This window comes from Arthrobacter sp. Y3221087 (assembly GCF_059089905.1).
In genome coordinates this window covers 112,927-321,510 of the sequence record NZ_JBNHFE010000004.1, presented here as the reverse complement: position 1 = coordinate 321,510, position 208,584 = coordinate 112,927, and the positions used below count along the sequence as shown (strand labels likewise).

207 protein-coding genes, 4 tRNA genes, 1 other RNA gene, 1 pseudogene and 1 riboswitch (1 of these 214 only partly in view) are annotated in these 208,584 nt (G+C 66.9%); of the genes and pseudogenes, 120 read left to right on the top strand and 93 right to left on the bottom strand.

What is annotated here, in order from left to right:
* A partial coding sequence (locus AC5RUO_RS15090; protein WP_494103941.1) for an aminomethyl-transferring glycine dehydrogenase occupies positions 1 to 1,762 on the bottom strand: 1,762 nt, incomplete at its 3' end.
* A gap of 160 nt (positions 1,763 to 1,922) precedes the next feature.
* A riboswitch (glycine riboswitch) is annotated at positions 1,923 to 2,023 on the bottom strand.
* A 206-nt stretch (positions 2,024 to 2,229) separates the two neighbouring features.
* Here AC5RUO_RS15090 and AC5RUO_RS15085 point away from each other — a divergent pair.
* Both AC5RUO_RS15085 and AC5RUO_RS15080 read left to right on the top strand, forming a co-directional pair.
* Entirely contained in the window at positions 2,230 to 3,039 is an 810-nt protein-coding gene (locus tag AC5RUO_RS15085) for a hypothetical protein (protein WP_494010979.1), read from the top strand.
* Entirely contained in the window at positions 3,023 to 3,772 is a 750-nt protein-coding gene (locus tag AC5RUO_RS15080) for a LamB/YcsF family protein (protein ID WP_494010978.1), read from the top strand. The genes AC5RUO_RS15085 and AC5RUO_RS15080 overlap by 17 nt, the downstream gene beginning before the upstream one ends.
* Before the next feature lie 27 nt (positions 3,773 to 3,799).
* Here AC5RUO_RS15080 and AC5RUO_RS15075 read toward each other — a convergent pair whose 3' ends face one another.
* Positions 3,800 to 5,146: a DUF445 domain-containing protein gene (locus AC5RUO_RS15075; RefSeq protein ID WP_494010977.1), complete on the bottom strand. Its 1,347-nt coding sequence runs from the start codon at positions 5,144 to 5,146 to the stop codon at positions 3,800 to 3,802.
* 49 nt (positions 5,147 to 5,195) lie between these two features.
* Here AC5RUO_RS15075 and AC5RUO_RS15070 point away from each other — a divergent pair, with 49 nt between their 5' ends.
* From AC5RUO_RS15070 to AC5RUO_RS15050, 5 genes are all read left to right on the top strand, one after another.
* Positions 5,196 to 6,095, top strand: a complete 900-nt coding sequence (locus AC5RUO_RS15070) for a glycerophosphodiester phosphodiesterase (RefSeq protein ID WP_494010976.1) — start codon at positions 5,196 to 5,198, stop codon at positions 6,093 to 6,095.
* A 6-nt stretch (positions 6,096 to 6,101) separates the two neighbouring features.
* The gene (locus tag AC5RUO_RS15065) at positions 6,102 to 7,454 is read left to right on the top strand and encodes a CoA transferase (protein ID WP_494103940.1); all 1,353 of its coding nucleotides are present in this window, start codon (positions 6,102 to 6,104) and stop codon (positions 7,452 to 7,454) included.
* 59 nt (positions 7,455 to 7,513) lie between these two features.
* A complete protein-coding gene (locus AC5RUO_RS15060) occupies positions 7,514 to 8,296 on the top strand; it encodes an AzlC family ABC transporter permease (protein WP_494103939.1) in 783 nt (260 codons plus the stop codon).
* The gene (locus AC5RUO_RS15055) at positions 8,293 to 8,604 is read left to right on the top strand and encodes an AzlD domain-containing protein (RefSeq protein WP_494010973.1); all 312 of its coding nucleotides are present in this window, start codon (positions 8,293 to 8,295) and stop codon (positions 8,602 to 8,604) included. The genes AC5RUO_RS15060 and AC5RUO_RS15055 overlap by 4 nt, the downstream gene beginning before the upstream one ends.
* Before the next feature lie 114 nt (positions 8,605 to 8,718).
* Complete coding sequence (locus tag AC5RUO_RS15050; RefSeq protein ID WP_494103938.1) at positions 8,719 to 8,973, top strand: hypothetical protein; 255 nt, start codon at positions 8,719 to 8,721, stop codon at positions 8,971 to 8,973.
* Between the two features lie 177 nt (positions 8,974 to 9,150).
* On the opposite strand, the gene AC5RUO_RS15045 is transcribed toward AC5RUO_RS15050, so the two are convergent.
* Both AC5RUO_RS15045 and AC5RUO_RS15040 read right to left on the bottom strand, forming a co-directional pair.
* A complete protein-coding gene (locus tag AC5RUO_RS15045; protein WP_494010971.1) occupies positions 9,151 to 9,375 on the bottom strand; it encodes a hypothetical protein in 225 nt (74 codons plus the stop codon).
* 190 nt (positions 9,376 to 9,565) lie between these two features.
* Positions 9,566 to 10,231 (bottom strand): TetR/AcrR family transcriptional regulator, encoded by a 666-nt coding sequence (locus AC5RUO_RS15040; protein WP_494010970.1) that lies wholly within the window; start codon positions 10,229 to 10,231, stop codon positions 9,566 to 9,568.
* A 122-nt stretch (positions 10,232 to 10,353) separates the two neighbouring features.
* Between AC5RUO_RS15040 and AC5RUO_RS15035 the strand changes: the two genes are divergently transcribed.
* The 3 genes from AC5RUO_RS15035 (at position 10,354) to AC5RUO_RS15025 (ending at position 12,033) form a co-directional block, all read left to right on the top strand.
* Positions 10,354 to 10,677, top strand: a complete 324-nt coding sequence (locus AC5RUO_RS15035) for a thiamine-binding protein (protein WP_494010969.1) — start codon at positions 10,354 to 10,356, stop codon at positions 10,675 to 10,677.
* A 73-nt stretch (positions 10,678 to 10,750) separates the two neighbouring features.
* Positions 10,751 to 11,428, top strand: coding sequence for an O-methyltransferase (locus tag AC5RUO_RS15030; RefSeq protein ID WP_494010968.1), 678 nt, complete (start codon positions 10,751 to 10,753; stop codon positions 11,426 to 11,428).
* Between the two features lie 125 nt (positions 11,429 to 11,553).
* Positions 11,554 to 12,033, top strand: coding sequence for a Dps family protein (locus AC5RUO_RS15025; RefSeq protein ID WP_494010995.1), 480 nt, complete (start codon positions 11,554 to 11,556; stop codon positions 12,031 to 12,033).
* Positions 12,034 to 12,093: 60 nt separating this feature from the next.
* Here the strand turns inward: AC5RUO_RS15025 and AC5RUO_RS15020 are convergent, their stop codons facing one another.
* The 6 genes from AC5RUO_RS15020 to AC5RUO_RS14995 all read right to left on the bottom strand — a co-directional run bounded on the left by AC5RUO_RS15020 (position 12,094) and on the right by AC5RUO_RS14995 (position 16,437).
* Positions 12,094 to 12,270: a CsbD family protein gene (locus AC5RUO_RS15020; protein WP_494010967.1), complete on the bottom strand. Its 177-nt coding sequence runs from the start codon at positions 12,268 to 12,270 to the stop codon at positions 12,094 to 12,096.
* A 123-nt stretch (positions 12,271 to 12,393) separates the two neighbouring features.
* Positions 12,394 to 12,651 carry a hypothetical protein gene (locus AC5RUO_RS15015; protein ID WP_494053767.1) on the bottom strand — a complete coding sequence of 86 codons (258 nt, stop codon included), beginning with the start codon at positions 12,649 to 12,651 and terminating at the stop codon, positions 12,394 to 12,396.
* Between the two features lie 411 nt (positions 12,652 to 13,062).
* Positions 13,063 to 14,274: a YihY/virulence factor BrkB family protein gene (locus AC5RUO_RS15010; protein ID WP_494010965.1), complete on the bottom strand. Its 1,212-nt coding sequence runs from the start codon at positions 14,272 to 14,274 to the stop codon at positions 13,063 to 13,065.
* Between the two features lie 104 nt (positions 14,275 to 14,378).
* Positions 14,379 to 15,041, bottom strand: coding sequence for a DUF3618 domain-containing protein (locus AC5RUO_RS15005; RefSeq protein ID WP_494010964.1), 663 nt, complete (start codon positions 15,039 to 15,041; stop codon positions 14,379 to 14,381).
* Positions 15,038 to 15,469, bottom strand: coding sequence for a phage holin family protein (locus AC5RUO_RS15000; RefSeq protein WP_494010963.1), 432 nt, complete (start codon positions 15,467 to 15,469; stop codon positions 15,038 to 15,040). Before AC5RUO_RS15000 ends, AC5RUO_RS15005 begins: the two co-directional genes overlap by 4 nt.
* Entirely contained in the window at positions 15,469 to 16,437 is a 969-nt protein-coding gene (locus tag AC5RUO_RS14995) for a hypothetical protein (RefSeq protein WP_494010962.1), read from the bottom strand. Before AC5RUO_RS14995 ends, AC5RUO_RS15000 begins: the two co-directional genes overlap by 1 nt.
* A gap of 216 nt (positions 16,438 to 16,653) precedes the next feature.
* Between AC5RUO_RS14995 and AC5RUO_RS14990 the strand changes: the two genes are divergently transcribed.
* On the top strand, positions 16,654 to 17,145 hold the full coding sequence (locus AC5RUO_RS14990; protein ID WP_494103937.1) for a hypothetical protein: 492 nt from the start codon (positions 16,654 to 16,656) through the stop codon (positions 17,143 to 17,145).
* A gap of 43 nt (positions 17,146 to 17,188) precedes the next feature.
* Here AC5RUO_RS14990 and AC5RUO_RS14985 read toward each other — a convergent pair whose 3' ends face one another.
* Positions 17,189 to 18,229 (bottom strand): NAD-dependent epimerase/dehydratase family protein, encoded by a 1,041-nt coding sequence (locus AC5RUO_RS14985; RefSeq protein ID WP_494103936.1) that lies wholly within the window; start codon positions 18,227 to 18,229, stop codon positions 17,189 to 17,191.
* Positions 18,230 to 18,375: 146 nt separating this feature from the next.
* Here AC5RUO_RS14985 and AC5RUO_RS14980 point away from each other — a divergent pair, with 146 nt between their 5' ends.
* From AC5RUO_RS14980 to AC5RUO_RS14930, 11 genes are all read left to right on the top strand, one after another.
* On the top strand, positions 18,376 to 19,332 hold the full coding sequence (locus AC5RUO_RS14980) for a sigma-70 family RNA polymerase sigma factor (protein WP_494010959.1): 957 nt from the start codon (positions 18,376 to 18,378) through the stop codon (positions 19,330 to 19,332).
* A 177-nt stretch (positions 19,333 to 19,509) separates the two neighbouring features.
* Positions 19,510 to 20,046: a D-glycero-alpha-D-manno-heptose-1,7-bisphosphate 7-phosphatase gene (locus AC5RUO_RS14975; RefSeq protein WP_494010958.1), complete on the top strand. Its 537-nt coding sequence runs from the start codon at positions 19,510 to 19,512 to the stop codon at positions 20,044 to 20,046.
* Positions 20,046 to 21,134: a glycosyltransferase family 9 protein gene (locus AC5RUO_RS14970; protein WP_494103935.1), complete on the top strand. Its 1,089-nt coding sequence runs from the start codon at positions 20,046 to 20,048 to the stop codon at positions 21,132 to 21,134. The genes AC5RUO_RS14975 and AC5RUO_RS14970 overlap by 1 nt, the downstream gene beginning before the upstream one ends.
* The gene (locus AC5RUO_RS14965; RefSeq protein WP_494010956.1) at positions 21,131 to 22,165 is read left to right on the top strand and encodes a glycosyltransferase; all 1,035 of its coding nucleotides are present in this window, start codon (positions 21,131 to 21,133) and stop codon (positions 22,163 to 22,165) included. The genes AC5RUO_RS14970 and AC5RUO_RS14965 overlap by 4 nt, the downstream gene beginning before the upstream one ends.
* The gene (locus tag AC5RUO_RS14960; protein ID WP_494103934.1) at positions 22,162 to 23,415 is read left to right on the top strand and encodes a glycosyltransferase; all 1,254 of its coding nucleotides are present in this window, start codon (positions 22,162 to 22,164) and stop codon (positions 23,413 to 23,415) included. The genes AC5RUO_RS14965 and AC5RUO_RS14960 overlap by 4 nt, the downstream gene beginning before the upstream one ends.
* On the top strand, positions 23,412 to 24,107 hold the full coding sequence (locus AC5RUO_RS14955; protein ID WP_494010954.1) for a D-sedoheptulose-7-phosphate isomerase: 696 nt from the start codon (positions 23,412 to 23,414) through the stop codon (positions 24,105 to 24,107). Before AC5RUO_RS14960 ends, AC5RUO_RS14955 begins: the two co-directional genes overlap by 4 nt.
* A complete protein-coding gene (locus tag AC5RUO_RS14950) occupies positions 24,104 to 25,579 on the top strand; it encodes a PfkB family carbohydrate kinase (protein ID WP_494103933.1) in 1,476 nt (491 codons plus the stop codon). The genes AC5RUO_RS14955 and AC5RUO_RS14950 overlap by 4 nt, the downstream gene beginning before the upstream one ends.
* Before the next feature lie 51 nt (positions 25,580 to 25,630).
* Entirely contained in the window at positions 25,631 to 26,332 is a 702-nt protein-coding gene (locus tag AC5RUO_RS14945) for an SDR family oxidoreductase (RefSeq protein ID WP_494010952.1), read from the top strand.
* 40 nt (positions 26,333 to 26,372) lie between these two features.
* The gene (locus AC5RUO_RS14940) at positions 26,373 to 27,797 is read left to right on the top strand and encodes an aldehyde dehydrogenase family protein (RefSeq protein ID WP_494103932.1); all 1,425 of its coding nucleotides are present in this window, start codon (positions 26,373 to 26,375) and stop codon (positions 27,795 to 27,797) included.
* The gene (gene rfaE2, locus AC5RUO_RS14935) at positions 27,794 to 29,326 is read left to right on the top strand and encodes a D-glycero-beta-D-manno-heptose 1-phosphate adenylyltransferase (protein ID WP_494010950.1); all 1,533 of its coding nucleotides are present in this window, start codon (positions 27,794 to 27,796) and stop codon (positions 29,324 to 29,326) included. The genes AC5RUO_RS14940 and rfaE2 overlap by 4 nt, the downstream gene beginning before the upstream one ends.
* 93 nt (positions 29,327 to 29,419) lie before the next feature.
* The gene (locus AC5RUO_RS14930; RefSeq protein WP_494010949.1) at positions 29,420 to 30,373 is read left to right on the top strand and encodes a spermidine synthase; all 954 of its coding nucleotides are present in this window, start codon (positions 29,420 to 29,422) and stop codon (positions 30,371 to 30,373) included.
* On the opposite strand, the gene AC5RUO_RS14925 is transcribed toward AC5RUO_RS14930, so the two are convergent.
* Positions 30,370 to 31,266, bottom strand: a complete 897-nt coding sequence (locus AC5RUO_RS14925; protein WP_494010948.1) for a LysR family transcriptional regulator — start codon at positions 31,264 to 31,266, stop codon at positions 30,370 to 30,372. The genes AC5RUO_RS14930 and AC5RUO_RS14925 overlap by 4 nt on opposite strands.
* Positions 31,267 to 31,394: 128 nt before the next feature.
* Here AC5RUO_RS14925 and AC5RUO_RS14920 point away from each other — a divergent pair, with 128 nt between their 5' ends.
* Positions 31,395 to 32,183: a 3-hydroxybutyrate dehydrogenase gene (locus tag AC5RUO_RS14920; RefSeq protein WP_494103931.1), complete on the top strand. Its 789-nt coding sequence runs from the start codon at positions 31,395 to 31,397 to the stop codon at positions 32,181 to 32,183.
* Positions 32,184 to 32,271: 88 nt separating this feature from the next.
* Here AC5RUO_RS14920 and AC5RUO_RS14915 read toward each other — a convergent pair whose 3' ends face one another.
* Complete coding sequence (locus AC5RUO_RS14915) at positions 32,272 to 32,535, bottom strand: hypothetical protein (RefSeq protein WP_494103930.1); 264 nt, start codon at positions 32,533 to 32,535, stop codon at positions 32,272 to 32,274.
* A gap of 169 nt (positions 32,536 to 32,704) precedes the next feature.
* Positions 32,705 to 33,106 carry a winged helix-turn-helix transcriptional regulator gene (locus AC5RUO_RS14910; protein WP_494103929.1) on the bottom strand — a complete coding sequence of 134 codons (402 nt, stop codon included), beginning with the start codon at positions 33,104 to 33,106 and terminating at the stop codon, positions 32,705 to 32,707.
* A 121-nt stretch (positions 33,107 to 33,227) separates the two neighbouring features.
* Here AC5RUO_RS14910 and AC5RUO_RS14905 point away from each other — a divergent pair, with 121 nt between their 5' ends.
* A complete protein-coding gene (locus AC5RUO_RS14905; RefSeq protein WP_494010944.1) occupies positions 33,228 to 34,091 on the top strand; it encodes an NmrA family NAD(P)-binding protein in 864 nt (287 codons plus the stop codon).
* Between the two features lie 121 nt (positions 34,092 to 34,212).
* Here AC5RUO_RS14905 and AC5RUO_RS14900 read toward each other — a convergent pair whose 3' ends face one another.
* Together AC5RUO_RS14900 and AC5RUO_RS14895 are read right to left on the bottom strand one after the other, a co-directional pair.
* Positions 34,213 to 34,359, bottom strand: a complete 147-nt coding sequence (locus tag AC5RUO_RS14900; RefSeq protein WP_494010943.1) for a hypothetical protein — start codon at positions 34,357 to 34,359, stop codon at positions 34,213 to 34,215.
* Positions 34,360 to 34,412: 53 nt separating this feature from the next.
* The gene (locus AC5RUO_RS14895; protein ID WP_494010942.1) at positions 34,413 to 35,900 is read right to left on the bottom strand and encodes an amino acid permease; all 1,488 of its coding nucleotides are present in this window, start codon (positions 35,898 to 35,900) and stop codon (positions 34,413 to 34,415) included.
* Positions 35,901 to 36,170: 270 nt separating this feature from the next.
* On the opposite strand from AC5RUO_RS14895, the gene AC5RUO_RS14890 reads away from it, so the two are divergent.
* The 5 genes from AC5RUO_RS14890 to AC5RUO_RS14870 all read left to right on the top strand — a co-directional run bounded on the left by AC5RUO_RS14890 (position 36,171) and on the right by AC5RUO_RS14870 (position 42,017).
* Positions 36,171 to 36,989 carry an IclR family transcriptional regulator gene (locus AC5RUO_RS14890; RefSeq protein WP_494010941.1) on the top strand — a complete coding sequence of 273 codons (819 nt, stop codon included), beginning with the start codon at positions 36,171 to 36,173 and terminating at the stop codon, positions 36,987 to 36,989.
* 150 nt (positions 36,990 to 37,139) lie between these two features.
* Positions 37,140 to 38,837, top strand: a complete 1,698-nt coding sequence (hutU, locus tag AC5RUO_RS14885; RefSeq protein WP_494010940.1) for a urocanate hydratase — start codon at positions 37,140 to 37,142, stop codon at positions 38,835 to 38,837.
* Positions 38,838 to 38,839: 2 nt separating this feature from the next.
* The gene (gene hutH / locus AC5RUO_RS14880; RefSeq protein ID WP_494103928.1) at positions 38,840 to 40,432 is read left to right on the top strand and encodes a histidine ammonia-lyase; all 1,593 of its coding nucleotides are present in this window, start codon (positions 38,840 to 38,842) and stop codon (positions 40,430 to 40,432) included.
* Positions 40,433 to 40,595: 163 nt separating this feature from the next.
* Positions 40,596 to 40,832 (top strand): hypothetical protein, encoded by a 237-nt coding sequence (locus tag AC5RUO_RS14875; protein WP_035752228.1) that lies wholly within the window; start codon positions 40,596 to 40,598, stop codon positions 40,830 to 40,832.
* 321 nt (positions 40,833 to 41,153) lie between these two features.
* A complete protein-coding gene (locus AC5RUO_RS14870; RefSeq protein WP_494103927.1) occupies positions 41,154 to 42,017 on the top strand; it encodes a fumarylacetoacetate hydrolase family protein in 864 nt (287 codons plus the stop codon).
* Here AC5RUO_RS14870 and AC5RUO_RS14865 read toward each other — a convergent pair.
* The 4 genes from AC5RUO_RS14865 to AC5RUO_RS14850 form a co-directional block, all read right to left on the bottom strand.
* Complete coding sequence (locus AC5RUO_RS14865; protein ID WP_009357252.1) at positions 42,014 to 42,406, bottom strand: universal stress protein; 393 nt, start codon at positions 42,404 to 42,406, stop codon at positions 42,014 to 42,016. The two genes, AC5RUO_RS14870 and AC5RUO_RS14865, sit on opposite strands and share 4 nt — an antisense overlap.
* Before the next feature lie 63 nt (positions 42,407 to 42,469).
* On the bottom strand, positions 42,470 to 44,110 hold the full coding sequence (locus AC5RUO_RS14860; RefSeq protein WP_494103926.1) for a tripartite tricarboxylate transporter permease: 1,641 nt from the start codon (positions 44,108 to 44,110) through the stop codon (positions 42,470 to 42,472).
* Complete coding sequence (locus tag AC5RUO_RS14855; protein ID WP_494010936.1) at positions 44,110 to 44,613, bottom strand: tripartite tricarboxylate transporter TctB family protein; 504 nt, start codon at positions 44,611 to 44,613, stop codon at positions 44,110 to 44,112. Before AC5RUO_RS14855 ends, AC5RUO_RS14860 begins: the two co-directional genes overlap by 1 nt.
* Positions 44,610 to 45,620 carry a Bug family tripartite tricarboxylate transporter substrate binding protein gene (locus AC5RUO_RS14850; protein ID WP_494010935.1) on the bottom strand — a complete coding sequence of 337 codons (1,011 nt, stop codon included), beginning with the start codon at positions 45,618 to 45,620 and terminating at the stop codon, positions 44,610 to 44,612. The genes AC5RUO_RS14855 and AC5RUO_RS14850 overlap by 4 nt, the downstream gene beginning before the upstream one ends.
* A 255-nt stretch (positions 45,621 to 45,875) precedes the next feature.
* Here AC5RUO_RS14850 and AC5RUO_RS14845 point away from each other — a divergent pair, with 255 nt between their 5' ends.
* The gene (locus AC5RUO_RS14845; protein WP_494103947.1) at positions 45,876 to 47,450 is read left to right on the top strand and encodes a sensor histidine kinase; all 1,575 of its coding nucleotides are present in this window, start codon (positions 45,876 to 45,878) and stop codon (positions 47,448 to 47,450) included.
* Entirely contained in the window at positions 47,447 to 48,112 is a 666-nt protein-coding gene (locus AC5RUO_RS14840; protein WP_494052170.1) for a response regulator, read from the top strand. Before AC5RUO_RS14845 ends, AC5RUO_RS14840 begins: the two co-directional genes overlap by 4 nt.
* A 22-nt stretch (positions 48,113 to 48,134) precedes the next feature.
* On the opposite strand, the gene AC5RUO_RS14835 is transcribed toward AC5RUO_RS14840, so the two are convergent.
* From AC5RUO_RS14835 to hutG, 3 genes are all read right to left on the bottom strand, one after another.
* A complete protein-coding gene (locus tag AC5RUO_RS14835) occupies positions 48,135 to 49,145 on the bottom strand; it encodes a cation diffusion facilitator family transporter (protein WP_494103925.1) in 1,011 nt (336 codons plus the stop codon).
* The gene (locus AC5RUO_RS14830) at positions 49,145 to 49,630 is read right to left on the bottom strand and encodes a type 2 periplasmic-binding domain-containing protein (RefSeq protein ID WP_494103924.1); all 486 of its coding nucleotides are present in this window, start codon (positions 49,628 to 49,630) and stop codon (positions 49,145 to 49,147) included. Before AC5RUO_RS14830 ends, AC5RUO_RS14835 begins: the two co-directional genes overlap by 1 nt.
* Before the next feature lie 86 nt (positions 49,631 to 49,716).
* Positions 49,717 to 50,670 carry a formimidoylglutamase gene (hutG, locus tag AC5RUO_RS14825; RefSeq protein WP_494103923.1) on the bottom strand — a complete coding sequence of 318 codons (954 nt, stop codon included), beginning with the start codon at positions 50,668 to 50,670 and terminating at the stop codon, positions 49,717 to 49,719.
* A 187-nt stretch (positions 50,671 to 50,857) separates the two neighbouring features.
* Here hutG and AC5RUO_RS14820 point away from each other — a divergent pair, with 187 nt between their 5' ends.
* On the top strand, positions 50,858 to 52,162 hold the full coding sequence (locus AC5RUO_RS14820) for a cation:proton antiporter (RefSeq protein WP_494010930.1): 1,305 nt from the start codon (positions 50,858 to 50,860) through the stop codon (positions 52,160 to 52,162).
* Between the two features lie 2 nt (positions 52,163 to 52,164).
* Here AC5RUO_RS14820 and AC5RUO_RS14815 read toward each other — a convergent pair whose 3' ends face one another.
* Positions 52,165 to 53,607 (bottom strand): NCS2 family permease, encoded by a 1,443-nt coding sequence (locus AC5RUO_RS14815; RefSeq protein WP_494010929.1) that lies wholly within the window; start codon positions 53,605 to 53,607, stop codon positions 52,165 to 52,167.
* A gap of 110 nt (positions 53,608 to 53,717) precedes the next feature.
* Between AC5RUO_RS14815 and AC5RUO_RS14810 the strand changes: the two genes are divergently transcribed.
* A complete protein-coding gene (locus AC5RUO_RS14810; protein ID WP_494103922.1) occupies positions 53,718 to 54,329 on the top strand; it encodes a copper resistance CopC family protein in 612 nt (203 codons plus the stop codon).
* Between the two features lie 45 nt (positions 54,330 to 54,374).
* Here the strand turns inward: AC5RUO_RS14810 and AC5RUO_RS14805 are convergent, their stop codons facing one another.
* Positions 54,375 to 54,995 (bottom strand): NAD(P)-binding protein, encoded by a 621-nt coding sequence (locus AC5RUO_RS14805; protein WP_494010993.1) that lies wholly within the window; start codon positions 54,993 to 54,995, stop codon positions 54,375 to 54,377.
* Positions 54,996 to 55,422: 427 nt separating this feature from the next.
* Here AC5RUO_RS14805 and AC5RUO_RS14800 point away from each other — a divergent pair, with 427 nt between their 5' ends.
* From AC5RUO_RS14800 to AC5RUO_RS14780, 5 genes are all read left to right on the top strand, one after another.
* Complete coding sequence (locus tag AC5RUO_RS14800) at positions 55,423 to 56,463, top strand: universal stress protein (RefSeq protein WP_494010927.1); 1,041 nt, start codon at positions 55,423 to 55,425, stop codon at positions 56,461 to 56,463.
* 32 nt (positions 56,464 to 56,495) lie between these two features.
* A complete protein-coding gene (locus AC5RUO_RS14795) occupies positions 56,496 to 59,261 on the top strand; it encodes a PEP/pyruvate-binding domain-containing protein (protein ID WP_494103921.1) in 2,766 nt (921 codons plus the stop codon).
* 82 nt (positions 59,262 to 59,343) lie between these two features.
* Positions 59,344 to 60,606 carry a LolA family protein gene (locus AC5RUO_RS14790; protein WP_494010925.1) on the top strand — a complete coding sequence of 421 codons (1,263 nt, stop codon included), beginning with the start codon at positions 59,344 to 59,346 and terminating at the stop codon, positions 60,604 to 60,606.
* Positions 60,603 to 61,589: an ABC transporter ATP-binding protein gene (locus AC5RUO_RS14785; RefSeq protein WP_494103920.1), complete on the top strand. Its 987-nt coding sequence runs from the start codon at positions 60,603 to 60,605 to the stop codon at positions 61,587 to 61,589. Before AC5RUO_RS14790 ends, AC5RUO_RS14785 begins: the two co-directional genes overlap by 4 nt.
* Positions 61,590 to 61,659: 70 nt before the next feature.
* The gene (locus AC5RUO_RS14780; protein WP_494103946.1) at positions 61,660 to 62,457 is read left to right on the top strand and encodes an ABC transporter permease; all 798 of its coding nucleotides are present in this window, start codon (positions 61,660 to 61,662) and stop codon (positions 62,455 to 62,457) included.
* A gap of 22 nt (positions 62,458 to 62,479) precedes the next feature.
* Here the strand turns inward: AC5RUO_RS14780 and AC5RUO_RS14775 are convergent, their stop codons facing one another.
* The 3 genes from AC5RUO_RS14775 to AC5RUO_RS14765 are packed head-to-tail and all read right to left on the bottom strand — an operon-like array spanning position 62,480 to position 64,841.
* Positions 62,480 to 63,400, bottom strand: a complete 921-nt coding sequence (locus AC5RUO_RS14775) for a cation diffusion facilitator family transporter (RefSeq protein WP_494103919.1) — start codon at positions 63,398 to 63,400, stop codon at positions 62,480 to 62,482.
* Positions 63,401 to 63,410: 10 nt separating this feature from the next.
* A complete protein-coding gene (locus AC5RUO_RS14770; RefSeq protein WP_494103918.1) occupies positions 63,411 to 63,839 on the bottom strand; it encodes a metallopeptidase family protein in 429 nt (142 codons plus the stop codon).
* 9 nt (positions 63,840 to 63,848) lie between these two features.
* The gene (locus tag AC5RUO_RS14765; RefSeq protein ID WP_494103917.1) at positions 63,849 to 64,841 is read right to left on the bottom strand and encodes a DMT family transporter; all 993 of its coding nucleotides are present in this window, start codon (positions 64,839 to 64,841) and stop codon (positions 63,849 to 63,851) included.
* 126 nt (positions 64,842 to 64,967) lie between these two features.
* On the opposite strand from AC5RUO_RS14765, the gene AC5RUO_RS14760 reads away from it, so the two are divergent.
* Positions 64,968 to 65,651 (top strand): DsbA family protein, encoded by a 684-nt coding sequence (locus AC5RUO_RS14760; protein ID WP_494103916.1) that lies wholly within the window; start codon positions 64,968 to 64,970, stop codon positions 65,649 to 65,651.
* A 42-nt stretch (positions 65,652 to 65,693) separates the two neighbouring features.
* On the opposite strand, the gene AC5RUO_RS14755 is transcribed toward AC5RUO_RS14760, so the two are convergent.
* Positions 65,694 to 66,737: a PHP domain-containing protein gene (locus AC5RUO_RS14755; protein ID WP_494103915.1), complete on the bottom strand. Its 1,044-nt coding sequence runs from the start codon at positions 66,735 to 66,737 to the stop codon at positions 65,694 to 65,696.
* Between the two features lie 164 nt (positions 66,738 to 66,901).
* Here AC5RUO_RS14755 and AC5RUO_RS14750 point away from each other — a divergent pair.
* The 10 genes from AC5RUO_RS14750 to AC5RUO_RS14705 all read left to right on the top strand — a co-directional run bounded on the left by AC5RUO_RS14750 (position 66,902) and on the right by AC5RUO_RS14705 (position 73,831).
* Positions 66,902 to 66,974: transfer RNA gene (locus AC5RUO_RS14750), tRNA-Glu, on the top strand.
* A 91-nt stretch (positions 66,975 to 67,065) separates the two neighbouring features.
* A tRNA-Asp gene (locus tag AC5RUO_RS14745) sits at positions 67,066 to 67,139 on the top strand.
* A gap of 48 nt (positions 67,140 to 67,187) precedes the next feature.
* Positions 67,188 to 67,263 (top strand) — tRNA-Phe (locus AC5RUO_RS14740).
* A 224-nt stretch (positions 67,264 to 67,487) separates the two neighbouring features.
* Positions 67,488 to 69,326, top strand: coding sequence for a BCCT family transporter (locus AC5RUO_RS14735; RefSeq protein ID WP_494103914.1), 1,839 nt, complete (start codon positions 67,488 to 67,490; stop codon positions 69,324 to 69,326).
* Positions 69,327 to 69,788: 462 nt separating this feature from the next.
* Entirely contained in the window at positions 69,789 to 71,384 is a 1,596-nt protein-coding gene (locus tag AC5RUO_RS14730; protein ID WP_494010917.1) for a glycoside hydrolase family 68 protein, read from the top strand.
* A gap of 162 nt (positions 71,385 to 71,546) precedes the next feature.
* Positions 71,547 to 72,005 (top strand): Asp23/Gls24 family envelope stress response protein, encoded by a 459-nt coding sequence (locus AC5RUO_RS14725; RefSeq protein ID WP_494103913.1) that lies wholly within the window; start codon positions 71,547 to 71,549, stop codon positions 72,003 to 72,005.
* The gene (locus AC5RUO_RS14720; protein WP_494010915.1) at positions 72,002 to 72,193 is read left to right on the top strand and encodes a hypothetical protein; all 192 of its coding nucleotides are present in this window, start codon (positions 72,002 to 72,004) and stop codon (positions 72,191 to 72,193) included. The genes AC5RUO_RS14725 and AC5RUO_RS14720 overlap by 4 nt, the downstream gene beginning before the upstream one ends.
* Positions 72,190 to 72,570 (top strand): hypothetical protein, encoded by a 381-nt coding sequence (locus AC5RUO_RS14715; RefSeq protein ID WP_494010914.1) that lies wholly within the window; start codon positions 72,190 to 72,192, stop codon positions 72,568 to 72,570. The genes AC5RUO_RS14720 and AC5RUO_RS14715 overlap by 4 nt, the downstream gene beginning before the upstream one ends.
* A complete protein-coding gene (locus AC5RUO_RS14710) occupies positions 72,567 to 73,223 on the top strand; it encodes a hypothetical protein (RefSeq protein WP_494010913.1) in 657 nt (218 codons plus the stop codon). The genes AC5RUO_RS14715 and AC5RUO_RS14710 overlap by 4 nt, the downstream gene beginning before the upstream one ends.
* Entirely contained in the window at positions 73,220 to 73,831 is a 612-nt protein-coding gene (locus AC5RUO_RS14705) for a hypothetical protein (RefSeq protein WP_494010912.1), read from the top strand. Before AC5RUO_RS14710 ends, AC5RUO_RS14705 begins: the two co-directional genes overlap by 4 nt.
* A 5-nt stretch (positions 73,832 to 73,836) precedes the next feature.
* Here AC5RUO_RS14705 and AC5RUO_RS14700 read toward each other — a convergent pair whose 3' ends face one another.
* Complete coding sequence (locus tag AC5RUO_RS14700; protein WP_494103912.1) at positions 73,837 to 75,627, bottom strand: glycoside hydrolase family 13 protein; 1,791 nt, start codon at positions 75,625 to 75,627, stop codon at positions 73,837 to 73,839.
* 140 nt (positions 75,628 to 75,767) lie between these two features.
* On the opposite strand from AC5RUO_RS14700, the gene AC5RUO_RS14695 reads away from it, so the two are divergent.
* The 5 genes from AC5RUO_RS14695 (at position 75,768) to AC5RUO_RS14675 (ending at position 80,427) form a co-directional block, all read left to right on the top strand.
* Positions 75,768 to 77,051 (top strand): ABC transporter substrate-binding protein, encoded by a 1,284-nt coding sequence (locus AC5RUO_RS14695; RefSeq protein WP_494010910.1) that lies wholly within the window; start codon positions 75,768 to 75,770, stop codon positions 77,049 to 77,051.
* 7 nt (positions 77,052 to 77,058) lie between these two features.
* The gene (locus AC5RUO_RS14690) at positions 77,059 to 78,096 is read left to right on the top strand and encodes a carbohydrate ABC transporter permease (protein WP_494010909.1); all 1,038 of its coding nucleotides are present in this window, start codon (positions 77,059 to 77,061) and stop codon (positions 78,094 to 78,096) included.
* Entirely contained in the window at positions 78,093 to 78,989 is an 897-nt protein-coding gene (locus AC5RUO_RS14685; protein ID WP_494010908.1) for a carbohydrate ABC transporter permease, read from the top strand. The genes AC5RUO_RS14690 and AC5RUO_RS14685 overlap by 4 nt, the downstream gene beginning before the upstream one ends.
* Complete coding sequence (locus tag AC5RUO_RS14680) at positions 78,986 to 79,234, top strand: hypothetical protein (protein ID WP_494010907.1); 249 nt, start codon at positions 78,986 to 78,988, stop codon at positions 79,232 to 79,234. Before AC5RUO_RS14685 ends, AC5RUO_RS14680 begins: the two co-directional genes overlap by 4 nt.
* A gap of 125 nt (positions 79,235 to 79,359) precedes the next feature.
* Positions 79,360 to 80,427 (top strand): LacI family DNA-binding transcriptional regulator, encoded by a 1,068-nt coding sequence (locus AC5RUO_RS14675; RefSeq protein ID WP_494010906.1) that lies wholly within the window; start codon positions 79,360 to 79,362, stop codon positions 80,425 to 80,427.
* A 43-nt stretch (positions 80,428 to 80,470) separates the two neighbouring features.
* On the opposite strand, the gene AC5RUO_RS14670 is transcribed toward AC5RUO_RS14675, so the two are convergent.
* A complete protein-coding gene (locus AC5RUO_RS14670) occupies positions 80,471 to 81,355 on the bottom strand; it encodes a DUF8083 family protein (protein WP_494010905.1) in 885 nt (294 codons plus the stop codon).
* Positions 81,356 to 81,389: 34 nt separating this feature from the next.
* Entirely contained in the window at positions 81,390 to 82,196 is an 807-nt protein-coding gene (locus AC5RUO_RS14665; protein WP_494010904.1) for an exodeoxyribonuclease III, read from the bottom strand.
* Positions 82,197 to 82,366: 170 nt separating this feature from the next.
* Here AC5RUO_RS14665 and AC5RUO_RS14660 point away from each other — a divergent pair, with 170 nt between their 5' ends.
* Genes AC5RUO_RS14660 through AC5RUO_RS14645 form a run of 4 tightly spaced genes read left to right on the top strand, consistent with a single transcriptional unit; the run spans position 82,367 to position 86,763 of the window.
* Entirely contained in the window at positions 82,367 to 83,866 is a 1,500-nt protein-coding gene (locus AC5RUO_RS14660; protein WP_494103911.1) for a CoA-acylating methylmalonate-semialdehyde dehydrogenase, read from the top strand.
* The gene (locus AC5RUO_RS14655; RefSeq protein ID WP_494103910.1) at positions 83,866 to 84,981 is read left to right on the top strand and encodes an enoyl-CoA hydratase/isomerase family protein; all 1,116 of its coding nucleotides are present in this window, start codon (positions 83,866 to 83,868) and stop codon (positions 84,979 to 84,981) included. Before AC5RUO_RS14660 ends, AC5RUO_RS14655 begins: the two co-directional genes overlap by 1 nt.
* On the top strand, positions 84,974 to 85,990 hold the full coding sequence (mmsB, locus tag AC5RUO_RS14650; RefSeq protein WP_494103909.1) for a 3-hydroxyisobutyrate dehydrogenase: 1,017 nt from the start codon (positions 84,974 to 84,976) through the stop codon (positions 85,988 to 85,990). Before AC5RUO_RS14655 ends, mmsB begins: the two co-directional genes overlap by 8 nt.
* Complete coding sequence (locus AC5RUO_RS14645; protein ID WP_494103908.1) at positions 85,987 to 86,763, top strand: enoyl-CoA hydratase; 777 nt, start codon at positions 85,987 to 85,989, stop codon at positions 86,761 to 86,763. Before mmsB ends, AC5RUO_RS14645 begins: the two co-directional genes overlap by 4 nt.
* Here AC5RUO_RS14645 and AC5RUO_RS14640 read toward each other — a convergent pair.
* A complete protein-coding gene (locus AC5RUO_RS14640; RefSeq protein WP_494103907.1) occupies positions 86,750 to 87,742 on the bottom strand; it encodes an NAD(P)/FAD-dependent oxidoreductase in 993 nt (330 codons plus the stop codon). The genes AC5RUO_RS14645 and AC5RUO_RS14640 overlap by 14 nt on opposite strands.
* Before the next feature lie 65 nt (positions 87,743 to 87,807).
* Between AC5RUO_RS14640 and AC5RUO_RS14635 the strand changes: the two genes are divergently transcribed.
* Together AC5RUO_RS14635 and AC5RUO_RS14630 are read left to right on the top strand one after the other, a co-directional pair.
* Positions 87,808 to 88,392, top strand: coding sequence for a helix-turn-helix domain-containing protein (locus AC5RUO_RS14635; protein WP_494052142.1), 585 nt, complete (start codon positions 87,808 to 87,810; stop codon positions 88,390 to 88,392).
* A 70-nt stretch (positions 88,393 to 88,462) separates the two neighbouring features.
* Positions 88,463 to 89,122 carry a DedA family protein gene (locus AC5RUO_RS14630; protein WP_494103906.1) on the top strand — a complete coding sequence of 220 codons (660 nt, stop codon included), beginning with the start codon at positions 88,463 to 88,465 and terminating at the stop codon, positions 89,120 to 89,122.
* Positions 89,123 to 89,140: 18 nt separating this feature from the next.
* On the opposite strand, the gene AC5RUO_RS14625 is transcribed toward AC5RUO_RS14630, so the two are convergent.
* Positions 89,141 to 89,647 (bottom strand): MarR family winged helix-turn-helix transcriptional regulator, encoded by a 507-nt coding sequence (locus AC5RUO_RS14625; RefSeq protein ID WP_494103905.1) that lies wholly within the window; start codon positions 89,645 to 89,647, stop codon positions 89,141 to 89,143.
* A 68-nt stretch (positions 89,648 to 89,715) separates the two neighbouring features.
* Between AC5RUO_RS14625 and AC5RUO_RS14620 the strand changes: the two genes are divergently transcribed.
* Positions 89,716 to 90,900, top strand: coding sequence for an acyl-CoA dehydrogenase family protein (locus AC5RUO_RS14620; RefSeq protein ID WP_494103904.1), 1,185 nt, complete (start codon positions 89,716 to 89,718; stop codon positions 90,898 to 90,900).
* 123 nt (positions 90,901 to 91,023) lie between these two features.
* Positions 91,024 to 92,001, top strand: a complete 978-nt coding sequence (locus AC5RUO_RS14615; RefSeq protein WP_494103903.1) for an SDR family oxidoreductase — start codon at positions 91,024 to 91,026, stop codon at positions 91,999 to 92,001.
* 78 nt (positions 92,002 to 92,079) lie between these two features.
* Here AC5RUO_RS14615 and AC5RUO_RS14610 read toward each other — a convergent pair whose 3' ends face one another.
* From AC5RUO_RS14610 to AC5RUO_RS14590, 5 genes are all read right to left on the bottom strand, one after another.
* Positions 92,080 to 92,865: a MerR family transcriptional regulator gene (locus AC5RUO_RS14610; protein WP_494103902.1), complete on the bottom strand. Its 786-nt coding sequence runs from the start codon at positions 92,863 to 92,865 to the stop codon at positions 92,080 to 92,082.
* A gap of 55 nt (positions 92,866 to 92,920) precedes the next feature.
* The gene (locus AC5RUO_RS14605; protein WP_494103901.1) at positions 92,921 to 93,256 is read right to left on the bottom strand and encodes a hypothetical protein; all 336 of its coding nucleotides are present in this window, start codon (positions 93,254 to 93,256) and stop codon (positions 92,921 to 92,923) included.
* 135 nt (positions 93,257 to 93,391) lie between these two features.
* Positions 93,392 to 93,595: a cold-shock protein gene (locus tag AC5RUO_RS14600; RefSeq protein WP_013599688.1), complete on the bottom strand. Its 204-nt coding sequence runs from the start codon at positions 93,593 to 93,595 to the stop codon at positions 93,392 to 93,394.
* A 132-nt stretch (positions 93,596 to 93,727) separates the two neighbouring features.
* Positions 93,728 to 94,354 (bottom strand): response regulator, encoded by a 627-nt coding sequence (locus tag AC5RUO_RS14595; RefSeq protein WP_494103900.1) that lies wholly within the window; start codon positions 94,352 to 94,354, stop codon positions 93,728 to 93,730.
* Positions 94,351 to 95,586, bottom strand: coding sequence for a sensor histidine kinase (locus tag AC5RUO_RS14590; protein WP_494103899.1), 1,236 nt, complete (start codon positions 95,584 to 95,586; stop codon positions 94,351 to 94,353). The genes AC5RUO_RS14595 and AC5RUO_RS14590 overlap by 4 nt, the downstream gene beginning before the upstream one ends.
* Positions 95,587 to 95,778: 192 nt before the next feature.
* Here AC5RUO_RS14590 and AC5RUO_RS14585 point away from each other — a divergent pair, with 192 nt between their 5' ends.
* Both AC5RUO_RS14585 and AC5RUO_RS14580 read left to right on the top strand, forming a co-directional pair.
* On the top strand, positions 95,779 to 96,342 hold the full coding sequence (locus AC5RUO_RS14585; RefSeq protein ID WP_494103898.1) for a GlcG/HbpS family heme-binding protein: 564 nt from the start codon (positions 95,779 to 95,781) through the stop codon (positions 96,340 to 96,342).
* Positions 96,343 to 96,351: 9 nt separating this feature from the next.
* Positions 96,352 to 97,041 carry an ankyrin repeat domain-containing protein gene (locus AC5RUO_RS14580; protein WP_494103897.1) on the top strand — a complete coding sequence of 230 codons (690 nt, stop codon included), beginning with the start codon at positions 96,352 to 96,354 and terminating at the stop codon, positions 97,039 to 97,041.
* A 68-nt stretch (positions 97,042 to 97,109) separates the two neighbouring features.
* On the opposite strand, the gene AC5RUO_RS14575 is transcribed toward AC5RUO_RS14580, so the two are convergent.
* Genes AC5RUO_RS14575 through AC5RUO_RS14565 form a run of 3 tightly spaced genes read right to left on the bottom strand, consistent with a single transcriptional unit; the run spans position 97,110 to position 99,730 of the window.
* On the bottom strand, positions 97,110 to 98,303 hold the full coding sequence (locus AC5RUO_RS14575) for an acetyl-CoA acetyltransferase (RefSeq protein WP_494103896.1): 1,194 nt from the start codon (positions 98,301 to 98,303) through the stop codon (positions 97,110 to 97,112).
* Positions 98,300 to 98,971: a CoA transferase subunit B gene (locus AC5RUO_RS14570; RefSeq protein ID WP_494103895.1), complete on the bottom strand. Its 672-nt coding sequence runs from the start codon at positions 98,969 to 98,971 to the stop codon at positions 98,300 to 98,302. Before AC5RUO_RS14570 ends, AC5RUO_RS14575 begins: the two co-directional genes overlap by 4 nt.
* 30 nt (positions 98,972 to 99,001) lie before the next feature.
* The gene (locus AC5RUO_RS14565) at positions 99,002 to 99,730 is read right to left on the bottom strand and encodes a CoA transferase subunit A (protein ID WP_494103894.1); all 729 of its coding nucleotides are present in this window, start codon (positions 99,728 to 99,730) and stop codon (positions 99,002 to 99,004) included.
* A 173-nt stretch (positions 99,731 to 99,903) separates the two neighbouring features.
* On the opposite strand from AC5RUO_RS14565, the gene AC5RUO_RS14560 reads away from it, so the two are divergent.
* Complete coding sequence (locus tag AC5RUO_RS14560) at positions 99,904 to 100,695, top strand: IclR family transcriptional regulator (RefSeq protein ID WP_494010885.1); 792 nt, start codon at positions 99,904 to 99,906, stop codon at positions 100,693 to 100,695.
* Positions 100,696 to 100,797: 102 nt separating this feature from the next.
* Here the strand turns inward: AC5RUO_RS14560 and nadE are convergent, their stop codons facing one another.
* Positions 100,798 to 101,652, bottom strand: a complete 855-nt coding sequence (gene nadE / locus AC5RUO_RS14555; protein WP_494010884.1) for an NAD(+) synthase — start codon at positions 101,650 to 101,652, stop codon at positions 100,798 to 100,800.
* 74 nt (positions 101,653 to 101,726) lie between these two features.
* Between nadE and pyrE the strand changes: the two genes are divergently transcribed.
* From pyrE to AC5RUO_RS14535, 4 genes are all read left to right on the top strand, one after another.
* Complete coding sequence (gene pyrE, locus AC5RUO_RS14550; protein ID WP_009357201.1) at positions 101,727 to 102,311, top strand: orotate phosphoribosyltransferase; 585 nt, start codon at positions 101,727 to 101,729, stop codon at positions 102,309 to 102,311.
* 152 nt (positions 102,312 to 102,463) lie between these two features.
* A complete protein-coding gene (locus AC5RUO_RS14545) occupies positions 102,464 to 103,231 on the top strand; it encodes a GAF and ANTAR domain-containing protein (protein WP_494010883.1) in 768 nt (255 codons plus the stop codon).
* Positions 103,232 to 103,331: 100 nt separating this feature from the next.
* Positions 103,332 to 103,943 (top strand): hypothetical protein, encoded by a 612-nt coding sequence (locus AC5RUO_RS14540; protein WP_494010882.1) that lies wholly within the window; start codon positions 103,332 to 103,334, stop codon positions 103,941 to 103,943.
* Positions 103,944 to 104,012: 69 nt separating this feature from the next.
* Complete coding sequence (locus AC5RUO_RS14535) at positions 104,013 to 105,053, top strand: alpha/beta fold hydrolase (protein ID WP_494103893.1); 1,041 nt, start codon at positions 104,013 to 104,015, stop codon at positions 105,051 to 105,053.
* On the opposite strand, the gene AC5RUO_RS14530 is transcribed toward AC5RUO_RS14535, so the two are convergent.
* Positions 105,050 to 105,877, bottom strand: coding sequence for an HAD-IIA family hydrolase (locus AC5RUO_RS14530; RefSeq protein WP_494010880.1), 828 nt, complete (start codon positions 105,875 to 105,877; stop codon positions 105,050 to 105,052). The genes AC5RUO_RS14535 and AC5RUO_RS14530 overlap by 4 nt on opposite strands.
* A gap of 53 nt (positions 105,878 to 105,930) precedes the next feature.
* On the opposite strand from AC5RUO_RS14530, the gene AC5RUO_RS14525 reads away from it, so the two are divergent.
* The 3 genes from AC5RUO_RS14525 (at position 105,931) to AC5RUO_RS14515 (ending at position 108,198) form a co-directional block, all read left to right on the top strand.
* Positions 105,931 to 106,605: a TrmH family RNA methyltransferase gene (locus tag AC5RUO_RS14525; RefSeq protein ID WP_494103892.1), complete on the top strand. Its 675-nt coding sequence runs from the start codon at positions 105,931 to 105,933 to the stop codon at positions 106,603 to 106,605.
* A gap of 153 nt (positions 106,606 to 106,758) precedes the next feature.
* A complete protein-coding gene (gene fbaA / locus AC5RUO_RS14520; RefSeq protein ID WP_494010878.1) occupies positions 106,759 to 107,778 on the top strand; it encodes a class II fructose-bisphosphate aldolase in 1,020 nt (339 codons plus the stop codon).
* Positions 107,779 to 108,198 carry a DUF3151 domain-containing protein gene (locus AC5RUO_RS14515; protein WP_494010877.1) on the top strand — a complete coding sequence of 140 codons (420 nt, stop codon included), beginning with the start codon at positions 107,779 to 107,781 and terminating at the stop codon, positions 108,196 to 108,198.
* Between the two features lie 74 nt (positions 108,199 to 108,272).
* Here AC5RUO_RS14515 and AC5RUO_RS14510 read toward each other — a convergent pair whose 3' ends face one another.
* A complete protein-coding gene (locus tag AC5RUO_RS14510; protein WP_494010876.1) occupies positions 108,273 to 108,905 on the bottom strand; it encodes a uracil-DNA glycosylase family protein in 633 nt (210 codons plus the stop codon).
* A 323-nt stretch (positions 108,906 to 109,228) separates the two neighbouring features.
* On the opposite strand from AC5RUO_RS14510, the gene AC5RUO_RS14505 reads away from it, so the two are divergent.
* From AC5RUO_RS14505 to AC5RUO_RS14480, 6 genes are all read left to right on the top strand, one after another.
* Positions 109,229 to 110,284 carry a M14 family zinc carboxypeptidase gene (locus AC5RUO_RS14505; RefSeq protein ID WP_494103891.1) on the top strand — a complete coding sequence of 352 codons (1,056 nt, stop codon included), beginning with the start codon at positions 109,229 to 109,231 and terminating at the stop codon, positions 110,282 to 110,284.
* 245 nt (positions 110,285 to 110,529) lie between these two features.
* Positions 110,530 to 111,819, top strand: a complete 1,290-nt coding sequence (locus AC5RUO_RS14500; RefSeq protein ID WP_494010874.1) for an adenylosuccinate synthase — start codon at positions 110,530 to 110,532, stop codon at positions 111,817 to 111,819.
* Between the two features lie 278 nt (positions 111,820 to 112,097).
* On the top strand, positions 112,098 to 112,439 hold the full coding sequence (locus AC5RUO_RS14495; protein ID WP_494010873.1) for a YegP family protein: 342 nt from the start codon (positions 112,098 to 112,100) through the stop codon (positions 112,437 to 112,439).
* A gap of 291 nt (positions 112,440 to 112,730) precedes the next feature.
* Complete coding sequence (locus AC5RUO_RS14490) at positions 112,731 to 113,282, top strand: RNA polymerase sigma factor (RefSeq protein WP_494103890.1); 552 nt, start codon at positions 112,731 to 112,733, stop codon at positions 113,280 to 113,282.
* Positions 113,279 to 114,112, top strand: coding sequence for a hypothetical protein (locus AC5RUO_RS14485; protein ID WP_494103889.1), 834 nt, complete (start codon positions 113,279 to 113,281; stop codon positions 114,110 to 114,112). Before AC5RUO_RS14490 ends, AC5RUO_RS14485 begins: the two co-directional genes overlap by 4 nt.
* A 62-nt stretch (positions 114,113 to 114,174) precedes the next feature.
* Entirely contained in the window at positions 114,175 to 114,600 is a 426-nt protein-coding gene (locus AC5RUO_RS14480) for a CoA-binding protein (protein ID WP_494103888.1), read from the top strand.
* A 25-nt stretch (positions 114,601 to 114,625) separates the two neighbouring features.
* Here AC5RUO_RS14480 and AC5RUO_RS14475 read toward each other — a convergent pair whose 3' ends face one another.
* Positions 114,626 to 115,654, bottom strand: a complete 1,029-nt coding sequence (locus tag AC5RUO_RS14475) for an isopenicillin N synthase family dioxygenase (RefSeq protein ID WP_494010869.1) — start codon at positions 115,652 to 115,654, stop codon at positions 114,626 to 114,628.
* A 45-nt stretch (positions 115,655 to 115,699) separates the two neighbouring features.
* Between AC5RUO_RS14475 and AC5RUO_RS14470 the strand changes: the two genes are divergently transcribed.
* Genes AC5RUO_RS14470 through AC5RUO_RS14455 form a run of 4 tightly spaced genes read left to right on the top strand, consistent with a single transcriptional unit; the run spans position 115,700 to position 117,292 of the window.
* Positions 115,700 to 116,116 (top strand): MmcQ/YjbR family DNA-binding protein, encoded by a 417-nt coding sequence (locus tag AC5RUO_RS14470; protein ID WP_494010868.1) that lies wholly within the window; start codon positions 115,700 to 115,702, stop codon positions 116,114 to 116,116.
* Positions 116,113 to 116,667 carry a DUF1990 domain-containing protein gene (locus tag AC5RUO_RS14465; RefSeq protein ID WP_494010867.1) on the top strand — a complete coding sequence of 185 codons (555 nt, stop codon included), beginning with the start codon at positions 116,113 to 116,115 and terminating at the stop codon, positions 116,665 to 116,667. Before AC5RUO_RS14470 ends, AC5RUO_RS14465 begins: the two co-directional genes overlap by 4 nt.
* The gene (locus AC5RUO_RS14460; protein ID WP_494010866.1) at positions 116,664 to 116,984 is read left to right on the top strand and encodes a putative quinol monooxygenase; all 321 of its coding nucleotides are present in this window, start codon (positions 116,664 to 116,666) and stop codon (positions 116,982 to 116,984) included. The genes AC5RUO_RS14465 and AC5RUO_RS14460 overlap by 4 nt, the downstream gene beginning before the upstream one ends.
* A 14-nt stretch (positions 116,985 to 116,998) precedes the next feature.
* Positions 116,999 to 117,292, top strand: coding sequence for a DUF503 domain-containing protein (locus AC5RUO_RS14455; RefSeq protein WP_494010865.1), 294 nt, complete (start codon positions 116,999 to 117,001; stop codon positions 117,290 to 117,292).
* A 5-nt stretch (positions 117,293 to 117,297) separates the two neighbouring features.
* Here the strand turns inward: AC5RUO_RS14455 and AC5RUO_RS14450 are convergent, their stop codons facing one another.
* The 4 genes from AC5RUO_RS14450 to purS all read right to left on the bottom strand — a co-directional run bounded on the left by AC5RUO_RS14450 (position 117,298) and on the right by purS (position 121,510).
* Complete coding sequence (locus AC5RUO_RS14450; protein ID WP_494010864.1) at positions 117,298 to 118,113, bottom strand: SGNH/GDSL hydrolase family protein; 816 nt, start codon at positions 118,111 to 118,113, stop codon at positions 117,298 to 117,300.
* Between the two features lie 64 nt (positions 118,114 to 118,177).
* A complete protein-coding gene (gene purL, locus AC5RUO_RS14445; RefSeq protein ID WP_494103887.1) occupies positions 118,178 to 120,487 on the bottom strand; it encodes a phosphoribosylformylglycinamidine synthase subunit PurL in 2,310 nt (769 codons plus the stop codon).
* Positions 120,484 to 121,257, bottom strand: coding sequence for a phosphoribosylformylglycinamidine synthase subunit PurQ (gene purQ / locus AC5RUO_RS14440; protein ID WP_494010862.1), 774 nt, complete (start codon positions 121,255 to 121,257; stop codon positions 120,484 to 120,486). Before purQ ends, purL begins: the two co-directional genes overlap by 4 nt.
* Position 121,258: 1 nt before the next feature.
* The gene (gene purS / locus AC5RUO_RS14435; protein WP_009359059.1) at positions 121,259 to 121,510 is read right to left on the bottom strand and encodes a phosphoribosylformylglycinamidine synthase subunit PurS; all 252 of its coding nucleotides are present in this window, start codon (positions 121,508 to 121,510) and stop codon (positions 121,259 to 121,261) included.
* Positions 121,511 to 121,778: 268 nt separating this feature from the next.
* Between purS and AC5RUO_RS14430 the strand changes: the two genes are divergently transcribed.
* Positions 121,779 to 121,964, top strand: coding sequence for a hypothetical protein (locus AC5RUO_RS14430; protein ID WP_494010861.1), 186 nt, complete (start codon positions 121,779 to 121,781; stop codon positions 121,962 to 121,964).
* 308 nt (positions 121,965 to 122,272) lie between these two features.
* Positions 122,273 to 125,341: a S8 family serine peptidase gene (locus tag AC5RUO_RS14425; RefSeq protein WP_494103886.1), complete on the top strand. Its 3,069-nt coding sequence runs from the start codon at positions 122,273 to 122,275 to the stop codon at positions 125,339 to 125,341.
* A gap of 73 nt (positions 125,342 to 125,414) precedes the next feature.
* On the opposite strand, the gene AC5RUO_RS14420 is transcribed toward AC5RUO_RS14425, so the two are convergent.
* The 4 genes from AC5RUO_RS14420 to AC5RUO_RS14405 form a co-directional block, all read right to left on the bottom strand.
* Entirely contained in the window at positions 125,415 to 125,765 is a 351-nt protein-coding gene (locus AC5RUO_RS14420) for a serine protease inhibitor (protein ID WP_494010859.1), read from the bottom strand.
* Positions 125,762 to 126,703 (bottom strand): 3-methyladenine DNA glycosylase, encoded by a 942-nt coding sequence (locus AC5RUO_RS14415; protein ID WP_494010858.1) that lies wholly within the window; start codon positions 126,701 to 126,703, stop codon positions 125,762 to 125,764. Before AC5RUO_RS14415 ends, AC5RUO_RS14420 begins: the two co-directional genes overlap by 4 nt.
* On the bottom strand, positions 126,672 to 127,217 hold the full coding sequence (locus AC5RUO_RS14410) for an SSI family serine proteinase inhibitor (protein ID WP_494103945.1): 546 nt from the start codon (positions 127,215 to 127,217) through the stop codon (positions 126,672 to 126,674). Before AC5RUO_RS14410 ends, AC5RUO_RS14415 begins: the two co-directional genes overlap by 32 nt.
* A gap of 99 nt (positions 127,218 to 127,316) precedes the next feature.
* Positions 127,317 to 127,784 (bottom strand): MarR family winged helix-turn-helix transcriptional regulator, encoded by a 468-nt coding sequence (locus AC5RUO_RS14405; RefSeq protein ID WP_494010857.1) that lies wholly within the window; start codon positions 127,782 to 127,784, stop codon positions 127,317 to 127,319.
* Between the two features lie 79 nt (positions 127,785 to 127,863).
* Between AC5RUO_RS14405 and AC5RUO_RS14400 the strand changes: the two genes are divergently transcribed.
* Both AC5RUO_RS14400 and AC5RUO_RS14395 read left to right on the top strand, forming a co-directional pair.
* Positions 127,864 to 128,106 (top strand): hypothetical protein, encoded by a 243-nt coding sequence (locus AC5RUO_RS14400; RefSeq protein WP_494010856.1) that lies wholly within the window; start codon positions 127,864 to 127,866, stop codon positions 128,104 to 128,106.
* Between the two features lie 171 nt (positions 128,107 to 128,277).
* Positions 128,278 to 128,481 (top strand): hypothetical protein, encoded by a 204-nt coding sequence (locus AC5RUO_RS14395; RefSeq protein WP_494010855.1) that lies wholly within the window; start codon positions 128,278 to 128,280, stop codon positions 128,479 to 128,481.
* 84 nt (positions 128,482 to 128,565) lie between these two features.
* Here AC5RUO_RS14395 and AC5RUO_RS14390 read toward each other — a convergent pair whose 3' ends face one another.
* Entirely contained in the window at positions 128,566 to 129,924 is a 1,359-nt protein-coding gene (locus AC5RUO_RS14390) for an aspartate kinase (RefSeq protein WP_494010854.1), read from the bottom strand.
* A gap of 207 nt (positions 129,925 to 130,131) precedes the next feature.
* Between AC5RUO_RS14390 and AC5RUO_RS14385 the strand changes: the two genes are divergently transcribed.
* The 4 genes from AC5RUO_RS14385 (at position 130,132) to AC5RUO_RS14370 (ending at position 133,472) form a co-directional block, all read left to right on the top strand.
* Complete coding sequence (locus tag AC5RUO_RS14385) at positions 130,132 to 131,097, top strand: ABC transporter ATP-binding protein (protein WP_494103885.1); 966 nt, start codon at positions 130,132 to 130,134, stop codon at positions 131,095 to 131,097.
* Positions 131,094 to 132,047: an ABC transporter permease gene (locus AC5RUO_RS14380; RefSeq protein ID WP_494103884.1), complete on the top strand. Its 954-nt coding sequence runs from the start codon at positions 131,094 to 131,096 to the stop codon at positions 132,045 to 132,047. Before AC5RUO_RS14385 ends, AC5RUO_RS14380 begins: the two co-directional genes overlap by 4 nt.
* Positions 131,971 to 132,225: a hypothetical protein gene (locus tag AC5RUO_RS14375; RefSeq protein ID WP_494103883.1), complete on the top strand. Its 255-nt coding sequence runs from the start codon at positions 131,971 to 131,973 to the stop codon at positions 132,223 to 132,225. Before AC5RUO_RS14380 ends, AC5RUO_RS14375 begins: the two co-directional genes overlap by 77 nt.
* 143 nt (positions 132,226 to 132,368) lie before the next feature.
* A complete protein-coding gene (locus tag AC5RUO_RS14370) occupies positions 132,369 to 133,472 on the top strand; it encodes a hypothetical protein (RefSeq protein WP_494103882.1) in 1,104 nt (367 codons plus the stop codon).
* Positions 133,473 to 133,496: 24 nt separating this feature from the next.
* On the opposite strand, the gene recR is transcribed toward AC5RUO_RS14370, so the two are convergent.
* From recR to AC5RUO_RS14350, 4 genes are all read right to left on the bottom strand, one after another.
* Positions 133,497 to 134,096: a recombination mediator RecR gene (gene recR, locus AC5RUO_RS14365; protein WP_009359069.1), complete on the bottom strand. Its 600-nt coding sequence runs from the start codon at positions 134,094 to 134,096 to the stop codon at positions 133,497 to 133,499.
* Between the two features lie 75 nt (positions 134,097 to 134,171).
* Entirely contained in the window at positions 134,172 to 137,549 is a 3,378-nt protein-coding gene (locus AC5RUO_RS14360) for a DNA polymerase III subunit gamma and tau (RefSeq protein WP_494103881.1), read from the bottom strand.
* 21 nt (positions 137,550 to 137,570) lie between these two features.
* Positions 137,571 to 137,667: signal recognition particle sRNA small type (gene ffs / locus AC5RUO_RS14355), an RNA gene on the bottom strand.
* Between the two features lie 15 nt (positions 137,668 to 137,682).
* Entirely contained in the window at positions 137,683 to 138,033 is a 351-nt protein-coding gene (locus AC5RUO_RS14350) for a hypothetical protein (protein WP_494103880.1), read from the bottom strand.
* Positions 138,034 to 138,360: 327 nt separating this feature from the next.
* Here AC5RUO_RS14350 and AC5RUO_RS14345 point away from each other — a divergent pair.
* Positions 138,361 to 138,445 (top strand) — tRNA-Ser (locus AC5RUO_RS14345).
* Positions 138,446 to 138,524: 79 nt separating this feature from the next.
* Here the strand turns inward: AC5RUO_RS14345 and AC5RUO_RS14340 are convergent.
* Complete coding sequence (locus AC5RUO_RS14340; RefSeq protein ID WP_494103879.1) at positions 138,525 to 139,445, bottom strand: oxygenase MpaB family protein; 921 nt, start codon at positions 139,443 to 139,445, stop codon at positions 138,525 to 138,527.
* 111 nt (positions 139,446 to 139,556) lie between these two features.
* On the opposite strand from AC5RUO_RS14340, the pseudogene AC5RUO_RS14335 reads away from it, so the two are divergent.
* The 4 genes and pseudogenes from AC5RUO_RS14335 to AC5RUO_RS14320 all read left to right on the top strand — a co-directional run.
* Positions 139,557 to 140,387 (top strand): annotated as a pseudogene (locus AC5RUO_RS14335) (M23 family metallopeptidase); the annotation flags it as partial.
* 104 nt (positions 140,388 to 140,491) lie between these two features.
* Positions 140,492 to 140,728 (top strand): hypothetical protein, encoded by a 237-nt coding sequence (locus tag AC5RUO_RS14330; protein ID WP_494103948.1) that lies wholly within the window; start codon positions 140,492 to 140,494, stop codon positions 140,726 to 140,728.
* 536 nt (positions 140,729 to 141,264) lie between these two features.
* Positions 141,265 to 141,780, top strand: coding sequence for a glutathione peroxidase (locus AC5RUO_RS14325; RefSeq protein WP_494103878.1), 516 nt, complete (start codon positions 141,265 to 141,267; stop codon positions 141,778 to 141,780).
* Between the two features lie 159 nt (positions 141,781 to 141,939).
* Positions 141,940 to 142,869 carry a phosphodiesterase gene (locus AC5RUO_RS14320; protein WP_494010846.1) on the top strand — a complete coding sequence of 310 codons (930 nt, stop codon included), beginning with the start codon at positions 141,940 to 141,942 and terminating at the stop codon, positions 142,867 to 142,869.
* A 73-nt stretch (positions 142,870 to 142,942) separates the two neighbouring features.
* Here AC5RUO_RS14320 and AC5RUO_RS14315 read toward each other — a convergent pair whose 3' ends face one another.
* Positions 142,943 to 144,358, bottom strand: coding sequence for a stealth family protein (locus tag AC5RUO_RS14315; protein WP_494103877.1), 1,416 nt, complete (start codon positions 144,356 to 144,358; stop codon positions 142,943 to 142,945).
* A 273-nt stretch (positions 144,359 to 144,631) separates the two neighbouring features.
* Positions 144,632 to 145,561: a hypothetical protein gene (locus tag AC5RUO_RS14310; protein WP_494103876.1), complete on the bottom strand. Its 930-nt coding sequence runs from the start codon at positions 145,559 to 145,561 to the stop codon at positions 144,632 to 144,634.
* 147 nt (positions 145,562 to 145,708) lie between these two features.
* Here AC5RUO_RS14310 and AC5RUO_RS14305 point away from each other — a divergent pair, with 147 nt between their 5' ends.
* Positions 145,709 to 146,008, top strand: a complete 300-nt coding sequence (locus AC5RUO_RS14305; RefSeq protein ID WP_009358464.1) for a type II toxin-antitoxin system VapB family antitoxin — start codon at positions 145,709 to 145,711, stop codon at positions 146,006 to 146,008.
* Positions 146,001 to 146,681 carry a LytR C-terminal domain-containing protein gene (locus AC5RUO_RS14300; protein ID WP_494010843.1) on the top strand — a complete coding sequence of 227 codons (681 nt, stop codon included), beginning with the start codon at positions 146,001 to 146,003 and terminating at the stop codon, positions 146,679 to 146,681. The genes AC5RUO_RS14305 and AC5RUO_RS14300 overlap by 8 nt, the downstream gene beginning before the upstream one ends.
* A 33-nt stretch (positions 146,682 to 146,714) precedes the next feature.
* Here the strand turns inward: AC5RUO_RS14300 and AC5RUO_RS14295 are convergent, their stop codons facing one another.
* Positions 146,715 to 147,365 (bottom strand): TetR/AcrR family transcriptional regulator, encoded by a 651-nt coding sequence (locus tag AC5RUO_RS14295; RefSeq protein WP_494010842.1) that lies wholly within the window; start codon positions 147,363 to 147,365, stop codon positions 146,715 to 146,717.
* Between the two features lie 53 nt (positions 147,366 to 147,418).
* The gene (locus AC5RUO_RS14290; protein WP_494103875.1) at positions 147,419 to 148,117 is read right to left on the bottom strand and encodes a DsbA family oxidoreductase; all 699 of its coding nucleotides are present in this window, start codon (positions 148,115 to 148,117) and stop codon (positions 147,419 to 147,421) included.
* Between the two features lie 224 nt (positions 148,118 to 148,341).
* On the opposite strand from AC5RUO_RS14290, the gene AC5RUO_RS14285 reads away from it, so the two are divergent.
* Both AC5RUO_RS14285 and AC5RUO_RS14280 read left to right on the top strand, forming a co-directional pair.
* The gene (locus tag AC5RUO_RS14285; protein ID WP_494103874.1) at positions 148,342 to 149,403 is read left to right on the top strand and encodes a glycosyltransferase family 4 protein; all 1,062 of its coding nucleotides are present in this window, start codon (positions 148,342 to 148,344) and stop codon (positions 149,401 to 149,403) included.
* A gap of 58 nt (positions 149,404 to 149,461) precedes the next feature.
* Positions 149,462 to 151,600: an amylo-alpha-1,6-glucosidase gene (locus tag AC5RUO_RS14280; RefSeq protein WP_494103873.1), complete on the top strand. Its 2,139-nt coding sequence runs from the start codon at positions 149,462 to 149,464 to the stop codon at positions 151,598 to 151,600.
* Between the two features lie 4 nt (positions 151,601 to 151,604).
* Here AC5RUO_RS14280 and AC5RUO_RS14275 read toward each other — a convergent pair whose 3' ends face one another.
* From AC5RUO_RS14275 to AC5RUO_RS14250, 6 genes are read right to left on the bottom strand one after another with little or no spacing between them, the layout of a single operon-like run.
* On the bottom strand, positions 151,605 to 152,138 hold the full coding sequence (locus AC5RUO_RS14275; RefSeq protein WP_494103872.1) for a GNAT family N-acetyltransferase: 534 nt from the start codon (positions 152,136 to 152,138) through the stop codon (positions 151,605 to 151,607).
* An 11-nt stretch (positions 152,139 to 152,149) separates the two neighbouring features.
* Complete coding sequence (locus AC5RUO_RS14270) at positions 152,150 to 153,166, bottom strand: Gfo/Idh/MocA family protein (RefSeq protein ID WP_494010837.1); 1,017 nt, start codon at positions 153,164 to 153,166, stop codon at positions 152,150 to 152,152.
* A 4-nt stretch (positions 153,167 to 153,170) separates the two neighbouring features.
* A complete protein-coding gene (locus tag AC5RUO_RS14265) occupies positions 153,171 to 154,172 on the bottom strand; it encodes a sugar phosphate isomerase/epimerase family protein (RefSeq protein WP_494103871.1) in 1,002 nt (333 codons plus the stop codon).
* A 1-nt stretch (position 154,173) separates the two neighbouring features.
* A complete protein-coding gene (locus AC5RUO_RS14260) occupies positions 154,174 to 155,337 on the bottom strand; it encodes a Gfo/Idh/MocA family protein (RefSeq protein WP_494103870.1) in 1,164 nt (387 codons plus the stop codon).
* Positions 155,338 to 155,354: 17 nt separating this feature from the next.
* On the bottom strand, positions 155,355 to 156,497 hold the full coding sequence (locus AC5RUO_RS14255; RefSeq protein WP_494103869.1) for a Gfo/Idh/MocA family protein: 1,143 nt from the start codon (positions 156,495 to 156,497) through the stop codon (positions 155,355 to 155,357).
* Positions 156,494 to 157,240 (bottom strand): sugar phosphate isomerase/epimerase family protein, encoded by a 747-nt coding sequence (locus AC5RUO_RS14250; protein ID WP_494103868.1) that lies wholly within the window; start codon positions 157,238 to 157,240, stop codon positions 156,494 to 156,496. The genes AC5RUO_RS14255 and AC5RUO_RS14250 overlap by 4 nt, the downstream gene beginning before the upstream one ends.
* A gap of 139 nt (positions 157,241 to 157,379) precedes the next feature.
* On the opposite strand from AC5RUO_RS14250, the gene AC5RUO_RS14245 reads away from it, so the two are divergent.
* Positions 157,380 to 158,600 carry an ROK family transcriptional regulator gene (locus AC5RUO_RS14245; RefSeq protein WP_494010832.1) on the top strand — a complete coding sequence of 407 codons (1,221 nt, stop codon included), beginning with the start codon at positions 157,380 to 157,382 and terminating at the stop codon, positions 158,598 to 158,600.
* Positions 158,601 to 158,747: 147 nt separating this feature from the next.
* Here AC5RUO_RS14245 and AC5RUO_RS14240 read toward each other — a convergent pair whose 3' ends face one another.
* Positions 158,748 to 159,707: a D-2-hydroxyacid dehydrogenase family protein gene (locus tag AC5RUO_RS14240; RefSeq protein WP_494103867.1), complete on the bottom strand. Its 960-nt coding sequence runs from the start codon at positions 159,705 to 159,707 to the stop codon at positions 158,748 to 158,750.
* Positions 159,708 to 159,849: 142 nt separating this feature from the next.
* Here AC5RUO_RS14240 and AC5RUO_RS14235 point away from each other — a divergent pair, with 142 nt between their 5' ends.
* Entirely contained in the window at positions 159,850 to 161,043 is a 1,194-nt protein-coding gene (locus AC5RUO_RS14235) for an MFS transporter (RefSeq protein WP_494103866.1), read from the top strand.
* A 264-nt stretch (positions 161,044 to 161,307) separates the two neighbouring features.
* Here the strand turns inward: AC5RUO_RS14235 and aceB are convergent, their stop codons facing one another.
* Together aceB and aceA are read right to left on the bottom strand one after the other, a co-directional pair.
* Positions 161,308 to 162,960 (bottom strand): malate synthase A, encoded by a 1,653-nt coding sequence (gene aceB, locus AC5RUO_RS14230; protein ID WP_494103865.1) that lies wholly within the window; start codon positions 162,958 to 162,960, stop codon positions 161,308 to 161,310.
* Positions 162,961 to 163,181: 221 nt separating this feature from the next.
* Positions 163,182 to 164,513 carry an isocitrate lyase gene (gene aceA, locus AC5RUO_RS14225; protein WP_494103864.1) on the bottom strand — a complete coding sequence of 444 codons (1,332 nt, stop codon included), beginning with the start codon at positions 164,511 to 164,513 and terminating at the stop codon, positions 163,182 to 163,184.
* Between the two features lie 147 nt (positions 164,514 to 164,660).
* On the opposite strand from aceA, the gene AC5RUO_RS14220 reads away from it, so the two are divergent.
* Entirely contained in the window at positions 164,661 to 166,172 is a 1,512-nt protein-coding gene (locus AC5RUO_RS14220) for a helix-turn-helix domain-containing protein (RefSeq protein WP_494010989.1), read from the top strand.
* Between the two features lie 9 nt (positions 166,173 to 166,181).
* Here AC5RUO_RS14220 and AC5RUO_RS14215 read toward each other — a convergent pair whose 3' ends face one another.
* Genes AC5RUO_RS14215 through AC5RUO_RS14205 form a run of 3 tightly spaced genes read right to left on the bottom strand, consistent with a single transcriptional unit; the run spans position 166,182 to position 169,298 of the window.
* Positions 166,182 to 167,186 carry a TAXI family TRAP transporter solute-binding subunit gene (locus AC5RUO_RS14215; RefSeq protein WP_494103863.1) on the bottom strand — a complete coding sequence of 335 codons (1,005 nt, stop codon included), beginning with the start codon at positions 167,184 to 167,186 and terminating at the stop codon, positions 166,182 to 166,184.
* Positions 167,179 to 168,633, bottom strand: coding sequence for a sensor histidine kinase (locus tag AC5RUO_RS14210; protein ID WP_494103862.1), 1,455 nt, complete (start codon positions 168,631 to 168,633; stop codon positions 167,179 to 167,181). The genes AC5RUO_RS14215 and AC5RUO_RS14210 overlap by 8 nt, the downstream gene beginning before the upstream one ends.
* Positions 168,630 to 169,298, bottom strand: coding sequence for a response regulator transcription factor (locus AC5RUO_RS14205; RefSeq protein ID WP_494010825.1), 669 nt, complete (start codon positions 169,296 to 169,298; stop codon positions 168,630 to 168,632). Before AC5RUO_RS14205 ends, AC5RUO_RS14210 begins: the two co-directional genes overlap by 4 nt.
* Before the next feature lie 205 nt (positions 169,299 to 169,503).
* On the opposite strand from AC5RUO_RS14205, the gene AC5RUO_RS14200 reads away from it, so the two are divergent.
* Both AC5RUO_RS14200 and AC5RUO_RS14195 read left to right on the top strand, forming a co-directional pair.
* Positions 169,504 to 170,925 carry an MFS transporter gene (locus AC5RUO_RS14200; RefSeq protein ID WP_494103861.1) on the top strand — a complete coding sequence of 474 codons (1,422 nt, stop codon included), beginning with the start codon at positions 169,504 to 169,506 and terminating at the stop codon, positions 170,923 to 170,925.
* Between the two features lie 231 nt (positions 170,926 to 171,156).
* On the top strand, positions 171,157 to 172,428 hold the full coding sequence (locus AC5RUO_RS14195; protein ID WP_494103860.1) for a serpin family protein: 1,272 nt from the start codon (positions 171,157 to 171,159) through the stop codon (positions 172,426 to 172,428).
* Between the two features lie 17 nt (positions 172,429 to 172,445).
* Here AC5RUO_RS14195 and AC5RUO_RS14190 read toward each other — a convergent pair whose 3' ends face one another.
* Complete coding sequence (locus tag AC5RUO_RS14190) at positions 172,446 to 173,303, bottom strand: hydroxymethylpyrimidine/phosphomethylpyrimidine kinase (RefSeq protein ID WP_494010822.1); 858 nt, start codon at positions 173,301 to 173,303, stop codon at positions 172,446 to 172,448.
* Positions 173,304 to 173,538: 235 nt separating this feature from the next.
* On the opposite strand from AC5RUO_RS14190, the gene AC5RUO_RS14185 reads away from it, so the two are divergent.
* Positions 173,539 to 174,270 carry a queuosine precursor transporter gene (locus tag AC5RUO_RS14185; RefSeq protein ID WP_494103859.1) on the top strand — a complete coding sequence of 244 codons (732 nt, stop codon included), beginning with the start codon at positions 173,539 to 173,541 and terminating at the stop codon, positions 174,268 to 174,270.
* A 98-nt stretch (positions 174,271 to 174,368) separates the two neighbouring features.
* Here AC5RUO_RS14185 and AC5RUO_RS14180 read toward each other — a convergent pair whose 3' ends face one another.
* The 6 genes from AC5RUO_RS14180 to AC5RUO_RS14155 all read right to left on the bottom strand — a co-directional run bounded on the left by AC5RUO_RS14180 (position 174,369) and on the right by AC5RUO_RS14155 (position 180,165).
* Positions 174,369 to 175,256 (bottom strand): type IV toxin-antitoxin system AbiEi family antitoxin domain-containing protein, encoded by an 888-nt coding sequence (locus AC5RUO_RS14180; protein ID WP_494103858.1) that lies wholly within the window; start codon positions 175,254 to 175,256, stop codon positions 174,369 to 174,371.
* 224 nt (positions 175,257 to 175,480) lie between these two features.
* Positions 175,481 to 176,797: a tRNA guanosine(34) transglycosylase Tgt gene (gene tgt, locus AC5RUO_RS14175; protein ID WP_494103857.1), complete on the bottom strand. Its 1,317-nt coding sequence runs from the start codon at positions 176,795 to 176,797 to the stop codon at positions 175,481 to 175,483.
* A 124-nt stretch (positions 176,798 to 176,921) separates the two neighbouring features.
* Entirely contained in the window at positions 176,922 to 177,650 is a 729-nt protein-coding gene (locus AC5RUO_RS14170) for an SRPBCC family protein (RefSeq protein WP_494103856.1), read from the bottom strand.
* 48 nt (positions 177,651 to 177,698) lie between these two features.
* Positions 177,699 to 178,760, bottom strand: coding sequence for a DUF6707 family protein (locus AC5RUO_RS14165; protein ID WP_494103855.1), 1,062 nt, complete (start codon positions 178,758 to 178,760; stop codon positions 177,699 to 177,701).
* Between the two features lie 88 nt (positions 178,761 to 178,848).
* Positions 178,849 to 179,388 (bottom strand): NUDIX hydrolase family protein, encoded by a 540-nt coding sequence (locus AC5RUO_RS14160; RefSeq protein ID WP_459793545.1) that lies wholly within the window; start codon positions 179,386 to 179,388, stop codon positions 178,849 to 178,851.
* A gap of 9 nt (positions 179,389 to 179,397) precedes the next feature.
* Complete coding sequence (locus AC5RUO_RS14155) at positions 179,398 to 180,165, bottom strand: VOC family protein (RefSeq protein ID WP_494103854.1); 768 nt, start codon at positions 180,163 to 180,165, stop codon at positions 179,398 to 179,400.
* Positions 180,166 to 180,269: 104 nt separating this feature from the next.
* Here AC5RUO_RS14155 and AC5RUO_RS14150 point away from each other — a divergent pair, with 104 nt between their 5' ends.
* Positions 180,270 to 180,872 carry a YdeI/OmpD-associated family protein gene (locus tag AC5RUO_RS14150; RefSeq protein ID WP_494103853.1) on the top strand — a complete coding sequence of 201 codons (603 nt, stop codon included), beginning with the start codon at positions 180,270 to 180,272 and terminating at the stop codon, positions 180,870 to 180,872.
* 150 nt (positions 180,873 to 181,022) lie between these two features.
* Entirely contained in the window at positions 181,023 to 183,020 is a 1,998-nt protein-coding gene (locus AC5RUO_RS14145; RefSeq protein WP_494103852.1) for a glycoside hydrolase family 32 protein, read from the top strand.
* Here AC5RUO_RS14145 and AC5RUO_RS14140 read toward each other — a convergent pair.
* A complete protein-coding gene (locus AC5RUO_RS14140) occupies positions 183,017 to 184,252 on the bottom strand; it encodes a glycoside hydrolase family 76 protein (protein ID WP_494103851.1) in 1,236 nt (411 codons plus the stop codon). The genes AC5RUO_RS14145 and AC5RUO_RS14140 overlap by 4 nt on opposite strands.
* A 138-nt stretch (positions 184,253 to 184,390) precedes the next feature.
* Here AC5RUO_RS14140 and AC5RUO_RS14135 point away from each other — a divergent pair, with 138 nt between their 5' ends.
* Entirely contained in the window at positions 184,391 to 185,260 is an 870-nt protein-coding gene (locus AC5RUO_RS14135) for an SDR family NAD(P)-dependent oxidoreductase (protein ID WP_494103850.1), read from the top strand.
* Positions 185,257 to 186,468, top strand: coding sequence for an acyl-CoA dehydrogenase family protein (locus tag AC5RUO_RS14130; protein WP_494010811.1), 1,212 nt, complete (start codon positions 185,257 to 185,259; stop codon positions 186,466 to 186,468). The genes AC5RUO_RS14135 and AC5RUO_RS14130 overlap by 4 nt, the downstream gene beginning before the upstream one ends.
* On the opposite strand, the gene AC5RUO_RS14125 is transcribed toward AC5RUO_RS14130, so the two are convergent.
* Positions 186,465 to 187,307 carry a DUF1684 domain-containing protein gene (locus AC5RUO_RS14125; protein ID WP_494103849.1) on the bottom strand — a complete coding sequence of 281 codons (843 nt, stop codon included), beginning with the start codon at positions 187,305 to 187,307 and terminating at the stop codon, positions 186,465 to 186,467. The two genes, AC5RUO_RS14130 and AC5RUO_RS14125, sit on opposite strands and share 4 nt — an antisense overlap.
* A 172-nt stretch (positions 187,308 to 187,479) precedes the next feature.
* On the opposite strand from AC5RUO_RS14125, the gene AC5RUO_RS14120 reads away from it, so the two are divergent.
* From AC5RUO_RS14120 to AC5RUO_RS14105, 4 genes are all read left to right on the top strand, one after another.
* Positions 187,480 to 188,169: an NADPH-dependent F420 reductase gene (locus tag AC5RUO_RS14120; RefSeq protein ID WP_494103848.1), complete on the top strand. Its 690-nt coding sequence runs from the start codon at positions 187,480 to 187,482 to the stop codon at positions 188,167 to 188,169.
* A 5-nt stretch (positions 188,170 to 188,174) separates the two neighbouring features.
* Entirely contained in the window at positions 188,175 to 188,720 is a 546-nt protein-coding gene (locus tag AC5RUO_RS14115; RefSeq protein ID WP_494103847.1) for a hypothetical protein, read from the top strand.
* Positions 188,721 to 188,833: 113 nt separating this feature from the next.
* Positions 188,834 to 191,644 carry a phosphoenolpyruvate carboxylase gene (gene ppc, locus AC5RUO_RS14110; protein ID WP_494103846.1) on the top strand — a complete coding sequence of 937 codons (2,811 nt, stop codon included), beginning with the start codon at positions 188,834 to 188,836 and terminating at the stop codon, positions 191,642 to 191,644.
* Positions 191,645 to 191,796: 152 nt separating this feature from the next.
* Positions 191,797 to 192,102 (top strand): hypothetical protein, encoded by a 306-nt coding sequence (locus AC5RUO_RS14105; RefSeq protein WP_494103845.1) that lies wholly within the window; start codon positions 191,797 to 191,799, stop codon positions 192,100 to 192,102.
* Positions 192,103 to 192,120: 18 nt separating this feature from the next.
* Here the strand turns inward: AC5RUO_RS14105 and AC5RUO_RS14100 are convergent, their stop codons facing one another.
* The 3 genes from AC5RUO_RS14100 to AC5RUO_RS14090 all read right to left on the bottom strand — a co-directional run bounded on the left by AC5RUO_RS14100 (position 192,121) and on the right by AC5RUO_RS14090 (position 194,080).
* Positions 192,121 to 192,738 (bottom strand): DedA family protein, encoded by a 618-nt coding sequence (locus AC5RUO_RS14100; protein ID WP_494103844.1) that lies wholly within the window; start codon positions 192,736 to 192,738, stop codon positions 192,121 to 192,123.
* Between the two features lie 238 nt (positions 192,739 to 192,976).
* Positions 192,977 to 193,690: an AfsR/SARP family transcriptional regulator gene (locus tag AC5RUO_RS14095; protein ID WP_494103843.1), complete on the bottom strand. Its 714-nt coding sequence runs from the start codon at positions 193,688 to 193,690 to the stop codon at positions 192,977 to 192,979.
* A gap of 186 nt (positions 193,691 to 193,876) precedes the next feature.
* A complete protein-coding gene (locus tag AC5RUO_RS14090) occupies positions 193,877 to 194,080 on the bottom strand; it encodes a hypothetical protein (RefSeq protein ID WP_494103842.1) in 204 nt (67 codons plus the stop codon).
* A gap of 210 nt (positions 194,081 to 194,290) precedes the next feature.
* Here AC5RUO_RS14090 and AC5RUO_RS14085 point away from each other — a divergent pair, with 210 nt between their 5' ends.
* The 3 genes from AC5RUO_RS14085 (at position 194,291) to AC5RUO_RS14075 (ending at position 197,182) form a co-directional block, all read left to right on the top strand.
* Positions 194,291 to 194,494: a hypothetical protein gene (locus tag AC5RUO_RS14085; protein WP_494010802.1), complete on the top strand. Its 204-nt coding sequence runs from the start codon at positions 194,291 to 194,293 to the stop codon at positions 194,492 to 194,494.
* A 59-nt stretch (positions 194,495 to 194,553) separates the two neighbouring features.
* Positions 194,554 to 194,754, top strand: coding sequence for a hypothetical protein (locus AC5RUO_RS14080; RefSeq protein WP_494010801.1), 201 nt, complete (start codon positions 194,554 to 194,556; stop codon positions 194,752 to 194,754).
* Between the two features lie 85 nt (positions 194,755 to 194,839).
* Positions 194,840 to 197,182, top strand: a complete 2,343-nt coding sequence (locus AC5RUO_RS14075; RefSeq protein ID WP_494103841.1) for a MinD/ParA family ATP-binding protein — start codon at positions 194,840 to 194,842, stop codon at positions 197,180 to 197,182.
* A 43-nt stretch (positions 197,183 to 197,225) separates the two neighbouring features.
* Here the strand turns inward: AC5RUO_RS14075 and AC5RUO_RS14070 are convergent, their stop codons facing one another.
* Positions 197,226 to 198,194 carry an RluA family pseudouridine synthase gene (locus AC5RUO_RS14070; protein ID WP_494052199.1) on the bottom strand — a complete coding sequence of 323 codons (969 nt, stop codon included), beginning with the start codon at positions 198,192 to 198,194 and terminating at the stop codon, positions 197,226 to 197,228.
* 97 nt (positions 198,195 to 198,291) lie between these two features.
* On the opposite strand from AC5RUO_RS14070, the gene AC5RUO_RS14065 reads away from it, so the two are divergent.
* Positions 198,292 to 198,915 (top strand): ArsR/SmtB family transcription factor, encoded by a 624-nt coding sequence (locus AC5RUO_RS14065; protein ID WP_494103840.1) that lies wholly within the window; start codon positions 198,292 to 198,294, stop codon positions 198,913 to 198,915.
* Positions 198,908 to 199,600, top strand: a complete 693-nt coding sequence (locus AC5RUO_RS14060) for an SRPBCC family protein (RefSeq protein ID WP_494103839.1) — start codon at positions 198,908 to 198,910, stop codon at positions 199,598 to 199,600. Before AC5RUO_RS14065 ends, AC5RUO_RS14060 begins: the two co-directional genes overlap by 8 nt.
* Positions 199,601 to 199,731: 131 nt before the next feature.
* On the opposite strand, the gene AC5RUO_RS14055 is transcribed toward AC5RUO_RS14060, so the two are convergent.
* Positions 199,732 to 200,307, bottom strand: coding sequence for a TetR-like C-terminal domain-containing protein (locus AC5RUO_RS14055; protein ID WP_494010797.1), 576 nt, complete (start codon positions 200,305 to 200,307; stop codon positions 199,732 to 199,734).
* Between the two features lie 94 nt (positions 200,308 to 200,401).
* Here AC5RUO_RS14055 and AC5RUO_RS14050 point away from each other — a divergent pair, with 94 nt between their 5' ends.
* Positions 200,402 to 200,950 (top strand): DUF4188 domain-containing protein, encoded by a 549-nt coding sequence (locus AC5RUO_RS14050; RefSeq protein WP_494103838.1) that lies wholly within the window; start codon positions 200,402 to 200,404, stop codon positions 200,948 to 200,950.
* A 60-nt stretch (positions 200,951 to 201,010) separates the two neighbouring features.
* Here AC5RUO_RS14050 and yczR read toward each other — a convergent pair whose 3' ends face one another.
* Positions 201,011 to 202,555, bottom strand: coding sequence for a MocR-like transcription factor YczR (yczR, locus tag AC5RUO_RS14045; RefSeq protein WP_494010795.1), 1,545 nt, complete (start codon positions 202,553 to 202,555; stop codon positions 201,011 to 201,013).
* Between the two features lie 61 nt (positions 202,556 to 202,616).
* On the opposite strand from yczR, the gene yczE reads away from it, so the two are divergent.
* A complete protein-coding gene (gene yczE / locus AC5RUO_RS14040; RefSeq protein ID WP_494010794.1) occupies positions 202,617 to 203,237 on the top strand; it encodes a membrane protein YczE in 621 nt (206 codons plus the stop codon).
* Positions 203,238 to 203,256: 19 nt separating this feature from the next.
* On the opposite strand, the gene AC5RUO_RS14035 is transcribed toward yczE, so the two are convergent.
* Together AC5RUO_RS14035 and AC5RUO_RS14030 are read right to left on the bottom strand one after the other, a co-directional pair.
* A complete protein-coding gene (locus AC5RUO_RS14035) occupies positions 203,257 to 204,087 on the bottom strand; it encodes an Fpg/Nei family DNA glycosylase (protein ID WP_494052057.1) in 831 nt (276 codons plus the stop codon).
* A protein-coding gene (locus tag AC5RUO_RS14030) for an Lhr family helicase (protein WP_494103944.1) crosses the window boundary here: on the bottom strand, positions 204,080 to 208,584 show its 3' portion. Its footprint extends 700 nt past the window's final position; 4,505 of the gene's 5,205 nt are visible here — the last part of the coding sequence; the start codon falls outside the window, past its right edge; its stop codon occupies positions 204,080 to 204,082. The genes AC5RUO_RS14035 and AC5RUO_RS14030 overlap by 8 nt, the downstream gene beginning before the upstream one ends.

The window sequence follows — 208,584 nt, the reverse complement described above, 5'->3', positions numbered from 1 at the left end:
GGATCAGGCAGACATTGCGCTGGCCCTCGCCGCGGGAACGGTGGTAGCCGCGGATCGCGAGCAGGCCGGCGAGCTCGCCCTGGGACCCGGCGTTGGGTTGGATGGACACCTGGTCATAGCCGGTGATCTCGGCCAGGTCCGCTTCCAGTCCTGCGATCAGTTCACGCCAGCCCTCAGTCTGGGAATCCGGGGCGAACGGGTGGATTGAGGCGAACTCCGGCCAGGAAATGGCCTCCATCTCGGCCGTGGCGTTCAGTTTCATGGTGCACGAGCCCAACGGAATCATGGTCCGGTCCAGCGCCAGGTCACGGTCAGAGAGCTTGCGGATGTAGCGCAGCAGCTGGGTTTCGGACCGGTGGGTGTTGAACACCGGGTGCTGCAGGAAGTCCGAGGTGCGGAGCACGGTTGCGGGCAGTTCGAACCCCTTCGCGTCCCCGACGGGACCGGCGCCAAAGGCGACGGCAACGGCGGAAAGGGTTGCCGCCGTCGTCGTCTCATCAATGGAGACACCCACGGTGTCCTCGTCGATGAGGCGCAGGTTGATGCCGCGTGCCTCGGCGGCGGTGAGGACCTTGCGGGCCTTGCCCGGCACGCGGACGGTGAGGGTGTCAAAGAACGAATCGGTGACCAGCTCCCGGCCCACGGCGCCAAGCGCAGTGGCGAGGATCCGCGCGTTGTGGTTGACCCGCTCCGCGATGGCCTTCAGCCCGTCCGGTCCGTGGTAGACGGCGTAGAAGGAGGAGACGATGGCCAGCAGCGCCTGGGCGGTGCAGATGTTGGACGTGGCCTTCTCGCGGCGGATGTGCTGCTCGCGGGTCTGCAGGGCAAGGCGGTAGGCGGGGGCACCGGCGTCGTCCTTGGAGACGCCGACGATGCGGCCGGGAAGCGTGCGCTCCATCCCGGTCCGGACCGCCATGTAGGCAGCGTGCGGGCCGCCAAAGAACAACGGGACACCAAAACGCTGGGTGGAGCCAACGGCGATATCCGCGCCCTGCTCGCCGGGAGGGGTGATCAGGGTCAGGGCGAGCAGGTCGGCAGCGACGGTGACAAGCGCACCGCGTTCCTTGGCCGCTGTGATAACCGCGGACTGGTCCCACACCCGGCCGGACACGCCGGGCTGCTGGAGGACGATGCCGTTGATGGCGCCGTCGGGAAGCCCCTTGGAGAGATCCGCGACCTCCACGTCGAAGCCCAGCGCCTCGGCCCGCCCCTGCACGATGGCGATGGTCTGCGGTAGGCAATCGGAATCCAGGACCGTCTTGGCGTCCTTGTTCTTGTTGGCCCGGCGCATCAGCAGGACGGCCTCGGCCACGGCCGTAGCTTCATCCAGAAGGGACGCGTTCGCCACCGGAAGGGCGGTCAGGTCCTGGACCATGGTCTGGAAGTTCAGCAGGGCTTCAAGCCGGCCCTGCGAAATCTCAGGCTGGTACGGGGTGTAAGCCGTGTACCAGGCCGGGGACTCCAGGATGTTGCGGCGGATCACCGGCGGCGTCACGGTGTCGTAATAGCCCTGGCCGATCATCTGGACCGCGGTCTTGTTCCTGGCCGCAAGCCTGCGCAGTTCGGCGAGGACCTCCACCTCGCTGAGGGCGTCCTCAAGCCGGAGCGCGTGCTCCTGGCGGATGGATCCCGGAACGGCAACGTCCACGAGCCCGTCCACGCTGTCGTAGCCGATGGCCTTGAGCATGGTGTCGACGTCGGCCTGGCGGCGCACGCCGATATGGCGGTCGGCGAAGGCCGATGGGTTGGATTGAATCGTCATGAGGAACTCCAGGTCTGGCCGGCCACGGATGGCACGGCATGGATGGGTTCCTCCCCGCTCTGTATTGGACCTGAGAGATTCCGAGGACACCTGCTCATGGCAGGGCACTCTTGCACCGTCGGTGAGTCCGGCAGGAAGCCGGGCTGCTTTCCAGAGTCGCCTCGCTGTGACGGTACATGGGCCTGAGAGATTCCTGGGGAGGATTTGCTCCTACGGCGCCTGTCCGGTGGTTGTCCGGGAGAGCTCTCCCGTCACAGCTCGAAAGGCTTATTCAAATATGGGTGATTCGGCTCACAAGGTACACGGCCTTGCCTGCCCGTGGCAAATCGGGACGCGGCCGCACGGTTGCAGTGGCGGCCCTGGCAGCCTGGCCACAGTACAGAAGTTAAGCATGCTTAGTGTTTATCCACTTAGGATGGAGGAGCACGGCAGCCTTCCCGCTGCAGGTCGATTTGAATGAGGTGACCATGGCCAGGCGCAGCAATCCCGCAGTACGAATCGCACAGGAAACCGCCCACAACGCGGTGTTCGATGCTGAGGGAAACCCCAAGCCCGGTGTCCACAACATGCTGCTGAAGGCGGTGGAAATCCAGCGTCCGTTCGTGGTGGCCTATGTCCGGCGGCTGCAGAAGAAGCATCCGCGTGCCACCGCCGCCCAGCTGGCGGACATACTGGAGCGTGACTACCTGCGTGCGGTCACGGGCGGCGGGGCGGTGGTGGGTGCCACCGCCGCGGTGCCCGGCGTGGGTACGGTGGCGTCGCTGGGACTTTCGGCGGCAGCCACTGTCGGATTCCTGGAAGCGACAGCCCTGTATGCCACTTCACTGGCCGAACTCCATGGCATCCGGCTGACCAACCCGGAGAAGGCCAGCACCATGGTCATGGCCATCATGCTGGGCGAGGAGGGGACGTCCCTCCTCGGGGCGCTCAGCGGGCAGGTTGCGGGCAAAGGCGCGAACGCCACCCAGGCCTGGGGCAGCATGCTGTCCAAGTCGATGCCGATGCCGGGGTTCAGCAGCATCCGGAGCCGGATCCAGAAGGCCTTCCTCAAGAACCTGCTCAAACGCCAGGGCACGGCGCTGTTTGGAAGGGCCCTGCCCTTCGGGATCGGGGCGGTGGTGGGCGGAGCGGGTAACCTCATGATGGGCCGCGCCGTGGTGTCGAACGCCAAGGAAGCGTTCGGCCCCATGCCGGACACCATCCCCGGGGAGCTGACGGCCGCCGCAGCTCCCGACAAGCAGACGCTGGAAGGCAACACCTTTGGATCTCAACGCTGACCTCGGCGAATCATTCGGCTCCTGGAAGATGGGGGACGACGCCGCGATGTTCCAGCTGGTGACCAGCGCCAACGTTGCCTGCGGGTTCCACGCCGGCGACCCCATCACCATGCTGGACAGCTGCCGGGCAGCCTACGAGCTCGACGTCACCGTCGGTGCGCACGTGGGGTACCGGGACCTGGCAGGCTTCGGCCGGCGCTCGCTGGATGCCAGTTTCGATGAGCTGTTCGGCGATGTGCTGTACCAGCTGGGAGCGCTCGACGGCGTCGCGCACGCCGTGGGTGCCTCCGTGGACTACGTGAAGCCCCACGGGGCGCTGTACAACCGGCTGATGCATGATGCCGGACAGGCCGAGGCCGTGGTGGCGGCCGTCAACGCCTACGACCCCGGACTGCCCATCCTGGGGCTGCCGGGCTCGGAGCTGCTGAAGCAGGCACAGGAGGCCGGCCACCCGGTGTTCGTCGAAGCCTTCGCGGACCGCGCCTACCAGGCCGACGGAACTTTGCTCCCCCGCTCGCAGGATGGCGCCGTCCTGCACGACGTCGATGCGGTGGTGGAGCGGGCGGTCCGGCTGGCCACCAAGGGCGAAGTGGTGGCCGTTGACGGCACCGTGGTTCAGGTCCGGCCCGATTCGCTGTGCATCCACGGCGATACTCCGGGCGCCGTGGAGATGGCCGCGGGAGTGCGGGCAGGCCTGGTTGCTGCCGGGGTTGAGCTGGAGTCCTTCGCCTAAACGTCCGCCCCTGGCCGGCAGCGGCGCTCAGCCAAAGACCAGGTGGGCCACCGTGAAGATCGCCAGCCCGGCCAGCGACCCCACCACGGTGCCGTTGATTCGGATGAACTGCAGGTCCTTGCCCACCTGGAGCTCGATTTTCTGTGACGTCTCCTCGGCGTCCCAGCGCGCCACAGTATCCGTGATGACCCCGGCAATGTCCGAGCGGTAGGTGCGCACCAGATACCCGGCGGCGTCGCCGATCCAGGCGTTGACCTTGCCGGCGAGTTCGGGATCGCTGACCAGGCGGGAACCGAAGTCCCGGACTGCGGCCTTGAACTTGATGGTCAGGTCGCTGTCGGGATCGTCCACGGCACCCAGCAGGGCGTTCTTCACCGTTCCCCAGGTCCGGGAGGCCAGTTCGCGGACCTCAGGGTCCCCCAGGACCTGGGCCTTGATGTCCTCAGCTCGGGCGATCATCGCAGGATCGTGCTGCAGGTCCTGGGCGAGGTCGTTCAAGTACTTGTCGATCGACTGCCGGACCTGGTGGTTCGGGTCCGCCTGCACTGCCCGGACAAATTTGAGGAATTCTATGTACACCTTGTCTCCCACGAGCCCGTCCACGAACTGCGGAACCCAGGTGGGGGAGCGGTCGGAGACCAGCCGGCTCACCGTCTGGTGATTCTCGCTCACCCAGTCAGCTGCCCGGTCCACCAGCAGGTCAACGAGCTTGTGGTGGTGCCCGTCGTGGAAAATCCGCTCCGCCATCTTGCCCACGGGAGGTCCCCACGGCGGAGTGAGCAGATGCTTGCGCACCATTCCCTCGATGACCGCCTGGACGTCGTCGTCGTTCAGGACCTTGAACGCGCCGCGGATGAGCGCCGCGCCTTCCTTGGCCACACGTTCGGCGCCGGCAGGCGTGGCGAGCCATTCGCCGGCCCGGCGGGCGATGTTGACGCTGGCAAGCTTCTCATGGACCACCTGTTCGGACAGGAAGTTGGTTTCCACAAACTCGCCCAGCGAGGCGCCGATCTGGTCCTTCCGCCGCGGAATGATCGCGGTGTGCGGGATCTTGATGCCCATCGGGTACTTGAACAGCGCCGTCACGGCGAACCAGTCGGCCAGGGCGCCCACCATGCCGCCCTCTGCGGCCGCCCGCACATACTGCAGCCACGGGTATTCCTCCTGCAGCGCGAAGGCGACGACAAAAACCACGGCCATGGCGATCAGCAGGCCCAGGGCCACAAGCTTCATTTTCCGCAGCGCTGCCGCCTTTTCGGCATCACCGGCACCAAGCCGGCGGCCGACGGCGGCGGCCGCGTGGGCGTGGTCCGGCACCGGGCGAGCGGGCTGGGGCGGGGCTTCCTGGGTAGTTGGCTCAGAGTTCACCTGCATATGCCAAGCCTAGCCCCGCAGTGGCGGCGCGGTCGGCTACCGTGTCTGCATGAGGTTTGAGGAGCCACTGCCGCAGAGGCCGCTGGTCTTTGCCCACCGCGGCGCGAGCGCCGCCTTCGCCGAACATACCCGGGCCGCCTACCTGCAGGCACTGGCGGACGGGGCGGACGGCGTGGAGTGCGATGTCCACCTCACCCGCGACCAGCATGTTGTCCTGCTGCATGACGCCAACCTTGACCGCACCTCGGACGGCACGGGGCCGGTGGCCGAGCGGACACTGCGCGAACTGCGGCACCTCGATTTCTCGTCGTGGAAGGGCGTACGGATCCCGGAGGCGTACGGCGCCCGGTCGGCACAGTTCCTGACCCTGCCCGAACTGCTGGACATTCTTCGGGGAGCCGGGCGGCCGGTCAGGCTCGCCATCGAACTGAAGCATCCCAGCCCCTACCAGCTGAAGCTTGAGGACAGGGTCCTGGAGCTGCTGCGCCGGGAGGGCTGGGATCCCGCCGGCTCCACCGTGGACAACGTGGCGGTGACTTTCATGAGCTTCAGCCCGGACTCGGTCCGGCACCTGCTCCGGTCCGTCCCGGCGCAATACGTCTGCCAACTGGTGGACGACATCAGTATCCACGAAATCCGCGGCGGGCTTGGCCTGGGCCCGATCACCGGCGGAGCCATTGCCAACTTGATGAAAGCCACGCAGCTGGAAGGCGAGCGGATCCTGGACGGCCGCCTGGCAGGGCTGGCGGGGCCGGGCATCGATTACGTCCGCGGGCATCCGGCTACCATCCAGCGCTGGCTCGGCTCCGGCCGGCGGTTCCGCGTGTGGACGGTGGACTCCCCGGAAGATGTGGCCCTCTGCCAGGAACTCGGGATCCACGAAATCACCACCAATGTGCCCGCCCGGGTCCTGAGCCAGCTCCAGATGGCTTCGCCGCAGGGACGGTAGGCGGCCGTGGGCGAACAGCCGGACGACGTCGGTCCCCGCCGCTGGTGGGCCGGGCCGCTGGACGTGGAGGGCCTCGCCCTGGGCGCCGTCTCCGCCGCAGCGGCAGCCTTGACCCAGTACACCGGTGGACGCCGAAGGTTCTCCACCACGCCGGCCCTGACCGCCGCCGCCTTCGATTCGTCGGGGCATCTGCGGATCGCCGGGCGGAAGCTGCAGGGGTTTGCCCCGTTGTCCGGGTTCCGGCGGACGAAGGACGGCTGGATCCGGCTGCACGCCAACTACCCGCACCACGAGCAGCGCCTGCTGCAGGCCCTTGGCGCACGCTCGCCTGCCGGGGTGGACGCCGCGCTCCGGACCATGGCTTCCCTTGAGGCGGAGGCGGCAATCCAGGCAGCGGGCGGGATTGCCGCTGCCGTCCGGACGCGCAGCGCGTGGCTGGCCTCCCCGATGGGAGAGGCTGCCGGTTCCGGTCCGTGGATTTCCCTGACTTCCTCCGACGGCGAAACCACAGGGATGGGCCTGGCCGGGATGCCGGGGCCGGAAGCGGTTCCGGCCGGTCCTCCACCCGCTGGCGCAGGCACCGGGGCAGGCCCGCTGGCCGGCGTCCGCGTCCTGGACCTCACCAGGGTCATCGCCGGTCCCGTTGCCACCCGGCTCCTTGCTGCGCTCGGCGCGGACGTCCTGAGGATCGACCCGCCCCGGCTGCCCGAACTGTCCGACCAGTTCGTGGACACCGGCTTCGACAAACGCAGTGCGGAGGCGGACCTCGGCCGCCCCGAAAACCAAAGCCGGCTGCGGGACCTCATTGCAGCTGCCGACGTGGTGGTCACCGGCTACCGGAAGGGGTCGCTGGACCGGTTCGGGCTGGATGCCGGTGCCCTGCTGGAGGCCCGCCCCGGGCTGGCCGTGGTCACGCTGAACAGCTGGGGTGCAACAGGACCGTGGAGCAGCCTGCGGGGCTTCGACAGCATCGTGCAGGCGGCCGCGGGGATTGCAGACCTCTACGGCCAGGAGACGGACGACGGCGGCTGGCACCCGGGTGCCCTGCCCGTCCAGGCGCTGGACCACGCCACCGGGTACGGAGCGGCAGCCGCAGCAGTCACGCTCCTTGCCGGCCGCCGTCGTACCGACCTGGGTGGAACCGCCCGGCTGTCGCTGGCGAGGACCGCGGGGGAACTGTTCTCCCTCGCCGGAACACACGAAGCAGCAGCAGGACTCGCGCCGCCGCACTACCGGACCATGGACAGCTCCTTCGGGGAGCTCCGGTACGTCCCGCCTCCGCTGCTGCTGGACGGGCTGCCGCTCGACTACCGCAATCCGCCACCGCCCTACGGCAGCTCCGGGCTGGCCTGGGCCTGACCCGCCAGCGGCTCCAGACCGGTTTCAGACGCCCGTCCTCCTTGTGATTGAGTTGGACCATGCTTCTCCTGGGATCACCGGCCGTCCGGGTGGGTATCTCCATCAGCATCGCCACCGGGCTGTACGGGGTGTCCTTCGGGGCGCTGTCCGTCACCTCCGGGCTCAATTTCTGGCAGACCATGGCCCTCAGCCTCCTGCTCTTCAGCGGCGGCTCCCAGTTCGCGTTCATCGGCGTGGTGGGAGGCGGCGGCTCCGGCATCGCGGCGATGAGCGCGGCAACGCTGCTGGGCGTGCGCAACGGCATCTACGGGATGCAGCTGAACGCGCTGCTCAGGCCCACCGGTTGGCGGAAATACGTGGGCGCCCAGCTGACCATCGACGAATCGACGGCCACCAGCACAGGACAAACCGATCCGGAAGAGCAGCGCCGCGGATTCTGGGCAGCCGGCATCGGGATCTACGTGCTGTGGAACCTGTTCACCGCCGTGGGCGCCCTTGCCGGCGCGGCGCTCGGGGACCCCGGGCAATGGGGCCTTGACGGCGCCGCGGTGGCCGCCTTCCTGGCCTTGCTCTGGCCGAGGCTCAAAGGGCGCGAACCCGTGGCCATTGCTGTGGTGTGCGCCGTGGCCACGGTCATCGCCGTTCCGTTCGTGCCCGCGGGCGTGCCCATCCTGGTGGCCGCCGTCGTAGCGGCAGCCATCGGCTGGTTCAGCCACGGGCGCAGTGACGAGGGCCTCGAACCCGACGTGGATCCTTACCGGGAGCGCCACCGGCAGGATGGGGGCCACGGAGGAAAGCACGACGGCGACCACCATGGGACTTCTCCGGGAGCAGGCGCATGAGCCTCTGGTTCTGGCTGCTGGTGGCCTGTGCCCTGGCCTACGCCTGGAAACTGGTGGGCTACCTGGTGCCGGCCCGCTTCCTGGAGGATCCGCGAATGTCGCGCATAGCAGGAACCATGACCATCGGGCTGCTCGCCTCCCTTACCATCGTGAATGCCGTGGCATCGGGCCAGTCGCTGGCCGCCGACGCACGGCTCGGCGCCCTGGCCGCTGCGGCCGTGGCCCTGGCACTGCGTGCCCCTTTCCTGGTGGTGGTTCTCGCCGGAGCGGGAACGGCGGCACTGCTGAGGTTGCTGGGCTGGAGTTGACCATCCGCCGCGGAACCGCGCCAGGGTGATGTGGGTCACTTCCGATGACAGTCCCCGGCTGTACTATGGGAGCGGCTATGCAGTCGGCCACGGAATATCCTGTGAACGGGGACCATGGACAATCAGCTGCACGCTGCCGGAGAAAGAGCCGGCTGGCCCCGAAAAGATGACCGACGGCGGGCGGGGCTTCCTGCCAAACGCTTCTACACACGATTTGCTGCCCTGTCCGACGTCCCGCCGGAGGATCTGGAGCTGCTGGCCGAGAGGCTGCGCGCCGGCCTGACGGCGGATCCGTCGTCGCCGGTTCCCGCGCTGCAGGCCCTGGTACGGCGGGAGATCCGCAAGAGGGGGGACGCGGCCAGCGGTTGACCCACTGCCCGACACCAGGGACCGGACGAATGCCGTAAGTCCTGACGGGCGGCCAAAGGAGGAACCGGAATGAACGTAGAGTCACAGCCCGCGGGGGAGCAGCCCGGCAGGCGCCGTCCAGGCTACCGTGATCCCCGCGGTTCTTGATCCAGCCGGAACGAAAATGATTCCGGCTTGCTATGCCACTCCGTGGGCGGCGCCGTCCGGCAGCGCGGCCCGGCGGCAGCTTTCTTCGACGGCCATGTCGTACCAGGCCTGCGCGCCAAATTCGGGTTCTGGCGTGTCAAGGTTCTGGTACAACGCGTCCAGCAGGTCCGCTAGTTCATTCGCGCTCAATGTGGGCAGGACCTCTTCCGGATCTCGCGGATTGTTGAGGTAGTGCGAGAGCTTTGAACTGTTCATCGCGCTGCGGCCATCGGCTGCCGGAAATGCAGGAACTGCTTCATGGAGTCGCTCCATCTGGGATGTTCAGAGGCTGGCTGCGTAACCCTCTTGAAGTGTATTGCACCACGTGGGCGCCCACAATGGGTCCCTACTCCTGAGGCGGAGACACCGGAAGTTGAGGTTTAGGTCACCCCGGACTGCAGGAAACCTAGCCCAGTCCGGGTTCGCCAAGGGTGGCCATCAGGGGCGGCGCGGGTGAGGTTGTGGCGGCAGGCACTGGAACATGCGGCGGCAGGGGGCGCGCCGGCCGGGCAGTGCGGATGGCATCCTCCATCAGTGCCAGCGGACGACGCCAGGCGTCGGAGCCTGGCTCCATGGTGTCCACCACACTGATCAGCATGGCGAGCAGGCGGAACATGTCCGTCATGGAGATGTCGGGACGCAGGCTTCCCTGTCCCTGCCCCCGCACCAGCAGGACGCTGAGGGATTCCATCAGGGACCCGGCGATGCCGGTGAGCAGTTCCCGCCTGCCGGCCACGGCGCCCAGCAGATTGGCGTCGGCACTGGAGGCATCCATAAGGGACTCCAGCACCCGGAACAGGCCGGCGGCCGCATCGATATCGGCCAGCGCCCCCTCAATCACGGGATCGACGGTGAGCCGGAGTTGCCGGTTCAATGCCGCAAGGACAAGCTCCTCCTTGTCCGCGAAGTTCCGGAAAAGGGTGGCCGGGCCTACGCCGGCCGTGACCGCGATGGTCTGCAGGGGTACATCCGGACCGAACTCCCGGAAGCACTGGCGCGCCGCCGTAATGATCTTGTCCACGTTCCGCGCTGCGTCGGCGCGGAGGGGCTTGCGGGCGACTGCGAGACTCATGCCCAAAAGGTTAGCAACGCAACTGCGTGCCTTCACCGTTACTGAAGGGTAGGAGCTTATGTGACGGCGTCGGGCGCCCGCGCTGCCCGTTGCCCGCCGGGACGGCGTGGCAGACTGGCATCATGTTGCTTGCGTTTTCTGTTGCCCCGTCCGGCACCCCTGCTGAAGGCTCCCGGCCGGGTGACGCTTCCGTCCACGACGCCGTTGCCGCCGCTGTGAAGATCGTCCGGGAGTCGGGGCTTCCCAACCAGACGGACTCGATGTTCACCACCATCGAAGGCGAATGGGATGAGGTGTTCGACGTCGTCAAGCGCGCCACCGAGGCGGTGGGGCGGTACGGCAGCCGCGTTTCCCTGGTCATCAAGGCTGACATCCGGCCCGGTTACACAGGAGAGCTCACCGCCAAGGTGGAGCGCCTGGAGGACGCCCTGGCGGACGGTTCCTGAGACATCTTTTCCGGTGGCCACTTGTCCGGCTTATTCTCTGGACCAGCAAGTCCGCCCGTGCCAAACTGTGGCAATGTTCGAGCACAAGCCCCGGCCGGAGTGGACGGCAGCTGAAGAGTACCTGACACGGGTGGTGGTGCACCCGGACCCGGCCTTGGAACAGGCCATCAGCTCCGCCGCGGAGGCGGGCATGCCTGCCATCGAGGTTGCACCGAATGCCGGAAAGCTGCTCAAGCTCCTGGTCCAGCTCTCCGGTGCCCGCCGCGTCCTGGAAATCGGTACGCTCGCGGGCTTCAGCACCATCTGGATCGGGCGGGGGCTTCCCGAGGACGGCACAGTGGTCACGTGCGAATTCCTGCCCAAGCATGCGGAAGTGGCGTGGGCCAACATCGATTATGCCGGCCTGGGCGAGAAAGTGGAGATCCGCCTGGGACCGGCGCTGGAAACCCTGGCTGCGCTCGCAGAGGAGGGCCGGGAGCCTTTCGACTTCATCTTCATCGACGCGGACAAGGAGAACAACAGCCGGTACCTGGACTGGGCGGTGCGGCTGGGCCGGCCCGGCGCCACTGTGGTCCTGGACAACACCGTCTGGGAGGGTGCCATCCTGGATCCGGACCTGGATCCCGTGAACGCACCGGGCATCGTGGACGCCCTTAAGCTGCTGGGGGAGCACCCGAGGCTGGACGCCACTGTCATCCAGACGGTCGGCTCAAAGGGGTGGGACGGCTTCGCGCTCGCGAGGATCAGCTAGCCCCACTAATCATTGACGGCCCCGCAGCATGGCGCGGCAGGGGCAGTCGCAGGCCCGTTGCTAAGTATGCTTAGAATTAGGGCCCGGCTGAAGGGCAGCCGGCCAGGCCGCATCGGAGGTACATGATGAAAGCGTCTCCCACCCTTGCCAGCAACCTGCAGATGGTCCTCACCGACCTGATTGAACTGCACCTGCAGGGAAAACAGGCCCACTGGAACCTTGTGGGCACGAACTTCCGCGACCTGCACCTGCAGCTTGACGAAATCATCGCTGCGGCCCGGCTTTTTGCCGACCAGACTGCTGAGCGGATGCGGGCCCTGCACGCACTGCCCGACGGGCGCAGCGGCACCGTCTCCGCGGACAACCGGCTGGACGAGTTCCCCGAGGGCCTGACGTCCACCAAGGACACCGTCAAGCTGATCACCGCCCGGTTGGAACGCGCCGTGCAGACAATGCGCGACGTTCATGACGACGTCGACGACGAGGACCCCACCAGCGCCGACCTGCTCCACGCAGCCATCGAACGGTTGGAACAGCTGGCCTGGATGGTCAACGCAGAAACCATGTCCCCCACTGCTTCCGTCACGCAGCCGGCCGCGAACTAGTCTGCAGGCGCAGCAGAAGGGTGCTGCCGCAATCATGCGGCAGCACCCTTTCGCGTGGACCTAGTCCTTCTTGAAGGCGTCCTTGACCTTCTCGCCCGCCTGCTTCAGGTCGGCCTTTGTCTGGTCCATCTGGCCCTCGGTGCGGAGGCTTTCGTCATCCGTTGCCCGGCCAGTGGTCTCCTTGGCCTTGCCGCCCATCTTCTCTGCGGCGTTGTCGATCTTGTCGTCCAAACCCATGGCATTGCTCCCTTCGGCTGGTGGCCGGCGATGCCGCCAGCCATAATCCCATGCTAGCCAGACTCGGGACGCGCCAACAGGGGTTGTCCCGCCTTGACCTGCAGATACTTGGGGACCGAAGGATCAGACCAGCGGTGGTGCGCTGGCCACGATGTAGTCGGCGGCGGCGGGCCCGGTCATGGACAGGTTGTTGCTGTCCGGGTTGATTCCGTGGTCCTCCAGGGCCACCCAGAGGGCATCCGGCGGCTGGAGCTGTGCCTTATGGATCAGGCACCAGCTGGTGTACAGGCCGTAAAGTTCGTCGCGTCCAAGGCCCAGGCCGGGCTCCCTGTCCGGAACAACTGCTTCGGCAAGGAATTCTTCAAAGTGGTTAGCAGGCATGTCCGCTCATTAGGGTCGACCGTGTGCCGCCGTATCTGCTTCAGCGGTCCTGCCGGACCAAACGGGCCAGCAGAGTAATCACGAAAGTATTGCAGTGCGGATAACTTTGTCCAGTTAGGCCACGGAAACCAGGGGTGGCAGCTGAGCGGATCGAGGGGGCCGACGGCGACTGGGGGGACTGGCCTCGGTCTCAGAGGAGGCCATCTCACCGCCGGCCCCGCCTTGCCCCGGGCCCTTGTCAAACCCGGGATCTTCAACTGGACCTACCTCTAATTTTCCCCCATCTTGGAGGTCCTGCCTAGTACCTGCGGTTGCTACCCTGAGCGCGGTGCATGCAAAAGGCCACCGCACACAGGAGAGGTACAGTGCCCTGCGCCGGACACTGTACCTCTCCCTGTATAGCGGCTGCTGCTACTGCCTGTTGGTGTTTCCTTCGCCGCCCGGGGACTCCCGATGTTCGGCGCGGTCCCGCACCTTGTCCTTTACCCGGTCGCGGTGCGGCTCCGTTTCCTGTTGCCCGTTCTTGTCATTCGTGTCCGGATCTTCCGGGCTCCCGCCGTTTTGGGCGCTGTACTTTTCACGCAGTTCACGGCCATGCCGGATATCTTCTTCCTCCTGGGCCTGGAGTTTTTCGCTCTTCTTGGTGTCCCGTGGGGGAAGCTGGATGGTCTCTTCGGCCTTGATGCCGGCCTCCAGCTGGCGGCCACGTTCCAGCTCGGCGTCGAACTCGGCGCCGAACAGCAGGGACAAGTTCAGGATCCAGAGCCACAGGAGCATGACGATCACGCCGCCCAGGGCACCGTACGTCTTGTTGTAGTTGCCGAAATTGCCCACGTAGAACCCGAAGCCGAGGGAAGCAAGCAGGAAGACGAACAGGGCAATGCCCGAACCGATGCTCATCCACTTGAACTTCGGCTGTTTCACATTGGGAGTGGCGTAGTAGAGCACCGCGATGATGACGATGATAAGGCCCACCATCACCGGCCATTTTGCGATGTCCCAGACCGCGAGGAAAACGCCGCTCAATCCGATCAGACCGCCCACTGCCTCCGCGACAGGACCGCTCAGGACCAGCATGCCGGCGAGGATCGCGATGAGGACAATCGCCAGGAGGGTGACCACCAGCATCGTTCCGCGCAGCTTCACGAACGGCCGGCCCTCATCCACCTCATACACCCGGTTCATGGCCCGGCCAAACGCACCAACGTAGCCCGATGCAGACCACAGGGCGGTGGCAAGGCCGATGACCAGCGTCAGCCCCGCCGCCGGTGCATTGGCCAGGTCCTCGACCACTCCGCCCACCGTATTGACAGTTTCGGCGGGGGCGAAACCACGGACGATCTCCAGCAGGGCATTAGTGGTTTTTTCCGGATCGCCGAAGATCCCGATCACTGACACGAGGGCCAGGATGGCCGGGAACAATGACAGGACGGCGTAGTACGTCAGCGCTGCAGCGAGATCAGTGCACTGGTCTTTGTTGAACTCGCGCAGGGTCTTCTTGAGTATGTATTTCCAGGATGGCTTGTCCACGTCCTTGGGGCTGTCCGGCTTCCTGGAGTCGTTCGGATCCGGTGCCTGCCCTGCCTTGGCGGTGCTGGTTTCGGATGCGTCGTGAGTGGCCATGATGTGTCCTCTCGATCAAGGGCTGAAACGGACAGGCCGGCTCCGCGGGTGGCGGAGCCGGCCTGTCATAGCGTGCAGTTGGCTTGCGTTGCCGCGGCCTGGGATCAGGTGTTTTGGACGTTGGTTTTGGCGTCGGTGGCGCGGTCCTTGATGTCGGTGGCGGCGTGCTGGCCTTCGGTTTTGACTGCTTGGGCTGCGTCGGTTGCGGTGGCTTTGACGTTTTCCATCGCTTCCTGGGCCGGTTCCTTGAGGTCCTGGACCATGTCCTTGGCGGCGTCGGTGACCTTGCCGGCCAGGGGCTGGGCTGCGGTTTTGAGCTGGTCCGCGGCTTCGCGTTCTTTCTGGCTCGGCGGGATCAGGGATGACACGAGCATTCCGGCGCCGAAGGCGATCAGGCCTGCGGCCAGGGGGTTGCCTTGCGCCTTGGCTTTGACCTGGTCCGGGGCCTGGGAGATTGCGGTGCCGGCATCGGAGAGTTTGGCGGAGACGTTGTCCTTGGCGCCGTGGAGGGTGTCCCCGGTGCTGTGCAGGGCGTCGCTGGTGTGGCCGGTCCCGGAGTGCATGGTGTCCTGCACGCGGGTGGTGGCGTGGTCTGCTGCTCCCATGATTCTCTCCTTGACCCCGGTCACGGCGTCTTTGACCTTGTCGGTTTGGCGGTTGACGATGTTGGACGGGGTGACCTTGTCCGCGACGGCGTCCACGTTGGTGCCCAGCCGTGCGCGGGTTTCTTCTATGTTCTGGCGGATTGCGTCAGGGTTCTCGCTCATCGGTTGACCTCACCTGGTTTTAGGGTTGGGGGGATTTCGGAGAGGGTTTCGCCGGTCTGCGGCAGGCCCTTGATCTGCTTGAGTTCCTTGCGGCCAATGCTGGCCAGGATCGCGGCGATGATGGCCCAGAGGACGGCAACGATCACGGCGGCCCAGCCCAGGGGCATCAGGGCGCCGAGGGCGAACATCAGGGCCAGGGACAGGAAGAGAAGGACGAAGTGTCCGGCCACGCCGGCGCCGGCGAGCATGCCGGAGCCTTTCCCGGCGCGGGTGGCGGACTGTTTGAGTTCGGCCTTGGCCAGTTCCACTTCCTGGCGCATCAGGGTGGACAGGTCCCGGGTCACATCGCCCAGGAGCTCGCCAAGGGAGGCGTTATCGGCCTTTTGATGCGCCTCACTCGGCGGCACCTCAGGAATCTGGCTACTCATCACAACCCGCCAGTCTGGCCATCCGCCCTGCGGTCCCGGGTGAGCGGGTCCCCAGCCATGGGATCGTCCGCCAGGTCGCGGTCGCGGAGGGGATCGTCGGCAACCCGGTTGCCCGACCATGGTTCTTCCACCAGCTGCGGGCTGTCCAGGGCGCTGGCAGGACGCACGGGTTCGGCATAACCGCTGCCGGGAGCGCCGCCGTCGTACCCTGCCGTGGTGGTGGCGGGGCCGGGGAGCTGGACCGGAGGGGGCGGGACGGTGCCGCCCGCAGGGGCGTACGACTCGCTGTACTGGTCACCGTACTGGGTGCCGGAGTACTGCCCGGAAAGACCGGCGCCGGGGCGTGTTGTCGACGAGGTTTCCGGGGTGCCTGCGGTTAGGCCACGGGTGAGGCGGCCGGCCAGGACGCCGGCGCCCGCTGCCAGCAGCAGGAAGGTTCCGGGGCGGTTCCGGGCAAAGCGCTGGACTTCGGTCAGAAGGTCCCCCGGTTCCTTGTTCTCGAGCCAGGTGGCCATGGAGGAGGTGCGTTCAGCGGCCTGCCGGATGAGGTCGCTGGCCATGCCCTGCTGGTCCGGGGCGTCAGCCATGCTCTGCAGCTGGCCGGAGATGGTGCGGATCCCCTCGGCTGCCTTCTGCTGCTGGGTGCCGGCCTGGCTGCTCAGGCCTGACTTGGCCTGGTGCAGCAGGTCCTGCGCGCTGTTCTTCGCTTCGGCAGCCACATTGGCAGCCTCACTCTTGGCCGTTTGGGCGACGCCCTGGGCGGAATCCTTTGCCGTGCGGGCTACGTCCGCTGCTTCTTCCTTTGCTGCGTCTTTGCGGGACGCGCTTGACGTGTCACCGGTCTGTGGTGCCCCGGCCGACGGAGTGGCGGCGGCTGGAAAGGTGGCGGCAGTCCGCTCGCCCGGTACTCCCGTTGAGGCCGGGGGAGCCGTGTAGGCGGGATCCTCGGGCCATTGGTTCTCTGTCATCTTCGCTCTCTCTTTCCAAGAAGGCCGGTTGTTGATCAAGAACCAGCAATACTGGCCGTAAAATAATAAGCATGATTACTAATAAAAGGTAAGTACCCTTGCTAAGCGAGTTATAACGGTTCCAGGAAACGTCAGCCGGAATGGCGCAGGCCTGCCCGGACATCGAAGTGGAAAGTGGTGGGTAGTTTGGAAACAGCTCCATGGGTTTGGGTGGTAGTGGCCATTGTTGTGCTGGTCCTGATTGTGTTGCTGCTGGCAACCGGACGGCGCCGGAAGGCGATGCAGCAAAAACGCGATGAAGCCCACCGGGAAAAAGCGGCCGAAATCCGCCATGAGGCACAGAATATGGAACTTGATGCCCGGGAACGCGAGGCAAAGGCAGCGCGTGCCCGTGCTGATGCGGAGCAGGCGCAGGTGAATGCCGCACGGCTGAAGCAGGAGGCCGATGCGACGGCCCGGGAAGCCCAGTCACTTCGTGCCGACGTGGCGGACCATACCCGCAAGGCGGATGACGTGGACCCCGACGTCGGGCGGGATGCTGCCCCGCGGGGGATGGATTCCCGTGGTGACGCCGGCCCCCTCGGTGCGGCGGCAGGTGACGCACGTGCTGAGCGGAAAGAGGGTACGCATGTGGACCGCGACCGGCTGGACGCTGCCCGCGAGGAAGCAGCGCGCCGGGACGGCGACAACCCGCGGACCGGTATCTAGCCTGGCAGCGGCTCCCGTTTAGAGGCCCGGGAGGCATCCCGGATCAGGGTTTGCGCGGTTTGAGGACGGGGGAAGGGGTTACTCCCTTCCCCTTTCCCATGCCCTCCAGGACTTCCTTGACGGCGTCGACGGATGAAGTTCGCGCTTCCCATCCCAGGATGCGGCGTGCCCGGCTGGTATCCATGACCGGTGCCCCGGCTGCCATGTCCACCCAGCCTGAATCGGTGGGCACGAGTCGCAGCCACCAGGCCAGGCCCACCATCTTGTGGAGCAGTCCCATGGGGATCGGAAGGATCCTGCGCGAACCAACGATGCGCGCCAGTTCCTGGGGTGTGAGGACGGGTTCGGCGGCGATGTTGAATGCCCCGCTGGCCCGCTGGTCTATGACCCGCCAGTATGCCTCCGCCACATCGTCCGCGTGGACCGCCTGGAAGACGAGGTTGTCAGGTGCAGGCAGCAGCGGAACCCGGGGCCGGGCCGGCAGGAGCCGCGGGTATACGGGACCCAGGAAATACCTGCCGACTTCGCTGCCCGCGTCCCGCTGGAAGATCAGGCCCGGCCGGAGCCTCGCCACGGAGATGCCGGGCTCGGCCGCGGCGAAGTCATCCAGCAGTTTCTCCTGTTCGGCTTTGTGCCGGCTGTAATGCGAGCCCGGCATGCCCTCCGCCGGCCATGATTCATCCGTGCGCCTGTCCTTGGGTGCTTTGCTGTAGGCGCCGACGGAGGATGCGCAGACAACCTGTTTGACGCCTGCTGCCTTGGCCGCCGCCAAAACGTTCCTGGTGCCTGTGACATTGGTGCGGTAGAGCTGCTCAAGGTCCCGGTTGGGTTGGATTTGCCATGCCAGGTGGACCACGGCGTCCACCCCGCGCAGCGCTGCCTCCAGCAGTGGCTTGTCCTGCTCCAGGCCGACATCCAAAGCGTGCCACGCAACACCTGAATACGGCTCCCGGGTGGTGTCCGGGAGCCGCCTGCTCATTCCAACCACCTCCAGGCTTCCCGGTTTTTTTGACAGCTGGCCCTGCAGGTTCCGCAGCAGTGCTGTCCCTGCGTTTCCACTGGCTCCGGTGATGGCGATGCGCATGAAAAAGGCTCCTCGGCGGGGGTGTGCTGATTCCGCTTATGTGTTGAGCCTATAGCGGGAAGGATTGTTTTATAAGCAACCTTATGATTTCCTACTTCTAAGTCTTGCCGCAGGCTTTCGGAACCAGACTGAGGGAACCAACGACAATGCCCGAATACTTCGCCGCGCTTGCCGTGGATGCTACGCCAGTCCACCGGGAACAACCAGAACTCCCGCATCGAAACCCCTCAACCGCCGCCTCCGGACGCCTCCGGGAAACGTTTGAAAACGACCTGGTCCTCAGCTACCTGGACCTCGCGGAAGCCCTTGCCGGCCGGTTCGAGGCACGCGGGCGCGAACGGGCCGACCTGAACCAGGTGGCCTACCTCGGCCTGGTCAAGGCGGCCCGCGGGTTTGACCAGTCCAAGGGTGAAAGTTTCCCCGCCTACGCCGCCCCTACCATTACCGGTGAGCTGAAGAGGTACCTGCGGGACCGCACCTGGGTTGTCCGCCCACCACGGCACATCCAGGATCTCCGGACCAGGCTGTTCCGCGCCGAGCCGGAACTGACCCAGGCACTGGGAAGGAACCCCAGCGTGGAGGAACTGGCCGGAGAGCTGGGGACGGATCCTGCGGAAGTCCAGGAAGCCATCTCGGCATCCAGCAGCATGCACCCGGATTCCCTCGACGCCGTCAACCCCAACTCCGACGCGCCGCCCATCGGAGACGTGCTGGCCTGCCCGGAAACACCACTGGAGCGGCTGGAGGACCTGGCCTGCCTGCGTGAAGCGATGCAGGACCTGGACGCCGCGGACCGGGAGCTTTTATACCGCCGCTATTTCTGCGAGGAGACCCAGGTGCAGTTGGGGAAACGGCTCGGCATGTCCCAGATGCAGGTTTCGCGGCGGCTGGCCCGCGTCCTGGTGGAACTCCAGCGACGGCTTGAAAACAGTTCCCTTCCCGGCGGCACTGCCCAGGACGGCGGTACCCGCACAGCCAGCGGAAGCGCCGCGACAGGCCGGGCAGGCGGCAGCGCAGGATCATTGCGCAGCGTCCGCAGCGGCAGGGGTTCCGGCCTGGCCGCCAACGCCCACCGGATGGGTGCCAAGGCAAGGCCCGTTTAGTCCCTGAAAGCCAGTACGCCCGCCACGGAAACCATCTTCGCGGCAGTGCGGAAGGAGCAGTAGCAACCCCAGAATTTCCTATCTTGCCTGTTCAGCGGCTCGGATCTTTCCGGTCCGAAAGCCGAGAAAAGCCCGCGTCCCTGTTTAGGAGCAGTAGGAGGAGGGAACAGGTTGGATATGGGAAGCTCCGAAACGTCCAAGTTCCGCGCTGTCCTGTTCGACCGGGACGGAACCCTGGTGGTCGATGTGCCCTACAACGGGGACCCAGCACTGGTCCGGCCGATGCTGGGCGCCAAAGCCGTGCTGGACAGCCTCCGGGCCGAGGGCATCGCCACCGGTGTCATCAGCAACCAGTCCGGCATCGCGCGGGGCCTGATCACCGAAGCTGATGTGGCGGGCGTGAATGCCAGGGTGGAAGAACTGCTGGGGCCCTTCGACGTGTGGGAAGTGTGCCCGCACTCGGAGCAGGACGGCTGCACCTGCCGGAAGCCGCAGCCCGGGATGATCCACAGCGCCTGCCGGAAGCTGGGCATCGCCGAATCCGAGGCAGCACTCATTGGCGACATCGGGGCCGATGTGCGTGCCGCGGAGGCCGCTGGAGCAACAGGCGTGCTGGTTCCCACCCCGGTGACCCGGGCTGAGGAGGTGGCAGCGGCGCGGCTGGTCGCCCCTGACTTGGCGGGCGCCGTCGGCCTGCTGCAGGGGGCGCCTTGATGGGCCGCGTGCTGGTGGCACGCCTGGACAGCATGGGCGATGTCCTCCTGGCCGGGCCTGCGGTCCGGGCGGTGGCCCATGGCCGGATTCCTGACGGCAGCGGCGCCAACCACGTTGTGATGCTGTGCGGCCGGCAGGGGGAGGCCGCCGCTGCGCTGCTGCCCGGCGCCGCGGAGGTCTACAGCTGGGACAGCCCGTGGATCATGAACCCCGCGCCAAAGATGACCGGTCCCCACGCGGACCGGCTCATCGATTTCGTCCGCAATTCAAGGATCACCGAAGCGGTCATCCTCACTTCCTTCCACCAGTCCCCGTTGCCGCTGGCCCTGCTGCTGAGGCTGGCCGGGGTGGAGCGGATCACCGGCGCGTCCACTGACTACGCCGGTTCGCTGCTGGATGTCCGGCTCAAACCCGGGGAGGATTTCCCGGAGGACCAGCCTGAGGCCGAGCGGGCGCTGGGGATCGCGGAGGCGGCCGGGTTCCGGCTGCCGGCCGGTGACGACGGCAAGCTCCGCTTGGCGTCCATCCCCGATGTTCGGGACTTGGTGGGAACCGAACCTTACGTGGTGGTCCATCCAGGGGCTGCCGTCCCGGCCAGGGCGTGGCCGCCGCTGCACCACGCGGCGGCCGTCGAACTCCTGCAGGGCGCGGGTCACCATGTGGTGGTCACGGGTGGTCCCAACGAGACCTCCCTGACCGCCACGGTGGCCGGTCCCTCGGCGCTGGACCTCGGCGGCCGGACCGACCTTTCCACCCTGGCGGGGGTCATGGCGGGGGCCGACGCGGTCGTCACGGGGAACACGGGTCCCGCCCACCTCGCAGCGGCAGTGGGCACTCCGGTGGCGTGCCTGTTTTCGCCCGTGGTTCCGGCCATCCGCTGGGCGCCGTACGGGGTGCCGCTGGAACTCCTGGGTGACCAAAACGCCGCCTGCCGGATGACCCGCGCCCGCGTCTGCCCGGTCCCGGGCCATCCCTGCCTCGACTCCGTCTCACCCGAGGAGGTGGTTGCTGCCGTCGAACGGCTGATCGGCGGAGTTAGCTCCTTCAGCACCCATGTCAGCACCCGTAGAAAGGCCCGTAACAGATGAAAATCCTGCTCTGGCATGTCCACGGTTCCTGGACGGACGCGTTTGTCCGCGGACGTCATGAGTACCTGCTTCCGGTCCTGCCGGAAGGTGGTGCCTGGGGACTTGGCCGTGCCGGCAGGGACTGGCCGCCTTCAGTGCGCGAGGTGGACCTGGCAACGCTCGACGCCGACGCCGTTGACGCCGTGGTGCTTCAACGCCCCGAAGAGATCGCGGAAGTGGCCCGGTTGCTGGGGCGGACCCCGGGCCGCGACCTGCCGGCGGTGTACGTGGAGCACAACACCCCCAAGGGCAACTTCCCGAATACCTGCCATCCGCTCGCTGACCAGGACAGTATCCCGGTGGTCCACGTGACCCATTTCAACAGGCTGGCCTGGGACAACGGCTCCGCCCCCGTCACCGTCATTGAGCATGGAATCCCGGATCCCGGACACCTATACACCGGGGAGCTGGCCGAGCTGGGTGTGGTGGTCAACGAGCCGGTGCGGCGCGGCCGGGTGACCGGGACAGATTTGCTGCCGGCCTTTGCCTCCGTGGCACCCCTCCAAGTGTTCGGCATGAAGACGGACGGGCTCGCTGCCGCAACCGGGATAGACGCCTCCAGGCTGACGGCCCGCGGCGACCTGAAGACGCAGGAACTGCACCGGGAACTGGCCCGGTGCCGCGTCTACGTGCACCCCATGCGCTGGACGTCCCTGGGCCTGTCCCTCCTGGAAGCCATGCACCTGGGGATGCCGGTGGTGGCCCTGGCCACCACCGAAGCGCCGCGGGCGGTGCCGCCGGAAGCTGGCGCCGTGTCCGCCGACATTGACGAGCTGCTCCGCTGTGCGCAGCGGCTGGTCGCCAACCCGGATGAAGCCCGACGGCGGGGCACAGCCGCCCGTGAGGCGGCACTGGAACGCTACAACCTGGGCACGTTCCAGGACCGCTGGGATGAGCTGCTGGCGGACCTGCGGAGCCAGCCCCGGCACTCCGTCAATGAGCACCCGGACGAGCGGATCCTTGTCCCGGTGCTAGAGAGGAAGACCCCATGAAAATCGCCATGATTTCTGAGCACGCCAGTCCGCTGGCAGCCCTGGGCGGAGTGGACGCGGGCGGACAGAACGTCCACGTTGCCGCGCTGTCCGAGGCGCTCGCCGAGCGGGGCCACCACGTCACCGTCTATACCCGCAGGGATGCAACGGAGCTTCCCGCCAGGGTCCGGGTGGGGCGCCGGCTTGAGGTTGTCCACGTCGATGCCGGACCCGCCCGGCACGTTCCCAAGGATGAGCTGCTGCCCTATATGGGGGAGCTCGCTGACGGGGTGGCCCGGGACTGGGGCCAGCGGCCGCCGGACGTGGTGCACGGGCACTTCTGGATGTCGGGCCTCGCCGCGCTTGACGCTGCGCGCCGGCCCGACGCCGGATACCGCGTCCCGGTGATCCAGACCTTCCACGCCCTCGGCACGGTGAAACGCCGGCACCAGGGCGCAGAGGACACAAGCCCCGCCGAACGCCGCTGGCTCGAGCCCGGGGTGGGGCGCTCTGCGGACCGGATCATTGCCACCTGCTCCGACGAGGTCTTCGAGCTCAAGGCCATGGGTATCACCACGGGCAAGATCTCCATCGCCCCCTGCGGCGTGGACCTTGGCTTCTTCTCCGCTGAGGGACCCACGGCCGTCCGGAAGCGCCGCTACCGGATCCTCTCGGTGGGGCGGCTGGTGCCGCGCAAGGGTGTCGACCTGGTGATCCGCGCCCTGCCGCACCTGCGCGCCGCGGGATTCGACGACGTCGAGCTCCTCATTGTGGGCGGTGGCGGCGATTCCGGGGCGCTGCACGCGGACCCGGAGGTGCGCCGGCTGCTGGCCCTGGCTGCCGAACTGGGCGTCGAGGACCAGTTGTCGCTGCAGGGGCAGGTGTCCCGCGCCGAAATGCCCGGGATCTTCCGCAGCGCAGATGCCGTGGTGTGCGCGCCCTGGTACGAGCCGTTCGGCATCGTCCCGTTGGAGGCGATGGCGTGCGGCGTTCCGGTGGTGGCGGCTGCCGTAGGCGGCCTGCGGGACACCGTGTTGGACCACGCCACCGGCCTGCACGTGCCCCCGCGGGACCCGGAAGCAATCGCCTCAGCGCTCGCGCTGCTGCTCGGAAACCCGGACCTGCGCACCGAACTCGGCAACGCCGGCCAGGTGCGTGCCCGCACCAGGTACTCGTGGGAGCGGGTGGCCGCCGAAACGGAGAAGGCCTACCAGCTCGCCGTGGCGGAGACCCCGGCCGGCGCCATACCCATGGAAGGAGCAGCGCTGTGACTGCTGAATGGTCCCTGAGGGAAGCCGACCTGACGGCGCTGGCCACCGCGCCGGCGCTGCCCGCAGTGCTGCCGGGAGCGGCCTTTGTCGACCCGGACAGTGCCGACGCCGTCCGCAGCCACCTGGACAACGTGGTTCCGGCGCTCGATTCGCTCCGCAGCCAGTCCGGCAGGCTCGCCGCCTGGGGAGTGGAGCTCGCCCAGCGGCTGCTGCGCGGCCAGCGGTTGCTCGCAGCCGGCAACGGCGGGTCCGCCGCCGAGGCGCAGCACCTCACCGCCGAACTGGTGGGCAGGTTCGACGGCGAACGCGTCCCGTTCTCCGCCATCTCCCTGCACGCTGAATCCTCCGCGGTCACGGCCATCGCCAACGACTACGGCTATGACGAGGTGTTCGCCCGCCAGGTCCGGGCGCATGCCCGTTCCGGAGATGTGCTGATGCTGCTGTCCACCAGCGGCAAGAGCCCCAACCTGCTGCGCGCCGCGGAGGCGGCAGCACGGCTCAACGTGACCACCTGGGCGCTGACCGGAACAGGACCCAACCCGCTGGCCGACGCCTGCGACGAGGCCGTGATGATCGACGCCCTCAACGCCAATGCGCAGGAAGGGCACCTGATCGCGCTGCACGCCGTGTGCCGGGCCTTCGACCTCGAGGTGGCCCGCCGCAGTCCCACGGTGGGAGGTGGCCGGCCATGAGAATCGTGGTGGTGGGGGACGTCATGCTGGACGTTGACCTCTCAGGTGAGGCGACCCGCCTCAGCCCCGACGCGCCGGTTCCCGTGGTGGATGTCTCGGGCATCCGCCGTCGTGCCGGGGGTGCCGGGCTGGTGGCCCGGATGCTGGCCGAGGACGGCTGGCCCGTCACCCTGGTGACGGTCCTTGGCGACGACGACGCCGGGCGGCAGCTGAAGGAGCACCTCGCCGGAGTGCGGCTCGTGGCGGGCCCCAGCGGCTACCCCTCGCCGGTGAAAACCCGGGTGCGGGCAGGCTCGCATCCCCTGGTGCGCTTCGACCAGGGGTGCGAGAAGACCCCCGTACCCGACGTCAACCCCGCCATGCTCAGCGCCGTTGAACAGGCGGGCGTGATCATCGTCGCCGACTACGGGAGGGGAGTGGCCGCCAATCCCCGGCTCCGCGAACTCCTTACCCGGCTGGCCCCGAACGTGCCCGTCATCTGGGATCCCCATCCTTCCGGTCCGGACCCGGTGCCCGGGGTGGCCGTGGCCACGCCCAACCTGTCCGAAGCGGTCAGGGCCGCCCAGGCCCTGGCGCACAAAGGCCCGCAGCCCGCCAAGGACAATGCGGCAGCCGGCGGTGAAGAGGACGGCTCCGGGGACCAGGCCGCAACGGCCGGCCGCATCCTGCTGGACCACTGGCAGAGCAACGCGGTGCTGGTCACCCGGGGCGAGCAGGGCGCCGTCCTGCTGCGCCGCGATGGCCAGAATCCGCTCCAGGTGCCTGCTCCCCGGGTGGAAGCGGGTGATCCGTGCGGGGCGGGGGACCGGCTGGCAGCGGGCCTGGCCGTGCACCTGCTGGCCGGAAGGACCCTGGAGGAGGCTGCCGGCCTGGCGGTGCACGACGCTGCCGATTTCCTCGCTGCCGGAGGAGTAGCGGCTCTTCCGGACCGCACCACCGGTCCTGCCGCGCCGGAGGAGGAAACAGGCGTGGCGGCGTCGGACGCGCCGGCACGGTCCCTCAAAGCGAAGCGCCGCCCCACCGAACCGCTGCTGCTGGCCAGGACGGTCCGGCAGAACGGCGGAACCGTGGTGGCCACCGGCGGCTGCTTCGACCTGCTGCACGCAGGCCACGTCCGTTCCCTCGCCGCGGCACGCGAGCTGGGAGACTGCCTGATCGTCTGCCTGAATTCGGATGACTCGGTACGGCGGCTCAAGGGCCCGGAACGTCCCATCATCGGCCAGCACGACAGGGCCGAGCTGCTGCTCGCCATGGAGTGCGTGGACGCCGTGCTGGTCTTCGACGAGGACACCCCGGAGGCCGCCCTGGAGCGGCTGCGCCCGGACATCTGGGTCAAGGGCGGCGACTACAAGGGCGCCCGGCTCCCGGAATCAGACCTGGTGGAAAGCTGGGGCGGCCGCTGCCTCACGGTTCCCTACCACCCGGCGCGTTCCACCACGGGACTCGCCAACGCGCTCGCCAAGGTGGGCTGACCGGCCCTGGCAGCGCAGCACGACATCGTATTTCCCATTGAAAGGAACACCATGACCGCAGAATCGCATGCACCCGGCCGCGTCCTCATTACCGGAGGGGCCTCCGGACTGGGCGCCGCCGTCGTCGAGGCCGTCCTCAACGCGGGCGGCACCCCGGTGGTGCTGGACCGCGACATCAGCAACGTCTCCGGCGTGAAGGCCTTCGAAGTGGACGTCGCCGACCGCCTGGCGGTGGAGGCCGCGGTGCGCGAAGCCGCCGAGACGGTGGGCGGGCTGGACGCGGTGGTCACCGCAGCCGGGATCGACCGCTGCGGCAAGCTGGCCGACGTCGAAGCCACGGAATGGGAAAAGGTCATCGGGGTGAACCTGATGGGCACCGTGTCCGTGGTCCGGGCCGCGCTGCCGTACCTCAAGTCCACCCATGGCCGGGTGGTCACGGTCGCCTCCACGCTTGGCAAGCGCGCTGTAGCTGACGCAACGGCCTACTGCGCCTCCAAGTTCGGCGTGGTGGGCTTCAGCCACGCGCTCGCCGCCGAGACCGGCGGGGAAATCGGGGTCACCACCATGATCCCGGGCGGGATGAAGACCCGCTTCTTCGACGACCGCACCGAACAGTACAAGCCGCAGGACGATTCGCGGCTCAACGATCCGGCGAACGTGGCCCAGGCCATCCTGTTCGCGCTGTCCCAGCCGAAGGGCTGCGAAGTCCGCGAGATGCTGGTCTGCCACGAGGAGGAGGGCTCCTGGCCCTAAGCCCCAGACCGGCCCTGCATGAACCGACGGGAGGAACCCCATGCCTACAACAGCCACCGAAACCATCAGCCAGGACACCGCCAGCGGTTCCGGCATCACCATCCGGGATCCGCGCACCGGTGACATCCTGTGGACGGTGCCCGAAGCCGGAGCAGGTGCAGTGGACCATGCCGTGGAAGTGTCCCGCAGCGCCACCGCCGAATGGGCTTCCACGGCCCCTGCACAGCGGGGAGCGGCGCTGCGCAGCGCCGCCCGGGCACTCGATGCCGCAGCCCAGGAGCTGGCCGGCCTCAACGCCAGCGAAACCGGCCGGCCGGTGGAGGAAGCTCTCGCCGGGATCGCGGCAGGGGTTTCCACCCTGGAGCAGTACGCCGAACTCGGCCCGGTGCACCGTGGCCACAGCCTCCGAGGGAACCGGCTCGCCTCCGATTACACGGTGGCCGAACCCCGGGGCGTGGCGGTCCTCCTGACGCCCTGGAATGATCCGGTGGCGGTGGCCTGTGGCCTGATCGGCGCAGCCCTGGTCACCGGCAACACCGTGATCCACAAGCCCAGCGAGCGGTGCCCGCGCCTGGGCGAAGCGCTCGGCGAGGTCCTGGCGCCTGCCTTCCCGCCCGGGGTGTTCCTCACCGTTAACGGCGGGGCAGAGGTGGGCGCCCTTTTGTCGCAGGCGGAGGTGGATGTGCTGGCGCACGTGGGCTCCAGCGCCTCGGGCGCCCGGATCGCCCGGGCCGGGGCGCTGACCGGAGCCCACGTGATCAGGGAGAACGGCGGCAACGATCCACTGGTTGTGGATGGCGACGTGGATCCCACCTGGGCCGCCGGCCAGGCGGCCATCGGCGCCTTCAGCAACAGCGGGCAGATCTGCACAGCGGTGGAACGGATCTACGTCCACAAGGCCATCGCGGAGGAGTTTTGCGCCGCCCTGCAGGCAGAGGCCGCGCAGCGCAACAGCAACGGCACTGTGGCGCCGCTGGTGGACCTGCGCATGCGCGACGAGGTCCACGCCCAGGTTGCCGAGGCCCTGGAACAGGGTGCCCGGGCAGTTGAAGGCGGCGCCCTGCCGGACGGGCCGGGGTCCTTCTACCCGGCCACGGTGCTGCTGGACTGCACGGAGGGAATGCAGGTGATGACAGAGGAGACCTTCGGCCCGGTTGCCCCGGTGCAGGTGGTGGAGACGTTCGACGACGGCCTGCGCCTGGCATGCAGTGGCAGGTATGGCCTCGCCGCCACAGTCCTGAGCGGCAATATCGCGCACATCCAGCAGGCGGTGGCTGCCCTGCCGGTGGGAACCGTCAAGGTCAATGAGGTTTTCGGCGGCGCCCCGGGTGGTGCCGCACAGCCACGCGGCGAAAGCGGGCACGGGTTCGGTTACGGACCGGAGCTGCTGGACGAGTTCAGCCAGGTGAAGGTGGTGCACATTGCTGCCCCGCCCGCCAGAACCCCAGGAAAGGACCAGCCATGAGCACGTCTCCTGAAGCCGTGGACCTCTCCAGCCAGCGGGCGCTGTCCGAGTGGCTGCCCGGGCGCCTGGCGGCGGAGGAACCCCGCATCCTGGTGGTTGGCGACCTCATGCTGGACGGCTGGTGGAGCGGCACCATTGAGCGGCTTTGCCGCGAGGCGCCCGCCCCGGTGGTGGACATCCAGGTCCGGGAGTCCGTTCCCGGCGGCGCAGCCAACACCGCCATGAACCTGGCCGCCCTGGGTGCCCGGGTTGCCGTGGCTGGGATCATCGGCACCGACGATGCCGGCGTGGACCTGCGGAACCAGTTGGTGGCCGCCGGCATCGACGTCCGGCACCTGCACACCCATCCGGACATGGTGACCACCACCAAGACCAGGATCAGCAGCGGCGGGCAGGTGATGCTGCGCCTGGACGACTCAGCCAGGACTGTGCCGGCCGACGCCCTGGCCGCGCTGGCCGCCTCGGTGCGCGCCGCCGTCGAACGCCAGGATGCCGTCCTGGTTTGCGACTACGGGAACGGCGTCCTTGCCGGGCCTGTGCAGGCGGGACTCGTGGAGGCGCTGGGGGCCCGGGAGGGCACGGTGCGGCGGCCGCTGGTGGTGGTCGACTCGCACGATCCCCGCCCCTGGGCCCCGCTGCGGCCGGACCTGGTCACACCGAACGCGCAGGAAACGGCGCGGCTCCTGGACGTGCGGCTGCCCGACGGGCAGGAACGCGTGGACGCCGTGGGCGCGCAGGCGGAAGCGCTGCTCGCTGCCACCGGCGCCCGGGCGGTGGTGGTCACCCTGGACCGCGACGGCACGGTGCTGTTGACCTCCGACGGCGTCCGGCACCGGACATGGGCGCGGCCGGCGGCCGAGAAGCAGGCCTCCGGTGCCGGCGACACATTCGTTGCGGCACTCACGCTGGGCCGCTCGGCCGGGCTGCCCCTGACGGCAAGCCTGGACCTGGCTCAGTCCGCAGCCGATGTGGTGGTGCACCAGGCGGGCACGTCGGTCTGCAGCACGGAACAGCTGAGCCGCTACCTGCGGGCCTTCGCGGACACCGCACTGGGCGCCGACGAACTGGAACGGCAGCTCGGGGTGCACCGGGCCCAGGGGCAGCGGATCGTGCTGACCAACGGCTGCTTCGACGTGCTGCACAGCGGGCACACCCGCTATCTCAATCAGGCCAAGCAGCTGGGCGACATCCTGGTGGTGGCCCTCAACAGCGACGCCTCCGTCCGCCGGCTCAAGGGCGCCGGGCGCCCCATCAACGCCGTGGGTGACCGGGCCGCCGTGGTGGCTGCGCTCAGTTGCGTGGACTACGTGACCGTCTTCGACACGCCCACCGCCGAGCCGCTCATCCGGCAGCTCCGCCCGGAAGTCTACGCAAAGGGCGGTGACTACACCCCGGAGATGCTGGCGGAGACCCCTGCGGTGGAGGAGTACGGAGGCCGGGTGGCCATCCTGGACTACGTGGCGGAACGCTCCACCACCGCCGTGGTCAACCGGATCCGGGACGGCGAGGGTGCCGCTTCGGCCATCTAGGTGCTTTTCCCCGGGCCCGTGCTGTCCGCGAAGGGCCGGCGCGGCCCCGGTGGTCATTTAGGGTTGAAGCATGACTGAGGCGCGGCACGGGTAATGGCGAAACGCGGAAAGTCAGGGGGCCGGGGCGGCAGGACCGCGGCGGTCACGGCCGAACAGGCCAAGGGGACAAAGCCCGGGGGCCCCGTGGAGGGCGTCTACTACATCGATACCGGCGACTGCGAGTTGATCGCGGACCAGGACAACGCCACCGGCTGGCTCCTGAAGATCAATGGCGTCATGAGCTCGCACATCGACCTCGCCGACCCGCTGTTCCTCGACTTCGAATACATGCGCTGGATGGCGGCGCTGATCGAGTCGCGCTGGCCGCCGTCGGGCATTGCTTCCGGAGGATCCGCCGCCGCGGCCGGCACCGCTTCCCGGCTGCGCGGGCTGCATTTAGGCGGCGGCGCCTGCTCGCTGGCCCGCTACTTTGCCGCGGCCTATCCTGACGCGCGGCAGGTGGTGGTGGAGCTCGACGGGAAGCTGGCCGAATATGTCCGCGGCTGGTTCGACCTTCCCAAGGCGCCGCTGCTGCGCCTGCGGGTGGGGGAAGCCCGCCAGGTGACGGAGGCCCTGACCCCGGACACCCGGGACTTCATCATCCGGGACGTCTTTGCCGGTGCCCTGACCCCGCGCCCGCTGACCACCACCGAGTTCAACCAGCACGTCCGCCGGGTCCTCGCCCCGGGCGGTTTGTATGTGGTGAACTCGGGCGACGGTCCGGACCTCAGGAACGCGCGCGAGGACGCCGCCACCATCGCGGCCGCCTTCGCGCACACCGTCATCATCGCCGATCCCGCCATGCTGAAGGGCAGGCGCTACGGGAACATGGTGATGGCGGGCAGCGACGTTCCCTTTGGGGACGATCCGCAGCTTGCCCGCAGGCTGCTGGGCGGCGCCGTCCCTGCGCACCTCTGGGACGACGCCCAGGTCCGGGCCTTCGCTGCCGGCGTCCCGGTCCGCCACGACCCGCCGGCCGGTACGGCCCTGCCGGGACAGTACATCTAGCCCCGCCCCAGCAGTGCCTCACGGTGGGCGTCCATTTGGTCCCGCAGCGCCTGCACCACGGCCGCGACGGCGGGGCGGCGCAGTGAGTCCGGCCGCAGGACCATCCAGTAGGGGAGCAGCTCGGCGATTTCGTCCGGCAGCAGCCTCACCAGGTCATCGTGGAGGTCGCCCATGAAACAGGGCAGGAACCCCACGCCCGCGCCGGCCCGCGTGGCCTCCACATGGACGAAGACGTTGGTGGACGTCAGCCCGTCGCGCATGGCGGGGACCAGCCGGCGCGGCGCGTCCAGGTCGTCCACCTGCAGCATCGAGTCCACGAAATACACCAGCGGGTGCTCGTTGAGCTCTGCCACGCTGCCGGGCGTCCCATGCTCTGCAAGGTAGGCCCGTGAGGCGTACATGCCCAGCATGTATTCGCCCAGCCGCACGGCCTCGGCGCGGTGCACCTGCGGCTCACCCACCACCACTTCGATGTCCAGCCCAGAACGCTGCTGCAGGGCGCGCCGGGTCATGGTCACCACCTCCACGCTGAGCCCGGGGTGGTCACGGCGGAGCCGGGCCACCGCAGGAGCCGCAATGTAGGCGCTGAACCCGTCCGTCGCCGTCATGCGTACGACGCCGGTAATTGGGTCCGGTGCCTTGCCAGCCGGTCCCAGCGTGCCCAGGACGGCCTCCACTTGCTCGGCCACATGCACCGCCTGCTGGCCCAGCTCGGTCAGCTCCCAGCCGCCCGCCGCACGGGCAAGGACGCGGCCGCCAAGCGCCTTCTCCAGGGCAGCTATCCTGCGCGAGACGGTGGTGTGGTTCAGGCCTAAAGCCTGGGCCGCCGTCGTAAATTTAGCCGAGCGGGACACTGCGAGCAGGACCAGGAGGTCATCCGGATTGGCGTTCATATCTGCAATTCTGCACATGGCGGGTGCCGCTTTGGTCATTGAAGCCACATGTTTGTGCAGCAATACTCAGGGTAACCGTCAGTACTGGAGATCGCAGCACGTGTCAGTGTGGACACCAAGGAGAAACAGTGAGCGCAGAGCAACGCCCCGCAAACCAGGCAGCCGGGTCCGGCGGTGATTTGAACGGCCGGAAGGCGCTGGTCACCGGCGGCGCCAGCGGAATCGGAGCAGCATGCGTGCGGGAGCTCGCGGCCCACGGCGCCAAGGTGGTGGTGGCCGACGTCGACTCCGCCGGCGCTGCCGCCCTCGCCGATGAGGTGGGCGGCACCTCGTGGGCTGTGGACCTGCTGGACGTGGACCGGCTCGCCACCCTGAGCCTGGACTGCGACATCCTGGTGAACAACGCCGGGATCCAGCGCGTCAGCCCCATCGAGGAGTTCGATCCTGCAGAATTCCGGCGGATCCTCACCCTGATGCTGGAAGCCCCGTTCCTGCTGGTCCGGGCCGTCCTGCCGCACATGTACGCGAACGGGTTCGGCCGCATCATCAATGTGTCCTCCGTGCACGGCCTCCGGGCCTCGCCCTTCAAAAGCGCCTACGTGTCCGCCAAGCACGGACTGGAGGGGCTGAGCAAGGTGACGGCGCTGGAAGGCGGCGAGCACGGCGTGACGTCCAACTGCATCAACCCCGGCTATGTCCGCACTCCGCTGGTGGAGAAGCAGCTGGCGGACCAGGCCGCGGTGCACGGCATTCCCGAGTCCGAAGTCCTGGCCAAGGTGATGCTTACCGAGTCCGCCATCAAGCGCCTGGTGGAGCCGGAGGAGGTGGCATCGCTGGTGGCCTGGCTTGCATCGGCCCGTGCGGGAATGGTCACCGGCGCCAGTTACACCATGGACGGCGGCTGGTCCGCAAAGTAGCCACCCCCTCGAAGTTTTTGTCCAGATATGGCGGATAGACGGCTGTGAAGTCGCCATATCTGGACAAAAACTCCTGTTGTTGGGGGGGTCAGTCCAGCCGTTTGAGCTGCCGATGGTCGTAGAAGAACACGCCCTGCGCGGTGTCCACGCCCGCACTCGTTCCCTGCAGGAACACCACCAGCCCCTCGTGCCGGCCCTTGAAGGGATCGTCACCAACTACGGCGTCACCGATCTTGAAGGGCGAACGGGGAGCGAAGGACCTCCGGACCCGGGTCCAGGTGTGCTTTCCTGCCTCGGCCAGGCTGACGGGCCGGCCCAGGCTGTAGGGGTCCCGGACTTCGGCTTTGACCATGCTTACCAACTCCTCGAAAGCGGCACGGGCCGCTCACTGGCGGTGCAGGTCAACCGGAACGCTCCCAGCAGAGGGCGGCCCTCCCATTCCGGCTGGGCACCTTACGCCAAAGCTATGCGCTATTCACAGCAGTCACACCAGTAACAGGTACTCATGTTTGCGGAAGCGGCTACCTGCCTGCCGCTGCTCCGGGTTCGCGCCCGCCGTTGAGGATGTCGTCGGCGTTGTCGAAGGCCCAGGCAACAAGCGGGACCAGCAGTCTGCTGAGCTCGTACCCCTTTTCGGTGAGGCTGTAGTCGACGCGTGGTGGAATGACCGGCTGGGCGTTCCTGCTGACCAGGCCGTCGCGCTCCAGGGTCTTTAGCGTCTGGGCCAGCATCTTTTCGCTGATGCCTTCGGCCCGCCGTCGTAATTCGCTCCACCGCTGCTCTCCTTCGGACAGCGAGAGCAGGATCAGAACGCCCCATTTGCTGGTGATGTGGTCCAGCAGGGTCCGGCTGGGGCACCCGGCCGGGAAGACGCCGTCGGCAAAGCTTCCGGGCAGCGGGGACGGATGCGTTGTGGCTTCCATGGAGCCAGCTTACCGTGAGGTCAGTACCTTACTTCAAAGTGCGTACTCTCTCTCGGGAAGTAATCCGCGCGGGCCTGAGTTGTGCCCTTCGACAGGCTAAACCCAACTGAAAGGACCCATTGTGAGCATCGTCGTAACAGGAGCCACCGGACAACTCGGCCGCCACGTCATAGAGGCACTGCTGGAGCGGAACGTTCCCGCCCAGGACATCGTGGCCGCCGGGCGCTCGGTGGACAAGCTGGCGGACTTCGCGGAGCAGGGCGTGCAGGTCCGGCGGATGGATTATGCGGACGCGGCGTCCGTGGCTGCGGCCCTGCGGGGTGCCCGCAGGGTGCTGCTGGTTTCCGGCAGCGAGGTGGGCCAGCGGGTGGAGCAGCACCGCACGGTGATCGAGGCTGCCAAGGCCGAAGGCGTGGAGTTGCTGGCCTACACCAGCATTGCCAACGCCGACACCACGGGCATGTTGCTGGCCGCCGAGCATAAGGAGACGGAAGCCATCCTCAGCGGATCGGGCGTCCCGTTCGTCCTGCTGCGCAACGGCTGGTACCTGGAAAACTACACGGGGCAGCTGCCGGGAACCCTCGCGCAGGGTGCCCTCGCCGGCGCCGCAGGCTCCGGCAGGGTCAGCGGTGCCGCCAGGGCTGACTACGCGCACGCGGCCGCGGCGGTCCTGGTTGCTGACGGGCAGGCGGGCAAGGTGTACGAGCTGGGCGGTGACGAGGCCTTCACCATGGCGGACCTGGCTGCCGAGATCACCGCTGCTACCGGCAAGGACATCAACTACGACGACCTGCCCGCGGAGGATTACGCGGGCCTGCTCGCCGGCGCCGGCGTTCCGGCTGCCTTCGCGGAAATCCTCGCCGACTCGGACCTGGGCATTGCCCGCGGCGACCTGCTGGTCAGCACGGGTGACCTGCGCAGGCTGATTGGACGGCCGACGACGTCCCTCGCCGAGGCGGTGCGGTCCGCGGCCGCGGCAGTCTGACGAAGGCTTCGCACCTCCCGACGCTCTCGCACATCCTGCAGGTTGCGGGTCAACCCTCTGTCACCCGGTGAGAGAGGGATCCAAAATACCGTGCATTAAGTGATAGAGCGTCGGGAGGGGGTCAGGACTTGCTGCCCGTGAGGGCGAGGGTGCCGCCCAGCCCGATCATCAGCGCTCCGCCCGTGGCCTCCATGGCGTCCACCCTGTGCGGCGCAATAAGCACCACCGAGGCAAGCGAAAACGCCAGCAGGTTGGAGAGGGGGACCATGCCTGATTTTAGTCCCGGGACGGCGCCGATGGCACCGGACGTGCCATACCCGATCAGCCTTCCCGGGCAGGCCGGACCACGGGCAAAGGGGACGTTTCGTCCACCAGTTCGGCCCGGCGCCGTCCGTTACCCTTCACCCACAGGTGGTAGGCGGCAACCAGCAGTCCAAGCCATGCGGCGCCCACATACAGGGCAACCCTGGTTTCCTCGAAGGCGCCAAGTACGGCGATCACCAGGGCCATGAACGCGATGGTCAGGACGGAAGCGGCCGGCCACCAGGGCGAAGGGAATTCCGACGCCGGCAGGCCCTTGCGTGCGATATCGCGCTTCATCGCCACATGGGACGCGAGGATCATCACCCACACCCAGACCGTGGCAAAGGTTGCAATGGAGGCGATGAGGATGAACACGTCCTCGGGGATCACCGCGTTCAGGACCACGCCCACGAGGAGTATCGCGGCCATCATGACCACGGTCATCCAGGGGACGCCGTGACGCGATACCTTGCCGAAGGCGGCAGGAGCGTGCCCCTGCCTGGACAGGCCGAAGAGGATGCGTCCGGCGCCGAATATATCGCTGTTGATAGCCGACAGTGCCGCCGTGATGACGACGGCGTTGAGGATGTGCGGGGCGGCTGGGATTCCAAGTCCGCTGAAGATCTGGACGAAGGGGCTGCCGTTGCTGCCGATTTCGTCCCAGGGGAAGAGGCTCATGAGGACGCCCAGGGTCAGCACGTAGAACAGCAGCACACGGACCGGAACGGTGTTGACGGCCTTGGGGATGACCTTCTTGGGGTCCGCGGCTTCGCCCGCCGTGATCCCCAGGGTTTCAATCCCGCCGAAGGCGAACATCACCACGGCGAAGGAGGCGAGCAGGCCTTCGAAGCCGTAGGGAAACATCCCGCCGTGCTCCACGAGGTTGCCGAGTCCCGGCGCCACGCTGGAGTTTCCCGCCTGGAAGCCGAAGGCGATGATCGCCGCTCCGCCCGCGATCATGGCGATGATGGCTGCCACCTTGATGAGGGAGAACCAGAATTCCAGTTCCCCGAAGACCTTGACGCTGAGGAGGTTCAGGGCGGCCAGGAAGCAGATGATGGCCAGGATCCAGATCCAGCGGTCTACTTGGGGAAACCAGAAACCCATGTAGATACTGAACGCCGTCACGTCCGCGATGGCGACGATGGCCATTTCAAAGACGTAGGTCCAACCGGTCACAAAACCGGCCAAAGGTCCGAGGTAGCGGCTGGCGTACTGGCCGAATGAGCCGGAAACCGGGTGGCGGACGGCCATCTCGCCGAGCGCCCGCATCACCATGAACACGGCCGCGCCGCCGATGATGTAGGCGAAGAGGACCGCCGGTCCCGCCTTCTGGATCGCCGAGGCGGAGCCGTAAAAGAGCCCTGTGCCAATGGCGGAGCCGAGGGCCATGAACCGGATGTGCCGCACATTCAGTCCCCGGTTCAGGAGACCTGCGACGGCGGTTGCCGGGCTGTGCTGCGCGGGTGGGATTTCGTGGTGCTTAGTGGTGCCTGGCGCTTGCATGCATCTACCTTCTCGTCATTGGGGAGGGGGCTGCTAACCAGCAGACCACTTCGAGTACTTGCGTGATGCAGTTCACGGCAGGTTGGTGTCTTTGGTCTCAGACATTGCGGGTCCAAGGCGGCGGGAAATCAGAATCCCTTCCCCTGTTCGCGGAAGCGTCTGGAATACCAGACACCGGGCCCCCTGGTTTAGGACATAAAGGTCCTCCGAAGGCGCATCCTTGTGTATGGGATACCGGACAGTTCCGGTTTCCTGGAGGAAGGAGTACCAGTGCCAGTGACGGAAACCCAACTGCCAGCGCGCGAAGCAAAGGCGACGTCGAAAGTTCCCGCGGCCGAAAACACGCTGCGCATCCTGAAGCTGCTCGCGTCCCGCCGGGGGCCGATGGCAGCGTCCCAGATCGCCGCGACACTCGGACTGCCACGCTCCAGCGTCTACCACCTGCTGGGGGTCATGGAGGCCAACGGCTTTGTGCTCCACCTGCATGAGGAGCAGCGCTACGGGCTGGGGATCAGCGCGTTCGAGCTCAGTTCCGCCTACTCCCGCCAGGAGCCGCTGTCCCGGCTGGGCCGCCCGCTGATGGCGTCACTCGTGGACGCCATCGGCGAGAGTGCGCATCTGGCCGTGCTGCACGGCCGGGACGTGCTGTACATCGTGGAGGAGCGGGCCAAGAACCGCCCGTCCCTGGTGACCGACGTCGGCGTCCGGCTTCCCAGCCACCTCACCGCCAGCGGGCGCGCCATCCTCGCCGCCCTGCCCAAGTCCCAGGTCCGCGCGCTGTACCCGAACGCGGCTGCCTTCACCGCCCGGCATGAGACCGAGGCGCCCATCATGAAGTACTCCGCGCTGTCCTCCCACCTGGACCGGGTCCGGCAGCGCGGCTACGCCACCGAGCACGGCGAGGTGACGCCGGGGTTCGGGTCCATCGCTGCCGCCGTCACCGATCACTTGGGCTGGCCCACGGCTGCCGTCGCTGTGACCTTCCTCGAGGACAAGCTGGCAGCCGACGAGTGGCCCGCCCTGGCCGCCCGCGTCCAGAAGGTAGCCGACGAACTATCGGTCCGGATCCACGGACGCCCCGGCAAGTAGGCCTGGGCCGGCAATTGGGGAAGAGCCCCCGGGGGATGTCTGGAATTCCGGACAGCGCCCCCGAAAAACCCCTGTGAACCCCCTTCCCAAAGGGCTTTAGTTGATACAGAAGTTCTTTTCCACCGCAGACACACATGAAAAGGAGCCATCATGGCACCCGCCGATTTCACTACCGGTGCCCGCCCGGTCAAAGCTGCCCGCGGCACCGGGCTCACCGCCAAGTCCTGGCAGACCGAAGCGCCGCTGCGCATGCTGATGAACAACCTGGATCCCGAGGTGGCCGAGCGCCCGGATGACCTGGTGGTCTACGGCGGCACCGGCCGTGCTGTCCGTTCCTGGGCCGCGTTTGACGCCATCACCCGGACCCTGGAAACCATGGAAAAGGACGAGACCCTGCTGGTCCAGTCCGGCAAGCCGGTGGGTGTGTTCCGCACCAACGAGTGGGCGCCCCGGGTGCTGCTGGCCAACTCCAACCTGGTGGGGGACTGGGCCACGTGGCCGGAGTTCCGCCGGCTCGAGGCCGAGGGCCTGATGATGTACGGCCAGATGACCGCGGGGTCCTGGATCTACATCGGCACGCAGGGAATCCTGCAGGGCACCTTCGAGACCTTCGCCGCGATCGCCCGCAAGCTCACCGGCGACGAGAACGGCACCCTCGCCGGCACCCTCACGCTCACCGGCGGCTGCGGCGGCATGGGCGGCGCCCAGCCGCTGGCTGTCACGCTGAACGAGGGCGCCTGCCTGATTGTCGACGTCGATGAAACCCGTCTGCGCCGCCGGGCGGGCAAGCGCTACCTCGACGAGGTGGAGACCGACCTCGACGCCGCCATCGCCAAGGTGCTCAAGGCCAAGGAAGAGCGCCGCGGCTGGTCCGTGGGCTACGTGGGGAACGCCGCCGAGGTCTTCCCGGAAATCCTCCGCCGCCACAAGGCCGGTGAACTGACCGTGGACATCGTGACCGACCAGACCTCGGCCCACGACCCCCTGTCTTACCTGCCCGAAGGCATTTCCGTGGCGGAGTGGCACCGCGAGGCCGAGGCGGATCCGGAAGGCTTCACCAAGAAGGCCCAGGCCTCGATGGCCCGGCACGTCCAGGCCATGGTGGAGTTCCAGGATGCCGGCGCCGAGGTCTTCGACTACGGCAACTCGATCCGCGACGAGGCCCGCAAGGGCGGTTACGAGCGTGCTTTCGAGTTCCCCGGCTTCGTCCCGGCGTACATCCGGCCGCTGTTCTGCGAGGGCCTGGGCCCGTTCCGCTGGGTGGCGCTGTCCGGTGACCCCGAGGACATCCGGGTCACCGACGAAGCCATCAAGGAACTGTTCCCGGAAAACCAGCACCTGCACCGCTGGATCGACGCCGCCCAGGAACGCGTGGAGTTCGAAGGCCTGCCGGCCCGCATCTGCTGGCTCGGCTACGGCGAACGGCACAAGGCAGGGCTGCTGTTCAACCAGCTCGTCAAGGAAGGCAAGGTCAAGGCCCCCATCGTGATCGGCCGCGACCACCTCGACTCCGGCTCCGTCGCGTCCCCGTACCGCGAAACCGAGGCCATGGCCGACGGCTCCGACGCGATCGCCGACTGGCCCCTGCTCAACGCACTGCTTAACACCGCCTCCGGCGCCACCTGGGTGTCCCTGCACCACGGCGGCGGCGTGGGCATCGGCCGCTCCATCCACGCGGGCCAGGTCTCCGTGGCCGACGGCACCGACCTTGCCGCCGAAAAGCTCGAACGGCTCCTCACCAACGACCCCGGCATGGGCGTCATCCGCCACGCCGACGCTGGCTACGACCGCGCCCTCGACGTCGCCAAGGAACGCGGCGTCCGCATCCCCATGAACGAGAGCAAGTAATCATGACAATCACAACCCATGAACCGCTGACCGTCACCCTCGGCTCCAGCGGCGTCACTCCCGAGGATGTGCTCGCCGTCGCGCGCCACAACGCCAACGTGGCCATCGCGCCTGAAGCCCTCGACGCCGTCGCCAAAGTCCGCGCCCACATCGACAGCCTGGCCTCCAGCGACACCCCGGCCTACGGTATCTCCACCGGCTTCGGCGCACTGGCCAACCGGCACATTCCCAGTGAACTGCGCACCCAGCTGCAGAAGTCGCTGATCCGCAGCCACGCCGCCGGGATGGGGCCGGCCGTGGAACGCGAAGTGGTGCGCGGCATCATGTTCCTGCGTGCCAAGACCCTGGCATCGGGCCGCACCGGCGTCCGTCCCGTGGTCCTGCAGACCATGGTGGACGTGCTCAACGCCGGCATCACCCCGGTGGTGCGCGAGTTCGGCTCGCTCGGCTGCTCCGGCGACCTCGCCCCGCTCTCGCACTGCGCCCTGGTGCTGATGGGCGAGGGTGAAGCGGAAGGGCCCGACGGCGTCCGTTACGGCGGGCAGGGACAGCGGCCTGTCGCCGAACTGCTTGCGGAGCACGGCATCGAACCCGTCATCCTCGCCGAAAAGGAGGGCCTTGCCCTCGTCAACGGCACCGAGGGCATGCTGGGCATGCTCCTCATGGCCATCGCCGACCTCCGCCAGCTGCTGACGACGGCGGACATCACCGCCGCGCTCAGCGTCGAGGCGCTGCTCGGCACCGACCAGGTGTTCCTGCCGGAGCTGCACGCAGCCCTGCGTCCCCACCCGGGACAGGCCGCCAGTGCGGACAACATGCTGCGCGTGCTTTCCAATTCCCCGATCGTGGCCTCGCACCGGGTGGGCGACTCCCGCGTCCAGGATGCGTACTCGCTGCGCTGCGCCCCGCAGGTTGCCGGCGCCGTGCGGGACACGGTGGACCATGCCGAACTCGTGGCCACCCGCGAGCTGGCGGCCGCCATCGACAACCCCGTGGTGCTGCCCGACGGCCGGGTCAGCTCCAACGGCAACTTCCACGGTGCCCCGGTGGGCTACGTCCTGGACTACCTGGCCATCGCTGTGGCAGACCTGAGCTCCATCGCGGAGCGCCGGACGGACCGGATGCTCGATCCCGCCCGCTCACACGGGCTCCCGGCCTTCCTGGCGGCAGATCCTGGAGTGGATTCCGGCCTGATGATCGCGCAGTACACCCAGGCCGGGCTGGTGTCGGACAACAAGCGGCTGGCTGTGCCGGCGTCGGTGGACTCCATCCCGAGCTCCGCCATGCAGGAGGACCACGTGTCCATGGGCTGGCATGCGGCCCGCAAGCTGCGGAAGGCCGTGGACAACCTGCGCCGCGTCCTGGCCATTGAGCTGGTCACGTCGGCCCGGGCCCTTGATATCCGCACCCAGCTCTCCGGGGGCGTCCTCACGCCGGGTCCTGCTGGCGCCGCCGTGGTGGCGGCCCTCCGCGACGTGGTGGACGGGCCCGGAACGGACCGCTTCCTTTCTCCGGAACTGGAAACGGCTGACCGGCTGGTGGCGTCGGGTGAGGTGCGCAGGGCGGCCGAATCCGCCGTCGGTTCCCTCGCCTGAGAACGAAGGATCTTCGTCTTCTACTACGCTCCGTGTCCACCTGGCGGGATTTTGGCCGACACAGCCATCAGGGGGCTACAGAGTGTAGTAGAACTGAAGGTGTAGTAAAAGTCACATCAAAGAGGCTGTGGCGCAGAACGTATACAAAGGGGTAGAAGTTCAAATGAAAGCACGTGGGGCAGTCCTATCGAGGCGCAATGCCCATTCCGCCGTGGTATCCGACTGGAAGAGCCTTTCCGTTGGTGACCGCGTCGAGATCATCAAGCATGCGCATGTGGTAGCGGCCGGGGAGGTGGAAGAGGTGTCGCAGAGCGGAAACGTGCTGTGGCTTGTGCCCGCGGGGCCAGCGGAAAAACAGCTCTTCCTGAAGTCCGACGGCGTGCAGGTGCGCCGCGGCTAGCAACCCCTGGAGAAACAGCAAAATCCCCGTACCGCCCAAGGCGATGCGGGGATTTGTGCTTAACCGGCTTATGCCGGAAGGGCCGTTGTCAGGCGGCAAGGGCTGCGTAGGTTTCACCGAAGGGCGCCGATTCGTCCAGGGCCACGGTGTAGCGCCCGGGGTGCGGAGGGCTGATCCATTTACCGGCTGCAGCGCGGGATGTCAGATGACTGATCTTTTCACGCGGGGAAGTGCAGTCACAATCCGTGCGTTTGGCGGGAACCTACGGGCATCGGACACTATGAAATCCAGCAAAGCGGCACGGATCAAAGGAGACTCAGCATGAAGCTAATGCGCCTGGGCGAGAGCGGGCACGAGCAGCCGGTGGTCCTGGTGACCACGGGCGGTGGCGCCGGCCAATACTTCAGTCTTCTCCCGCTGACCCGCGATGTGGACGGTGTCTTCCTGGCGTCCGGGGGTGTTGCCAGGGTCCGGGCCGCGCTGGACGCGGGAGCACTGCCGGCCGTTGACGACGCGCACAGCCTGCGTGTGGGGGCCCCGGTGGCCCGGCCGGGAGCGGTGGTGGGTATCGGCATGAACTATGCGGCCCACGCGGCGGAGTCGGGCTCGGCCCCGCCGGAAGTACCGGTCATGTTCCTCAAGCCCAGCAATACTGTCACCGGGCCCTTCGACAAGGCTGCAGTTCCGCCCCTGTCCAACAAATTCGACTGGGAGGTGGAACTGGGCATCGTTATCGGCCGGGAGGCCAGCTACTTGGAAACCATCGCGGAGGCGGCGGCATGCATCGCCGGCTACGTCACGGCGAATGATCTTTCCGAGCGGGAGTACCAGCTCCCCGGCGCGGCGGGCCAGTGGACCAAGGGTAAAACACTGCCGGGGTCCACGCCCCTGGGTCCGTGGCTTGTGCCGGCAGAGGACATCGACGGCGGGAACCTGCCGCTCAGAAGCTGGGTCAACGGCGAGCCGCGCCAGGATTCGGACACGTCGCAACTGATTTTCGACGCACCCACGCTGGTCCATCACTGCAGCCAGTACATGCGCCTGGAGCCCGGGGACGTGATCCTCACCGGGACCCCGGAGGGGGTGGCGCTGAGCGGCCGCTACCCCTACCTCCAGCCCGGTGATGTGGTGGAGGTAGAGGTGCAGGGACTGGGCCGCCAGCGCCAGGAGCTGGTCCGCCCCTAGCCCGCCTTCACGGCAAGGACGGGGCAGTCCGCTTCCAGCAGGATCCGCTGTGACACGCTGCCCATGATCAGCTTGCCCACCGGGGTCCGGCGTCGCAGGCCGATCACAATCAGCTCGGCATTGTGCTCCTCCGCGGCATCCAGGACCTCGGCTGCGGCATCGTGCCCACGGACCGGCTGCTTGATCTCGTGGTCGATGCCCTGGGTTGCCAGGCGGTCCTCGATGCTCTGGATGTCCGGCTCCTGGGCATAGCGGTTGTCCACCAACGCGTCCCCGCGGGACGAATTGATGACCAACAGTCTGGTGTTGCTCTTCCGGGCCTCGGTGATGGCCTGGGTCAGGGCTGCTTCGCCTTCGGGGGTCGGGACGTATCCCACCACGATGGTCATGCTGTCTCCTTGGTTCTGGGAAATGTCGGTAGTTTGGATGTGGCGCTTCGCGGTGCCCGCATGCTAGCCACCATCACCATCACCCGCGGAGTCGCCGCCATCCGCCCGGTGGGAGCCGTGACTGACGGTTCCGCCAGTCTCCCGCGGTGCGGAGTTAGCCTCGGGCGTCGAACGCAGTGACGCATCACCAGAGGTAGCTTCTGGGGCACCAACGGCCGCCGGCCGGTTGCGGCGCATCAACTTGAAGACAAACGGCCACACGAGGATGAGTGCCACGAGAATGTAGACGACGACGGCGATCGGCTCGCTGAAGAGCCCGGCCGGGTCACCGGCGCTGAGCTGCAGGGTCTTGCGGAGCTGCCCTTCGATCCGCGGGCCGAGGATGACGCCAAGGATCAACGGCAGGACCGGAAGGCCGAAGCGCCGCATCATGAAGCCCAGCGCACCCAGGACCAGCAGGACCACCAGGTCGAACGCCTGCAGGTTCACCGAGTAGGCGCCCAGCGTGGCAAAGAAGAGGATACCGGCGTAGAGGTACGGCCGGGGGAGCTGCAGCAGCTTGGCCCACAGGGGTGCCAGCGGCAGGTTGATCAGCAGGAGGAGCAGGTTGCCGATGAACAGGCTGGCGATCAGCGCCCACACCAGGGGACCCTGGCTGGAGAAGAGCTGCGGCCCGGGCTGGATGCCGTAGGTGGTGAAGGCGGCCAGCATGACGGCGGCGGTGGCGTTGGTGGGCAGGCCCAGGGCCAACAGGGGAGTCAGGGTTCCCGCGGCGGCGGCGTTGTTCGCAGCTTCAGGTCCGGCCACGCCCTCGATGGCACCCTTGCCGAATTCCTCGGGGTGCTTGGAGAGGCGCTTTTCCGTGACGTAGGACAGGAACGTGGGAATCTCGGCACCGCCGGCGGGCAGGGCGCCGAACGGGAAGCCGAAGGCGGTTCCGCGAAGCCACGGCTTCCAGGAGCGCCGCCAGTCCTTCCGGCCCATCCAGGGCCGGCCCACGGGAATGACGTGCAGGGGATTGCGGCGCAGGTGGGCGGCCACCCAGAGCGCTTCACCGACGGCGAAGATGGCTACGGCCACCACCACGATGTCCAGGCCGTCCGCAAGCAGCGGCTGGCCAAAGGTCAGGCGCCGCTGGCCGGTCACGGAGTCGATGCCTACCAGGCCGATGGCCAGGCCGAGGCCCAGCGAGGCGAACCCGCGCAGGCGGGAGGAGCCCAGGACGGCGGTCACGGCCAGCAGGGCCAGGACCATGATGGCGAAGTAGCTGGGGGCGCCCAGGCTGACGGCGAACTCCACCACGATGGGCGCGAAGACGGCGAGGAGGGCGGTGCCGATGGTGCCGGCAACGAACGAGCCGATGGCCGCCGTCGCAAGTGCCTGCGCCGCGCGGCCTGCCTTGGCCATCTTGTTGCCTTCGATGGCCGTCACTACCGATGACGATTCGCCCGGGGTGTTCAGGAGGATCGAGGTTGTGGAGCCGCCGTACATGCCGCCGTAGTAGATGCCGGCGAACATGATGAAGGCGCTGGTGGGTTCCAGGGCGTAGGTGACTGGAAGCAGCAGCGCCACGGTCATGGCCGGGCCCAGGCCTGGAAGGACGCCGACGGCGGTGCCCAGCAGTACGCCGATCACGGCGTACAGGAAGTTCATGGGGGTCAGAGCGGTGGCGAAACCGTCCATCAGTGAGGACCAGACGTCCATCAGAGGATTCCTTCCAGGAGTCCGGCCGGAAGCGCGATGCCCAGGCCGAGGTAGAAGCCGTAGAAGGTCAGCAGCGAGAGGGCCACGGAGAGGAGCCCGTCCCGGATATAGTGGCGGCTGCCCAATGCCAGGACGCTGCCCCAGAACAGGACAGTCCCGGAGATGACCCAGCCGGCCCAGTCGATGAGCAGGATGTTGAGGATGAACGCGCCTGCCAGGGGAAGGACGGTCTTCCAGTCGGCGGGGTGGCCGAGTTCGATGTCCTCGCCGCCTTCGGCTTCACCCTTGCCGCCGCGCAGGACGTTGACCGCCAGCAGGACGGCGCACACCACCAGCAGCCCGGCCACGATGAACGGGACCGTCTTGGGCCCTACCGGGTCCGACTGGGAATAGGGGACTGACAGGCGGCTGGCGTCAAGGAAGACCAGGACGCCGGCCGCGCCGAGCAGGAGGGCAACCCCCAGCTCGGCGCGGCCTTTCAGGCCGGTTGGCAAGGAGCTCACGCCAGGCCCAGTTTCGTCAGGACGTCCGCCACCCGCTTGTCCTGCTCGGAGAGGAAGGTCTCGAACTCGTCGCCGGTGATGAAGGCATCGGTCCAGCTGTGGGTCTTCAGGGCTTCCTTCCAGCCTTCGCTCTCGTGCATCGTTTCGAGGGCGGCGATCAGGGATGCCTTGTCCTCGTCGCTGATGCCGGGAGGGGCCACGATGCCGCGCCAGTTGGTGAACACCAGGTCGATGTTGGATTCCTTCAGCGTGGGTGCATCCACGCCTTCGAGCCGCTCTTCGCCACTGGTGGCCAGCACGCGGATCTCGCCGGACTCAATCTGCTGCAGGTACTCACCGGCGCCGGAGGCAGCGAAGCCGAGCTTGTTGCCGAGGATCGCGGGCAGCAGGTCGCCGCCGCCGTCGTAGGAGACAAAGTTGACCTTGGTGGCGTCAATGCCCACCGCGCCGGCCAGCTGCATGGGAAGCAGGTGGTCCGGGCCGCCGGGGGAGGAACCGCCGCCCACGGAGATGGAGGCGGGGTCTGCCTTCCAGGCGGCCACGAGGTCGTCGATGGTCTTGTACGGGGAGTCCTTGCTGACCATGATGGCGCCGGGCTCTTCGATCAGGCGGGCCAGCGGCGTGGTTTCGGTCAGCTTGGATTCGGACTTGTTGGTGTAGCTGGCGCCAACCACGCCCAGGCCCATGAGCATGGCAAGATCGCCGTTGCCCTTTTCGTTGACAACGCGGGCCAGGCCCACGGTGCCGCCGGCGCCGGCGAGGTTGAAGACCTCGGTGTTGCTGGTGATCTTTTCGTCCTCGAGGACCTTCGCGGCTGCACGGGCAGTGGTGTCGTAACCGCCGCCCGGGGTGTTGGGGACCATGATCTGGAGGCCGGTGATGGGCCCGGCGGCGGCGCCGGAGCTTTCCGAACCGGTGGAGCTCTTGCCCGTAGCACCGCAGCCGGTGGCCATCAGGGCGATGCCGGCAGCGACGGCGGCGATTCGCAATGCGCGGATCTGGCGCATGGTGTTCCTCTTCTCTGAAAAACGATCAGCAAGACTGACTGGTGATTCGATGCTAGGTTGCGCCGTGATGCCCGTCACTCTTGTGTACGCAGAGAAAGTTGAGTTCATTAAGTTCACGTTCCATGGGATGTGTGCCAGCCCCCTCTGGCTCAGGCGGTGTGGGTGCGGGTGGGATATAGTTCCCGGTAATTACGGCAGGGACCAGGCCTGCATGGGAATCCAAGGGAAGCAAGCACAGTGACTCGACGAAGAGGGATGTCCCTCGCGGGGCAGTACCTCCTGCTGCAGTTGCTGATCGTGTTGGCGGTCCTGGTGGCCGTAGTGGCCATTTCCCTGGCCCAGTCCGCCGCCTCCTTCGAGCGGGTCGAGGGCCGCCGTGCCCTGTCCGCCGCCGAGGCGCTCGGCAGCAATCCCGCGGTCCGCGAGCTCCTTCCCACCGCAGAACCCCGGGCCGGGGCGGCCCTGCCGGCCGTGGCCGAGTCCGTCCGGACAGTCTCCGGGTCATCCCAGGTGGCGCTGGCGAGGATGGACCGGACGGTGGTGGCGGCCTCGGACCCCGGGCTGCTCGGACAGCTCCTGGAACTGGGCGACAGCCGCGTCTTGGAGGGCCGGGCGTGGACCGGCGTGGTGTCCGGCGGCGGCAGCACCGTCCTCTCCGCCCACGTCCCGGTACTGGACGACGCCGGGAAGATGATCGGGATCGCAGCCATCAGCAGGGACTATCCCACCACTTTGGAGCGGCTGGGCGACGCTGTCCCCAACCTGCTCACCTATGTGGGCGTTGCCAGTGTCCTGGGCGTTGCCGGGTCCTTCCTGCTGTCCCGGCGCGTCAAGCGGCAGACCCTCGGCATGGAGCCGAGCGAGATCACCGGGCTGGTGGAAAACCGTGAGGCTATGCTGCACGGGCTCAAGGAGGGCGTGGTCGCCCTTGACCCGAACGAACGCATCACCGTGGCCAATGACAGCGCCCGGGAGCTGCTGGGCCTGCCGGAGGACTGCGTCGGCAAAAGGCTGAATTCACTCCCGGTGGATCCGGCCCTGAAAGTGGTGCTCACCCGCGACCAGCCGGACCCGGACCAGCTGGTGCTGGTGGGTGAACGGCTGGTGGTCCTGAACCGGGTGCCCATCCGGTCGCGCGGCCGGGAGATTGGTTCCGTCACCACGCTGCGTGACCGGACCGAGCTGTCCTCGCTGGAGCGGGAGCTCGGCGCCACCCGGACCGCCACCGATACGCTGCGCGCCCAGGCCCACGAGTTCGCCAACCAATTGCACGTCATTTCCGGGCTGATCCAGATCGGCGACTACGATTCCGTGGTGCAGTTCGTCAACGGGGCCACCGTGGACCGGACCCGGCTCAACGACGAGGTCACGGCCAGGATCCAGGATCCGGCCCTGGCCGCGCTGCTGATTGCCAAATCCAGCCTGGCCGCGGAACGCAACGTCACCCTCCAGTTGGACCCCGCCTCGGCCCTGGGTCCCGTCAGCGACGAGCTCTCGCGCGACCTCGCCACCGTGGCGGGAAACCTCGTGGACAACGCGTTCGACGCCGTCTCCGGGGTCGGGCAGGCAACCGTCCGGGTGCTGGTGAAGGACAGCGGGGACCAGGTCACCCTCACCCTGCGGGACAACGGGCCCGGAGTTCCGCCGGAAGCCGTAGAGGATATTTTCCGGCAGGGCTTCACCACCAAAGCCTCCGTGCGGGAAGGCGGCCGCGGGTTCGGCCTGGCCCTGTCCCGCGTGGTCTGCCGCCGGTCCGGCGGCGACCTGACGGTGGACAATGACAACGGGGCGGTTTTCACCGCCCGCTTCACACGAGGTGCACATTCATGATTAAGGTCCTGATAGTCGATGACGACTTCATGGTGGCCAAAGTCCACGCCGGGTTCATCCAGCGGACTCCCGGCTTCACTGTGGTGGGTGCCGCGCACACCGGCGCCCAGGCCGTCGTCGAAACCGAACGCCTGCAGCCGGACCTGGTGCTGCTGGACATCCATCTCCCCGACATCAACGGCCTGGACCTCATGCACCGGCTTCGCGAGGCGGCCCCGGAACTTGACGTGCTGGTAATCAGTGCCGCCCGTGAAGTGGAAACGGTACGGAAGGCGCTGCGCGGCGGCATTGTGCACTACCTCATCAAGCCCTTCTCCCAGACGGACCTGCAGGAGCGCCTGGAGCACTACCGGAGCGCGTACCAGGCCCTCGACTCGGCCAAGGACATCGCCGAGCAGTCGGACGTCAACCGCGTCTTCGGGCTGGACAGGACCGAACGGCCGCTGCCCAAGGGCTGCAGCGTGGAGACCCTGAAACTGGTGGAGGACGCGCTGAAGGAGGCCGACGGCGACCTGTCGGCCGCCGAGGTAGCCGAACAGCTGGGCACGTCCCGGGTCAGCGCCCGCCGCTACCTGGAGTACCTGAACGACGAGGGCCTGCTCGAGGTGCGGTTGAAGTACGGGGTGGGGCGGCCGGAGCGCAGGTATCTGCTGAAGGCCTGACGCTTTCTGTGTCCTGAAACCCTTAGCGCTCGCCGCCCGTCGTCCGGCCGGGCAGGAACTCCGAAGGCAGTTCAGCCACCGGGACGATCACCATGTCCTGCACCTTCCAGTCGAAGGCGATGCACGCCTCGCGGGCCTCTTCCAGCTGCTCCAGGCTGGGCATGCTCCCGGCGGCGGGCACCACGAACGATTCCACGTGGAACACATGCCCCTCGTCGCGGATGCGGGACCGGGCCTCCTGCGTCCAGGGCAATCCGCGGAGGTAGGTGTCCAGTCGGCGCGCCAGCGGGTGCGGTGCTTCGTCGTCGTACGTCATGGCCCTTTTGTCCATCAGCGCCGAGACCGCTCCGCGGGTGTTGCGGATGCCGTCATGCAGGATGCTGCCGGAGATGAGGATGGCCGCGGCATAATCCGCCCACCACAGGCCCAGGCCAATGCCCGCTACCCCGGCCACGGCAGCAACAGCGGTCATCCAGTCGGCCTTGTTCATGTCCGCGTCGGCGTACAGGACCTTGTCGTGCAGCTGTTCGGCGAGTTTCATTTTTGCCCTGCCCAGGAAGACCGGAGGCGCCGCGGTGAGGATCATGACGCCCATCATCAGCCAGCCCAGCCAGATGGTGGTGCCGAAGAGGTTGATGCCGCCGATGGTGGGGTGCTCGGCTGTCAGCAGTCCAAGCGCGGACTCCACCAGCAGGTAGCCGCCCATCACGGTCAGGGCCACGGCGGCAACCAGGTGCGCCACACCGGTGGCCCGGTGGTAGCCATAGGGATGCTTCTCCGACGGCGGTTTGCGGATGGCGTGTGCAGCCACCAGGAAGGAGATGGGCGGCAGGAAGGAGAGCAGGTCCTCGATCCAGGCAGCCTTCATTGCCTGCGAGTTCCCGAGCACCAGGAACACCAGGGTGGTGGTGATCACCAGGAAGCCCATGGTGATCCATTCGATCCTGATGGCCTTGCGCAGGGCTTCCTGCTGTTCGGGCGGCAGTTCGGTATGGCCGAACCGGACGGACTGGGTGCTGTTGGTCCCGATCATCACCGCCCGCTTTCCAGCAGGAACCGGTCCAGCTCGAGAAGGAAGGCGTTTTCGCCCATAGGGACCAGCATGACGTGCTTGTGCAAGGAGCCGCGCCTGTCGCGGGACTCCGTGTATGGCCGGGTGAGTCCGGCATGGGTGGACCACGGTGTCTTATCGTCCAGGCCACCGATCACCAGAGCCAGTTCTCCGTGCTTGAGCTCATCGGCCAGGACCTGTTCCGTGCCCGTGACCCACTCGATGTCCGCCCTAAGCCGCTCCGCGAACCGCTGAGCCAGCTCGGCTTCCCTGCCCTCGACCCTGGCCGCGCCGCCGCTGCCGGCCGGAAGCCGAACCCAGTCCCCGTTGGGGCTGGCGCCCACCCGGAGCGTTCCGCCGCGCACCCGATCCAGTGTCCCTTCCGGGTCTGCCGGATAGCTGCTGCCGCATCCGGCCAGGGCCAGCAGCGCGGCCAGCAGCAGGAAAAGTATTTTGCAGCGCCGCATGGGCAACTCCTTCCAGCTGAAGATCCACCTTCATAATAGACAGCATGCTTATCACTTTGTGGATTTCAGTGGAGGACTGCGTACCGTCAGCGCAACAGGGTGTCCAGGAGCCGCGCGGCAACCCTTGCGGTCCGCCCGTCCACGTCGAAGGCAGGGTTCAGTTCCGCAATTTCGAGGTGCGCGAGTTTGCCGCTGGCAGCCACCTGCCGGCATACGGCGGCGACGACCGGAAGGGGAACGCCGAACGCGGCGGGGGCGCTGACGCCGGGCGCTACGCCGGCGGGGAGCACATCCAGGTCGATGGTCAGGTAGAGGACGTCGATGTCCGCAAGGAAGGACGCCACGAACTCCCGGACGCGGTCCGTCCCGCAGTCCTCGTCCAGCAGGTACTGCACACCCAGGTGCCGGGCGGTGTCGAACAGTGCCCGGGTGTTGTTGGCCTCCGAAATGCCGACGACGGCATACCGGAACTGGCGGCCGGCGGCGGCTTCAGCGCGGGCCATCTGGAGGAACGGCGTGCCGGAGCTGGGAACCGGCTCGTCCCGCAGGTCGAAATGGGCGTCGAGGTTCAGCACACCCAGGCGGGCGCCCTGCTGGACCGCCTGGGATGCACTCATTCCCAGATAGCTGGCGTAAGCGGTCTCGTGGCCCCCGCCGAGGACCGCCGTGAGGTGCCCGGCGTCGAGCAGTTCGGAGACCGCGCTGCCGAGCCGCGCCTGGGCGTCCTCGAGCGCACCCTCGGACACGGCCACGTCGCCTGCATCCGTCACGGAACGGTCCGAATGGAAGGCCAGGGGGCCCAGGGCTTTGCGGATTGCGGCAGGTGCGGCTGCGGCGCCGGTCCTGCCTTTGTTGCGGCGCACCCCTTCATCGCTCGCAAAGCCCAGCAGCACTGCGGGCCTGGACGAGGTTCCGGAATCGCCGGTACCTGTGAAGGGCGCCACCGCCTGCCACCAGCGGCGGTGTTCGGGGGCATCGCCGTCGAACCTTCCCGTCCAGGGCTGGGGCGGGACATCGACGGAAGGTTTCACGGAAGCCATGCCTCCAGCTCACCGCATGCCGGAGGCGAAAACCAGCAGCGCCGCCGCGGTGGTGTCTGGAATGCAAGAAAGCGACTCCCGGCGCTGCCGGGCCTAAGTGCAGGGGCTATGGTGGAGCAAGCCCTCCCGGGACCGCACTACGTTGCCTGCGCCGGACCGGCGCAACGAACAGGCCGGAGAACAGCACGTGTTTGAAGCCCCCAATATCCTGTTTGCCGCGGCAGGCCTGGCGGTGTTTACCGCCGCTGTGTTGCCCAAACTGCTGCGCAACATGCCGCTTTCGATGCCCATGGTCTTCCTCGGCGCGGGGATGGCGGCCTTTGCCTTGATTCCGACCCTGCCTGACCCTGACCCCCTGGCCTACGGCGACTTTGCCTTGCACCTTTCCGAGCTCTGCGTGATCATCTCGCTGATGGGTGCCGGACTGGCGCTGGACCGGCCACTGGGCCGCAGAAGCTGGTCCACCACCTGGCGGCTGCTGGGAGTCGCCATGCCGCTGTGCATCGTGCTCCTCACGGTGCTCGGGATGGGGTTCCTGGGGCTGGGCCTGGGTGCCGCCCTGCTGGTGGCCTCGAGCCTCGCCCCCACGGACCCTGTCCTCGCGTCGGAGGTCCAGGTGGGTGAACCGGCGGATAACGACGACGATGCCAACCAGGAGGACGAGGTGCGGTTCGGCCTCACCTCCGAAGCCGGCCTCAACGACGGCTTGGCGTTCCCCTTCGTGTACCTGGCCATTGCCATCAGCATCGCCGGTTCAGACCCGGCGGTATGGTTTCCGCAGTGGTTTGGCCTGGACGTGCTGTGGCGGCTGGCCATCGGCCTGCTCCTGGGCTTCCTCACCGGCAAGCTGCTGGCCCGGGTCTTCTTTTCGGCCCGGAAGGAAAGCCTGCGGCTCTCCAACCACTCAGAGGGGTTCGTCGCCCTGGCCGCGACCTTCCTGGCGTACGGGCTGGCCGAGATGGTGGAGGGCTACGGGTTCATCGCAGTGTTCGTCTGCGCCGTCACCATCAGGGCCGCGGAGCACACGCACGGCTACCACCGTGTGCTGCACTCCTACGTGGAGCAGTTGGAACGGCTCCTGACGGTGGTCATCCTGGTCCTGCTCGGTGGTGCCATCGCGCGGGGCCTCCTGGCCGGGATGGGGATGGCGGAGGTGCTGGTGGCGCTGGTGTTCCTGCTGCTGGTCCGCCCGCTGGCCGGCTGGCTGGGACTGATGGGCGGGAAGACCGGCCCGCGGGAACGGATCGCCCTGTCTTTCTTCGGCATCCGCGGCATCGGCTCCCTGTACTACCTCTCCTACGCACTGGGCAAGGGCGAGTTCTCTGACCAGGGGGAGTGGCTCTGGGGCTTCATCGGGCTGGTGGTGGCCATGTCGATCGTCATCCACGGCGCCACCACCTCGCCGCTGATGAACCGGCTGGACCGGCTGCGGGAAAAGAAGGCCCGCGCAGTCTTGGGGGACGAAGGCCTGGCCCCGAACACGCCCGTGTAGGGCTACATTCCCAGGGCTGCCTCGATGGGACCTACGGCGAAGAACAAAAGGAATGCTCCGGCCACGGCCCACATCAGTGGGTGGATGTTCTTCACCCGGCCCTGGACGGTGCGGATCAGCACGTAGGCGATGAAGCCGGCGCCCAGGCCGTTGGCGATGGAGTAGGTGAAGGGCATCAGGGTGAAGGTCAGGAAGGCGGGGATGGCGATGCCCCAGTCCTGCCAGTCGATCTTGCCCACCTGGGACACCATCATGAAGCCCACCACCACCAGCGCCGGTGCCACGGCCTCGAACGGGACCAGGTTGATCAGCGGGGTAAAGAACATGGCCACCAGGAACAGCAGGCCCGTGACAATCGATGCGATGCCTGTCCGGGCGCCCTCGCCGATGCCGGCGCCGGCCTCGACGTAGATCTGGTTGGAGGACACGGACGCGCCGCCGCCAACAATGGCACCCAGCGCATCCACCTGGAGGACGCGGTCCACGTCCGGAATGTTGCCGTGCTCGTCCACGGTGCCTGCTTCATTGGCCAGGCCCACCATGGTGCCCATCGCATCGAAGAAGATGCTGAGCAGGATGACGAAGGCCAGCAGCGTGGCCGCCACGAAGCCCAGGCGTTCGAACGCGCCGAAGGGGTTTGCCTTGCCGATCAGGGAAAGGTCCGGTGCGGCCCACTCCGAGAACGAGGGGGCCACCAGGGACCACCCCTCGGGGTTGTATTCCTTGCCCGGAACCACGCTGGGGCCGATGCGCAGCGTCTGTTCCAGGATGACGGAGATGACCGTGGAGGTGATGATGCCGATCAAGATGGCGCCTTTGACCTTGCGCACCACCAGCGCGATGGTCAGGACCAGGCCGAAGACGAACACCGCCGTCGGCCAGCCCAGGAGCTTGCCGTCAAAGCCCAGGCCCACCGGGACGGTTGTTCCGGCCACGTCCGGGATCCGCCGGACAAAGCCCGCGTTTACGAGCCCGATCAGGGCGATGAACAGGCCGATCCCCACCACGATGGCGGTCTTGAGCCCGTCCGGCACGGCCTTGAAGACGGCGGTCCGGAATCCCGTGAGGACCAGGATCAGCATGGTCACGCCGGACAGGACCACCAGGCCCATCATGTCCGGCCACGTCAGCCCTGGGTTGGTGGCCACGGTGACGGCAACGAAGGCGTTGACGCCCAGGCCGGTGGCAAGTGCGAAGGGATGCTTGGCCCAGGCACCCATCAGGATGGTCAGGATGCCCGCAATGAACGCCGTCACCGCTGCAACCGCCGGGAACCCAAGCGTGGTGCCACTGGAATCGGGGCCCGAGAGGATCAGCGGGTTCAGCACCACGATGTAACTCATGGCGAAGAAGGTGGCGAAGCCGCCGCGGATTTCGCGGGAGAGGTTGGAACCGCGCTCGGTGATCTTGAAATACCGGTCCAGGGCAGAGCCTTGCTTAAGCATTAGTCCTCCGGGGGAGTATGTGGGGATAACTGCATCCTATGGCGGCGGCGGCGGAAGGCCCGGCAAATTCCCCTAGTCTGTAAGGAAGCCAACACAAGGAGCAGTCCCGCATGCGCCCCATCCGCCGTCCGCTGAGCTTCCTGCTCGGTTTCCTCGTCTTTGCCGCCGCAGTGCTGGGCCTGGCCGGTCCGGCCGCGGCCCACGACGCCGCAGAGTCCAGCAGCCCGGCGCAGGGCGCGTCGGTTCCCGCCCCGCCGGAACAGGTGTCGGTGACCTTCAGCAACAACCCGCTGGGTATTGGCGCGTCCTTCTCGGTGAAAGACGCCTCGGGCACGGAATGGGCAGACGGGCAGGTCCAGATCGTTGACAACGTGGCATCCCAGAAGCTCCGGCCGGGCGGGCCCGCGGGCGCGTACACCGTTTCGTGGCGGGTGGTCAGTTCGGATTCACATCCCATCGAGGGTACCTTCGGCTTCACCGCGGCCGGTGCTGCAGCGGGGACGGCTGAGGCCACGGGCCCGACGGCGGCCGCCACCGTTCCGGGAATGGGCACCGCTGAGCCGGGGGCCACGGCCGTGCCGTCCGTGCCGGCGGACTCCGGCGAGCCCTTCCAGTGGAGCATCGTGGTCTTCGCTCTTGTGGCGGTGGGCCTGCTGGTTGCGCTGGCTGTCATCGCAAGGCGCCGGCTGTCCGCCGGCGAGGAGCAGGCCGACGTCGGATAGCGGCCGTTCCGCAGGAGCATTCGGCCGGCCGCGCCGGCGCGAACGCTAGCAGGGCAGCATTGCGAGGCTGCCGGTTGGCGGGGATGCCAGGGGAGCCGGATGGACTTTGGCCGAAATGGCCAGGCCAACGGTCTTGGCCTGGCGCAGGACTTCCTTGGGGGAGGGCGTAATCAGCTCACCGACGCCCACCAGGTAGATACCGATAGCCCGCATGGCCGCAGCCAGGTTCCGCCCCACGGCGATGCCGAACTCGTTGATCATCCGCCGGAGCTGGCCCTGCGCACAGCGGGTCAGGACGATGTGGTCCGCCAGGAGGACACCTGTGGCCGTGTGGACCTCCCACTGCGGGGCGGCCTCGGCGGGAGTGCCGTCCACCATTGTCAGCTGCATCGCACGGGTGCTGTTCCGGACGTCCACCTTGTGGCTGGCGGCATAGTTCCGTAGGTGCCGCAGGATCTCGTTCCGCTCACGGAGGGTGGCGGGGTCCGCCGCATCGCAGCGCTGCAGCGAGGCCGTCGCTGGCTGGGCGGCGCCCAGGCCGTCGAGGCCGTCCACCACGATGGAGTCCACCCCGCGCCGGCGCAGCTCGGCCGCCACGGCAAGGCCGGAAAGCCCCGTGCCAATGATCACGGTGGTGGTCTGTTCGGTCCCGGCACTCCCAGGCATGCTTGACACTACAGTTCCCTCCTTCGAAGTTTCGGCTGGTGCCGGCATCCTCGCCGGCGCGCGTTCCGTGCCCCCCAAAGTCCGGCCGCAGCACATTGGAGGGCAGCCCTGGCAGGCGGTGCCTGCGGGCTTCCCGGACCAACAATGTCCTGAAGACTACAGAACATTTCCGGCCAGGGATAGCCCAAAACGCAAACATTCTTCTGCGGGTGAACGCGCTTTCCGAGAGGGTGTGGAAAGGCTGTGGATAACATGTGGATTTCGGCGCTGGTCAGGCTTGCGAAGGCATCGCGGACGGAGAATAGTGAGAAGCGGAGGCGGGTTGTTCCGCCGGCGCCTGCGGCTGCCTGCCGGGTGCGGGAAACGCTCCCCGCTTCTGGCAGAATAGCCGCAGCATCAGGCGGCAGTAGCGCAAGGAGGCGGCCCCATGGGCGCACACGAGTTGCATCCGGATCCGGCCCGGGACGGCGGAGGCACTTCCGCCACGCCCGAGGGAATCGTGGTTGGCGTTGACGGCTCGGACCACGGCCAGTGCGCCCTGGTGTGGGCGGCCCGTGAAGCCCAGCGCCGCCGTCGTCCCCTGCACATCGTTACCGCATACTCAGTGCCCATCTTCGCTGCGTCCGGCTTGGACGGCGGCTATGCCACAGTGGACGACTCCGTGATCCGTGAGGGTGCCGAGGCTGTTGTCCGGCAGGCCCTGCAGAAGGTTTCCCAGTACGACATCGAGGTGACCTCGTCCGTGGAAAACGGTGACGCCTCTGGGGTGCTGCTGGAGATGTCCGAAACCGCCGAACTCCTGGTGTTCGGCACCCGCGGCCGTGGCGGCTTCGTGGGCCGGCTCCTGGGGTCGGTAAGCAGCGCCCTGCCCGCCCACGCCAAGTGCCCCACGGTGACCGTGCCGCTCATCTGCTCCGACCGGCTCGGCGAAACCACCGAAGACCGGCGCATCAGGGCCGAACAGGCAAAAGCCGGGCATCAACGCGTGGAAAACGTGGTGGTGGTGGGCGTGGACGGGTCCGAACAGGCCCGGGTTGCCGTACTGGAAGCAGCAGACCAGGCTGAGCGGCTGGGGGCCACCCTGCGCGTAGTCTGTGCCGTTCCCCAGTACAGCGGTTCGCTGGCCTGGGTTCCGGCACCGATGGACCGCAAGGCCCTTTTCGCCGACATCCAGGTGACCCTGGACGCCGGTATGGCCTGGCTCCGCAGCCACTATCCGGCCCTTCCCGCCGAATCGCAGTTGCGGGACGGATCACCGGTGGACGTGCTGGTGGAGGAAAGCCGCCACGTGGAGCTGGTGGTGGTGGGAACCCGCGGCCGCGGCGGCTTCACCGGGATGCTGCTGGGTTCCACGTCCGACGGCGTGCTGCACCACGCCAAAGGCCCCGTCATGGTGGTCCCGGACCGGGAAGACCCCCGGCTGGCGGACCGTGCCAGGTTCGGACCCATCCTCGGCGACGCCGCCTGATCCCGTAGCCCCGCCACCAGGGACACGCGGACATGCGGCCGCACGCGGAGCCCGAGGGAAGCCTTGCAGCGGACAGTCCCGGAATGGTCCGGGACCTGTCCTCCGTGAACGCCGGCATGCTGGACCTGGCAGGTGGCAAAGCTGCCAACCTGGGCGAACTGATATCCGCGGGCCTGCCCGTGCCGGACGGCTTTTGCCTCACCACGGAGGCGTACCGCCGGGCCACCGGCACGACTTCCTCCCTGCTTCCCGGCATCGCCAACGTCCAGGCCGCCCTGAAGGCGGCGCCTGGTGCCGGCCCCTTGGATCCTTCGGAGCTGGCCGATCTTGCTGCGGCTGCCCGCAGCGCCATCCTGGCCGCACCGATCCCCAATGACGTAGCTGCCGCCGTCGAACAGGCCTATCGTGGACTGGGCCACGACGCGCCGGTGGCGGTGCGGTCATCTGCCACCGCGGAAGACCTGCCGTTCGCAAGTTTCGCCGGGCAGCAGGACACGTACCTCAATGTGGTGGGCGTCGGGCCAGTGCTGGAAGCGGTGCGGAAGTGCTGGGCGTCGCTGTGGACGGACCGTGCCACCGCATACCGCGCCAGCCTGGGCATCGATCCCGCCGGCGTCGCCCTTGCCGTGGTGGTCCAGCGGATGGTGGAGGCAGAGACCGCCGGGGTCATGTTCACCGCCAACCCGCTGACGGGCCGCCGGGGCCACACCCTCATCGATGCCAGCCCCGGCCTGGGCGAAGCAGTAGTGTCCGGGGCGGTAAACCCGGACCACTACGTGGTTGATGCCCTGACAGGCAGGGTCCTGGAACGGAAACCGGGGGACAAGAAGGTGGCGGTCCGGGCAGTCCCGGGAGGCGGGACCCGGACCATTGAGGCGGCCGGCGCCGCGGCGGGCGAGTGCCTTGCCGACAGCCAGGCCGCCGCGCTGGCACTGCTGGGCCGGCAGGCAGAGCAATACTTCGGGGCGCCGCAGGACATCGAATGGGCCATCGACGGCTCCGGAATCCTGTGGCTGACCCAGTCCAGGCCCATCACCACCCTCTATCCGATCCCGCAGCGGTCCGACGCGCACGGCAGCGGTAACGGCGCCAGGGTCTACCTCTGCTTCAGCCTTGCGCAGGGCCTGACCCGGCCCATCACACCCATGGGACGGGCGGCATTCCGGCTCATCGCCTCCTCGGTGGCGCAGGCGGCAGGGTTCCACGTTCCCGATGCGCGCCGGGGGCCGTCCCCCTACGCGGAAGCCGGGCAGCGGCTGTACTTCGACCTCACCACCCCGCTGCGGAGCACCGTGGGCCGGCGGATCCTTCCCCGCGTGTTCGACGTCATGGAGGCCCGCTCGGCCGGCCTGCTGAGGCAGCTCTTCGACGATCCGGCATTCTCCGTAACGCGTCGGACGCCGCTGGCACTGCTCCGCCATGTTGTTCCCGCCGCGGTCCGGGCCAGGGCCCCCGAGTCGGTCCTGCGGGGGATGTTCAGGCCCGCTGCTGCACTCCGTCGCCTGGACCGCTTCACCCGCGAGTTCGAGGCGGCGCTGGAGGCACCGGGCGCCGGACCTGCCGGACCCGCCGGGCGCCTCGAGCACGCCGAAATGCTTCTGCGGACCCGCCTGTTCGCCATCGTTCCCGCCATCCTGCCGCTTCCCGCCCTGGGATTCGCCATGCTGGCCGTGGCGGGGAGGGTGCTGGGCGGCACCCGGTGGGACGAACTCCAGCCGGTGCTTCGCGGCCTGCCCAACAACGTGACCACCGAGATGGACTTGGAGCTGTGGCGGCTCGCCGTCGCCATCAGGGATGACGCCGAGTCATATGCCGCCCTCACAACCCAGGACCCGTCACGCCTGGCCAAGGACTTCCAGACCGGACGTGTCCCCGCCCGGCTTGAGGCCGGCGTCACCAGGTTCCTCGACCGGTACGGCCACCGCGCAGTGGCGGAGATCGACGTCGGGATGCCGCGCTGGTCTGATGACCCCGCCCACATCATCAGTGTCCTGGCCAACTACCTCCGGCTGGAGGACCCGGACCTGGCCCCTGACGTGCAGTTCAGCAGGGCGGCCGAGGATGCAAACGCGCAGGTTGCAAGGCTCGTCGCCCGTGCAGGGGCACGCAGCCGCCTGCACGCTACTGTGGTCCGGGCTGCCCTGCGGAGGGCGCGGCTCTTTGCCGGGCTGCGGGAGCTGCCGAAGTACCAGCTGGTCCTGGGCCTCGCGGAGGTCCGCAGGCAGCTGCGGCACGTGGGCAGGGAACTCGCCGAAGCCGGAATCCTTGAACAGCCCGACGACATTTTCTTCCTCGACTTCCACGAAGCGCATCAAGCGCTGCCGGAACATGCAGGCGGCGGAGCCCTGGACCTGCGGGAGCTGGTGGCGGAGCGGCGGGCCGCTTATGAGTGGGAACTCGGGCGGCGGCGCATCCCCCGGGTGCTGCTCTCGGACGGCACGGAGCTCGAGGCGCTGCAGCCGGCGGCTGGTGCAGCTTCGGACGGCGAGCTGGCCGGGAGCCCCGCCTCCGCGGGAACCGTGACAGCAGCTGCCCGCGTCATCCTGGATCCCGTGGGCGCACACCTTGAGCCCGGCGAAATCCTGGTGGCCCCGTCCACGGACCCCGGCTGGACCCCGCTGTTCCTCACGGCGGGCGGACTGGTGATGGAAATGGGCGGCCCCAACTCCCATGGCGCGGTGGTGGCCCGGGAGTATGGCATTCCGGCCGTCGTTGGTGTTCCCGATGCCACGGGCAGGATCACCACCGGGCAGAGGGTTACGGTCGACGGCGGCTCGGGAACCGTGACGCCCGCGTGACCGGTACCCGTGGTACCAAACGCCTTCCAGGAAGGGGCTTCCGGCCCGTGTCTACGCGCCTGCGCAGGCGTAATCTTGAGCTATGGGCTCAGACACAGCGGGCTCCGAGACCACCGGCTCCGGCAGCTGGCTCCAACGGCGGAATCCGCCGGGTGCCAGGCGTGCCTGGCTGCGCTGGTTGCCTGCCATGACAGTACCTGCAGTGATCGCCGCCGGGGTGCTCGCGGGAACCATCCCGGCCCGGGCTGGCGACCCCCTGCCCGAAAAGTCGCCGGCGGAAGTGCTGGCCTTGCTGGCTCAGCACAAGGTCTCCACCTTCTCCGCCACCGTTGAGCAATCGTCAGACTTGGGATTGCCGGAACTGCCCGCTGCCGGGCCCGCATCCGGGCCCGCCTCTGCAGGCGGCGCAGCCTCCCTGTTCGAGCTGCTCTCCGGCGAGCACACCGCACGGGTATACATGGACGGCACAGCCAAGGTCCGGGTGCAGGTGGTGGACCGGCTGGCCGAACGGGACATAGTCCGCCGGGACAATGACCTCTGGTTCTATTCCTCCAAGGACAACTCCACGGCGCATCTGACCCTTCCCGCCGTCGCCAGCGACCTGCCGCTACACCTGCCGCCAACCGGCGGACCGCAGGACCCGAACTTGCCTCCGGCCGAACCGGCCAACCCGGACGGCGTGCACACGCACACGCCCCAGGACCTTGCCGGACATCTCCTGGCCAAGGTGGAGCCAAGCACGGCAGTGTCAGTGGGTGAGGACGTGGACGTGGCAGGGCGCACCGCCTACAACCTGGTGCTTGAGCCGCGCACGGATGCCACGCTTGTGGGCAAGGTGGCCATTGCCGTTGATGGGGAAACCGGGCTGCCCCTGTCCGTCCAGGTGACCGCCCGGGGTGCCTCCACGCCGTCGTTCCGTGCCGGCTTCACCAGCCTGTCCCTGGATGTGCCGGACGATTCCCTCTTCACCTTCGTTCCCCCGCCCGGCAGCACCGTCAAGGAACTGCAGTTCCGTGACCCGGCCCGGTGGCCGCTCAGCTTCCGCGCCCCCGGCATGGTCATCACTCCCGAACATCTGGCGGCCCTCCGGCAGCATCCGGGCCGTCCCTCCGTCACGGGGAAGGGCTGGGAGACGGTTGTTGGCATCCCGGCCGCCGCGGCGGGCGGGACCCTTGCGGACTCCCTGCTGCGGGATCCTCTGCTGTCCCAGGCCGCTGTCGCCGTCCCGGGCGGACGGCTGCTGTCCACCACGCTCCTGAACGTGCTCGTCACCGATGACGGCCGCATCTTCGCCGGCATGGTGCCGGCGGACAGGCTGCAGGCCGCTGCCTCGGCGGCTCCGTGATCCCGCCGGGCGCAAGCGGCCCCGGGACATACAACCTTGCCATTGAGACGCAGGGCCTGACCAAGAACTTTGGCCGGCAGGTTGCCGTGGACGCCGTGGACCTCGCCGTGCCGCCAGGTTCCGTGTTCGGGTTCCTTGGTCCCAACGGATCCGGCAAAACCACTACTATCCGCATGCTGCTGGGACTTGCCGCGGCGTCAGCAGGAACGGTGAGCCTGCTGGGAATGGAGATGCCGGGCAGGTTCCGGGACGCGCTGCCATGGGTGGGGGCGCTGGTGGAGGGGCCCGCCTTCTACCCGTTTCTGTCCGGTGCAGCGAACCTTGCCCGCCTGGATGCCGCCGGCCGCAGCACCGTGCCCGCCACCCGGAAGGACCGGGTGGACCGTGCCCTTGAACGGGTGGGGCTCTCGCATGCCGCCGGCAAGAAGGTGCACGCCTACTCGCTGGGAATGAAGCAGCGGCTGGGCATCGCCAACGCCCTGCTTACCCGCCGGGAGCTGCTGGTGCTGGACGAGCCCACCAATGGACTGGACCCGCAGGGTACGCGCGAGGTGCGCAGCCTGGTCCGTTCGCTGGCCCATGACGGGGCCACGGTCTTTGTCTCCAGCCACCTGCTCCCCGAGGTGGAGCAGATGTGCACGCACGCCGCCGTCATGAGCGCCGGCCGTCTCGTGGCGCAGGGACCGCTCGCCGAACTGCGCCGGGCCGGCAGCGCACGGATCCGGCTGCTGACACCCGACGCCTGGCCGGCCAGGTCCGTGCTGGCCGGTTTGGGCCTGGCCGCGGAGGCCGGTGGAGCCCAGCCCGACGGCGAGGTCCTCCTCGCCAGCCTGTCCGCCGCAGCCGACGGCCCACTTCCCGAGGATATTGTGGGGCACCTGGTGGCGGGCGGCGTGCGGGTGCGGGGGTTCGCCGTCGAACGCGAAAGCCTGGAAGACCGCTTTGTTGCCTTGACCGGAGAGGGGTTCGACGTTGCCCAGTAACGTGCCGGCGGAAGTCCCCGGAACAGCCGCGCCAGCGGCCCGGGAGGCGCGGGAGTCCGCATTCTCCCTGATGCTCTCGGAGCTGCGGGTCCTGTTCGGCCGCCGCCGAACGTGGGCGCTGCTGTTGGCGCTGGCAGCCATTCCCGTGCTGATCGCCATCGCGGTGCGGGTCTCGTCCGCCGTTCCGCCCGGCCGTGGCCCGGCCTTCCTGGACCGCATCAGCCAGAACGGCCTGTTTGTTGCCTTCACTGCCATGCTGGTCTCGGTGCCGCTGTTCCTGCCGCTCACGGTGGGGGTGGTGGCCGGGGACACCATCGCCGGCGAGGCAAACCTGGGCACCCTCCGGTACCTGCTGGTCGCGCCCGCCGGCCGGGTCCGGCTGCTGCTGGTCAAATACGCAGGGGCGCTCGCGTTCTGCATTGTCGCGCCGCTTGCTGTCGGCCTTGCCGGTGCCGCAATCGGTGCCACCCTGTTTCCGGTGGGGCCCGTGACACTGCTGTCGGGCGACGTCATCCAGGCGCCCGAAGCCGCCGTCCGCATCCTCCTGATTGCCGCCTACCTGGCCGTCTCGCTGGCGGGGCTTTCCGCCGTCGGGCTCTTCCTGTCCACCCTCACGGTGGTTCCGGTGGGCGCAATGGCGGCCACCGTGGTGGTTTCGGTGGTGTCCCAGGTCCTGGACCAGCTGCCGCAGCTGGAATGGCTGCACCCGTGGCTGTTCAGCCATTACTGGTTCGGGTTCGGCGACATGCTGCGCCAGCCCCTGCTGTGGGACTCGTTCACCAGCAACGCCCTGCTGCAGGGCGGCTACATCGCGGTGTTCGGGGCGCTGGCCTACGGGCGGTTCGTCACCAGGGACATCCTGAGCTGACCCCGGGACAGTGCCCGTGCGCCTATGCGTGCTGGTGCGCCTCATGCTCCGAGTGGCTGGCCGGTTCCAGCTGGAAGGTGCAGTGGTCCGTGTCGAAGTGGGAGCCCAGGCAGGTGATGAGCTTGTCCAGCAGCTGGTCTGCGCCACGCGCATTCAGCACCCCGTCCTCCACCACCACGTGGGCTGAGAACACCGGCACGCCGGAGGTGATGGTCCAGATATGGATGTCATGCACGTCGGTGACGCCTGCCACGGACAGGATATGCTCACGGATCATCTGCACTTGCACGCCCTTGGGGCTGGCTTCCAGCAGGACATCCACCACGTCGCGCAGCAGGGTCCAGGCGCGCGGGAGGATCAGCACGGCGATCACCACCGAGGCGATGGTGTCCGCGGCGTTGAAGCCGGTCAGCATGATCACCACGGCGGCCGCAATAACGGCGAAGGAGCCCAGGAGGTCGCCGAGGACCTCCAGGTAGGCGCCGCGGACGTTGAGGCTTTCATGGTGGGCGCCGTGCAGGATCAACAGGGAGGCGACATTCGCCACCGCGCCAAGGATGGCGGCGAAGAGCATGATGTCTGTGGCCACTTCCGGCGCGGAGCCGATCCGGCGTATGGCCTCGCTGAAGATCACCACGGAGATCACGATCAGGATGAGGGCGTTGGCCAGGGCTGCCAGCACTTCTGCCCGCTGGTATCCGTACGTGCGCTGGTCGCTGGCGGGCCTTCCGGCGATCCAGGCTGCGAGGAGGGCAATCGTCACCCCGGCTGCGTCGGAGAGCATGTGCCCGGCGTCAGCCAGCAGGGAGAGCGACCCGGACAGGATGGCACCCACCACCTGGACCAGGACAACGGCAAGCGTAATCACCAGCACGGCCACGAGCCGCTTCCGGTGCTGGCCGGTAGCGGTGATGCCGTGGGTGTGGCTGTGGTGGTGTCCCATGCCTACAAGGCTAGCCCCAGCCCAGCTCGTGCAGCCGGTCATCGGAAATGCCGAAGTGGTGCGCGATCTCATGAACCACGGTTACCGCCACCTCATGGATCACGTCCTCCCGCGACGAGCAGATTTCCAGGATGGGTTCCCGGAAGATGGTGATCCGGTCCGGCAGGGACCCGGCATCCCACCAGGAGTCGCGTTCGGTCAGCGGGACACCCTCGTAGATTCCCAGCAGCACGGTGTCAGGATCTTCCCCCGGTCCAGGCACGAAATCGTCTTCGATGAAGATGGCCACGTTGTCCATGGCACGGGCAAGCTTCTCCGGGATGCTGTCCAGGGCATCGGACACTGCGGCCTCGAATTCATCCGCGGACATCCGGAAGCCCAGCGGCTCATGCGGACCGTCGGGAATGATTGGAAGGCCGGGCGGAAGGCTGGGAGGCATACTCCGACTTTAGCGCCGAACAGGCCCCGTGGACTCCGTCCCTGAACGGCTCCGGCGGCGGGTCAGCCCTACGCCCAGCAGGCAGATGACGCCGCCCGCCAGACCCCAGGCCGTGGGGATCTCGCCGAGCAGGAGCCAGGAAATGAGCACGGTGGCTCCGGGAACCAGGTAGGTGGTGGCCGCCAGCTTGCCGGCGTCCACGAGCGAGAGGGCGTAGGCCCACGTTGTGAAGGCGATGGCAGTGGGGAAGATGCCCAGGTACACCAGTCCGGCCGTGGCTCCGGGCGGCGCGGCCTGCACCTCGGACGCCAGTTGCCCGGCAAAAGGCAGGCAGCACACCGCCCCCACCAGGATTCCGAACCAGGTGGCCTGCGCCGCGGGGATTTTCCGCAGCACCGGCTTCTGGATGATCACGCTGACCGCCGCCAGCACGGCGGCAAGGAGGCACAGCGCAACCCCCGCCAGGTCCGCCGTCGCGCTTTCCCCTGTGCCGGTCGCGGGTCCGGCTGCCCGGCCGGACCCCAGCGCGATCAGCGCCACCCCCGCAAAAGCCACCGTGCTGCCGATCAGCAGCCACCGCGGAAAGCCCTCCTTGAGGAAGAGGCCGGCCATGATGGCCACCAGAATAGGGCTGACGTTGATGAGCAGGGCGCTGGTGCCTGCATCAAGGACATGCTCGGCGGCGTTGAGCGCCACGTTATAGCCGCCGAACCACATGACCCCGTAGGCCAGGATGGGCCACCACTCGTGTCCCCGCGGCAGCTTCCGGCTCTTCAGCAGTTGCGGCAGCACCAGGAAGGACAGTATGACGGCGGCAACCGCCAGCCTGCCAAGCGTCAGGGATCCGGGGGAGAAGTGCGGCCCGATGGCCCGGATGCCCACGAAGGCCGAGGCCCAGAACACCACCGTGACCGCCATCGCTGCCACGCCCAGGGCCTTGGCCGGGGAGGCTGCCGGAAGGGACTCGGAATTGTGTTTGCGGGCGGGGACGGTTGAGGGCATGGAGCCAATGTATCGGGACCGGACAGCCCGGGGCTGGCGGAAATCGGCCATGTCTAGGCAACTTCCTGCCAATCTTGCAGAGCCCTTGAGCGGGCGCGGCCGCCGCCCTCGGCTAGGATGCGGATTATGGTCTCAAACCCTGCTCCGCCCCGCGATAACGCACGCCTCGTCAGGACAATCATTTGGATCGTGCTGGCCGTCATCGTGATTGGCGGGGCCGTCTGGTTCGCACTCTCGGTAGCTGGGAAGCAGCAACAGGCGGCGCCCCCTGTGGCGGGCGCGGAACAACTGGTCCGGGCGGACAGCCACCGGCTCACCACCCCGGCGGTTGAGAAGGCCCAGCTGGTGGAGTTCCTCGACTTCGAGTGCCCGTCCTGCGGTTCCATCCATCCCGTGGTGGAGGAGCTGAAGGCGGAGTTCGGGGACCGGATCACGTTCGTGCACCGGCACTTCCCGCTGTCGATGCACCCGAATTCGGGCCAGGCCGCCCTCGCTGCCGAGGCCGCCGGGCAGCAGGGCCAGTACCAGCAGATGGCCAACAGGCTTTTCGAGACCCAGCCCCAGTGGGCCGGCAGGCAGCAGTCCCAGGCACCGCTGTTCCGCACCTACGCGGAGGCGCTGGGGCTGGACCTGGCCCTGTATGACGCCGCCGTCGCCGACCAGCAAACGGAGGAGCGGATCCTGGCGGATATCGCCGACGGAAAGGCACTGGGAGTCAGCGGCACCCCAACCTTCTTCCTGAACGGCGAAAAGCTGGTTCTCTCCACCAAAGCGGACTTCCGGCAGAAACTCGCTGACGCCGTCGAATAGCGGCGCACTGGATTGTTGCGCTGCCGCTCCAGGGGCCCGCGGCTACTTCGCCGCGGCCCACTCCAGCAGCCGTTCCACCGGCCAGGTGGTGATGATGCGGTCCTGCGGGACGTCGTTCCGCGCAGCGCGCTCGGCGCCGTACTGAAGGAAATCGAGCTGGCCGGGAGCATGCGCGTCGCTGTCGATTGAGAACAGGCAACCGGCCTCCAAGGCGAGCTGGATCAGCGGATCAGGCGGATCCTGCCGCTCTGGCCGGGAGTTGATTTCCACTGCCACATTGTTCTCGGCGCAGGCGGCAAACACTTCCTCGGCATCGAACTCCGAGGGCGGGCGGGTACCCCGCGAGCCCTCCACCAGCCGGCCGGTGCAGTGGCCAAGCACGTTCGTATGCCGGGCCTGGATGCCGCCGAGCATCCGCCGGGTCATGGTTTTCCGGTCTGCGCGCAGCTTTGAGTGGACGCTGGAAACCACGATGTCCAGGCGGTCCAGCAGCTCCGGGTCCTGGTCCAGCTCGCCGGATTCCAGGATGTCCACCTCGATCCCCGTCAGCAGCCGCACCTTGCCCTCCGGCTGCCCGTTGGGCGTGGATTGCCCGTCGGCGTTGATCGCCGCCACCACATCGAGTTGCCTGATGAGCCGCTCCGCTGACAACCCGTTGGCAATGGTGAGGTTGGGCGAATGGTCGGTCAGCGCCAGGTACTCCCGCCCGAGCACCCCGGCGGCCGCCACCATCAGCTCAATGGGGGAGCCGCCGTCGGACCAGTCGCTGTGGCTGTGCAGGTCCCCGCGGAGGGCGCTGCGAAGTTCGCCGCCGCCGGAGGCCAGCGGCTGGGCGCCCTTTTCCCGCAGGTCGGCCAAATAGTCGGGGACACCGCCCGCCACCGCCTGCTGTATGACCTGGTAGGTCCGGTCGCCGATGCCCTTCATGGATTTCAGCCGGCCGGTCCTGGTCCGCTCGGCCACTTCTGCAGCCGGCAGCGGGCTGATGGCCGCGGCTGCTTTCCGGAAGGCCTGGACCTTGAAGGTGGCAGCGCGTCCGCGCTCCAGCCAGAAGGCAATTTCATTGAGCGCTGCAACGGCATCCATCAGTCCATCTTCACCTGTTCGCCCTGTTCAGGCACGGGGTTTTTGGCCGATTTTGGATTATCAGGAACTAGGCCCTATAGTTTTAGAGTCCAGTTCGGAGAACGCAAAGGACAAAGACGGAAAGCCTCGCTTTACGCCTTTTATTTTGCTCCGAACGGGTTCTGGCCCCCATCGTCTAGCGGCCTAGGACACCGCCCTTTCACGGCGGCGGCACGGGTTCGAATCCCGTTGGGGGTACGCAAGGAACTGGTCAAGCAGACTAAAAAAGTCTGGTAGGCTGGAAGCCTTGAAAAAAGCGGTAGAGATACTGCAAAAGCAAGAAAAGCAAGGCCCTGTAGCGCAGTTGGTTAGCGCGCCGCCCTGTCACGGCGGAGGTCGCGGGTTCAAGTCCCGTCAGGGTCGCTCTGATTGTTGGAAGCAATTCCGGCTCTCATGGTGACTAGTCACCTAGGCTCTGTAGCTCAGTTGGTAGAGCGTTCGACTGAAAATCGAAAGGTCACCGGATCGACGCCGGTCGGAGCCACCACTGGGAAGCATCAGTTCTTCGGAACTGGTGCTTTTCTTATTTTCCGGGCCTACAGTTGTAAGGCCCGCACCAGGCACGTCTCGATCCCGGCATCAATACCCCGGGGCCAGCGCTTCTCCGGCCCTGAGCCTCTTTTGATGCCGTAATGCACCGCCGCGGACACGCGGCGCCAGCACAGAGAACACTAGTCTGAGCGCCATACAGCGCATAAGGAGAAACAGGGAATGTCCGCCTCACCTGGCACCAGGACCATCAGCCAAACACCGCCGGCCGTGAAGGAGGAGGCGGGGCATCAACCCCGTGCCGGCGGCTCGAAACTGGCGCGGTGGGTCTTCTGGCCGGCAGCCGCCGTCATCGTCATATTTGTCCTGTTTGCCACGATCTTTCCGGCGGCCGCCACCGACCTCTTCGCATCCGTCCAGGGCAACGTCATCAGATGGTTTGGCTGGTACTACGTGGCAGCCGTTGCGCTTTTCGTTGTGTTTTCCCTGTGGATCGGCCTCAGCCGCTACGGCGATATCAAGCTGGGCCACGATGACGACGAGCCAGAGTTCTCCGTGATGTCCTGGTTTGCGCTGCTCTTCGCGGCGGGCATGGGCATTGGCCTTGTCTTCTTCGGTGTAGCGGAGCCCCTGAATCATTTTGCCGCTCCCAGGCCCGGTGTTGAAGGCTCCCCACTGGAGCTCGCCCAGCAGGCCATGACGCAAACCTACCTTCACTGGGGCCTTCATGCCTGGGCCATCTACGTTGTGGTGGGCGTATCCATCGCCTACGCAGTACACCGCAGGAACCGCCCCATCTCCATCCGGTGGACGCTTGAGACGCTCCTGGGCCGCAGGCGCGTTGCCGGCGCGTGGGGCAACCTGATCGACATCGTGGCCCTGGTGGGGACGCTGTTCGGCGTCGCCACGTCGCTCGGCCTGGGCGTCCTGCAGATCTCGGCAGGCCTTGAAGAGGCAAACATCCTCCAGGCCACGACCATGACGCAGATCGGGTTGATCCTCTGCATCATTACCCTGACCATCATTTCGGTCGTGTCGGGCGTGGGCAGGGGCATGAAATGGCTCTCCAACACCAACCTGGTCCTGGCTGGGCTGCTGATGCTGGTTGTGCTGTTTACCGGCCCCACACTTTTCCTGATGCGTGAGTTCGTGCAGTCAATCGGGCACTACTTCCAGAACGTCGTGGGCCTAACTTTCAATACTTTGGCTTTCTCCGGTGCAGAGGGTGAGGCTTGGCAGGCCGCCTGGACCACCTTTTACTGGGGCTGGTGGATTTCGTGGGCGCCGTTCGTGGGTATCTTCATCGCCCGCATTTCCAAAGGCCGCACCGTCCGGCAGTTCGTCGCAGGCGTCCTCCTGGTACCCACCGCCCTGGGCTTCCTGTGGTTCTCCGTCCTTGGCGGTGCCGCCATCCACCGGGAGCTGTTCGGTGCCGGAGGCCTTATCGGCGACGACGGCAGCGTGGACACCGAGGGTGCGCTGTTCAACCTGCTGGGAAGCCTTCCCGGCGGGGTTGTCCTCACCTTAGGCGCAATTCTCCTGATCGCCATTTTCTTCATTACATCGGCGGATTCCGGCGCCCTTGTCATGGGCATGATCTCAACCGGTGGAGACGTGGAACCGAAGAACTGGCTGCGCGTCTTCTGGGCGCTGTCGGCCGCTGCCGTTGCCATTACCCTGCTCCTGGCCAATGGCCTGCAGGCGATCCAAACCGCGGCCATCCTCACCGCCGTGCCCTTCAGCGTGGTGATCATCCTGATGAGCATCTCCACGGCCAAGGCCTTCCACCGGGAACATCAGACCCTGATGCGCGCGCAACGCAAGTTGGCCCGGGACCAGATGACCGCCCACGTCACCGAGCAGGTCCAGGATTCCATGCACGATTCCGTACAGGAGCATTACCAGGAGCACGTTGCTGAACAGATTCAGGAATCCGTGCAGGAGCATTACCAGGAGCACCTGGCGGACCAGGTCAGCGAGGCCGTCCAGGCGCAGTTGACCGAGCGTTTGGCTACCGGCGAGGTTCCGCAAGTAAAGGCACCGGGAACTCCCAAGACATAGCCCCGGCCCCCTGGCCTGGCCGGTTCCGCGACCGTGTCCGGCCAGGCTCCCCTTGTCCGGGTTCGCACGAGTCGGAGTGTGGCTGCGCTCACGAATACTAGGCCAGTGCAGGACCAGCTCGAAATAAATTGGCGGTCATAAGTAACATTTGACGGCTTACCAGCGATATGTCACGCGCGCGCAGTGGAAAGTGTAAGCGCTTGCACAACTGGGCGGAATCCGGTTTTCGACGCCGCGAAACACGGTTTGAAATGCCGTGAAAGGCCTGCCTAGCGTGGAGACCGGCCCGGATATCCCCGGTATCACCACGGGCCGCATCTGGGACACCACCCACGTCCCGCCCCTCGACACGACGGCGTCCTCGATGACGCCTGCCAAGTTGTCGGGGCTCGCCGGAGTGCGGGGGACCAGGGCATCCGCCCGTCTTCCACGAACAGTTTCAACTCCGCGAGAAGAGCAAAAATGCACAAGCACCCCCAAGCACCCCGGATGCTGCGGTGGCGGTCCGCCGCCGCAGCACTGGCAACAGCCGTGGCTGCCTCGACCTTCCTTGCCGTCCCGTCGGCGCAGGCCAACGAGCCTGCCGATCCGCCGGCCGCCGAGCAGATGCCGGCACCCACCCCGGGGTTCCCTCTCCCCACGGAACACACCCAGCAGGCCCACGATCCGGCGTCGGACTTCACCTCCAAGTGGACCCGCGCGGACGCCAAGCAGATCATGGCGCAGAGCGATTCCACCGTGGCTCCGGGTGAGAACTCCATGAGCCCCGATGTCACCATGCCGGAGATCCCCGAGGATTTCCCCACCATGAATGACGACGTCTGGGTCTGGGACACCTGGTCCCTCACGGACGAGCACTCGAACCAGATCAGCTACAAGGGCTGGGACGTCATCTTCTCCCTCGTGGCCGATCGCCACGCCGGGTACGGCTTCGACCAGCGCCACTGGAACGCCCGGATCGGCTATTTCTTCCGCAAGACCAACGCCGACCCGGCCAAGGACAAGTGGAACTACGGCGGCCACGTCTTCGCTGACGGCGCCTCGATCGGCAATACCGAGTGGTCCGGCTCCACCCGCCTGATGCAGGGCAACCACGTCAACGTGTTCTATACGGCAACAACGTTCTACGACGTGGCTGAGCGGAACGCGGGCCGCGGCGGGATTGCCCCGGACGCGGCAATCGCCAAGGCCCTGGGCAAGATCCACGCAGACGAGAACGGCGTCACTTTCGACGGGTTCCAGCACACCAAGCTGCTTGAACCGGACGGCAAGATGTACCAGACCAAGGAACAGAACCCCGGCTTCGCCTTCCGCGATCCGTACACCTTCGCGGACCCGGCACACCCCGGCAAGACCTTCATGGTCTTCGAAGGCAACACCGGCGGCACCCGTGGGGAATACCGCTGCAAGCAGGAAGACCTCGGCTACCAGCCAGGAGACCCCAACGCCGAAAACCTGAATGAAGTCAACAGCACCGGCGCCTACTACCAGACCGCCAACGTGGGCCTGGCCGTGGCGGACAACAAGGACTTGACCAAGTGGTCCTTCCTGCCGCCAATCCTGTCCGCAAACTGCGTCAATGACCAGACTGAGCGCCCCCAGATCTTCATCCAGAACGAAAACGGCAAGAACAAGTACTACCTGTTCACCATCAGCCACCAGTTCACCTACGCGGCAGGCATGCGCGGCCCTGACGGCGTCTACGGCTTCGTGGGCGACGGTGTCCGTTCCGACTACCAGCCGATGAACAACAGCGGCCTGGCCCTGGGTTCACCGACTGACCTGAACCTCCCGTCCGAGTCCCCGGAGGCGCCCACCCCCAACCAGAACGGCCGCCAGTTCCAGGCTTACTCGCACTACGTGCAGCCCGGTGGCCTGGTGCAGTCGTTCATCGACAACGTCAACGGCGTCCGCGGCGGATCCCTGTCGCCGACGGTGAAGATCAACTTCAAGAACGGTATCTCCCAGGTTGACCGCAGCTTCGGCCAGAACGGCCTTGGCCCCTTCGGTTACCTGCCCACCAACGTCAAGGTGGGCGGCCAGGGCCACTACAAGTAGGCCGCGGCACAAACCCAAACGCCGCTGCTTCAGCGGCACCGCCCAGGGCGGGGATGCTCTTGGGGGCATCCCCGCCTGGGTCCTTTAACTACTGTCCCCCAGTTAACAGCGCAGCACCGCAGGCTAGGGATAGGGTTGGATCAACAGAAGGGGGAGTGCCTGATGGAATACCAGAACCCACAACCCGAGCCGGGCATCCGCAGCGGCGCCGCGCCGGTTCCTGTCCCGGCGCCCGGGCTGGGACGGACCGTGATTTCGGAAACCGCCGTGGCCAAGGTGGCAGGGATCGCCGCCCGCGCTGTTCCCGGCGTCTACTCCCTGGGCACGGTCCCGTCCCGCGCCCTGGGGGCCATCCGGGACGCCGTAGGCAGCTCCGACCATGCGGCCGGGGTCCGTGCCGAGGTGGGAGAAACCCAGGTAGCAGTGGATATCAGCCTCGTGGCGAGTTACGGCACGCCGCTGCATGCCCTCGCCAACCAGGTGCGCGCCGCCGTCTACCGGGCGGTGGAGGAACTGGTGGGGCTCCAGGTCATCGAGGTGAACGTCGAGGTCACCGATGTCTACGTACCGCCTCCCGTTAAGCCGGCCACCGTAACCACTGAAAGGGAGGCACTGCTGTGAGCCTGACACTGGCCGGTGCCGCCATGGGCGCCTTCGTGGCCTTCATGTCCCTCCAGTTCGGGCTATGGGGGTTCCTGGTATCCCTGCTGTTCATGGCCATCGGGGCACTCCTGGGCCGCGCCGCCGAGGGGAAGCTGGACCTCCGCGGCGTCCTCGATGCCATCATCGGCCGGCGCTCATCATCATGAGCACGCCCGCCCCGGCGATGCGGGCACAGGTGCTCAGTGGCCACAACCGCATCAGCACGCAGGCGCTGACGAGCCTTGCCAAGGCGGCGGCTGCAGCGGCGTTTGACGTTGACGCCCAGGACGTCCGGGCAGACTGGACGGACGACGACGGCCAGTTGGCTTTGTCCCTTGTCACGCCCATCAGCATCCCGCCTCTAAAGACAGTCGTCCTGGATCCGGCGCGGGTGGAGAGGTTCGGCGGTTCCATCTGGGACCGGACGGTCCAGGCCAAGTCCCGCATCCTGGAGACCGTTACGGAGCTCAGCGGTGCCAGGTTGAGCAGGGTGGACATCCGCATCAGCGGCGCAAAGATCAGTGAAGGAGGCCGGGTCCGGTGAGCAGCAGGGTGGACGCCGCGGCCGGGCGGTCCCGGGGTGAGGAGGGCCGCCGCGACGAGGGGCGGGGCCTGGACATGCGCCGCGTGGCCTACCGCGAAACGCACTCCACGCGCGCCGCGGTGGCCATCGTCGCTGCCGTGCTGGTCATTGTGCTGGCGGCCTACGGACTCCTGGAAGCAGCGGTGCACGCTATCGGCCAGCCTGCCTGGCTTATCGAGCCGCAAGTGGCTGCGCAACGCATCGTGGAGCTTCCCGCCGGGATTTCGCCGCTGCTGCTCGGCGCCGTCGGCGCGGTCCTTGCGATGGCCGGCCTTATCTTCCTGCTTAACGGGATACTCCCGGGGCGGCGGGCGCGGCACCTCCTCTCAGCTGCCGGACAGGCTTCCGGAGGCCCCGTCGTCGTGGTTGACGATGAAGTGATCGCCTCATCGCTTGCCCGCCGTGCCCGGCTGGCGGCAAACGTGGCGCCGGAGCAGGTGATGGTGGTTGTTTCGCAGCGCCAGGTCATGGTGAATGTCAGGCCCACGTCCGGCGTGCCGGTGGACGATGGGACAGTCCTCGCCGCCGTCCAGGACGAGCTGGACCAGATGGGGCTGGAGCCGTCGCCCGAAGTCCGGGTCCATGTAACGCCGACGGGAGTGATTGGGGCATGAACAGCACGCCAAGCCTCCTCAACCGGATCCTCCTCACTGTCCTGGGGCTGGTGCTCCTTGCCGTCGGCGTCCTGCTGATGCTGCTGGCAACCGTCCCGCCCGTGGCCGCCTGGTGGCAGTCCTGGTCCCCGGGGATCTGGGCCGGGATCAACCAGGTCTTCAACGCCACCAGGTTCCCGGGGCGCACCGAAAGCTGGCTCTGGATTGTGGTGGCCCTGGTCCTGCTGCTGATGATCGGGCTGATGGTGGCCTGGATCGCCCAGCAGGGCAAGGGCCGGTCCAACCTGTTGGCCGCCGAATACGATCCGGGCGATGTTCCCGGTGACGTCCGCATCGGCGGGGGAGTGGTGGAACAGGCCCTCAAGCATGCGCTGGCAGGGCGTCCGGACCTTGCCGGTTCCACGGTAGCAACCTATGACGTCAAGGGCTCACCCGCGTTGAAAGTCCGGCTGCTGCCGCGCCAGGGCGTCGCGCCGCACCTGCTGGCAGCCGAGGTCACCGGCCTGCTCGCGGCGCTCGAAACGGTTGTCGGCAAGGAAACACCGGTCCTCGTCCATATCGGGGCGGGGGCACGGACGCGCTTCGGCCGTGCCGAGCGCGTCCGCTGATCACCCTACTCCCGCTCCAGGTAGACAGCGCAGTCGACCGGAACCTCCCGCACAGCAGCCAGCTCTTCGGCGGGAACAGGTCCGCTGGCCAGCGCCACCCGGTATCCCGCCGGCATGGGAGCGGATGCGAATCCCATGTTTGCGAGGACCAGGACATCCCCGTTGCGGAACGCCAGCAGCCCGGCGTCCGGAGCGTGGATATCATCCCACTCCAGGGTGCCCAGGCCCAGCCTGCGCCCGGAGCGGAAGGCAAGGGCAGCCTTGTAGAACTCCAGGGTTGAGCCCTCCTCTCCCTCCTGCTGGTCAGCCGCGAGGGGGCCGAAACTGTCCGGCTGCGGAAGCCATGGCCGTGCCTGGCTGTGCGCGGACGAGAAGCCGTAACCGGGCAGGTCGGCGGCCCAGGGCAGCGGCACCCGGCAGCCGTCCCGGCCAATTTCAGCACCGTTCGTCCGGAAGAATGTGGGGTCCTGCCTGGCGCCGGCCGGAAGCGTAGTGTGTTCCGGCAGCCCCAGTTCCTCGCCCTGGTACAGGTAGGCGGAACCGGGCAGCGCCAGGGAAACCAGCGTTGCGGCCCGGGCGCGGGCCAGTCCCAGGGCGGAGTCTGGCTGCTCATCATCCGCGGCCAGGCCCTTGGGAAAAGTAGTGGGGTCGGAAAGCCCGAACCGGGTAGGGTGCCGGACGGTGTCATGATTGCTCAGCACCCAGGTGCACGGTGCCCCCACTGAGGCGGCGGCCGCCAGGGACGCCTCGATGGCGGCCGCCATGCGCTCGGCATCCCAGCCCGCCAGAAGGAAATCGAAATTGAAAGCCTGCTGCATCTCATCCGGCCGCACGTAGCGGGCCAGCCGTTCCGCCGGTTCCACCCATGCTTCGGCCACCATCATCCGGTCGCTGCCGTACTCCGCCAGCACCCGGTGCCAGTCACGGTAGATGTCGTGCACGCCCTCCTGGTCGAAGAAGGGCGACGGCGGGTAGACCGGGGAGACGGCACGGTGCGGTTCCTCGACGTCGGTATGTGCCCCCGGTGCATCACCAGGCGGCAGCGTCAGGCTGTGCGTTCCTTCCACCATGGCCGCCGCGCCGTCCCAGTCGGGAAGGCCCTTTTCCTTGACCATGCCGTGCGCAACGTCCACCCTGAAACCGTCCACGCCGCGGTCCAGCCAGAACCGGAGGACGGAACGCATCTCCTCGTGGACCTCGGGGTTCTCCCAGTTGAGGTCGGGCTGCCTGGTGTCGAACAGGTGGAGATACCATTCGCCGGGCGAACCGTCCGGCCCGGCCACGCGGCTCCACGCCGGCCCGCCGAAGATCGACTTCCAGTTGTTGGGTGCGCGGTTGCCGTCCCTGGATCCCGGCACGCTGTCCTTGCCGGGGCGGAAGATATAGCGGTCCCGCTCGGGGGAGCCGGGCGCCGCCTTGAGGGCCTCCTGGAACCATGCGTGCTCATCGGAGGTGTGGTTGGGAACCAGGTCCACGATGACCTTCAGGCCCCGGCTGTGAGCATCCTGCAACATTGCATCGAAGTCGTCGAGGGACCCGAACAACGGGTCCACCTGCCGGTAGTCCGCCACGTCGTACCCGCCGTCGGCCTGCGGCGACTTATAGAAGGGGGACAGCCAGACGGCGTCCACTCCCAGCTTCTCAAGATACGGCAGGTGTTCCATCACACCGCGCAGGTCACCCATGCCGTCCCCGTTTCCATCTGCGAAGGAACGCGGGTAGATCTGGTAGACGACGGCATCTGCCCACCATTCCGGCCGGGTGTGACCGAAGGCGGGAACGGCCAGGTTGGACATTTGGTTCCCCTCAGATAACTTTTTGATGTAAACGCTTGCATTGCACGCAGCAACCTTACTAGTGTGACAGTCACCACATCAACCTCACCTAGCAAGCGCACTGCCGACTTACTTGTCACTCAGCGAGGAGCTTCAAGCCAATGAAAACCCCTAGATTCCTTCTTCCGGCCGCCACTGCCGGTGTCCTGGCCCTGACCCTGTCCGCGTGTGCGGGCGGTGGCGGGGGTGGCACGACTGGTGGCGGCGACGCTGAAGCCAACCTCGAGGGCCGGGGTCCCATCACCTACGTCCAGGGCAAGGACAACAGCAATGTGGTCCGCCCGCTCCTCGAGAAGTGGAATGCTGCGCATCCGGATGAGCAGGTGACGTTCAAGGAGCAGACAGACCAGGCAGACCAGCAGCACGACGACCTGGTCCAGAACTTCCAGGCGAAGAACGAAAACTATGACGTCGTCAGCGTCGATGTTGTCTGGACTGCAGAATTCGCCGCCCGTGGCTGGCTCCAGCCGTTGGAAGGTGACATGGCCATCGAAACGGACGGCATGCTTGAGCCCACCATCGAAGCAGGCTCCTACCAGGACAAGCTCTACACCGCCCCCGTATCCTCTGACGGTGGCATCCTGTACTACCGCAAGGACCTTGTTCCGGAAGCTCCCAAGACCTGGGACGAAATGATGGGGATGTGCTCCATCGCCAAGGAAAACAACATCGGCTGCTACGCGGGCCAGTTCAAACAGTACGAAGGCCTCACGGTCAACGCTTCCGAAGCAATCAACTCCGCCGGCGGTTCCGTCCTGGATGACGACGGCAAGCCGAGCCTGACCACGGACGATGCCGAGAAAGGGCTGAACAACCTGGTGGAGGCTTTTGAAAACGGCAACATCCCCGCCGAAGCCATCACGTACCAGGAAGAGGAGAGCCGCCGTGCGTTCCAGGAAGGCAAGCTGCTGTTCCTCCGGAACTGGCCTTACGTCTACAACCTGGCCACTACCGAAGGTTCCTCACAGGTGAAGGACGTGCTGGGTATGGCTGCACTTCCGGGTGAGGATGGCCCCGGCGCTTCTTCGCTTGGCGGACACAATGCCGCCATCAGCGTCTACTCAAAGAACAAGGCCACGGCCCGTGACTTCGTGAAGTTCCTGGTCGAGGAAGAGCAGCAGAAGTTCTTCGCCACCCAGGGTTCGCTCGCTCCGGTCCTTGCCGATCTTTATGAAGACCAGGAACTTGTTGCCAAGCTGCCGTACCTGCCAGTCCTGAAGACCTCCATCGAGAACGCCGTACCGCGTCCGGTCACCCCGTTCTACCCGGCCGTCACCCAGGCTATCCAGGAGAATGCCTACGCCGCCCTGAAGGGTGAAAAGTCCGCTAAGGACGCGCTGTCCGACATGCAGAAGTCCATCGAGTCCGCCGGCGCAGGATCGTAGCTCAATCATGGCAACCGAACTAGGCCCGACGCCGGCAACCAAGCCGGCGTCGGGCGGCGCCCCGGTCCATCATGGACCCAAGGGCGTCGGAGAAGACAACCAGATTTTGAGCCAGGGCAAGTGGGCCACGTGGCTGCTTGCCCCTACCATCATCGCGTTGGCCATTGTGATCGTTTATCCGATCATCAGCGCTATCGTGATGTCTTTCCAGAAGGACGCAGGCCTGGACCCGGCCACCGGTTTGTTCACCGCAGGTGGCCCTGCGGGCATCCAGAACTATGTGAACTGGCTGGGCCAGCAATGTGCCGCTCCCGGCGGCGGCACTGTCGCCTGCCCCCCCGGCACCTTGGGTGGCCAGTTCTGGACCGCTACCGGGACCACGTTCCTTTTCACGGTCATCACCGTCACCTTTGAAACAATCCTTGGTTTCTGGATGGCGATGATCATGGCCAGGACCTTCAAGGGCCGTAGCCTGGTCCGCGCGGCCGTGCTGGTGCCGTGGGCCATCCCCACCGCCGTAACCGCCCAGCTGTGGCTGTTCATGTTCGACTTCAACGGCATCGTCAACAAGCTGTTCAACGCCTCCATCCTCTGGACGGGCAGTGAATGGCCGGCCAAATGGGCAGTCATCATTGCTGACACCTGGAAGACCACACCGTTCATGGCGCTGTTGATTCTGGCGGGTCTCCAGATGATTCCGGCGGATGTTTACGAGGCCGCAAAGGTGGACGGCGCCAGTGCCTGGCAACGGTTCAAGCTCATTACGCTTCCCTTGGTGAAGCCAGCCCTGATGGTGGCCATCCTGTTCCGCACCCTTGACGCGCTGCGTATGTTCGACCTTCCCTACATCCTCACGCAGGGTGCCAACAACACCACCACGCTGTCCATCCTGGTGATCAACCAGATCAGGCAAGGCTTCAACTCGGCAGCCGCATTGTCCACCATCACGTTCCTGATCATCTTCCTGGTGGCGTTTATCTTCGTCCGCTTCCTTGGAGCCAACGTCGTGGAGCAAAGCGGAGCAACCGGTAAGGGGAAGAAATGACAACCTCAACCGCCTCCACTGATCTGCGGACGCAGCAGGACAGAGGCCGCAAGATTGCGCAGAACCGGGAGAAGTGGGCAAGTGCCCGGACGTACATCAGTGCTGCAGTCATCCTGATCTGGTGCCTTGCACCGGCTTACTGGATGGTGGTGACGGCCTTCCGCGAAGTGGGTTTCACCTACGACACCACGCCTTGGCCAACACATGTAACACTGGACAACTTCACCACCGCGTTCGATACCTCGTTCGGCAACAGATTCGGCCAGGCGCTGCTTAACAGCGTTTTCATCGGCGTCATGGTGACTGCGATCTCGCTGCTCATTGGTGTCTTCGCCGCTTATGCGCTGGCCCGGTTGAACTTCCGGTTCAAGTTCCTGGTGCTGGGCTTCATCCTGGGCGCTTCCATGTTCCCGGGCGTTGCACTCATCACCCCGCTGTTCCAGCTGTTCACCAACATTGGCTGGATGGGTACTTACCAGGCGCTGATCATCCCTAACATCTCCTTCGTCCTGCCGCTGACCGTCTATACGCTGACTTCCTTCTTCCGCGAGATGCCGTGGGAGCTTGAGGAATCGGCGCGCGTCGATGGCTGCACCCAGGGCCAGGCGTTCCGTAAGGTGATCATGCCGCTGGCCGCGCCAGCAATCTTCACGACGGCGATCCTGGCGTTCATTTCCTCCTGGAACGAGTTCCTGATCGCCAGCCAGCTGTCCAACGAGGCCACGCAACCGGTGACGGTTGCCATCGCCAGCTTTGCCGGGGCACAGCCCAACCAGATTCCATACACGGCCATCATGGCTGCGGGCACCATCGTCACCATTCCGCTGGTGATCCTGGTGCTTGTGTTCCAGCGCAAGATTGTGGCCGGCCTGACGGCGGGTGCAGTCAAGTGACAGGCGATGCTTCCCGCTCCCGCTCCACGGGGGCGGGAAGCGACCGCAGGCGCGTCCGGTCCGGCGAGGACTTTGACATCATCATCGGGTTCCTTGGTTTTTGGGCCCTGGTCCTGCTGGTGGTCACCGTCTGGATGGAAGTGACTGCGCAGCCCGCACTCGGCTGGGCCCTGGGGCTGCTGGCCACGCTCCTGGCGCTGTACGGCATGGTCCGTTTGCGCCGGAAGCTCCCCGAACGCAGGTAGCCGGGGGAAGGCCAGCCAGTCACGGTTTAACGTCGAGTGGCCGGGGAGTGCGAAAATACGAAGGCTCGGGGGCAGCAGGGCGAGCGGCAGCTTCACGCTGCATGGAGTTATTGAGGGGACACACGGTGGCACGCACAACAGAAAGATCCCAAAGGGGCGGCCACACGGGAGTCAGCATCGAGGACGTTGCGGCAGCTGCCGGTGTCTCGACTGCCACAGTGTCCCGGGCCGTCCGTGGCCTGCCCCGCGTGTCGCCGGCCACCCGCGAACGAATCCTTGAGGTAGCCGGCAACCTGGGCTATGTGGCCTCATCCTCCGCATCCGGGCTCGCCACCGGCCGCACCAAGACCATTGGCGTGCTGGCCCCGTTCGTCAGCCGCTGGTTCTTTTCGAAAGCCATTGAGGGGGCGGACCGGGAACTCCACGCCCGGCAATACAACCTCTCCCTGTTCAACCTCGGCGGCCACGGCAGCAACCGGGAGCGGCTCTTCAGCAAAACCATGGTCTACAAGCAGATTGACGCCCTGCTGGTCCTCTGTATGGCGCTGACCCATGAAGAGCTGGACCACCTGCAGAAAATCGACATTCCGCTGGTGGTGGTGGGCGGACACGTCGAGGAGTGCGCCTACGTCGGCATTGACGACTACGCCGCCGCCTCCACGGCCGTGCGGCACCTGATCGACCTGGGCCACCGCGACATCGCACTGCTCCACGGCGACGACGAGACGGACCTGAACTTCGACGTTCCCAGGGTCCGGATCCTCGCCTTCAAGGATGTTATGACGTCCGCCGGACTGCCCACCCGCCCGGAGTGGGACGAATGGGGCGACTTCACGGTCCGCAGCGGGCAGGAGGCCTTCCGCCGGCTGTGGGCACGTCCCGGTGCCAAACCCACAGCCATCTTCTGCGCCTCCGACGAGATGGCCATGGGCGTCATCTTCGAGGCCCAACGCATCGGCGTCCGCGTGCCGGAGGACCTGTCAGTCGTGGGGATCGACAATCACGATTTTGCCGACGCCATGGGGCTGACCACCGTGGGGCAGCGGCCTGACGAACAGGCTGAGCTGGCCACCAAGATGCTCCTTGACGAACTGGACGGCGAGGTGGGGTCGGTGCAGTCCGCCGTCGCACCGCATGAACTCATCGTCCGGCGGACCACCGCGCCGCCCCCGGCCAAGCGTTCCGCCGCATGATTTCGGCGTCCTGACAAGGGCTCATTCCGGGACGTGACGAAGGTCAGGATGCGCGTGCCAACTGCCGGATGGGGATCCAGCGGGAGGCCAGGCGCCGGTAGGCTGCCGCAGCTCCGGTCATGTCGCCCTCCGCGAGGCATTCGATACCCAGCCGGATGTCCATGGGGGAATCGTCCGGATACACCTTGTCCGCCACGGCACCGTAGTCCAGCTCCACCATCGATTCCACATGGAACTGCTCCAGCCACTCGGTGAGCTGGGCCAGGTCGTCCAGCATGTCCAGGTCCGGGGCCGCCAGGGCAAGGTTGGCAACCGCGTAACGGGCACGTTCCAGGGCGTCGGTGATCGATGCCCACACCCGGACCGTGAGGATGCGGCCGGCTGCCTCCACCACGTCCTTGTGGTCCGACTCCATGAACAGCGAAAACCAGCTGAACGGGATCCCCCAGGTTGACGCCCGGGTATGCACCCGGATGGAACCGTCGCGGGCCTTGACCTGGTCGATCCGTTCCTGGTGCTTGTCCCGCTGTTCCTCGGGGATCAGCAGCTCCGCAAGCGGGCCGTGGATTCCCTCCATCAGGGCGTTGGCCGCCAGGCCTGCACGGAGGACCAGCTGGCTGGGACAGTACAGCAGCACCGGCTCGGCGTCAGCGCCGTCGTCGGCCGCTCCGCCCTGGGGAGCCGGGGCCGTGGTGACCCGCACCAGGTCGGTGCGTCCGGTGGGAAACGGGTCCCCGCCTGAGCGGGTGATGCGCCCCAGCGAGGCGAGCAGTTCGGCGTTTTCGACGGCGGCACGCGAGGCTGTGCGTGCACCAGCCGCCTGGATCGCGGCGCGCTGCTCTTCCGGGAACGCGTCCAGCGGTTCGTAGACCCGCAACGTGGAGGAAAAAGGCAGGCCTGCCTGGCCCCGGTAGAGGTTTCCCGTCATCGCGGTCTCCTTATCTGGGTCCAGGTGGCCGTCATCAGTCCGCCAGTTCCACCAGCACGGGGGCGTGGTCCGAAGCGCCCTTGCCCTTGCGTTCCTCGCGGTCAATGGAGGCACCGGTAACCCGGCTGGCCAGCGCGGGGGAGGCGAGGACGAAGTCGATGCGCATGCCTTCCCGCTTGGGGAAGCGCAGCTGGGTGTAGTCCCAGTAGGTGTATACGCCGGGGCCGGGAGTGTAGGGGCGCACCACATCGGTGAAGCCGGCGGATTCGAAGGCGTGGAAAGCGGCACGCTCCGGTGGGCTGACATGGGTGTAGCGGTTGTTCACGAACAGGTCGATGTCCCAGACGTCCTCATCGAACGGCGCGATGTTCCAGTCGCCCATCAAAGCCACCTGGGCCTGCGGGTTCTCGGCGACCAGCCCCTGCGCGTGCGTTTTGAGGCTCTCCAGCCATTTGAGTTTGTAGGGCATGTGCTCGTCATCCAGCGACCGGCCGTTGGGAACGTACAGGCTCCAGATCCGGATGCCGGCGCAGGTGGCCGCCATGGCCCGGGCCTCCTGCACGGGGTCCTTGCCGGCCTTGCCGAACGAGGGCTGGTCAAGGAAGGTCCGTTCGACGTCCTCCAGGCCCACCCGGGATGCGATGGCCACGCCGTTCCACTGGTTCACACCGAAGTGGGCCACCTCGTAGCCCATCCGCTCAAACAGTTCCCACGGGAAGTTATCGTCCTTGCACTTGGTCTCCTGGATGGCCAGGACGTCGCAGTCGCTGCGCTGAAGCCAGGCTTCGACGCGGTCTGCGCGGGCACGGAGCGAATTTACATTCCAGGTAGCTATCTTCACAGTTCCTAACTTACCGTGGCTGCACTGCAGCAGGTAAAGCAGGGCGGGGCGTTCCGAAGTACCCGCGGGCGGGTGTCCGGCTAATGGAACTTAGTTGGAAGTCCGAGTATATTCGCAACCAGAGATGACCTGGGCCACAAAAACCGGAACATTGCGAAGGAGCATCAGCCATGGTGCGCGAGCTGTCCCATTACGTCGGAGGCCGGCATGCGGAGGGGAGGTCCGGACGGTTCGGGGATGTCTTCGACCCCTGCACCGGCCGCGTCCAAGCCAGGGTTCCGCTGGCGGGCCGGGATGAGGTGCAGGACGCCATAGCCGCCGCCGGGAAGGCGCAGCCTGCGTGGTCGGCAATGAACCCCCAGCGGCGGGCCAGGATCCTCCTGAAGTTCGTGGACCTGGTGAACTCGCAGATGGACGAGCTGGCGCGGCTGCTGTCCGCCGAGCATGGCAAAACCCTTGCCGACTCCAAGGGGGATATCCAGCGCGGCCTGGAAGTGGTGGAGTTCGCCGCCGGAGCTCCCCACCTGGTCAAGGGCGAGTTTTCCAGTGACGCCGGGGCCGGGATCGACATCCATTCGCTCCGCCAGCCGCTCGGCGTCGTGGCCGGCATAACGCCGTTCAATTTCCCGGCCATGATTCCCCTGTGGAAGTCCGGCCCGGCCCTGGCGGCGGGCAACGCCTTCATCCTCAAACCCTCTGAGCGGGACCCCTCGGTACCGCTCCGGCTGGCGGAACTCTACAGCGAGGCGGGCGTGCCGGACGGCGTGTTCAGCGTGGTCAACGGGGACAAGGAAGCCGTGGACGCCATCCTCGAGGACCCGCGGATCAAGGCGGTCGGCTTTGTTGGTTCCACCCCCATTGCCCGGTACATCTATGCGACGGCGGCCGCGCACGGGAAACGGGCCCAGTGCTTCGGCGGAGCCAAGAATCACATGGTGGTCATGCCCGATGCGGACCTGGACCAGGCCGCGGATGCCCTGATCGGTTCCGGTTACGGCTCCGCCGGCGAACGCTGCATGGCCATCTCCGTGGCAGTCCCGGTAGGCCGGGAGACCGCGGACCGGCTGGTGGAAAAACTGCAGGAACGGGTCAAGGAACTCCGGGTGGGCTCCAGCATGGCGCCGGACTCGGACTTCGGCCCCGTGGTGTCAGCCGCTGCCAAGGAACGCATCGAGGGCTACATCGGGGCGGGCGTGGACGAGGGCGCCACCCTCCTGGCCGACGGCCGCAGATTCACTGTGGAAGGCTACGAGGACGGCTTTTGGGTGGGCCCCACGCTCTTCGACCATGTCACCCCGGATATGACGGTGTACCGCGAAGAGATTTTCGGGCCCGTCCTGAGCGTGGTCCGCGCGTCCGGCTACGAGGAAGCGCTGCGGCTCTGCACTGACAACCCGTACGGCAATGGCGTCGCCATCTTCACCCGCGACGGCGACGCTGCCCGGGACTTCGCCACCCGCGTGGACGTCGGCATGGTGGGCATCAATGTTCCCATCCCCGTGCCACTGGCCTACTACACCTTTGGCGGCTGGAAGGCGTCCGGCTTCGGCGACCTGAACCAGCACGGCGCGGACGCCTTCCGGTTCTATACCAAGACAAAGACCGTCACCACACGCTGGCCCTCCGGAATCCGGCAGGGATCCAGCTTCATCATGCCGGAAGGAAGCTGATGACGGAACGTGCGCCAGACGGACCGGAGGTGCTGTTCGAGCGGCGGGGCCCGCTGGCGGTGATCACCCTGAACAGGCCGCGGGCAGTCAACGCACTCACCGCCGGCATGGTGGGCATGATCCTGCATCAGCTCACTGCGTGGGCGGACGACGACGGCGTGGCCACCGTCCTGGTCCAGGGCGCCGGAGAGCGGGGCCTCTGCGCAGGCGGGGACATCGTGGCCATCTATGAGGACATTCCGCACGGCGGCAAGCGGACCGCGGACTTCTGGCAGGCCGAGTACCGGATGAACTCCCTGATAGCGCGCTACCCCAAGCCGTACGTTGCCCTCATGGACGGCCTCGTCCTTGGCGGCGGGGTGGGCATTTCCGCCCACGGCTCCGTCCGCGTGGTCACCGAGCGGACCAGGACAGGGATGCCCGAAACCACCATTGGCTTCGCCCCCGACGTCGGCGGGACCTTCCTGCTCGCCCGCGCGCCGGGGGAGACGGGAACCCACGCGGCGCTGACAGGAGCGCACCTGGACGGACCGGACGCCCTGTACCTGGGCCTTGCCGACCATTACGTCCCGTCCACCCGTCTGCCCCACCTGGTGGCATCGCTCGAAAGCGAAAGCCCGGAAGCCGCCGTCGGACGCTGGGCCGGGGACGCTCCGCCCTCCGCCCTGGCGGGCCAGCGGGAGTGGATTGACGCCTGCTATGCGGAACCCGATGCCGGGGACATTGTCCGCCGGCTCCGTACCTGGCAGGGCCACGGCTCGGCGGAGGCGAAGCAGGCCGCGGACGCGATTGAGGCAAAATCGCCAACCTCGGTCAAAGTGGCGCTGGAATCGGTGCGCCGGGCCCGGGGCCTGACGCTGGATGAGGCCCTCGCCGAGGAATACCGCGTGGGCCTGCGCTTCCTCTCCGGCCCTGACTTCCGGGAGGGCATCCGCGCCCAGGTGGTGGACAAAGACCGTACTCCGCGCTGGCAGCCGCCCACACTCGGCGAGGTACTCCCGGAGCATGTGGCCCGTTTCTTCCAGCCGCTGGACGGCGGGGAACTGGACCTTGGCACAGCGTTGGACAGGGGCACAGCGGCAAACCTGAAGTTAAAGGAGACGGACCATGCCTGACAAGTACACCGTGGCGTTCCTGGGCCTGGGACACATGGGCATTCCCATGGCCGCGAACCTGGTCACGGCAGGGCACGCCGTGGCCGGCTACGACGTGGTGCCTGCCGCGCTGGAGGCCGCCCGGGCAAGGCAGATTCCGGTGGCAGCCGGCGCCACCGAGACGCTCGCCGGTGCCGACGTGGTGCTGACCATGTTCCAGAGCGGCCAGCAGGTGCTCGACGCATACCGCGGGACCGGTGGCCGGCCCGGCCTGTTGGCGGCAGCTGCCCCGGGGACCATGTTCCTGGACTGCTCAACCATCAACGTTGACGAGGCACGCGAGGCGGCCCGGCTGGCAGTCGAGGCAGGACACCGCTCCGTTGATGCCCCCGTTTCCGGTGGCGTGGTGGGAGCCGAGGCGGGAACCCTCACCTTCATGGTGGGCGCGGAGGAGGCGGACTTCGAGGCTGTCCGGCCCCTGTTGGAGGTGATGGGCAAACGGGTGGTGCATTGCGGTGCCCACGGCGCCGGCCAGGCGGCCAAGGTCTGCAACAACCTCATCCTTGGCGTATCGATGATCGCCGTCAGCGAGGCCTTCGTCCTGGGGGAGAAGCTGGGACTCAGCCACCAGGCGCTCTTCGACGTTGCATCGGCGGCCTCCGGGCAATGCTGGGCATTGACCACCAACTGCCCCGTCCCCGGCCCTGTCCCCACCAGTCCGGCCAACCGCGACTACCAGCCCGGGTTCGCCGGCGCGCTGATGGCCAAGGACCTCAACCTTGCCGTCAACGCCCTGCGCAGCACCGGCGTCACCGGGCGGATGGGGCAGCTGGCAGCCGAGATCTACGATACTTTTGCCGCGGAAGGCGGTGCCGGCCGGGACTTCTCGGCGATCATCACCGACATCCGGGCAAAATCCGCCGCCGGAGCACCGGCGGCAGCAGGCGCGGCTGCGCCACCAAACACCGCCGGGTCCGGCACAGCAATGAAAAAGGCACCAACAGCGCACGACGACGGGAGTCCCGAATGACGGAGTACGCCAACATCCTGGTGGAGCAGCAGGGGCGGGTGGGGCTGGTCACCCTCAACCGGCCGCAGGCGCTGAATGCGCTGAACAAGGCCACCATGGAGGAATTGGTCGGCGCCGTCACAGCGATGGATTCGGACCCCGGAGTGGGGGCCGTGGTGATTACCGGATCGGGCAAGGCCTTCGCCGCCGGAGCCGACATCAACGAGATGGCGGCCCAGGGCTACATGGACATGTACGCGGCCGACTGGTTCCGCGGATGGGAGGACCTCACCCGGCTGCGCATCCCCACCATCGCCGCCGTATCGGGGTTTGCCCTGGGCGGCGGCTGCGAGCTGGCGATGATGTGCGATCTCATCATCGCCGGCGACAACGCCAAGTTCGGCCAGCCCGAGATCAACCTGGGGGTGCTGCCCGGGATGGGCGGGTCGCAGCGCCTGACCCGTGCCGTGGGCAAGGCCAAAGCCATGGACCTGATCCTGACGGGCAGGTTCATCGGTGCCGAAGAGGCCGAACGCAGCGGCCTGGTGTCCCGGGTTGTCCCCGCCGAGGACGTGGTGGCGGAAGCCCTCAAAGCCGCGGAGGTCATCGCATCCAAGTCCAAGCCGGTGGCCATGGCGGCTAAGGAAGCCGTGAACGCCGCCTTCGAAACCGGGCTCGCGCAGGGCGTCCTGTTCGAGCGCCGGCTCTTCCACTCCCTGTTTGCCACCGAGGACCAGAAGGAAGGCATGGCGGCGTTCACGGAGAAGCGCCAGCCGGCTTTCAAACACCGGTAAGGGCCTGCGACTCCCGGTAGGTGGCGAGGTCCCGTTCCATTTCCTCCGCCATCAGATGGTTGTTGATGGCGACGGCGGTCCATGCGGCTGATGCGGCCGACGCCAGCACCTGCGCCTTCATGTCCGTGACGTTGCCCGCGCCCCAGACGCCGGGAACCGCAGTGGCGCCGTCGGCAGCCGTCTCAAGGTAGTCGCCGATTCCCAGGGGGTGCGGTGACGGGGACAGGCCAAGGCCGGTAAATGCCTGGACCCGGGCGGAGGTCCGTGCACCCACCACCAGGGCGTCAAGGGCAACCTCCGGACCGCCTGCCAGTGCCACCCCGCGCAGGGCGTCGCCTTCCACCTGGAGGGTTTCCACGGCGCCGGCAACCACCCTGACGCCCCGCGCTGCCAGTTGTTCGAGTTCCGGTTCCGAAGCGTTGGTGCGCTCGTTGAGGAACAGGGTGATGTTGCTGCTCCACTGCCGGAACAGCAGGGCCTGGTGCACGGACCACGGCCCGTTGCCCAAGACGCCGATCGCCTGGTCCTGCACCTCCCAGCCGTGGCAGAACGGGCAGTGCAGCACGTCCTTGCCCCACCGCTCCCGCAAGCCGGGAATGTCCGGCAGTTCGTCCACCAGGCCGGTGGCAACCAGGAGCCGCCGGCCGCGGATCTGCCTCCCGTCGTCGAGCGTTATCCCAAAGCCCTGCCGCACGTCGCCGCTGGCGGCAATTGCCTCTCCGTGGAGGATCACCCCGCCGTAGCCCTCCACCTCGGCACGTCCGGCGGCCAGCAGGGCTGCGGGGCTGATCCCGTCACGGGAGAGGAAGCCGTGGACGCCGTGCGCGGGAGCGTTGCGCGGATCGCCGCTGTCCACCACGGCCACGGACCGGCGGCTGCGGCCCAGCATCTGGGCTGCACTGAGGCCTGCGGCACCGCCGCCGACGATAATGACGTCATAGAAGGGATCACGGTGGCTTGAATGCGTGTATTCAGTCATGCGTCCATGGTCCGATCATGCGCTGAGTACCGCAAACAACTTTGCCGTTATGGCAAAATGGGCGGATGGATGAAAACCTCGACGACGTCCTGGCGGCCGTGGGCCCGCGGCTGAAGGCCCTCCGGGTCAGCCGGGACGTCACGCTGACGGCGCTGGCGGAGGCCACCGGAATCTCGGTCAGCACGCTGTCCCGGCTCGAAGCCGGCCAGCGGCGCCCCAACCTCGAACTGCTCCTGCCCCTGGCCAAGGCGTACCAGGTGCCGCTTGATGAACTGGTGGGAGCGCCGGAGACGGGCGATCCGCGCGTGCACCTTCGCCCCATCGAGGCACGGGGGATGACCATCATTCCGCTGACCCGGAAACCGGGCGGTATCCAGGCCTACAAGCACATCCTGCCGGCCGGACGGCTGGAGGAACCCAGTCCGCAGGTGCACGAAGGCTACGAGTGGCTGTATGTCCTGAACGGGAAACTGCGCATGGTGCTGGGCAGCCAGGACCTGGTCCTGGGGCCGGGCGAGGCTGCGGAGTTCGATACCCGCATCCCCCACTGGTTCGGCAGGGCTGACGGCGGGGCGGTGGAATTCCTCAGCCTGTTCGGCACGCAGGGCGAACGGATGCACGTGAGGGCAAAGCCCGCCTCCAAGAGATAGGGGGGTTTGCCGGTCTGTCAGGTTTCCCCCAGCGCCGTAAGGTAGACAGGACCGCAAGTTTGCAGCGGAAATGGGGGAGAAGCAGATGCGGGTACCGGCGGCGGGTGCGGCGGACGGACTTGGCGGCCTTGTTGGCGTTGCTGCGCAGGCAATTGACAGGCTGGGGGAATGGGGTGTGGGAGCCTTCACCCTCGCAGAAACGGTACTGCCACCCATTCCGAGCGAGGTGATCCTTCCGCTGGCGGGCTACCTTGCCAAGCAGGGGGCCCTCAATCTGTTCCTCGTCTTTGCCACCAGCCTGTTGGGCGCCTACGCCGGTGCGCTGTTCCTCTATTGGCTGGGTGCGAAGCTTGGGCTGGAACGCTCCATCCGCGGGCTGTCCAAACTTCCCCTGGTGGACCGGGAGGATTTCGAGCATGCGGCTGGATGGTTCCGCCGCCATGGCCGGTCTTCCATCTTCTTCGGCCGGCTCCTTCCCGGTGTCCGCAGCCTCATTTCGTTGCCGGCCGGGGCCTCCGCCATACCGCTGGGAACCTTCAGCCTCTACACGCTCGCCGGAAGCGGGTTGTGGAACGGTGCCCTGATCGGACTGGGGTACGCCCTGGGCACCCAGTACCGGCTCATAGAGCAGTACTCCCGGTTCCTCAACTACGCGGTGTATGCGGCACTGGCCGTCACTGTGGTCCTGCTCGTTATCCGGAGGGTGAAGCGGGCCAAGGCGAACCGCTGACCGGCTGCTTGCCCGCACTCAGTCCGCGAAGTCGCCCGCATTCCTGCGGAAGTCACCCAGGATCCGGATCAGGAGGTCCACGTCCCCGGGGCTGAATCCGGGATCACTGAACACCTCACTGTTCAGCGCCGCCGTGGAACGTTCTGCCAGGCTGCGCCCCTCGCCGGTGAGGGCGATCAGCGTGGTGCGGCCATCCGTCGGGTGGGGGGAGCGGGCCACCAGCCCGGCGCGTTCGAGCCGGTCCACGGCGTTGGTGACCGACGTCGGATGGACCTGGAGCAGGGCGCTCGCCTTCTTCATGGGCAGGGAGCCCTTCCGCGTAAAACTCAGCAGCGCCAGGAGCTCATAGCGGGCAAACGTGAGGCCGAACGGCTTAAGGGTGGCCTCGATTCTTGCGAGGAGGATCTGCTGCGTACGCATGACGGCGGTGATGGCTGCCATGGGCGCCGCAACTTCTGCCCACCCGTGCTCCTCCCAGTTGCGCCGGGCCTCGGCAATGGGATCGCGTGGCAAATGCGTGCCCATACAGCCCCTTTCCGGAAAATCCTGTGAATATACTAGGACATCCAACGGTTTGGCGAGGGAGGAATTCCGTGCAGCCCCAGGAACATGGCGGCAGGCCGCCCTTTCCGGACGCGGACCTGATCCATGTGGTGGAGCTCCTCCCGGCTGCCGAACGGCAACGTTATGCGCGGACCCGGGAATTTCTGCAGGCATCCGTCCGGCCGGCATCCCTCGGCTACTGGAACCGCGAGGAGTTTCCGTTCGGCCTGCTGCAGGACATGGCCGGCCACGGACTGGGGGCCCTGCAGATGGATGGCAGCTCCGCCCTGTTCAAAGGGCTGATGTACGCGGAGTTGGCTCGCGCCGACGTCTCCCTCTCGGCGGTTGCAGGCATCCACAATGAGCTGATCGTGGGCATGATCAGCCAACTGGGCTCCGAGGAGCAGAAGAGCCGCTGGCTGCCCGGGCTCAGGGGCTTCACCGCACTGGGGGCCTTCGCCCTGACCGAGCCCGGCCACGGTTCGGACATCTCCCGGGGCCTGGAGACCTCCGCCAGGCTCGAGGGCGGCGAGTGGGTCCTCAACGGGGTCAAGCGCTGGATCGGCGCCGGGACCATCGCCGATTTTGCCCTCGTCTGGGCGCGGGACCAGGCCGACCAGGAGATCAAGGGCTTCATCGTGGAGACCGGCCGTCCCGGCTTCACAGCTACCAAAATTGCCAACAAAATTGGACTGCGCATCATGCAAAACGCGGACATCACGCTGGAGGATGTCCGGATCCCGGCCGGCAACCTGCTCCCCGGGGCCGCCCACTTCGCAGCCGCCCAAGGACTACTGCGGGATTCCCGGGCGTGGGTGGGCTGGCAGGCCGCCGGCATCCAGTTCGCCGCGTTCGACGTCGCCCGGGACTATGCGCTGGGCCGGCAGCAGTTCGGCCGTCCCCTCGCGGGATTCCAGCTAATCCAGCAGCAACTCGCTGACATCCTGGGCAACGCTTCGGCATCCCTGGCACTGATGGTTCAGCTGGCGCGGCTCCAGGAGGAAGGCCGGCTGGAGATGGCGCAGGCTGCCATGGCCAAGGCCACCACCACGCGGCTGGCCCGGGCAACAGTTGCGATGGGACGGTCCCTGCTGGGCGGCAACGGCATCAGCGGTGACTACGGCATGGCCAAGCTGTTCGGTGATGCCGAGATTCTCTACACCTACGAAGGCAGTTACGAGATCAATTCACTACTGGTGGGGCGGGCCGTCACCGGGATTTCCGCCTTCACCTGAGCCCGCCTGTGCTTGCGTGCCGACCAGCGGGCGTTGTCCCGGGCCACCGCCCTCGATAGCATCGAAGAGGTAAGCCTACTTACTGTTGGTCTGCTCCCCTGGGGATGCGGGAAGGGAAGCCCGATGCGCGTCATGAACTCCGTCGTTGTGATCACCGGTGCGTCGAGCGGCATTGGCCGGGCCACAGCGCTTCGCTGCGCATCCAAAGGGGCCTGCCTGGTCCTGGCCTCGCGCGGTACCAAAGCCCTTGAGGCGGTGGCCCGGGAATGCAGGAAACGCGGGGCGAAAGCCATTGCCGTAGCCACCGACGTGACGGATCCGGCAGCGGTGGACAACCTGGCCGACCGTGCTGTGGCGGAGTTCGGACGCCTCGACGTATGGGTCAACAACGCAGCAGTGGGCGCATTCGGCCGGCTCCTCGACATTCCAGCCGCGGATTTCCAGCGTGTCCTTGACGTGAATATTTCCGGCTACGTGAATGGTGCGCGCGCTGCCCTGGCCCGGCAGGCTGCCCAGGGTTCGGGGGTCCTGGTCAATGTTGCTTCAGTTGTTGGCGAGACGCCGTTGCCCTACTCTGCAGCGTATTCCGTCACCAAGGCGGCGGTCCGGTCCCTCAGTGTCAGCCTGCGCTCGGAACTGGCACTTGAAGGACTGTCCGGGGTCCACGTGTGCACAGTCCTGCCCGCCACCATCGACACACCGTTCTACCAGCACGCTGCCAACTACACCGGCCGGCGCGCACGTGCCCTGCCCCCGGTCTACACGCCGGAACGCGTGGCCAGGGCAATCGTCAACGTCATCGAGCACCCCCGCCGCGAAACCGTGGCGGGAGGTCCCGTGGCACGCCTACTGGTCCTGCAGCACAAGGTCACGCCGAAACTGGTGGAAGCGTCCATCGCCCGCCAGGTGGACAAGAAGCAGCTGCCCCGCGGCAAGTCCGCCTCTGTCACCCCGGGAAACCTGCACCGTACTTCGGAATCAATCAGGAAAGGCTCCGTGACCGGCGGCTGGCATGGCCGGAGTAGGACGGCCCGGCGCAGGTTCTTCACCGCGGCGGCAGTGGCCGGCGCCGTGATGGCCGCAGGCAGGCTGCGGGGATGACGGTCCCCGGACGGGTGCTCCGGGAACAGCTGGCCCGGGCCTCCACGGCCGCGGTTCCCGACGGGAAGGCAAGCCCTTTCAGAGGTTCTTGTCCGCGTAGGCGTGCAGGGCGTCCCGCACGAAGCCTGCGCCGGCCACTCCGCCATAGTTGGCCGCAAACCGGGCGTCCGCAAGGTACATGTCCGCGAGCCCGGTGACGTAGCCTTTGACGTCTCCGCCGCTTTCCGCGGCCGGGGTGCCAGGGATGGACGTCAGCCATTCAACGTGGCGACGGGCAAGATCCTGGGCTTCGGGGCTGCCGGGACTGACACCTGATCCGGCCGCGGCCCGCCAGTCCTTCCCCAGCCGTTCAGAGCGTGACTTCCAATCCCTCTTCTCCGCTTCGTCCATGCCCCGCCACCACGAGTCCCCCTTCGCATAGGCGTCCTTGCCCCACCGCTCCTCAACCTCGTCCTTGTACTGTGTGTGGTCGAAGCCGTCGAACATTTCTTCTGCCATGAGTTCTCCTCCTCCTTTAACCGTTTCGATTGTTTGCCGGACGGACGCGATCTGGCGGGACAGCCGGTCCTGCTCCTGCCGCAGCCACTCCAGGTGGCGGGTCAACGCCTTTACGGCGTCCGTCTGCTGCTGGAAGACCTCCGCTATGGCGGGCAACCCCAGGCCCAGTCCGCGAAGGAGCAGGATCCGCTGCAGTTGCAGGAGGGCGGCGCCGTCGTAGTGGCGGTAGCCGTTGCTGCCCACCCGGCTGGGCTTGAGCAGCCCGATGTCGTCGTAGTGCCGAAGGGTGCGGCTCGTGGTGCCGGCCATCCTGGCGACGTCCTGGATGGACCAGTCCTTCGCTGCTTCCGCCGTTATTTCTTCCATGGTCCGAGCGTAGGGGTTGACGCAGCGTCAAGGTCAAGGGGCGGGCGGGCCAGGTTCAGCGGGCGCGGCGATTCCGGGGTGACCGGGTGCGGGCCTGGGCCACCAGGCGGCGGAAAGCGAGGATGAAGATGGCTTCGATCAGGAGCATCAGGCCCACCAGCAACCACTGCTCCCGGGCAACAAAAACAATGCAGCCGGTCAGCGCCAGGACCGTGCCCAACGCCAGGGTGTACGTTGCGAAGCCGACGGCAACCCGGGCGCTGCGCACTCCCGTGCGGAACCCGAAACCGTGCGGTTCACCGCCGGGGTATCCGGGAACACGGTCCGGCGCGGCAGGTCCCAGGGCATCAAATTCTTTCCAGGGATCCTTGTCCTGCGCTTCTGCGGCCATGCTCCAATTATCCCAAAAAGGGGTTCCCGGAGGGGCCGGGCCGGGAGGCCTCATAAAACAGCGGCCCCTCCAGCTTTCGCTGGAGGGGCCGCTGGACGGGTGCTTCCGGTGCAGGCGCCGGAAGTTGCCCAAGCCTTAGAGGGGGCGGATGTTCTCTGCCTGCGGGCCCTTGGGGCCTTGGGTCACATCGAATTCGACCTTCTGGTTCTCGTCCAGGGAGCGGTAACCGCTGCTGGCGATTGCCGAGTAGTGGGCGAAAACGTCAGCGGACCCGTCATCGGGGGCAATGAAGCCAAAACCCTTTTCGGCGTTGAACCATTTAACTGTGCCTGTTGCCATGGCTGCATTCCTTCATGTGACTCTGATTCTCTCCCCGGGCATCAGCCCGAAGTGTGCGGAGAACGTCCCCCGCTGCTCCCCAACGTACGGGGACAACGGCCTCTGTGCAAGGGGTGGCCCGGCATGGCGTGCTCAACGCATGCCTTCACGGCGGATCGCGGTGGCTATCGCAGCCGCCCTGGTCTCCACTCCGAGCTTGGCATAGATGTGGGCGAGGTGGGTCTTGACGGTGGCTTCGGAGATGAAAAGGCGCTGGCCCAGTTCCCTGTTGCTGAGCCCCTCAGTGAGGAGGCTGAGCAACTCGGCCTCCCGCGGGGTGAGGATCTCGTCCGGGTTGCGCAGCTGCTGGAATAACCGGGACGCCACGGGCGGGCTCATGACGCTTTTGCCCTGCACGGCGCCACGGAGGGCAGCGAAGATTTCCTCCGGCGCCGCATCCTTCAGGAGATATCCCATGGCGCCGGCGTCCACGGCGCGCACAATGTCCGCATCGGAGTCGTAGGTGGTGAACACCAGGATGGCCTGCCGCTTGTTGAGCCCGCGGATCCTGCGGATGGCCTCGATGCCGTCCATGCCCGTACCCATGGCCAGGTCCATCACCACCACAGCGGGGGAGTGCTCGCGCACCTGCACCAGGGCTTCCTCGCCGGAGGCGGCCTCTGCCACCACCGCGATGTCCGGCTGGGTGCCGAGCAGGGCGCGGAGACCGCTGCGGACCACCAAATGGTCGTCCACCAGCAGGACGGTGATGGCGCTCATGCTTTACCCCCCGCGCCTTCGCCCCCGGCTGGAGCCGCGGGCAGCTGGGCGGCCACGATGGTCCCTTGACCGGGTGAGCTTTCCACGGAGAAGGTACCGCCAAGCTGTTCCACCCGCTGGCGCATGGCCCTCAGACCGTACCCTCCGGCGTCCGACGGCGGTGCTGCCGCCGCCGGATCAAACCCGGCGCCGTCGTCGTAAATGTCCAGGGTGACGGCCTCCGGAAGGAATCCCAGGGTCACGGTGGCGGCAGTGGCTGACGCATGCAGCTTGATGTTGGAGGCGGAGCTTTGCACGACGCGGAGCAGGGCATGGCGGACCTCCCCGGACACGTGCCGCGGTTCGCCGGTCACCAGGAGCCGGGCCTGGGGCACGTACTGCCTCGCGGCGACGAGCAGGGCTTCGGGCAGGGGGGACCCGTCCAACCCGGGGGAGGCCAGTTCGTGGACGAGGCTGCGGGTTTCGGACAGGTTGGTGCGCAGGAGCCCGGCTGCCTGCCGGAGTTCGTCCCGGGCGGCAGGGCTTGGCCAGGCCCGTCCGGCGGCCTCGAGCAGGAGCAGGCTGCTGGCCAGTCCCTGGGTGACGGTGTCGTGGATTTCCCGTGACACGCGTTCGCGTTCGGCAATGGTGCCCGCGCGGCGCTCACTGGCGGCCAACTCGCCCTGCGCCCGCGAGACTTCAGCGTGCAGGCGGCGCTGTTCCTCGGCGTCGTGCTGGATGCGGTCGTAGATCAGTGTCAGCATCAGTCCCACTGCCAGCGGGCCCAGGAGCATGGCGAGGTCCGTGCCGTCGCTCATCCGGAACAGCCCCGCTGCCGTGGCTGCCGCCGTGGTGCCTGCCGCCAGGTAGGCGGCGGTTCCGGCCAAAGCGCTGCGGCAGAGGAAGAAGAGCGCGAACGAGCACCAGGCAAAGCTCGGGGCCGCGACCACCAGCACCGCCCAGACAGCCACCAGGGTGAACATCCACGGCATGCCCGGCCTGCCCCGCGCCGCGAGAACGGCCACGGCGGCATAGAGCAGGCTCGCCGCGGCAGCCAGGCCCAGGATCAGCAGGTTGTCGGCGGGGCTGTGCCGCATGACGTAGCGCACCAGCGAGGCCACCAGGAGCACCGCGAATCCCAGGTGCACTGCGGTGCCGATGCTGCCCAGGCCGGTACGGGGTGTATCCCGCCGGGGCGGGGTTCCCGGGGCGGCAGCGGTGGCCGGGGCAGTGCCGGCGGCTCGGGTAGGCATGGGATGTCCCGTTCTGGCTGGTGGGAAACGCTACCTTCCATGCTATTGCCCCCGCCGATGCTGGTCTCTCAGCCATTTGGCTGATACGGCTGGCTCTTGGGTGGAGGCTTCAGCAGACGAAGGCCCGATGCCCGTCGCCGCCGCCCCCGGAAGGATTGGTGCGTACCCACCATGACCCTCCAAGGAGACACCGTGAAGAAGTCCCACAAAGCCTTTGCCGCCGCCGCTGCCGGCGCCCTCGTCCTGACCGCCGGAGCTACGGCGGCAGCCAACGCCGGAACCAGCCCCGCACCGGCAGCGGTCCCCGCCGTCGACGTCCAGCCCGTGCCCGAAACGGTGGTGCAGCAGAACCGCATCAGCGTTGGGGCATCGGCCACAGCCGTCAGCGCAGCCCTCGCCAAATGCCAGGCGGACAAGCTGCCCTTCGTCACCGTCGCGCTGGTGGACCGGTTCGGCACCGTCCAGGCGCTGCTCCGCGGTGACAACGCCGCCGAACACACCATCGAAGCGGCCAAGCAGAAGGCGTATACCGCTGCCGCCTTCGGCGCCCCCACCAGTGAACTGGCCAAGCGCATCAACGGCACCGGCCCTTCCATCGCCGACCTCCCGGATACCCTGTTCCTGGCCGGCGGCGTCCCGCTGAAGGTCAACGGCGTCTCGGTGGCGGGCATCGGCGTCGGCGGTGCTCCGGACGGTGCGCTGGATGAAGCCTGCGCCTCGGCAGGGGCTGATGCCATTGCCGGCACTGCCAAGTAGGCTCCGCGTATGAGGCGATTCCAGACTGCCGTGGTGCTTGCCGCCGGCGGGCTGTTGCTCAGCGGCTGCCAGGCCGGTCCGCCGGAGCCGCAGGCGGTTGACTCTGCGTCCGCCCCCGCGCCCTCCAGCCCCCTGCCCGCTCCCGGACAGCCCCCGACGGCGGCGCCCTCCCCGCCGCCCCCACCGGCCCTGTCCGCCGGGGAACAGGCGCAGCTGGACCAGGAACTGATCGCAGCCGCCAAGGCCAACAACGCCCCGCTGGTGGCCTCGCTGATCGGGCGGGGCGGGAACGTCAACGCCAAGGACGCCATCCAGGATTCCGCGTTCCTCTATGCCGGAGCCGAAGGCTTCAACGAGGTCCTCCGGCTGACGCTGGCGGCGGGTGCGGATGTTGCCAGCACCAACCGCTACGGCGGGACGGCACTGATTCCCGCGAGCGAGCACGGGCACGTGGAGACGGTGCAGATCCTGATCGCGGCCGGGGTGCCGGTAAACCACGTCAACAACCTGGGCTGGACGGCCATGCAGGAAGCCATCCTGCTCAACAACGGTGGCCCGCGCCAGCTGGAAGTGGTGCGCCTGCTCCTGGACGCCGGTGCGGACCCGGACATCAGCGATCCGGAGGGCCGTACTGCCCTCCAGAACGCCGAGCGGCTGGGGTTCGCGGAAATCGCGGCCCTGATCCGCTCCCGCAGCTAGAGTTTTTGTCCAGATACGGCGGCTTCCGGGCCGCGTAAGTCGCCATATCTGGACAAAAACTCGAAGGGTTAGAGGGCCTCGAGGATGCTGACGTAGTTGGCGATGCCCACGCCGCCCATGTTCTGGACCGCGGCGCGGCGGGGGCTATTCAGTTGCATGTCGCCGGCGGTGCCGGTGAGCTGCATGGCGGCGAGGACGTGCTGGGAGACGCCGGTGGCGCCCACGGGGTGGCCCTTGGATTTGAGGCCGCCGGAGACGTTGACGGGCAGCTTCCCGTCCTTGAACACCCAGCCCTCTTCCAGGGCGCGGACGCCCTGGCCGGGGTCGGTGAGGCCCATGGCCTCGTACGTGAGCAACTCGGCGATGGTGAAGCAGTCGTGGACCTCCGCGAAGTCAAGGTCTGCGATTCCGACGCCGGCCATTGCCAGGGCGCGCTGCCAGGATACCCGGGTGGCTTCGAAGGCCACTGGGTCACGGCGGGAGGCGGGGAAGAAGTCGTTCGCCTGGCCGAACCCGGCCAACCGCACGGGCGAAGCCGCACCGCCCGTAGGTGATGTGGACAGGACGACGGCGGCGGCGCCGTCGGATACGGGGGAGCAGTCCGTGCGGCGCAGGGGATCAGCCACCATGGGATTCCTGTCCGAGACAGTGCGGCAGAACTCCTCGCCCAGGTCCTTGCGGAGCTGGGCGTAGGGGTTGTCCACGCCATTGCGGTGGTTCTTGGCCGCGATGGTGCCCAGCACGTCGCCGAGCTTGCCTTGGGGGTCGTAGCGTTTGGCGTAGTGCTTGGCCACGTCGGCGAACAGCCCGGTGAAGCCTGTGGTGGAGGACTTGCCCGCCATGTCGTAGTCGGCGCCCAGCAGCCCGGCGCCCACCACGTCGGCTCCGGCATGGGTCATCTTCTCCGCACCGATCACCAGGACGGTCCTGGCGGTCCCGGCGAGCAGGGACTTGGTGCCCTGCTGGAACGCGGCGGAGCCGGAGGCGCAGGCGTTCTCCACCCGGGTGGCGGGAACGTTGGCGAGGTCGGGGGAGACCTGCAGTGCCAGCGACGACGGGAAGGCCAGGGGCACCATCCCCGAGTTGAACTGGCCCACGTAGACCTCGTCCACCTGTCCGGGATCGATCCCCGCGGTGTTGATGGCGTCGGTGGCCACCTGCACGATCAGGGACTCCAGGGTGTCGTCGGTGAGCTTGCCGAACTTGCTGTGCCCCCATCCGGTGATGAGGATGTCCTTACCGAACTGTTCTTTGAGGCTCATGCGATGGCTCCTTCGCGATCGAGGGCGATGTCGAATTCCGCGCCGGTCTTGTCGTGGATCTCGCTGAGCGTCACGTCCGGAGCGAGGCGGGTGAGCGTGAGCCGCCGCCCGCCGTCGTCCTTCTTCACCAGGTCGAAGACGGCAAGGTCTGTGATGATGCGGTCCACGCAGTCCAGCCCGGTAAGTGGCAGCGTGCATTCGCTGACGATCTTTGGGGTGCCGTCTTTGGCGTTGTGTTCGGTGAGGACCACGACCCGGGGTGTGCCGGCCACCAGGTCCATGGCACCGCCCATGCCCTTGACCATCTTGCCGGGGATGGTCCAGTTGGCCAGGTCGCCGGTGCCAGAGACCTGCATGGCGCCGAGGATGGCGACCTTGACGTGCCCGCCGCGGATCATGCCGAATGAGGTGGCGGAGTCGAAGATGCTGCCGCCGGGCAGGACGGTGACGGTCTGCTTGCCTGCGTTGATCAGGTCAGCGTCCTCTTCGCCCTCGTAGGGGAACGGGCCCATGCCCAGCAGGCCGTTTTCGCTCTGCAGGACCACGCGGATGCCGTCGGGCAGGTTGTTGGCCACCAGCGTGGGGATGCCGATGCCCAGGTTCACGTAGTCGCCGTCGTTCAGTTCCTCGGCCGCGATGGCGGCCATTTCATCCCTGGTCCAGGCCATGGGTTTCTCCTTTGAAAAAGTGGTGGGTGTTCAGACGGCCAGCGCTTCAGCGGCGGGCTCGGTGCGGGGCCGGACGGTGCGCTGTTCGATGTCCTTGGCCCGCGCGGTGGCCTGCACCAGGCGCTGGACGAACACGCCGGGGGTGACGATGTGGTTCGGGTCCAGGGCACCGGGCGGGAGGATGACCTCGGCCTCGGCAATGGTGAGCTTCCCGGCGGTGGCCACCACGGGGTTGAAGTTGCGTGCGGTGTAGCGGTAGATGAGGTTGCCGTCGGTGTCGGCGGTGTGGGCGTGGACCAGCGCGACGTCGGCCACGATGCCGCGCTCCTGGACGTACGTTTCGCCGTCGAACACCTCGTGCGGCTTGCCCTCGGCAACCAGGGTGCCGACGCCGGTCCTCGTGTAGAAGGCGGGGATACCGGCACCGCCGGCGCGCAGCCGCTCGGCCAGGGTGCCCTGCGGGGTGAACTCCACCTCGAGCTTTCCGGCGAGGTACTGCTCCGCGAACAGCTTGTTCTCGCCCACATAGGACGCGATGACTTTGCGGACCTGGCCCGCTTCAATCAGGATCCCCAGGCCCTTGCCGTCCACACCCATGTTGTTCGAGACCACCGTCAGGTCCTTTACCCCGGAATACCGCACGGCCTCAATCAGGTCGGAGGGAATACCGCTCAAGCCGAACCCGCCCACGGCCAGGGTCATCCCGTCCTCAAGCGTCCCCTGCAGGGCTGCAGCGGCCGCGGGCTGAAGTTTGCTCATGGTTTCTCCTCGTTGAGCGTCGGCGTGTCCACTTTATGGACCAATGGTTGTGCCTTCGAGGCTAAAGAGGCTGATTGGGGGTGTCAAGAGGCAGAATCTGGGCAAAAACGTGCGCATCTACACTGTGGACGGTAGGCTTCTGCATGTCCATATTATGGACGAAAGGAGCAGGAATGGGTGCAGTTCAGGTGCAGGGAGCGCAGGTGGTCAGCAGGATCGCCGGATTGTTACGCCTGGTGTCGCGCAGTGCGGAGGGCATGCCGCTGGCCGGCCTGGTCCGCGAATCCGGCCTGACCCGGCCCACGGTCCATCGGCTGCTGACCTCCCTTGCGGGCGAGGGACTGCTGGACCAGGATCCAGCATCCGGCAACTGGGTGCTGGGGCCGGAAGTCCTTTTGATGGGGTCGGTCGCCTCTGCCCGGTTCCCGCTGGAGGACATTGCGCGCCCCAGCCTGCGCCGGCTCGCTGAGGCCACCGGGGAGAGTGCCTTCTTTTCCGTCCGCCGCGGCACGGAGACCGTCTGCCTGCTGCGGGAGGAGGGCAGCTTTCCGGTCCGGTCTTTCGTCCTCCATGAGGGCGTCCGGTTCCCCCTGGGTGTGGCCTCCGCCGGCACGGCCATCATGGCGTTCCTGCCTGAGGCCGAGCAGGAGGAGTTGCTGGCGGACTGGACAAAGCATGCGGGCACCTTCGCCGCAAACCACACGGAGCAGCTTGTCCGCGAGAACCTGGCCCATACCCGGTTGCAGGGCTACTCAGTGAACCCCGGCCTGGTGCTTGAAGGCAGCTGGGGGATGGGCGCGGCTGTGTTCGACCGGTCAGGCCGGCCCGCCTGGGCCCTGTCCCTGACTGGGATCGAGCCCCGGTTCCGGCCGGACCGCCAGGAAGAGCTGGGCGCGCTGCTGATGGCGGAGGCCCACCGGATTACCCAGCAATTGGGAGGCGACGGCGGCCGGCTGCTCCGCTGAGTCTCCCCGCCTTTGCCGCAAAATGACGACGGCGCGCCCGCCTCTTGGTGCGGCGCGCGTCGTGCTTCCTCAAAGATGGGGAATATCAGCGGCGGTGGCTGGCTACAGTCCGGTGCGTGCCTCTTCGGGACCCTCGCCCTTCCACCAGGTGTCGAAGATACTGACGGGCACAGTGCGCTTGTGCCGGGTACGCAGGTACTTCTGTTCGATGCGTTCCGCGACGTCCCCGGGAACGTCCCGGCCCTCCAGGTAGTCGTCGATCTGGTCGTAGGTCAGGCCCAGCTCGTCTTCATCCGTGCGGCCCGGCTGGTCGTCCAGGAGGTCTGCGGTGGGTACCTTTTCCCAGATCCGTGCAGGGGCGCCAAGCTCTGCCAGCAGGGCGCGGTTTTGCCGCTTGTTCAAGCCGAACAACGGAAGGATGTCCGCGCCGCCGTCGCCATATTTGGTGAAGAATCCGGTGACGGACTCCGCGCCGTGGTCGGTGCCGATCACCAGGTAGTTGTGCTCGCCTGCCAGTGCGTACTGGGCGATCATGCGGGTCCGGGCCTTGGTGTTTCCCTTGTGGAAGTCGGAAATTTCGCTGCCCACGGTCTTTTCGAACTCGTCCTCGAAACCGTCAACGGCGGCGGAAATGTTGAAGGTCCATTCCGTCTTGGGCCTGATGAAATCAAGGGCGGCCTGGGCGTCCTCCTCGTCGTGCTGGACACCGTAGGGAAGGCGCACCGCCACGAAATTGGCCTCCACGCCCTCGGCCTCCAGCTCGTCCACAGCCAGTTGGGCGAGCTTTCCGGCCAGGGACGAATCCAGGCCGCCGGAAATGCCCAGGACAAATCCCCTGGTCTGTGTTGCCTTCAGGTAGTCCTTAAGGAACGTGACACGCTTGCGCACCTCCCCGGCGGGATCGATCCGGGGCTGTACGCCCATTTCCTTGATGATGGTGGCCTGGAGTTCGCGCATGTGCTCCAGCCTAGCCAGCGGCGTTGACAGTGCTCAAGCATGTCCACCGGCCTGTCCCGACTAAACTGGAACCCATGACTTCCCCCAGTGAGACTGCAGTGGATGCTGCAGCTGCCCGTGCCCGCCTGCTCGAACTGATCAAGGAACTTGCCGTGGTCCGCGGCAAGGTGATCCTCTCCAGCGGAGCGGAGGCTGACTACTACATCGACCTCCGCCGGATCACACTGCACCATGAGGCATCCAAGCTGGTGGGCCAGGTAATGCTTGCGCTTGCCGACGACGCCGGGATCGACTTCGAATGCGCCGGTGGCCTTACCATGGGGGCTGACCCGGTGGGGACGGCCGTGATGCATGCAGCCGCCGACGCCGGCCGAGCCGTTGACGCCTTCGTGGTCCGCAAGGCGCAGAAGTCCTACGGCATGGGCCGCCAGGTGGAAGGCCCGTCCGTGGAAGGCCGCAAAGTCCTGGTCCTGGAAGACACCTCCACCACCGGCGGCTCCGCCCTGACGGCCGTCGAGGGCGTCCGCAACGCCGGCGGCAATGTTGTTGCGGTGGCAGTGATCGTGGACCGCGATACCGGAGCCAAAGAAAAGATTGAAGCCGAAACCGGTGTTCCCTACCTGTTTGCGTTCAGCAAGGACGAGCTGGGACTTTCCTAGCCGCAGCCGTCCACCCCGCACGCCGGAGGGCGGCGGGGGTCAGCTGTAGCAGCGTTCCGTGGACTGGGGCTGCACCCTTTGTTGGATGACCGGATGAGGCTGGCCTATCATTTGCCATAACCCCTTAACTCCCCGTACGGAGAACTTGCCCCATGCTCCCCTCTGAACAGCCCTTGAACACCAACGAGCAGATCCAGAACCTCATCCTGGACAGTGCCGATTTCGAGGACTTCCTCAACGAGCTCGCGCGGTTCTCCGCGCACCAGGTGGCAGGCGATGGAGAAGACGCCCTCTGTGGTATTACCCTTCTGCGTGACCGCAAGGCGGCCACCATCGGCTGGAGCAGCGACTCGGCGCGGGAAGTGGACGAGATCCAGTATTCCCTGGCACAGGGCCCCTGCCTGACTGCGGCCGAGGAGGAGCGTGAGGTCCACGTGCCGGACCTCCTTCAGGAGAACCGCTGGGGTCCCGACTACGCGAATGCGGTGGCCTCGCATGGCCTCCGGTCCGTGCTGTCCCTGCCCTTCAACCTGCAGGGCGAAGCCAAAGCGGCGCTCAACCTGTACTCGGACGTTCCGCGCAAGTTCGATGAAAAGGCTGCCGCGAAAGCCCGCGGCTACACCCGGGAGATCTCCCAGGCCCTGCGGCTGGCGGTGCGGTTCTCGCTGCATACGGACAGTGCGGCAAACCTCCGTGCCACGCTGGAGTCCCGCACTATCATCGATATCGCCGTGGGAATCGTGATGGCCCAGAACCGGTGCAGCCAGCAGGCGGCAGTGCAGATCCTCACCGAGGCTTCCAGCAACAGCAACACGAAACTGCGGGATATTGCGCGGTCCCTGGTTGATTCAGTGGGTGGCAGCGGCACCCGGACGCATTACCAGGAGCCAAGCCAAAGGCAGTCCGACCGGACTGCCTGATGCCCGGCGATGTTACTGGCGGGTTGTGCCCGGCTCGGACTCGGGGTTACGCTTACCGAGGTTGAGCCGTCGGCCATAGACACCCTTTTTTGGAGTACCTATGGACCGCGCACTGAACGCCCTCGTTAATCTCGACGTCCCCGCCGATACCGTGCGGATCGATGTCCGGGGGAGCCTGAACCACGAGTCACGTCCCGACCTTGTGCACATCATCCGCCGCGTCCGGCGTATGGGCATCCGCTCGCACATCCGGGTTGACCTTTCCCGGGCTGCGCTGGTGGAGTCCGCGGCACTGGCGGGACTGCGGAGCGACCTCAACGCCATGGACATCACCGCGCTGGCAGGAATTGACGGTGCCGGCGTATCCCTCCAGGTCTCCACACCCACTGGCAGTTGGGCATCTCCTGCAGGTCCGGCGGGCCGGACTTTTCCTCTTCCCGACGACGACTCCCTCCTTCCTGACGTCAACCGGGACTTCCTGGGCGTCCCGGCTGCCCGGCTGGAGGAGCTGTTCTGCCGGCCGCTGCAGGAATACTCGGGTGAAGAGCTCCTTGCGGCCAGCGACACCCTGTTCGCCCTGCTGGACAACCCCAGGGCACTCGCAGGCTCGGACCTCCTGGGCCGCTACAACGACATTGGCCGGGAAATCCTCCGGCGCCGGCAGCATCCGGAAGCGCCGTCAACCGCGGCAGAGGGCCGGACAGCCATCTGACCCGGCGTCACTGAATGGTTACACCCCGCTGCTTGCGGCGGTGTCTTCGGTTGTGCCTACGGTAGAGGCGTGCCGTATGAGGGGGAGGTAAATCCGCAGGACCGGCGCGGGTCTTCCGCGGCCCGCCTGCTGGCGGAAGCGGCTGCCCTGAAACGCTTTTCCCGGCGCACGTTCCTCACTGGTGCCGGCGCCTCAGGATTGCTGGCGGCGGACATGCTCCTCACCCGGGAGGTCCAGTCGCAGCGCCGGACCAATAAGATCCTGCCCGTAACGGACAACTTCGCAGATGCGTACTATCCGGACGCCAGCTGGTTCCTCTTCCCCGGCTACAAAACCAGCTGGGAAGAAGCGCAGTGGATACTGAACTCCCTGCGCGGGTCCCTGAACAAGCGGGCCCGGCTGGCCGCCGTCGGATACTCCAACCAGGGGCTGGATATTGATCGGGTGGTGATCGCAGTGATCGAGTACGTCCGCGCCCAAAAGCTCACCAAGCTCTTCTTCTACGGGCACAGTTTCGGCGGCATGGTGGCAACCCAGGTGGCCGCACGGCTCCTGGAGCTCCACGGCGTGGAGGTGCAGTTCATCGTGCTGGACTCCAGCCCGTACAGCAAGCATGACGTCCTTGACCAGAGCTGGTTCGATGGTGTGGTGTTCCTCTACGAGCGCGGCTTCCGGTTCCCGTCCGCCCTCCGTGGCGGCTACGAACTGGGCGAACGCGTGATCCACAAGGACGAGCGCAGCTGGCGGCAGATCCTGGACCAGACGGTGGAACAGCTGTCACCGATCGCCCCGTCCAGCGTGCTGGTCCAGACGGAATCCGCCTACATCTACTACTTTGACGGGTCCCGGTTCGCAGGCCGGATCGGCAACGCCAAGATGGCCTACATCGGGAACCCGAGAGACCGCACCGTGCGTTACCAGACCGCAGCCGAGGCCTGGGCCGTGGCGTTCAAGGACAACATGGTCTCCACCGACCTGCAGACCACAGATGCAGCCCCCGCCCACGCCAGCCCCGGCTGGAACCCCAACGTGTACAACCCCATCCTGGAGGAACTGATGAACGGCTTCTTCCCGCTGCCCCGGGGCGGGTCCAGGGTGAGTATGTTCTAGAGCTGGTTTTTCAGGTCCGCCACCGAGTTCAGGACCTGGTTGGGCCGGAACGGGTAGGCGCCGATGTCATCCCGTCCGGTGATCCCCGTGAGGACCAGGACGGTATGCAGGCCCGCCTCCATGCCCGCGATGATGTCCGTGTCCATCCGGTCCCCGATCATGGCGGTGGTCTCGGAGTGCGCATCGATCTGGTTCATGGCGGAACGGAACATCATCGGGTTTGGTTTGCCGACGATGTACGGTTCCCTGCCGGTGGCCTTGGTGATCAAAGCTGCGATTGCCCCCGTTGCGGGCATGGGGCCGTCCTTGGACGGGCCGGTGGCATCCGGGTTGGTTGCGATGAAGCGGGCACCGGCGAGGATCAGCCGGATGGCGGTGGTAATGGCCTCGAAGGAATAGGTGCGCGTCTCGCCGAGCACCACGAAGTCCGGGTTCTGGTCGGTGAGGATGAAGCCTGCCTCGTGGAGCGCCGTCGTAAGCCCTGCCTCGCCGATGGTGTAGGCCCTGTTGCCGGCTTCCGAACGCACCTGGTCCTTGAGGAACTGCGCGGTGGCCAGGGCCGAGGTCCAAATGTTCTCCTCGGGGACCTCCAGGCCGGAGGAACGCAGCCGGGCGGCAAGGTCGCGCGGGGTGAAAATGGAGTTGTTGGTCAGCACCAGGAAGCGCTTGGATGTGTCCACCCACCGCTGGATCAGTTCAGCTGCACCCGGGATTGGCTGGTTCTCGTGGACCAGGACGCCGTCCATGTCCGTCAGCCAGCACTCAATGTCCTGGCCGCTGCGGTAAACCGCCGGGTTGCCTACTACCTGGTCTGCTTCTGCCACGCTTGCCTCCGCCGGTTGATGTTTGGTCCAGTGGTCCAGTCTAGTGTTGAGGGGTGAACCAAACGCCCGGCACGCCTGACCCCGCCAACCCGCAGCCCGAGGAGGCCGGGGCACCCAAGGCGGAAGTCGGCGTCGGACCCTGGGAGGGCGACCTGCCGGAAGGCGACCACTGGGACCCGGACCTGCTGGCCGACGGCGACCGCCGCAACGTGCTGGACAAGTACCGCTACTGGAAGCACGAGGCGATCGGGGCGGAACTGGATTCCCGCCGGCACAACTTCCATGTGGCCATCGAGAACTGGCAGCACGACCTCAACATCGGCACGGTGGTGCGGACCGCCAACGCGTTCCTCGCCAAAGAGGTCCACATCATTGGACGACGCCGGTGGAACCGGCGCGGCGCCATGGTCACCGACCGCTACCAGCACGTCCGCCACCATCCCACCGTGGAGGACTTCGTGGCGTGGGCGCAGGACGAGGGCCTGGCGATCATCGGAATCGACATCTTCCCCGACTCCGTGCCCCTGGAAACCTACGAACTGCCCAGGGACTGTGTGCTGGTTTTCGGCCAGGAAGGTCCGGGCCTCACGCCCGAGGTCCACGCTGCGGCCGAGGCCACGTTGTCCATTGAACAGTTCGGCTCCACCAGGTCCATCAATGCCGCCTCCGCAGCAGCCATCGCCATGCACGCCTGGGTCCGCAGGCACGTCTTCAACCAGCATGTGTAGCGGGCAGCGGGGCACGTAATCCCAACTCGCTGGAGTGTTACCGAGGGCTGACCCGAATCGCCTGGGCTGGGGCGGATATCGCTAGGATGGTGCTAGCCGTAAAGCGGTCTACGGGTTACCAGCCCTCAGACGAAACTCAGCATAGGAGTCAGCATGCCCATTGCAACCCCAGAGATCTACTCCGAAATGATCGACCGCGCGAAGGCAGGCGGCTTCGCTTACCCGGCGGTGAACGTGACCTCCTCGCAGACCCTGAACGCCGCACTGCGCGGTTTCGCCGAGGCTGAGTCCGACGGCATCGTCCAGGTTTCCACCGGCGGTGCCGCCTACTGGTCCGGCGCCTCCACCAAGGACATGGTTGCCGGTTCCCTGGGCTTCGCGGCCTTTGCCCGCGAGGTGGCCAAGAACTACAACGTCAATATCGCGCTGCACACCGACCACTGCCCCAAGGACAAGCTGGACGGCTTCGTCCTGCCGCTGCTGGCCGCCTCCGAGGCTGAGGTCAAGGCCGGCCGCAACCCGCTGTTCAACTCCCACATGTGGGACGGCTCCGCCGAGACGCTGCAGGAAAACCTCCGCATCGCCCGCGAGCTGCTGGAGCGCACCGCCGCCGCCAAGATGATCCTCGAGGTTGAAATCGGCACAGTGGGCGGTGAAGAGGACGGCGTTGAGAACGAGATCAACGAAAAGCTCTACACCACGGTTGAGGACGCCCTGGCCACCGTCGAGGCGCTGGGTGCCGGCGAGAACGGCCGCTACATCACCGCGCTGACCTTCGGCAACGTCCACGGCGTGTACAAGCCCGGCGGCGTCAAGCTCCGCCCGGAGATCCTCAAGGACATCCAGGCCCAGGTGGGCGCGAAGATCGGCAAGGAAAACCCGTTCGACCTGGTGTTCCACGGCGGCTCCGGCTCCTCGGACCAGGAAATCGCGGACGCGGTCTCCTACGGCACCATCAAGATGAACATCGACACCGACACCCAGTACGCGTACACGCGTCCGGTGGCCGACCACATGTTCAAGAACTACGACGGTGTCCTGAAGGTGGACGGCGAAGTGGGCAACAAGAAGACCTACGACCCCCGCGTCTGGGGTGCCTCCGCCGAAGCCGGGCTCGCAGCCCGCGTGGTGGAAGCCACCAAGCAGCTCGGCTCGGCCGGAAAGACCTTCTAAATGTCGGACGAGTTCCGCAGGAACCTCATGGGTCCGGAGCCCACGCTCCTGCCCGCCGAGACTGAGGTGTACCAGCATCTCGCCCTGGGCCAGGAAGCTGTGGACCTGGTGGCGAAGAACCCCACGTCCTCGCTCCTGTGGGCCATCCTGGCCGAAGAGGCGTGGGCAGAAGGGCGCACCATCGACTCCTACGCCTACGCCCGGGTGGGCTACCACCGCGGGCTCGACGCGCTGCGCCGCAACGGCTGGCGCGGCGCCGGCCCCATCCCCTGGGAGCATGAGCCCAACCGCGGGTTCCTGCGCGCCCTGTACTCGCTGGGGCGGGCCTCGGCAGCCATCGGCGAGCCGGAGGAGCCAGAGCGCATCGAGAAGTTCCTCAAGGACTCCGATCCCGCGGCCAAGGCAGCCATCGAAGGCTAGCAAGAAAAGAACGGCGGCGGGCGGTCACCTTCTCCAGGAAGGTGACCGCCCGCCGTCGTACGTCCCGGGTGGGGTTAGCTGGATTTTTGCAGACCCGTCCGGGCCATGGCGTCGGCGTAGGCGACGCGCATGTCCTCCAGGTATTCCGCCTGGCGGGCCGGGGAACCGGCAAACGCGCGGCCGCTGAGGGAGCGCACCTTGTAGGTCTTGAGCCCCCGACGCCACAGGAGGGGCACCTCGGTCTTCAGCAGCAGGTTTGCCAGGCGGTTGGCCTCGGTGCCATGGGCCACGATCACGGATGCGCGGGGGACCAGCGCCAGGAATTTGAGCAGCGGCTTGAGGCCGGACTGGATCTGGTCCGGAGTGAATTTCCCGTTGGCCTCGCCGGGGACGTGCCACGGGTGGACGTTCCACGGCATCACGAACTCCGGGCGGAGGCCCAGCTTCCACTGGATCCCGAGCATGCGGGTGGCGGCATCCTGGTCGCCGGCGGTGATGAAACCTGACGGATCTGCTTCACCGATGTTCGAGAACAGGCTGATGATGCGGCATTCTTCGACGTCGTGCATGGGATCGACGTAGGGAACCGTGGTGCCGGGCCTGGTCTCCTGCAGGGAATCGCACAGTTCGTTGACGGCGGCGACGTTGGGCTCGTAGCGGCGGCTCAGGAGTTGGTCATGGAATGATTCGGGGGCCAGTGCTGTCATGTACTGCTGGGTCTCCTGCGGGGATTGGCGGTGCGTCCGCCGGCGGAGTCGGGCGCGAGGAGGCGCGGCGCATCAGCGGCGGTAATTGGGGGTGGGCCGGTTCCTGGCCGGTCTTGTCCAGTCTACCAAGCCCCGCGAAGCGAAACGCCGGTGGTCCCGCTTTGCGGCAAAAGGAAGCAATCCCGCCAAACCTCGACAAGCAGCTGTCGAGGTTTGTCGAATTGATTGACAGAAACCGTTTACCTTGGTTGGCTGTTGTCACAGTCGCAATGGGGGGCATGGCGGCTGGACGCACCTAATGCACTCGAAAGAGGTAACGCGCTGTGAAAAAATCCTTGAGGGTCCTTGCTGTGTCCGGAGCGCTGGCACTCGCCGTCGTCGCGGGACCGGCCCCGCTGGCTCAGGCCGTGGGCGAAGGCCCCAACTATGACGGCAACGGACAGATCACCACCTCCAAGCTGGCCACCTATGACCAGATGGTTTCCTTCCTGAAGGACCAGGACGCCAAGCAGCAGGCGATGGAGCTGGAAGTCATCGGGCAGACCGTCAAGGGGCGGGACATCCACCTGGTCAAGTACATCTCGGACCCGGCCAAGCCCACCATCCTCTACCTCACGCAGCAGCATGGCAACGAACAGCTCACCACCGAGGGTGCGCTGGAATTCGTCAAGCACCTGGGGACGGGCAAGTCAGGGGACCTCCTGGCCGGCGTCAACATCCTGATCGTTCCCATGCTGAACGCCGACGGAGCCATGGGGGACGTGAACTTCCCGCTTGACGACTATGTTGCCAAGGGTGACCGCAACCTGACCCGCTACAACGCCGAGGGCGTGGACCTGAACCGCGACCATGTGGCCAAGGTCCAGCCCGAAACGCAGGCGCTGCACAACAATGTAATGCGCAAGTACGACATCGATTACATGATCGACCTGCACCACCAGGGCACCCGGAGCGAGCGTGACGGCGAACTGGTTTCCGGCTCCATCCTGTACCCCACCACCCCCAACGCGGACCCCACCGTCGTCGAAAGGTCCAAGCAGCTGGGTGCCGTGGTGTTCGACAACGTTGACTCCACGGGCTGGGGCCACCTGGGCAAGTACCAGGGCGGCAGCGCCGAAACCATCAGCCGCAACGGCATCGCCGTGGAGTACGGGATTGCCACCCTGCTGTTCGAGATGCGCGGCATGTCCGACCACTACGCGGACGGCGTTGCGCTGGGCCTTCGCAGCAACGGCTACCTGATCAAGCAGACGGTCGCCACCCTGACGTCCACCGCGGCGGCCATCGCGGACGGTTCAATCGCCGACGCCGACACCTCCTTCTGGGACAGCCTCGCCGAGCAGACCTCCCGGCCGGGCGGCGAAGCCGACGACGAGTAAGGCATAAGCCCGCCGGCCATTGCCCTCCTTTACCTTCCGTAAAGGAGGGCGGTGGCCAAACGAGGGGACAAGGAGTGCCATCCGCTAAACTTGGGTGGTAAGGGCCCCGGGGCCATCGCGCCGCAGTTCCGTCCGCGGGACAATGCACGCCGGTCCACTCGGGGCATTCTCATGAACGGCGCTGCCCCAGGACTGCCACGATGTGGCGGGCTACTGGAGAGCCCGAACGAATGGGGGAGGATCCCATGCCAGCAATTGTGATCGTAGGAGCCCAGTGGGGCGACGAAGGTAAAGGCAAAGCCACCGACCTGCTGGGCGGCCGCGTCGATTACGTCGTCAAGCCGAACGGCGGCAACAACGCCGGGCACACCGTCGTCGTAGGCGGTGAAAAGTACGAACTCAAGCTGCTCCCGGCAGGCATTCTCAGCCCCAATGCCGTTCCCATCATCGGCAACGGCTGCGTAGTGAACCTCGAAGCACTGTTCCAGGAAATTGACGGCCTGCAGGCGCGCGGCGCCGATACCTCCAAGCTCCGCGTCTCCGCCAACGCCCACCTCGTCGCCCCGTACCACCAGGTCCTGGACAAGGTGACCGAACGTTTCCTCGGCAAGCGCGCCATCGGCACCACCGGCCGCGGCATCGGCCCCGCCTACATGGACAAGGTGGCCCGCCTGGGCATCCGCGTGCAGGACGTCTTCGACGAATCCATCCTCCGCCAGAAAGTGGAAGGCTCACTGCGGCAGAAGAACGAACTCCTGGTCAAGGTCTACAACCGCCGCGGCGTGGTGGTGGACGAGATCGTGGAGTACTTCCTGTCCTTCGCCGAGCGGCTCCGCCCGCTGGTCATCGACAGCACCCTGGTCCTGAACACCGCCCTTGACGAAGGAAAGGTGGTCCTGATGGAAGGCGGCCAGGCCACGTTCCTGGACGTCGACCACGGCACCTACCCCTTCGTCACCTCCTCCAACCCGACCGCAGGCGGCGCCTCGGTGGGCTCGGGCATCGGCCCCACCCGCATCTCCCGGTCCATCGGCATTATCAAGGCCTACACCACGCGCGTCGGCGCCGGCCCGTTCCCCACGGAGCTCTTCGACGACATGGGCCTGTACCTGCAGAAGACCGGCGGCGAGTTCGGCGTCAACACCGGGCGCCCGCGCCGCTGCGGCTGGTACGACGCCGTCCTGGCCCGCCATGCCTCCCGGGTTAACGGTTTCACGGACTACTTCGTCACCAAGCTGGACGTCCTCACCGGCATCGAGCAGATCCCTGTGTGCGTGGCCTACGACGTCGACGGCGTGCGCCATGACGAGATGCCGATGACGCAGACCGAGTTCCACCACGCCAAGCCGATCTTCGAGTACTTCGACGGCTGGACCGAGGACATCACCGGTGCCCGCACCCTGGCTGACCTGCCGGACAACGCGCGCAACTACGTCCTCGCCCTCGAGAAGCTTTCCGGCACGCGTTTCTCCGCCATCGGCGTGGGACCTGACCGGGACCAGACCATCGTGGTGAACGACCTCATCAACGACTGATCCCCCCAGCACAGCCAGTCCTGAAGCGGCGGCGGCGGACCACCATTCCTGGGTCCGCCGCCGCGGCATTTAAGCCGCATTTAAGGTGGCAGGCAATTTACACAGGGTTAACCGTCCCGGTCTTGTAGGGCAGCGGGCGCGGGCCGCAAACTTTTCTAATACTTGGTGTACCGATCACCTGCAGTTCCACATAACCCGCGGGAAGATCGCAGCGATGCGTGCGTGCCGGCCGGCACGAGGGCATCGCCAGCATGATTCCCCTCTGGAAGGATGACGCTATGGCCGGGAACTTCGAAGTGTTTGTCGACGTGGACTCACTGTACAGGTTCCGGCTGCTGGGGCCCGACGGAACGGTAATGGCCGTCTCCCAGGCGTTTAAGGACAAGCACGCCGTCAAGGCAGGGATCGATGCCGTCCGTGAATGCGCCGGCACCGGACTGGTGACAGATCTTTGCCCGGCCGGGACAGTTTCCCCACCGGCGCCTCGTCCTGTCCACGAGGCTGCTTCGCAAAGCGACTGCGGGCCGCGTGCCGCCGCGAAAGTGCACATTTCCAGCCTTGCCAAGGGTCCGCGCCGGCTGTCGGCGGCCCCGCGTTGGACCCGCGCCCTGGCACCGTAAAACACTTCCAAAAGTTTTTTGAGGTTTTTCTGGATCCGCGTAACCCTTCCGCCCGCCCCGGCGATTACCTTTATGTAGCGCCGGCCTGGAACTTGTCCCCCATCACGTTCCAGGCCGGCTCTTCCCTTTCATCCGGCGGCAGGGGCAGCTGCTATTTCCGGAACCGGTGCCGCCGTGGCGGTCCGGTGAAGCGGTTACTGAGGGGTAAAGTTGGCCGGGGACAGGGCATTCCGTCGTGCTTGGTCTGTACTCTAACCAGCGTCCCCCTCTTTGACTGAAAGCACTACGTCCGTGACTGATGCACTGACAGACGAGGCTCTCCGGGACCAGTCCCGGCAGCCCGCCGTTTACAGCCTCGTGTACCGGACATACGCGTCACAGATCCTGGGCTACCTCACGGCCCGCGGAGTCGAAGATCCGGAGGCGGCAATGCAGGAAGTGTTCCTCTCCGTCCTGCCCCGGCTGGGCTCGGTGCATGGCGGTGCGGCAGGGCTTCGCACTTTCATCTTCTCGGTGGCCCACGCCCGAATGGTGGACGATCACCGCCGCCAGAGCCGCACTCCTGCGCACGTCACGTTCGAGCCGGACCTCGACCACCGGGAGGATGCGTCGGCCGAATCCGAAGCACTGGAACGCATTTCGCCGCAGGAAGTCCTCCGGCTGCTTGACGGCCTCCCCGATGACCAGCGGGAGGTCCTCTCGCTGCGCCTTGTTGCCGGGCTCACCGTGGAGCAGGCAGCGGAAGCAATGGACAAGAGCGCCGGCGCCGTCAAGCAGTTGCAGCGGCGGGCACTCCTCAAATTGCAGGACCTTTCGGCAGTGAAGGAGTACCTCAAGCCATGACCCCCCAAGCTTCCGGCCTGCCCGCGCTGGTCGATGACATGCTCGTCGACGCCGGCCATGCCGAAGATGCGGAACTCCGCGCCGCCCTTCTCACCCTGGGAACCCTGGCATCCCTTCCTGCGCCCGCGCCGTCGGGGGAACTTGCCAAGCTTTTGGCCGGCGACACCACCTCCGGTGCGCCGGCCGATGAACTCGCCCGCCGCCGTCGCCGTCGCATCCAACGGCCCACCGTGCTGGGGCTTGCCCTCGCAGCGGGCATGGCAACAGGGATAGGCGGAGTCGCTGCCAGTTCCCCCGTTGCTATGCACGCCGGCAGCTCCTCGGTGCAGGAGCTGCTCGAAGATTGGCGGCCGTCCTGGAGCATTGCGGTCCAGGCTGCCTCCGGATTCCCGCAGCCGGACACCCCAGGTGTGGATCCCGCCTCGGCGGCAGTTGACCCGGGGACTGACGGACCCGCCGTCCCTGCCACTGTTTCAGACGGGCAGCCTGCCGGGCAGCGACCTGCTCCCCGCCAGGTACCGGGGACACCCGGCCCGGAGCAGCAAGCGCCGCAGGCAAAGGGCGACGTTTCCAACGGCGGCCGGCAGGACAACCCGCAGGCGCCAGGCCAGGATCGTGGGCCCTCAGGAAGCCCAGCCACCGACCTCCCCGGCGCCGGACAGTCCCGGGGAGACAGCTTCCCCGGCGAGGAAAAGCTGGCAGGGGAAGGCAGCCTCGCCGGGGATGCGGTGAAGCCGCGGGCGGAAGCAGCAGAGCCGGTGAACGGCGCCCCTGCAACCGCCGGCAAGCCAGCACCTGGCGACAACTGGCGGAAGAAATTCAATCGGTGACAGTCACGGGAACACTGACCGGCAGCCGCGGCTATCAATGGACACGCAGGTAGGCTAAGCCCATGGGCCACACTAACGATCCAGCTGTCATCGAACGACTGATGCGGACGAAGGGCCGTTGGGCCATCGTGGGCCTCACCACCAACGAATGGCGCGCCGCCTATGACACGTCACTGTTCATCCGCGACCGGATGGGGATGGACATCATCCCGGTCAACCTGCCCGGCGACCCGGTGCACGGCGAAGAGGGGTACCGCAGGCTCAGGGACATTCCCCCTGAAAAGCACCCCATCGACGTCGTGGACTGCTTTGTGAACTCCCGGCGGGTGGGAGCGGTGGTGGACGAGGCGATCGCCGTGGGGGCGAAGGCAGTTTGGCTTCAGCTTGGCGTGATCGACGAGGACGCGGCGGCGCGGGCCAAGGCAGCGGGCTTGGACGTGGTGATGGACGTCTGTCCCGCGCAGGTGGCCTGGCAGTTTAACCTTTGACCCCTGCCGGCGATTGAAGTGCAGCCTAGCGCTTCATCAGCTCCGGATAGTGCCGTTCGGTGACATCAGGGTGGGCGCGCATCCGGCCCTTGAGCATATTCATCCCGAAGGATGACAGCAGGGGGTTCGCCGGATCATCGGTGATGCCGCGCGCTGCCGCCCTGAGCTCCGGCGGCAGGGGGACTGGGCCGATGACGGCGTCGAGCCGGGGCGACCAGAAGAACGGCACCGAGTAGCGGTCCACCCCGGGCGGAGGCGCCTGGACCCGGTGGATGGTGGCAGCAAGGTACCCCTCCGTGGCCACTTCCAGCATTTCGCCCAAATTGACCACCAGCGCGCCGGGGATGGGTTCCACCGGTATCCATCCCGTGGTGCCGGGCGGCTGCACTTCCAGCCCGCCCACCTCGTCCTGCAGCAGGAGGGTGACGAAGCCGTAGTCTGCATGCGAGCCCACGCCCTGGTCGCCGGCCTCCTCCACCACACCGCCCACGTAGTGGACGAGCTTCCCCATCCACGCAGGGGAATCACGGAACGGCTCGTCAAAGTAGTCCTCGGGCAACTGGAGTGAGACAGCAATGGCACGCAGGAGCTCCATGCCTACCGAGGACATCAGCTCGGCCCATGCCATCGCAGCCGGCTTGAGCTCCGGAAAGGACTCGTCCGGCCACAGGTTGGGGCCCTGGAGCAGCCAGTATGGCTCATCCGGCGGATAGTCGCTGACCGGCTCACGTTCAGGGGAGTAGTCAATCTGCTCGCGCGCGTCCGCCTTTCCCTGGGTCACCTCGGTGCCCATGCGCGTGTACCCGCGGAAATGGGGCGACAGCCGGTTGTCCAGCTTCAGCCGTTCCTCAAGTGGAAGGTCGAAGAAGCGCCTGATGACGTCCAGGAGGTGGTCCGCCTGGCCGGGCGCCCCGCCGTACCCCGTAATCTGGAAGAAACCGACGTTGTGGGTGGCGTGCCGCAGCTGCTCGATGAATTCCGGACTGAAAGACCCGTAGGGCTGCCGTGCGGTGCTTAGGTCCAGAACAGGAATGCTGCCCTGATCGTCTGACATCCTCGCAGACTAGCACCGCTGCGGCCTGCTTTATAGGCTGGCTTCATGGACCCCGACGCGCTACGGATAATCTGCCTGTCCTTCCCGGGCGCCTACGAGGATTACCCGTTCGGGCCGGAGACAGCAGTATTTAAGGTCCGGGCCCGCAGTGGCGGCGGAACTGCATCCGGGGGCAAGCTTTTCGCCTTGTCCTCGATGGACCTCCGGGACTTCTACGTGAACCTCAAATGCGAGCCGTCCCTGGCCGTCCAACTGCGTGCTGCCCACCCGGAGATCACGGGTGCCTGGCATATGAACAAGACCCACTGGAACGGCGTGCGCCTGGACGGGGCACTGCCGGATGACATGGTCCGCGACATGGTGGAAGACTCCTACGACCTGGTGGTGGCGGGCCTCAACCGGAAGCAGCAGGAACAGCTGGGGTGGCCGCGCCTGTCCGGTGCCCACGGGACAAAGCAGTGACCGGGAAGCCGCTGGTGAAGGGCACCCTTAACTACCCGGGAGTGGGGAGCACGGAGCGCGGTGCAGTTCCTGCAGGATTCACGGGCGTCCTGGAAGAAGCCCGCGTGGGTACCGGCCTGGACGTTTACCGGCGCGTGGCGCAAGGCATCCTGGCATGGGAGCTGCACAGGCGGGCGGGGCTGCGGGTCCGGACGGATTCACCCGCAGTGCTGCCCGGGGCCCGGGTGGTGAGCGGGTTCGGTGCGGGGCCGTTCCGGCTCAAGGCACCGTGTGAGGTGGTCTGGGTCCATGAGCCTTCCCCGGACGGCATGCCGCAGTCGGCCGGTTTTGGCTACGGGACCCTGCCGGGGCACCCTGCCCGCGGCGAGGAGTCCTTCGAGGTGGAAATCAACAGGGCGGGTGAGGTGTTCCTTCGGATCCGGGCCTTCAGCAGGCCCGGCAACTGGTTCTACGCCGCGGGCGGACTGGTGACCAGGGCCGCGCAGCGCTATGTGACTTCCCGGTACATTGAAGGGGCACGAACACTCGCCGCGGAAGGAACTCCCCAGTGATCTTTATCGTCGTCAAGTTCAAAGTGAAGCCCGAATGGTCGGAGCGCTGGCTGGGCCTGGTGGAAGGCTTCACGAAGGCCACCAGGGAGGAACCCGGGAACCTCTGGTTCGACTGGTCCCGCAGCGTGGACGATCCCAACGAGTTCGTGCTGGTGGAAGCCTTCAAGGACGACGCCGCGGGTGACCATGTCAACAGCGTCCATTTCAAGCAGGCCATGGCTGACATGCCGCAGGCGCTCGCCGAAACCCCCAGGATCATCAGCCGCCAGCTCGACGGCGACGGCTGGGACCGGATGGGTGAGCTCACCATCGAGTAGGAAGGCCCGGACCTGTGTGGATCGGCTGGATCGAGTTCGACATCCTCCTGGGCGACGTCCACAGCCTGAAGGGGAAGCGGTCCGTCGTCAGGCCCCTGCTCGCCGAACTCAAGCGCCGCTTCGATGTCTCGGTGGCAGAAGTAGGCGACCATGACCAGTACCGGCGCTCAAAGGTTGGCGTTGGCTTGGTGGCCGCGGACCGGGCGCACCTCGTGGAGGTGCTCGACGCCGTCGACCGCTTCGTTGCCGGGCGCCCTGAAATCGAACTGCTCAGCGCCCGGCAGCGGGAGATCCACAGCGAGGACTGATGCGGCTACCAGGCCGCGTTCCAGGTGATTTCGGCCAACCTGGCCTGCCCCTGGAGGCTGGGGTGGAAGTAATCCAGCGTGCTCACGTCGGCAGGGCTGGGTACGTGGGCGGAAACGGCCCCGCCGTCGGTCCGGCAGCCCTCGTACCGGGCACAGGTTTCGGCCAGCACGGAGTTGAAGGCCTGATGGCGCTGGAGGACCTGCTGCCGCTGCTCTTCGGTCGCTGGGGCACCGAACATGGCCGGGCAGATCCGGCCGGCGGACCAGGCCGACTGGGCGGCGGGCTCGGCACGCAGGACAATCCACAGCTGGTGGATATCCGGGATACTGCTGACCAGCACCCTGGGCTGAGGCGACATTTGATCCAGGATCATCAACGCCTCAGCCACATGCGAGCGGAACTCGTCCACGGGTGTCATGCTTTCCACGGAAGCCGTACACAGATCGTTGGCCCCTGCCAGGACGGTGACGTATGCGGCATGGCTTTCGGCTGCCTGGGCGGCCTGCCGGGGCAAATCTGCAACCTTCGCCCCGCTGACGGAGTGGTTGAAGTTGTTCCCCCTGATGGCCGGCTCCAGACGGAGCAGCCGTTCGTAATGGCTGGCCACGCCGTCGCCGGGGACGTCACCGGTGGACCAGGACTGTCCGGGGTGGTCACCGGCGCTGCAGCAGGCGCTGTTGGCCTGGGATATGGAATCGCCCAGGGCGGCAATGCTGCGGGGGAAGGCTGTCCCGGTGGCAGGAGGCGGAGTCGGTGCGGCCGCGATCACGATAAGGACCGGCAACAGCAGCACAGCCAGGAACCTTGCCAGCTTGCCCATAGGACGATTAAAACGGAAATCCGCACCTTGAAGGGGTGCGGATTTCCGTTTTACGAGTGGGGAATCAGCCGAAGTACTTCGGCAGGGTCCCTTCATGGGCTTCGCGGAGGGCGTCCAGGGACAGGCTCTCCACGCCGTTGATCTCAAGCGCGCCGCTGGCCGCATCCACCACACCGATGCGGGTGTGGGCAAAGCCGCGGGCCTTGCACATGTCGGTGAAGCGGACTTCCTCGGAGCGGGGAACGCCAACAACTGCGCGGCCCTGGGACTCGGAGAACAGCGCCGTGAACAGGTCTACGCCGTCGCGGTCCAGGACGTCCTGCAGCGCGATCCTGGCACCCACGCCGTAACGGAGCGAGGACTCCACCAGGGCTGCGGCGAGGCCGCCCTCGGAGAGGTCGTGCGCCGAGTCGATCATGCCGTCGCGCGAGGCGTTGATCAGGATCTCGCCCAGGGCGCGCTCGGCGTCGAGGTCCACCTTCGGCGGCTGCCCGCCCAGGTGGCCGCGCATGTTGGCCCATTCGGAACCGTCCAGTTCGGCAGCGGTGGTGCCCAGCAGGTAGATCGCCTGGCCATCCTCGCGCCAGCCGGACGGCGTGCGGCGGGCGACGTCGTCGAGCTTGCCCAGCACTGCCACCACGGGGGAGGGGTGGATGGCCGTGGTGCCCGTCTGGTTGTACAACGAGACGTTGCCGCCGGTGACCGGGATGCCCAGCACCATGCAGGCGTCCGACAGGCCGCGGATGGCCTCGGCCAGCTGCCACATGACGTCCGGATCCTCGGGGGAGCCGAAGTTCAGGCAGTCGCTGACAGCCATGGGCACCGCACCGGAGGTGGCAACGTTGCGGTAGGCCTCAGCCAGCGCCAGCTGCGCACCGTGGTAGGGGTCCAGGTAGGTGTAGCGGCCGTTGGCGTCGGTGGCCAGGGCAACGCCCAGGCCCGTTTCCTCGTCCACGCGGACCACGCCGGCGTCATCCGGGAACGCCATGGCGGTGTTGCCGCCCACGTACCGGTCGTACTGGTCCGTGATCCATGACTTGGAGCACATGTTCGGCGACGCCACGAGTTCGGTGACGGCCTTGGCCAATTCCGCGGGGGCTCCGGGCCGGCCGGCGTCCTGCACGGATCCGGTGAAGGTGTCGGCCTGCAGGGCGTCCTGCCACTCGGGCCGGGCAAACGGACGGTCGTAGACCGGTCCGTCGTGCGCCACGGTGCGGGGATCGACGTCGACGATCACCTCGCCTTCCCAGGTGATGATGAGGCGGCCGGTGTCGGTCACTTCGCCGAGCCAAGAGTACTCCACCGCCCACTTGTCCATGACGGCCTCGAACGCTTCCACGTTCTCCGGGGTCACGACGGCCATCATGCGTTCCTGCGACTCGGACATCAGGATCTCGCCCGGGGTCAGGGTGGGGTCGCGCAGCAGGACGGAGGTCAGCTCAACCTGCATGCCGCCGTCGCCGTTGGAGGCAAGCTCCGACGTTGCGCAGGAAATGCCTGCGGCGCCCAGGTCCTGGATGCCCTCCACGAGGGAGCCCTTGAACAGTTCAAGGCAGCACTCGATCAGGACCTTCTCGGCGAAGGGGTCGCCCACCTGGACGGCGGGACGCTTCGACGGCTTGGTGTCGTCGAAGGACTCGGAGGCCAGCACGGAGGCGCCGCCGATGCCGTCACCGCCGGTGCGTGCACCGAACAGGACCACCTTGTTGCCCTTGCCCGACGCGTTGGCCAGGCGGATGTCCTCGTGGCGCATGACGCCAACGGCGAGGGCGTTGACCAGCGGGTTGCCCTGGTAGACAGAGTCGAAGACCATCTCGCCACCGATGTTCGGCAGGCCCAGCGAGTTGCCGTAGCCGCCGATGCCGGCCACTGCACCGTGCATCACGCGTGCCGTGTCCGGGTGGTCGATGGCGCCGAAGCGCAGCGGGTCCATGACCGCCACCGGACGGGCGCCCATGGAGATGATGTCGCGGACAATGCCGCCGATGCCGGTCGCGGCACCCTGGTAGGGCTCAACGAACGACGGCGAGTTGTGCGATTCGATCTTGAAGGTCACGGCCCAGCCGTACCCCAGGTTGGTGACTCCGGCGTTCTCGCCGATGCCCACCAGCATGTCCTTCTTCATTTCCTCGGTGACCTTCTGGCCAAACTGGCGCAGGTGGTTCTTGGAGGACTTGTAGGAGCAGTGTTCGCTCCACATCACGGAGTACATGGCCAGTTCCGCGCCGGTGGGGCGGCGGCCCAGGACCTTGACGATCTCGTCGAATTCGTTCTGCTTGAGGCCAAGCTCGGCCCAGGGCAGTTCGGTGTCCGGGGTCTTGGCGGCGTTCTCAACCGTGTCGATGTTGAACTTCTTGGTGGTGTCGATGCTCACTTGTCGCCTCCCACAATCTTGGTCAATACGGAGGTGAAGAAGCCCAGGCCGTCGGTGTCGGACCCGCCGATGCCGTCCAGCGATTCCGGGCCAAAGCCGGGTTCGGTGGCGTGCTCCGGGTGCGGCATGAGGCCCACCACGTTGCCGGCGGCGTTGGAGATACCCGCGATGTCGCGGCGGGACCCGTTCGGGTTGAAGCCGACATAGCGGAACACCACGCGGCCCTCGGCCTCCAGTGCGTCGAGGGTTTTCTCGTCCGCGATGTACTGGCCGTCCTGGTTCTTCAGCGGGATGGTGATTTCCTGGCCCGCCTGGTAGTCCAGGGTCCAGGCCGTTGCGTTGTTTTCCACGCGCAGCACCTGGTCCCGGCACAGGAACTTCAGGTGGTCGTTCTTGATCATCGAACCGGGCAGCAGGTGCGACTCGGTAAGGATCTGGAAGCCGTTGCAGATGCCAAGGACGGGAAGCTTGGCGTCGCTGTTGGCGGCGTCGATGATCCTGGACATGAGCGGGGCGAAGCGGGCGATGGCGCCGGCACGCAGGTAGTCGCCGTAGGAGAAACCGCCGGGGATGACGACGGCGTCCACGTCACCAAGTTCGGTATCGCCGTGCCACAGTTCGACGGCGGTGCCGCCGGCGAGGCGCACGGCGCGGGCGGCGTCACGGTCATCCAGTGTTCCGGGGAAGGTGACAACGCCGATCTTCGCGCCCGCAAGCCGCGGGTTGGCGGCGACGGCCACAGCCTCGCCGATCAGGGGGAGTTCAGTCATCTCAGGCCTCGACGACCTCGACGTTGACGACGTCCTCAATCACGGGGTTGGAGAGGAGGGTCTCGGCGGCGTCGCGTGCCTGGGCCAGGATGGCCTCGGTCACCTCTCCGTCGACCGTCAGTTCAAATCGCTTGCCCTGGCGGACAGAGCTGAAGCTGGTGAAGCCCAGCCGGGGGAGAGCGCCAACGATCGCCTTCCCCTGGGGGTCCAGAATCTCGGGCTTGGGCATGACGTCAACAACGATCCGGGGCATCCGGTAACTCCTGTGCGTGAGCTTGGGTAATGGCGCAGCGGAGTGGTGCCGTCTCACGCCGTGCCGGGGTGTTGAGGGGCATGGTGGTCTTGCCTTGGACAACGTTGAGGACGGGCGCTCCGCGAGCTTGCCCTATCATTCTACCGGCCGGAACGGGCCTGCCCGTATTCGGCGGTTTCCGTGGCGGGGACCGTCCCGGCGTCGGCCATCGCCAGGCTGTCCGCCGGAGGTTCTGGAGTTGCTGGACCGGCTTCACTAGGATTGCTGGATGGCAGAGAATTCGAAGTCCGTCCTGTTGCCCGTAGTCGCCGCGGCGGTGTTCGCCGGACTGGGCAGGATGGTCCTGCAAAAACTGAAAGCGGACCGCCTGGCCAGGCAAAACCGTGTGGCGGGGCCCGTTGACGAGAAGACCCGGCAGTGGATCAGCGAGGTGGTCCGGACTCCCCGGCAGTAGCCGCCCCCTCCCTGCCGAAGTGTATTGGGCGTCCTTCGGGATGCCCTTTTTTATGCCCGGCGCCCGCAGAAATAAGGCCTGTGACAACAAATAGAATCTCCCACTCCGGCCTATGTCATATTCGTCTCTCACTCTGTACTGTTTGAACCGGCTGGTCTCATCCAATTACAAGATCTGTAAACCGATGTGCCATGCCAGTCGTTTCTGGCCCGCAACCATGGCTGGGCCGGTACATCGTGAAAGGGTTGCACGTGAGATCAACTGGAAGAAGCCCCTTGCGGGGCAGGGGGTTCCGGAAGGCGGCGGTAATGGCCGCGGGGTTGCCGCTCCTCCTGGGGTCGTTGGCCATACCTCCCGCCACAGTGGCACCGGCCAGCCCGGATAACGGGGCTGCCACCAGCCCGGGGACCACGCAGTTCAAGGACGGCCGCTACATCGTGGTTCTGGCGGGTGCGGCAGCAGCAGCCTATGAGGGGGAAACTGCGGGCCTGGGGGCCACCAGGCCCCAGGCGGGCAGGAAGCTCGATGCCGGAAGTCCCACCTACAAGGCCTATGACGCACATCTGCGCAAGGTCCAGCGCGATGTTGCCGCCAGCCAGGGCGTAACCCCGGGGAAGCAGTACACCGCTGCGCTTAACGGTTTCACGGCTGAACTCACAGCTGCCCAGGCCATGGAGCTGTCCAAGGACCAGCGGGTCCTGGCGGTCGCACCCGACGTGGAGAACACTCCTGACTACACCACCACCGACTTCCTGAGGCTGACCGGCCCGGACGGGGTATGGGCCAAGCAGTTCGGCGGCGAAGCGAATGCGGGAAAGGGCGTTGTTGTCGGTGTCATCGACTCCGGCTACGCGCCGGACAACCCCTTCCTCCAGGGTGATCCCGTCCAGCCGCTGACCGGCCCTGCGCAAGTGGGCGTTCCCTACCGCACTGCCGAGGGCAAGATCGCCATGCTCAAGGCCGACGGCACCACCTTCGAGGGTGAATGCCAGGAGGGCCAGGGGGCCGGGGCGTCCTTCGACGGCTCCCAGTGCAACTCGAAGGTGATAGGTGCCAGGTACTTCGCTGATACCTTCCTGCAGCATGTGGCCCCCGAAAACAGGGCGCCGGAGGAGCTCATCTCCCCGGTCGATGTCGGAAGCCACGGCACCCACACGGCCACCACGGCTGCCGGCAATGCCAACGTGGACCAGGTGATCGACGGCTCAGGCTTCGGCAAGAGTTCCGGTGTTGCTCCCGCGGCCAAGGTTTCCGTGTACAAGGTTTGCTGGGAAGACACCAACCCGGATACCGGAGGCTGTTACTCCTCAGCGTCGGTGGAAGCCGTTGAAGCTGCCATCAAGGACGGCGTGGACGTCCTGAACTACTCGATTTCCGGCAATAACAACAACACGACGGACCCCGTGGCCCTGGCGTTCCTGAGCGTAGCGGCTGCCGGCGTCTTCGTCTCGGCTTCGGGCGGCAACTCCGGTCCCGCTGTCTCAACGGTCAACCACGCCTCACCCTGGCTGACCACCGTTGCCGCCTCGACCTTCCCCAGCGACCTGCTGGGCACCGTCAAGGTCTCCGACGGCTCCCTCTACCGTGGTGCGTCCATCATGAAAACAGAAGTGGCGGACAAACCAGTGATCGTCGCGGCCGCAGCAGCCGCGGCGGGCGCTACCAATGCCAACCTCTGCGCTCCCGGGACGCTTGATGCGGCGAAGGTAGCCGGCAAAGTGGTGGTCTGCGACCGGGGTGTGGTGGACCGGATGGCCAAGAGCCAGGAAGTCCAGGACAAGGGCGGAGTGGGCATGATCCTGGTGAATCTCACCAGCAGCTCCGAAGATGCCGACAACCATGTGCTGCCCACTGTCCATGTCAACGCACCCAAGAGCCTGGCGCTGAAGTCCAAGCTTGAGGCAAACCCATCCCTGACGGTCAGCCTGGTGAAGGGTGACCTCACCGGCGAACCGCTGGCCCCGGCGCCGCAGATTGCCGGGTTCTCCTCCCGCGGGCCCACCCTTGCGTCCGGCGGCGACCTGCTGAAACCGGATATCGCCGCCCCCGGGGTCAACGTCCTGGCGGGCGTATCAACCATCGGCAACAACGGCGACCAGTTCGGCTTCATGTCCGGAACCTCCATGGCCGCGCCGCACATCGCCGGCTTCGGCGCCCTGGTGCTCGGCAAGCAACCAACCTGGAGCCCGGCTATGGTCAAGTCCGCGATGATGACCACCGCCTACCCGCTCTTTAACCCGGACGGCTCCGCCAACACAGACCCGTTCCAGGGCGGCGCAGGACACATCGACTCCACCCGCGTCCTCGATCCGGGGCTTGTTTACAATTCCAGCGTCAGGGACTGGCTCGGCTTCCTCAATGGCCAGGGCGTGGTAACCGGAGTTCCGCAGGCAGGCACCATCGCGGCCCGTGATTTGAATGTGCCGTCCGTCGCACTCGGCAGCCTGGTGGGAGAAGTCCAGGTGACACGCCAGCTGACCGCCCTGGTTCCGGGAATTTACCGGCCGGAAGTCAACATGGCAGGCTTCAATATCCAGGTGGAGCCGAAGGCACTGAACTTCGCCAAGGCCGGCCAGACCCGGGAGGTCACCCTGACCATCCGGAACGCCACCGCCCCGGTGGGTAAATTCAGCACGGGCACCCTGACCTGGAAGGGCCCCCGGACTGTCAGCTCGCCCATCGCCATCCGTCCTGTTGACGCACAGATCGCCCCGTCGTTCTCCTTCAGCTCGACTTCAGGTGACGGCAGCGGCACCCTGGAGCTGGTTTCGGGTTCCGATGGTCCCATCAATGTGGGAGTGGAAGGCCTGGCGCCCTTGAGCGAGACCGCCATCACCAAGACTCCCGGCGAATACGCACCAGGGAACGACGCGCATAACGCGCTGCTTCAGGTGACTGTTCCGCAGGGGGCCTCGTTTGCCCGGCTGGGCGTCCAAGCTCAGTCGGAAGACGTCGACTGGGACATGGTGGTGTACGCGCCGAACGCTTCGGGCGGCCTCACCGCCACCCAGGTGGCCACGGCCTCCGCCAGCGAGTTCCTGGATCTTGAGTCCCCGCGGGCGGGCACGTACTACATTGTGGTCAACCTTTACTCGACGCCTGACAATGGTGCCGCGAGTGCCTCGGTGCAGGCCGTGACCTTCGCGGGCGACGCCGGAAACCTCAGCGTGGAGCCGAACCCGATCGTGGCTCCGAACGGCACCGCAACGTCGGCGACGCTGTCCTGGACCGGCCTCTCCCAAGGCGCCTACCTGTCCCGGCTGAGCCTCGGCGAAAACGGAATCAGGACCTGGGTCAACGTCCGGGTGGGCGACGCGCCTGCTGCGCCGGCTGGAGCCCCCTCCATTGCCCTTGCCCAAGCCGTCCCGGGGGCGTGACAGGCGAAGCTCGAAAAGGATGACATGGCCCCGGCGGTGGAAACCGCCGGGGCCATCTCGTCCTGCAGGGAGTTCAGGTGGCGCGGCCGCCGCCCAATGGACCTCCGCCCAGGAGGGGTGCCATGGCATTCCACCGGGAAATTTCGCAGCCGTCCGTCCGGGTGAAGACCGATTCCACCTGGCGGCCATGGAAGGTGCCGGTTACCACGGCGACCTGTGGCCCGCCGTACTGCTGGGTACACAGCTGTGGCGGTCCCGGCTGCGGAAAGAACACCTGGCCACCGAACTGCTCCGCTGCTGCAAGGGCCGCGTACGGGTCGGGCAAAGTGGTGTCACCGGACACAACGCCGTCACGGGCCTTCAGCCGGAACACGTACTCGACGCCGGCGGGGTCCTCTCTGAGCCTGATGGTGAGGTCGATCATTCAGCGACCGGCGCCGAAGCCGCTGCCATTTCCAGTGCCAGCCTGTCGCGCAGTACCGCTGCCTCGGCGGCGAAGGAGCGCTGGTGCTCCACGTAGGCGGCCTTGCCCTGTGGCGTTTCGATGGGGATCGCGGGATAGCCCCACTCGGCAAGGTCGTAAGGGGAGGCCTGCATGTCCATGGCCCGGATCCGCCAAGACAGTTCAAAGCAATCCATCACCAGTTCACTGGAAAGCAGCGGGAGCAGCTTATAGGCCCACTTGTACAGATCCATGTTGGCGTGCAGGCAGCCCGGCTGTTCCAGAAGCCGCTGGGTCTCGCGGCTCGGCGCAAACTCGTTCAGGGGCATCGCATCCGGCGTGTAAAAGCGGAAGGCGTCGAAGTGCGTGCAACGGATCCGGTTGTCCTCCACCACCTTGTCCGTGCCCTCCGGACCCAGTCGGAGCCGCAGGTACTCGTGGCGCAGGTCGAACCTGTCCTGGTGGTAAACCATTGCCCATTCGTGCAGGCCGAAGCAGCCGAACTGCGCCGGCCGCGCCGCCGTGCCCCGCAAGATGATGCCGGCAAAAGCCACCGCGTCCCTGCGGTCTTCAAGGAAGGCGGCCACGTCAACGGTCACCGCGCTGCTTTCCGGCGGAAGCCCCAGGGAGGCGAGTTCACCGTCGTCGAGCGTGCGGTAGTGCTTCCAGCCGCTGCGGGCGGCCGCGGCCTCGCCTAACAGGACCATCCCGGCGCCGGGATGCCAGCGCCGCAACTGCCCGGGCTTCTGGGTGTAGTACGTGAAGAGGAAGTCTTCAACCGGGTGCTTTTGGCCGGCGGAACGTCGTGCCAGGTAGGGGTCGGCGTAGCGGCTGACGCGCTGCTGGTGGGCATCCTCCAGTGCCCGCCATTCGTCGGCCGCCAGCAGCCTAAGCTGCTCCACCGGAGGCACCCAGGACATCCTTCGCACCATCCCAGGCGCTGATTTCGCACCCGTTGGTGCGGGAAAACTCGGCCTCCACGGGCACGCCGTCAAGCACGCCGCTGACTGTGGCCGTCTGGGGCCCGCCGTACTGTTCGGTGCATGCCTGGGCGGTCCCGCGGATTTCGGGACTCAGCAGCGCGGTGTTTTCCTTCAGGGCGGAGCAGGCGGCCTCGGCGGCCGGGTGGCTGCTCTCGGCGGCAGGGACGCCGGCCTGGCATACCAGGGTGTAGTTCACGGCAGGTTCGCCCTCAGCGGGAGTCACGGTGATAGCCAACTCTGCATTGCCCTGGCCTGGACCGGCGGCCGGGCGGGAACTGCCAGGCGGCGACGCGGGAACGGTGGTTTCCGTGTCCGGGGACGGCTCGGCCGTTGCGGTGGTGGTCGTTGGGGACGGGGATGTGGGCTGTGCCGGCGATGTGGCCGGGCTGCCGCCGTCGGGAGTGGGGGAGCAGGAGGACATCAGCAGCGCAGCAATTGCCAGCCCTGCCATCTGCAGCCGTGTCCTGCGCACCGCCCTAGTCACCCTTCGATTCTAGCTGCAATACCGTGCCTTCCCGGTGGTTCCGTCCCAACGGGGCGGGCAGGCCCGCTATGGGGTTCCGCCGGACGTGGCGGCAATGAGCCCCATCATGGAGGCATGCAGTTCCGTGACCTGGCTCCGGGTCAGGCCGAGCCGTTCCATCATGGTTCCGGGAACCTCCAAAGCCTGTTGCCTCAACGCGGCCCCTTCAGGCGTCAGTTCGACGGCGAGTGCCCGCTCATTGCCGTCCGCCCGGCGGCGGGTGATGTATCCGGCTGCCTCCAGCCGGCGGAGCAGTGGCGAAATGGTGGCAGGTTCCTGGGCCAGGGCGTCGCTGATGTTCCGGACCGTCCTGGGGCTCGTTTCCCACAGGCTCAGCATCACCAGGTACTGGGGGTGGGTCAGGTTCAGCTTCTCCAGGACCGGCTTGTACGCCCCAACGACGCTGCGGGCTGCAACCGTCAGCGCGAAACAGAGCTGGTGTTCCAGGAGCAGGTCGTCATCCTGGCTGGCGTCGGCCGTAGCGGCGGCATCCATGAAGTCCTCCAATTATTAGTGCACTAACTATTAGCGTACACTGTTGATAGAAAACCAGTGGCAGCGGAAGGAGCCGAACATGGCCAAGGGCAAGCCGGACAACAAGGACAACGCGTCGCAGCGCTTCATGCGCGCCACCGGCAAGCTGAGGGCCATCTTCGGGCCTGCGAACCGCTCCTCCCTGGTCCACGACATGACAGAGGAGAACCGGAGGCTGCTGGCACAGCGCCAGGCCGAAAGCCGGCAGTGGGAAACCATCACGCGGCCCGACGGCAGCACCTACGTGGTTCCCAGGAACCCGGAAGACAAGTCCCTGCGCTGAAAGTTCGTATCCGGGCGCCCCGCCCAGTAGCACCCGCGGCCATGCCTGCCGCTCCGTTACCCGGCTCCATTTCCCGGCTTCGGGCGTAAAATGGGGGCACTGGCTCCGGCAGGAGGCAGCAGCTCTTTGCCCCGGAAACCGGGAAGGGGGTGGAAAACAGTGGCTCGTGTAATGAGCGGATTCATGAACGCGACGGACAGGCTCCGCTTCTTCTTCGGACCTGCCACGCAGCTGGACGCCGATTCGCCGGTAGTGCACAAACATGATGCGTTTGAGCAGGCCTCCGAAGAGGAGCTTTCGCACTTCGTGGTCGAAACGGATTCGTCCGGCCATCACTACGCTGTCCGCCGCGAGGACCTTGAGCGGGAAACCTGAGAAATAGGTGTGTAACCGGAAAAGCCGGGCCGGCCTCCGAATGAACGGAGGCCGGCCCGGCTTTTCTCGTAGGGAGGTCCGGGGTTAGCGGCCGGTTCCGCCGTACACGGTGGCCTCGTTGTCGGCATCCAGGTCGAAGGCCTTGTGGATCACGCGTACCGCTTCATCCAGCAGGTCAGCGTGGGTGACCACGGAGATGCGGATTTCAGAGGTGGAGATCATGTTGATGTTGATGCCGGCGTTGGACAGCGCCTTGAAGAAGGTGGCGGACACGCCGGGGTGGGAGCGCATGCCCGCACCGATGAGGGAGAGCTTGCCGATCTGCTCGTTGTATTCGATGCTCTCGAAGCCGATCTGGTCCTGCGCCGCGTGCAGGGCGGCCAGGGCGTCGGCGCCTTCCACGATGGGCAGGGTGAACGAGATGTCCGTCCGGCCCGTCCCGTGCGTGGACACGTTCTGCACGATCATGTCGATGTTCGAGTGGGCGTCGGCGATGACCTGGAAAATGGCGGCGGCCTTGCCGGGGATGTCCGGGACGCCCACAACCGTGACCTTGGCTTCGGAACGGTCGTGCGCAACGCCGGAGATGATTGGCTGCTCCAAGGCAACTCCCTCTTGAGTGGTGATCTTGTCTTCGGCGCTGGGGATGACCCAGGTGCCTTCATGCTGGCTGAATGAGGAGCGGACGTGCAGCGGGACCCCGAACCGGCGGGCGTACTCCACGCAGCGCAGGTGCAGGATCTTTGCGCCCGAGGCGGCAAGTTCGAGCATCTCCTCGCTGGAAATGGTGTCGATCTTCTGGGCCGAGGGCACCACCCGGGGGTCCGCGGTGTAGACGCCGTCCACGTCGGTGTAGATCTCGCAGACGTCGGCCTCGAGCGCCGCAGCCAGCGCCACGGCGGTGGTGTCGGAGCCGCCGCGTCCCAGCGTGGTGATCTCGTTGGTGGTGCGGCTCATGCCCTGGAAGCCCGCCACGATGGCGATGTTGCCCTTGTCGAGGGCTGTCCGGATGCGGTGCGGATCGACGTCGATGATCCGGGCCTTGCCGTGGATGCCATCGGTGATCATGCCGGCCTGGGAACCCGTGAAGGACTGGGCAGAGGCGCCGAGCTTGTTGATGGCCATTGCCAGCAGTGCCATGGAAATGCGCTCGCCGGCGGAGAGCAGCATGTCCATCTCCCGGGCGGGAGCGGAATCGGTCACCTGCGCGGCAAGGTCCAGGAGTTCGTCGGTGGTGTCACCCATGGCGGACACCACAACCACAACTTCGTTGCCGGCTTCCTGCGCGTCAACCACGCGCTTGGCAACACGTTTGATGCCGTCGGCGTCAGCCACGGAGGAGCCACCGAATTTCTGCACGATGAGCTGTTTGGTCACCGCACCGCCAGCGGACAGCCCATGCGGCTGTGTTGCGTTGTGCACTTCGGTAGTGGGCGTACTCATGCGCGTACCTTCGTTGGATCGGTTCTTGAGGCCAGGCAGCCTGACGCCGGGACGGCGCGACTTTCCCGGGACAGTTTATCGCCGCCTGCAGTGAGGCGTTGAATTGTGACCGAATCTCAGCCCGCAGGAGGAGCGCCGCGAAGGGGCCGCAGGCGTACGCTCAAGGGGTCAACGTGCTCAGGACTGTGGGGGACAGGTGCGCAAAACATGGCAATAGCGCCGGAAAAATCAGAACAGCCGGACAGCCAGGCTTCCTTTGGCGGTATTACAGCCCGGGCGGTGAGCAGGAGCTTCGGGGCGGTACGTGCCGTCGAGCATATGGACTTCCACGCCCCGGCCGGCAAGGTGACGGCCTTGATCGGCCCCAACGGCGCGGGCAAGACCACGCTGCTGCTGATGCTGGCATCGCTGCTGGCGCCGGACGGCGGCACCATCAGCGTGGGCGGGCTGGATCCGGCCCGGCACCGCGCGGAGGTCCGGAGCCGGCTCGGCTGGATGCCGGACACCCTGGGCGTCTGGGAGTCCCTGACCGCCCGCGAAATCCTGACCCAGATGGCGCGTTTCTACCGGCTTCCCGCTCCCGGGATCGGGGAGCGGGTGGCGGACATGCTGCAACGCGTCCGGTTGTCCGACCTCGCCGACCAGCCTGCCCGGGTCCTGTCCCGGGGCCAGCAGCAGCGGCTCAGCCTGGCGCGGGCACTGATCCACGATCCCTCTGTCCTGCTCCTCGATGAACCTGCCTCAGGCCTGGACCCGGGGTCCCGCGTGGAGCTGCGGACAATGCTGAGGCAGCTTGCGGCCGAGGGCAAGGCCGTGGTGGTTTCCTCCCACGTCCTCAGTGAGCTTGACGAGATTGCGGACGGTGCCGTCTTCGTCAACAACGGGAGGACCGTGCGGCAGCAGACCACCGAGGAAGCTGCGGCGTCCGGCCGGCGGTACTCGATCTCTGCGTCGGATATGGCTGCGCTCGCCGCCAAGCTCACCGAACTGGGGCTGGTGTTCCGGCACGAGGACGGGCGCCGGCCGGGCGTGAGCCTGCTGCTCCTGAACGACGCCGATGCGGAACGGCTGCTGCGCGACCTGGTGCTTGCCGGCGTCGGAATCACGTCCTTCGCCCCGGCCTCCGGTGCCCTGGAAGAGACCTACATGAACCTTGAGGGGGAGCGGCAGTGAGCACGGTGGCGCAGAAGCGGCAGGACACATCACTGTCCGGCAACACCGGGGCCTACCTGGCAGGCATCGGCCATGTGGTGGCCCTCGAACTCAAACAGCGCCTGCGCTCTCGCGGCTGGTACATCATGCTTGCCATCTGGTTCGTCCTGACGGCACTGGTCACGTGGCTGACCTGGGCCAGCTGGAACGCACAGCAGGCGGCCCAGCGGGCCTACGGCAGCTCCATCCCGCCGGAATCAGCAGGCCCTGGATCAATGATTTTCGAGGTAGTGCTGGCGTTCGTCCTGCTCTTTGCCTTGCTGGTGGCCCCGGCCTTGTCTGCCAACGCCGTGAACGGTGACCGTGCCGGCGGAACGCTGGCCATACTGCAGGTGACACTGCTGGAACCCGGCCAGATCCTGTGGGGAAAGTTCTTTGCCGCCTGGCTGGCAGCCCTCGCGTTCCTTGTCGCCAGCACGCCGTTCCTGGTCATAGGGGTGGCGCTCGGCGGGCTGACACCGGGCCACGTGCTGGTGTCCCTGCTGATGCTCGCCGTGGAAGTGGGTGTTGTCTGCGCCTTGGGTGTCGGCATTTCGGCCCTCGCCGGCCGGCCGCTGTTTTCCATCGTGGTGACCTACCTTGCGGTGGCCGGGCTGGCGGTGGGAACGCTGATTGCCTTCGGGCTGGGGGCCGGGCTCGCCCAGGGGACGGTTATGGCCAACAATGCGCAGTACCGGACTTACGAGCCGCTGGCCAACGAACCGGTCCAGCCGGAGTACACCTGCGTCGGCCCGATGCGGGAGCAGCCTGCCACCCGGACCGAACGGGTGGCCTGGCCTGGCAATGAACCCCTACGTGGTGGTGGCGGATGCGATCCCTTACCCGGACCGCAGCATGCAGCAAGGCTTCCCCACATCGGGTGCCATCGAGGGCATCAGCCAGGGCGCCCGCTACGCACTCGCCGGACCTGAGGGCACCTACCCGTGCGCCAATGGGGTTGTCCAGCCCGCCTACCTGAACCAGAAGACACCTCTGTGGCCCCTGGGCCTGGGGCTGCAGCTTGTGCTGTCAGGGCTCCTGATGTGGCTTGGGTGGCGTGCCCTCCGGACGCCTGCCCACCGGCTGGCCCGCGGCACGCGGATCGCCTAGGAGTCTGCCGGCAAGCCGCGGCGGGGCGTGGATCTGGACAGCCCACTGTCGCTGGACCACCATGGAGGCAGTTGCTATTCAGGTGGCCGGTACCTCCCGGCCACAGCCGGGGCTGGGGCTGTCCTTCGAAAGGTGGGCTTCCCGTGGCCGATGACCAGCAGGATGGCGCCAAATCCACGCCTGAGCCCTACTTCGAGCCGATAGGGCCGCGGTCCGACGAGTGGTTCCAGCCCGCAGATGACGACGACGACGGCGAGCCCCGGCGCCGGGGGCCTGGCCTCGGGGCGACGGTACTTGCGGCTGCAGCCGACTGGGCCGCAAGCCTGGGGACCCTGCGTTTCTGGGCAGTGGCAGTTGGGTCGCTTTGCGCAACCTGGGTCGTCGTCGCTGGCCTGGTCCTCCTGCCCGGACCTGACGGGGATTCAGCTGAATGGATGCCCGTCCCGATGCTCACCTACGTGCTGGCGTCGTCGTTGCTTCCGGCCTCGGCCGCGCTGACGGCAGTTCATTGGGGAATGTCCGCCCAAGGAGGGGCAACCGGCCCGGAACACGGCCGCAGCCTTTCCACGGCAGTGCTCGCCGGTGCGCTGCGCAGCCTGGTATTCGCCCTGCTCGTTCTGTTGACGCTGCTGATGCAAGCGGCTGCCGCCGGCCTGCCCGGAAACGTGGCGGCCATTTCGGCCGGCCTGGCAGCGGTCGAAGGTGCCATCTTCGTTGGCATGGGGGTGGCGGTTGCAGCACTGGCGCGCCACAGGTTCGTGAGCCGGCTTGCGGGGTGGTCGCTGGCTTTGTTCCTGGTTGCGGGGACAGTTGCGGCCACCTCCCTCCTGGTCCCGGCCGTGCGGTCAGAGGAGCCGGTGACTGTGGCCCTCAACGTGGTGCGGGCAGCGGACGGAACTCCCGTGGCCTATGAGTGCAGCGGTATTCCGGCCGGGACCGTCGAGGTGCACCGGACGGAACGGATCACCTGGCTGGCCACTGCCAGCCCAACCGTGGTGTTCGTTGCACTGGCCGGCCAGCCGGGCGCCGGCGCCGAGCTGCTCGGATGGCTTTCGGCGGCGCTGCAGGAAGCGGCGGACGGTACCGCGGTTCCCTGTGTCAATGGTGAACCGCGAAGCCAGGATTCCCCGCGGTTGCCGTTGGCAGCGCTGGGCCTTCTCCTGCAGGCAGGCGTGACAGCCGCCCTGCTGGCCGCTGCCCGCGCGGCTGCTGCGGCCCGCCGTCGAAACGCGCCGCAAGGGGCCTAGCGGCGCTGGCGGGCCGCTCGCAAATCAGGTCAGTGCGTTGCGGCGGCCTTCGAAAGCACGTCCCAGGGTGACCTCATCCGCGTACTCAAGGTCTCCGCCCACGGGAAGGCCGGATGCCAGCCTGGTGACCGTGATGCCGATGGTCTTGAGCATTCGCGCCAGATAGGTGGCCGTCGCCTCTCCCTCGAGGTTGGGGTCGGTGGCGATGATGACTTCCTGGATGGCGCCGTCGTTCAGCCGGGTCAGCAGTTCACGGATCCGGAGTTGCTCCGGGCCGATGCCGGCGATGGGGTTGATGGCCCCGCCCAGCACGTGGTAGCGGCCGCGGAACGAACGCGTGCGCTCCACCGCCAGTACGTCCTTGGACTCCTCCACCACGCAGATGACGGCGGGATCCCGGCGAGGGTCCCGGCAGATATTGCAGAGCTCCTGCTCGGTGACGTTTCCGCACACGGTGCAGAACTTGACCCGGTCCTTGACGGTGGTGATAGCGTCCACCAGCCGTTTCATATCCTGGGGATCCGCTTCAAGGATGTGGAACGCCAGCCGCTGTGCGGACTTGGGACCCACGCCTGGAAGGCGTCCAAGCTCATCGATCAGCTCCTGGACAGCACCTTCGTACACAGTTTCCTCTTTAGCTTGGAATGGACAGCGGGTCATGCAACAGCGGTTCCATCCGGTTCACGCCGGACAACGGGGTCAGTACCGGGGCGGGAGGGGGCTTCCGTCCGCGGAGCGCTCCTCGATCAGCTTTCCGCCCAGAATACGCTCCACTGCTGCACGGCCGAACACCCCGGACTCCTCGATGGTCTCATCGTCGGCGCTCGGAATGTCCTGGACGTAGGTGGCCGCTGCCACGGCTGCACGTGCCGGGGCCTTGGCCCGCCCGGCCTCAGCTTCGGGGCTGTTGGACAGCCGCTGGTACAGGCTTTGCCGGCTACCGGTTCCCGGTGCAGGGGAAACGGCAGGAGATGGTGCGCCGGCCCTGGACGGGACGGCGGCGGGAGCAGCCGAAGGAGCCTGCCGCGCCGGGGCAAGGGTGTTGGCCGGGCCGGCGCCGGGTGCAGTAGCGGCCATCGCGTACTCCGGTGCACGGACGGCTTCGGGCTCCGATGCGGACGGCGCGCCAAATTCGCGCCCCTGCTGGATGGGCGGTACCTGGTCTGCAGGTGCGTGGGCAGGAGCTGTGGCAAGACCCCAGTCCGGTTCGCTGGCTGCACCCGCCGAGGAGACCGGAATGGACGGGGGAACCCGGGCTGTGGCCGGCTCGTAGCGGGACGCAGCCGTCTGCCCTGATGGGGTTTCCCCAGCGGAGGCGGGGAAGCGTCCTAGGTTGCTTTCGTTTCCGACCACCCACACACCCGGGGCCTGCTCCACCGCCCGGGCCCAGGGATCCTGGACGGGTGTGTCCGCTGCCGGCTTGTGTGCGGATGCCGGTGCTGCGGCGGCAGGGGACGTGCCTGGGGCAAGCTGGACGGGGGAAGTCTGGACGGGGGATCCGGGGGGACGGGTTCCTTCGGTGCCGGTTCCTTCGGTGCTGGTTCCTCCGGCAGGGCCCGGTCCCCTGGTGCAGCTGGCTGCCGGTACAGATGCAGCTGTGCGGCTGCCCGTATATGCAGCCGAAGGCTCCCAGTCCGCCGGAGGTTCTTCATCCAGCGGGGGAGCGTCTTCATCCCGGGGCGGGCCCCAGTCGTCATCTGAGTACGAGTAGTCGCCCTCCAGCGGAGGGTAGGAATTCTGGCCGGATCCAGCGCGGGCAGCAGCCTGCCCGGACGGCGCCAGTGCGGGAGGCCCGCTTGCCTCAGGGGCCGTGCTGCCCCGCCCGGATGTCGGTTTGACGGGGCCGGGTGCAGGGCTGCCGGTTCCCGTCACCGGGACGGAAGACGTGGGAGCCGGTTGCCGTGTGGGCAGGGGTACGGGCGTTCCCTCTTCAGCGACCGCCGGAGCGGAAGCCGCCGCCTGCGCGGCAGGCTTTGCCGCTGCCGGTTCCGGTGCAGGTGCAGGCGCGGGGGCCAGGCCCCACGCCACATCAGCTGAAGTGGGGGCGGCCGCCTGACGGGATGGTGCTTTTGGGTTTGGTTCAGAGCTCGCCTGGCTGGCGCCACCGGCAACTGCATTGATCTGGCAGTCGATCCCCACCGTCTTGTGGATGGCCTGGCGGAGGTTCTCTGAATGGTCAGCCCGCCCGAAAGCGCCGGCGAGACCTGAGGTGGTAAAAGACAGGGTCAGGACGGCACCGTCAAAAGCGCTGACCTGGGCGTTGGGCTCCACAAGTGCCCAGGTGCTGCGCTTGATCCTGGACAACGTCTGGAGCACATCCGGCCAGGCGCGGCGGAGAACCTCCACGTCGCCCATGGCAGGGGGATTGGCCGGGGAAGTTTTTTGAGGAGCAGCGTCGCTCGGAGCCGCTGTGGCAGCTGCCGGAACACGGTCCGCTGCCGGGCTTTCCAGTGCAGGGCTTTCCGGTGCCGGACGCTCCGGGCCGGGCCCGGCAGGAGCCGGGCGTTCGGGCGCAGCGCGTTCGGGCACTGGGCCCCGGGATACCGGGCGTTCCGACACCTGGTCTCGAGACAACTGCTGGCCCGGTCCTTCAACCGGCCAGTCGTTGGTGCTCACGCGGGGAGGGGTCAGGGGAGCCCTGGGACCTGTTTCCGGAGATCCCTGGCCACCGGATGCTGGAACGGCGGGACGCGGTTCGAGGGGAGTGGATTCCGGTCCGGCCGGCTGGACGGTAGCGACCGGCTGAGGCTCCTCGCGCCGTGGCGGTGGTGCGACGGCAGGGGCAGGTGCGGCGGCGGCAACGGGTGCGGCGGTAACCGATGCGGCTGCGGGGGTGCCGGTTGCGCCTGCGCCGGCGGGAGCATCGACGTTGTTCCCGGCGTAGCTGAAGCGGCGTTCAACCCGGTCCATCCGGGCCGCCAGGCCGCGTTCGTTCTGGTCGGACGTGGGCAGCAGGATCCGCGCGCAGAGCAGCTCAAGGTGCAGTCGCGGGGACGTGGCCCCGGTCATCTCCGTGAGTGCCGTGTTGGTGACGTCCGCGGCCCGCGACAGCTCTGCCGAACCAAGGTTGTGCGCCTGGTTCTGCAGCCTGGCAATCTGGTCCGCGGGCATCCCGCGCAGGATGGTGTGGGCGCTCTCCGGCATGGCCTTGACGATGATCAGGTCGCGGAAGCGCTCCAGCAGGTCCTCAACGAAGCGGCGGGGATCGTGGCCGGTCTGGATGACGCGGTCCACTGCCCGGAAAACGGTGGCGGCATCGGAGGCGGCCACAGCCTCCACAACGTCATCCAGGAGCGAGGCGTGGGTGTAGCCAAGCAACGCCACCGCGAGTTCGTAATCGAGCCCGTTGGGACCGGCCCCCGCCATCAACTGGTCCAGGACGGACAGCGAGTCACGGACCGACCCGCCTCCGGCACGAATCACCAGCGACAGGACCCCGGGGGCCACGGGGACATTCTCCTGGCTGCACAGCAGTTCCAGGTACGCCATCAGGGGTTCGGGCGGTACCAGCCGGAAGGGATAGTGGTGCGTGCGTGAGCGGATGGTGCCGATGACCTTGTCCGGCTCGGTGGTGGCAAAGATGAACTTGATGTGTTCCGGCGGTTCTTCAACGATTTTCAGCAGCGCGTTGAAGCCTGCAGACGTGACCATATGGGCCTCGTCAATGATGAAGATCTTGTAGCGGTCCCGGACAGGGGCAAAGGTGGCCCGCTCACGGAGGTCACGGGCATCGTCAACACCGCCGTGGCTGGCGGCGTCGATCTCGATGACATCCAGCGAGCCGGAGCCGCCGCGGGCCAGTTCAACGCAGCTGGGGCATTGACCGCAAGGGGTGTCTGTGGGGCCTTGGGCGCAATTAAGGCAGCGGGCCAGGATGCGGGCGGAGGTGGTCTTGCCGCAGCCCCTGGGGCCGGAAAAAAGGTAGGCGTGGTTGACGCGGTTTTTCCGCAAAGCCGTCATGAGCGGCTCGGTGACATGCTCCTGACCGATGACGTCGGCGAACGAGTCGGGACGGTATCTGCGGTAGAGGGCGGTAGTAACTGTCACAGAGAAAACCCTACCAATCCGGGCCGACATCCTGCCGCCCTGTGGGGGAATAGTAAAGACCCCCCATGCACCCGCCAGAGCCCGCCTACCCTTGCTACCTTCCGGTCCTGGGGGAGTTCAACAGGATGACGCCACATGAGGGGCCGTCAGATACTTTACCCGATCATCCGGCACGGTTCGAATCGGGCCCGGGCCGCCAGCCTTCCACGCGCCAGCTCATGAACGCGGGTTCTTCATAGGGGTGGGCAGCGCGCAATGCGGCAACGACCTGTGGCAGCAGCCGCTCCTCGACCACGCACTCGATCCGGTCCTCCGCCACCTCCTCCGGCATCCCCTTTTCGCCAAGGAAGGGGCGCGCGCCTGCTTCCGGGGTAAAGCGGCCGGTTCCGGGAGTTGTGAAGGAGCAGTGGGAGTAGTTTCCGATCCTTCCTGCGCCGGCGTCGCCGATGGCCGCCAGGACCAGTTCCGTGTGGGTTCTGGGCGAGTAGATCACCAGGGCATGCAGCTCGGTCATGGTTCCACTGTGCCCCAAGTCCCGCTGATTGCCCTGATTTCATTGCTTATCCCTCCAGCACCCGTGATCATGGGTATGTACACCGATTGGGGCAATCTCCAGATTGTGAGCTGTGTGGCCTGGCTGAACGGGGCCGGACCCGGCAGCTCAACGGCGTACCAGAGGAATGGGCGCGTTGGGGGCGTCCATTTCCGGTTAAGGCGGAATCCCTGGAATTCGCAGAACGGTTCCCCGGTTGGCTGGGCGCCGGAAGCGTTCCGGACCCCAATTTGGGTGATGCGCGAAACGTCAGGTAGTCTAGTACCTGCTTTTGATTCAGAAGCAGTTGGAGAATTCGCCTAGCGGCCTATGGCGCACGCCTGGAACGCGTGTTGGGTTAACGCCCTCGGGGGTTCAAATCCCCCATTCTCCGCCGGTCGAGAACCCGGTCCCGCCTCCGCGGGGCCGGGTTCTTGCGTTTATCCGCTCTATTGCCGGGCCTGGCCGAGCTGTTACAGATCGGCTTCCGGACACCCCAGCCGCCGCAGCCGGGCCCGGGCGGCCATTTCGCTTGGACCCTTGGGCCCCAGGGCCAGGCGGACGACGCCGAGGACGGCCTTGGTAGCCAGCCTCACTGGAAGGGGGAACGGGCCCAGCCGGGGTACTTCCAGTGCGAGCATCTCCCGGTACCTTGGCTCCAGGCTGTACACCGCACCGGCGAACAGGATGCGGTAGCCGGGGCGCAGCATCGGATGCAGCGGTGCGTTGCGGATGAAGTCCACGGTTTCAGCCACCCGAGCGTCCACACGCAGTTCGTTGCTCCCGTACCAGCGGTCCAGTTGATGCCGCATCTCCGCTTCCGTCAGCGGCGGATTGTCCACGCCCATCAAAGTGCCGGCCTGCGCCCACTCCCTGACGTATGCGTCAGGTCCGCCGGGGATGCTGCCGCCCCAGATTTTGTGGGCCGTCAGGAAGGCATCAGTGAAGGCGATATGGATCCATGCGGCCAGTTCCGGATCGTTGGCACTGTAGCTGCGCAGTGTCCCCAGGTTGTCGCTGTAGCTGCCCTGCACCGGTTCGTGCAGGCGGCGGACCTTTCGCGAGGCCTCCTCGGCAGCGGCCCTGGAGCCATACGTCACGGTGAAGATCCAGCGGATGGTGTGGGCCAGCCGGCCCAGCGGATCCTCCCGGAAATTCGAGTGTTCGTGGACCCCCGCCAAGGCGCCCGGGTGCAGGGACTGCATAAGCAGAGTGCGTATTCCGGCCACGATGGGGGACATGGAACCGTGCACCGCCCACACCGCAGAACCCGGGAGATGGTAGCCGGGGTCGTCTCCCTCTGACAGCCGCAGCGCCCAGTCCGGCGGGGCGTCCGACTTTCCGGTGAACGTCTTCTTGAGTTCGTCCTGCCATTTCCGGAGGAAATTGCGCATATCCCATTGTTGCCCACTGGAGGCCACCGCGCCCGTCCTGGGTAAGACCCCGAAGATAATCGGCAAAAACCCCCTATTTCGTGATTCGGGGTTCACGGGGGCACCGGCCGTATGGTCACATGGGTCTACCGTCAAGACAGCGTGCGGGTGGGACATCTCCGGGAGCGATCCATGGGCAAGAATCGGGGATCCGGTGCGGGCAAAAAACGCCCCGGTACGCGCCCTCCCACCGTCCGCGTCCTGACGGCTGCCAGCGCCCTGGCCGTATCCTTCTCCGTCCTGAATCTGTCCGACGGCCATGAGGCGCAGCTGTTGTCGTCAATTTCCGAGACGCCTGCGGAAAGCCTTCCGGATCCGGTCGAAAAGCGGGCCACTCCCGGTCCTGAAAGGCAGGCCGCCGAGCCCGCGGGGGTGGTGCTCCGGGGAGCGGAAGGCTTGGACCTTGACTCCCTGCCGCATTCCATACCCGGGAGCCAACCGGCCGTGGTGCCGTTCCCGCGGCCGGTGGTCGGCGGTTCAGGTCCGGAAGGACCGGTGCCGGTGGCAGTTGGCTATAAAGGGGTTGGAAGGCCTGCTGCCGGATACCTCATGGCACCCTTGGAGTTCTTGAACCCCAGCTCACCCTTCGGGTTCCGGATCAGTCCATTGACCGGGACGGCCGGTGACTTCCATCTGGGACAGGATTATGCTGCCCCGTGCGGAACCAGGGTTTATGCTGCAGATTCCGGCGTCGTCCGGGCAGCGGGCTGGCACCCCTGGGGCGGTGGCAACCGGGTGGAAATTGACCACGGCAACGGCCTGGTGACCACGTATAACCACCTCGAATCGGTGACCGTCCGCAGGGACGATACGGTGCAGGTGGGGCAGGTTGTTGGGCGGGTAGGCAGCACAGGATGGTCAACCGGCTGCCATTTACACTTTGAAACCATATTGAATGGCTGGCACATAAGCCCCTTGAAATGGCAGTTCGTGGGCCTTGCGGCGCTCGCTGGTGGTGGGCTGGAGGAGTCGTTGTCATATACCCCGGGCTCTGGTTCACCGGCTGAATGGCTCAACTGGACTCTCCCTGGAATCAAGGACACCGAACCGAAATTGCACACAGCAGAGGCAGGTTCGCCCACGACGCAATCCGTCGCGGCGAAGCCTTCGCCCACCGGCTCGTCGCCGTCGCCCAGCGCTTCATCGCCGTCGTCCACCCAGCCCTCACCGTCTGCCACCGATCCCTCACTGTCTGCCACCGAGCCGTCAGCGTCTCCAAGCGGGCCGACGACGTCCCCCACTGAGCCGTCAGCTTCGCCGGCCGAGCCGTCACCCTCGCCGGCCGAGCCGTCGCCTTCGCCGACTGAGCCCGCGCCGTCACCTACCGAGCCTCCGCCGTCGCCAACTGAGCCTCTGCCGTCCCCGAGCGAGCCTTCGCCAGTCCCCGTTGAGCCAACCCCGCCACCGGCTGAGCCTGCGCCGACACCTGTGGAGCCCGCGCCGGCTGAGCCTGCGCCGACACCTGTGGAGCCCGCGCCGGCTGAGCCTGCGCCTGCTCCGGTTGAGCCGGCGCCTATTGAGCCTGCGCCATTGCCGGTTGAGCCGGTGCCGACTGAACCTGTGCCGACACCGGTAGAACCGGCGCCAGCCCCCATTGAGCCGACGCCAACCGAACCGGTGCCGGTTCCGGTTGAGCCTGCACCTTCAACCACCGAACCCGCAACGGTGGAAACAGCGACGCCGGAGCAAACCGCGACATCAACCCCGTAGGGCCGGGCAGGCCTGCGGGAGAATTCGAGGCGCCACCCGTACACGGTTTGACCGGCTACGAATCCCCGACGTGAACAACTTCGTGAGGACCAAACGCCCGGCGTCCCTGTACCCCATTCCGCTGACCCTGAATGACGGCACCGAAACGGAGTTCGAAAGGTTTAAGGGGAAGGTGGTGTTGGTGGTCAACGTAGCCTCCAACTGCGGCTTTACTCCCCAATACGCTGGCCTGGAAGCCCTCTACGGGAAGTTCCGGGACCGCGGCTTCGAAATCCTCGGCGTCCCGTGCAACCAGTTCGCGGGCCAGGAGCCGGGCAGCGACAGCGGGATCGCCGAATTCTGCCAGCGCAACTTCGGCGTGACCTTTCCTCTGACGGAGAAGTCCCGGGTGTGCGGCAAGGGCCAGCACCCGCTGTATGCGGAGCTCACCAAGTTCAAGACCGGACTGCTGCCGGGGTTGGTGAAATGGAACTTCGAGAAGTTCCTGGTGAACCGCGACGGCGAGGTGGTGGACCGGGTTGCGCCCACTGTTGAGCCGGACTCGGCGGTGATTATCGACGCGATCGGGAAGGCCCTGGGCGATTGACCGGCCCCGGGGCGAAGAAAGTGCGCAGAAGCGCAGTTCTTTTATCTTTTTCCACATCGGCTACGGCGATTTGCCCAAAGTTTGCCAAATGTCTGGTTGGATAAATATTACTGAAGGGTACAAGGGGAGAGCCGCTTCCCACCGACCACAGAGGTAGCAATGGAGCACATCGAGGCCGAACATCCCCGGCCACGCCACTTCCTACTCCACTTGAGCGATCCCCACCTGTTGGGGGGTCCGGACCCCCTGTACGGCGTTGTTGACAGCGAAGCCCGCCTCATCCAGCTCTTTGACGAGGTCAAGGCGTCCGGGGCGCGGCCTGAGGCTGTCATTTTCACCGGTGATCTCGCAGACAAAGGCCATCCCGAGGCGTACCGGAAGCTGCGCGCCATCGTGGAGCCCGCATGTCAGGAGATGGGTTCGCAGGTTATCTGGGCCATGGGCAACCACGACAACCGGGCGAACTTCCGGAAGGGCCTGCTGGACCAGCCAGGCAACGACGCCCCTGTGGACCACAGCTACTTCATCAACGGCCTGCGCGTCATCACCCTGGACACCTCGGTTCCCGGGTTCCATCACGGCGAGCTGAGCGGGTCGCAGCTGGAGTGGTTGGCCCGCGAACTGGCGACCCCGGCTCCTGACGGCACCATCCTGGCATTGCACCATCCGCCGGTCCCGTCGGTCCTGGACCTCTCAGTGCTGGTGGAACTGCGGGACCAGGCCTCGCTGGCGGCCGTGGTGCGCAACTCGGACGTCCGGACCATCCTGGCCGGCCACCTGCATTACTCCACCACGGCAACGTTTGCCGGCATCCCTGTCTCGGTGGCCTCGGCAAGTTGCTACACCCAGGACCTCAACGTCCCGGTGGGCGGCACCCGCGGGCAGGACGGCGGGCAGGCCTTCAACCTGGTGCACGTCTATGAGCACACCATTGTCCACTCGGTGGTTCCGCTGGGCAGGTCGACGACGGTGGGCGAGTACGTGACCCCCGAAGAGACCGCGAGGCGGCTCGAGGCAGCAGGGGTCCGGATTCCCGAGACCACCAAGCAGCGCAGCGGGGCCCGGCTGGGCGTGCCTTCCAATAGCTAAAAAGCAAAAGCAGGAGGCCGGTCCCGTCGGGACCGGCCTCCTGCTTTTGCCGCCGTGTTGGGAGTCTGGGATGCTACTTCTCCCAGGGCGCCTTGACAGGGAAGTACTTCTCCAGGAAGTCGGTCACCACTTCGGCCCGCTCGTCAGCATCCACCTCGGGGAAGCTGCCGTCATTGAGGCAGAAGAAGTCCATGTTCCGCTTGGCCAGCAGCTTGGGAAGGTAAGTCAGGCCGGCGCGCATGGTGGTATCCACGTAGCGGACCTTTGCGGCCGTCTGCGTGACCGCACGGCCGGTCAGCAGCGCGTAGTAGTGGTAAAAGGAGTTCGTGACGGAGATGTTGTCCGCGGCACGGAACCGGCTGGCCGCAGTCTTCCGGAACTCCTCGGGGAACTCCTCTTCCATGGTGGCCACCACGCTCCGCCGGAGCGGTGCAGCACAGTGCTCCAGGTGCCGCGTGGTGATCCGGCCGAACCGGTTCCACAGCAGCTTGCGGTTAACCCGGGCGGCGTTCTCGAAGCCGCTGCGCTCGGCCGCGTTCTCGCCCAGGCCGATCCGGGTTTCCGCCTCAATGAACTTGGTGATCCCGCCCGGGGTGAAGAACAGGTCCGGGCTGACGGGCCTGCCAAAGAACATGTCGTCGTTGGAGTAGAGGAAGTGCTCCGAGAGCCCCTCAATGTGGTGCAGCTGGCATTCCACAGCCTGCGAGTTGTGGGTGGGCAGCACCGACGGATCGCTGAAGAACTCCTCGCTCCGGACGATCGTCACGGAGGGATGGTCCGCCAGCCACGCCGGGGCCGGGGAGTCCGTGGCGATGAAGATGCGGCGGATCCACGGCGCAAACATGTACACGGACCGCAGTGCGTACTTGAGTTCATTGATCTGCCGGAAGCGTGCCTCATGGTCGTCGCCCTCGCCCAGGACATGGCCGTTCTGCTGGGCGCGCCGGGCGGCAATGTACTCCGGTGAACTGCCGTCCACCCAGGAGAACACCAGGTCGATGTCGAAGCTGATGTCGCTGGCGTGGTCCGCGAACATGTTCTCGATGGTGGGCCAGGTGTGCCCGTAGCGCTCCACAGTCCCGCGGACCGCGTCCTGGCGCAGCAGGGTCCGGCGCGTCAGGGAGTTCTCGATGGGAAGGATGATCTCCTCGCCCTCGAAGGACCAGAGCTCGATCTGCACGCCGGCGGAGGCACCGAAATCAAAGCCGCCCCCGGGTTCAACCCGCGGCCGGTACAACCGGAAGATGCGTGCCTGGCGGCTGGTTGAAAGCTCGCCGTCGGCTACGAGGACGGCGGTCTTCTTCTTGGCATCCACCGTCATGGAGTAGAAGGGTTCGTCCCGGCAGGCCTCCACCAGGGCGGCGCGCAGCTTCTTCCTGTCCCTCCAGTCCAGGGCTATGACCGGGCGGTCATTGTTGCCGCGGACCAGCAGGTAGGCAAGGCCGGAATCCGCGAGGACATTCCGCAGAAACAGCAGGTCCTCCACCATGGCCTGGTAGTGGGTCCTGTTGTAGTTGATCAGGGCATAGCGGCCCTTGTGCCTGATGACGTCGGGGCGGTGCTTCAGGCGACGCTCCGCAGCAGCGGAGGTCGCCTCCTCGTGAAATTGTTCCTCTACGGACGCCTGGCCACCGAAGTAGATTTCGTCCTGAACCGGTGCTTCTGTAATGGTTATCTCCGTGCTGGTGAAGTATGCGTTCCTACCTGCATGATAGCCCCGCCCGGGAAACGGCAGGTTCCGGCCGGGCCGCCGGCCACGGCCCTAGACGCCCAGCGCCTCCCGCCAGCTCCGCAGGAAAGCGCCGCCGGCGTCGTCATGGATGACCGTGGCTTCAAGCCCCAGATCGGCCGCAGTGAGGACCTCGTACGGCTTGGCCGGAACACCATCGGCGGGACGGACGTCCACGTGCTTCACCGCATGGTCGTTGTGGTGCAGCCAGTCCGCCATCGCATAGTCAGTGCGGGAATCGCCCACTGTACGCCAGGCCTCAGGGGTGATGCCCTGCGCGGCCAGCAGTTCCACCGCCCGGCTGGCACCGAGGTCCTTGCCCAGGCGAACGGACTCGATGTCCGTGGAGATGATGGTGGGGTCCACGCGGTAGTCCACCTCGTCGTCGGAATTCGGGGCATGGTGGTCCAGCCGGACCACGCCCAGCCCGTGCCGTGCCATCAGGCCCATGGCATCGGCGTCAAAGAGCTTTTGTTCCGCGAGGTACTCGGCGCTGGGGACCTCAATGTGCTGCTCCACGGACACCATGGCCCGCTTGGTCTCGTCGAAGAACATGTGCGCCGCGTAGTCCTCGGCCACCAGCCGGCGGACGTCGTCCCCGTAGGCCGCGGGTACGGCGAGCTCACGGTCCACGTGGATGGGGCCGGGACCGGCCGAGGTGTAGCTGAACCAGACGGCACCCTTTTCGCAGACCGCGTGGATGATGGTGCCGCTGGGGATTCCGGCCTCGATCATAGGTGCCATGACCTGTTCACGAATGAAGGCGTCCGAGCGGCCCGTGTTGAAGATAACGGGGATACCGGCGGTGGCGAGCGCCACCATGTCGCTGATGATCTCCGGTTTGACGTCGCGCGTGAGCGGACTCGCCACCGGGCCGTCAACGTCGAGCAGGAGCGCCAGGGGCGGGGCGGACGGCGCGTGGACACCGGGCACGGGCATGGCGGGGGACTCGGAAGCTGTCATGGGGCCCATTCTTTCAGCAGCGCCGGGCAGTTCCTGAACCGGCAGCCGAAGATCACCGGCTGTGACATGGTCACTGTTTGGCTACAACCTGCCGGCGGCACGGCCGGGCACTTTCGCTCAGCTTGCCGGGATGCCTAGGGTTGCAGGGTGATATTCAAAGCTGTGGGCGAGGGCCGCCCTTACCCCGACCATGGTTACAGCACGCCCAAGGAGTGGGCGTCGCTGCCGCCGCGGCCGGTGCGGCTGGACGAACTGGTGACTACCAAGCGCACCCTTGACCTGGAGGCCCTGCTGGCTGAGGACTCCACTTTCTTCGGCGACCTCTTTCCGCATGTGGTGCAGTACCAGGGGACCCTGTACCTGGAGGACGGCCTGCACCGGGCCGTCCGGACGGCACTGCACCAGCGCACCGCGATCCATGCCCGGGTCCTGGTGCTCGATGGCTAGGAAGAGGAAGGTGCAGGATGCCAGCATCCTGCACGGCCACCACGTGGTGAGCGGCCCGGAACTGCGGGCCACCTTCGGCGCGGCGGCCCGGGACGCGGACGATACGGCCAGGGTGCGCCGCAGGGTGCTCCACGGCATTGTGCTGGTGCTCCTCATAGGCGTGATCGCCGCGGGCATCATCACTGCCCTGGCGATCATCAACGGACGGTTCACCATACCCACGGCTGAACCGGCCGAGGAAAAAGTCTCCACGTGCCCCGCGGCCACTTTCGACTACACGCTGCCGGAACAGATCAACCTGAATGTCTACAACTCCACCAGCAGGCCGGGCCTTGCCCGGTCCGTGGCGGACGAGTTCCTGGCGCGGAAGTTCGTGGTGGGGGATGTGGGCAACGTCGACGCAGGCTACCGGGGTGTAGCCGCAGTGATCTCCGGTGCAGCTGGACAAGCGGCCGCTTTCAGTGTCCAGCGGAACCTGCCGGGTTCGGACTACTTCCAGGACGGCAGGACGGACGGCAGCGTGGATGTGATCCTGTCCCAGGATTACACGGCGCTGGCCCCGCCCGACCTCGTGGACCAGACGCCCGGAAAGCTCAGCTGTCCCCGGGAAAGCCGCCGCGTTGCCGATGATGACAGGTGGCCGGTCATGCCGTCGGCGGCGCCGGCCTCCTGAACCGCGGCTTCCTGAGCTTCCGCTTTCCGGTACTTAGCCGGCCACGGCGGGCAGTGGGGCGATCCGAACCGGGTGGCCTTCGTCGTCGAACCTTGCCCCGGCGCCCAGCTGGATGAATCGCACCGTCCTGGCCACGCGCGCCTCCAGTTCCGCCGGCTCGTCGCTGCCCCGGGCTGCGCTGGAGGAGAGCGTTCCCAGGATCAGCTGCGCCTGCTGCCCGATGTCCGCCACCGGCAGGTAGCCCTGTGCCATCCCGTCGCGCAGGATGCCCTGCAGCAGCACGCTCAGCTCGCCAACATGGTCGGCCAGTTTTGCAAACGACGACGGCGACAACACGGCGCCCATGGCGGGTCCCGGGGGCAGGTGGCGGCGGGAGAGGTCCACCACTTGGGCGCGCACGTACAGAGCCAGCCGTTCCACCGGGTTGTCCAGGCGGTCCAGGGCGTCGCGCAGTTCCGTGAGGAACTTCTCCGTCTCGTCAAGGGCGTACGAGATCAGCAGTTCCTCGATGTCCGCGTAGTAGTTGTAGACGGCGGTCCGCCCCACGCCGGCGTGCCGGGCCACGTCTGTCATGGTCAGGCCGGGGAGCCCGTGCGAGAAGAGGAGTTCACCGAAGGCCGTCAGGATGCGTCGCTGGGTATCCGCCCGCTGCTCGGCGTTGCTGGCCGCTGAAATCCTTGGCATACAGACACTTTACCGCTGTGTGTCAGTAAACCTGGTGCCGGACGTGCCCGAATTCAGACCGTGCAGCCGTCCGGGCCGCATGCATCGCCTTCGCCGGAGTTCACCAGCACCAGCGGGTTGGCATCCTGCCAGGCCTGGTTGAGCGCCGCCGTGAAAGTCGCTGTGGGCTGGGCCCCGGAGAGGCCGAACTTCCGGTCGATGACGAAGAACGGGACACCGCTGATGCCCAGGGACCGTGCCTCCTGGATATCGAAGCGGACGTCGTCGGCGTACTTGTCCGTGGTGAACAGTTCCTCCACTTCGCCGGCGGGGATGCCCAGCTCCTTGCCCAGCGTTGCCAGGTACTCCCGGCTGCCGATGTCCTTGCCGTGCTCGAAATGGTCGCTGAGCAGGCGCTCCTTGGCCTCGTCCTGCCGGCCGTGGGCGGCAGCGAGGTGGATCAGGCGGTGCCCAGCGAAACTGTTGGCCACCACCACCTTGTCGAAGTGGTAGTCCAGCCCCTCGCCCCTTGCCTGCTGCGCAACATGGTCGAACATCTGCGAAACCTGCTCCGGCGCGATGCCCTTGCGGGTGCTCAGGTACTCCTGCTCCGTGCCGTCATAGTGCTCCGGAAGGGTGGGGTCCAGCTGGTAGCTCCGCCACGTGACCTCCACTGCGCCGCGGTGGGGGAAGGCAGCCAGGGCGGCCTCGAAACGGCGCTTGCCGATGAAACACCAAGGGCATGCGACATCGGACCAGATCTCAATCTTCATGCCCGGAACAACCAACCGGCGGTGCCAGCCATTCCGTGCCGCCGTGTTAGATACCCCACAGTAGGTCTTGTGGCCGGACGGATCGTGGGCAATAGTCTGATGTAGGTCATGCAGAGGCCGTCGATAGTACAAACACCGCCGAGTGGAAGCTAGAGCGTCCCCGCGGTGCTAACTAACTGCCTGGTTTAGCTGGGAAGCCCGGCCACATCACCTGGAGGCCAGGAATGCGGATTGGACTTGTTGCAGGACCGTGGATTCCGGTTCCCCCGCCGGCATACGGGGGCACGGAAAGGGTTGTGGACACCCTGGCCAGGGGCTTCACGGCAGCCGGGCATGAGGTCCTGCTGGCTGCCCCGTCGGACAGCACCTGCCCCGTTCCTCTGGTCGCCGGGATGCAGCCGGCAGCCCGGGAGGATATGGGTCTTACGATTTCCGAGCTCAGCCACGTGATCAGGGCCTACGAGGGCCTGCAGGACGTGGACATCATTCACGACCATACGCTGGCAGGCCCGCTGTACATGCACCGGCCGGCCGGGATTCCACTGGTTACCACCATCCACGGGCCGCTTCACAGTCAGGCGGTAGATATCTACAGGGCCCTAGCCCAACGCGCTTCCATTATCGCCATCTCCCGGGACCAAACCTCACACGCACCCTCTCTCCCCGTCACACGTGTGATCCACCATGGCATGGAGGTCGGGGTTGTGCCGGTGGGCAGCGGCCAGGGAAACTACCTGTGCTTTGTGGGACGAGCCTGCCCCGACAAAGGACTGGTGGAGGCCATCACGATCGCCCGTCAGGCCGGAATGCCGCTAAAGATCGCAGTGAAGATGCGGGAGCAGGACGAGATCCGCTACTTCCAGGACGTCATCGAACCCATGCTCGGGCCGAACGAAGAGTTTGTGGGGGAAGTCAACGACGACTCCAAGTTCAAACTGATGGGCGAGGCGCTGGCGTTCCTCAACCCGATCCAATGGCCGGAGCCATTCGGGCTGGTGATGATCGAGGCTCTGGCGACCGGCACGCCGGTGATTGGTACGCCGATTGGTTCCGCCCCTGAAATCATTGAGCATGGCCGCACCGGTTTTCTGGGGCCCACACGCGACTTGGCCGGATTCGTGGAAGCCGCGGCAGACATCAGCAGGGACCAGTGCCGCCAGGCTGTTGTCGACCGGTTCAGCATGGAACGCATGGTGGCCGAACACCTGATGCTTTTCACAGAGATCCTCGAAAGGAAGGTGCTGGCGGGGGTTCCGGATGCGATCAGGCTGCACCAGAATCGTTAAGGGCGGGCGGGCAACGGGTCCCGGCCGCACCCGCCGCTGGAGATAGGGAGTCCCTTCCATGACCGCCTGGAACGAAGACAACGAGGCATCCGTGTCCGACTCCGGCTCCGTAACTATCCTGGAAGGCTCGTCGTTCTGCATCTCGTCCGGAAGCGGTGATATCAGCCCCGACGGCAGCGCGAACGGCGTCTTCTTCCAGGACACCCGCATCATTTCCGCCTGGGTCCTGCGCATCAACGGCGCCCTGCGCGAACCCCTGGTGGCGCAGCGGCCGCATCCTTTCGAAGCGACCTTCGTGGGCAGGGCAACCTGGCCCGGCGGCCGGTTTGACAGCCCCTTGGTGGTCCGGCAGATCCGCCACATCGGGCCGGGACTCCAGGACGACATCACGCTGGAGAACTTTGCCGCCGAACCGGTGGAATGCGACATCGAGCTCCTGGTGGATTCGGACCAGGCCGACCTCTTCGACGTGAAGGGTGCGCGGACCACCGGCATTGACGACGCGACCCGGGAAGTGGTGGACGGCCGGCTCGTCATCGAAGCCACCCGGCACGGCCAGCAGCGCGGAACGGTGGTCAGTGCCAAAGGCGCGGAGGTCAGCACGGACGGGCTCCGTTTCCGGGCCACCATCCCGGGCCGGGGCAAATGGGCCGTCAGCATCATCGTTGTGCCGCTGGTGAACGGGTTGCCGCCCGAGAAACCATTCCGCGACGGGCAGTTGCCGCACCACCGCGAGGGCGTCCGCCGGCACCTGGACTGGGAAGAAGGCGTACCGCGGCTCAGCATCGAGGACGTCAAGCTGCAGGAACTGCTCAACCGGAGCCAGCGGGACCTGGGTGCACTGCGCATCTTCGACGCCCACCATCCGGAACGCGCGGCAGTTGCCGCCGGCGCCCCCTGGTTCATGGCCCTGTTCGGGCGGGACTCCCTGCTGTCGTCCTACATGAGCCTGCTGGTTAACCCCAACCTGGCCGCAGGTACGCTCCAGACCCTGGCGGGGATCCAGGGGAAGAAGGTTGACCCGGACTCCGAGGAGGAACCCGGACGCATCCCCCACGAGGTCAGGCTTGGCGTAACCGCCGGACTGTCCCTGGGCGGCACCGCCTATTACGGAACGGCCGATGCCACCCCGCTCTTCGTTGCCCTTTTGGGCGAACTGAGCCGCTGGGGGCTCTCCCGCGATGTCATCCGGCCGCTGCTGCCGCATGCGGACCGGGCACTGGATTGGATTGAGAAGTACGGAGACCGGGACGGCGACGGGTTTGTGGAGTACTGCAGGCCCAATGACCACGGCCTGGCCAACCAAGGCTGGAAGGACTCCTGGGACGGCATCAATTTCGCCGACGGCACCATGGCGGAAGCCCCCATCGCACTGTGCGAAGTCCAGGCCTACGTCTACGCCGCCTACATCGGCCGGTCACTGCTTGCCCGCTGGGACGGGGACGTGGCGCTGGAAAACCACTGGGCGGAGCGTGCAGCCGAGCTGAAAGCTGCCTTCAACGAGAAGTTCTGGCTGCCGGACAAGGGATACTTTGCCGTGGCACTGGACAAGGACAAGCGCCAGGTGGACGCCTGCACCTCCAACATGGGCCACTGCCTCTGGACCGGGATCGTGGACGAGGACAAGGCGGCGTCCGTTGCCGAACACCTGATGTCGCCGCAGATGTTCACCGGCTGGGGGATCCGGACGCTGGCCTCCGACATGGGGGCATACAACCCCGTCAGCTACCACAACGGCTCCGTCTGGCCCCATGACACCGCGCTGGTTGCCACCGGACTGATGCGGTACGGCTTCGTGGAAGAGGCCAAACGGGTGGCCGAAGGGATTTTCGACGCCGCTGAGCACTTCGATGGCCGGTTGCCCGAACTCTTCTGCGGCTTTGACCGGGGCGAGTTCCCGGGGCCGGTGCCCTATCCCACTGCGTGCTCGCCGCAGGCCTGGGCTGCGGCTGCGCCGGTGCAGCTGGCCCGCGTGCTGCTCCGCTTCGATCCCGTCTACACCCGCGGACTAGTGCATCTGTCGCCGATCCTGCCGGAATCCGTGGGCGAGTTCCGGGCCGAGAACGTGCTGCTGGACACGTCCCGGATCACCATCAAGGCCCGCGGGACTGACGGCAGCATCGACGGGCTGCCGCCGGGCGTGAAGCTGCTGCCGGTTCCCCGCCCACCCCTGGCCTACCCGCCGGAGGGCTACTGAGGAACTAGGGGACCTCGCGCTCCAGCACGAAGTCGTGTTCCACGGTGCCGCCGAGCTGGAAGGATTTGGTGCCTACCTTGCGGAACCCTGACTTCTCATAAAAGCGGATGGCCCTGGCGTTCTGGCTGTTGACGCCCAGCCAGGCCCCGGCCCCGCCGGCGGCAGCGGCGGCCTGGAGGCTGGCGTGCATCAGCTCGGCTGCCGCGCCCAGGCCATGGTGCCCGGGGTGGACATAACACTTGCTGAGCTCCACGGACGGCAGCAGGGTGAGCGCGGAGGCCACCTCGGGGTCAGCCGCCGGGCGGTTGACCAACAGGCTGTACCCGTCGAGCGGGCCGCCGGAGTCCAGCACCAGGATGATGATGTCCGGGTCGGTGAGGTAGCCCCGGAAGTGCCGCTCGCTGAGCGTATTGGCCAGGTGGGCCGAAATATCTTCGGGTGACGACGACGGCGGGCAGGCCAGCGGGAAGGTGACGGCCGCCAGCGCAGCCAGCGCCCCGGCGTCGTCCGCTGTTGCCCTGCGAATGGTGTGGCTCACGGTGCCCTATCCTAAGGCTGCCGGTCGGCGTCGTAGATGAGCCCGATCTGGCGCCGGATCTCGTCCATGGCGGCCATGATGGCCACGCTCTCGCCGGGCGGCAGCACGCTGCCCGCGGTGAGCCCGTCGCTGACGAGCCGTTCCAGTTCCGCGGCCTGGTACTGCATGCCCCGGCCCTGCACGGGTTCGTCGAAGCGCTCCACGATGTTTCCGGAAACGTCGTACCGGGTGAACGGGGTGGGATTGTACCAAACGGAATCAATCTCTACCCAGCCGCCGGTTCCGATTACGGCCGCCCGGTTGTTCCCCGCCGTGTCCAGCGCGCAGTCAACGATCGCCTGCTGCCCGTCCGCATACTCGAAGATGGCCGCCGTCTGCCGGTCCACCCCGGTTGCGGTCATGGCAGCGCTCGCAAGGATCCGCTGCGGTGCGCCCAGGACGTCGAAGGCAAAGGCGATGGGGTAGATGCCCAGGTCCAGGAGGGCGCCGCCGCCCAGGGCCGGATCATTGAGCCGGTGCGCGGGGTCCTTGGGAAGGTCCTGGTTGTGGCTCGCCACCACCTTGCGGATCTCGCCGAGGGTCCCGTCGGCCACGATATCGCGCAACCGCGCCATGTGAGGCAGGAAGCGGGTCCACATCGCCTCCAGCGCCACCAGGCCCTTTCCGGCGGCAACGTCCACGATCTCCTGTGCCTGCCGGGCGTTGATGGTGAATGGCTTTTCCACCAGCACGTGCTTTCCCGCGTTCAGGGCCAGCAGGGTGTTTTCGTGGTGGAACACGTGGGGAGTGGCAACGTACACCACGTCGACGTCGGGATCGGCCGCAAGGTCCTCGTAGCTGCCGTGGGCCGTGGGAATGCCAAACTGCGCCGCGAATGCCCGGCTCGTTTCCACGGATCGGGAGCCCACGGCCTGGACCGCGAACCCGTTGTCCAGGAGGTCGCGGACCTGCAGGTCGGCGATGAAGCCGGTGCCCAGGATTCCCCAGCGGAACCGGCCGTCGGAGGTGCCGCTGCTGTGGTTCGTCACGGCCCTAGTCCTTGCTGCTGAAGGCGGCGTCGAACGACGCGGTGGAGGCGGGGAAATCGAATTTCTTGAGGTTGGCGAGGGCTTCGGGGGCGCCGTGCAGGCGGTCCATGCCGGCGTCTTCCCACTCGACGCTGATGGGGCCGTCGTAGCCGATCGCGGCGAGGGCGCGGAAGGACGCTTCCCAGGGGACGTCGCCGCGGCCGGCGGAGACGAAGTCCCAGCCGCGCCGGGGGTCGCCCCAGGCCAGGTGGGAGCCCATGACGGTGTTCCGGCCGGTCTGGCGGATCTTGGTGTCCTTGCAGTCCACGTGGTAGATCCGGTCCTTGAAGTCCCAGATGAAGGAGACGGGGTCGATGCCCTGCCACATCATGTGGGACGGGTCCCAGTTCAGCCCGAACGCCTCGCGGTGGCCGATCGCTTCGAAGGTGCGGACGGTGGTCCAGTAGTCGTAGGCGATCTCGGACGGGTGGACTTCGTGGGCGAAGCGGACGCCGCATTCGTCGAAGACGTCCAGGATGGGGTTCCAGCGGTCTGCGAAGTCCTGGTAGCCGGCGTCGATCACCTTTTGCGGGACGGGCGGGAACATGGCGACGTACTGCCAGATGGCGGAGCCGGTGAAGCCGACGACGGTGTCCACGCCGAGGGCCTTGGCCAGCCGGGCGGTGTATTTCATTTCCTCGGCGGCGCGGGTGCGGACACCTTCGGGATCGCCGTCGCCCCAGACTTTGGACCGGACGATGCCCTGGTGGCGGAAGTCGATGGGGTCGTCGCAGACAGCCTGGCCGGTGAGGTGGTTGGAGATGGCCCAGACCTTGAGGTTGTACTTGTCCAGGACCTCGAGCCTGGATTCCACATAGCCGGGTTCGTCCCAGCGCCAGGCGTCCAGGTGGTCGCCTGAGACGGCGATTTCGAGGCCGTCGTAGCCCCAGCCGGAAGCCAGTTTTGCGACTTCCTCGAAGGGCAGGTCGGCCCACTGGCCGGTGAACAGGGTGAATGCGCGGGGCATGTCAGGCTCCTTCGGAGGTTCTGGCGGGAACATGGACGAGGGCACTTTTCGCGGCGGCGGATTCCTCCACGGCGTTGAGGATGTACTGGACGTTCAGCCCTTCCTCGAACGACGGCGAGGGCTGGGTTCCCTCCTGGATGGCGGTGAGTAAGTCGCGGATCTGGTGGGTGAAGGTGTGCTCCCAGCCGATGATGTGGCCCTGCGGCCACCACGCGTCCAGGTAGGGGTGGTCCGGTTCGCTGACCAGGATCCGCCGGAGGCCCTGTTCGCGTGCCGGGGCGGTGGCGTCAAGAAAGCCAAGTTCGTTCAGGTTTTCCAGGTCGAAGTGGATACTGCCTTTGTCCCCGTAGATTTCGATCTTCAGGCTGTTCTTCTGACCGGTGGCCACCCGGGAAGCCTCCACCGAGGCGATGGCTCCGGAGGCGAGGGTCAGCGTTGCCCAGGCGGCGTCGTCGACCGTTACGTCCTCCGGGCCGTCCGGGCCCGGGCGGCGGTCCACGAAGGTCTGCAGCCGGCCGGTGACCTCGGTGACCTGGCCGCCCAGCAGGAACAGGACCTGGTCCACTGCGTGGGAGGCGATGTCACCGAGGGCCCCGGACCCTGCGGTCTCCTTACGGAGCCGCCAGGTCATGGGTGCCTGGTCGTCGGCCAGCCAGTCCTGGAGGTAGGCGGCACGGACGTGCCGTACCGCTCCCACCCGGCCTTCGGCGATGAGTTCCCTGGCCAGGGCCAGGGCGGGCACGCGCCGGTAGTTGAAGCCGACCATCGACTGCACACCCCGGGCGCGTGCGGCCGCCGCAGCCGCGGTCATGGCCTCGGCTTCGGCGAGTGTGTTGGCAAGGGGCTTCTCGACCAGGACGTGCTTGCCCGCCTCGAGCGCGGCGATGGCGATCTCGGCGTGCATCCAGCCCGGTGCGCAGATGTCAACGATGTGGATGTCGTCCCGGGCAATGACGTCGCGCCAGTCCGTGGCGGCCTCTTCCCAGCCGTACTTCGCGGCCGCCTCCGCCACCTGCCCTGCATCCCGGCCCACCAGGACCTTCTGCTCGATTGCCGGGACGTCGAAGAAACTGGCAACGTTTCGCCACGCATTGGAGTGGGCCTTCCCCATGAAGGCATAGCCGATGGCGGCGATGCCCAGCGGACCCTTTGTGCCTGGATCCATGGTCCCTGACGCCTGGCTCATGCGGTGCCGCCAAGGGTCTGGGTTTCCGGTGCCCAGTCCTCGGGCAGGGGAGCGGACGTGGGGGCGGAGCTTTCGACGTCGACAAAGGTGCCGGATGCGATGGATTCGGAGATGGAGACCATGCTGTCCAGGACGTGGTACGCCAGCTGCCCGGTGGCGCGGTGGGGGACGCCGGCGCGGAGGGAGCGGGCCATGTCCAGCACTCCCATGCCACGGCCGTTGGCCGGACCGGTGGCCGGGATGGTGGTCCAGTCCTCGTCACCGGCGCGCCAGAGCCTGGTTTCGCCGTCGAAGTTGTTGGGGTCCGGCAAAGAGATGGTGGCCTCGGTACCGGTGATTTCAACGAACCCCATCCGGGCCCGGGGGGATTCGAAGGAGAAAACGCTGTGCGAGGAGGCGCCGGACTCGAACTGGGCCATGGCCGAGACATGCGTGGGCACCTCCACGCTGAACTCCTCGCCGGCTGTCGGGCCGGAGCCGATGACGCGGACCTCCTTGGCCTTGGAGCCGACGGCGGCAACTTTGCGGATGGAGCCGAAGGCCTGGACCAGGGTGGTGAGGTAGTAGGGGCCCATGTCGAACAGCGGGCCTGCCCCGGACTGGAAGAGGAAGGCCGGGTTGGGGTGCCAGGACTCCGGGCCCGGGGTCTGGAACGTGGTCATCGCGGTCAACGGGGTGCCGATGTCGCCGCGCTGGATCAGCCGGAGTGCGGTCTGCAGGCCGGCGCCCAGGAAGGTGTCGGGCGCGCAGCCGAGCCGGATCCCCGCAGCGTCGGCGGCCTTGAGCAGGCCCAGCCCGGAGTCCCGGTCCAGGCTGATGGGCTTTTCGGTCCAGACGTGCTTGCCCGCGTTCACGGCTGCCGTTGCCACCTCGACGTGGGCCGCCGGGATGGTGAGGTTGACGATGATTTCGACGCCGGGGTGGTTCAGCGCCTTCTCCACGCCGCCCCACTCAGGAATGCCGTATTCCCTGGCCCGGGCCTCGGCGGCCTCCTCGAACAAGTCCGCGATGACGTGGACTTTAAGGTCCGGGAAAACCGTGAGGTTGTCCAGGTACTGCTTGCTGATGTTGCCGGCGCCTATGACGCCGACACCCACCGGACCCCGGCGGGAAGAGGCTGCGGTTGCGGGGGTGCTCATGCCTTGATCCCTTCACCCGATGCCAGCAGGAACGACAGGCTTTCGTTAATGCCCTCGAAGATGTCGCCGGAGTAGTCGTCGAACTCCACCACGCCCACCTCCAGGGACTTTGCGGCGGCGATCACATCGATGACCGGGACCTTCCCCTGCCCGGCGGGCTGCTGGGCCTTGGTGTCCGTGGTCAGGGGTCCGTCCTTGATGTGGATGAATTTCACCCGGTCGCCGAGTTTGGTGAGGATCTCCACCGGGTCCTGGCCGCCGACTGCCACCCAGTAGGTGTCCACCTCCAGGACCAGTTCCGGATCGAGGAGGTCCGCGAAGTATTCCAGTGCGGTCCTGCCGTCGATGATGGACTCCAGCTCCCAGGCGTGGTTGTGGTAGCCCACCCGGACACCGTATTCCGCGCCTTTCCTGGCGGCGGCGTTCAGCTGCGCTGCCGTTTCCTGGATGTCCTCCTCTTTCTGCCACCGCTCCGCCGGAATGTAGGGTTCGATGACCGTCCGGATGCCGAGGTCCCTGGCCGCAGCTAAGATTTCGTCCTGGTCCTGGCTCAGCAGCGGTGCGTGGCCGGAGGGCGCGGTGAGGCCGTTCTCCTTGAGGGCGGCGCCAAGTTCCTTGGCGGTGGCAACGAAGTTGTACGGCTCCACCTGGGAAAAACCGATCCCGGCAACCCTTCTCATGGTGCCCGGCAAGTCCTTCGAGATTGCGTCGCGGACGGTGTACAGCTGTAGTGCGTAGGACATGGTGCTCCTGGCGTCGGTGGCGGGCATTCGGCATAAAAAGGGGCGAGGCGGTCTAGTGCAAAGCTAGAAGGACTTTTGACGGACGTCAAGCAAAAGTTGTTGACGTGACAGCATGAAGTGGCCGTGTTATCTATGGTTGATGACCAAAAGCCATGGAGAAGGGGCTGCCCTCCTCGAGTACCCGGCGTCCCAGGGGCGGGCCGGAGACCTCTTCCAGCTTTTGCGGGACGGCAAGGCACGCACCAGGGCTGAGCTGGCCGGAAGCACCGGCCTTGCACGTTCCACCGTGGCATCCCGGATCGAAGCGTTGATGCTGTCCGGCCTGGTTGGGCCCGCCGGTGAGGCGAGCTCAAGTGGCGGCAGGCCGCCGTCGCGCTTTGCCTTCAACCCCTCGTCGCGCGTGGTCCTGGCCGTCGACGTCGGGGCAAGCCACGTGATCGTGGCCGTCACCGACCTGGACGGGAAGATCCTCGCCGAACAACGGCTTGCCCGGCAGGTGTCGGACGGCCCGGAAGCCGTGCTGGACGAGGTGGTGGGGCAGGGCAGGAAACTGCTCGCCTCGGCAGGGCGGAAGGCCGGCGGGCTTGCGGGCGTGGGCATCGGCCTGCCCGGCCCGGTGGAGCACGATACGGGAAAGCCGGTGAAGCCTCCCATCATGCCGGGTTGGGACGGCTTCGACGTGGTTGGCTACGTGCAGCAGTCCCTCCGCGTCCCTGTACTGGTGGACAACGATGTGAACATCATGGCCCTGGGGGAGCGGACCGCCCATTGGCCGGAGCACGGCAACTTCTTTTTCGTGAAGGTGGCCACGGGCATTGGCTCCGGAATTATCAGCAGCGGCGAACTGCAGCGCGGCGCCAACGGCACCGCCGGAGACCTGGGACATGTCCAGCTGGCGAGGGGCGTAGACGTGCAATGCGCGTGCGGGAATTATGGCTGCCTCGAAGCCCTGGCGTCAGGCCCCGCCATTGCCCGCGCTTTGCGGGAACAGGGGCTGGATGCGGCAAAGGGCTCTGATGTCCTCCGGCTCGCCTCCGACGGCAACCTTCAGGCCATCCAGGCCCTGCGCCAGGCGGGCCGGGATGTCGGTGAGGTGCTGGCCACAGTGGTGAACCTCCTCAATCCGTCTGTGATTGTGGTGGGCGGCAGCATCGGTGTGTCAGGGCAACACCTGGTGGCCGGCATCCGGGAAGTGGTGTACCGGCGGTCGCAGCCACTGGCCACCTCGCACTTGCGGATCGCCGTCTCAATTGCCGGGGACCAGGCGGCAATATTGGGCGCCAGCCGGATGGTCACCGAGTACGTTCTCTCGCCGGCGGCCATCGAGGCAACGCTTGCGGGAACAGCCGCTGCAGGCTGAGCAGCGGCTACGGCGCCATCAGCACGTCGATGAGCGGCCCGTCCGCTGGCTGAGAGGATACGCCGGAACCCGCTTGGCCCCCCGCGGCACCGACAGCGTCGGGGTGCGGACCCCCGCCCGGCCGTCGTCGTACGAGGTACTTCAGCGTCAGCCGCTGATGGTGCGGATAGGGGAGCCGGCCAGCCAGGCAGTCACATCCTCGAACGCTCCGCCGTAAAACTCCCGGTAGCTCTCCTGGGTGACGTACCCAAGGTGTGGCGAGAGGACGGTGTTGGGGGCGGCCAGCAGCGGATGCCCCGCGGGCAGCGGTTCCTCGTCGAACACGTCCAGGGCCGCACCGCGGATCCAGCCCTGGCTGAGCGCCCGGATCAATGCATCCTGGTCCACCAGCGGACCGCGGGCGGTGTTCACCAGGATCCCCTCGGGGCCCAGCAGCCGCAGTTCCGCTTCTCCAACCGTTTTCTCGGAGCGCGGGGACAACCGCAGGTGGAGCGTCACCACATCCGAGGCGCGGAACAGCTCTTCCTTGGACACCAGCCGTGCCCCGGCCTCTTCCGCCGCCCCGGCGGTGAGGTTCTGGCTCCACGCCACGACGTCCATCCCGAACGCCCGCCCGTACCCGGCCACCCGGCGCCCGATCTTCCCCAGCCCCACAATGCCCAGGGTTTTGCCGGCCAGCTCAAACCCCACGGTTGACTGCCAGGTTCCGGTCCGCAGCGAGTTCTCCTCCGCCGGCAGGTGCCGTGCGGCGGCGAGCAGCAGGGCCCACGTCAGTTCGGGGGCGGCGGTGGGCGAGCCGGGCGTACCGCACACCGTTACCCCGTGGTCCGTGGCGGCGGCAACGTCAATGGACGCGTTGGCCATCCCCGTGGTCACCAGGAGCTGGAGGGCCTGCAGTTTCTCGAACACCTCACGCGGGAATGCCGTCCGCTCACGCATGGCAACCACAATGCTCACGTCAGCCAGCGCCGAGACCAGGGCGGCGCGCGAGGCAAAGGGCTCCCGGAACGTGGTAACGGAGACGCCCTCGGCTTCAAGCGCTGCCCAGTCCGCGAAGCCGTGCGCCACGTCCTGGTAGTCGTCAAGGATGGCAAGGCGGTGCTGCATGGCGGTGTCCTTAATCCCGAAGTTCCTGGCGTGATGTTCATCGTATGGCAGGGCGCCCTCGGCACGGCCCGAAACCCCGCACCGGTGGGGCGTGATAAGCAATGGGAGTGATGAAACCCCCGGTTACCCAGCACTTTGCCGCATGAGCGGCCGGTCCCTCGCCCGCATTCCCGCCAGCTGGATCCTGCTCGCCTGCATCGGTCTCCTCGCCTTGAATCTGCGGGGCCCCTTCGTGGCGGTCGCCCCGGTGGTCGGCCTGATGCAGGCAGAACTGGCATTTTCACCGGTCATGCTGGGGCTTCTGACGAGCATCCCCGTCCTCTGCTTCTCGCTGGCCGCGCCGCTGGCTTCCCTCGAGGCGAGGAAGTTCGGTGCCGAATTCGCAGTGACGCTGACCATCCTTGGGGTCCTGGCAGGCGTCCTGGTCCGCTCGGCCGGCGGCCCGGCACTGGTGGTGGCCGGAACGGTGCTGATCGGTGCCGCCATCACCGTGGGGAACATTGCGGCGCCCCTGATCATCCGGCGGGACTTTGCCCCGGCCCGGCAGGGAACCGCGATGGGGATCTACACGGCGGCGCTGAACATCGGCTCGTTCCTGACGTCCGTGGTGACGGCACCGCTCGCTGACCTGGCCGGGTGGCGGTTTGCGCTGGGTGCGCTGGCCGTCCTGGCCGTGGCGGCGATTGTCGTCTGGACCCTTGCCGTAGGGCCCCGCAACGCCTTCCTGGTTTCCGGCGCGGACGGCACTGACATCAGGCGGCCGCCCGTCAGCGGACTCGGCTGGATTACCGCCGGACTGACGGCCGGGTTCGGCGGCCAGGCCTTCTCCTACTTCGGCGTCACCGCGTGGCTCCCCGGCTACCTGCACGACGAGCTTGGCATGTCCGTGGCCGAGGCCGGCGCCGCCTCCTCCATCTTCCAGATCCTCGCCATCGTGGGCGCGCTGGGCGTCCCGTTTGCCGCCAAATATTGGGGTCCGACGACGGTGGCGGTCACCGTGGGTGCCTTATGGCTGACCGTTCCGGTGGGGCTGCTGCTGGCGCCACAGCTGTGGTGGCTGTGGTCCGTCTTCGGCGGCATCGCCCAGGGCGGAGGCATCACGGTCATCTTCATCGCCATTATCCGGCTGGCACGCGACCAGGCCTCCGCGGGCAAGATGTCCGCCACGGTCCAGGGCCTGGGCTACGCGCTCGCCGCCGTGGCGCCGCCCCTGCTGGGTTTCGTCCGCGACGTTTCGGGTTCCTGGACTCCGGCGCTGCTGGTCATTCTGGCCTCGGTGCTCGCCTTCTGCTTCGGGACCACCCTCTCCGTGCGGAAGGTGCCGAAAGGCCGCTAAGCCGCCTCCCGCCGTCGTCGTTCTTTCTCCCTTCCCCCGGACGCTCTCTCACTTATCGCAGCTTAACGGCCGACGCTCTCTCACTTACCGCAGCTTGACGGCCGACGCTTTCTCACTTTTTTGAGAAAAGTGAGAGAGCGTCACGGGTTTTCTTGCATTAAGTGAGAGAGGGTCCGAAAGGGTTGCTCCGCCGCCGGGCCCGCCCTCCGGATTTCGGAGGTGCCTGTTGCGAAGGGCGTGCCGGTCCGGCGGACGGAAACTTTGTCAGGCCACGGCGAGTTCCTCGACGGTGGCCTTTTCACGGGCTTCGGTGAGGTAGCGGGCGTAGGCGGGGAGGGTGAGGAAGGACGGGAAGTCCTGGGCGAGGGTGACTTCTTCGAAGATGTCGCGGGCGTCTTCGAAGCGGTCGCCGTCGAAGCGCTCAAGCCGGGCGAACTCTTCCTCCAGCATGTGCTCCACCCATTCCTTCGTGATGATTTCGCCATGGTCGGTGATGGCGCGGGCGTAGATCCACTGCCAGAGCTGGGAGCGCGAAATTTCGGCGGTGGCGGCATCTTCCATGAGGTTGTGGATGGCTACTGCGCCGTTGCCGCGGAGCCAGGATTCGATGTAGCGGATCCCGACTTCGATGTTGTTCCGGATGCCTTGTTCGGTGATGGTGCCGTGGAGTGAGGCGATGTTGATCAGGGCTCGGTCGTCCGGGGTGACGTCGTTGCGGAGCTTGTCGAGCTGGTTGGGCTTGTCGCCGAGGATGGTGTCGAACACCTCGCGGCATACCGGGACGAGGTCGGGGTGGGCCACCCAGGAGCCGTCGAAGCCGTCGTTGGCTTCGCGGGTCTTGTCCGCACGGACCTTCTCGAGGGCGTTGGCGTTCGCTTCGGGGTCCTTGCGGTTGGGCACGGCCGCGGCCATGCCGCCGATGGCCATGGCGCCGCGCTTGTGGCAGGCCCGGACCAGTTGTTCGGTGTAGGCGCGCATGAAGGGTGCGGTCATGGTCACCTGGCCGCGGTCGGGGAGGACGAAGCGGGGGCCGCGGGTGCGGAAGTTCTTGATGATGGAGAAGATGTAGTCCCAGCGGCCGGCGTTCAGGCCGGCAGCGTGGTCCCGAAGTTCGTAGAGGATTTCCTCCATTTCGAACGCTGCGGTGATGGTCTCGATCAGCACCGTGGCGCGGATGGTGCCCTGGTCGATGCCGAGGAGGTCCTGGGCGAGGATGAAGATGTCGTTCCAGAGCCGGGCTTCGAGGTGGTTTTCGATTTTCGGCAGGTAGAAGTACGGGCCCTTGCCCTGGGCCAGGAGGCGGCGGGCGTTGTGGAAGAAGTAGAGGCCGAAGTCCACGATGCCGCCGGCGACGGGTTGGCCGTCGATGAGCATGTGTTTTTCGGGCAGGTGCCAGCCGCGGGGGCGGACCACGATGGTGGGCAGGTCGTCGGCGGGGCGGAGTTTGTATTCCTTTCCCTCATCGGTGGTGAAGTCGATGCGGCGTTCCAGGGCGTCGGTGAGGTTCAGTTGGCCTTTGATGACGTTGCGCCAGGTGGGGGTGGAGGAGTCTTCCATGTCCGCGAGCCAGACCTTGGCGCCGGAGTTCAGGGCGTTGATGGTCATCTTTTTGTCCACCGGGCCGGTGATCTCCACGCGGCGGTCCTCCAGGCCCGGGGCCGGGGGAGCGACCCGCCAGGATGGGTCGTTGCGGATGTGCTCGGTCTCCCGCAGGAACCGGGGATCCGCGCCGGCGGCAATCTCGGCGCGCCGTGCCCGCCGCGCCTGCAGCAGTTCCTTGCGCCGCCCGGCAGTGGCCCGGTGCAGCTTGGCAATGAACTCGAGGGCGTCCGGAGTCAGCACCTCATTCTGCCGGCATACAGGCTGCGCGGTCAGGGTGATCCCATTGATGGTGAAAGAGTCGGTGAAGCTGTTCATTTCAAGTCTCCTTAAAGACGAAAAGGAAGTTCGACGGCGGTAGGCGGCGGGGCGGCGACTGAGGCACGAGGCCGAGGAGCCGGTGTCGTGGCAGCCTGCGTAAAAGGGGCCCTGCGTCCCGGTCGGGCCTCGCTCAGCGAGGTCCAAACCGGGACGTGGGGAATAGCAGGCAGAGCGATGCCGGTCCGAAGGCCGGGGCGACAACCGCCGTCGTAAATTGTCTAGTGGAACTGGCCCTCTTCGGTGGATCCCACGAGGGCGAGGGTGGACGCGTTCGGGTTGAGCGCGGTGGAGATGGTGTCGAAGTAGCCGGTGCCGACTTCGCGCTGGTGCTTGGTTGCGGTGTAGCCGCGGGATTCGGAGGCGAATTCCTTTTCCTGGAGTTCGACGTAGGCGCTCATGCCGGTCCGGGCGTAGCCGTGGGCGAGGTCGAACATCGAGTAGTTCAGGGCGTGGAAGCCGGCCAGGGTGATGAACTGGAACGTGAAGCCCATGGCGCCGAGTTCGCGCTGGAACTTGGCGATGGTGGCATCGTCCAGGTGCTTGCGCCAGTTGAACGAGGGCGAGCAGTTGTAGGAGAGCATCTGGTCCGGGAACTCGGCCTTGACGGCTTCGGCGAACTTGCGGGCCAGTTCCAGGTCCGGGGTGCCGGTCTCCATCCAGATCAGGTCGGAGTACGGGGCGTAGGCCTTGGCGCGGGCAATGCAGGGTTCGATGCCGTTGCGGACCTTGTAGAAGCCCTCCGCAGTGCGTTCACCGGTGATGAACTCGCGGTCGCGTTCGTCCACGTCGGAGGTGATGAGGGTGGCTGCTTCGGCGTCGGTGCGGGCGATGACGACAGTGGGGGTACCGGCGACGTCAGCGGCCAGGCGGGCTGCGTTCAGGGTGCGGACGTGCTGCTGGGTGGGGATCAGGACCTTGCCGCCGAGGTGGCCGCACTTCTTCTCGGAGGCGAGCTGGTCCTCCCAGTGCACGCCGGAGGCGCCGGCCTGGATCATGGACTTCATCAGCTCGTAGGCGTTCAGCGGGCCGCCGAAGCCGGCCTCGGCGTCGGCGACGATCGGGACCAGCCAGTCCTCAACGGACTGGATGCCTTCGGCGAACTCGATCTGGTCGGCGCGGAGCAGGGCGTTGTTGATCCTGCGGACCACGGTGGGGACCGAGTTGGCCGGGTAGAGGGACTGGTCCGGGTAGGTGTGGCCGGAGTTGTTGGCGTCCGCGGCGACCTGCCAGCCGGAAAGGTAGATGGCCCGCAGGCCGGCCTTGACCTGCTGCACGGCCTGGTTGCCGGTCAGGGCGCCCAGGGCGTTGGTGTACTTGCCTTCCTTGTGCTCTTCGGTCAGCTGCTTCCACAGCTTTTCCGCACCACGGCGGGCCAGGGTGTGTTCTTCGGAGACGCGGCCGCGGAGACGGACGACGTCGGAGGCTGAGTAGTCCCGGGTCACACCTTCCCAGCGGGGGTTGGCGGCCCACTCGAGCTCCAGGGAGGCGGCCTGCTCGCTTGCAGTGTCCTGGGCGGACGGCTGCTGGGTGGGCTCAAATGCTGCAGTCATCGTTGATCTCCTAGATTGAGCTCCGGAATCGGTGGGTGGGAACCTCGTCGTTGAGGTTCCCACCGGTTTTCCGGTGCGGTGTTCTTTCCGTGTGAACTACTTTTCAGCACTTTCAACCCCCTTTCTAGGCAAAAAGGGTGGAAAGAAATCCACTTCTTCGCGTATTCTGCAGAAATGTCGCCTTCAAGCTGGAACAGGGACGTTTCCCAGCCTTCGTCCTCCGTGTCCACGGACCTTGATGTCATCTCCCTGGGCCGCCGTGTCCGCCATCTGCGCAAACAGGCCGGGCTGACGCTCGATGACCTGAGCACCGCCGTCGGGACCGCGCCCAGCCAGCTGAGCCTGATCGAGAACGGAAAGCGCGAGCCCAAACTCAGCCTGCTCCAGCACCTTGCCGGCGCCCTCGGCGTGAGCATTGACCAGCTGCTCGGAGCGGAGCCCCCGAGCCGCCGCGCAGCGTTGGAAATCGAACTGGAACGGTACCAGCGCGGCCCCCTCTATGAGTCCCTGAACCTGCCCAAAATCCGTATCAGTTCGCGGCTGCCGCTGGATGTCCTGGAAGCCCAGGTGGGCCTGTTGCAGGAGCTCGAGCGCAAGATGAACGAGCAGGTGGCAACCCCGGAAGAAGCGCGCCGCGCGAACGGGGAACTGCGGGCGATGATGCGGGAGCGCGGCAACTACTTTCCGGAGTATGAAGCCGAGGCGCAGAAGGTCCTCAAGGAGGTGGGCTACACCACCGGTCCGCTGAGCCAGCACGTCATTGCCGACATTGCCGCGCACCTTGGTTTCACCCTGCACCACGTCGGCGACCTGCCCCATTCCACGCGCTCCGTGACTGATTTGAAGAACCGCAAAATTTACCTGACGCAGAGCCAGCGGCAGGACCACGATCCGCGCTCGGTCCTGCTCCAGGCTCTGGGCCACTACGTTCTGGGCCATGAGACACCCCGCAACTACGGGGATTTCCTGGCCCAGCGGGTGGCAACCAACTATTTTGCCGCCGCCCTGCTCCTGCCCGAGCAGGCAACGGTGGAATTTCTGCAAAAAGCCAAAGCTGCCAAGGAAATCGCCGTGGAGGACATCCGCGACGCCTTCGCCGTTTCCTACGAGACCGCTGCCCACCGCTTCACCAACCTCGCCACCAAACACCTGGGTATCACCACCCATTTCCAGAAGACGCACCAGAGCGGCATCATCTACAAGGCCTACGAGAACGACGGCGTGAACTTCCCGCAGGACCATACCGGAGCCATCGAGGGCCAGCCGTCCTGCAAGGCGTGGACGTCGCGCGCCGTGTTCGATGTGCCGGACAAATTCAGCGCTTACAGCCAGTACACGGACACCCCCTCGGGCACCTACTGGTGCACGGCCCGCACGGAACGCTCGGCCACCGGCGAGTTCTCGCTGAGCATCGGGGTGCCCTACCAGCACGTGAAGTGGTTCCGCGGGCGCGAAACCACCGCCCGGGCCGCCTCCAACTGCCCCGACCCCACGTGCTGCAAGCGTCCGCCGGAGGCCCTCACCGCCGAATGGGCCGGTAACGCCTGGCCTTCAGCCCGCGCCCACTCGCACCTCCTGGCCGCGATGCCGCCGGGAGCCTTTCCCGGCGTGGACGAGACGGAGGTATACAGCTTCCTGCAGGCCCACTCCGGAAGCTGATGGCGCCCTTTATCCGTGCAGCGCCCGGTAGGCGTCGGCCGCGGCCGGATGGAGCGGGATACCGACCGTGTTGATTAGGGTTTCCGGGCTGAGGAACTGGACGCCCAGGCTGGATTGCGGGATCAGTTCGCCGGCGTGGTGCACCAGCAGCTGGACGGTCCGTTCCACGGTGGCGGCATCCAGGTCCGCCCGGCACAGCAGCAGATTCGCGGCGCCCACCGTCCAGGCCGCCGGCACGCCGGGATAGCTACCCTCGGGAATGAGCACGCGGTCATACTGCCCGCCATGCCGTTCGCGCAGTCCGGGCAGCAGCGCCGAAAGGTCCAGCAGTGCAAGCGGCACCTCCTGCTGGGCGGCGGTGATCGCGGCGGTTGGCACGCCGCCGGACCAGAAAAGGGCATCCACCGTTCCCGCCTTCAGGGCGGCCAGGCCGTCGTTCAGCCCAAGGCTTACGACGGCGACCATCCCGTCCGCAGTTGCGCCACCGTTCGTGCTGGTACCGAGGTCGGCTGCCGCCAGAATCCGTGGGGTGGTCAGCGATGTTCCGGATCCCGGCTGGCCGACCGCCACGGTCCGTCCGGCCAGCTGGGACAGATCCACGATTCCGCTGTCTCGGCGCACCACGCAGTGGACGTAGTTTTCGTAGACCTTGCCCAGGGCCGTCAACGGTACCGCCTCCGTGCCTGGTTCCGGGGCTGCGGCTGCCGCATCCGCAAGAGCGACCGCGAACGTGGCCCTGCCCGCACGCAGTTCGGCCAGGTTGTCCAGGCTGCCGCCGGTGGACACCGCCTCAGCCTTGTCCGCCACGCCATGGCGCTCCAGGGACGCAGCCAGGAGGGTGGAGAACTCAAGGTAAAATCCGCCCGGCTCGCCGCCAGCCACGGTCAGCAGGCCGGGACGTTGTCCCGAGCAGGCGGCCAGGGCTGCCGGCAGCACGGCGGCCGCCGCCGCTGACAGGACGGTCTTGAAGAACACCCGCCGGGAAGGAACCAGCGCGGGAAAGCGGTCATCCATCAGCCAGCCCTCTTTCCGCGCCGGAAGCCGGGCGCGCAGCAACCGAAGGAGCTGCCGGGAATTCCAGCCGGGCGCACAGGCCGTGGGGCGCCACCTCAGCGAGCACCAGCCGGCCGCCGTTGGCTGCGGCGAGTTCGCCCACAATGGTCATCCCCAATCCCGTCCCGGGCACCGGTGCATGGCGTGGTGCGCGCCAGAACCTCGTTGCGGCACGGGTTCGTTCCTGCTCGGAAAGGCCCGGCCCGTCGTCGGAAATTTCCACTATGACCCGGTCCCGCTGCCGGCGGACCGCAGCGGTGACCGTGGCCCCGGCGGCATATTTGATGGCGTTGGTGAGGAGTTCCCCCACCATCTGGCCCAGTTCCGCCGGGTGGCAGGCGACTTCCGCCGGCGGGGTGGGAGCCTCGGCCAGGACCAGCCGGCACCCCGCACGCCCTGCGGCAGGAGCGGCGCGCTCAACTTCCCCCTGCAGGACCGGGAAGGGGTCGGACGGTTCGACGGCCGGCCGGGAACCAGCGCTGAAGGGCCGCGCCGAATCCTCGGAAGCCCGGTGTTCCGCGGCCGCAAGCTTCAGCACCCCGTCCAGGATGTCCTCCACCCGCTCCAGTTCCGCCATCACATTCTCTGCGGCTTCGCGCTCGCGGGCTGTCTGGAGTTCTAGCTGCAGCACATCCAGCCGCAGCCGCAGCGCCCCTATGGGGTTCCGCAGCTGGTGTGAGGTGTCTGCAATCAGTTGGCGTTGTGACTCGATGCTGGCGCCGACCGTGCGCGCCATTGCGGTGAAGGACCGGCTCAGTTCGCGCAGTTCGGGCGGACCGTCCTCCGGCAGGCGGCCTGCACGCCCTGTCCGTGCCAGCTCGGTCACTGCCGAGTTCAGCCGGAGGACCGGCCGCAGCACCCAGGAGGTGACCCGTGCGGCAGCCAGCAGGAGGACCGCGGCCACCGCGACGGCGGCAGCCCCCACCAGGAGCCAACGCCCGCGGAGCTTCTGGCGCGCCGTATCCAGGTGGACGTCCAGGACCACACCGCCCAGGACCTGGCTGGCGCTGCCGAACGGCCGGAAGATCAGTTCGGAGCCGGACCCGAAGGGCCCCAGCGGGGCAAGGGCCGTATCGGTGACATTGAGACCGGCCCGGGACAGCGCGTCCTGAACATCTGCCCGGTCTCCTGCCAGGCCGCCTGACGCCAGGATGCCCTGCTGCAGCCGCACCACAACCCCCTCCCCGTAAAGGCCGGAGTAGGTGTCCATCTCCCGTTGCAGCTGCACTGTGTCCCCGTCGGCGGCAGCGTCGAAAGCCACCTGCGCCAGCCGGTTCAGGGATGCGGCCCTGTTGATCTGGACTTCCTGGGTGAGTTCGCGGGCGGCGCTTCCCAGGATGGTGCCCGAGACCAGGAAGACCACCAGCAGGCACAGCACGCTGAGGACGCCGAGAACGCGCAGCCTCACCGGCTCTCCGCTTCCACCCGGTAGCCGACGCCGCGGACATTGATGATGAACCCGGGCTTCTGCAGCTTGGCGCGGAGCCCGGTGAGGTGGACATCGAGCGACCGGGAGGAAGCCAGGAACGCGTCGCCCCACAAGGCGTCAAGGATTTGCTCCCGGGTCACCACTGACCCCGCATTCCGGGCCAGGAGGGCCAGCAGGCCGAATTCGGTAGCCGTCAGTGGCAGCAGGGCCCCGTCCTTCGCAGCGGTCCGCCGGTCCAGGTCCACCTCCACGTCATCCAGGACAATGGTGTGCGGGGTGCTTCCGCTGCCACGCCGCATACGCCTGGTCACTGCTTCGATCCGTGCCAGCAGTTCCACGAGCTTGACCGGTTTAACCAGGTAGTCGTCAGCGCCGGAACGAAGGCCCAGCACCACGCTGCGTTCGTCGTCGCGCGCTGTCAGGATCAGGATGGGGCAGTCGGTAACCTGGCGGAGCTTCCGCAGCACCTCCAGCCCGTCCATGTCCGGAAGGCCCAGGTCCAGGAGGATCACGTGGAAGTTCCGGTGGGCCAGCAGGGCGTCCGCGCCACGCGACACCCTGGTCGCTTTCAGGCCCGCCGTCGCCACACCGGCTGTGAGGGCGCCGGCCATGGCGTCGTCGTCCTCGACGATCAACACGTCCATTGCCATCTTCCTTGTCCTTTGCCGGGGTTGAGCCGTCCCCGCCTTTGGAGACTACCTTCTGGCGGGCGTTTTTTCCCGGGCGGGCCTGAATCCTAAGGAAGTGTTAGGAAAGCAGCCGCCGCGTTGGTTGTGCCGTGCGTCACCCATAGTTTGGTGGGGGTCCTCCGCGCTTTCGGAAGACTGTTCACGCAAGGAAGGTTCATTGATGAGCACCGAACAAGCAGCGCCGCCGAACAGTGCGGCCCACCCTGGGGCACCCCTCACCGAAGCAGCGCAGACCCGCCGGGCCGTGGGCAACATCCTCAAAGGCTCCGCCGGCAACCTGGTGGAGTGGTACGACCTCTACGTCTACACCGTCTTCGCAGCCTACTTCCAGGCCCACTTCTTCAATTCCAAGGACGACCTGCAGGCCGGGCTGGAGGCAATGGCTGTCTTCTCGACGTCGTTCCTCATGCGGCCCATCGGCGCCTGGTTCTTCGGCCGGTACGCCGACCGCAACGGCCGCAAGGCAGCCCTGACCCTCAGCGTGACACTGATGTCCGCGGGCTCGTTCGCCATCGCCGTGCTGCCCACCCAGGATGTCATCGGTATCTGGGCCATGGTGCTGCTGGTGCTGGTCCGCCTGCTGCAGGGCTTCTCTGTGGGCGGCGAGTACGGCACCAGCGCCACCTACATGTCCGAAGCCGCCACGTCGCGCCGCCGCGGCTTCTTCTCAAGCTTCCAGTACGTGACCCTGGTGGGCGGCCAGATGCTGGCCCTGCTGGTCCTGGTGATCCTGCAAAACACCGTCGGCGGTGAAGCGCTCAACGAGTGGGCCTGGCGGATTCCGTTCGCACTGGGCGGCGTGGCAGCCTTGGTGGTGCTGTGGCTCCGCCGGTCCATGGAGGAAACCGTCTCCACGGACCAGATCCGTGCGGCTCACGTCCAGGCTCCGGGCGAAGCCCAGCCGGGAACGCTCAAGCTGCTGTTCACCAGCCACTGGCGGCCGCTGCTGATTTGCATCGGCGTCACGCTGGGCGGAACCGTGGCGTTCTACACGTACACCAACTTCATCCTGAAGTTCATGAACGATACGTCCGGCATCGCCAAGACCGACACCTCAGTGATCAACTTCTGGGCACTGTTCATCTTCATGCTGCTGCAGCCCGTCTATGGCCTGATCTCGGACAAGATCGGGCGCAAGCCGCTGCTCGTCTGGTTCGGCATCACCGGCGTCCTTTTCACCTGGCCACTGCTCTCCACGCTCTCCGGCACCAAGGACCCCTTCACCGCGTTCCTGCTGATGATGGGCGGACTGCTGATCGTGGGCGGCTACACCTCCATCAACGCGCTGGTGAAGGCGGAGCTGTTCCCGGCCTCCATCCGTGCCCTGGGCGTGGGCCTGGGCTACGCGATTGCCAACTCGCTCTTTGGCGGCACGGTCCCGCTGATCGGCGCGGCGTTGCAGAAGGCAGGCCAGGTGGAGCTCTTCTTCACCTACGTCACCGCCGCCATCGCCATTTCGCTGGTCGTCTACATCTTCGCCCTCAAGAACAAGAAGGCCACGCACCTGGACAGGGAACAGGGCGACGCCTGGGCCGCCGCAAAGACGGACGACGCCGGCACCCTGGCAGGTGCCCACCGCTAGGTAAGGCGCGGCGCCGGTGGTGTTCGACGCCGGCGCCGCGTGCCGCCGTCGAACGCGCCCGGCCGGAGTGATGCGCAGGGGACCGTCCGGCGTCGGGGCGTGACCGAAACGACCGCAAACCGTAACCCTTCCGGCATCGTCCGGCAGCCCGCCCCCTGCTCTACTGGAACCATCCGGTCCTTGGTGGCGGTACTGCCGCGGCCTACCTGCCTGGGAAGCACAGGGGAAGACATGAACGTTCCACGGCGTGCGGTGCTGGCAATGCTGGGGCTTGTGGCTGTGCTTCCCGCTTGCGCGACCGCGCCCCCGGAGCTGGTGACGGCACCTGGGGTGGAGCGGGTCTCGCTGGACGCCGCTGCCTATCCTGCTGAAATTGGTGCCCTGCGCACCTCCGCCTACACGCTGGGTGCGGCCCTCCTTGCCGACGGCGGGGACGGCGCCGCCGGTAACGTCGTCGCAGCACCCGGAAGCCTGCTTACAGCGCTGCTGATGCTTCGGTCCGGAGCGGGCGGCGAGGCGGCCGCGGAACTTGACCGCGTCCTCGCCCTTCCCGGAGCACGCCGCGACGAGGCAGCGAACGCCTTGCTCGCCGCCGTCGAAATATATGACGGCGATCCCGGCGCCGTTGACGAAGACAATCCGCCGCGGAAGCCCGTCATCCACCTTGCCAACGGCCTCTTCCTGGACAGGCACACCCCGGTGGGCGAGGGCTACCTGGCCGGCCTGGCCCGGCACTACGGTGCGGGCGTCCACATGGTCGACTTCCGTGACCGGAACGCAACTGAACCCGCCATCGACGCATGGGTGGACAGGAACACAGGCGGGCGCATCAAGAAAGCCCCGGCCAAGTTCGATCCCAGGAACACCTTCAGCCTCCTCAATGCCATCTATTTCGCCGCGGCCTGGAACACCCCCTTCGACCCTGCCGACACCACGGACAGGCCTTTCACCACCGGAAACGGCGACGTGGCGAGTGTTCCAACAATGAGCCAGGCAGTGGGGATGAAGTACGCCGAGAGCGAGCGGTGGCGGGCGGTGGACCTCCCCTATGCGGAGGGAGCCGTGATGCGCCTGGTGCTGCCGGCGGCCGGCACCCCCGCCACACTGTCTGCGCACGAGCTGGCCCGGATCGGCGAGGTGCTGGAGTCCGCCCCGGTCCAGCCCGTCCGCATCACGCTGCCCCGCTGGGACCACAAGAGCAGCTTCGACCTTCGGAAGGTCCTGGAAGCCATGGGCCTGTCCCGCACGCTCACCACGGAGACGGACTTCGACGCGATCCAGCCCGGGCTGAAGCTGACGCAGGCCGCCCAGGCCGCCAACATCACCGTGGCGGAGAAGGGGACTGTGGCGGCCGCTGTCACGCAGCTGAATGGACGGGCCGTCAGTGCACCGCCCGAGCCCGCCGAATCGATCGCCTTCGACCGGCCGTTCCACTACCAGATCGTCCACAGCGGAACGGGGCTGCCGCTCTTCATAGGGAAGGTGGCCGACCCGCGTTCGTGACCGGGCCGGGCGGGCGGTTAGCGCGGGCCGCCCTGCCAGAGGGCGTCAAATGGCGCGCCGGACGCCACGCGGTTTTGGATCCCGGCCGTCACGAATTCCTTGGCGGCACGCGCTGCTTCCAGCGGTGACGAACCCTTGGCCAGTTCTGCTGTGACGGCGGCGGCAAGCGAGCAGCCCGCACCGGAGACGGCCACATCGCCCACCTTCGGCGCCCTCAGGACTTCCAGCGTCTGGCCGTCATAAAAGACGTCGACGGCGTCCGGGCCAGCCAGCCGCACCCCGCCCTTGGCCAGCACTGCCGCGCCGCTGAGCTCATGAATGCGCACGGCGGCTGCCTTGAGGGATTCGACGTCCGTGATCTCCAGCCCGGACAGCGACTCCGCCTCGAAGTGGTTCGGCGTTACGAACGTGGCCAGCGGCAGGATCTGCGCCTTCAGGGCCTGGTCCGTGTCCAGGGCGTGGCCTGGCTCCTGGCCCTTGCAGATCAGGACCGGGTCCAGGACCACATTCCCAAAGGCGTTGTCCTTCAGTGCACCGGCAACAGTGGCGATGGTGGCAGGGCTGCCGAGCATCCCGATCTTCACCGTGTCCAGCACGGACGGCGCGCCCGAGGCCGGCCCGTAGGCTGCGGTGGTTGCCTCCAGCTGGTCGGCGATCACCTGCTGGTCCACAGGCACGAAGCGGTGGTTCCAGCTGTCGGCGGGATTGAACGAGACGATGCAGGTCAGGTTGGCGATGCCGAAGACGCCCAGCTCCTGGAAGGTCTTGAGGTCGGCCTGCGCACCGGCACCGCCGGTTGCTTCGGAGCCGGCGATGGTGAGCACCACGGCCGGGCTGGTGACGTGCGGCATTGCATCAGCGGAAACGGAAGTCATGCACCCATCCTGCCATCCGGCGTCGGCCGATTTCCTTGTGTGGCAGTACAGCGGCGGCTGACCGGGGGTGTTCAGGGCCACAAGGGGAGCCGGCCTGCCCGAGCCTCGAACAGAGGGTCAGTTCGGCTCGAACCTGCATGCGTACAGGTGGGAGAATGGGGCGACAGTGCTAATACAGCCGGTGTCCCGCCAGCAGTTCCGGACGCCGAGCGAACCACTACGAAACGGACTTCCCATGCCAGCTGCCTCCGGCCAGAATGCCCTGCCCGAAACCTCCGCCGCTTCAGGCGCCGCACGCTTCGCCTCCATCGGGTCCCCGTACTTCGGCGTCATGCTGGCAATCATGGCGGTAGTGCTGATCCTGTCCAACATCGGCGCCTCCAAAGGGGTGGTCCTGGGGCCGATCATCACGGACGGCGGCTTCTTCCTCTTCCCGCTGGCGTACATCCTCGGCGATGTTATCAGCGAGGTCTACGGCTTCAGGGTGGCACGGAAAGCCATTGTCACCACGTTTGCGCTCTCGGTGTTCGCCTCGCTTTGCTACTGGGTGATCATCGCCCTTCCGGGATTCGACGACGACTTCGGCGCCTCCAAGCAGGCCGCCCTTGAGGGCGCCCTGGGCCCGGTGCCGCAGATCGTGCTGGCCTCGCTGCTGGCGTTCCTTGCCGGCCAGACCATCAACTCGTGGATCCTGGTGCGGATGAAGGCCCGTACGGGGGAGAAGTCACTCTGGGCCCGGATCATGGGCTCCTCGGTGGCGGGCGAGTTCGTGGACACCCTGATCTTCTGCACCATCGCAGCGTCCGTCATCGGGATCACGGACTTCGGAACGTTCTTGAACTACGTGGTGGCGGGCTTCGTGTACAAGACCCTGGTGGAGTTCATCCTGGTCCCGGTCACATCGCTGGTGATCGGCTGGATCAAGAAGCGGGAACCCAGCTACGGGGCGGCCAAGATCGTCGCGTAAGCCCTCCGCCCCCTGATTCGGCGAGATCGCCGGAACGCGCCCAGCCCGCCGGGCGGCTCCGGCGGGCTCGTGGCAATCCGGCGATTTCGACGACGGGGCTATCGCCGGAGCGCGGTCAGGATCCGGACTTTGAACTCCTGCTCGCGAAAGAGGTCTTGCCATTTCACGCGCACGAATTTCCAGCCGTCCTCCGTCAGGGCATTCTCCCGCTGCCGCTCCAGGAACAACACATCGGCCGTCGGCTTGTAATCGAAGTACTTGGTTTTTCCGTCGAATTCGAGGGCAACCTTCTTCTCCTTCCACGCGAAGTCCAGACGGTACCGGCCTGCCCGGGTGCTGACCTCAACCTGCGGTTCGGGAGCAGGCAGTTTCAGGCGGGAAATGAGTTCGCGGGTAAGCGTTTCACCAGCCGATTCGGACCTAGGATCGGCGTTGGCCAGTGCCTTACGGAGGTTCCTTATACCGCGGCGCCCATGGAATCCCTCTGCCATGCCATGGATTAGCGACAGATCCGCGCCTAGCCTCAGGGCGTGATCCATGAGCACCAGGGCCTGCTGATAGTTCAGCATCATCGCGCAGTCCACCACGGTCCGCTCGAGCGACGTGACCCGCAGATTCTCCATGACCGTAACGTCGGCGTCCGTGTAAGGCATGGTGTGCCCGCGGACATCTGGACCGAGGCGTTCGCTGGAAGGCTGTACCCGCAGCAGGATATGGACCACATCGCTGACGTTCCAGAGGAATAAACGGTGGAGTCGCGCGGCCGATGTGTGGCTGTAGACATAGTCTCCCGACGACGTCGTGAGCGTTCCGTGCGCGTGGGCGTATATCAACTGCAGGCTGCGCAGCGGGGCCGACTGCCTGTACCACAGCTCTCCGCGGATGTAGCAGCCATAACGAAGCCGGACCAGCTTCCCGTGTTTCAGTAATAGTTTGATGGCCCGCGAATTGAGGCCCTTTTCCTGCAACTGGGCCGTGCGCCACATGTTTCCGGTGCTCGGAAGCGCAGGAAGCGGGACTGGCTGGGACTGCATCATCCATCCAGACTGCTGGGCCGTGGCTGGTTCTGGCAGGCGCCGTGGTCGCCATGTGGAAAACCCTGCTCGCTGGAACGGATCCAGGTCGCCGGAGCGCTCCAGCGGGATGGCAGCGTTCCGGCGATCTCGATGCGGGGAAAGCGGGAGGGGCCGCTCCCGCTAAGCTGCGAGGGCTAGGAGTAGTACCGGGCCAGGGTTTCGGCCTTGAAGTCGAAGAACGTCCCGGCCTCGATCGCGAGCCGGGCGTCGTCCACCATCTTCACCACGAACCGCTCGTTATGGATGGAGATCAGGGTGGCGGACAGCATCTCCTTGGCCTTGAACAGGTGGTGGATGTACGCCCGCGAGTAATGGCTGCAGGCATAGCAGTCGCAGCCCTCCTGCAGCGGACCGAAGTCGCGCTTGTATTTTGCCCCGGACAGGTTGAACCGCCCGTACGGGGTGTAGAAAGCGGAGTTCCGCGCAACCCGGGTGGGGGAGACGCAGTCGAAGGTGTCGGCGCCGTTCTCAATGGCGGTGAAAATGTCGTCCGGCTCGGAAATGCCCAGCAGGTGGCGCGGCTTGTGCTCCGGCAGTTCCTCGTTGCACCACCGGACGATAGTGCCCAAGTTCTCCTTCTCCAGTGCACCGCCAATCCCGTACCCGTCAAACGGCATGGCGCCCAAGTCCCGGCAGGCCTTGCGGCGCAGGTCCTCGTACTGCGCGCCCTGGATAACGCCGAACAGGGCCTGGTACGGCTTCCCCTCCCGTTCGGTGGTGAGCCGGAAGTGCTCGTCGATGCAGCGCAGCGCCCACAGCCGGGTCCGTTCCAGGGACTCCTCCTGGTAGCCGCGGGAGTTCTGCAGCGTGGTCAGCTCGTCGAAGGCGAACATGATATCCGCCCCGATTTGGTGCTGGACCTGCATGGAGATTTCGGGGGAGAACCGGTGCCGGTCTCCGTTCAGGTGGGACTTGAACCAAACGCCGTCGTCGTCAATATGGGCGAGCCGCTCCTTGCCGGGCGCCACGGCGTCGTCCGGCCCCGAGGCGTCCACCGACTTCATGTCGATGACCTTCTTGAACCCCGAGCCGAGGCTCATCACTTGGAACCCGCCGGAGTCCGTGAAGGTGGGCCCGGGCCAGTTCATGAAGGCGCCCAGCCCGCCGGCCTCGTCCAGGATGTCGGCACCGGGCTGCAGGTAGAGGTGGTAGGCGTTGGCCAGCAGCGCCTGCGCCCCGAGGTCCGCCATGGATTCCGGCAGCACGGCCTTGACCGTGGCCTTGGTTCCGACGGCGATGAAGGCGGGCGTCTGGATCTCGCCGTGGGGAGTGGTGATGGTGCCGGTGCGGCCCAGGAATTCGCCGCCGTTGTCCGCCACCTGGGCGGCAGTGGGCGGGCAGGATTCAGCGAGCCGGGTGCCCACGGTGAAGGAAAACCCGGACTGCTCCGGCAGGTGTACGGGGGGCTGCGCGGAGGCCGCAGACGGAGCGGAACTGGGGTTGGCTGGCACCGTACCAGTGTGCCAGCAATCGGTACAGCGCCAGCAATCGGTACAGTGCCAGCAATCAGCGGGGGCGCCGGCAATCCACGCAGCGCCAGCAGCCAGTAGGGCGCCGGAAAACCAGCCAGGTCCGTCAGCTCACCGGCTCGGACGCGGAGTAGTTTTCGGCCCGCCAGGAGTCCCAGGACGAACGGATGGAATCAAGCTTTGCAGCTCCAAGATCATAGGTGGAGACGATGACCATGGACCCTTCACCCTCCTCACGCACTTCCTTGATGACGGGATGGTCCGCCACCACCAGGAGCCCCTCGCCGTGTTCCGCGTAGTTGTGGACGGTGAGCCCCACCTGGTGGCTGGTGCGGTACCAGACCTTGCCGCTGATTTCCTCGCCGGTGCCCAGGTGCAGCTGGTATGGCTCACCGGGTGCAGGCAGGTCCGACAGCCCGAGCTTTTCGATCGCCGACCCCTGGCCCTCGGTCAGGTGCAGGAATAGGGTGTGGCGCTTGCCGTGCGGGTGGCGTTCCAGCGCGAACCGGAGCTGCTGCAGGAACGTCAGCCAGCCTTGGGTGATGTCCTCGTCCCAGGCCGCCCACTCCGAGTTGTGGTCCAGCGCCCCGCGCGTCACGCTGACCTGGGTCCCGCCCGGAACGGGATGGAGCTCGAACGTGTCGCCGCCGTGCACGGTCAGGCTGGTGTGGTCCGGGGCTTCTTCCACGTCGCCGGAAAAGTAGATCTCCTTGATTTCGGCATCCAGGTCCTCGGCCTGCCAGCCGTGCCATTGGGCTACCTTGGACGGTTCACGCAGCATGGTCCAGACCTGCGGTGCATCGGCGTTGATCACTACGCTGAGATTGTTCGTCATAGCCCCGAATGTACAACTCCGGCCCGGCCCCGGGTAGGGGCAATTTGCTCAGGACCGGACGGCCTCAAGTTCGTTGCTGATCCGCCGCTCCAGCTCGCCCATGCCGATGGTCTCGGACCCGCCGTGCGCCCTCAGGAACAGCAGGGATTCGAGCCGGAGCAGCCGCCATTCCCGCTCGGCGTCGTGGTTCGAGTTGTCAATGGAGCGGAAAATTTCCTTGTCGTACAGGTTGGGCTCGTTGAGCGAGCGCTGCCGGACCTTGGCCGCCATCCGTGCCTTGAACGGGTCCGTTTCATGGCTTTCGGGCGTCCGGATCAGTTTTTCGTAAACAGCTGCCCGCTCATTCTGGCCGTCCTGCCGGCAGATGTAGCTGGCCAGCGCCAGGGAGGCCTCCACCGATGCCCAGCGCCCGGGGTTTCCGTCGTACGGGAGGACAGTGAGGAGGTCGGCAACCGCCAGCGCGCCCTCGGCATCCTTGAGGGTGACGAACAGTTCGTGCGCGAGGTCGCTGAGGTCCTTCAGGCAGCTGCCGGACTTGAAATTGATGCCTTTGGACAACCGGTCGGTCAGCAACTGGACTCCGGTGGCGTCCGGATGCGCATGCGCGGCGGCTTCCACGACGGACTCAGGGGTGCCGTCCGGGGCCGGGATCAGTGCGAGTTCTTCTTCGCTGGGAACGTTGGCGGCCGGCGGAACCGGCGGCAGGGGAGGCACGACGACGGCGGGCGCCGCAGCGGTGGTTGCCGCCTCGCCGCCGGGCTGCTCCTGCCCGGCTTCGGCCAGGTGGGCAAGCCCGGCCTGTGGACCTGGTTCTTCCGCGGGCGCGTCCCCCCTCGGCGCGGCGGCCAGCGAAAGGTGCGTGGCGCCGTCGGACGCTACTGCGGAACCTGGCTCGACGGTGGTGACGGTGGCGCCCACGGCGATCCGCAGGGTTCCGCCGCCAGCGAGGCTTGCGAGCACCAGCGCGGGAGACCCGAAATCGTCCCGTTCCAGCTCAACCGCCTGGATCTCCGCCGTCCGTTCACCGTCGGGCAGGAGGATGAGGCTGCCGGTGGTCAGGGATCCAGCCTGCAGCTCACGATGGTTCCGGGCGGCTGGTGTTTCGGTCATGGGAGTCCTTAAGTTCTCTTGCGGTCCGCCGTCCAGTCTACAAAGGCGGGCGGCTTATTCCCGGGACCCCCAGGTTCCGGCGGGGTTGTCAGGAGCCGACGCCGGCGAATGCCAGGGCCTGGCGGATCAGGCCGCCGCGGCCGCCGGAAAACTCCATCTGGACGCCGGGGCTGAGGACTTCCTCGGGGGTCATCCAGGTCAGTTCCAGGGCATCCTGGCGCGGCTCGCATTCTCCGGTCACAGGAATGACGTAGGCCAGCGAGACGGCGTGTTGCCGGTCATCGGTGAAGCCGGTCTGGGACGGGGCCGGGAAGTATTCGGCCACCGTGAAGGGGACCGGGCTGATGGGCAGCTGCGGGAACGCCAGCGGCCCGAGGTCCTTTTCCATGTGCCGGAGGAGGGCGGCGCGGATGGTTTCGCGGTAAATGACGCGACCGGACACCAGGGAGCGGACCATGGTCCCGTCCTCGTCGGCCTGCAGCAAGGTGCCCACTTCGTTCACGTAGCCCAGCGGATCCAGCCTGACCGGCACGGCCTCCACGTACACCATGGGCAGCCGCCCGCGCGCCTCAAAGAGGTCTTCTTCGGAGAGCCAGCCGGGATTCGGGTCAGGTGTGCGCACGTTCATGGTCTATTTCTACCCCATGGGACGGTGCTGGGAGATCCAGACTGTCGCGGGCACGGAGGGCGCGCCGGGCCTGGCCGCGTCCGGGTTGGCCACATGGAGGGTGCTCCCGAAAGCCTCTTCGCTGAGGCTTGCCTCGAGTCCAGCGGCGGTGAGCCGGTCCCGCAGCGGTGCCAGGCCGCCGTCGTACTCGAAGCCCAGGCCGGACCGCGGCGGCCCCGACGCCGGCCGCACCAGGAGGACCCCGCCGTTCTTGGCGGTGAAGTCTGCGGTTTCGTCGTTGTCCGGCACGGGCCGCGGTGTGGCGCCTACATGGCGCAGGGTGCGGGCAGCAGCGCCGGGATCAGGCGTAAACCAGACCCCGACGACGGCCAGGGCCGGGTCCGCGTCCGCGCACTGGGCGAAGTGGTCGGCTTTGTCCGCCGTGAAGCTGAACCCGTCTGGTGCCGTGATCCTGCAGGCTTCGCCATGGTCTGCGGTGACCAGTTCGGCGGTGTCTTGTCCGGCGGTAACCGGCTTGTCGGGCGCGATTCCGTCGTCCTGCGCTGCAAGGTTGGTGCGCCGGGCGAACTCCGCCAGGTCACCAACCTCTACCGACAATGCTGTGGCGCCGTCCTTCGGGTCCCTGGCCGGCACGAAGTTCAGGACAAGCCGGCCCGCACCGGAGTCAAAGACGCGCGACCCCGTGTCACCCTCGGTCAGGACCATGCCCAGGGCGGTGAGAAGCCGTTCCCAGGAGTCGATGTTGGACGTGAAATGCAGGGGACGGACGCGGAGCATGGCAGGTCCTTCGTGTCGGAAACGGGACGTTAGGGCCATAATGCCACGGGCTGCGTTGAAGCGGGATAGCTTGTGCCGCAGCGCTTCGGGAGCAGAATAGGCCCATGGCCATTGAACTCGAGGAACTGCTGGTGCCCGATGCTGCTGCCTGGCGCAGATGGCTGGAGGCCAACCACCAGAGCAGTCCCGGCGTGTGGCTGGTCCTGCACAAGAAGGGCGGGCAGGTCACCGAACTCGACTACGCCGCGGCTCTCGATGAGGCGCTGTGCTTCGGCTGGATCGACGGCCAGGCCCGGCGCCGGGACGACGAAAGCTCCTACCAGCGGATGACGCCGCGCGGTCCCCGCAGTGCATGGTCGGCCCGGAACGTCACCTACGTGGCGCGCCTGGAGGAAGCGGGAAAGATGACCGACGCCGGCCGGGCCGCTGTCGACGCCGCGAAGGCCGACGGACGGTGGGACAAGGCATACGCGGGGCAGGCGACGGCGGAAGTCCCGGCGGACCTGGCGGCTGCCATCGCCGCCGTTCCGGCAGCACAGGCCATGTTCGATGTCCTCACCAGGACCAACCGGTTCGCCCTGATCCACCGGACGAACTCAGTGAAGCAGCCGGCCACCCGTGAGCGCAAAATCGCGGGTTTCGTGGACATGCTGGCCCGGGGTGAGGCCCCGTACCCGCAGAAGCAGCGCCCAGGCGGAGCCGGGTAAACCCCCACCATTCCTCCCCTGAAGGAGGGGTGTGCGCGACACGATTGGGGTTCCGGATAACGAACCGGTAACATTGATGGCTCACTTGCACTGGTGCCGTTCCCCGAGCCGGGGGACGGCACTTGCGCGTTCAGCGACGGATTGAATTTCATGCCCCGACATACCCTCGGACCAGTACTTCCCGCCCTCAAACGCTTCGCCGCCAACCGCCGCCTCCTGGTGTGGACGGCAGCTGCCGCGGCTGTCCTCGTCCTGGCAGTCTCGCTGGTGCTCGCCGGCAACGCCAGGCCTGGCCCTGCCGCCACTGCCGGACGCGTGCTTGACGGGGTGGCGGCCGCCCAGGCCGCCGCCATGGACCGCAACGGCGGCTATGCCTCGCTGTGGCTCAAGGGCAATGATGCGACCCTCGCTGAACGCGGCGCGGCCGTTCCGGCAGACGGCGCCGAGGATGTCCGCGCCATCGAGTGCGGGACAGGGTGGCTGGCGGGTGTCCGCGTGGAAGGCAAGGTCTTCCTGCGGAGCAGCGCCGCCTCCGATCAGGTGGACGAGGACGCTGAGGCAGTCCGGCTCCCCGAGTGCATCAGCCCGGAAGCCCGGGATGCCCTGCTCACGGACCTGGGCGCCGGCAAGTCCTGGCCGAAACCGGACGCTTCGGCACTGGAGGCGCCGGCGGAGGACCCCGGGTTCCGTCCCGCCTACCACCTGACGCCGGACCAGCGCTGGATGAATGACCCCCAGCGGCCGTTCTTCCTGGACGGGCTCTGGCACTACTACTACCTCTACAACGTGGACTACCCCGAGGGGAACGGCACCGAGTGGTTCCATGCCACCAGCACCGACCTGGTGCACTGGAACAACGAAGGCGTGGCTATCGAGAAGTTCCGCAACGGCCTCGGAGACATTGAAACGGGGTCCGCCGTGGTGGATACGGAGGGCACCTCGGGCTTCGGCAAAGGGGCCGTGATCGCCGTCCTCACCCAGCAGCATGACGGCGTCCAGCGGCAGTCGCTGTTCTACTCCACGGACAACGGCTACAGCTTCCAGAACTACGAACAGAATCCCGTCATGGAGAACCCCGGCGCCGAGCACTGGCGGGATCCACGGATCGTGCGGGATGAGGCCAACAATCAGTGGCTGATGCTGCTCGCCGAGGGCCACAAAATCGGCTTCTACACGTCCAAGGACCTCAAGGACTGGACCTACGTTTCCGCGTTTGAGCGGGACGGCCTCGGCATCCTGGAATGCCCGGACTTCTTCCAGATGGACGTGGACGGCGACCCCGCCAAGCGCACCTGGGTGCTGGCCGCCAGCGCCAACGGCGCGGACGAGGGCCGGACCACCGGCCTGGCGTACTGGACCGGCGACTTTGACGGGAAGGGCTTCACAGCGGACGGAGGGCACCAGTGGCTCGACGGCGGATCGGACTTCTACGCCGCCGTCACCTGGGACGATCCGCGCCTGACGGACGGGCAGCGCAAGGCCTCCCGGCACGCCATCGGCTGGATGAACAACTGGGCCTACGCCCGTAACCTGCCCACGGACAACTGGTTCGGGGCGGCCTCCGTGGTGCGTGACCTCCGGCTGGAGTCCGACGGCGGCCGCCCGGCCCTGGTGTCCACACCCACCTCCGCGCTGCGGTCGCTGGAAGGCGAAGCGGCGCAGGTGCCGGCCGGGCCCCTGGCAGAGGAATCCGCGCTGGCCGTTCCGGAGAGCGGCGCCTACAAGGTCGAGCTCGAATTTGAGCGGCCTGCAGGCAACACTGGAGAGGCGCGGATGCTCCTGCAAAGCGGCGGCAGGACCTACGCCACCGTGGGCTACGACTTTGCCAGCGGCAAGGCCTTCGTGGTCCGGGACGATGCCGTGTCCGCAACCATCAAGGACAGGGACGACGTGCCGGCGGGCAAGGGCGCGGTGGATCCCGTGTACCGCGACGTGCGGGCGGTTGAGGGTCCTTCCGCAGGAGACACTGTCCGCCTCACCGTCTACGTTGACCGCTCCTCCGTGGAAGTGTTCGTGGACGGCGGCCGGCAGACCCTGACGTCGCTGGTGTTCCCGCCCGACGGCGCGAAGGAAGCGCGGCTGGCAGCCGAAGGCGGGCAGGTGTCACTCAAGGGCGGTTCCGTGACGCCGCTGGCTGGGATCCGCTAGGAACCGGTGATGGCTGCAGCAGCCTCCAACGTCATCCAGGCCTGCAGTTGGGTGGAAAGCTCGACGGCGGCGCCCGGCGGATACGTCTGCTCCGCGGGCTGTGCGGCGTGCATGGAGAAGACGCTCCGGCCCGGATTGCTGCCGGGCGCTGCTCCGGCGTCGAGCGTGCGCCGTCCGTCCCAGAACGCCTGGGCGGTGTCCGTCACCAGGCGCGCCGCTGTTGCGCGGGCAGCCTCCGGAAGCCTGCTGTCGGTTGCGGCCAGGGCCAGGTAGCGGCAGAGGATCCCGGTGAACAAGCCGCCGTCGCCCGTCCCGTCGCAGCGCAGCACCGTGCGGGGACCGGCGTCGCCCGCACCCAGGGCCGGCACGGTCAGGTGCCGGTCCACCGCGTCCACCAGTTCCGCCGCCCGGGCAAGGTTGGCATCGCCGCCCAGTTCCAGGAGGGCGCCCAGCACGGGCCCCTGGTTGTAGGTGTAGACAGCCCGGTCCACCGTCACGTTCCCGGAGGCATCAAGCCGGGCGCCGTCGAGGTACAGGCGCTGCTCCGGGTCGAAGACGGTGCGGTCCAGCCAGTCGAGCAGCGACTGTGCCTTGGCGCGCTGCCCGGTGCGGGCGTAAAAGAGCGCTACCGGAGCCGTGGCGGGCGTGTTCTTGAAGTCCCGTTTCTTGCTCCAGAACACCCCGCCGCCCAGGTCATCCGTGCTCGCGGCGTCAAACTGCAGCACCAGGGTTTCGCGGACCCTGGCATTGCGGTGGCGGCCCGGCTTCCGTGTCTCCTCGGCGAGGGCATCCAGGCGGAGCGTCGCCAGGGCCAGCCAGGCCATGTCGTCGTAGTAGTTGTTGACGAAGGTGAATGCGTTGCGCAGCCGGATCCCGGTCACCAGCCTGGAAGCGAGCTGCCCGGCGCTGGGGTTGCGCGGGCCGTCGAACCGTGCCGCCGGTGTTGGCCCGCTGCCCAGTTCCCGCCGGCCGGTGTCCACCAGGCAATCCACGTAATGGGCCTGCCACCAGTAGTGCCACGGGCTGGCCAGGGCGGCGCCGGACGCCAGCCGCCGCAGGACACGCCGCCAGGCAGGGCCCGACTGTACGGGCGGCCGGGGGTTCCATGCCACGGCGGCCAGGTGTGTGCCGGGCAGGAAGAGCAGTTTCCGGCCGAATAGCGCCGTGACGGACCGTGCGGCATGGGTGGCGCGGTCCTGCCAGGCCGAACCAGCGGTATCGCGGGAGGTCATGGGTTCCACCCTAACGGGGCGCGCACGGACTGGGCGGGAACGGCGGGTGGTGCGCACCGACCGGCTCTTCAGTTAACATTCACTAACTGATACGCTGCGGCTGCACCCGCGGTTGAGGGGCCACATCAAGGAGGATGGATGGACATTGCAGGCAGCGTCGCGCTCGTCACCGGAGGTGCGTCCGGCCTTGGTGCCGCCACCGTCCGCACCCTGTTCGACGCCGGTGCCTCCGTGGCGATCCTTGACCTACCGTCCTCCGCCGGGGCCGCCCTCGCGGACGAATTGAACAAGACTGCTGCCACGGCCGACGCCGGGCAAGCCGGGCCAGGCCCCGGCGGCTCTGGCGGCTCCGGCGGCTCTGGCGGCTTGGGCGGCACCCGCAAATCCGCCGTCTTTGCCCCCGCGGACGTGACCAATGAAGCGGAGGTGCAGGCCGCCGTCGACGCCGCCGGCCGGCTCGGGCCCCTGCGGATCGTGGTGAACTGCGCAGGAATCGCCACTCCCGGCAAGGTGCTGGGGCGGGAGGGGATCCTGCCGCTGGAGGCGTTCAACCGCGTTCTCCAGGTCAACCTGCTGGGCACCTTCAACGTCCTGCGCCTGGCCGCCGCAGCCATGGTGGCTACCGAGCCTGCCGTCACCGACCTGGGCGGTCCAGAGCGGGGCGTCATCATCAACACCGCCTCGGTGGCGGCGTTCGAAGGCCAGATCGGCCAGCCGGCCTACGCTGCGTCCAAGGGTGCGGTGGCCGCGATGACCCTGCCCATCGCCCGGGAACTGGCGCGCTCGCTGGTGCGGGTGGTCACCATCGCACCCGGAATCTTCGAAACCCCGATGATGGCCGGCCTGCCGCAGGAGGCGCAGGACTCGCTGGGCGCGCAGGTTCCGCATCCGTCCAGGCTTGGCCGGCCGCAGGAATACGCCCGGCTGGTGGCCCATATTGTCGACAACGCGATGCTCAACGGTGAGACCATCCGCCTGGACGGTGCTATCCGGATGGGGCCAAAGTGACCGCCCCCGCAGGAGGCAAGGTGGACCTGCCCGCAGCCGACTTCTTTGACGTTGAATCCCTGCTGAGCCGGCCGGAACGGGACAAGCTGGCAGAGTTGCGGGCCTTCCTGTCCGCCGAAGTCGCGCCGTATGCCGTGGACTGGTGGAACAAGGCGGAATTCCCCGCCCACATCCTGCCGAAACTGGCCGCCCTCGAACTGAGCACGCCGGCCCAGCGCGGCTACAGCAACCTGTTCGCGGGACTGGTCATCGCGGAGATCACCCGCGTGGATACGTCCCTCGCCACGTTCTTCCTGGTCCACCACGACCTCTTTGTCGAGTCCCTCTATGCGTTCGGCAGCCAGCAACAGCAGCAGCGCCTGCTCTCCGACGCATCAAACCTGCGCATCACAGGTGCCTTCGCCCTCACCGAGCCGGAGCACGGCTCGGACGTTGCGGGCGGGATGGAAACCCGTGCCCGCCGGATATCGTCAACAACCGGCAGGCCCGACGGCGGCGGGGACACCTGGGTGCTGAACGGCGCCAAGCGCTGGATCGGCAACGGGACGTTCTGCGACTACATGCTGGTGTGGGCTCGGGACGAGGCAGACGGGGCCGTCCGCGGCTTCATCGTGGACGCCACCCTGCCCGGAATCAGCCGGACCAGGATCGAGAACAAGATTGCGCTGCGGACGGTGCAGAACGCGGACATCGTGTTCAAGGACGTCCGGGTGGCCGAAGCGGACCGGTTCGCCGCCATCAGCAGCTTCGACGACACCAAGGAACTCCTCCGCAGCTCGCGCATCATGGTGGCGTGGCAGACCGTGGGGCAGCAGCTGGCCGCGTTCGACGTCGCCCGTCAGTACGCCGTCGAACGGCACCAGTTCGGCCGCCCGCTGGCGCAGTTCCAGCTCATCCAGCAGCAACTGGTCACCATGCTGGGCAACGCCGTGGCCAGCATGGGGATGATGGCGGGGCTCGCCCGGCTGCAGGACCAAGGTGCCGCGGACATGCCCCAGGTTGCCCTGGCGAAGTCCTACCTCAGCGCCCGGATGCGCGAAACCGTGGCGCTGGGACGGTCCATCCTGGGCGGCAACGGCATCGTGACGGACTATCGGATGGCGAAGATCTTCTCCGATGCCGAGGCCATCTACACATATGAGGGATCTTTCGAAATCAACACCCTGATTGCCGGCCGCACGGTGACCGGCATGTCCGCCATCGCCTAGGATTCCAGCAGATACGGCAGCTTCTCGCCTGCCTCCACACGGGTGTCCAGGCTGTTGTTCTTCACCGGCATGGGGCAGGTGCCGTAGGGGGTGAAGGCGCTGGGGTAGTTGATGGCCCGGTTGAAGTCGAGAACCACGGAACCGTCGGGCCGCGGCCGGGGTGTGGAGAGCTTGCGCCAGTCGTCGGTGGTGTCCCCGTTGGTCTCGTCATGGAACGTGACCGTCAGCGCGCCGAGTTTCTCCTCCTCTGCCTGAAGCCGGAACTCATGGGGGCTCCCGGGAAGCCGGAACACCACCTCACCAACACTCCGGTGGACGCCGTCCACCAGCGGGTTGGCGGTGGCGATGGGGACATCCACCGGCTCCAGGTAGGGCTCGAACCGGCCCGTCACCTCCCAGTCGGGGTTGTAGGCATAGGTGGGAACGCCGTCGAACCCGGCGAGCACCGGGGAGTCCGAGTCCCTGGTCCGGATCGCGTACCGCCCGGCCCGCATGGCCAGCTCCACCACCACCTGGTCACCGTCCGGTCCGCCGAACCGGACCCACATCAGCGATTCCTCGTCGGCGAGCGCGGCCGTGACGGTGCCGTCCACCGGTTCCCCGGTCTCCACGAGCGTCAGGCCGTCGGCCGGCACCGCGGTGAGTGACGCCGTCGCGCCTTGGCTGGACCCGGTGCCGTCCGTTGACCACAGGCCGGGAGCCAGTTCGACGGCGGACGGGACGTCCTCCAGCCACTGGAAGGACGTGAGTGTCAGCCAGCCGTGGCGGGCCGCCAGGGCTTTGTCGCGGTTGGCGCGGAAGCGCTGCCAGCGCTCGATGGAGGCGGTGGGGATGTCCATGGTTCCTTCCGGTTGTCTTGCCCCGGCTACAACTGCGGCATGCGCCCGTTCATTCCGGGGCAGGGGGACATTCCTGCTTGCCGCGGGCGGCGGGCGGAGTACCCTCGGAACCAGCAGTCACGCGCAAGTGCCGGGCCGTCTGGATCGGCCCGGCAAAACAGAGGGAGATGACATGCGCATTGCCGTCTTTGGCACCGGAACGGTGGGACGCGCGCTGGCCGGTGCCCTGGCTGAACGGGGGCATGAGGTTACGGTGGGGACGCGGGATCCGGGCGAAACCACCTCCCGCACCGGGCCGGACCGGATGGGCAGGCCCCCTTTCAGCGAGTGGCAGGCCCGGCATCCGGATGTTGGCCTGGCGGATTTTGCCGGCGCCGCAGAGGCCGCCGAACTGGTGGTGAATGCCACCAGCGGGGCGGGGACCTTGGCGGCGCTCGGTGCCACCGGCGCCGCGCGGCTGGCCGGCAAGGTCCTGGTGGACGTGTCCAATCCGCTCGACTTCTCGCAGGGAATGCCGCCGGTCCTGAACCCGGTCAACACCGACAGCCTGGCCGAGCGGATCCAGCAGGCGTTTCCCGGCGCGCGGGTGGTGAAGACGCTCAACACCATGAACGCCGCCCTGATGGTGGATCCCGCCCGGCTGGCCGGCGGCGACCACTCGGTATTCCTGTCCGGCGACGACGCTTCGGCCAAGGAGACTGTCCGGGAACTGCTGGGGTCCTTTGGACACCGGGACATCATCGACCTCGGTGATATCACCACGGCCCGGGGAGCGGAAATGTGGCTTCCCCTCTGGCTGCGGCTTTCCGGCGTATTGGGCACGGCGTACTTCAACATAAAAGTGGTCCGCGAGGTTGAATAGGCTGCGTGGACATTCTTGCCGGAATCAACAATGAATGGTTGAAGGCGCTGACCTGGATCGCAGCGCTGGTGTGTGGTGTTGCGGTACTGCTGTGGCGGCCGCGCCGGCCGGACCTGGCGGCGCTCGCCGCCATCGTCACGTTTGTGGCCGCCAGCACGGGCGCGGGCATCTACGTGCTGAACCATCTGGGTGACGGCCGCTGGGGTGGAGACCAGGAAGCCCGGCTGGACCCGCCGGAGCTCTCCGGGACCCCGGTGGTGGGGGAGTTCCTGCGCCCGCTGGACGGGGCCCTGAACTCAATGGCCGACGGCGTGAACGACTTCGTGGACTTCCGGGCGGCGCTTCCCGTGGCGCTGGACTATTTCGCCGCGGCCGGCTGGGCGCTGGCCCTCCTGGTCCCGGTAGGCGCAGCGGTGCTTGCCGTGAACGCGGCGGTGTCCCACCGTCGTAATGCGGAGGCAGCTGCCGCCCGCATGGAATTGGCGGATCTGCGCGCCGAACTGGACCGCGTGAAGCGCCACGTAGGTTACCCGGCAGATGACATTATCTGAGACAAATTGCCTTGTGGACGTGCCCTGCGGGTACCATCTTTAGCTAGTAACGTGGCTCACAGTATCCAGCGCAGTGTACGAGCCAAGTCCGAAACCCTCGAGAGATTGCTTTTATGGCTCACACTGCAACAAATCCCGAAACCGACCTTGCCGCCGAACTGAGGGCGGACGTCCGGCGTGTGTCCACGCTGCTGGGTGAATCCCTGGTCCGCCAGCACGGGCCTGAACTCCTGGACCTCGTGGAGCAGGTCCGGCTCCTCACCAAGGAGTCCAAGGAGGCAGCCCGCGGCGGCGCCGACGCCACCGGGCCCTGGAGCGCGCACGACGTCGTTGCCCAGGTCCGCGAACTCCTCGGCTCCCTGCCCATCGAGCAGGCAACCGACTTGGTCCGCGCCTTCGCGTTCTACTTCCACCTCGCCAATGCCGCCGAGCAGGTCCACCGCGTCCGCGGCCTGCGGACCCGCGCCGAGAAGGACGGCTGGCTGGCCAAGACCGTTGCCGAGATCGCCGGCCAGGCCGGGCCCGCTGTGCTCCAGGAAGTGGTCAACGGGCTGGATGTCCGGCCCATCTTCACTGCACACCCCACTGAAGCGTCCCGCCGCTCCGTGCTGGACAAGATCCGCAAGCTTTCCGACGTCCTCGCCCAGCCCACCGCCGAAGGCACCACGGCCCGCCGCCGGCAGGACCGGCAGCTGGCCGAGATCATCGACCAGATGTGGCAGACCGACGAGCTGCGCCAGGTCCGGCCCACCCCCGTTGACGAAGCCCGCAACGCCATCTACTACCTGGGCGGCATCCTCACCGACGCCATGCCCGAAATGCTCACCGAACTGGCCGAACTGCTGGGGGACCACGGCGTCACGCTTGCGTCCAAGGACGCGCCCATCCGCTTCGGTTCCTGGATCGGCGGTGACCGCGACGGCAACCCCAACGTCACCGCGGCCGTCACCCGGGAGATTCTGCAGATCCAGAACCAGCACGCCATCCGGATCAGCATCGGCATGATCGACGAGCTGATCTCCATCCTGTCCAACTCCACGGCCCTTGCCGGAGCGGACCAGGAACTGCTGGAGTCCATCGACGCCGACCTGAAGAAGCTGCCCGGCCTGGACAAACGGGTCCTGGAACTGAACGCGCAGGAGCCGTACCGGCTGAAGCTGACCTGCATCAAGGCCAAGCTCATCAACACCGGCAAGCGGGTGGCCGCGAACTCCAACCACGAGCACGGCCGCGACTACAGCGGAACCGGCGAACTGCTGGCGGACCTTGAGCTGCTGGAACTCTCGCTCCGCAACCACTCCGCCTCCCTTGCCGCGGATGGCGCGCTTGCCCGGGTCCGCCGTGCCATCGCATCCTTCGGCCTGCACCTGGCCACCCTGGACATCCGGGAGCACGCAGACCACCACCACGACGCCGTCGGCCAGCTGATGGACCGGATCGGCGGGCCCGGGCTCCGCTACGCCGAGCTCAGCCGCAAGGAACGCTTCGAGGTGCTGGGCTCCGAACTCGCCTCCCGCCGGCCGCTGTCCGGACACCCGATCAAGCTCGACGGCGCCGCTGACGGTACGTACGACGTCTTCCGTGAGATCCGCCGAGCCCTGCGCATGTACGGCCCGGACGTCATCGAGACCTACATCATCTCCATGACCCGCGGCGCGGACGATGTCCTGGCTGCCGCGGTCATCGCCCGCGAAGCCGGCCTGGTCAACCTGTTCGGCGACAAGCCCTACGCAAAGATCGGGTTCGCGCCGCTGCTCGAGACCGTGGAGGAGCTGCGCGCCTCGGCGGAGATCATCGACCAGCTCCTCTCGGACCCGTCCTACCGTGAACTTGTGCGGCTGCGCGGCGACATCCAGGAAGTGATGCTCGGCTACTCGGACTCCAACAAGGAGTCCGGCGTGCTGACCAGCCAGTGGGAGATCCACAAGACCCAGCGCAAGCTCCGCGACGTGGCAGCCAAGCACGGGGTGCGGGTGCGCCTGTTCCACGGCCGCGGCGGCTCTGTGGGCCGCGGTGGCGGGCCCACCTACGACGCCATCCTGGCCCAGCCCAACGGCGTCCTGGAGGGCGAGATCAAGTTCACCGAACAGGGCGAAGTCATCTCGGACAAGTATTCTCTGCCCGAGCTGGCCCGGGAGAACCTGGAGCTTTCCCTGGCCGCCGTGCTGCAGGGTTCTGCCCTGCATCGGGACCCGCGCACCTCCGAGGACCAGCGGGAACGGTACGCGCACGTCATGGAGACGATCTCTGACGCCGCGTTCGACCGGTACCGCAAGCTCATTGACCACCCCGACCTGCCGGCCTACTTTATGGCATCCACACCGGTGGAGCAGCTCGGATCCCTGAACATCGGCTCCCGCCCGTCCAAGCGTCCCGACTCCGGTGCGGGCCTGGGCGGCCTGCGGGCCATCCCGTGGGTGTTCGGCTGGACCCAGTCCCGCCAGATCGTGCCCGGCTGGTTCGGCGTCGGCTCCGGCCTGAAGGCCGCCCGGGAAGCCGGCAACGCGGCGCAGCTCGCGGAGATGATGGAGCACTGGCACTTCTTCCGGTCCGTGCTGTCCAACGTGGAGATGACCCTCGCCAAGACGGACCTGGACATCGCCGGCTACTACGTGGACACCCTGGTGCCAAAGGAACTCCACCACATCTTCCGCACCATCCGGGAGGAGTACGAACTGACCGTCGCCGAGGTGCAGAACCTGACCGGCGAGCACGTCCTGCTGGACGCCCAGCCCACGCTCAAGCGGTCCCTCGAAGTCCGCGACCAGTACCTGGACCCCATCAGCTACCTTCAGGTGGAGCTACTGCGCCGCGTGCGGGCCGAGAGTGGAAGCATCAGCGGGGCCGAGATCGACGAACGGCTCCAGCGTGCCATGCTCATCACCGTCAACGGGGTGGCCGCCGGCCTGCGCAACACCGGCTAAACCCGCGCTCACTTCTGGCGTGTTTCCCGGCAATGCCCGCTCACTCCCAGGTCGGGGAGTGAGCGGGCGTTGCTCTTTTGGCCGCCACAAGTGAGCTTGCGTCTCTCGATCCGCCGCCACAAGTGCGCGAGGGTTTGGATAGGGTGGAGGGCATGCCTTCGTTCCAGACGCGCCTGAAGATCACCGGGCTCCGGCCCGGCAACCCGCCGAAATCGGTCATGGAAACCGCCGTCGAGGTCCTCGGAACGCGCCACCACGTCGAGTCCCACCAGCTGCAGATCGCCGGCGGGGTGCCGCAGCTGAACCTGCGGTTCCTCGTGGAGGCGAGCGAGGACAGGGGCGAGAACCAGCAAGCGCGGGAATCGGCAGCGATGATGCGCGACGCCGTCGAACGCGTCGCCCTCACCGGCCAGCTCAGCGTGCTCCGCCGCAGCCGCGGGAAGTGGTTGCCGGTCTAGGCCCTGCCGGCAACGGCGTCAGACCATCGGTCCTGGTTCCTCCACGGGGGACCGGTTGCCGCGGCGCCGGGTAACAATAATTCCGACGACGGCGCCGACCACCAGGCCCAGCGCCACCCCGATCAGGGAGCTCGCCCAGAACGGCAGACCGGTTGCGGACCCGGTGAAGTAGCCCAGGCCCACCAGCCAGCACGCCCACAGCAGGGCACCCAGTCCCGCGCACAGGCTGAAACCCCGGACCCCGACGCTGGCGATGCCGGCTGCTGCCGAGGTGGCAAGGCGGCCGCCGGGGATGAACCTCGCGCCGATGATGGTGCCGTACGTCGATGAGCGCCCCGCCTTGGCGATCGCATCGTGGATACCGCGGTGGAGGCGGCGGCCCCACTTCCACCGGTCCAGCACGTGGCTTAACTTCCGCCGGAACAGCTGGAAGACCACCATGTCACCGATCCAGGATGCCAGCGCGGACAGGAACCCCACCAGGAAAACGTTGGTCCGGCCGTCAGCAGACAATGCCCCGCCGGTGATGACCACCATTTCGGACGGAACAAGCGGAAAAATGGCATCGCCGAGGACTAAGGGGATGATCCAAAAATAGATCGCAGCCCCCCAGGTGTCAGCGCTGCCGAAGTCCATGGGCACAACGTACCGCACTTTTATCTGCTGTTGCCCAGATGCTGGCCGGCGAGGACTTACCAGTATGGCCAACGGTTCGCCAGCCGGAACCAACCGCCCCTGACCGTCATCGCGGCAAGGGAAATTGCGATGTCCAGGCCGGCCGCGGCATAGGCGCAGGCGGCAGGCGCCCGTCTGCCCGGTTGCCCGGCATCAGGTTGAATGCGTCCATGCTTTCCCCTTGCCTCTACCGACTGGTTTAGCGCGGATGGAACGCAGACAGAAGCCCGGACAGCTGATGGGACGGCTGGACACCGAGTTCGGCCTCAAGCCGGTCGGCAACCATTGTGTAGGCGCGAACGGCCGCTGCCCGGTTCCCGGCAGCGAGGTGCGCCTGGACCAGGAGGAAGTGGGCCGATTCACGCAGCGGTTCGATGCTCACCGCCGACAGCGCAGCGATGACGGCCCGTCCGGGTTCGTTCGCGGAGAGGTACTGACGTGCCAGGAACTCCAGCGCACTGAGCCGCAACTGCCGCAGCCGCTCCTGCTCGAACACCACCCAGTCCTCGTACCAGCCGGGCAGCAACTCGGCCCGGCTCAGGTGGTCCAGGTAACTGTCGGGAATGTGGACTCCGGGTTGTTCCCGCAGGGTTGCCACATGCCGCTGCAGGGCTGCCACATCCAACTGCACAGATTCGTCCAGTTCGAGGGTGGCGGCACCGGCACGGAGGAGGTGCGGGAACGAATGGGAGATGCACCATACGGTGCTCCGCAGGTTGCCGGCGGCCTGTGTTTCGCTGCTTTTCGGCCAGAGCAGCCCGGACAGGAAGCTCCGGTGCCGGCAGCCCAGGAGCCCAACGCATGCGATAAGCCGCTGTTCACGGCTTGCCACCGTCATTGTCGTGTTGCCCCGCTGCAGCCGCCAAGCCCCCAGCAGGCTCAAGTGCCATTCCTGTGCCAGCGCCACTGTCATGCCGATCCCCTTCAAGCGGCGAACACTTGATCCCCCAGACACCATCGTGACATCTGCCCTGATCGTGTCAATACGGTTTAGTTACAGAGGGGGGAGGGTGCGTGACTACCTAACCGCATGACAAATGGGCCTACTTGTCACATACCAGGAAATTTCGGGAATTTTGACGCGGACGGCGGGAAAGGTTCAAACCTTCGTGCTGTCTTCACCCTGTTGCAGCAGGTCAAGCCAGCGCCGTACTGCAAGCAGGATGTCATCTGCATTACCGGCCGCCTCCTCCATTTCGCGGTCATTTCCCGGGCGGCTGGAAATAAGGCGGGCCCGGAGGGAGTGGTTTTGCGCTGGTTCCACCCAAGCTCGAATTACCATCGTGCCTTCTTTGTCCGCCATAAACGGGCGCCTGCTTTCCTTGGTGATGGTCTGGTTTCCCGGACAAATTACCGCCCGGTATCACCATCCTAAACGCACGATTTCGGTGCCTGCGCCATAAACCCCGGCAGCACCTATCGCAGAAACAACGCGAAAATAACGGGACAGTGACGAAGCCGCCACGGTCGCCCGCGTTGACTGATCGCGAGACGTGGAGAGGGGGTGATTGACATGACGGAACTTACAATTCAGGACCTGGATGGCCAGCAGGTGGAGCTGCTGCCCGCGAGGGAAACCCTGTATTCGTTTGGCGACACCTTCAGCCTGAACCTGGCTGCTGTTGATGCGACCAATACTTCTGCCGCACTGAACGTTGCTTCACTGTGGTCGAATGCACACAGCATCGCACTTCAGAGCGTCCACGTTAGCCAGTAGCAATTCAATGACCACCACATTCATGCCCGGGTAATGCCGGGGGAGAGGGGTAAGGTGCCATGGCGGCATCAACCGCGCTATCACCCGCGGAACTCGACGCCGAAGTTATGGAGTTGCTGCCCGAAAGGGAAACCCTGTTCTTCGACATCAATATCGCACCTGTGATCGCTGTGAATCTGTCGTTCGCGATTAATGCGGGCACGGTCAATTCCGTCGCGAACTCGGCTGCGCTCCAGGAGATTCTGGTCCTGCAAAAGTAGGTCGGCTTCATCCGCATTCCGGCGGGCACGCCCCAATGCCGGGGCGTGCCCGCCGCCTCAACCACTCAATGTATCGGTGGGAAATGTGACAACAACACCGGACGCCGCTTTTGACCAGCGCTGGTCGCTTGCTCCCGGAGTCAGGGTCCTGGGCCAGGTTGAAGGCTCCGGACTGAAGCAGCGCAGCTATTTGGTGCAGCGCGGGGATGGGCAAATAGTCCAGCTGTCGGAACTGTTGCACCTGGTGATGCTCGCCGTGTCGGCGGACAAACAGCCCTCGGAGGTGGCGCGGGAAATCAGCGACACCTACGGCCGGGAGTTGGACGTCAGCGGGCTCCACCACCTTCTCGTTCAGCGGCTGGCACCCATCGGGCTGGTCCAGAATGTTGCGGCAGACACCACAGGCATCCCTGGGCCTCCCACCGCGGACCCGCTGCTGTCAATCCGGCTCCGGGGGACGCTCCTTTCCGAAAAGACGGTCAACGCCCTGGCCCGGTTCCTGTCACCGCTCTATTGGCCTCCGGTGGTGGCCGTCGTGCTGGGGGTCGTGGCCGCCGTCGACATCCTGGTCATCCTCCAAGGCGACTTCCTGGCATCGCTGCAGCAGGTATTGCTGACGCCTGCACTGCTGCTCGCCCTCTTTGCAGTGCTGATGGCGGGAGCCGTGATCCACGAACTTGGCCATGCCACGGCCTGCCGGTACGGCGGTGCGCGGCCGGGGGTTATCGGCGTCGGCGTCTACATCGTCTTTCCCGCCTTCTTCACCAACGTCACCGACTCCTACCGGCTGGGCAGGGCGGGCCGGCTCCGCACCGACCTCGGCGGGCTGTACTTCAACTGCCTGTGCCTCCTCGCGTTTGGCTCTGCCTACTTGGCCACTGGGCAAGGGTTCTTCCTGCTGGCGGCCGCCCTGATGCACCTCGGGATGGTCCAGCAGCTGGTACCCACGCTGCGATTCGATGGCTACTTTGTCCTGGCCGATATCGCCGGTGTGCCGGACTTGTTCAACCGGATCCGCCCGGTTCTCGTCAGCCTGCTCCCGGGCCATCCGGCGGATCCGCGGGTCACGGAGCTGCGGCCGTTTGCCCGGCGGATCGTCACTGCCTGGGTTGTCCTGGTGGTGCCACTGCTGCTGCTGGCGCTGGGCTGGATGCTGCTGAACCTGCCCCTGATCCTGGAGCAGACCGCAGTTGCCATTCGCCGGCACGCCGGAATCGCAGCCACGGCCATAGGGGCAGGGGACCCTGCCACCGCCACGCTCGCCGTTCTGTCCGTTCTCCTGCTGGCCCTGCCGGTGGCCGGCCTGGTGATCCTCCTGTACCGGCTGCTTCTGGTCCTGCTCACTGTGGTCCTCCGCTTAGCCAGGCGCGTACGGGCGCCGCGGACGGTCAAGGCAGCACAACCACTCCAGAAAGGAAGCCAGGCCATGGCCCTCGACCTACCCTCCGCGGCCACGCGCGCTACCGATGTCCCTCCTGCTGCAAGGCACGACGCCGTTCCCACCCTTCAGGATTTCCTCGCTCAACGGCCCGTCCCCCCGGCAGTGCTGGCCGAGGAAGGCTGGCAGGGCGCCATCCGCCGGCTCAGCGGCAGTTCCCTCAACCCTGCCCCCGGCCGCCGTGAGCGCATCCACCTGCAAGCAATCGACGACGTCCAGCGCCGGCTGGACGGACCCCGCACCGTGGTGGTGGTCAACCCCAAGGGTGGTGCGCACAAGACCACCGCAACCCTGCTCCTCGCCGCAACCCTGGGAATCCACCGCGGCGGCTACACACTCGCCTGGGACAACAACGAAACGCGCGGCACGCTCGGGTGGCGTGCGCCGGCAGCAGGGCACACCGGGACCGCTGTTGACCTGCTGCAGGAGGTGGACCGCTTCGAAGACCCCGTCCTGGGGCGGATCGGGGACCTCGACAGGTACGTCCGTTACCAAGGTTCGACGCAGTTTGACGTGCTGGCCTCCGACGAGGACGCTGCCGGTGCGGCCACCATCGGCGCCCGCGAATTCGACCGGCTGCATACGGCGCTGCGCCGCTTCTACCGGGTCATCATGGTGGACACCGGCAACAACATGCGCTCCTCCAACTGGGAGGCAGCGGTGGCGGCGGCGGACGAGCTGGTCATCGTCTCCACCCTCCGCGAAGACACGGTGGCCAGCGCCGTCTGGCTCATCGACGGCCTGCGTGAGCGCGGGTACCACGCGAAGATCGCCAATGCTGTGACCCTGCTCGCCGCGCCGTCCCCGCAGATCGACCGGGACCTTCACAGGAAGGCCCGCAGCCACCTCGCGGGCCTGACGAGGAACGTCCTGGATGTTCCATACGACCGGTCCCTTGTTTCGGGAGCGCGCCTGAACTACCAGGCGCTGCAGCCGGAAACCCGCGAGGCCTGGCTGCACGCCGCAGCCGCCGTGGTGCGCGGCCTCTGAGCGCGATGCCCTGGCCGCAGGCGCCTTTCCATCATCAGCCTCCTTAGGCGCGCGCCCGCGCAGCCTCGCTGAGTTCCAGTCCGCTGCGGTACTCCACCGGCTTCCCTGAGACCGGGTCTACGAACCTGATGCCCCGGGCCAGGAGCTGCAGGGGCCTGGTGTAATCGTCCGGGGCCTTGTCCAGCAGGTCCGGATAAAAGGCGTCGTTGACAATTCCCAGTCCCAGGGACGCCATGTGTACCCGCAGCTGGTGCGTCTTGCCGGTGTGCGGTTCCAGACGGTACCTGGCGAGGCGGCCACCGCCATCGGTGCCCGGAGCACCCACCGCAGGGCCGCCGTCGAACGTTTCCAGCCGCTCAATCCGCGTTTCGGCGTTGGGTTCGCCTTCGACCACCTCCGCGAGGAGGTAGCTGCGGGACTTGGTCATCCGATTGCGCACCACAACGGGAAATTCGACGGCGGGATGCCCGGGAGCGGGCTCGGCAGCGGACACGCACTCGTATTCCTTCTGCACCTGCCGCTTCTCGAAGAGCACCTGGTACTTCCCGCGGGTCTGCGGATTGGTGGAGAACAGCAGCACCCCGGCGGTCATCCGGTCCAGCCGGTGCATGGGAATGAGGTCCGGCAGGCCGAGCTGGTTGCGGAGCCGCACCAGGGCCGACTCCTGGATGTACGTGCCGCCGGGGGTGGTGGGCAGGAAGTGCGGCTTGTCCACCACCAGCAGGTGCTCGTCCTGGTGCAGGATGCTGATGTCCACGGGAATCCGGGTCTCCGGCGGGAGCGTGCGGTAATACCAGATGAAGGTGTGGTCCTGCAGGGGAGTGCCGCGGTGCAGTGGAACACCGCCTTCGCCCACTATCTCGCCGGCGTCGAACCGATCCTCGATGCCCTGGGGGTCGATGTGGCCCCATCGGTGCATCATGTAGTCCATCGCGGTGTCCCAAGGACCCTCCTCCGGAAGGCGCAGGCGGGTGGCGTTGACGCCGTCGCGCACGGGGAGGGGGGATTGCATCACCGGTCCATTCTACTTTGCGGGCCCGAATCCCCTTTCCGCAACCGACGATAAAAAAGTTCTTGACAATAAAAGTTGTCGGTAAGAGGATGGGTGCATGTTGGACATCGAAGTGATCGAGGACCCGGCGGCGGCCGAAGCGTCGCTGGATCCTATTCGCACCCGGATCCTTCGGGAGTTGGGCACGCCCGGGTCCGCCACGCAGCTGGCCGTGAAGGTGGGGCTGCCCCGGCAGAAGGTCAACTACCACCTCAAGGCCCTCGAAAGGCACGGGCTGGTGGAACTGGTGGAGGAGCGGCGCAAGGGCAACGTGACCGAACGCATCCTCCAGGCCACAGCCGCCTCCTACCTCATCTCACCCTCGGCGCTGGCCTCCGTTTCCCCGGACCCCCGCCGCTTCGCGGACCGGTTCTCGGCGTTCTGGCTGCTCGCCCTCGCCGGGCGGATGGTCCAGGAGGTGGGAAAGCTGATCGCCGGGGCCGCGGCTGCCCGCCAGAAGCTCGCCACATTCGCCATCGACGGCGAGGTCACCTTCCGTACCGCCGCTGAGCGCGCCGCGTTCGCTGAGGAACTCGGCGTGGCGGTCACGCGGCTGGTGGACAAATACCATGACGGTGATGCCTCCTCCCGCGGGCGGCGGCACCGGCTGGTGGTGGCTTTGCACCCGGTACTCAAAACAACCAATCAGACCCCCTCAGGCAAGGAGCAGGACAATGTCTGACAACCGCAACTTCGAGATCGTCTACGACACCGAACTGCCCGGTACGCCAGCCCGCGTGTGGGAGGCCGTTACCACGGGGACCCCCGCATGGATGTTTCCCACGGACCAGTGGCCGGACGTCAAGACCGTGAACGAATACCCCGCCCACCTGGTGTCCCGGATGGACGGCCCCGACGGCTGGTTCAACCAGCTGGAGCATGTCCTGGAACCGCTCGATGGCGGACGCGCCCGGCTGCACTACGTCCACAGCGGAATTTTCGCGGACAACTGGGACGAGCAGTACGACGGTGCCAGCCGCCACACGGAGTTCTACCTGCACACGCTGGCCCAGTACCTGCAGCACTTCGATGGCAAGCCGGTGGTCTTCACCGATGTCCAGGGGCCGGCCGCCTCCCAGGTCCCGGACGGGTTCGAGCAGCTCCGCAAGGCGCTGGGTGTCGAAGCCGCCCGGCAGGGTTCCGCCGTGGATGTGGAGCTCGACGGCGTGGGGCGGCTCGTTCGTGAAGTGGACTTCACGAACGAGCACTTCCTGGGCCTGCGCACCTCCGACGCGATGTTCCGGTTCTTTGGCCGCAACGCCTGGGGCGCCCCCGTGGGAATGACCGTCCACGACTTCAGCGGCACGGGGGATTCGGAAACCACCGCCAAGGCGTGGAGCGGCTTCCTGGAGCGCGTGTACGCGTAGCGGCGGCCCGACCGGTTTCGACGCGCACAATCGGATGTGACCCGCACATTACCTGGCGCAGTGGAAATATCCGCCGCGGCAGGTAATTTGCGTCGGGCGGAGGAATTGCCGCGTCGAAAGCGGTTGGACGGTCAGGCGGCCCAGCCGCGGCCGATGGCTTCCAGGGCCAGACTGTAGACGTCTTCCCAGGGTGCGTCCGGCGGGCCCATCTGGGCCACTTCCAGGCTGATCAGGCCGTGGACCTGCGCCCAGATGGCCATGGCCACCATCTCCGCTGGCGCAGGACGCAGCGTGCCCGCTGCCTGGGCTGCGGAGACCGCCCCGATCAGTGGATCCATCGCCCCGGCCGCGGCTTCCGGGCTGGGCTTGCAGTCCGCGTAGGCCGCCATGGCTCCGCCAAACATGAGCCGGTACAGTGCGGTATGTTCCAGAGCCCAGCTCCGATAGGCAATTCCGAGCCCCCGGAGCCCTCCCTGGGCCGCCTGTTCCTGGGACTCACGGAATGACCGGAATCCGTGGTCCATGACAGCGGTCAGCAGCTGGGATTTTCCCCCGAACAGCGCGTAAACAGCTGTAGTGGACGTGCCTGCGGCGGCCGCCACGTCGCGGAGGGTTAGCCGCGACGGACCTTCACGGTCCACGAGGTCGGCAGTCATTTCCAGCAGTTGCTGTTTGAGGGAATCGGTGTGCATTACAGGTCTTGCCATGGGGCCAATTCTTTCATAACGTTGTTACATAACAGCGTTATGAAATGCAGCGGAAGTCAAAATATCCGTCCGCTTCCCCTTGAAGGAGCCCCCCATGGCGCAGGAAGTCTTTCCGGGCCGGTACACCGCCGACCCCGCCCGTGATTCCGTCAGTGTTTTCCTGATCGGCATGCGGGCAAACCGCTGGTGGAAGCTTGGGGCCGTCGGAAAGGTCGCCTCGGCCATGCCGCCGATGCTCCGGCACCTGGCCTCCGACCCTCAGTCCGGAATGCTTGGTTTTGAGCAATGGCTGGGGCGGACCACGGTCCTGGTCAGCTACTGGGAGAGCCCGGAGCATCTAAGGAAGTTCGCGGCGGACCGGGAGGCTCCGCACCTGGAACCCTGGCGGCGTTTCATGAAGGAGATGGCAGGACGCGGCGACGTCGGCATTTGGCACGAAACGTACCAGGTGCCCGCTGGCGGGATCGAGGCGGTCTACAGCGGCATGCCGCTGTTCGGGCTGGCCAAAGCCACCAGCCATGTTCCCATCGGGCCCGGAAGCAATACCGCAAAGCAGCGGATGGGTCGCGCCGCCCCGCGGAATGACAAGGCAGCTGACCGGGCGGCAGCAGGAGCCCAGCCGCCTGCCTCCCCAACCAGGTAGCGCCAACTGCGGTGATGGGCGTCCGAAACGACGCTTGGCGCTAGCTACTTGCGGTGGCGCTCACGCGATCGCCACCGCCGGGGCGGTGGTGAGGGTGCGCCGGAGTTGGGGAGCGGCGTTGAGCTTGTCCTGGGCGGCGCGCAATGCCAGCACCGCAGTTTCCAGCTGCTCAGGCGGCAAGGTGAAGGGCACCCGCAGGAACCGTTCGAACGCTCCGCCGATTCCGAACCTCGGCCCGGCGGCCAGCCGGATGCCGAACTCCGGCGCCAGGACTGTCAGCGCGGTGCTGGACGGAGCCGGCAGCCGGCACCACACGGACAGGCCGCCGGCGGGCACGGGGGTCTCCCAGCCGGGCAGATGCCCGCGCAGCAGCTCAAGCAGCGCTGCCCTGTTGGTCCGCAGCGCCGCCAACCGGGCAGGGAGCGGTTCGTCCATGGCCCGGACCAGGTGTGCGGCCGCGAGCTGCTCCATAATCGGACCGCCCAGGTCAACGGTGGTGCGCGCAGCCGCCAAGCGCCCGATCATGGCTTCGGAAGCCCGGATCCAGCCGGTCCGCAGGCCGCCCCAGTGCGATTTGCTGAGTGAGCCGATTGTGACCACGTTGGGGCTGAAGCCTGCCAGGGGAGTGGTGCCCACGCCGTCGAGGTTCAGTTCGCGGAGCGTCTCATCCGCCACCAGGACCGTGCCGGTGGCCGCGGCGGCGCGGACCAGCCTCCGGCGCTGGGTGTCGGGCATGGCCATGCCGGTGGGGTTGTGGAAGTCCGGCACCATATACGCGAGCTTGGGGCGCTGCTGGGCCAGGACAGTTTCCAGTGCTGGCAGGTCCCAGCCGCCGGGTGCAAAGGCGACGGGAACGGGCCGGCACCTGGCGGCCCGGATTGCGTCCAGGGCGTTGGGGTAGCTGGGGTGTTCCACGAGGACCCGGTCCTGACGGTCCGCCAGGGTGCGGAGGACTATGGTCAGTGCGTGCTGGGCGCCTGACGTCACCATCACCTGCCCCGCATGGGTGGGCACCCCGGCGGCCGTGTACCTGTCTGCGATCGCCTGGCGGAGCGGAAGCAGGCCGATGGCGTCGTAGCCAAAACCCGGCAGCAGGGCCGGAAGTTCGGTCAGTGCGGCGGCGAAAGCCCGGTGCACGACTTCGCCGCTGGCCGGCAGCGCCGAATAGGCCAGGTCCAGCAGCCCTTCCGGCGCTGCCAGGCCCGGGGCGGAGATGGCCCCGGCCCCTTTCCAGCCCGTCCCTGCTCCACCAGTCCCTGTCCCGCCAGCCTCTGTCCCACTGGCTTCCTTGAGTTTGGCGGGGCCGAAAATCGCCGGTCCGAACGGGTTCAGGTCGGGGATCCGGGTCCTGCCGCGGCTGCCTTGTCCGCTGCTGAGGAAACCCTGTTCCCGGAGGATCGCGTAGGCGGCCGTAACGGTGGTCCGGCTGACACCCAGGGCCGCGGACAGCGCGCGCTCACTGGGAAGGGCAGTATCAAGGGGCACCCTGCCGTCCAGGATGAGCAGCCGGACCACATCGGCCAGTTCCCGGTACGCCGGTCCGGCCCCGCGGTTCCATGGCCCCAGAAGGCGGGCGAGCGCTGCTGAACTCAGGGAAGGGGCCATATAGCCAGTGTCTCAAACTGGCTATGTAATCAAAAGCCAGTTGCGTGGGAGGGTTGATCCCATGATGACCCGCAGACTGATCCAGCTCTTCACCGGCCTCGCCATGTACGGCATTTCCCTGGCAATGTTCATCCGGGCCGGGCTTGGCCTGGACCCATGGGACGTCTTTCACCAAGGGCTGGCGAACCGGACCGGGCTGAGCATCGGCATGGTGGTCATCATCGTGAGCTTCCTGGTGCTCCTGCTGTGGATCCCCCTGCGGCAGTGGCCCGGCTTCGGAACCCTTTGCAACGCCGTCCTGGTGGGCGTCTTCGCCGACGTCGGGCTGGCCCTGATCCCCACCGTGTCCCAACTTTTCGGCCAGGTGGGGATGCTTGCCGGCGCTGTCCTGCTGAACGGCATCGCCTCCGCCTGCTACATCGGTGCCCGCTTTGGCCCCGGGGCCAGGGACGGGCTGATGACCGGCCTGGCCCGGCGTACCGGCTGGTCCGTCCGCCTGTCCCGCACTCTGATCGAGGTGACCGTCCTGGCCGTCGGTTGGGTCCTGGGCGGTTCGGTGGGCGTGGGAACCGTTGTCTACGCACTGGCCATCGGACCCCTGGTGCAGCTGCTGCTGCCGCGGTTCATGGTTCCGGCCGCAGTGCCGAAGACTGCCGGCGCTTCACCTGCCACCGTTTGCTGAGCCCTTTGCCCGCCCTGGATTACCTCGGTTCCGGCTGGCACCGGGGGCAGAAGTAGATGTCGCGTTCCTCGTCCCCGTTCGGCTTGCCAAGCAGTCCGCGCCGGACAGGGGTCCCGCATTTCAGGCACGCCTGGTGCTCGCGGCGGTACACCCAATAGCCGGGCCGGCCGGCCATCCGTCCCACCGGCATGCCGCGGGCGTTGAGGATGGTGACGCGGCGGCCGGGCCCGAGGTTTACCTCCAGCAGTTGCTTGGCGTCCGTCATCATGGTCCGTACGTCCGCCACCTCAGCAACAGGAGTGGCGGGGTGGACGCCGGAGAGGAAGCAGGCCTCGCAGCGGTAGATGTTGCCGATCCCGGCGAGGTTCCGCTGGTCCAGGAGTGCCACGCCCACCGGGACAGCAGGCGCTGAACGGATCCGGCGTTCGGCCTCGTCCAGGTCCCAGTCCGGGCCCAGGAGGTCCGGGCCGAGGAACCCCACGATGGAGTCTTCGTTGTCAGTGGCCACCACTTCCACAATGCCCAGGGAAAAGCCGACGGCGTCCGCGGCTGCCGTGCGCAGGACACACCGGGCGGTGTAGCCGGGTTTCCGCCACCTGCCGCCCGCAGGGTAGATCTGCCAGGTGCCCTCCATCTTCAGGTGTGAATGGATGGTGAGCCGCTTGCCGTCGGGCCCCACTACCCGCATCAGGAGGTGCTTGCCGCGGGGCACCACCTCGGCCACCGTCCACCCGGCAAGGTTCAGGGTGGCGAAACGGGGGACACGGAAGTCTGAGGCCAGCAGGGTCTGCCCGGCCAGGGCCTTGTGCAGCTGGTTGGCTGCCCGCCACACGGAATCGCCCTCAGGCACGGATCCTCAGCCCCTTCGGGGTGGAGTAGGCTCCGGCGGAACCGAGGGCGGCCGCCACCGGGGTGTCCAGGATGCCGTGCCCGTTGACCTTTTCCATGACCAGCTTGTCCACGGCGCCACGGGTCACGACGCCCACCAGGGCGGTGCCCGCGGCGGCCAGGACGGCAGCATCATCACTAAAGGCGAGAAGGGTCTTGCCGCCCCGTTCCACGTAGAGGACAAGTGCTCCGTCCACAAGGACCACCAGCGCCCCGGCCTTCCGTCCCGGGCGGTGGCCGGTTCCGGCGTCGTCCTGGAGGGCGGGCCAGGGAAGGGCCGCGCCGTAGGGGTTGGCGGGGTCGGTGGCGGCGAGGGCCAGGGCAGCCGGCTCCGGTTGGGCGAGCTGGGTGTCCTCGGCGTAGGAGCGCAGCCGGTCAACCGTGGCCGGCACGGCGAACTGGGCCGCCCCCAGATGCTCGATGAAGTAGCCCCGCCGGCAGCGCCCCGCTTCCTCCAGCCGGGCCAGCACCTTGTACATCAGGCCGAAGCCGCCCAGGATCTGCTCGGCCATGACCGAACCCCTGGTGACAACGCCATATCGGTCCAACAGGAGCTCGGCAGTGGCCCGGGCATGGATGGTGGGATCGAGTTCCGGTTCCGGCAGCGCGGACCAGCGCCCGGCTGCCAGGGGTGGAGTTGCCGCGGCGCCCGAGCCGCCGAAGCGGCCACCGGCAAGGCCCGGCGACCCCATCAGTCCGGTGCCGTGCGAACGCCCCAGCCTACTGAGCCGAGGTGCCCTCGCCCGCGGTGCGCGTGCCACCTGCCGATGCGCCGTATGGCCGCCGGCGATCAGCGCACGGACGGGGGCGAAGGTGTCGCCTGTGATGCGGCCGGCCCACGCCAGCTCCCAGAGCGCAGTCACCACGTCCTGGTCGCTGAGCACCGAGTCCATGCCGCCCGCGATGTCCGTCAATTGGCGGAAGAAATAGCCGCCGCCGTTGGCGCGCAGGTGGTCGAGCAGGCGTTGCCCGGCGTCGCCCGGCTGGTACTCCGGAGCGGGGTTCAAGGTGAGCTCCGCCGAGTCCGCAAGGTGCAGGCTGATCCAGCCGTCATTTCCCGGCAGGGCTCCGGCCCCGGACCACAGGACCTCCCCGGTAGCCATGAGTTCGTCCAGCATGGCCGGCTGGTAGTTGGACACCCGGCTGGCCAGGATGAGCGGCTCCCAGGCGGACGCGGGGACGGGCACCCCGGAAAGCTGGTCAATGGCGGTAATGATGCCGTCCAGGCCGCGAAGCGACGGCTGGCCGCGACCGCCGCCCGGAACGCGCACGTGCTGCCAGGCAGGAAGGAACCGGCCGTAGGCGGCGGCATCCACCGGTTCCACTTCGGCCCGCAGTGCCGCCAGCGAACGGCGGCGGAGCTTGCGCAGCACCTCGGCGTCGCACCATTCGCTGACGCTGGCGTGCGGGAGTTCCGGTGCCGCGTGCCCAACCGCCGGCAGGTGCGCCGTTTCGGTCGGCGCGAGCTCCTCGTCCTCTTCTTCCCCCGCAACATCAAGGTCGTCATCGCCTGCAAGGTAACCGGCGGCGGCTTCGTCGTCGTCGGGCTCAAGCGGCCCGGCGTCCAATCCTTCGGCACCGGCACCATCGATGCCTGCCGGCAGGTCGGCACTGCCCGGCTGGGCTGCACTGCCCGCGTGGACTGTACTGCCCGGTGGGGCCGCGTTCGGCCGGAACTCGCCTTCCACTACCCGTCCGTCCGCGGCGAGCCGCTTGAGGGCGGTGCCCACCACCGCCACGCCCAGTCCCAGCCGCGCTGCCGCTTCAGCAGCCGTAAACGGGCCATGGGTGCGGGCATAGCGGGAGACGAGATCCCCGAGCGGATCCGCCACCGGCTCGATAAAGGCCAGGGGAACGCCCATGGGCAGAGGCACGCCCAAGGCATCGCGCAGCCGGGCGGCGTCCTCAACGGCGGCGAACCGTTCAACCCCGCCGATGTTTACTTTGATGGCCCGGTTGGCGCGCTGCAGCGCTGCCAGGTGGGCCGTTGCGGACCCAATGCTGCCGTGGGCTGCCTCGGATGCACCCCCGCGGCCGTCCAGTCCCGCGGCGAGCTCGGCATCCGTTGGTTCAACGTCACCATCTGCGGCAGCCGGGCCGGCGGCATTTTCCCCGGGTGCGTTGTCCTCGCCCTGCAGCCTGGCCGCCACCTCTTCCGGCGTCAGCGGCCCGAGCAGCCGCAACAGGTCGGCCACGCCCTCGAGCCCCCGTGCCCTCCGGTCCGGGGCCAGCCGCTGCAGCTCCCGCTCGGTGGTTTCGATGACCCTTGCGTCCAGCAGTTCCCGCAGTTCCACGCGGCCCAGCAGCTCATTGAGGAGCGTGGAGTCCAGGGCCAACGCCGCGGCCCGCCGTTCCGCCAGGGGTGAATCGCCCTCGTAAAGGAACTGGGCCACGTACCCGAACAGCAGGGACTTGGCGAACGGCGACGGCTGCTGGGTGGTGGTCTGTACGATCCGCAGTTCGCGCCGTTCCACGGAGGCGGCGATGTCCTTCAAGGCGGGGAGGTCGTAGACGTCCTGCAGGCACTCGCGCACCGTCTCCAGCACGATGGGGAACGTGGGGTATTTCCTGGCGACGTCCAGCAACTGCGCTGAGCGCTGCCTCTGCTGCCACAGCGGCTGCCGCTTCCCGGGCGTCTGGCGGGGGAGCAGGAGCGCCCGCGCAGCGCATTCCCGGAACCGTGACGCGAACAATGCACTGCCGCCCACCTCGGCGGTGACAATCTGTTCCAGCTCTTCCGGGTCGAAGAGGAATAGCTCCGCGCCCGGAGGCTCGTCCTCCATCATGGGCACGCGCAGGACAATGCCGTCGTCGGCCGCCATGGCGGAGCCGTCCAGGCCGTACCGCTGGTGGAGCCGCTGCCCCACGGCGAGGGCCCAGGGTGCGTGCACGGGCATGCCGAACGGGCTGTGCAGGATCACCCGCCAGTCGCCTAGCTCGTCATGGAACCGCTCCACCACCAGGGTGGTGTCGCTTGGCACCACCTCCGTGGCCTGCTTTTGCTCCGTCAGGTACTGGATCAGGTTGTTGGCGGCGAACTCGTCCAGCCCGCTCGCCTTGCAGCGCTCGGTGGCGGGGCCGGCGTCGGACGCGGACAATTCGCGGACGAACGCGCCCAGCGCCCGGCCCAGGTCCACCGGCCGGCCCAACGAATCGCCCTTCCAGAACGGCAGCTTGCCGGGCTGGCCAAAGGCCGGGGACACCAGTACGCGATCGTGGGTGATGTCCTCGATCTTCCAACTGGTGGCACCCAGCGCGAAGACGTCGCCCACCCGGGACTCGTACACCATTTCCTCGTCCAGCTCGCCCACGCGGCGGCCGCCTTTGGGCGCGGGAGCCGGCTTGCCGTCACCGGTGGGGGAGGCGGAGCCTTCTACCTCGGTGCCAATGATGTACACGCCGAACAAGCCGCGGTCCGGGATGGTGCCGCCGGACGTCACGGCCAGGCGCTGGGCCCCGGGCCTGCCCTCGATGGTCCCGGCGTTGCGGTCCCAGACAATCCGTGGCCTGAGCTCGGCGAATTCATCCGACGGATAGCGCCCGGCCAGCAGGTCGAGGGTGGCCTCGAACGCCGAGCGGGGGAGCGAAGCGAAGGGGGCGGAGCGCCGGACAGTTGCGAACCACTCCTCGACGTCGATGCTCCCCAGTGCGGTGGCGGCCACCGTCTGCTGGGCCAGGATGTCCAGCGGGTTGGCCGGGATGCTGAGGCGTTCAATCTTACCGTTCAGCATCCGTTCCACGGTGATGGCGGTGTGTACCAGGTCAGCGCGGTGCTTGGGGAACAGGACACCCTGGGAGACTTCGCCCACCTGGTGTCCCGCCCGCCCCACGCGCTGCAGACCGCTGGCCACCGACGGCGGCGACTCCACCTGCACCACCAGGTCCACGGCTCCCATATCGATGCCGAGTTCCAGTGACGAGGTGGCCACCACGCAGCGCAGCCGGCCCGACTTCAGGTCGTCCTCGATGAGTGCCCGCTGGTCCTTGGAGACCGAGCCGTGGTGCGCCCGCGCCAGCACCGGGTCCGCGCCCGCCGAACTGCCTGCCTGGGCCATCATGTGCGCGGGCGTGGCAGTGGACGCAAGAATGCCCGACGGCGGGACGGCCGGCCCGGAGCCGGCAGCTCCCGGCCCTTCCGCTGTGGGATCGTCCCAGCCGCCGCCGGCCGCCACCAGTTGCCGTTCGGCGTAGATCTCGTTGAGCCGGGCAGTCAGCCGTTCGGACAGCCGGCGGGAGTTGGCGAAAACGATGGTTGACTGGTTGGCCAGCACCAGGTCAACGATCTTCTCCTCCACGTGCGGCCAAATGGAGGCCTGCGGCTGGAGCCCGGAGGCCGGGCCGGAATCGAACGCCCCGGCGGCGCCCTGGAGGTCGGACATGTCCTCCACCGGCACGGACACCGTGAGGTCCCAGTTCTTACTGGCAGGCGGGGCAACAATCTCCACAGGTGCCGAACCGG

Bases quoted from the DNA above. Each gene is read 5' to 3' on its own strand.
- AC5RUO_RS14870 (WP_494103927.1), top strand. From the start codon at position 41,154: ATGAAGCTAATGCGCCTGGGCGAGAGCGGGCACGAGCAGCCGGTGGTC.
- AC5RUO_RS14170 (WP_494103856.1), bottom strand. From the start codon at position 177,650: ATGACGAACAATCTCAGCGTAGTGATCAACGCCGATGCACCGCAGGTC.
- AC5RUO_RS15020 (WP_494010967.1), bottom strand. From the start codon at position 12,270: ATGGGTTTGGACGACAAGATCGACAACGCCGCAGAGAAGATGGGCGGC.
- AC5RUO_RS14915 (WP_494103930.1), bottom strand. From the start codon at position 32,535: ATGGTCAAAGCCGAAGTCCGGGACCCCTACAGCCTGGGCCGGCCCGTC.
- ppc (WP_494103846.1), top strand. From the start codon at position 188,834: ATGGCTCACACTGCAACAAATCCCGAAACCGACCTTGCCGCCGAACTG.
- AC5RUO_RS14185 (WP_494103859.1), top strand. From the start codon at position 173,539: ATGCCAGCTGCCTCCGGCCAGAATGCCCTGCCCGAAACCTCCGCCGCT.
- AC5RUO_RS14875 (WP_035752228.1), top strand. From the start codon at position 40,596: ATGAAAGCACGTGGGGCAGTCCTATCGAGGCGCAATGCCCATTCCGCC.
- AC5RUO_RS14310 (WP_494103876.1), bottom strand. From the start codon at position 145,561: ATGACAGCTTCCGAGTCCCCCGCCATGCCCGTGCCCGGTGTCCACGCG.
- aceB (WP_494103865.1), bottom strand. From the start codon at position 162,960: ATGAACAGCTTCACCGACTCTTTCACCATCAATGGGATCACCCTGACC.
- AC5RUO_RS14235 (WP_494103866.1), top strand. From the start codon at position 159,850: ATGAGCGGCCGGTCCCTCGCCCGCATTCCCGCCAGCTGGATCCTGCTC.
- AC5RUO_RS14240 (WP_494103867.1), bottom strand. From the start codon at position 159,707: ATGCAGCACCGCCTTGCCATCCTTGACGACTACCAGGACGTGGCGCAC.
- AC5RUO_RS14565 (WP_494103894.1), bottom strand. From the start codon at position 99,730: ATGAGCAAACTTCAGCCCGCGGCCGCTGCAGCCCTGCAGGGGACGCTT.
- AC5RUO_RS14765 (WP_494103917.1), bottom strand. From the start codon at position 64,841: ATGCCCTCAACCGTCCCCGCCCGCAAACACAATTCCGAGTCCCTTCCG.
- AC5RUO_RS14155 (WP_494103854.1), bottom strand. From the start codon at position 180,165: ATGCTCCGCGTCCGTCCCCTGCATTTCACGTCCAACATCGACTCCTGG.
- AC5RUO_RS14965 (WP_494010956.1), top strand. From the start codon at position 21,131: ATGAAAATCCTGCTCTGGCATGTCCACGGTTCCTGGACGGACGCGTTT.
- AC5RUO_RS14865 (WP_009357252.1), bottom strand. From the start codon at position 42,406: ATGACCATCGTGGTGGGATACGTCCCGACCCCCGAAGGCGAAGCAGCC.
- AC5RUO_RS14475 (WP_494010869.1), bottom strand. From the start codon at position 115,654: ATGTCAGACGATCAGGGCAGCATTCCTGTTCTGGACCTAAGCACCGCA.
- AC5RUO_RS14205 (WP_494010825.1), bottom strand. From the start codon at position 169,298: ATGGACGTGTTGATCGTCGAGGACGACGACGCCATGGCCGGCGCCCTC.
- AC5RUO_RS14730 (WP_494010917.1), top strand. From the start codon at position 69,789: ATGCACAAGCACCCCCAAGCACCCCGGATGCTGCGGTGGCGGTCCGCC.
- AC5RUO_RS14320 (WP_494010846.1), top strand. From the start codon at position 141,940: ATGGAGCACATCGAGGCCGAACATCCCCGGCCACGCCACTTCCTACTC.
- AC5RUO_RS14480 (WP_494103888.1), top strand. From the start codon at position 114,175: ATGGGCCACACTAACGATCCAGCTGTCATCGAACGACTGATGCGGACG.
- AC5RUO_RS14940 (WP_494103932.1), top strand. From the start codon at position 26,373: ATGCCTACAACAGCCACCGAAACCATCAGCCAGGACACCGCCAGCGGT.
- AC5RUO_RS14090 (WP_494103842.1), bottom strand. From the start codon at position 194,080: ATGGCGGACAAAGAAGGCACGATGGTAATTCGAGCTTGGGTGGAACCA.
- AC5RUO_RS14960 (WP_494103934.1), top strand. From the start codon at position 22,162: ATGAAAATCGCCATGATTTCTGAGCACGCCAGTCCGCTGGCAGCCCTG.
- AC5RUO_RS14695 (WP_494010910.1), top strand. From the start codon at position 75,768: ATGAAAACCCCTAGATTCCTTCTTCCGGCCGCCACTGCCGGTGTCCTG.
- AC5RUO_RS14510 (WP_494010876.1), bottom strand. From the start codon at position 108,905: ATGACAGCACTGGCCCCCGAATCATTCCATGACCAACTCCTGAGCCGC.
- AC5RUO_RS14430 (WP_494010861.1), top strand. From the start codon at position 121,779: ATGGCAGAGAATTCGAAGTCCGTCCTGTTGCCCGTAGTCGCCGCGGCG.
- AC5RUO_RS14260 (WP_494103870.1), bottom strand. From the start codon at position 155,337: ATGGATCCAGGCACAAAGGGTCCGCTGGGCATCGCCGCCATCGGCTAT.
- AC5RUO_RS14360 (WP_494103881.1), bottom strand. From the start codon at position 137,549: ATGTCGGCCCGGATTGGTAGGGTTTTCTCTGTGACAGTTACTACCGCC.
- AC5RUO_RS14425 (WP_494103886.1), top strand. From the start codon at position 122,273: ATGGCCGCGGGGTTGCCGCTCCTCCTGGGGTCGTTGGCCATACCTCCC.
- aceA (WP_494103864.1), bottom strand. From the start codon at position 164,513: ATGACTGCAGCATTTGAGCCCACCCAGCAGCCGTCCGCCCAGGACACT.
- AC5RUO_RS14120 (WP_494103848.1), top strand. From the start codon at position 187,480: ATGCGCATTGCCGTCTTTGGCACCGGAACGGTGGGACGCGCGCTGGCC.
- AC5RUO_RS14715 (WP_494010914.1), top strand. From the start codon at position 72,190: ATGAGCACGCCCGCCCCGGCGATGCGGGCACAGGTGCTCAGTGGCCAC.
- AC5RUO_RS15075 (WP_494010977.1), bottom strand. From the start codon at position 5,146: ATGCAGGTGAACTCTGAGCCAACTACCCAGGAAGCCCCGCCCCAGCCC.
- AC5RUO_RS14050 (WP_494103838.1), top strand. From the start codon at position 200,402: ATGGCGCAGGAAGTCTTTCCGGGCCGGTACACCGCCGACCCCGCCCGT.
- AC5RUO_RS14925 (WP_494010948.1), bottom strand. From the start codon at position 31,266: ATGAACGCCAATCCGGATGACCTCCTGGTCCTGCTCGCAGTGTCCCGC.
- AC5RUO_RS14815 (WP_494010929.1), bottom strand. From the start codon at position 53,607: ATGCTTAAGCAAGGCTCTGCCCTGGACCGGTATTTCAAGATCACCGAG.
- AC5RUO_RS14065 (WP_494103840.1), top strand. From the start codon at position 198,292: ATGTTGGACATCGAAGTGATCGAGGACCCGGCGGCGGCCGAAGCGTCG.
- AC5RUO_RS14255 (WP_494103869.1), bottom strand. From the start codon at position 156,497: ATGAGCACCCCCGCAACCGCAGCCTCTTCCCGCCGGGGTCCGGTGGGT.
- AC5RUO_RS14290 (WP_494103875.1), bottom strand. From the start codon at position 148,117: ATGAAGATTGAGATCTGGTCCGATGTCGCATGCCCTTGGTGTTTCATC.
- AC5RUO_RS14705 (WP_494010912.1), top strand. From the start codon at position 73,220: ATGAACAGCACGCCAAGCCTCCTCAACCGGATCCTCCTCACTGTCCTG.
- AC5RUO_RS14105 (WP_494103845.1), top strand. From the start codon at position 191,797: ATGCCTTCGTTCCAGACGCGCCTGAAGATCACCGGGCTCCGGCCCGGC.
- AC5RUO_RS14100 (WP_494103844.1), bottom strand. From the start codon at position 192,738: ATGGACTTCGGCAGCGCTGACACCTGGGGGGCTGCGATCTATTTTTGG.
- hutG (WP_494103923.1), bottom strand. From the start codon at position 50,670: ATGGCTTCCGTGAAACCTTCCGTCGATGTCCCGCCCCAGCCCTGGACG.
- AC5RUO_RS14615 (WP_494103903.1), top strand. From the start codon at position 91,024: ATGCGCGTCATGAACTCCGTCGTTGTGATCACCGGTGCGTCGAGCGGC.
- AC5RUO_RS14545 (WP_494010883.1), top strand. From the start codon at position 102,464: ATGCTCCCCTCTGAACAGCCCTTGAACACCAACGAGCAGATCCAGAAC.
- AC5RUO_RS14760 (WP_494103916.1), top strand. From the start codon at position 64,968: ATGGTCTCAAACCCTGCTCCGCCCCGCGATAACGCACGCCTCGTCAGG.
- AC5RUO_RS14450 (WP_494010864.1), bottom strand. From the start codon at position 118,113: ATGGGCAAGCTGGCAAGGTTCCTGGCTGTGCTGCTGTTGCCGGTCCTT.
- AC5RUO_RS14670 (WP_494010905.1), bottom strand. From the start codon at position 81,355: ATGACGGGAAACCTCTACCGGGGCCAGGCAGGCCTGCCTTTTTCCTCC.
- AC5RUO_RS14080 (WP_494010801.1), top strand. From the start codon at position 194,554: ATGGCGGCATCAACCGCGCTATCACCCGCGGAACTCGACGCCGAAGTT.
- AC5RUO_RS14770 (WP_494103918.1), bottom strand. From the start codon at position 63,839: ATGCCTCCCAGCCTTCCGCCCGGCCTTCCAATCATTCCCGACGGTCCG.
- AC5RUO_RS14590 (WP_494103899.1), bottom strand. From the start codon at position 95,586: ATGCCTACCCGAGCCGCCGGCACTGCCCCGGCCACCGCTGCCGCCCCG.
- AC5RUO_RS14085 (WP_494010802.1), top strand. From the start codon at position 194,291: ATGACGGAACTTACAATTCAGGACCTGGATGGCCAGCAGGTGGAGCTG.
- fbaA (WP_494010878.1), top strand. From the start codon at position 106,759: ATGCCCATTGCAACCCCAGAGATCTACTCCGAAATGATCGACCGCGCG.
- AC5RUO_RS14410 (WP_494103945.1), bottom strand. From the start codon at position 127,217: ATGGCAGGGCTGGCAATTGCTGCGCTGCTGATGTCCTCCTGCTCCCCC.
- rfaE2 (WP_494010950.1), top strand. From the start codon at position 27,794: ATGAGCACGTCTCCTGAAGCCGTGGACCTCTCCAGCCAGCGGGCGCTG.
- pyrE (WP_009357201.1), top strand. From the start codon at position 101,727: ATGACTTCCCCCAGTGAGACTGCAGTGGATGCTGCAGCTGCCCGTGCC.
- AC5RUO_RS14775 (WP_494103919.1), bottom strand. From the start codon at position 63,400: ATGGGACACCACCACAGCCACACCCACGGCATCACCGCTACCGGCCAG.
- yczE (WP_494010794.1), top strand. From the start codon at position 202,617: ATGATGACCCGCAGACTGATCCAGCTCTTCACCGGCCTCGCCATGTAC.
- AC5RUO_RS15055 (WP_494010973.1), top strand. From the start codon at position 8,293: ATGAGCCTCTGGTTCTGGCTGCTGGTGGCCTGTGCCCTGGCCTACGCC.
- AC5RUO_RS14755 (WP_494103915.1), bottom strand. From the start codon at position 66,737: ATGGATGCCGTTGCAGCGCTCAATGAAATTGCCTTCTGGCTGGAGCGC.
- AC5RUO_RS14700 (WP_494103912.1), bottom strand. From the start codon at position 75,627: ATGTCCAACCTGGCCGTTCCCGCCTTCGGTCACACCCGGCCGGAATGG.
- AC5RUO_RS14845 (WP_494103947.1), top strand. From the start codon at position 45,876: ATGTCCCTCGCGGGGCAGTACCTCCTGCTGCAGTTGCTGATCGTGTTG.
- AC5RUO_RS14265 (WP_494103871.1), bottom strand. From the start codon at position 154,172: ATGCCCCGCGCATTCACCCTGTTCACCGGCCAGTGGGCCGACCTGCCC.
- AC5RUO_RS14495 (WP_494010873.1), top strand. From the start codon at position 112,098: ATGGCCGGGAACTTCGAAGTGTTTGTCGACGTGGACTCACTGTACAGG.
- hutU (WP_494010940.1), top strand. From the start codon at position 37,140: ATGGCACCCGCCGATTTCACTACCGGTGCCCGCCCGGTCAAAGCTGCC.
- AC5RUO_RS14610 (WP_494103902.1), bottom strand. From the start codon at position 92,865: ATGGAAGAAATAACGGCGGAAGCAGCGAAGGACTGGTCCATCCAGGAC.
- AC5RUO_RS14655 (WP_494103910.1), top strand. From the start codon at position 83,866: ATGACGGAACGTGCGCCAGACGGACCGGAGGTGCTGTTCGAGCGGCGG.
- AC5RUO_RS14580 (WP_494103897.1), top strand. From the start codon at position 96,352: ATGAGGCGATTCCAGACTGCCGTGGTGCTTGCCGCCGGCGGGCTGTTG.
- AC5RUO_RS14190 (WP_494010822.1), bottom strand. From the start codon at position 173,303: ATGACTTCCGTTTCCGCTGATGCAATGCCGCACGTCACCAGCCCGGCC.
- AC5RUO_RS14810 (WP_494103922.1), top strand. From the start codon at position 53,718: ATGCGCCCCATCCGCCGTCCGCTGAGCTTCCTGCTCGGTTTCCTCGTC.
- AC5RUO_RS14375 (WP_494103883.1), top strand. From the start codon at position 131,971: ATGCAGCAAGGCTTCCCCACATCGGGTGCCATCGAGGGCATCAGCCAG.
- AC5RUO_RS14500 (WP_494010874.1), top strand. From the start codon at position 110,530: ATGCCAGCAATTGTGATCGTAGGAGCCCAGTGGGGCGACGAAGGTAAA.
- AC5RUO_RS14395 (WP_494010855.1), top strand. From the start codon at position 128,278: ATGAGCGGATTCATGAACGCGACGGACAGGCTCCGCTTCTTCTTCGGA.
- purQ (WP_494010862.1), bottom strand. From the start codon at position 121,257: ATGACTGAACTCCCCCTGATCGGCGAGGCTGTGGCCGTCGCCGCCAAC.
- AC5RUO_RS14245 (WP_494010832.1), top strand. From the start codon at position 157,380: ATGACCAAAAGCCATGGAGAAGGGGCTGCCCTCCTCGAGTACCCGGCG.
- AC5RUO_RS14640 (WP_494103907.1), bottom strand. From the start codon at position 87,742: ATGACTGAATACACGCATTCAAGCCACCGTGATCCCTTCTATGACGTC.
- AC5RUO_RS14540 (WP_494010882.1), top strand. From the start codon at position 103,332: ATGGACCGCGCACTGAACGCCCTCGTTAATCTCGACGTCCCCGCCGAT.
- AC5RUO_RS15000 (WP_494010963.1), bottom strand. From the start codon at position 15,469: ATGAGTAGCCAGATTCCTGAGGTGCCGCCGAGTGAGGCGCATCAAAAG.
- AC5RUO_RS14950 (WP_494103933.1), top strand. From the start codon at position 24,104: ATGAGAATCGTGGTGGTGGGGGACGTCATGCTGGACGTTGACCTCTCA.
- AC5RUO_RS14685 (WP_494010908.1), top strand. From the start codon at position 78,093: ATGACAACCTCAACCGCCTCCACTGATCTGCGGACGCAGCAGGACAGA.
- AC5RUO_RS14060 (WP_494103839.1), top strand. From the start codon at position 198,908: ATGTCTGACAACCGCAACTTCGAGATCGTCTACGACACCGAACTGCCC.
- AC5RUO_RS14975 (WP_494010958.1), top strand. From the start codon at position 19,510: ATGGGAAGCTCCGAAACGTCCAAGTTCCGCGCTGTCCTGTTCGACCGG.
- AC5RUO_RS14470 (WP_494010868.1), top strand. From the start codon at position 115,700: ATGGACCCCGACGCGCTACGGATAATCTGCCTGTCCTTCCCGGGCGCC.
- AC5RUO_RS14570 (WP_494103895.1), bottom strand. From the start codon at position 98,971: ATGGCCTGGACCAGGGATGAAATGGCCGCCATCGCGGCCGAGGAACTG.
- yczR (WP_494010795.1), bottom strand. From the start codon at position 202,555: ATGGCCCCTTCCCTGAGTTCAGCAGCGCTCGCCCGCCTTCTGGGGCCA.
- AC5RUO_RS14840 (WP_494052170.1), top strand. From the start codon at position 47,447: ATGATTAAGGTCCTGATAGTCGATGACGACTTCATGGTGGCCAAAGTC.
- AC5RUO_RS14945 (WP_494010952.1), top strand. From the start codon at position 25,631: ATGACCGCAGAATCGCATGCACCCGGCCGCGTCCTCATTACCGGAGGG.
- AC5RUO_RS15035 (WP_494010969.1), top strand. From the start codon at position 10,354: ATGTTGCTTGCGTTTTCTGTTGCCCCGTCCGGCACCCCTGCTGAAGGC.
- AC5RUO_RS14635 (WP_494052142.1), top strand. From the start codon at position 87,808: ATGGATGAAAACCTCGACGACGTCCTGGCGGCCGTGGGCCCGCGGCTG.
- AC5RUO_RS14420 (WP_494010859.1), bottom strand. From the start codon at position 125,765: ATGATCGACCTCACCATCAGGCTCAGAGAGGACCCCGCCGGCGTCGAG.
- AC5RUO_RS14735 (WP_494103914.1), top strand. From the start codon at position 67,488: ATGTCCGCCTCACCTGGCACCAGGACCATCAGCCAAACACCGCCGGCC.
- AC5RUO_RS14400 (WP_494010856.1), top strand. From the start codon at position 127,864: ATGGCCAAGGGCAAGCCGGACAACAAGGACAACGCGTCGCAGCGCTTC.
- AC5RUO_RS14285 (WP_494103874.1), top strand. From the start codon at position 148,342: ATGCGGATTGGACTTGTTGCAGGACCGTGGATTCCGGTTCCCCCGCCG.
- AC5RUO_RS14830 (WP_494103924.1), bottom strand. From the start codon at position 49,630: ATGCGGCGCTGCAAAATACTTTTCCTGCTGCTGGCCGCGCTGCTGGCC.
- hutH (WP_494103928.1), top strand. From the start codon at position 38,840: ATGACAATCACAACCCATGAACCGCTGACCGTCACCCTCGGCTCCAGC.
- AC5RUO_RS14805 (WP_494010993.1), bottom strand. From the start codon at position 54,995: ATGCCTGGGAGTGCCGGGACCGAACAGACCACCACCGTGATCATTGGC.
- AC5RUO_RS14095 (WP_494103843.1), bottom strand. From the start codon at position 193,690: ATGACAGTGGCGCTGGCACAGGAATGGCACTTGAGCCTGCTGGGGGCT.
- AC5RUO_RS14280 (WP_494103873.1), top strand. From the start codon at position 149,462: ATGACCGCCTGGAACGAAGACAACGAGGCATCCGTGTCCGACTCCGGC.
- AC5RUO_RS14125 (WP_494103849.1), bottom strand. From the start codon at position 187,307: ATGGACATCCCCACCGCCTCCATCGAGCGCTGGCAGCGCTTCCGCGCC.
- AC5RUO_RS14385 (WP_494103885.1), top strand. From the start codon at position 130,132: ATGGCAATAGCGCCGGAAAAATCAGAACAGCCGGACAGCCAGGCTTCC.
- AC5RUO_RS15045 (WP_494010971.1), bottom strand. From the start codon at position 9,375: ATGAACAGTTCAAAGCTCTCGCACTACCTCAACAATCCGCGAGATCCG.
- AC5RUO_RS15060 (WP_494103939.1), top strand. From the start codon at position 7,514: ATGCTTCTCCTGGGATCACCGGCCGTCCGGGTGGGTATCTCCATCAGC.
- AC5RUO_RS15005 (WP_494010964.1), bottom strand. From the start codon at position 15,041: ATGAGCGAGAACCCTGACGCAATCCGCCAGAACATAGAAGAAACCCGC.
- AC5RUO_RS14415 (WP_494010858.1), bottom strand. From the start codon at position 126,703: ATGTCCTGGGTGCCTCCGGTGGAGCAGCTTAGGCTGCTGGCGGCCGAC.
- AC5RUO_RS14150 (WP_494103853.1), top strand. From the start codon at position 180,270: ATGGCCATTGAACTCGAGGAACTGCTGGTGCCCGATGCTGCTGCCTGG.
- AC5RUO_RS14980 (WP_494010959.1), top strand. From the start codon at position 18,376: ATGCCCGAATACTTCGCCGCGCTTGCCGTGGATGCTACGCCAGTCCAC.
- AC5RUO_RS14145 (WP_494103852.1), top strand. From the start codon at position 181,023: ATGCCCCGACATACCCTCGGACCAGTACTTCCCGCCCTCAAACGCTTC.
- AC5RUO_RS14910 (WP_494103929.1), bottom strand. From the start codon at position 33,106: ATGGAAGCCACAACGCATCCGTCCCCGCTGCCCGGAAGCTTTGCCGAC.
- AC5RUO_RS14350 (WP_494103880.1), bottom strand. From the start codon at position 138,033: ATGACCGAGCTGCATGCCCTGGTGATCTACTCGCCCAGAACCCACACG.
- AC5RUO_RS15010 (WP_494010965.1), bottom strand. From the start codon at position 14,274: ATGGCCACTCACGACGCATCCGAAACCAGCACCGCCAAGGCAGGGCAG.
- AC5RUO_RS14330 (WP_494103948.1), top strand. From the start codon at position 140,492: ATGGCTCAACTGGACTCTCCCTGGAATCAAGGACACCGAACCGAAATT.
- AC5RUO_RS14295 (WP_494010842.1), bottom strand. From the start codon at position 147,365: ATGCCAAGGATTTCAGCGGCCAGCAACGCCGAGCAGCGGGCGGATACC.
- AC5RUO_RS14850 (WP_494010935.1), bottom strand. From the start codon at position 45,620: ATGCGCCAGATCCGCGCATTGCGAATCGCCGCCGTCGCTGCCGGCATC.
- mmsB (WP_494103909.1), top strand. From the start codon at position 84,974: ATGCCTGACAAGTACACCGTGGCGTTCCTGGGCCTGGGACACATGGGC.
- AC5RUO_RS14995 (WP_494010962.1), bottom strand. From the start codon at position 16,437: ATGACAGAGAACCAATGGCCCGAGGATCCCGCCTACACGGCTCCCCCG.
- AC5RUO_RS14165 (WP_494103855.1), bottom strand. From the start codon at position 178,760: ATGACCGAAACACCAGCCGCCCGGAACCATCGTGAGCTGCAGGCTGGA.
- AC5RUO_RS14315 (WP_494103877.1), bottom strand. From the start codon at position 144,358: ATGGTGGAGGACCTGCTGTTTCTGCGGAATGTCCTCGCGGATTCCGGC.
- AC5RUO_RS14200 (WP_494103861.1), top strand. From the start codon at position 169,504: ATGAGCACCGAACAAGCAGCGCCGCCGAACAGTGCGGCCCACCCTGGG.
- AC5RUO_RS14140 (WP_494103851.1), bottom strand. From the start codon at position 184,252: ATGACCTCCCGCGATACCGCTGGTTCGGCCTGGCAGGACCGCGCCACC.
- AC5RUO_RS14985 (WP_494103936.1), bottom strand. From the start codon at position 18,229: ATGCGCATCGCCATCACCGGAGCCAGTGGAAACGCAGGGACAGCACTG.
- AC5RUO_RS14390 (WP_494010854.1), bottom strand. From the start codon at position 129,924: ATGAGTACGCCCACTACCGAAGTGCACAACGCAACACAGCCGCATGGG.
- AC5RUO_RS14690 (WP_494010909.1), top strand. From the start codon at position 77,059: ATGGCAACCGAACTAGGCCCGACGCCGGCAACCAAGCCGGCGTCGGGC.
- AC5RUO_RS14405 (WP_494010857.1), bottom strand. From the start codon at position 127,784: ATGGATGCCGCCGCTACGGCCGACGCCAGCCAGGATGACGACCTGCTC.
- AC5RUO_RS15030 (WP_494010968.1), top strand. From the start codon at position 10,751: ATGTTCGAGCACAAGCCCCGGCCGGAGTGGACGGCAGCTGAAGAGTAC.
- AC5RUO_RS15050 (WP_494103938.1), top strand. From the start codon at position 8,719: ATGGACAATCAGCTGCACGCTGCCGGAGAAAGAGCCGGCTGGCCCCGA.
- AC5RUO_RS14180 (WP_494103858.1), bottom strand. From the start codon at position 175,256: ATGTGGCGCACGGCCCAGTTGCAGGAAAAGGGCCTCAATTCGCGGGCC.
- AC5RUO_RS14560 (WP_494010885.1), top strand. From the start codon at position 99,904: ATGGGTGCAGTTCAGGTGCAGGGAGCGCAGGTGGTCAGCAGGATCGCC.
- AC5RUO_RS14790 (WP_494010925.1), top strand. From the start codon at position 59,344: ATGGGCTCAGACACAGCGGGCTCCGAGACCACCGGCTCCGGCAGCTGG.
- AC5RUO_RS14515 (WP_494010877.1), top strand. From the start codon at position 107,779: ATGTCGGACGAGTTCCGCAGGAACCTCATGGGTCCGGAGCCCACGCTC.
- AC5RUO_RS15040 (WP_494010970.1), bottom strand. From the start codon at position 10,231: ATGAGTCTCGCAGTCGCCCGCAAGCCCCTCCGCGCCGACGCAGCGCGG.
- nadE (WP_494010884.1), bottom strand. From the start codon at position 101,652: ATGCGCGAACTCCAGGCCACCATCATCAAGGAAATGGGCGTACAGCCC.
- AC5RUO_RS14485 (WP_494103889.1), top strand. From the start codon at position 113,279: ATGACCCCCCAAGCTTCCGGCCTGCCCGCGCTGGTCGATGACATGCTC.
- AC5RUO_RS14070 (WP_494052199.1), bottom strand. From the start codon at position 198,194: ATGCAATCCCCCCTCCCCGTGCGCGACGGCGTCAACGCCACCCGCCTG.
- AC5RUO_RS15085 (WP_494010979.1), top strand. From the start codon at position 2,230: ATGGCCAGGCGCAGCAATCCCGCAGTACGAATCGCACAGGAAACCGCC.
- AC5RUO_RS14160 (WP_459793545.1), bottom strand. From the start codon at position 179,388: ATGAACGTGCGCACACCTGACCCGAATCCCGGCTGGCTCTCCGAAGAA.
- AC5RUO_RS14630 (WP_494103906.1), top strand. From the start codon at position 88,463: ATGGGGGAGAAGCAGATGCGGGTACCGGCGGCGGGTGCGGCGGACGGA.
- AC5RUO_RS14135 (WP_494103850.1), top strand. From the start codon at position 184,391: ATGGACATTGCAGGCAGCGTCGCGCTCGTCACCGGAGGTGCGTCCGGC.
- AC5RUO_RS14055 (WP_494010797.1), bottom strand. From the start codon at position 200,307: ATGGCAAGACCTGTAATGCACACCGATTCCCTCAAACAGCAACTGCTG.
- AC5RUO_RS14795 (WP_494103921.1), top strand. From the start codon at position 56,496: ATGCGGCCGCACGCGGAGCCCGAGGGAAGCCTTGCAGCGGACAGTCCC.
- AC5RUO_RS14800 (WP_494010927.1), top strand. From the start codon at position 55,423: ATGGGCGCACACGAGTTGCATCCGGATCCGGCCCGGGACGGCGGAGGC.
- AC5RUO_RS14660 (WP_494103911.1), top strand. From the start codon at position 82,367: ATGGTGCGCGAGCTGTCCCATTACGTCGGAGGCCGGCATGCGGAGGGG.
- AC5RUO_RS14895 (WP_494010942.1), bottom strand. From the start codon at position 35,900: ATGCAAGCGCCAGGCACCACTAAGCACCACGAAATCCCACCCGCGCAG.
- AC5RUO_RS14605 (WP_494103901.1), bottom strand. From the start codon at position 93,256: ATGGCCGCAGAAGCGCAGGACAAGGATCCCTGGAAAGAATTTGATGCC.
- AC5RUO_RS14340 (WP_494103879.1), bottom strand. From the start codon at position 139,445: ATGCGCAATTTCCTCCGGAAATGGCAGGACGAACTCAAGAAGACGTTC.
- AC5RUO_RS14250 (WP_494103868.1), bottom strand. From the start codon at position 157,240: ATGTCCTACGCACTACAGCTGTACACCGTCCGCGACGCAATCTCGAAG.
- AC5RUO_RS14900 (WP_494010943.1), bottom strand. From the start codon at position 34,359: ATGGTCCCCCTCTCCAACCTGCTGGCGTTTTCGCTTGCCTCGGTGGTG.
- AC5RUO_RS14645 (WP_494103908.1), top strand. From the start codon at position 85,987: ATGACGGAGTACGCCAACATCCTGGTGGAGCAGCAGGGGCGGGTGGGG.
- AC5RUO_RS14215 (WP_494103863.1), bottom strand. From the start codon at position 167,186: ATGGATGACCGCTTTCCCGCGCTGGTTCCTTCCCGGCGGGTGTTCTTC.
- AC5RUO_RS14835 (WP_494103925.1), bottom strand. From the start codon at position 49,145: ATGATCGGGACCAACAGCACCCAGTCCGTCCGGTTCGGCCATACCGAA.
- AC5RUO_RS14195 (WP_494103860.1), top strand. From the start codon at position 171,157: ATGAACGTTCCACGGCGTGCGGTGCTGGCAATGCTGGGGCTTGTGGCT.
- AC5RUO_RS14600 (WP_013599688.1), bottom strand. From the start codon at position 93,595: ATGGCAACAGGCACAGTTAAATGGTTCAACGCCGAAAAGGGTTTTGGC.
- AC5RUO_RS15070 (WP_494010976.1), top strand. From the start codon at position 5,196: ATGAGGTTTGAGGAGCCACTGCCGCAGAGGCCGCTGGTCTTTGCCCAC.
- AC5RUO_RS15025 (WP_494010995.1), top strand. From the start codon at position 11,554: ATGAAAGCGTCTCCCACCCTTGCCAGCAACCTGCAGATGGTCCTCACC.
- AC5RUO_RS14575 (WP_494103896.1), bottom strand. From the start codon at position 98,303: ATGAGCCTCAAAGAACAGTTCGGTAAGGACATCCTCATCACCGGATGG.
- AC5RUO_RS14725 (WP_494103913.1), top strand. From the start codon at position 71,547: ATGGAATACCAGAACCCACAACCCGAGCCGGGCATCCGCAGCGGCGCC.
- AC5RUO_RS14930 (WP_494010949.1), top strand. From the start codon at position 29,420: ATGGCGAAACGCGGAAAGTCAGGGGGCCGGGGCGGCAGGACCGCGGCG.
- AC5RUO_RS15015 (WP_494053767.1), bottom strand. From the start codon at position 12,651: ATGCCTGCTAACCACTTTGAAGAATTCCTTGCCGAAGCAGTTGTTCCG.
- AC5RUO_RS14860 (WP_494103926.1), bottom strand. From the start codon at position 44,110: ATGGACGTCTGGTCCTCACTGATGGACGGTTTCGCCACCGCTCTGACC.
- AC5RUO_RS14970 (WP_494103935.1), top strand. From the start codon at position 20,046: ATGGGCCGCGTGCTGGTGGCACGCCTGGACAGCATGGGCGATGTCCTC.
- purS (WP_009359059.1), bottom strand. From the start codon at position 121,510: ATGCCCCGGATCGTTGTTGACGTCATGCCCAAGCCCGAGATTCTGGAC.
- AC5RUO_RS14595 (WP_494103900.1), bottom strand. From the start codon at position 94,354: ATGAGCGCCATCACCGTCCTGCTGGTGGACGACCATTTGGTGGTCCGC.
- AC5RUO_RS14300 (WP_494010843.1), top strand. From the start codon at position 146,001: ATGGCTAGGAAGAGGAAGGTGCAGGATGCCAGCATCCTGCACGGCCAC.
- AC5RUO_RS14625 (WP_494103905.1), bottom strand. From the start codon at position 89,647: ATGGGCACGCATTTGCCACGCGATCCCATTGCCGAGGCCCGGCGCAAC.
- AC5RUO_RS14780 (WP_494103946.1), top strand. From the start codon at position 61,660: ATGCTCTCGGAGCTGCGGGTCCTGTTCGGCCGCCGCCGAACGTGGGCG.